This is a genomic window from Aurantiacibacter gilvus (assembly GCF_038289935.1).
GTDB lineage: Bacteria > Pseudomonadota > Alphaproteobacteria > Sphingomonadales > Sphingomonadaceae > Alteraurantiacibacter > Alteraurantiacibacter gilvus.
The window spans coordinates 168632-392679 of record NZ_JBBYHV010000001.1; the positions used below are offsets into that span (position 1 = coordinate 168632).

Sequence of the window (224048 nt, forward strand, 5' to 3'; positions counted from 1 at the left end):
GACTGTTCGAAGAAGAAGGCTGACGCGGGCGGTTAACCCCATGCTTACCATAAGGCCTGCCGTTTCGGTTCCATAGTGGGACACAGTGCGGGAAAGCCGCAGAAAACAGCAACTTTTTTGCCTCCGGCACCCCGGAATCATGGTTAATTCAATTGCGGTGAAAGGTTTTGCGGGTCTCTTTGGCAGCAACCGGAAAAGGGGAGAAGTGTCGTTCGGACATTTCGAACCGGATTCCGGCAGAGCTGAGAGAGACATTCTATGTCGGTACGTATGGCCATTGCGAAACTCACTGCCGCAGCTGCGGGCGGTGCAGTCATCGGCGGCGGTGCGGTGCATGTCGCCGAGCCCCAGTCCGCGCAGGTTGACTACAAGACGGGCGAAGATGCCGAGGGTGCCCCAGTCGAACTGATCGACGTGAAGGATACCCCGGTGGCACAGCGCACCATTCCGCCGCGGCCGCGCGAACAGCGCCGCCTGCGCCGGACGATCGAGACCGAGTGCTGCGAGGAAGTGACCATGGGCATGCCCCTGCCGCTGCCTCCGCTGCCTTCGGCTCCGATCAGCGGTGGCGGTGGCGGCCAGCCGATCATCATCGGCGGCAGCAGTGGCGGCGGCTTCGGCGGCGGTTTCTTCGGCGGCTTCTTCGGTGGTTCGGGTGGCGGCGGCAGCGTCGTCGTCGACATGAGCACCACCACCTCGGGCTCCAGTTCCGGCTCGTCGAGCGGTGACATCATCATCGATATCGACAACAGCTCGACCGGTTCTTCCACCTCCACCAGCTCCGGCGGTTCGTCGACCTCGACTTCGACCGGCGGCAGCAGCACCACCACCGGCGGTGTCAGCACGTCGACCGGCGGTGTGAGCACATCAACCGGCGGCGTCAGCACTTCCACCGGTGCGGTGAGCAGCACGACCTCGACCACGTCGGGCAATGTCTCCACCTCGAGCGGCAACGTGACCAGCTCGTCCGGCAACTACTCGACGAGCTCGACTTCGGGTGATGTGTCTTCGAGTTCGTCGGGCAACGTATCCACCAGCACATCGACATCGGGCAATGTTTCGACGAGCAGTTCCACTTCGGGCGATGTGTCGACCAGCACTTCGACCTCGACATCGGGAAATGTGAGCTCGAACTCGTCGAGCAGCACCTCGACTTCCACTTCGTCGAGCACATCGAGTTCGACCTCGTCGTCGAACAGTTCGAGCACCAGCGGCAATTGCCGCTATCACTGTGGCTCGAACGGTTCCGGCTCGACCTCGGGCACCCAGGTACCTGCACCGGGCATGTTGCTGCTGTTCGGCGCGGCTGCTGGCGCAGTGTTCCTGCGTCGCCGTCGCAAGGACGGGCAGGGTTCCGGCGAGCGTCTCGCCGCCTAACACACAACCTGACAAACGGGGGGAAGGGCGGTTCCGGCTGGAGCCGCCCTTGCTTTATGCTCAGCCCGCGCTGCTCACCCAGTCGACCTGGTCGAGGAAAACCACGCCGTCCAGTTCGTAGATGTTGGTGTAGCCATAACCGTAGAGGTTGATGAAGGTGGGGATGTTCAGCGCCAGTTCTAGCCGCTTGAGCGGTACGGGCGGGACATCATCAGCGAAGTTGTTGTTGCAATAGATGAAAACCGGCGTGTCCGGATCGGGAATGATCCCGGCCAGCTTGGCGTCGGTGAAGTCGGAGAAGGGCAGGTTCACCGCGCCTTCGATGTGGCCGTCCGCGAAAGCGGCGGCGCTGCGGGTGTCGAGTATGATAGCGCCGGGTTGGTTGGCCCGCGAGCGCCAGTCCTGCCAGCCAAGCAACCTGCCGTCACGAAACTCACCCAGTTCGCCGGCCAGCTCGACGAAGCCGTCATAGTCGACGCCGGCTTGTGCAGCGGCGGTCTGGGCAATCGGGGCCGCTTCGGGCGGTGTTGTGCCGAGCAGCGCCAGCGGGGCGAGAATGAACAGTTTGCGCATGGAAGCCCTCCTTATCAGGGAGTAACCTTCCCATGCCCAGACCAAACCTGCGGTGAACGCCAGGGCTTATTCGACCTGCGGCGAAGCAGTTGCGTCCTGCCCGTCAGCCACCCAGGCGGTGATCCCGCCTTCGAGGTGCCGCACGGTATCCCCGGTGAGATCCGCCAGCGTTGCGGTAGCCCGGTCGGAACGGTTGCCAACACGGCAGCAGAGCACGGTCTCGCGGCCGTCCCCTAAGGGCACGGCCGCAGGATCGAAGGTCTCCACCGGCATGGGGATCGCCCCGGGCAGACATGGCGCATACGGCAGCTGCGCCAGTCGTGCTCCGGAGGGGTTACGAAGCGAGCTTGCGCAGCACGTAGTGCAGGATGCCGCCGTTGCGGTAATATTCCATCTCGTTCGCGGTATCGATGCGGCACAGCGCGGTGAAGCTGTCGGTCGAGCCGTTGCCGCGCGTCACGTTCACCTGCACCTCCTGGCGGGGCGACAGGTCGTCGAGACCGATGATGGTGAAGCTGCAATCGCCGTCGAGGCCCAGGGTCTTGCGGCTCTGGCCTTCCTTGAACTGCAACGGCAGCACGCCCATGCCGATGAGGTTGGAGCGGTGGATACGCTCGAAGCTCTCGACGATCACGGCGCGCACGCCCAGCAGGATCGTGCCCTTGGCCGCCCAGTCGCGGCTGGAGCCGGTGCCGTATTCCTTGCCGGCGACCACCACCAAGGGCGTGCCGTCGGCCTGGTGCTTCATGGCTGCGTCGTAGATCGGCATGGTCTCGCCGCCGTAGGTGGTGAAGCCGCCTTCGACACCGGGGACCATTTCGTTCTTGATGCGGATATTGGCGAAGGTGCCGCGCATCATCACTTCATGGTTGCCGCGACGCGAGCCGTAGGAGTTGAAATCCTTCTTCGGCACCTGGTGGCTGATCAGGTATTCACCGGCGGGGCTGTCTTCCTTGATCGAACCGGCCGGGCTGATGTGGTCCGTGGTAACGCTGTCACCCAGCACGGCGAGCGGCTTGGCATCGACGATGTCTTCGACCGCAGCCGGCTCCATGCCCATGCCTTCGAAGTAAGGCGGGTTGGCGACATAGGTGCTGGACGGGTTCCAGTTGTAGGTGTCCGAAGCCTCGACTTCGATGGCCTGCCAGTCGGCATCGCCCTTGTAGACGTCGGCATAGCGGGTTTCGAACATCTGGCGGTCGACGTTGGCGACGCGGTGTTCGTAGACTTCCTGGTTCGACGGCCAGATGTCGGCCAGCATCACGTCGTTGCCGTCCTGGTCCTGCCCGATCGGGGTATCGGTGATGTCCTCGGTAACGGTGCCCTTCAGGGCATAGGCCACCACCAGCGGCGGCGAGGCGAGGAAGTTGGCGCGCACGTCGGGCGAGACGCGGCCTTCGAAGTTGCGGTTCCCCGAAAGGACCGAGGCAGCGACGATATCGTTGTTGTTGACGGCGGCACTGATCGGCGCGGCCAGCGGGCCGGAGTTGCCGATGCAGGTTGTGCAGCCGTAACCCACGAGGTCGAAGCCGATGGCGTCGAGGTCACTTTGCAGCCCGCTCTTCACCAGGTAGTCGGTGACCACCTGCGAGCCCGGTGCAAGACTGGTCTTCACCCACGGCTTGGGCTTCAGGCCCTTCTCGTTCGCCTTCTTGGCCACGAGACCGGCGGCGATCATTACGTCGGGGTTGGAGGTGTTGGTGCAGCTGGTGATGGCGGCGATCACCACGTCGCCGTCGCCGACGTCGTGGCCAAGGCCCTCGACCGGCACGCGCGTCGGTGCATCCTTGTTGTAGACCGACTTGAGATCGCTGTTGAACAGCTCATCGACATTGGGCAGCGCCACCTTGTCTTGCGGACGCTTCGGACCGGCGAGGCTGGGAACGACGCGCTCCATGTCGAGCTGCAGGGTGGAGGAGAAGACCGGCTCGTTCTCCGGCGTGAACCACATGCCCTGTTCCTTGGCATAGGCTTCGACCAGCGCGATGTCGTCTTCGCTGCGGCCGGTCAGGCGCAGGTATTCGATGGTCTTGTCGTCGATGCCGAAGAAGCCGCAGGTCGCGCCGTATTCGGGCGCCATGTTGGCGATGGTGGCACGGTCCGCCAGCGACAGGTTGGTGACGCCCGGGCCGTAGAATTCGACAAAGCGGCCCACCACGCCGTGTTCGCGCAGCATCTGCACGCAGGTGAGCACGAGGTCGGTCGCGGTGACGCCTTCGGCCATCGCGCCGTCGAGGCGGAACCCGACGACTTCGGGGATCAGCATGGAAATCGGCTGGCCAAGCATGGCAGCTTCGGCTTCGATGCCGCCCACGCCCCAGCCGAGCACGCCGAGGCCGTTGATCATGGTTGTGTGGCTGTCGGTGCCGACGCAGGTATCCGGATAGGCGACCAGTTCGCCGTTCTGGTCTTCGCTGGACCACACGCCCTTGGCGATGTGTTCCAGGTTCACCTGGTGGCAGATGCCGGTGCCCGGGGGCACGGCGTAGAAGTTCTCGAGGCTCTTGGCGCCCCACTTGAGGAAGTCATAGCGTTCGGCGTTGCGTTCGTATTCCAGCGCCTTGTTGGCTTCGAAGGCCTGCGGGGTGCCGAATTCGTCGACCATCACCGAGTGGTCGATGACGAGGTTTACGGGCACCTGCGGATTGATCTTGGCGGTATCGCCGCCCAACTTGCCGATGGCATCGCGCATGGCGGCCAGGTCGACCACGCAGGGCACGCCGGTGAAGTCCTGCAGCAGCACGCGGGCGGGGCGGTACTGAATCTCGTCACCCGTGGTGGGGTTTTCCTGCCAGTCGACAATCGCGCGAACGTGCTCTTCGCCAACGGTGAAGCCTTCGTCCTCGAACCGCAGCATGTTTTCCAGCAGCACTTTCATGCTGAAGGGCAGGCGGCTGATATCTCCGACTTTTTCTGCTGCCGCAGCCAGGGAGTAATAGGCGTAAGTCTTGCCGTTTACATCAAGGGTCTTGCGGGTGCCGAGCGAGTTGGAGCCGACCTGGGTCATGAACGAGTGGTCCTCTTTTTGCGTTGCGGTTCGGCCCCGAACTTGCGAGGGAGGGCCGTTTCGAGGGCGAGTTGCGCTTTTGTGCGGCGCAGGTCAAGTCACCGATGATGCATTGCAGCAGGGATGGGGAAGGCAGTTCCTCGTCCGATTGCCGGAGAATCGCGTCATGTCACTGGGAAGTCCGCAAAAACACAAGACGAGGCTGGGTGTGCTGGTCATGCTCGCAGCGTTGGTGCTGGCCGCCTTCCTGGGCGCATCGGCGGGCCTGATCTGGGAGAAATCCGGCTGGTTTTCGGACGAAGTCGAGGACGAGATCGTCACTCGGGAGCAGCCGGGCGGCTAGAGGTTGGCGGTCTCCATCGTCGCGGTGCGCTTTGCCCGCGGGGCGGCGATCCAGCAGGCGACGACGATCAGCAAGACGCCGACGAGGGTCGGCGCCGTCACGGTCTCGCGGAAGAACAACCAGCCGAACAGCGCGGCCCACAGGAACCCGGTGTATTCGACCGGCACCAGCACCTGTGCCTCGGCGCGAGCATAGGCCCAGGCGATAATCATCGATGCGACGACGCCCAGTACTGCTGCCTTGGTCAGTGTGCCGGCGGTGTCGATCCTGGGCAGGACGAAGAAGAACGGGGCTGCCAGCGCCAAGACAACGGCCCCGATGCAAGACTGGAAGGTCGCGACTTCCAGCGGCCCGGCCAGTTGCGACTGCTTGCGGATAATCACGAAGTTGTAGGCGTAGAGAAGGGCCGAGAAAGCCAGCGATGCCAGCCCCAGCGCCGTGTCTTCGCCGAAGTCGGAGCGCCCCAGCCGGCCCCAGACGATCACCATGGTGCCGATGAAGCCGATGATGGAGGCATAGATCGCCCCGCGCCCGATCTCCTCGCCCAGCAGGAGGTGCGCGAAATAGAGTGCGATCAGCGGCGCGACGAAGCTGATGGCAATGGCCTCCGCCAAGGGCAGCTGGGTGAGTGCATAAAAGAAGCTCAGTGCCATGAAGGCCGAGATCACGCCGCGTTGCAGGTGAAGCTTCAGCACCTGGCCGCGCGGCCACCGGGGGCGGCGCAAGAGCCAGATCGGCAAGGTGATGGCCGATGCGATCAACGCCCGCAGCATGGTGGCCGAATAGGCACCCGCGGCGAGCGAGGCCTCTTTCATGTAGGCATCCATCAGCGACAGGAAGGCCACCCCGACAATCGCGGCAAGGAACGGCAGCAGCAGGCGTTCGGGGTGATCCATTTGCGGCTGTCTAGGTCGCGCGGAGCTTTTCGTCATCTCCCGCGTTCAGGACGGGGAAAGCGCACTTGCTTGATCCTAGCTTCGCCAAACGGCAAAATTACAGGGCTATCATGGTCAAACGGACAACGAATCACATGGGGCTGGCAGGCCTGACAACTGCTGCTGCGGTAGCAGCGCTGATGGCTGTGCCGGGTGCTGCCCAAACGCTTGTGCCGCAGGACCCCTTGCAGGACGAGGACGCGGCTGAGGTTACCGTGACGCCCGGCTTTCGCAGCGAGGAAGTCGTGCAGGAGGACCCGCGGGTAGTCGCCATCCATCACTGGTCGGTCGAGAACGCCACGGCACTGGCCGAAGTGCTGGAGAATATCGGCAGCGAAGGCCTCGATCCTGCCGACTACCGGCCTGACCTGTTGCGCGCCGAAATTGCCAACGGCGAGAGCAGCGCGCTCAACACTCGCGCCAACGGCGTGTTGACCTGGCTGATCGAGGACCTGCGCGATGGCCGCACACCGATGGAGGCGCGGCGGCAGTGGTTCGTGGTCGATCCCGATGCCGACCTGATGCCCACCGGCGCACTGGTGGCGCAATTGCTCGACAATGGTGACATCCACCGGATCGTGGACCTGCTGGCACCGACGCACGCCGACTATGCTGCCCTGCGCGAGGAACTGGCGAATACGCCGGAAGAAGAGACCGAAAAGCGCCGCATTATCCGCGCCAACATGGATCGCTGGCGCTGGCTGCCGCGCGACCTTGGCGGGCAGTACCTGCTTACCAATGTTCCCGAATACCAGCTGCGCCTGATGGTGAACGACCAGATCATCCGTACCTACCGCACTATCGTCGGCGCGCCGGGCCGCACGGCCACGCCGCAGCTGATGGAGACAGTGGAAGGCGTGGTGTTCAACCCGACCTGGACCGTGCCGCAGTCCATCGTTCGCGGCGAAGGGCTGGGCAACCGCGTGCTCAACAACCCGCAATGGGCGCGCGCCAACGGCTATCGCGCCACGCGCGGGGCCAACGGCTATATCAGCGTGGTGCAGCAGCCCGGCCCCGGCAATTCGCTGGGCATGATGAAGCTCGACATGCCCAATCCGCACGCGATTTTCTTGCACGATACCCCAGCGCGGCACCTGTTCGACTCCGCCAACCGTGCGCGCAGCCACGGCTGCATCCGCGTGGAACGGGCGCTGGAACTGGCCATGACCGTGGCGATCCTCGGCCAGGGGGCGTCGCGTGACGAGGCCGTGGAGATCTCTACCAGCGGGGAATACACCCGCGTGCCGGTAGAGCGGACAATGCCGGTCTACATCACCTATTTCACCGTGGGCGTCGACGTGGATGGCGAATTGCGCCAGTTCGACGATATCTACAATCGCGATGCGCCGGTGCTGGCCGCGCTGGACTCACCGCGCGTGGGCAACCGCGCCCGGGCATCGAGCGAGGAAGTGATCGAGATCATCGACGATATCCGCAGTACGGCGCGGTAATCAGGGACGCTGCGGACCTCCGCCTTCGTCAATCGCGCCGCTGGTCACCCGCGCTTCCACCTCTTCGCTGGCGACATCCTCCAGCACTTGCGTCACGGCTTCCTGCTGTTCCAGTCGCCGTTCGGCAATTGCCGTCTCGAAGTCGACGGGCTGCTGGGTGGGTGCAGCGACTTGTTCGCCATCACTACCGATCCCCAGCGTATCAGCAAAAAGCAGTCGTCCGCCCGCCAGCCGGTATAGGGCCTGGGGGAAGACTTCCGGCCCGAAGGCGAAGCATCCGTTCGAACGGCCCAACCGCCCCCAGCGCTCGACATGTTCGGGCGTGGCATAGCTTGCCGGGTGCATCACGATGGCACGCGGGAAGGCATTGGAGTTGTCGCTGTCCAGCCCGCCGAGGCGTACCGAGGTGCCAAAGCGGCCTTCGTACCATTCCCAGCTGACATAGGCCCCGCGGCTGGTGGCCCAGCTGTCGTGCAGGTTGGAATAGGCGTTGAGCCAGCCGTCGTGCTCGGGGTCGGAGCCGCTGCCATGGGCAACCAGCACGCTGTCCGCCGTCCCCGCCTCGAGATTCACGAAATGGAAGCGCGGCATGCTGGAGTGCAGGCCGAAGTCGGCAATGCCCACCACGTCCTTGCGCCAGAGCACGTCGCCCACGCGCTCGACTTCGCGGCGGGCCACGTCCAGCAGGCGGCGGGTGCGCGGGCCAGGCGCGGCCTGCGCAAACACGCGCGCCGGACCGGCGGCCAAGGCCGTCCCGGTAACAAGTGTCGAGGCAAGCAGCTCGCGGCGGTTCATGCGGACCTCATTGCACCTGCGACCTGAACCTTGTCCATATGTCGCGCGCCGATCAGCCTTCGAGGCGGGCTATGGCGTCCTGGCTGGCGGCGATGTAGGCACCGTTGTCGTGGCGGTGCGTGCCGACGAAATGGACGAAGCGGGTATCTTCGCCCCAGTCCTCGTTCCAGTAATTCATGTAGCGGTCGTAGGGCAGCACCACCGGCTCCGCCTCGTTGGCGAGGTGGAAATTGCTGGTGACCTGTTCGGTACCCCAGATCGTCACGTCCTCCTCGCCGATCATGCGCTTCATCTCGGTCAGGAAGGCGCTGGCAAGCGGACGACCGGTGCCCATGGCGGCGAAACCGGCAAAGCCCGAACAGCCGCGGGCATATTTCCACCCGCGCTTGGCGCTGATCGAGTCGAGACGGGATTCGATGCGCGTCTGCACGTGCCCGTCCATCTCTCCGTCGGGGTAGAACTGCTGGCGGAATTCAGCCAGCGGGAGCGGGCCGACTTCGGCGTCCTTGCCGCCCAGGAACAGGAAACTGCGGTTGCGCGCGATGGCTTCGGCGATTTCCGGCACGGGGCCGATGGTCACCGTGTCGCTGTCCAGCTGGATCCAGTACTCACCGGCACGGTTGTCGAGGATGGTCAGCAGGCGTTCCCAGGTACCGCCAGCGGGAAACTCGTTGAGCACGACGTCATCGATGCGCATGATCTCGGGATCGCCGCAATGGTGCGCCAGGATCGCGCGGTCCTGCGCGGTCAGCGTGCCATCGTCGAGGATGGCCACGCGCCCGCGGCGCAGTTCGTGCCACAGCGACTTTACCGCGACCAGATAGGGCAGCAGCACCGCCGTGCCGATCATGGAGAACAGCACGACGCCGTCCTGCTTGGGCGCGATCGGCGGTGTGCGTAATACCTCGGTGATCGCTTCGGCGTGGCGTGTGGCCTCGGCCTTGGCGCGCCAGCGGCGGGGCAGGAGGCTGCTCATGTTCATTGGTTTCAGTTGCCCAGCACCATGCGATCATCGGCAATGCGGACATCGCCGACGGTTTGCAGGAAAGACTGGCCCAGCAGCGATATGCCCAGGCCTTCGGGAACGATGATGGCGTCGACGTTGCTGGCTTCGAATTCACCCAGCCGCAGGCGTGGAATGTTGGTGTGGACGCCGTGAACCGCGCCGCTGGCGCCCTGGGCCACCGGCTGGACCTCTTGCTCGTCCCAATAGAGGCCCATGGCGAGGGCATCGTCACCGGTAAGAGCGACGACACTGGCGCCCGTATCCACCAGCATGCGCGTGGGCACGCCGTCGACCGAGACATCGGCGTAGAAGTGCCCGTCGCGCTCGCGTTGCAGCACCATTTCGTCGCCCCAGCCCGACGCTGCCGGCACATTCTGCGCCGAGCCGATCATGATCGTATCGTCACCATCGGCCTGCGCATGGCGTGTAAGCTGATCTTCGGCATGGAACACGGGCAAGGCTACGCCCACGGCTCCGCCGACGATCAGCACACAGGAAAGGGCCAGCTTGGCATCCATGGTCTGCACACTACCGTGCAGGTCTTGCCACGGAGTAAAGGGAAGCTAGCGATTTCCACTGGTTTCCCGGCCTAGATCCAGAGGCCGAATGCGCATCAGGAAGCGACGCACTCCATGGCGGCACCGATGGCGCTGCTGCCGATCTTGCTGGCGAAAGAGCGCGACAGGCGGTTGAACTCGCCCTGGTCCATGCCGATCATTTCGGCAGCTTCGCTGTCAGGCGTACCCGGCGGCAGGCTGTAAACGTCGTCGACGAAGGCCAGTTCTTCGGAATTGAGCTCGGCGAATGCCCGATCGGTCATGCAGCTGCATTCCCCCTCGGTCAGCCGGCCGCCGCTGCTGTTCACGCAGGAATCGGTCATTTCGGTCTTGGCCATGTCGACACCGCTGCTGCAGGCAGCCAGTGCCATGCCCAGCGTCAGACCAATGGCCGCCTTGCTGATCGGTACATTCATCTTGATCTTACCCCTCTAATCTTGAAGGAAAACTTCAAGGGAATCGGGGCTGGCAAGTCAAGTCAGGATGAAGCGGAAAGTCGCTCCAGCTCGGCATAGATCGCCTCTTCGCTGCGGCTGGCTGCATTGCGCCAGGTGGTGGCCGTATCGACGTTCACCAGCGTGCCATCGGCGGTGATCACCAGCAGGTTGGGCGTGCCGGGAAGGTCCGCGAGGCCAAAGCGCTGCGCAATGTCGATATTATGGCCATCGCCGGTTTGCGGCATGCCGATGTTGATGAACACCAGTTCGTAATGCTCGGCGACCAGCGCCTGGAAGCGCGGTGTTGCAAGCCAGCCGGCCAGCGCGCGGCTGTCGTGGCACCAGTTGGCCCCCATCACCAGCATCACGCGCGTATTGTTGGCGGTAGCGCGGGCGAGCGCCGCATCCACTTCTGCCGACGGGTTTGGCGTTACGACATAGGATGTCGCTTCGGGCGTGGCAGATTGGTGTTGCTGGGTGCTGGCGCAACCGGCCAGCAGCAGGGCCAGCGGGGTCAGTGCCGACGTCAGCCGGACGGCAGGACTGGCCCGCAACATTGGGCGCTACTTCTTCTTCGCGCCGGGCTTTACGTTGCCCTTCACGCCGGCCGGGCCGCCTTCGCCCTTTTCGGCCTTGATGCGCGCTTCTTCGTCCGGAGTCAGCTTGGCGCCCCCGCCCATCTTTTCGTCCTTCATGGTCTTCCCCTTCTATTCCGCCGCTTGCGCGTGAGGATCAAAGGCGACGGCGGTCCCCGCCTCGATCTCGGCAGCCTTGGCTTCCACCAGTTCCACGATGTGATCGAGCATGGCTTCGCTCTCGACGTGATGGTCGGTAACCCCTGACAAATAAACCATATGCTTGCCCGCGCCGCCACCGGTAATGCCGATATCGGTTTCGCGCGCTTCGCCCGGTCCATTCACCACGCAGCCGAGTACCGAGAGGCTCATCGGCGTCTTGATATGTTCGAGCCGCTTCTCGAGTGCCTCCACCGTACGGATCACGTCGAAACCCTGCCGTGAGCACGAAGGGCACGACACCACGCGCACCCCGCGCGTACGCAGGCCGAGCGCCTTGAGCATTTCGAAGCCGACCCGCACTTCCTGCTCGGGTTCTGCCGACAGCGAGACGCGGATTGTGTCACCGATACCGGCCCAGAGCAGCGAACCGATGCCGATGGAGCTTTTCACCGTGCCGCCGATCAGGCCGCCCGCCTCGGTAATGCCTAGGTGCAGCGGGCAATCGACCGTTTCGGCAAGGCCGTGGTAGGCCGCGACCGCGAGGAAGACGTCGGACGCCTTCACCGCCACCTTGAATTCGTGGAAATCGTGGTCCTGCAGCAGCTTGATATGGTCGAGCGCGGACTCGATCAGCGCCTCGGGGCAGGGCTCGCCGTATTTCTCCAGCAGGTCACGCTCCAGCGAACCGGCGTTGACGCCGATGCGGATCGCGCAGCCATTGGCCTTGGCCGCGCGGACGACCTCGGCCACGCGCTCGCTCGAGCCGATATTGCCGGGATTGATGCGCAGGCAGGCCGCGCCCTTGTCGGCCGCTTCCAGCGCGCGCTTGTAGTGGAAATGGATGTCGGCGACGATCGGCACGTTCGCCGCCTTGGTGATCTGGTCGAAGTTCTCGGTCGATTCCGCCGTGGGGCAGGAAACGCGGATGATGTCCGCTCCCACGTCCTCGCACCGGCGGATCTGGTCGATCGTCGCGCCGACATCTTCGGTGGGGGTATTGGTCATGGTCTGCACCGTGATCGGTGCATCGCCGCCGACCGGCACGTTGCCGACCATGATCTGGCGGGACTGGCGGCGCTCGATATCGCGCCAAGGGCGTACGGAAGACATGGGGGCGGATATAGTCACAGGCAGATGAAGGAGCAATGACGCGGCCAAATTGACTTTACCGCAAATAGCGCGGACACATTCGGTCACTGGTCATGCGCTAACATGGCTTCAGGGTCGTCAAAACACTCACCGGGGGGACAAGAGTGTTTCAGAACCCAACAATGACGGACAACCGCCGGATGCGGCTGTCGACCATTCTCGTGCTTTACCTGGCGCAGGGCATTCCCATCGGGCTGCTTGAATTTGCCATTCCGGCCTGGATGGCCGCCAACGGCGCGACCGCAGGCGAAGTGGGTTACGTCATCGGGATGGCGGGAATCCCGTGGAGCCTGAAGTTCGTCAATGGCGCCCTGATGGATCGCTACAGTTACCTGCCCATGGGGCGGCGACGGGCCTGGCTGATCGGGTCGCAGGCGGTCATAGTCATCACGCTGCTGCTTTGTGCCTTGCTGGTTCCGGGGCCGCGCGAAGAGGTCCTGCTGGGCACCATCGCCTTTGTGGTCAGCCTTGCAGTCGTCTTCCAGGACGTCGCCGCCGATGCCCTGGCGGTTGATATCTGTGACAGCGAAGAGCGCGGCTATGCCGGCGGGCTGATGGCTGGCGGGCAATCGCTGGGCATCGCCATTGCCGCGGCGGTAGCCGGTCTGATCATCTTCCAGTTCGGCATCGGAGCCGGTTATGCCAGCGGGGCTGCGGCCATCCTGTTCACGACGGTCTTCCTCGTATGGGTACGCGAACGCACGGGAGAGCGACGCCTGCCGTGGAGCCGGGGCGTCGCTTCCCCTGCCAGCTTGGCCATGCAAGCCGATAGCTGGGTCGAACTGGTGAAAGGAGCCTTCAGGAACCTCTTCCGCCGCGACAGCATCATCTGGAGCGCCGCCGTCTTCCTGCGCGGCCTCGGCTACGGAACCATGGCCGTCGCCGTGCCGATCATCGCAGCCAACTACGCCGGCTGGAACGAAGCGCAGATCGGCGCGGCCAACGGAACGGCACAGCTGATCGCAGCAGTGGCCGCCATGACGCTGGGTGGCTGGCTGTGTTCGCGCATGGGGCCAAAGCCGTTCCAGGTTGTAACCTTCGCGCTGTTTGCGCTTGGCATCGTGGCGATCGCCGTTGCAGAGCCGTTGTGGGACCAGGGCTGGATGCTGTGGGCCATCGCGATCGGGTGGACGCTGCTTTACAACATGGTGGGCACCGGCATCGGCGCGATCAACATGGCGTTCTGCGCTCCAAAGACCGGGGCCACGCAGTTTTCGATCTACATGGCTTTCGTCAACCAGGGGACCAGCTTTGCCGGTTTCTCCTTTGCCTTGCTCGCCGGGTTCGGGGGATTACAGGCCCCGCTGTTCTTCCTCGCCATCGGCATCGTTGTCGCCACCGCGCTGACGATCATCATCACCGTGCCGACTGACCGGGACGACCCGCTTGTCATCGACCGCGAGAGCGCGCACGGCTGAGGCGCAAGCGAGGCAATGACAGCGCGGCGCGATTGCGGCATGGTGTTGGTGCATGAACGACACGCATATCGACGAACAGGAAAGTGAAGGCGCCGCGGGCGGCGCGGCTGACTGCAGTGATGACAACCCGCTACTGTTTGCGCGCGTACTTGACGGCGTGGGCGCCGGGCGCCCGCTGACATGGGAACAAGCGCTGGAGTGGCAGCCCGACGAGAACGGCAAGGTGATGTGGGTACACCTTTGCCGCAACCGACCCGGCGTCGAGGAATGGCTGGAAAAGCTGGGAATTCCCGAGCCGACCCGCGAACTGCTGGTCAGCGACCGGACGCGGCCGCGCGCCTTTCGCGAAGGGGAGACGCTGGTCGCTACGCTGAGGGGTATCAACTTCAATCCCGGCGCAGAGCCGGAAGACATGCTGTCGATGCAGATGTGGTGCGACGGTACGCGGCTGCTGACCTTGCGCCGCCACCCCCTGCAGACGCCGCGCCGCGTGCTGGCCATGATCGACCGGCGCGAGGCTGGCCCTACCGACGCCGGGGCGCTGATCACCGAGATTACCGAGGCTATGATCAACCGCATGAACCGTTCGATCGTGGACATGAACGAACACATCGACACCCTGGAGGAACAGCAGGGAGGCGACGATGCCGAAGAGATGCTCGACAAGATCGCCAGCATTCGCCGCAATTGCCTGGGCCTGAAGCGGCACATGGGGCCAATGCACGAGGCGCTCGAAGCCATTTCGCGCTACGCACCATCATGGTTCGAAGAACACGACCGGCGCGAGATTGCCGAGTCCATCGACCGGCTGCGGCGCTATCTCGAAGACCTCGACATCAGCAAGGAAAGCGCTGTCGTGCTGATGGACGATATTCGCGGACGGTCGATTGCGCGTAACGAACAGGCTACCTACCTGCTCACCATCGTGGCGGGGATCTTCTTGCCGCTGGGCTTCATCACCGGCCTGCTGGGCATCAATGTTGGCGGCATGCCGGGAGTCGACGACGGCGATGCCTTCTGGATCGTTGTTGGCCTGTGCGGGGCAGTCATGACCGCCCAATTGCTACTGTTCTGGAAATGGCGATGGCTTTGACGAGGAACTGACCAGGTGGAAGATGGACACGGCCTGATGCTGCGCGAGGCGCTGCTGATGCTGGGCTTTGCCTTGGTTGCCGTGCTCGCCTTCCGTCGCGCGGGGCTGGGGGCGACGCTAGGCTACCTGCTGGCCGGTGCCCTGCTGGGGCCGCACGTCTTTGCCCTGGTCGATGGCGCGGAAGAGATGGCGACCATTGCCGAGCTGGGGATCGTCATGCTGCTGTTCGTGGTGGGGCTGGAGCTGTCGCCAGCCCGCCTCTGGCGAATGCGCGGAGCGATCTTCGGGCTGGGGTTGGCGCAAGTCGTGGCTTGCGGGCTGGCAGTCACCGCGACCATCCTTGCCCTGACTGGCTATACGACCGCAGCTGCGCTGGCCATCGGCTTGCCGCTTGGCCTTTCGTCCACCGCGCAGGTTCTGCCCATGCTGCAATCTGCCGGCCGGTTACGTACGCCGTTTGGCGAGCGGGCTTTCTCGATCCTGCTGTTCCAGGACCTGTCGATCATCCCGCTGATCACGATCATCGCCGCGATGAGTCGCAACCCGGCTGCGCAGGAAGGGCCGGCGGGCTGGACGCTCGCCCTGCTGGCGCTGGCGGCCGTGGTTGGGCTTATTGCCGCTGGCCGGTTGCTGATCCGGCCGCTGTTCCGCCTGATTGGCGGGATGGGCGAGCGCGAGCTCTTCATCGTTGCGGCGCTGTTTACCGTATTGGCCAGCGCGGTGGTGATGCAGTCGCTTGGCCTCTCGGCAGCGCTGGGTGCTTTCATCGCCGGGGTCATGCTCGCGGACACGCCGTACCGGCACGAGCTGGAAGCCGATATCGAGCCCTTCCGTTCGATCTTGCTCGGCCTGTTCTTCGTGGCCGTGGGCATGATGCTGGACCTTGGTGCAATTGCCGAACGACCGGTGTTCGTGGTGGGCTTCGCGGCACTGCTGATCGTGGTGAAGACGGCGATCATCACGGGTCTAGGCCTGCTGCTGAAGATGACCTGGCGTAGTGCGCTGGCACTGGGCCTGCTGCTGAGCCAGGGCGGTGAATTTGCCTTCGTGCTCCACACCCAGGCGCAGGCGGCGCTGCTGATCGAACAGGAATCGGCGAGCGTGTTCGGCGCTATCGTTACCCTGTCCATGGTTGCCACGCCGTTCCTGATGTTGGCGACCCGCCGCATCCGGCAGGAGCCGAAGGGAGCGCCCGAAGGCCGGCAGGCACCCGAGCCCGAAGGCGCCAGCGCCTTGGTGGTCGGCTACGGCCGGTTCGGGCAAGGCGTGGCGCAGACGTTGATGGCGGGCGGCCTGTCCGTGACGATCATCGACAAGAAAGCCGCGCAGATCGACCTCGCCGAGGAGTTTGGCAGCAAGGTCTATTACGGCGACGGTACTCGCCTCGACCTGCTGCGACAGGCCGGGGCGGGCGAATCGCAACTGATCATGTTCTGCCAGGATGAATTGCCCGATGCCGAACTGATCGAGGCGGTGCACGAGCATTGGCCTGACGCGTCGATCTATGTCCGCGGGTACGATCGGCGTTCGATCATCACGCTGGCCAGTACCCCGGCCGAATATGTCGTGCGCGAAGTGAATGAATCAGCGATCCGCATGGCGCTCATGGCGCTGGAGAAGATCGGGCTGAGCGAAGAGGAAATCGACCGGGCCGAGGAACTCTACCGCCGCAATGATCACGAACGCATGGGCGTGCAGATCGAGGGCGGCGACATCTATGCGGCGCGTGAAATGACCCGCGAACAGCAACGGGCGCTGCGCGGCGAGGACTAGCGAGCCGGGGACAGCTTCGGCTTACTCATCCATTTTCATGCCCAGCAAGTGTTGCTGCGCAGCGACGACCGGCAGCGGACGGGCGAACAGGTAACCCTGGCCGTAGTCGACCCCGAGATCCTGCATTACCGCGCGTTCGTATTCGGTCTCGATCCCCTCGGCGACCAGCTTCGCGCCGATATCATGCGAGAACTGCACCATGGCGGCGGTGATGGCGCGGCGGGCAGGATCGCTGTCGATGTCGCGGGTCAGCAGCATGTCCATCTTGAGGATGTCGGGCTGCAGTTCGATCAGGTGGCGCAGGCCGGAATAGCCGGTGCCGACATCGTCGATGGCGATCCGGGCGAAAGCCTTGAGCGCCTCGATCTCGCGGGCGAGGGCGGCGAAGTCTTCCACCTGCTGGTGCTCGGTGATCTCGATCACGAGGTTCTTCGCGCCAGCCTCCTCAAGCACCTCGCGCAAGGTGCCGGACATGATCGTGTCGGGCGAGGCGTTGATCGCGGCATAGATGCCGTCAGGCACGGCACCCACGGTCTCCAGTGCCCCGCGCACGGCGGTCATTTCCAGTTCCATGCCGAGGCCAACCTTCTCGGCATCGTCGAACCATGCCTGCGGGCCGCGCTTGTTGAGATCGGGGAAGCGGGCGAGACATTCGACGCCCACGGCCTGGCCGCTTGCGAGCGCGTGGATGGGCTGCTGGAACATGGTGACGGCGTGACCATCGAGCATGGCTTCCACCCGCTTGCGGGTTTCGCGCAGTTCGGCGTCTTCTGCCAGCGAGCTTTCGATGCGTTCGCCGACGATGCCGGCAAAGCTCTTCAGGATATCCAGGTCGCGCGGGTTCATGCTGCGGTCGGGCTGGCGGCTCAGCGCGCAGAAGCTGCCCCAGACGGTGCCGTCGGCCAGCCGCAGCGGGGTGTTGATGTGGCAACCCACCGGCAGGAATTCGGTGATGCCCAGCTCGGCTGTAAGCGGGTGATCCGCCGGGTCCTGGATCAGTTCGGGCAGGCGTCCATTCAGGATGTGCCAGCAATAGGAATCGGCGCGATCCTCGCGGAAACCCGGCCCCATCGGCAGGTCGAGATCGGTGCTGACATGGGTCAGCTCGCGCTGACCATCCTCGACATAGCGCGACACGAAGGCGATCTCGACACCCAGGTGTCCGCGCACGGTTTGCAGGATGCGCTCGATTGCCGGATCGTTGACCAGTTCGTCAGCCAGTGCACGCGCCGGGGCCCCGTCGAAATCGGGCAAGGAGAGTGCGGGAATTCCCATGCCTGCGGCTATCGCGGAAAAGCCCTAAGGGGCGATTAACTCTACTGCCGGAATTCGCGGTCAGATGCGCAATTCGTAGAGTAGCTCCTCGTCGCGCTGTTCGCCCACCCAGAAGTCGATATCGGCAATCTTTCCAAAGCCATAGCGCTGGTAGAACCGCTGGGCCCCGTAGTTTTCGCTCCAGACTGACAATTGCACCGCGTCGCAGCCGCGTTCGCGGGCGAGATCAAGGCACCAGTCCATCAGCGCGGCGCCAAGGCCTTCGCCCGTGCGCGCGGGATCGGTGTAGAGCTGACCAAGGCACAGCGGTTTCGCGGCGTCCGAATGCTCGAGGTAGGGGCTGGGCTGTTTGACCTTGATAAAGGCGGTGAGGCCGCTGCCGGGCGAATCCTCGGTCAGCTGGTGCCGGATCGCAGGGTCGGCAATCTCGGCGGCGACGGCTTCGACCGAATAGGCGTCCTGCAGGAAGCTATCGAGGTCTTCCTTGCAGTAGAGATGTGCGAAAGCATGGCAGAAGCTGTCGCGGCCCAGCTTGGCAAGGGCCTCGGCGTCTTCCGGCACGGCGTCACGCAGGATCACGAAAACTTGTCGCGCTTGCGTTTGCCGAAGCGCATGCCCGATTCGAGATGGCCGCGCAGGGCGGCGTAGAAGGCTTCGAGGAACTCGCGCTCGTCGCCTGCACCCAGCTGCCAGCCGATCTTGGTGGTGATGGCCTCGGCCACTTCGCGCAGGGACTCGGGCCGGTTCTGGCGCAGCACGCCTTCCAGCACCTGCAGTTCGTGCTCGCCGTAAACCGACAGCTCGGCCTCGCCGAAGCGGTATTCGGTCGAGCGATCGGGTGCCAATGACATGGCCTCCTTCAGCTTGGCCTGCTTGGCTTCGACCACCCAGGTACCGGCCACCATGTCGCCCGCCCGCAAGGCGTCCTTGTTGAACACGGGAAACAGCACGAAGATCGCCAGCCAGATGAAGGCCGCAAGCCCGGAGACCCCGGCGAAGGCCCCACCGCCGAACAGGAAAAAGCTGGGAAGGAAGACCTCGACATCGCGTACCAGGTTGCGCGCGATCACCATTTCGGCGGTCAGCCGTCCGCCGTCGCGCGCGGCAACGCGCAGGCCCACCAGTCGCTTGCCCGGCGTGGCTGCGCGCGGGCCCAGCTCGAACCACAGGAAATAGCCATAGCGCGACAGGAACATCAGCAGGATGATCACCACGATCAGGAACTGCAGCACCGGCGAGCTATCGACATCGTCCCCGCTCATGTCGAGCAGGCCGACACCGATCGCAGAAAGCAGCACCATGACGGCGATGAAGCCCATCATCAGGATGACGAGGTCCAGCACCAGCGCGCCGGCCCGCGCGCCCTTGCTGCCCACGGTCAGCGGCAGGGCGAGGCCTTCGGGCGTCACCAGCATGCGCGAACGCGTGGACAGGTCGCTCTGGAGCACGGGACGGCGTGCGGCCTGCTCGCTCATGTCTCGTGCTCCTGCGGCTTGGGCACGAAGGCGAAGTAGAGCACCCAGAAGGCGAGCATTCCCCCGCCGATCATGTAGCGCGAGCCCATGTCACCGACCAGCTGGCGGGCATAGCCTTCCAGCAGGCCTGCCACGATCAGCATGATGGTGCAGCCTGCCATCACTTGCGCAGCGCACACACCGGCGTGGCGCATGGCAGACAGGATCGACCGCTTGCCGGGGAAGGCCATGGTGCGGCCTACATGCATGCCCGCCGCGCCGGAGAGCAGGATGGCGCCGATCTCGGTCGTGCCGTGGACGCTCAGCCAGCCACCGAATTCCCAGCCCAGCCCGGCATCGGCGAAGACCCACAGCATCGCGCCCAGCAGGGCCATGTTGTACACCAGCAGCAGCAGCGTGGGGATGCCGAAGGCAAAGCCCAGCGCAAAGGCCATGATGCACACGCCGGTATTGTTGGAGAACAGGTAGGCGGCGAAAACGCCAAGGCCGTTGGCGTCGTCCGTGGTCGAGAGTGTTTCCCGCAGGACTTCGGGGTCAGCCCCGGGGACGCGGCCACCCGACATCCCGCCGGGCACCAGCGAGAAGAACCAGCTTTCGTCGCGTTCCACGAGCAGCCAGCCAACCGCCGTGCCCGCCACCATGACGGCGAAGGCGATGCAGATGTCGAGCCAGATGGCGCGGACCGAAGCGCTCCAGCCGCCGCCGAGGAAGTACCGCAGCCAGCCGGTGAGGCCGATGCGCGGGCCGTAGATCTGGAACCATGCGCGGCGCACCAGCGCCTCCAGGTAGTGCAGCGTTGCTGCATCGAGCGAGGTCTCGCGCGCGACGGCCAGCGACGAGGCGGTCTTGCGGTAGAGCACCGGCAGTTCAAGCAGGTCGTCGTCGCTGATCCGCTTGGGGCGGTTCTTTTCGAGCGCGGTGACGATGGCCTCGAGCCGCTGCCAGTCGACTTCGCGTTCCAGCCGGAACCTGTCGGACCGTAGCGACGCGGCTTCGATGTCGGCGGGCGGCTCGATCTCGGTCTTGGAGAACAGGGATAGCGCCATCAGCCGATTGCCTCCGCCCGCTTGGTTTCAAGGTAGAGGTCGATCAGGCGGTAACCTATGGTCTCGTGCCGCGCCTCGATCACGTTGACGCCAAGTCGGCGCAGCCGGGTGAGTACCAGCTGGCGCTGGCGGGCGAGGGCGTCAGCCCCAACAGCCACGGCAATGTCGCTCATGTTTTCAGGTTCAGCCTCGGTCAGCTCTTCCAGCTCGGTGTCGACCAGGGTGACGAAAATGACGAGGTGGTGGCGCACCAGCCGCTCGACACTCTCGACCATGAGTTCGGCCGAGGTCGGGTCGGCAAAGTCGGAGAACAGCACGATCAGGCTGCGGCGCTTGAGCCGCGCCGTGAGCGTGGCCAGCGCGAGGGTGAAGTTGGGTTCGCGCGGGATGTAGTCGAGCTCTGCCGCCGCGCTCTGCAAGCGGTGGAAGGCGCGGGTGTCGGTGACGAAGGGTGTCATCAGCTGCGGATGGTCGGCAAAGCCGAACAGGCTCACCTTGTCGCCACCTTTCAGCGCGACATAGCTCGCCATCAGCGCGGCGGAGACAGCGCGGTCGATGCGCGGCAGGCCGTCGACCGGCTCGCACATCGACTGGCCGCAGTCGAAGGCTAAGACGATCTGGTTGTCGCGCTCGGCCTCGTTTTCGCGGGCGTAGAGCGCGGTGTGGCGGGCCGAGGCCTTCCAGTCGATGCGGCGGCGGTCCATGCCAGCTTCGTATTCGGACAGCGCCTCGAACTGCGTGCCTTCGCCGCGGATACGGCGGGCGACGAGGCCGAACTGGGCATCGCGCAGGAAGCTTTGCAGCACGGGAGAGCGGACCGGCGAGAGGTCCGGCCAGACGCGGATGCCGGCGTCGAGCGTGGAGTGTTTCTGCCTCACGGCCAGCCCTAGCGGACCGCGCCAGCGCAGCCACAGGTCGTGCAATTCGCCCGGGCCGCGGCGGACCGGGACGGCCTTGCCGTCGCCAGCAAACATGCCCGCTTCGCCGGTCGGCTGCAGCTTGAACAGCGCCGATCCGCCCTCGCCAAGGCGCGGGTCGAAGCCGATAGCGGCTTCGGGCAGGGCAGCGTCGCTGTCGCGCTCGATCTCTGCTTCGACGCGGATCAGCGCGGCTTGCCCGACTTCGGCGTCGGCAGGCACATAATAGGCGAAATTGACCAGCTTGCCCGCCAGCAACCCGTCGATCACCGTCAGGAACAGCAGCGCAAAGCCTGCTGCCGGGGCGACGATCCAGGCATTGGGCGCAGTCGCCGCAACCACCACGGCCACCGGCGCCAGTAGTGCCAGCAGCACCAGCGTCCGCGGGGTCGGTACCACGGGGACAGGCGGCAGGTTCGCCAGGAAGGGGATACGCGGCAGCTTCACGGGGTCAGCGCGGTGCCTCGGTGGCGTCGATCATCCCGGCGACCAGTTCTTCCACCTGCTTGCCTTCGATTTCGGCAGCGGGCGAGAGCAGCAGGCGGTGGCGCAGGCAAGCCGTGGCGAGCGCCTTTACGTCGTCGGGGATGACATAGGCGCGGCCTTCCAGCGCGGCGCGGGCGCGGGCGGCATTGGCCAGCAGGACAGCAGCACGCGGGGACGCGCCGCTGGCGATGTTCGGGTTCTCGCGCGTGGCGCGCACCAGCGAGACGGCATAGTTGATCACGTCGTTCGACAGGGTCACATGTTTCACCGCAGCCTGGGCTCCGGCCACGGCAGCGGCGTCTGCCACCTGCGTGATGCCGAAGTCGGCCGGGCTCTGCGGGCCGGAGCGTTCGCCGAAGCGGGCGACGATCTTCGCCTCTTCCTCGTGGCTGGGATAGGGCACCAGCAGCTTGAAGGCGAAGCGGTCCAGCTGGGCTTCGGGCAGCGGGTAAACACCCTGGTTCTCGATCGGGTTCTGCGTGGCCACCACCATGAAGCTGTCACCGAGCGAGTGCGTTTCGCCGTCGAGCGTCACGCGGCGTTCCTGCATGGCTTCGAGCAGGGCGGCCTGGGTCTTGGGCGGCGTGCGGTTGATTTCGTCAGCCAGCAGCAGCTCGCGGAAGATCGGGCCGCGCGTCAGGGTGAACTGGCTGGTCTGGAAGTTGAACAGGTTGGAGCCCAGGATATCGCCCGGCAGCAGGTCCGGCGTGAACTGGATACGGCCGAATTCGAGCCCCGTCGCGTGGGCAAAGCAGTTGGCGAGGAAGGTCTTGGCCGTGCCGGGAGGGCCTTCCAGCAGCACGTGGCCCTGCGCCACCAGCGCGATCAGCAGGTGGTCGACCGTTTCGTCCATGCCGACAATGGCCTTGGCGACTTCGGCGCGGATGGTGTTCGCCAGTTCGGCGGTCTGTTCCAGCGTCATGGTCCCGGTGGAATCTGTCATTGTGTCAGCGTCCTTTCAAATGTCCGTAAGCGCTGCGCTGCGCGAATGATGTCGCGCGGTCGGCTGGCCTCGCGCAGGTCACCTGCGAGGCGAGAGAAGGGCGGGCCGTCGTGGCCGCGTTTTTCGAGCGCCTTGTCGATGGCGATCTCGCGCGAATCGTGGTCGCCTATCCGGAGGCCCAGCGCGCTGGCTACGCGGCGGCCGATCATGTCCTCGTAGGGCTGCTTGACCAGGTGCCAGCGTTTGACCCGTTCGAGCAGCGAAGCGCCGTTGCGCGCCAGCTGCCGCTTGCCCCGGGCCATGGCCGGCGCCTCTGCCACCGGCGGGCCGAAACGGCGGAAGGCGCGCCAGGCGATCACCAGCGCGGCCAGGATCATGCACAGGGTGGCGGCGAGGAAAGGCGGCTCGAAGGCGAGGGTCAGCAGGTTGTCGCTGGCGCCAAGGCCGTTGAGCGTCAGGTCGAACTGCACCGGCATACCGCTGTCTTCGGTAGCGATGGCGATGAGGTCGAGCGCCAGCCGGGCGCGCTCCTCGTCCGCCATGCCGTAATTGTTCAGCAGGTCCGGTTCGAAGACGACGATCACCGGCCAGGGGTCGTAGTATTCGTACTCGCTGGGCTCTTCTACCCGCGCAACCAGCACGTCGCCCTCGTCATCGACCACCATGGCGCGCAGTTCGACTTCTGGCTGGGTAGTCAGGGCCTGGACTACATCTTCGTCGGGCAAGTCACCGTTGCGGGCGAGGCCCTGCCAGCCGCCGGTCTTGCCGACCGAAAGTTCGGCCCCTTCGCCGATCTCCAGCCCCGCAAACCATTCGGGCGAATCCGGCCCGAGCAGGGTCACCCAGCCGTCCTCCGACTCCAAGCCCGGCACATCGGGCACCGGGAAAGCGATCCATTTGGGCAGCACCAGCAGGGTCGGCCCGTTGGCATTGTCGCGCCGGGTCTCGATGATCTCGTTGATTTCTTCGTGGTCGCTCCAGATCGGCGGGGTGAGGACGAGGAGGCCGTAGTCGTTGTAGCCACTGGGATTGCGCGACAGGCTGACCTCATGGCCGGTCTCTTCCAGCAAGGTAACGAGGCCGGAATAGCCGTTCAGCCCGTTGGCCGCCGCGTGACTGCCGCCATCGCGTTCGTCGTCGCCGTTCCAGCCCTGTCCCAGCGCGTAGAGCAGCAGCAGGAAGGCCAGCGCGCCGACCACCAGCAGGCCGAGTACCACTGCGGGGCGGAAGGGATTGGCGGCCCGGCTCATGACCCAAGGGCCTTTTGCGCAAGTGCGAAATCGGCATAGGCCGCGCGGGCCGCCTGCCAGTCATCCTGGCTCAGCTTGCGCAGGGCGAACAGGCTGCGTTCCACCGGTGCGGCGATCAGGGCGAAGGCATTGCGCGCGGCTTCCGGCAGGCGCGGTTCGCTGGCCAGTTCGCGCGCCGTGCTGCTGGGCTCGACAAGGTCAGGCCGCGCTTCGGCGATCTGGCCCACCGAACGCTTGAGCAGCAGGTGCGTGGCTTCGTCATAATCGCCCGATGCGGCCAGCCGGTCCGCTTCCTCCAGCAGGGCAAGAGCCTCGGTCTCTTCCGGAACCCATTCCTCGCTCTTGTTTCCGGATCTTGCCCCGCGCCCGCGACGACCGAAGGTGCCGGGGGCATAGGCGTTGATCAGGAAGTAGGCGACGATCAGGACGCCGGCGACGATCAGCACCCACATCAGCACCGGCCAGATGTAGATGAGGAAGCGGCCGATCGGTGCGAACACGTCTGCCAGCCATTGGACCAGCTCGGTCAGCCAGTCCGGCGGAGGCTCCGCCTGGGCTTCGGGCATTTCCACGGGGCTGAACTGGATATCGCCGTCAGCGCGTATCTCGCGCCACGCGCTTGCGACATCGTCGCCTTGCGCCGGTAGCGCTTCATTCCCCTGGCCCGTTGTCACAATACCATTGTTTGCACGGGCTTGGGCGCGACGCAACGCCTGCCTTGGTGCAGACCGCACAAAAGCGTTCTCGCTCCGTTATGATACGGATATCGGGGCCAAATCGGCTTGGAGGCTAGAGGTCGAGCCCCATGCAGGTGCTGAACTCGTCGATCACGTAGTCGGCATAGGCATCGCACGGCGCGAAACCGTGCTTGCGGTAGAGCGCGTGGGCCGGTTCGAACACGGGACCCTGCCCGGTTTCGAGGCCCAGCCAGGTCAACCCCTCGGCGCGTGCTTCGGCAATCAGGTGGAGCAGGATGGCCTCGCCCGCGCCGGTACCGCGCCAGCTGTCGGCTGCGCGCATCGACTTGACCTCACCCTGGCTGTCCCCCAGCCGCTTCAGCGCGCCGACCGCTGCCAGCTCCCCGTCGATGCGCGCGGCGTAGAAGGTGACGCCCGGCTCCTTCAGCCGCGAGGCATCGAGAGCATGGACTTTGCAGGCGGGCGAATTGGCATGCATCTCCTCGAGGTGCCGCTCCAGCAGGGCCAGCACGTCAGCGGTTTCGAGCGGGTCAGGGGTGATGGTGAATGCTGCCGCTGGCAGCTTGCGGCCATCCTGCGCCATCAGCCGCGCGGCCTCGCCATGGGATAGCTGCCGAACATCTGCACCTGCTTGCAGTGGAAGCGCAGTTCTTCGAAGGCGCGGTCGACTGCCGGATCGCCCGGCGCGCCGATGATATCGGCATAGAACATGGTGGCGGCGAAGCTGGCACCCTTCTGGTAACTTTCCAGCTTGGTCATGTTGACGCCGTTGGTGGCGAAGCAGCCCAGCGCCTTGTAGAGCGCCGCAGGCACGTTGTTCACCTCGAAGACGAAGGTGGTCATGGCCTGCTGTCCGGCCAGGCTTGCCGGGTCCAGGGGCTCGCGCGCCAGCACCACGAATCGCGTGGTATTGTCGGCCGCGTCCTCGACGTTTTCTTCCACCACTTTCAGGCCATAGAGGTCTGCCGCCAGCAGCGGGGCAATGGCTGCCACTTCGGGATCGCCCAGCTCGGCCACGTGTGCCGCAGCGCCTGCCGTATCCGCATGGGCCAGCGGCACGATGCCCTTTTCCCGCAGGTAGTGGCGGCTCTGGCTCAGCGCGTGCGGATGGCTGAAGGCGGCCTTGAAGGGCCCTTGTTCGTCCAGCGCCATCAGTGCGTGTTCGATGGCAAGGAAGTGTTCGCCGACAATCGACAGCCCGCTTTCAGGCAGCAGGAAGTGGATATCGGCCACGCGGCCTGCCTGCGAATTCTCGATGGGAATCATCGCGCAGCTGGCGCGCCCTTCCTTCACCGCCTCGATTGCGCCGAGGAAGCTGTAGCATGGCAATGGCAGCGCCTCGGGTGCCCATTCGTTCACCGCACGGTGCGAATTGGCTCCGGGCGCGCCCTGGAAAGCGATGGCGCGCGCAGGATCCTGCGCGGCAGCGGCGTGCATGGTCTCGACCAGTTCGAGCGCAGGGGCGGCATATGATTCCATTGGGGAAAGGCCGGTAGCCTTGCCGCGCCCTGCCGACAAGCGTGCATCGACCCTTGCGCCCTTCGCCTCTGCACACTAGAGCGCCCATCGAAACTTCCAACTGGCAGAACATCACTTGTCATGAGCAACACCAACACGATCTTCGGCTGGGTCCTCGCCAGCGGTATTGTCGCCCTCGGCCTCACTTCGATCAGCTCGAAGTATTTCCATGCGGACAACCCCGAGGTCCACGACGAGCAATACGGCTACGTGATTGAAGCTGGCGAAGCAGGTGGCGGCGAAGCTGCTGGCCCGTCGCTGGCCGAACTGCTCGCCACGGGCGATGCCGCTGCCGGTGAAGCCGTGTTTGCCAAGTGTACTGCCTGCCACACGATCGAACAGGGCGGTGCTACCGGTATCGGCCCGAATCTTTATGGCGTGATCGGCACCACGATTGCTACCCACGCACCGGGCTTTGCCTATTCCAGTGCGCTGGCCGATCACGGCGGCGACTGGACCTACGACAACCTCGACGCCTGGCTTGCCAGCCCGCGTGCCTTTGCCAATGGCACCAAGATGAGCTTCGCTGGCCTGTCGAGCGCCGAAGAACGCGCCAACCTGATCCTCTACATGCGCGACTATGGCGGCGGCCCTGACCTGCCGCCGGTGCCGGTTGCCGAGGAAGCCGAAGGCGAAGTCGTAGACGCGGATGAAGCCGCAGGTGTGGCAGCCGAAGCTGTAGAATCCGAAAATCCGATTTCGGAAATGTCCGACGTCGTCGCGGAATAATCCGCGGGTGCATGCGCGCCGTTATCCGGCGCGTCCCTTGAATCCCTGAGCCACGACGTACCACTCGCTGGAGCCCTTGCGGCTGGCGGGTGGCTTGGCGTGCTTGACCGTCTTGAAGTGCTTCTTGAGCAGGTCGAGCAGTTCCTTGTCGGTACCGCCGGCAAAGCCCTTGGCAATGAAGGCTCCACCCTTGTCGAGCACTTCCACGGCAAACCACGCCGCCGCTTCGACCAGCGCCATTGTGCGCAGGTGGTCGGTCTGCTTGTGACCGACGGTGTTGGCGGCCATGTCCGACATGACGAGGTCCGGCGGGCCGCCGAGTGCGGCGATGAGCGCTTCGGGCGCGGCATCGTCCATGAAGTCCATCAGCAGGATCTCGACGCCTTCGATCGGTTCGGTTTCGAGTATGTCGATGCCGACGATTGCCGCCTTGGGAACCTTGCGACGTACGACCTGTGCCCAGCCGCCCGGCGCGATGCCCAGGTCGAGCACGCGTTGCACGCCCTTCAATAGCTCGAATCGCTCGTCCAGTTCGATCAGCTTGTAGGCGGCGCGGCTGCGATAGTTCTCGTCCTTCGCGCGCTTTACATACGGATCGTTGAGCTGGCGTTCGAGCCAGCGCTGGCTCGATGCCTTGCGCTTCTTTGCCGTCTTGAGGCGGCGGTGCGAATCCTGTCCGGCGCGCGACATCAGCGAAGTCCTCCGGATTGCTTGATCCGGCGCAGGGCGGCCTGGGCCTCGTAGCCCTCGGCATCAGCGGCCATCAGGCTGCGCAGGATGCCTTCGCGAATGCCGCGGTCAGCCACACCAAGCCGCTCAGCAGGCCAGATGTCGAGGATCGCCTCGAGGATGGCACAGCCCGCCACGACAAGGTCTGCCCGGTCATGCCCGATGCAGTCGAGCTGGCTGCGCTCGCAAGGCGACATGCCGGACAGGCGTTGGGAGATATCGCGCATCGATTCCGCCGGGACGATCAGCCCGTCCACCGCCTTGCGGTCGTACTGCGGCAGCCCGAGGTGGACGCTGGCGAGCGTGGTCACCGTGCCGCTGGTGCCCAGCAGGCGCTGTTCGGGGGCCTTGTGCTGGTCGATCCGCTCGGCGAACTCGGCAAAGCTGTCGCGCACCAGTTGTTTCATCTTGGTATAGCGCGCCAGCCGTCCATGTTCGTCCTCGGGCTCCTTGCCTACGGTTTCCGACAGCGAAACAACGCCCCATGGCACGCTTTGCCAATCGAGGATGCGCGGAACGGGTGCGCCGGGTTCGATCAGCACCAGTTCGGTCGAGCCGCCGCCGATATCGAAAATGATAGCCGGTCCGATGCCGTCCTCCAGCAGGATGTGACAGCCCAGGACGGCGAGACGGGCCTCTTCCTGCGCGCTGATGATGTCGAGCACGATGCCGGTTTCGTCCTTCACCCGCTCGATGAAGGCCTCGCCATTGTTGGCGCGGCGGCAAGCCTCGGTGGCAACTGAACGGGCCAGGTGGACGTTGCGCTTGCGCAGCTTGTCCGAACAGACCTTGAGCGCACCCAGGGCGCGGTCCATGGCCTGGTCTGACAGGCGGCCGTTCTGCGCCAGCCCTTCGCCCAGCCGCACCACGCGGCTGAAGGCGTCGATCACCACGAAGTTCCCGTCGGACGGGCGCGCGATCAGCAGCCGGCAATTGTTGGTGCCGAGGTCGATCGCCGCATATGCCTGCTTGAAGCTCTTGTGTGGAGGGCGGCGCCAATTGGCCGCCTTCGGGCGCGCATTGCGCGGTCCGCCTCTGTTATTGTCGCCGGAACTGCTATCGTGGCCGTTGTGCTGGTTCGGTCGCCTTGCTTGCCCCTTGGGCGCCCTGTTACCGGCCTTTTCGCGTTCTTCCGGCGGATTGATATCCGCCATTTTCGTATTCCAAATAATCTATCACCCGCCCGTGCTGTAAAGCGCGACGAGCGGAAACCTGGTTTCAGGCTATACCAACGGGCGGATTGGCACAAGTCGGACACAGCGTTAGGGCTGTTCCATGGTGTCTCCTCCCACGATTGCCCTGTTCGCCAAGTATCCGCGTGCCGGGGAGGCGAAGACCCGGCTGGCTCCGCTGCTGGGCGACCAAGGCGCGGCCGAGGTGCACCGCAAGCTGGTGGAGAAGACGCTGGCGACCATGCGGGCAAGCGGGCTGCCCTTCGCCGTCCGTTTTGCCGGGGCGCCGCGCGAAGACTTCGCTGCATGGCTGGGCGAGGACGTCCCGCTGGTGGAGCAGGGCGAGGGCGACCTCGGCGCACGGCTGGCGCGGGTTGTGGCTCCGGCGATCCTGCTGGGAGCAGATATTCCGGGACTGCGGGTGGAGCACCTGACGGCAGCCGCAGCGGCGCTGGCGCAGGCCCCGGTGGTGATCGGTCCGGCCAGCGATGGAGGCTATTACCTGCTTGGTTTTACTGCGAAAATGCCCTTCCTCTGGCAGGACATGCCGTGGGGGACTGAAACGGTTCGAGCGAGGACTGAAGCCCGCTTGGTAGAGCAGAACGTGCCCTATCGCCTGCTTGGCGAGCTCGACGACTGCGACCGGCCCGAAGACCTTGCCGCATGGCCCGAGTTGCTGCCGTGAGTCGCGTTTCCATCGTCATTCCCATGCTCAACGAAGCGGCGGCGCTGCCGGAGCTGGCCAAGCACCTTGCCAGGTTGGATCCCGCGCCGCTGGAAATCGTGGCCGTCGATGGCCGAAGCGAGGATGGCTCGATTGCCCTGGCCGATGCTGCCGGTTGGCGTGTCATGGTCACCGATGCCGGGCGCGGCAGGCAGATCAATGCCGGGGTCGGGGCTGCCAGAGGCGAGCTGGTGGTCGTCCTGCACGCCGACACCATTCCGCCGACGGACATGGTGGCGGTGATCGAGCAGACGCTGTCGGACCCGAAGATCGCGCTGGCCGGTTTCACCCCGATCATCCGCGGACCGGAGAAGACTCGCTGGGGCACCACGGCGCACAACTGGCTGAAGACCTGGTACGCGCCGCTGCTGACCCGTCCGCACCTGTTCCTGCGCGGGGTGCGGCTGCTGTTTGGCGACCATGCGATGTTCTTCCGCCGTGCGCAGTTCCTCGAAAGCGGTGGCTGCGACCCCGAGGCCAAGGTGATGGAAGAGGCAGACCTCTGCGTCCGCCTCACGCGCTATGGCCGGGTGAAGCTGGTCCGCCGCACCGTTGTCACCAGTGACCGGCGGATCGCCGAATGGGGTCCGCTCAAGGCCAACTGGATATACTTCAAGGTCGGGATGCTATGGGCGCTCGGCATTCGCGAGCGGCTGGAACGGCATTACCCGGACGTGCGCTGACGGGAGCCAGCGGCAGGAAACCGACGTCGATGGCATGGCCGATCAGCCGGTCGAGCCAGCTGTTGTCCGTCCGCCCACAGGCGAGGCCGGTCACTTGCCGGAAGCGTCTGTCGTCGAAGCGCGGATTGCGGGTAAAGTAGGGGCCGAAAGTGTCCAGCAGGTGGCCCATCAGCAGCCGTTCGGCAGGGCGGAGACTGGCCATATCGAGCACCTCGGGCTCAACCACCACAGGATCGGGCAGGTGCGGCACGCGGGCGATGCCGTGCGCCAGTTCGGCGGCGGGCAGGGGCGTGTCGGCGACGAGGTGGAAGTGGCCGCCATGGGCTTGTTCGAAACGCTCGGCCAGCCGCACGATACCCTCTGCCACATGACAGATCGGCACGAAGTCGATGGTCGCGCCTTGCCGCGCCGGGAAAGTGCTGATCTTGCCGCGCGCCAACAGGCGGAAGGCGTTGGCGAAGGAAGGGAACTCGCGGATCGCGCCGGTCGCGCTGTCGCCGAGCACGACCGAGGGGCGGGCTATGGCGAAAGGCACGCCGCTCTCCGCGACGACCTGCTCGGCGAGCGCCTTGCTCGCTTCGTAATTGTTTGTGAAGCGCGTGCCTGCGGGCACCGGTCCTTCGGCAATCGCGCCCTCGCGCGTGCCGCAGACATAGGCCGTGCTGACGTGGACCAGCCTTGCGCCTGCTGCCTTGGCGAAGGCGGCGGCGTTGCGGGTGCCTTCAACGTTGACGGCGGCCAGCACCTCGCGCGGCGCATCGAATTCGAGGCCCGCCGCGCAATGGATCACCAGGTCGAACCGGCGCGGCTCCAGCCCCATCAGGGGCTGCGTCACGTCACCGGAAACCTGCTCGATCCCAGCCACCGGCGCGCCGTCATTGCCGCGCACCTCGCGCGACCGGCGCACCATGGCCGTTACCGCAGCCCCGCGCGCCGCAAGCCGCGCGCAGACTTCACCGCCGATCAGGCCGGCAGCGCCGGTGACGAGGACGCTCAGCAACAGGGAGCGTCGTTTTTCGTGGGATTGGCGTCGGACTGGCCGAAAGGCACGGCCGTGCCGCAGCCGGGGAAGACGCCGTAGTGGCGTGAAAAGTCGCCGATGAAGTCGAAATGCGGCGCAAAGCGCGTGTCGGCCAACATCATCCAGGTGTTGCCGCAGACCGGGAAGACCCGGCCCGCCTCGATCGCGTGGTGCGCATCGAGATCGAAGCGCTTCTCGTGTTCGGCCATCGTACCCTTGTAGACCACGGCCTGCCCGTAATCCTCGCACTGCGGTTCCAGCCCGGCGAGCTTGAACAGGCGGTAGGTGGCCGAGACGAAGCCGATACCCGCCAGCTTGTCCGCCGCTTCGGCATCGTTGATGCCCAGCGGACGGTCGGTAACGAGGCGAGGATCGGCAAAGCCGGCGGCCTTGGCGATGCGGTCGAAGTCGCCCCAGTAGAGCGCGCCGGACAGGCATTCGCCGTGCAGCACGGGATCGTCCAGCAGGTGCTGCGGTACGCGGCGGTCGGCATAGACGTCGGAGAAGTAGAGCTCGCCGCCCGGCTTCAGCAGCCTGTGCGCGGCGGCGAAGACGGCGGGCTTGTCCGCCACCAGGTTGATCACGCAGTTGGAGACGATCACGTCGAAGCTTTCCGGCTCCAGCCCCAGCTGGTCCAGCTTCTCGATATCGCCCTCGACGAATTCGACATTGGCATAGCCGAACCGTTCGGCGTGCCAGTCCTTGTGGGCGTTGGCGACGGCCAGTTGCTCGGGCGTGGCATCGACCCCGGTAATAGAGCCCTTCGGCCCCACCAGTTGCGCCAGCAGGTAGGCGTCCTGCCCGCTGCCGGAACCGAGGTCGAGCACGCGGCAGCCTTCCAGCGTCTGCGGCACGACGAGGCCGCAGCCGTAATAGCGCGCCTTTACCTCCTCATGGACATTGCGCAGGGCCTCGCGGATCGAGGGCGCGGGCATCTCGAAGGTGCAGCATGCATCGGTGCGCAAGTCGGCAGAGCCTGCCAGCACCTTGCCGTAGTAGTTCTGCGAGTTTTCGAGATTCATGAAACCGTTTCTCCAGTGGGTCCGAAAGGATGCATGGACGAGATGCACTTCGTCGGCCATCCTGAAAAGGTTACGCCCAAAGCCGGGCCAAGGGGAAGCGCGTGAAATACACGCATGACGTGATTGTGATAGGCGGCGGCGCTGCAGGGCTCACTGCGGCGGGCGGCTGCGCGCTGTTCGGACTGAAGACGGCCCTGATCGAAGGTCACAAGATGGGCGGCGAATGCCTGAACAACGGCTGCGTGCCGTCGAAGGCGCTGATTGCCAGCGCCAAGCGTGCCGCCGAAGCGCGGGAAGAGATGCGCGCCGGTGTGCAGCTGGCTGCCCCCAGGGTCGAGTGGAGCGGCGTCCATCGCCACGTCCACGACGCCATCGCCCACATCGCGCCGCACGATTCGGTTGAGCGGTTCGAGGAGATGGGCTGCGAGGTCATCGCTGACTGGGCGCGGCTGACCGGCCCCAACGAGGTCGAGGTGGGTGGCCGCAAGCTGACGGCACCGCGCATTGTCATCGCCACCGGATCGGGACCGGCCGTACCGCCGATCGAGGGGCTCGATGGCGTCCCTTACCTGACCAACGAAAACCTGTTCGACCTGGCCGAGCAGCCCGAACACCTCGTCATCATCGGCGGCGGCGTGATCGGCATGGAGATGGCACAGAGTTTCTGCCGCCTCGGCAGCACGGTCACCGTGATCGAGCCGGGCGAGCTGATGGGCCGCGACGACCGCGATTCGGTGGCCGTGGTGAAACAGGTGATGGAAGCCGAAGGCGTGCGTTTCATCAGAGGCAAGGCGGCCAAGGTTTCCGGCAGGCCGGGCGCGATCACCGTCTCTACGGACGGCGGTGAGGACGTCACAGGATCGCACCTGCTGGTTGCCACCGGTCGCAAGGCGCGCACGGCGGGTTACGGGCTGGAGGAACAGGGCGTGGCGCTGGGCAGCAATGGCATCAAGGTCGATGCGCGGCGGCGCACCAGCCTGAAGCATATCTATGCGATCGGCGATTGCCGCGAAGGGCCGCGCCTGACGCATGTCTCCGGCTACGAAGGCTCCAACGTGGTGCTGGAGATCGCGCTGGGCCTGCCGACCAAGGTCGACTGGCGTGCGCTGCCCTGGTGCACCTATACCGAGCCCGAAGTCGCGCAGGTGGGTCTCACAGAAAGCGAGGCGCGCGCGAAGTACGGCGACAAGCTGCGCGTTGTGACCGAGCACTTCGACCACAACGAACGCGCCGTTGCAGAAGGGCTCGACAAGGGTCACCTCAAGATGATGCTGAAGGGCAAGAAGGTGGTCGGAGCCTCGATTTGCGGGGTGAACGCGGGCGAGCTGCTGCTGCCGATCACCCAGATGATCACCGGCAAGGCGAGCACCTTCGACGTGGGCGGGGCGGTGATTTCCTATCCCACCCGCGCCGAGATCGTGAAGGCGGCAGCATTTGCCGCATGGGAGCCGACGTTGTTCGGCAAATGGCCCAAGCGCTGGGTGGCCTTCCTCGCCAAGATCAGGCGGGCGTTCTGATGGCAAGCAGGGCAAAGACCCGTAACGCGCCCGCCGGCCCGTCGCCCTTTGCCGTGAAGGGCGAGCGACTGCCCACGGCCAAGTTCTCCGACCCGCTCGTCACCGCCAAGGACCAGGCGCGCGCCACGGTCGGCCTGCGCCAGCTCGACACGCTGTGGTTCGCCACCGGCACGCTGTGCAACCTCGCCTGCGCCAATTGCTACATCGAGAGCAGCCCCACCAACGACGCGCTGGTCTACATGGCTGCGGCCGACGTGGCGCGCTTCCTCGACGAGATCGCGGATCGTGGTGTGCGCGAGATCGGCTTCACCGGGGGCGAGCCGTTCATGAACCCCGAAATCATTGCCATGGTGGAGGACGCCCTGTCGCGCGGGCACGAGGTGCTGGTGCTCTCCAACGCGATGAAGCCCATGCGCCGCCACGAAGGCGAGCTTTTGAGGCTGCGCGAGTCCTATGGCGACAGGCTGACAATCCGCGTGAGCATCGACCATCATTCGCAGGCCGTGCACGAAGCCGAGCGCGGTCCGAACTCGTGGGCGCCTATGCTGGACGGGCTGCGATGGCTGTCGGCGGGCGGCTTCTCGCTGGCGGCTGCCGGGCGCCACCTGGCAGGCGAAAGCGATGCGGATGCGCGCGGGGCCTATGCCGCGCTCTTCGCTGCCGAGGGGATCGCTATCGACTGCGCCGATCCCGCGCGGCTGGTGCTCTTCCCGGAGATGGACGCGAGCGCCGACATTGCCGAGATCACCACTGCTTGCTGGGATATCCTCGGCAAGTCCCCCGACGACGTGATGTGCGCCAGCCAGCGCATGGTGGTCCACCGCAAGGGCGAGCCGGCGCCGCGCGTGGTGGCCTGCACCCTGCTGCCCTACGATCCGCAGTTCGATCTTGGCGGCACCGTGGCCGAGGCCGACCGCGAGGTGCCGCTCAACCACCCGCACTGCGCGCGCTTCTGCGTCCTTGGCGGAGCAAGCTGTTCAGCCTGACATGGACCGTTCAGGCGCTTCGTGCGTAATGGGGGCATGGGACTCTATCGCACCGCCTCTGTCGCACTTGCCGCAACGCTGGCAGGCCTTGCCATGCCGGCGCTGGCGCAGAGCAATATCGACGGCACTTACTCCGACACCGACGGTTACGTGGAGATCACGGTGGAACGCTGCGGCAATTACCGTTGCGGCACGATCACCCGGATCATCCGCCGCAAGCCGGGCGAGCCGATGAACGATGCCCACAACGACGATCCCGACCTGCGTAGCCGCCCGATCCTGGGGATCCGCCTGCTGCAGGACCTGCGCTGGGATGACGGCGTCTGGCGCGGCACGGTCTACAATCCGGAGGATGGGAACACCTACCGGACGGAGGTACGTCCGGCCGCAAACGGCGCGCTGGAAGTGAAAGGCTGCGTGACCCTGTTCTGCCGCACGCGCATGTGGCCGGCATTGCGTTAACGGCTCGGGCTTGACCGAATCCGGTCCGCGTTATAGAGGCCCGCCCCTACCGGCTAGAAAGCTGATATTGCCCCGTCCTCTAACGGTAAGAGAGCGGACTCTGAATCCGTCAATCAAGGTTCGAATCCTTGCGGGGCATCCAGCTTTCCGGTTTCCCTTAAATAGCTGGCTTACTCTTCGATGCCGAGACGGTGGCGATCGAGTGCGCCTACGTTACCACGGTTGCCGATGCTTGGCGTGCGCGCGGCTTGGCGCTGCTGGGCAAGCGGCGCGGTGGGCGTGGGATCAGTGCCAACCGGGGCATAGCCGCCGTCATCTTCTTCCTCGTCCTCGTCCTCGCCATACATGCCGATCTCTTCGGTCCAGCTGGGTTCGGTGCTGCGCGGCGCGGGTGTGGGAATGGTCCGCGCGACGGCCAGCTCGGCAGGCTCCGGCACTGTTTCGGTCTCGGCCTCGGCCAGGTTCACCGGCTGTCCGTCGGCATTGGTGAAATTGTCCAGTGCGCCGCCTTCGCCAGCGAAGGTACTCACCATCAGCAGGATCGCGATAGCCAGCATCAGGGCCAGTCTGCGGTTCATGTCAGCACTCCCTCAAGATCAATCAGTCGTCGCACGAGGATTCACCGTCAGCGCCGGTCACGCCGGGCGTCAGGTTGCGATCGTCGCGTATCGTAAAGATGGCTTCCTGGCGGAATTCCGCGGTCTCGCCGAAGCTGCCGTTGATGATCCCGTCGTAGCGGTAGTAAACCTCGGCCACCATCACCGCGGAGCCTTCTGTCGCAAGGATCTGGTTGTCGGCAGTGCCCACGCCAACGATGGTCGTGCTGCCAAGGCCGTTGTTGTCGCCATCGTCGCCATAGAGCGAATCCCGGTCCAGCGAACCGCGGCAGCGCTGCCAGTGGATGAACTGCCGGCCCGTGACTTCGTCGTATTCCAGGCTGGACAGGATGATCCGGCCGTTCTCCTCGAGATTGAAGGATTCGCCTTGGCGCAGCGCGCCGCCGATAATTGAATCGATATCGGCCTCGGTCACCGTGGGCGTGACGCTGGAGTTATCGGTCTGGCCGAGGCGCGAGGCATTGTCAGCCAGCGAGATCGCTGTCTGGCTGACCTGCATGTTGACCGTCGCCATGTAGGCCATTTCCACCCCGGTGAGCCCCAAGGTGATGAACAGCGGCAGGATCAGCGCGAACTCGAGCGTCGAAACCGCCTCCTCGTCGCGGCGGAGCAGCGGCAGGCGGCGGGCGATGCGGGTACGAAGTTTGGCCATCAGTTGCAGGCTCCTGCAGCGGAGGAATATTCGGCCTGGTCGGCGAACGGCTGGTTCTTCTTGATCGCAGAGGATTCCAGCGTCCGTCCTTCCCAGGCTTCGGGCAGGAAAGGCACCTTGAAGATCGGTTCGTAGGAAGCCCGCACGGTGTAGATCACCACGTCGTTGGCACCGCCGTTGCCGGACACGCCGACTTCCTCGTCCCACTGGCCGTTGCCGTTCTCGTCGGTATAGGTTTCGCCATCGTTGCAGATGCCGTTGTCATCGGAATCGTTCCATTGTTCGGGACGATCGATGTCGGCGAAGTCGTAATAGCTGCGCCGCTCGGTCTCCAGTTCCACGCCTGGCATGATGCCGCCAACGCGCGCTAGCACCAAGTCGTCAGCGGCATCGGTGTCGCCGCGCTCCAGCGAGGCATCGCGTGCGGCCGACTGTACCGCGCCGTTGAGTACCGACTGGGCATAGACCATCTGGCCAATGTCGAGCGTCCCCAGCAGCAGCAGCAGGAATGTCGGCGCGATCAGCGCGAATTCCACCACGGTGACGCCGTCTTCGGCGCGGGCAAGGCGGCGGGCGAAGCCATGTTCGCGGCTCGCGCTGGTCATTGTACGATCCTCAGCTCGCCGACCTCGTTGGCGATTTCCTGGAAAGCCTCGTTCAACTCGTCGGCGTCTTCGGCGGTGAAGGCGCTGTTTTCCGATGAGCAGGCTTCGAGGTCGTCAGTCAGGCCGGTGGCGAAGGCGATCACCCACAGGCGGATGCCGCGCGCCTTCACTGCGTCGCAGATGGCGAGGAAGCGCGAGGTGTGGCGTTCGGTCTGCAGGTTCACACCGTTGGCGGTGACGCGCCGGTCGTGGAACTCGACGCCGTAGGCGCTCTGGATCGCGTTGCTCGGCTGCATCTGCCCGTCGGTCATGAAGATCATGTGCCGCGAGACATTGCCGCCGTTCGAAGGCGAGGCGTTCACGTTGTCGGCGAAGATGCCGGTCGGCGAGCTGAGACGGGCGCCCCAGAGCAGGCCGATATCGTGATAGGTATTGCCTTCCGCCCGCAGCGAGTCCGCATAGGCGTCAAAGGCGCTTTCGCTCATCTCCGTCAGCGTCTGCGAACGCTGCGGGCAGAACGAGGGCGCCTGGCCGCCTGTCAGGCTGTCGCCGTTGTTCGACAGGTCGTAGCGACCACGGCCGCGGCCGGTGCTGACGAAGGAGGTGCGGTAATAGGCGACCTCGGGCCACAGTGGTGCCCACTTGGTGTCGTCATCGGAGCTTACCGTTGCAGAATCGATATCGAGGTCGTTCGCGCTGACCGGTGTGATTCCGACCATCGAGTCGTAGGCAAAGCTGGCCGCCGGCGTGGTATTGCGCTCCTCGATGCAGCCATCCCATAGCGAGGTGACGTCATCGCCGTCATCGCCAGTGGTCGTGGTGACCGAACTGAAGGCCTTGTAGCTGCTGACGTCGTAGGTGACCGGACGGTAGACGTAGTGATCGAATTCCGTCGTGGTGGTGGTCACCATGATAGGGTCGCTGGTTTCGAAAGCGTAGTCGAAGGTGTCGCGTTCGTAGCGCGTGTAGCGGGCAGAATAGTAGGTGCGGCTCCACCGACCACGGCCGCGCCGTTCCTGTACGCAGGTATATTCGGTACGCTGCTGGCGCTGGGTCTGCGTGGTCGTAACGACTTGCTGGCCCTGCGCGTTGATGGTGGTTTCGGTGTCGGAAGAGGTGTTGCCGACGTTGGACCAGCCGGTGTTGCTGGGCAGGTCGGCCGTACACTCGTTACGGCTGTTGTATTCGTTGCCGTTTACGTCGCCTTCGTCATCCACCCATTCGTTGCTTTCGCCGCTGGCGCTGGAGCTGACCGAGTCTTCCCAGCCGGCGAATTCCTCGACCGTGATGGTTTCATAGACTGGTTCGCGCGACTGGATCGTACGGCTTTCGACGAGGTAACTGGGGCTGAGCAGACGGCCGACATTCACGGTCGAACTGTAAGGCACGAAGGCATAGCGGATACGCGCATTGCCGCCAGCGGTGGATTCCTCGACCGTGTCGTAGAACGCCTTCATCGCGTCCTGCAGCATCGACAGCTTGCTCGGCCCGCCATAGTCAAGCGACCAGTCCATTGACCCGGTGGAGTCGAGCACCATGGTCACGTCGCTGTTGCCGACACCCATCGACGCGGAGCAGGTCACGCTTACCGGAATGATGTCGAAGCCGAAGATGGCCATGATGGTCGTCTGCACGTCAGCCGATGCGGTGGCGACGATGGTATTGCCGTTGTCGTCAGTGTTCGGTTCGAAAACCGTATCCGTGGCACCCTGACGGTCAGGGTTGAAGTTGTTGGCGAAGAAGGCCGCGGCCTCATCCTGGGCGACCTCGTCAAAGCCGTTCACACCGACTGCGCGACGTCCTGCCAGCACGCCTGCGTCGCAAGCTGCTTGGAGGCGGTTCTCCGCCTTGTGCGCGCGGCTCAGGTCAACGCCGCCGCCAACGATTGCAGCCAGCACGAGAAAGCCGACAGCGGCCATCGGCAGGAAGCTGCCGGCCTCGTCTTGAAACAAGCTCGCACCTGGGCTTGCGCGCTGGACGCGCTGTTCCCACTGGCTCTGAAATCCCCTGGACGCCATCTTGAGTTCCCCATCTTTTCAACACGGCCTTTCCGGTTGGAATGCCAGTCGATCATGCGGGGAATAGAAAAATGGATTTAAACTTCAGTGGGATGGCATGGTTAATTTGGAGTTACGCGGGCGATAGCCGCAATCCGCGTGCAAGAATTGGACTTGCACGACCGTTCAATCGCTCCGTTTCACTAGGCCCGCGAAGGTTGACGATTGATTTAGGATCGCCCCCGTTTTTCCGCCTGTTCCGGCTATTCCCACCAGTAAGGAACGCGCACTTCGTCGCCGGTGACCACTTCGTTCATGGTTGCCGCGTCGTAGGCCCGGCCGCCCAGCACTACCGTTTCCACCTGTTCCGTATAGCGAATATTCTCCAGCGGGTTGCCCGAGAGGATCACCAGGTCAGCCAGTTTGCCCTCTTCGAGGCTGCCGATTTCGCTATCCATGCCCAGCGAGCGAGCGGGAACGATCGTCGCGGCCTGCAGGGCCTGCAGCGGGCTCATGCCGCCACGCACGAAGGACCATATCTCCCAGTGGGCAGCGATGCCGGCCTGCTGGCCGTGGGCACCGATGGAAACTTCGACGCCGCGCTCGGCAACGCGGGCAGCTTCGCGGGCGATATCGTCGTCGACGAAGTCACCTTCGGGTGCCGTGGTGCGGCGCGCCGTCTCGGCACGCAGGATGGCGGGCGGGGTATGCGCCTGCAGCAGCGGCTGTTCCCAGACGTTGGTCGCCTGGCGCCAGTAGGGATCGCCGGCAAGGCCGCCGTAACCTACCACCAGCGTCGGGGTGTAATTGGTCTCCGCACCCTCGAACAGCTGCAGCACGTCCTCGTAGAACACTTCGACCGGGACATTGTGTTCGAGCGTCGAGTTGCCGTCGATGATCAGGTTCATGTCCATGCCGAACAGCGAACCACCTTCGGCCACCACCAGCATGTTCTCCTGCCGCGCAGCCTCGACCACCATCTGCCGCTGGTCGCGACGCGGCTGGTTGTAGTTCTTGACGCTTGGAGCACCCTCGGCGCGCAGGCGGCGGACGTGGTCCAGCGCATCGTCGAGCGTGTCGATCTGCGCATAGGCATAGGGATTGCGCGCGCCGTAGATGATCCGTCCGGTGCTGAACATGCGCGGTGCCAGCAACTGGCCCGTGCGCTGCATGTCCTCGGCGACGAAGAAGGCGGTGTCGCTGGAAGGATCGTGGATGGTCGTCGTGCCCAGCGCCAGCGCCTGGGTGAGGTTCCAGTTGACCTGCGGCACCACCTCGTCGCTGTCGACCGAACCGTGCGCGTGGGCGTCGATCAGGCCGGGGATCACGGTGCGGCCGCTGGCATCGATGGTGGGGACGTCCTCTCGAATAAATAGTGCGCCGCGTCCGACATCGGTAATGACGCCGTCTTCGATCAGAATATAGCCGTTGTCGATGATCCCACCGTCTTCGTCTGCCATGGTGATGATGCGCGCGCCCATAATGTATAGCTGGCCTTCGTGCCGGTCTGCCGTGACGGTGCGCAGCATCGATACGCCGCTCTCCGGCTGGGAATAGCCGTCGTCGGCATCGTCATCGTCCGACGGCGGAGCGTCGGCGAAAAGGTCCGCCAGTTCGGCGCGGTAGAGCGTCGGGCCGAGCGACCAGAACAGCGTGTCGCCGCCGTTCGCCCAGTGGACGTAGTCGACGCCCGAATCCGATACTTCGACCACCGGCAGTGCGCCGGCAGAGCCGGAGACGCTCACCGCCTGGCCGCCGGGCATCAGCGGCATGGCATAGGCATCGTAGTTCTCGGTGAAGGCGAAATAGCGGCCCGTGGGGGAGACCATGTAGCCGGTTACCATCTCGCCCGTGGCATGGGTGCGCACGGCTTCGCCGTTGAGGTCGGTCGAGACGAGCACCTGCGCGTCGCCGTCCGATCCGGTCATGAAAATGCGGTCACTGCTCGCGCCGAAATGCGGGCGGGCATGGTCGCGGCTCACCAGCACCGGTTCGCCGCCGTTGGCCGCGACGCGGTAGACGCCGGGATTGTTCGAATATTCGGGCGCGGTCAGGTAGCCGCCGCTGCCCTTTTCGAAGACGATGGTCGATCCGTCGGGCGAGAAATGCGGGCGGGCATAATGGCCCGGCGTGGACGTGATGGCGCGGCCACCGCGACCATTGGCACCGATGGTGCGGATTTCGCCCAGTCCGTCATCGGTCCAGCGGACGTAGGCCAAGGTGGAGCCATCGCGTGACCAGGAGGGGAACAGCTCGCGGGCGTCCTCGGAATCGGCCGTCAGGCGGCGGGGCGTGCCGCCGCGGGCGGGCATGGTGTAGAGGCGGCCAAGGCTCTCGAACACCACGGTCCGGCCATCGGGCGAGACCTCGGCGAAGCGCGCCATGGAGACTTCGACCTCATCCACCGCGACGGGGATCTGCGGGTGCGGCGCGGGCAGGACGCCGCGGCTGTCGTTGACCGTGAACGGGATGACGGCACCATTGTTGCCGTCGGCATCGACGCGGCGGATGTGGCCACCGGCCCAGAACACGATCGAACGGCTGTCCGGCGTCCAGTCCATGTTGGGATAGACCCCGGTAACGGCCCAGGTCTCCTGCACGTCGCGGTCGAGGTCGTCATATACGCGCCATTCCCGGCCGCCGGCGATCTCGCGCACCCACAGTTCGGACTGCAGGTTTTCGCGGCGGACGAAGGCGATCATGGTTCCGTCGGGCGAGGGAGCAGGGCGCACCGAACCGCCAAGGCCCGACACCGCCGTGGTGATCTCGCCGGTAGCGAGGTCGTAGCGTTCGATGTTGAACAGGTCCTGGTTGGAATCCTGCGCGTATACGAAGGTGCCGCCCGAGGTGATGTTGCGGGTGTAGAAGACCGCGCTGCCGTCCGCCGAGAACACCGGCTCGCCCAGTTCCTTTTGGTGCTGTTCGTTGGGCCGCTCGACCAGCGCGACGCCCGAGCCGCCGGAAACGTGGTACATCCAGATCTCGCCGGTGCCGAGGCTGCGGCCGGTGGTGAAATGCTTCTTGGCGACGATGAACTGGCCATCGGGCGACCAGCTCGGCTGGTTCATCAGGCGGAAGCTCTCGTCGGTCAGCTGGCGCATGTCGCTGCCGTCGGCGTCCATGATCCAGATGTTGTCGCCGCCGCCACGGTCAGAGGTGAAGGCGATGCGGCTGCCATCGGGCGAGAAGCGCGGGTGGACTTCCCAGGCGAGGCCCTCGGCAATGCGCGTCGGCGTACCGCCGGCAATCGGCATGGTGTAGATGTCGCCCAGCAGCGAGAAGGCGATCGTCTGCCCGTCTGGCGAGACGTCGACGTCCATCCATGTGCCTTCGTCGGTGCGGATCGGAACCTGTCGCACGTCCACGCCCGGTGGCGCATTGACGTCCCATTCCTCGCTCTCGGCTTCCTGGGCAATGCCGGTAAGCGGTGCTGCGGTTGTGGCGAGGAGAATTGCGGCGAACGAGGCGATCTTGCGCATGGGCGTCATGTGTCTTTGGCCTGTGATTGCTTGGAGTCCCGGCGCCTTCATACGCGGATGAAGAGCAGGTGCAACGTTTCACATGTAACCATTGTCAGGCACCAATGTCAGGCGATGCTGTCGAGCCCGCTGGTGATGGCCGCTTCGATCTGCGCCACGTCCTCTTCGGACAGGCAGTAGGGCGGCATCACGTAGACCGTGTTGCCCAGCGGGCGCAGCAGCACGTCCTGCGCATAGAAGTGTTCGCGCAGGCGCGGACCTATCTCTGCCAAGTATCCCTCATCCCCCACGGCCACGTCGAAGGCGACCATGGTGCCGCACTGGCGCGGGTTGGTAACATCGTCTCGCTGCGAAAGCCGCGCGAGCACGTTGCCGAGCCGCGCGGACAGTGCGGCGATCCGGTCCAGCACCGGCTCCTCGCACCAGATGGCGAGGTTGGCATTGGCTGCCGCGCAGCAGATGGGGTTGGCGGTGAAGCTGGACGAGTGAAAGAACATCTTCGACCGGTCGGTCGAATAGTGCGCGTCGTAGATGGCCTCGCTGGCCATGGTGACGGCGAGCGGCATGGTGCCGCCCGTCAGCCCCTTGGCCAGGCAGAGGATGTCGGGCGTAACGCCTGCCTGCTCGCAGGCCAGCAGGGTGCCGGTGCGGCCCCAGCCGGTCATCACCTCGTCCGCGATGAAGAGGACCCCGTGGCGGGCGCAGATGGCGCGCATCTCCGCCAGCACCGAAGGCGGATAGGTGAGCATGCCGCCCGCGCCCAGCAGCAACGGTTCGATGATGAAAGCGGCGACGTCGCCAGCCGCGCAGGCCGCTTCGAGCGCGTCGAGGCTCGGCTGCGGATCGGCGGCGGGGAAGGGGATGGTGCCCACGTCGAAAAGCAGGGCCTCGTAGGCGCGGTTGAACACGCCGCGCTCGCCCACGCTCATCGCGCCGATGGTGTCGCCGTGGTAGCTGTGCTCCATCACCAGCACGCGGGCGCGCGGCTCGCCGCGGTTGTGCCAGAAGCCGAGCGCCATCTTCAGCGCGACTTCGACGGCGGTGGATCCCGAGTCCGAAAAGAACACGTGCGGCAGGCCTTCGGGCATGATTTCCACCAGCCCGCGCGCCAGTGTCTCGGCGGGTTCGTGCGTCCAGCCCGCGAAGATCAGCTGGTCGAGCTTCTCGGTCTGCTCGCGCACCGCCTGCATGATGCGCGGGTGGTTATGCCCGTGGGTGGTGACCCACCAGCTGGAAATGGCGTCGATCACCCGCCGCCCGTCATCGGTGTAGAGCGCCGCGCCCTCGGCATGGGTCACCAGCGGAATGGCCTCGCCCAGGCCATGCTGGTGGAACGGATGCCAGACGGGGGAACGGTCAGTCACGTTACCGGTCCAACCGGATGCTTTGCGCGAAGGCGTCAGCCAGGGTCTGCGCGTTGAGCGGGTCGAGGACGGGCAAGCGGCCGAGGTTCGGCACATTGCCGATTTCGACGATCGCGCTTTCTGCCACCGGCTCGGCATCGCCGCTGAAGGCAACACCGGCAATCGGGATGCCGCGCGCCCGCATGGCTTCCAGCGTCAGCAGCGTGTGGTTGATCGTGCCCAGCCTGGTGCGCGCCACCACCACGGCGGGCAGCCCCCAGCGGGCGAACAGGTCAGCCGCCAGCAGGTCTTTGCGATAGGGCACCAGCAGGCCGCCCGCGCCTTCGACCACCAGCGGGCGGTCGGTAGCGGGCAGTTCGAGCGCGCCGTCCTCGACCTCCACGCCGTCTATGCGCGCCGCTTCGTGCGGCGAGCACGGCGTTGCGAGGCGGTATGCTTCGGGCAGGACATCGGCGTCCGGGGCAAGGCGCGAAACTGCCTGACTGTCGGTCTCGCCTTCAAGTCCGGACTGTGCGGGCTTCCAGTAGCTGGCGCGCAGGGCCTGCGCGAGGCCAGCTGCGAAGACGGTCTTGCCGACGTCGGTGTCGGTGCCGGTGACGATAAAGCCCTTCATGACGCTTTCCATTGTGCGATGGCTGCGAGGACCTGCGTCACGTCGTCGCTCGACAGCGTGGAGCGCAGCGCAAGGCGGATACGGCTGGTGCCCTTGGGCACGGTCGGCGGGCGGATCGGCAGGGCGGCAATGCCTGCGGCCAGTAGGTGCTCGCCCAGTGCCAGCGCTTGCGCTTCGGGGCCGACGACCACCGGCACGACCTGCGTCGTCGAACCCATGGTATCATAGCCCATGGCTTGCAGCCCTTCGCGCAATTGCTCGCCCAGCGCCGCCAGGTGCGCGCGATCGGCGTCCATTTGCGGCACCAGTTCGAGCGCGGCGTCCATCGCGCCCAGCACGGCAGGCGGCGGCGCCGTCGAGAAGATCAGCCCCGCGCACATGTTGACCATGTAATCGCGCAGTAGCTGCGAGCAGGCGATATAGGCACCGAAGCCACCGAGCGCCTTGCTGAAGGTGCCCATGACAATGTCGGCGCCCGGATGGTCTGCCGTCAGCCCTGCCCCGCGGACACCGAGCACCCCGGTGGCGTGGGCCTCGTCGATATAGAGCAGGGCGTCGTGGCGGGCGGCGATCTGGTTGAGCCGGGCAATGTCCGCACGGTCGCCGTCCATCGAGAACACGCTTTCGGTGACGACCAGTTTCAACGGCGCACCCGAGTGTTCCGCCAGCAGGCGGTCGAGGTGATCGTAGTCGTTGTGGGCGAAGAAGTGCGTTGTCGCCCGTGCGCCGCGCATTCCCGCGTGGATCGAATTGTGCACCAGCTCGTCGGCGAAAATCGCGCAGTCATGCGCTGCCTTGGCCAGGGCGGGGATCACCGCTGCATTGGCTTGCCAGCCGCTGGCGAAGACCAGCGCCGCTTCGGTGCCCTTGAAGGCTGCGATCCTGGCTTCGACCGCCTCGTGCTCCGGCGAGGTGCCGGTAATCAGGCGCGAGGCACCTGCGCCTGCGCCGTACTTCCGCGCGAAGTCAGCCGAGCGTTCGACCAGCAACGGATGCAGCGACAACCCGAGGTAGTCGTTGCTGGAGAAGTCGAGCAGTTCGCGGCCGCCGCGCTCCAGTCGCCCGCTGCCCGTCATCCGCGCCGGACGCAGCACGCGAGTGCGGTCCTTCGCCGCGATGGTGTCGAGCGATTGCCGGAAGGGGTCGAGCTTTGACACGCGCTGCGCTCAGGTGAGTTCGGCTTGCGCCTCTTTGGTCGCACAACCGCCGGAGCAGCCGCCCACCGCACGCATGGGCTCTTCGCCTTCCATCGGCTTGAGGCCAAGGCGGGCGAACAGGGCCGCATCGCTGTCGTCGCCGGCATTGGGCGCGGTCAGCAGCTTGTCACCGGTGAAGATCGAGTTGGCCCCCGCCATGAAGCAGAGTGCCTGCGTCGCGTCGGACATGGATTCGCGGCCGGCGGACAGGCGCACCATCGACATGGGCATGGCAATGCGCGCGACAGCGACCGTGCGAACGAATTCGATATCGTCGATCTTCGCCATGGGCGTGTCTGCCAGCATGTCGCCAAGCGGTGTGCCCTTGACCGGGACCAGTGCATTGACCGGTACGCTTTCCGGATGCCGCTCCAGCGTCGCAAGAGTATGGACGAAGCCGACCCGGTCGGCGCGGGTCTCGCCCATGCCGACGATGCCGCCGGAGCACACGTTGATGCCCGCCTTGCGCACGTTGTCGAGCGTGGTCAGCCGGTCTTCGTAGTTCCGCGTGGTAATCACCCGCTCGTAGTATTCGGGGCCGGTGTCGACGTTGTGGTTGTAATAGTCGAGGCCGGCCTCGGCGAGCTGTTCGGCCTGGCTTGGCGTCAGCATCCCCAGCGTCATGCAGGTTTCCATGCCCATCTCGCGCACGCCCTTCACGATCTCGACAATCTTGGGCATGTCGCGGTCCTTGGGATTGCGCCAGGCGGCACCCATGCAGAACCGCTGGCTGCCGGCATCCTTGGCCTGCGCCGCGCCTTGCAGCACCTGCCGCACGTCCATCAGCTTGGTCGCCTCGACCCCGCTGTCGGCATGGGCGCTTTGCGAGCAATAGCCGCAGTCCTCGGGGCAGCCGCCGGTCTTGATGGAGAGCAGGGTGCACAGCTGCACTTCGTCCGCGCGATGGTTCTCGCGGTGCACGGAGGCGGCGCGGAACAGCAGCTCGGTGAAGGGCAGGTCGAACAGCGCGGCGATCTCTTCGCGCGTCCAGTCGGTGCGGATTTCGGTTTCTTGCGTGGTCATCTTGTCTGTCGGTTAGCCTCCGGCGCGCCGCTTGGCAAAATACAAGTGCATCCGGCGTTGCAGATAATGCACCGGCAGGTGCCTTTTTTGGAGTTGGCGGCACGGTGTCCGAGCGCCTATGGACCCGCCAACGGATCGGAGGTTGCCATGTTCGAAGGCCTCGACGCCTTATTGCTCGCCCGCATCCAGTTTGCCTTCACGGTAAGCTTCCACTTCTTCTTCCCCGCGTTCTCCATCGGCCTCGCGAGTTACCTCGCCGTGCTGGAGGGGCTGTGGCTGAAGACCGGCAACCAGGTCTACCTCGACCTGTTCAAGTACTGGCTGAAGATCTTTGCCATCACCTTCGCCATGGGCGTCGTCTCCGGCATCGTCATGTCCTACCAGTTCGGCACCAACTGGTCGGTATTCTCCGACGTGGCCGGGCCGGTGATCGGGCCGCTGATGGCCTACGAGGTGCTGACGGCCTTCTTCCTCGAGGCGGGCTTCCTCGGCGTCATGCTGTTCGGCATGAACAAGGTGGGCAAGAAGCTGCACTTCTTCGCCACGCTGATGGTGGCGGCGGGCACCTTCGTTTCCGCCTTCTGGATACTCAGCGTGAACAGCTGGATGCAGACTCCGACGGGGTACGAAATGGCGGCCAACGGGCAATACCTGCCCGGTGACAGCTGGATCGCCATCATCTTCAACCCCAGCTTCCCCTACCGGCTGGTCCACACCGTGCTGGCGGCATACCTCACCACGGCCTTCGTCGTCGGCGGGGTGGGTGCCTGGCACCTGCTTAAGGACCGCGCCAACGCGCACGCGCGCAAGATGTTCTCGATGGCCATGTGGATGGCGACCATTGTCGCGCCGATCCAGATCATGGCGGGCGACATGCACGGCCTCAACACCATGGAGCACCAGCCCGCCAAGGTCATGGCCATGGAAGGGCACTACGAGAGCCATCCTGACGGCGCGCCGTTCTACGTCTTCGGCATCCCCAACGACGAGGAGCAGCGGCTCGACTACGCGGTGGGCATCCCGCACCTTTCCAGCCTGATCCTGAAGCACGATCTCGACGCGCCGCTCGACGGGCTCGACACCATTCCCGATGACGAGCAGCCGCCCGTCTTCATGGTGTTCTGGGCCTTCCGCATCATGGTGGCCATCGGCGTCGGCATGCTCGGCATCGGCCTGTGGAGCCTGTTCGCGCGCTGGCGAGGACGGCTCTACGAATGGAACTGGCTGCACCGCACCGCACTGGTGATGGCGCCATCGGGCTTCCTTGCCGTGCTGTGCGGCTGGATCACCACCGAGGTGGGCCGCCAGCCCTATGTCATCTACGGCCTGCTGCGCACGGCGGACGCTGCCAGCCCGCTCGACGCGCCGGCAGTCGGGGCCTCGCTGCTGGCCTTCATCGTGGTCTACTTCTTCGTCTTCGGCATTGGCATCTGGTACATCCTGCGCCTGATGAGCGCGGCCCCCAAGGTCGGCGAGACCGGTGCCAAGCGGGGCGACACCGGACCCATCCGTACGGCGGGCATCACGCCCGGGCCGACGCAGAACCCGGGTGATCCGGACGTCCTGCCCGCTTCGAAAGAGGAGGCCGAGTAATGGACCTCACTGTCATCTGGGCCTTCATCATCGCCTTCGCCGTTTTCGCCTACGTGGTGATGGACGGGTTCGACCTTGGCATCGGCATCCTCTTTCCCGCCTTCAAGGTCGGGCAGGGGCGCAACCGGGCGATGAATTCCATCGCGCCCGTCTGGGATGGCAACGAGACCTGGCTGGTGCTGGGCGGCGGCGGGCTTTTCGCTGCTTTCCCGCTGGCCTATGCCGTCATCCTGCCGGCCACCTACCCGCTGATCATCGCCATGCTGCTGGGCCTCGTCTTCCGCGGCGTGGCCTTCGAATACCGCTGGCGCGATCCGGCGCACCGCAAGTTCTGGGATGCGGCCTTTACCGGCGGTTCGCTGGTGGCGGCCCTGTCACAGGGCATGGTGCTTGGCGCCCTGCTGCAGGGCATCGAGGTGGAGGGACGCGCCTATGCCGGGTCCTGGTGGGACTGGCTGACGCCCTACACCCTGCTGACCGGCGTCGGCACCGTGGCAGGCTATGCCCTGCTGGGGGCAACCTGGCTGATGTGGAAGCTGGAGGGCGAAGCGCAGGCCCGCGCACGCAAGCTGGCCTTCCGCGCTGCGCTGGCCACCATGGCGCTGATGGGAGCGGTGAGCCTTTACAATCTCGCGCTGAACCCCGGCTATGCCGCCAAGTGGCTGACCGCGCCCGAAGTCTACTATGCCGCACCGGTGCCTGTGCTGACTGGCGTAGTGGCGCTGCTGCTGCTGCGAGCCATCGGGAAGGAGAACCACTCCAAGCCATTCTGGCTGGCGCTGGCGCTGTTCGGGATGGGTATGGCGGGCCTTGGCGTCACCATCTGGCCCAATGTCGTGCCGCCGGACGTCACCATCTGGGATGCCGCCGCCCCGCACCGCAGCCAGGTCTTCATGCTGGTGGGCGTGGCCATCACCATGCCGCTGATCATCGGCTACACCGCCTGGGCCTACTGGGTGTTCCGCGGCAAGGTGGGCGATGAGGGGTATCACTAGTGCGCTCAAGTAGCGAAGCGGTAGCGAAGAAAAGGTAAGCCATGGCTGAAGACCGCCCCTTGTGGCAACGCCTTGGCTGGATGGCCCTGATCTGGCTGGCCAGCGTCGCCACGCTGGGCGCGGTTGCCATGATCATCCGCTGGTGGCTCGCGCCCTGATTTCAAGTCTTTCAAACCTGCCGCTGACCATTTACGCCCTTTCGCATTATCCCCGAGAGGAGCCCCGTGTGACTGACACACCCGAAGGCAGCGACAACGAGCTGTGCGACCACAAGTTCTACCACGCCGACATGGAAGCCGGTTTTGCCGATTCCATTGACGAGGAAACCCCGCAAACCCGCCACCCGGCTTACCGCCTGGCCTTCCGCGACCAGGACTTCCTGCTGCGTGAGGAACTGCGCCCGGTGCGCTTCCAGCTCGAACTGCTGAAGCCGGAGATGCTGCTCGACGAGGCCCGCGTGGGTTCGACGCTGGTAATGTACGGCTCCGCCCGCATCCCGCCGCCCGAAGCAGCCGAGGAAGCCTTGAAGCAGGCGGAAAACCTGCCCGAAGACCAGGCCTTGGTGGTGCGCAACTTGGCCAAGAAATCGCGATACTATGCCGAGGCCTACCGGCTTGCGCGGATGGCCAGCGAGAAGGCCATCGTCGAAGAGGGCATGCGCCAGTTCGTTGTCTGTTCAGGCGGCGGTCCGTCGATCATGGAAGCCGCCAACCGCGGCGCCAGCGATGCCGGCGCGGAATCCATCGGTCTCAACATCATCCTCCCGCACGAGCAAGCGCCGAACCCCTATGTGACGCCCTACCTGTCGCTCAACTTCCACTATTTCGCCTTGCGCAAGATGCACTTCCTGATCCGCGCGCGGGCCGTGGCGGTCTTCCCCGGAGGCTTCGGCACCTTCGACGAAATGTTCGAGCTGCTGACCCTGATCCAGACGGGCAAGATGAAGCCGATCCCGATCCTGCTGTTCGGCAAGGAATTCTGGAACCGCGTGATCAACTTCGAAGCGATTGCCGAGGAAGGCACGATTTCGAAGAAGGACCTCGACCTCATCACCTGGTGTGAAACCGCCGAAGAAGGTTGGGCCGCGATATCCGAGTTTTACAGGATCGAGGAGAATGGCAGCGGCGCCTTGGTTTCGGACGACGACTGATCGAAATTCCCTGCCCATCGCGAAGCGTCGCGACCAGAAAAGTGCTGGCGCCAAGGCCCTTCCACTAGACCTCGGTTGCTCCCCTTCCCATTGCCGCGTGACCGGCGGGAACTTCAGCGAACCGCCTGGTGTCCCAGCGGGCCATTGCCGAAACCGAACCCCGGCGCGGCTTTCAGCGCTTCACGGACGAATTTGCGCCCCTCGGTGATTGCCTGCTCCAGCGGCAGTCCGCGCGCGAGGTGTGTCGCGATCGCGCTCGACAGTGTGCAGCCGGTGCCGTGGGTGTGCTTCGTGACGATGCGCGCATCGCTCCACACCGCGTCATCTGCACCTGGGCGCACCAGCCTGTCCTCGATCATGGGGCCATCGGCATCGCCGCCCTTGGCAAGATAGGCGACACCGCGATTCGCCATCGCTTCAGGTCCGCCGAGCGCCGCGAGTTCGGGCACATTGGGCGTAGTCAGCGTGGCCACTTCCATGAGCCATTCGAACACCTCGATGGTGCCCTCGTCTGCCAGCGCAGCGCCGCTGGTGGCGACCATGACGGGATCGAAGACAATCGGTGCGCCGAGGTCTTCTAGCCGGTCTGCCACCACTTCGGCAACGTCCGCGCTGCCGAGCATGCCGATCTTCACCGCCTCGACCCCGATGTCGTTCAGGCAGGCGTCGATCTGCGCCGCGACCATCTCCGGCGACAGCGCTTCCACCGCGCTCACGCCGCGCGTATTCTGCGCGGTGACTGCCGTGATCGCGGTCATGGCATAGCCGCCCAGCATGGTGATGGTCTTGATATCCGCCTGGATACCGGCCCCGCCCGAACTGTCGGACCCGGCGATGACCAGCACGCGGGGCGGGCGCTCGCTCAAGCCTTGTGCTTTCGCTGGGTAGAAGCGGGACACTTCTGCAGCAGGTCGCGATCCCGGGTCGGCCGGTCGAGCAATTCGCCGCCGCAGTTCGGGCAGATGTCATCCAGCGTCTCGGCGCATCCGGCGCAGAAAGTGCACTCGAAGCTGCAGATGAAGGCACCCGGCAGCTGTGCGGGCAGGTCCTTCCCGCAGCGCTCGCAATCGGGGCGCATCTCCAGCATCAGGCGGCGTCTTCCACCGTCTTGCAGATTTCGTCGACCACGCGGTTCACCTGCGTCTCGTCGTCGCCTTCGGCCATGACGCGGATCAGCGGTTCGGTGCCCGACTTGCGGATGACCAGTCGTCCGGAACCGCCGAGTTCGCCCCTAGCCGCGGCGATGGCATCCTTTACCGATTGCGCATCCAGCGGCTCGCCGCTTTCGTAGCGCACATTCTTGAGTACCTGCGGCACGGGATCGAACTGGTGCAGCAGTTCACTGGCGGGCCTGCCGCTGCGCACGAGAGCGGCCAAGACCTGCAGCGCGGCCACCGTGCCATCGCCGGTCGTGGCGTGGTCGAGCAGGATCATGTGGCCCGACTGCTCGCCACCGACATTGTAGCCCCCGGCCTTCATCGCCTCGAGCACGTAGCGGTCTCCCACCTTGGTGCGCACAAGCTCCAGCCCCTGGGCTTCGAGGAAGCGTTCGAGGCCGAGGTTCGACATGACCGTGGCCACCACGCCGCCGCCACGAAGCTGGCCCGATCTTGCCCACTGGCTGCCGATCAGCGCCATGATCTGGTCGCCGTCGACCTTCTGGCCTTTCTCGTCGATCACGATCAGGCGGTCGGCATCGCCATCGAGCGCAATGCCGAGGTCCGCGCCTTCCTCCACCACGCGCTTCTGGATGGCACCAAGCGCGGTGGATCCGACTCCGTCGTTGATGTTGAGACCATTGGGCTCGACACCCATGGCCACCACGTCTGCACCCAGTTCCCACACGGCAGTGGGGGTGACGTTGTAAGCTGCACCGTGGGCGCAATCGATGACGATTTTCAGCCCATCAAGCCGCACGTCGTCCGCCAGCGACTGCTTCACGGCATGGATGTAGCGTCCTCGCGCATCGTCGATGCGGCGCGCGCGACCGATGGCATCCCCTTCGGCCAGCTTCTGCTCACAGGCCATGGCCGCTTCGATCGCTTCCTCGTCCTCGTCCGACAGCTTGAACCCGTCGGGACCGAACAACTTGATGCCGTTGTCGGGATAGGCGTTGTGGCTGGCCGAGATCATCACGCCGATCTCGGCGCGCATTTCGCGCGTCAGCATGGCGACGGCGGGAGTGGGCAGCGGACCAGTCATGATCACGTCCATCCCCACGCTGGTGAACCCGGCGACCAAGGCATGTTCCATCATGTAGCCGGACAGGCGGGTATCCTTGCCGATCACGACCCGGTTCTTGTGATCGCCGCGCATGAAGTGGCGGCCAGCGGCCTGCCCCACCTTCATCGCCACGGTAGCGTTCAACTTCTTGCCATTGGCACGGCCGCGAATGCCATCCGTGCCGAAATAGGTGCGTCCCATGGGTGTCCTTCGACCTTGATATGCGTCGCGCACCGCCATGCCGCCATTCGACCCTCTTGTCACGTGGGCAGCACGCGGGCAGGGACGCAAGCGACTTTTTCGCGCGGTTCATGCAACAAGTTGCCGCCTCGCGCATTGGTGAAACAAGACCCGTTTGACAGGAGGACCAAAGCACTATGGCTTTTACACTTATCGACCTGCCGTTTGACAGCGAAGCACTGGCTCCGGCGATCAGCGCCGAGACCTTCAGCTATCACCACGGCAAGCACCACAAGGCCTATGTCGACAAGACCAACGCCGCCATCGAAGGCACGGCCCACGCCGACGCTTCGCTGGAAGCGATCATCACTGCCAGTCGCGGCAGCGACAAGGGCCTGTTCAACAATTCCGCGCAGGTGTGGAACCACGGCTTCTTCTGGCACTCGCTTGCCCCGGCTTCGTCGGGCCCCTCGGGTGACCTGGCTGACCTGATCGATTCCAGCTTCGGCTCGCTCGACGCGCTGAAGGAAGAACTGAAGTCGAAGGGCGCCGGGCACTTCGCCAGCGGCTGGGTGTGGCTGGTGGAAAAGGGCGGCGCGCTGCAGGTGGCCGACACCCACGACGCCGAAACCCTGGCTGACAGCGGCGCCAACCCGCTGCTGGTGATCGACCTGTGGGAACATGCCTACTACCTCGACCACCAGAACGCCCGTCCGAGCTACCTCGACGCGGTGGTCGAAGGCCATCTCAACTGGGATTTCGCCGCTGACAACCTCGCCCGCGGCAGCGCCTGGACCTATCCCGGCTAAGCCTGCAAGGCAGGACAACGAAAAGGCCCGCGCTCCGGCTGGAGCGCGGGCCTTTGTCGTTGGGCCTCGAGCGCGTCAGTCCCGATTGGATCAGTCGAGGACGTTGTCGTCCTCGCAGCTTTCGAACACGCGGTCGACCGCCTCGCGTGCGCCGGTGACGGTAAAGTTGATCGCGAACGGCTGTCCGTCCGCCGGATCGAACCGCACGTTCAACGCGTCGGCTTCGACCATTTGCCGCAGGAAGGGTTCCAGGTTGCGGTCGCGCCGCGTGTTGAGCGCCATCACGGACTGTTCGTAGTAGCGCCAGCGCACTTCCTCGCGGTTGCCTTCGTCGAACTGCAGCCACAGCGACCGGACCTGCGGGCGCGTGGTGGATGGGCGCAAGCGCTGCGGCGCGACGATGACGGCAAAGACGCTGCCATCGCCCGGCTCATCGCATTTCAAGATCAGCTGCCCGCCGTCCGGCGAGACAAGCCCCGCCTGCAAGGGGGCTCCGTCGGTTTCGAAATAGCCCCAGGCCGATGTTCCCTGGGCCTGGCTGACACTGGCACATGCAAGCAGGGCTGCGCCTGCAAGAAACTTGGTCCGCATCTTCTTCCTCTCCCTGATTTGTTTGCCAAATCAAGGGGCAAGCTATGTCAAATGGATGCGAGTCGCAAATTTCGCTCTCAATCCTCGCTGGCGAGCTCGAGCACGTTGGTCTGGAATAGCGGTTCACCGAAAAGGAAGCCGATAATATTCGGGCGGCCCAGCTGGTCTACCAGGGCGGTCAGTGTCAGCAGGATGGGCACAGACAGCAGCGCACCGGTAACGCCCCAGATCCAGCCGAAATAGGACAAGGCGAGCAGGATCAGTACCGGGTTCATGGTGAACCTTGCGCCCAGCACGGTAGGCGTGATCACGTTCGCTTCGATGGCGTGCAGGCCCACGTAGGCGATGGCCGGGATCAGGCCGACGAACAGGGTGTCTGCCGAACCGATGCCGAACAGGCCGAGCAGGGCCACCATCAGCAAGGGGCCGATATAGGGGATGAAGTTGAGCAGGGCAGCCAGGCCACCCCACATGATCGGGGCATCGAGGCCCATGATCCAGGCTCCGAAGGCGACCACCAGGCCCACGCCCAGGTTTATCGTGCCGACCGTGATGATGTAGGCGGCCACCCGGTCCTGCACCTCGCGGATGGCGCGCGCGGCCTTCAGGCTGGCGCCCACCTGCTGGCGTTCCAGCAGCAGCCGCCGCCGCAGCCGCACGCGTGCCTCGATCATGAAGAAGGCCAGCATGAAGGTCAGCAACACTTCCAGCAGGACGGTCGGTGTGGCGAAAGCCAGCTGTTCGAGAATGGTCGGCCCCGCCAACACCACCCGCTGGCTGCCTTCGCTGCCAGACAGGGCGGAAAGCTGTTCGTTGAGCTCGTTGACCCAGGCAAAGGTCATCTGCAGGTCGCTGAAGTGCTTGCCTACCTGCTCCGCCATGGCCGGCACCTCGTCGTAAAGCGACAGCGCCGGACCCAGTACTGCCGTCAGCGCCAGCGCGAGAATGGCGAAGAAGAGCAGCAGGGCGAGGATCGAGGCGAGGAAATTGGGCAGCCACACGGCCAGCTTGTCTGCCAGCGGCGACAGGATGATCGTCAGGATCAGGGCTGCCACCAGTGGCAGGAAAACCACCGATCCAATCGACAGAACGAAGGGCAGGGCCAGGAACAGGCCAAGGGCCATCAGGATAACCAGCGAGGAAATCAGCCGCAGTTCCTGTGCAGCAAAGGTCATCGTCCGGCGCCGCCGGCGATCTTTCGCAGCACTGTCCTTGTCAGCACGCATTTTGATGCCCCCGGCCCCTTCCGACCTGTCTCGCCCGCATAATGGAGTCTCGCGGGAGAGCGATCAAGCGATCAAGTGGCCTTGGCAGCCGCTTCGCCGTTGCCGGCGGCCACCTGGTCGAGTTCTTCGAGGATGGCGCGATGCGCGGAGGGGTCGCTCAGCGAACGATCGGGGATGTCCCCATCTTCCAGCATGGACGTAAGGGTTGCCCGGGCACGGCCCACACGGCTCTTGATCGTGCCGACCGCGCAGCCACAGATGGTGGCTGCCTCTTCGTAGGAAAAGCCGCCGGCTCCCACCAGCAGCAGGGCCTCGCGGCGTTCGGGCGGCAGGGTCAGCAGGGCGCGGTGCAGGTCGCTGAGGTGGATCGGCTCTTCCTGTCCGGCGGGTGCCGTCAGGATGCGTTCTGCCACAGCCTCGTCATAGTCGCCGCGGAAGCGGTTGCGCCGCATGTCGGTGAGATAGGCGTTGCGCAGGATCACGAAGGTCCAGGCGCGCATGGAGGTGCCGGGTTCGAACCGTTCCTGCGCCGCCCAAGCCTTGAGCATGGTTTCCTGTACCAGGTCGTCCGCCATGTCGGGACGGCCGCAAAGGCCGCGGGCAAAGGCGCGCAGGTGCGGGACAACCTCGGTCAGTTCCCGCTTGAAGGCGCGCTTGTCCTCGGCACTGCGTTCGGGCAGCTTGCGTTTCTCTTTGTCGCTCATTTGTCCCCGCTATCGTCCAGCTTCGAAAGCAGGTCCTTGAAAGAGTCCGGCAGCGGTTCATCCACTACCGAATCGTACAGGCGCTTCAGGCCGGAGGCCCATTCCGGATCGCCGGGTTTTGCAGCCGATCCCTTGGGAGCATTGGGCGGGGGGACTTTGTCCTCTCCAGATGACATCAAATTAATCGATCCTATTGACTGGCAAGTTGGGCGGTGGTCCGGACGGCTGGCGCCCGCGCTCGCATAAACTTGCGCATAGATGCAATTGTATTCTCTCCGGAACGAAATTGCTTCCATCAGGTTCCCCCGAAAGCGGGTTTTGCAAAAAGTGCAGACCCTTGAGGGGCTTTTGACGGACTGCAATGTGGGATTGGGATGCGCTTCCCCCCACGGGTTCGAGGAGTTGAAGTGCATAACGAAGCCAGTCGGCGAAGCAGGACGAAGCGGTGGCTGATGCGCTATCCGCGCGGCGTGCCGCTGGGCATCTTCGCGCTGATTGCAGGCATCACGATCCTGTCGATCTTCGCCATCGAGCGCAGCGAAAATCAGCAGCAACAGGCTGAGATTGGATCGCGGGCGATTGCCATCGCCTCGGCGCTGGAACGGCGTGCCAATGCCAGCAGTGCCTACCTGCGCGCCGGGGCGGCCTTGCTGTCGACCATGGAGGAGGTTCCCGCTGCCGATTTCCGTCGTTTCGTTTCGGAGCTGCGGCTCGATGCGGATTATCGCGGAGCGGAAGGGATTGGCTGGGCCGAAGTCGTCCGTCCAGGAGAAATCGCGGCCTTCAACGAGGCGCTTGCGGCGGAGAGCGCGACGGGCGCGCAGCTATATCCCCGGCCGGACGGGAGCCAGCCGTTTTCCGTCCCGGTCACCTACCTGCAGCCCGATACAGTCCGCAACCGTCGCGCCCTGGGATACGACATGTATGCCGAGCCAACACGCCGTGCAGCGATGATCGAGGCCGAGCGCACTGCGCGTCCTACCGCGACCGATGCAGTTGTCCTGAGGCAGGAAGGCGAAAACGAGGCGCCGGGTTTTCTGGTCTACATGCCGGTGTTCGAGCCGGGACCGGGTGGCCGGACGCTGAAGGGCTTTATCTACTCCCCCTTCAATGCCCGCGATTTCTTGCAAAGTGCGCTGGAGCTGGAAGATGCGGGTGCCTTCGGCGTGCGTCTTTACGACTCCGAGAGCGCCGATCGTACGCTGCTGGCCAGCACCTTCGACGGTGACGTCGACAATCGCGATACCGCGACCCAGACGGTGGTCCTCGCCAACAATCGCACCTTGCTGGCGGTCAGCACGGTGGAAGAGCCGGGCTTGTCAGGCTTGTCGATGGCGACGCTGATCTTCGGCCTGCTGGTGGCCAGCCTGCTGACCCTGCTGGTGCGGATGCTGACGCAACAGGCGCAAGAAGACGAAAAGGCGCTGATCTGGTTTGAAGAGCAGGCGAGCATTCGCAACTCGCTGACGCGCGAGCTGAACCACCGGGTAAAGAACACCTTGGCCAACGTGCTTTCGATCATCGCCCTGACGCGGCGCCGCGCCGACAACATCGAAGACTTTGCAGACGGTCTCGACGGCCGCATCCGGGCGCTCTCCGCCACCCACGACCTGCTGACGCAGTCGGACTGGGGCTCCACCCCGGTGCGGGCCGTGATCGATGCCGAATTGCTGCCCTACGCGCACGATGCCGATCACGTGGTGGACCTGCAGGGGCCGGACGTGGAACTGGCCCCCAATGACGCCCTGTCGCTGGGCCTTGCCGTACACGAACTGGCGACCAATGCCGGCAAGTACGGGGCGCTCAGCACGCCGGGCGGCAAGGTCTCGGTACACTGGGAATTGGCCGAGGAAGGGCTGGTCCGGGTCGAATGGGTCGAGAGCGGCGGCCCGCCGGTGAAGCAGGAGCGCATTCGCGGCTTTGGCACCGACCTGATCGAGCGCATCGTGGCACACGAACTGCGCCATCCGGTGGAGCTGGAATTCCCCGTCGAAGGTGCCCGCTGCGTGCTGCTGATACCGGTGCGCCGCCCTAGCGAATTCATGATCCGTGCCGGGCGCACCGAGACGAGCTAAGCTGGACGGAAAAATCGCGCCTGTCTAAGGGTGGCGGCGATGTTCAGGACCCTCCTTGCCAGCCTCGCGCTCTTGCTGTCCGGCTGCGCTCCGACAGAGGAGACCGGTCCCGTCGTGCTGGCGGCCTCGAGCCTGACCGAAGCGATTGAAGCGGCAGCGGATGCCTGGGAAGCGCAGGGGCACTTGCGGCCGGTGCTGTCCTTTGCGGGCAGCGCCTCGGTAGCGCGGCAGGTCGAACAGGGGGCACCTGCCGATATTGTGATCACCGCTGACGAGCAATGGATGGATTGGCTGGCCGAGCACGACCTCGTCGATGCTGACAGCCGCCGCGACATTGCGTCGAACAGTCTCGTTTTCGTGCGGCGGGACCAGCAGGTGGCGCTGCCGACCGGGTCTGGCTGGCAGCCGCGCCGGATCGCCATGGCGGACCCCGACAGCGTGCCAGCTGGCCGATATGCCCGCAGCGCGCTTGAGCATGCGGGAGCATGGCAGGCGGTAGAGGCGATGGTCGTTCCGGCAGAAAACGTACGGCAGGCACTGGCCCTGGTCGAACGCGGCGAGGCGGAGTTGGGCGTAGTCTATGCCACCGACGCGCGCACGGTTCCCGGCCTTGTAACCGATGCCCTGCCCCTGCCCGAAGGGGTCGAGGTGCTCTATCCTGCCGCCATACTTGCCAGTTCCACCAGCCAAGACGCTGGCGCTTTCCTGGAATTCCTTTCGTCACGCGAAGGCGGCGCGATCCTGTGCGAACACGGCTTCTCCATGCCGGGAGGGCGCACGCCGTGCTGACTCCTGCCGAATGGACCGTGGTTGCGCTGTCGCTGAAGGTCAGCCTGGTGGCCGTGCTGGTGACCATGCCGATTGCCTACGGCCTGGCCTGGGTGATCGCGCGCCGGCGCTTTCCCGGGCGGATGCTGCTGGACGCGCTGGTGCACCTGCCGCTCGTCCTGCCGCCGGTGGTGACCGGCTGGCTGCTGCTCATCCTGCTGGGCCGCAATGGTGCGATTGGCGGCTGGCTCTACGAGACCTTCGGCGTGACGCTGGTGTTCAATTGGACCGGTGCGGCGGTGGCGGCGGGCGTCATGGCCCTGCCTTTGATGGTGCGCGCCATGCGCCTGTCCATCGAAGCGGTCGACCGGCGGCTGGTGGGCGCGGCGCGCACGCTGGGGGCATCGCCGTGGCATGCGTTCCTCACCATTACCCTGCCGCTCAGCCTGCCCGGCATCGCTGCCGGGGCCATGCTCGGCTTTGCCCGCTCGCTGGGCGAGTTCGGGGCGACGATCACCTTTGCCGCCAATATCGCCGGAGAGACGCGCACGCTGCCGCTGGCGATCTATACCGGCCTGCAACTGCCCGGTGCAGAGAGCGCGGTGACGCGGCTGGCGGTGATCGCCATCGTGCTGTCGCTGGGCGCGCTGTTGGTGTCCGAATGGCTGGTCCGCCGCTCACAGGGGAGCCGCGCCCATGTTCTTTGACGTGAGCATCGACATGCGCGTGGACGATCACGCCTTTGCGCTGGAGTTCACCTCCGACGCCAAGCTGACTGCGCTGGTGGGCCCGTCGGGCGTGGGCAAGACGAGCACGCTCAACGCCATTGCCGGACTGCTGCGCCCGCAATCGGGCCGGATTGCGGTGGCGGGCGAGGTGCTGTTCGACAGCGCACAAGGCGTGGACCTGCCACCTGAAAAGCGCGGCGCAGGGTACGTGTTCCAGGACGCGCGGCTGTTCCCGCACCGCAAGGTTTCCTCCAACCTCGCCTATGGCGAGAAGCTGGCCGCCCCGGACAAGCGCTGGATCACTACGGACGAAGTTGTCTCGCTGCTGGAAATCGGCCACCTGCTCGATCGCTTACCTGTCACCCTGTCAGGCGGCGAAGCACGGCGCGTCGCCATCGGGCGGGCACTGCTGTCGGCCCCGCGTTTCCTGCTGCTGGACGAGCCGCTCGCCTCGCTCGACGAGAGCCGCGCCGAAACGCTGCTCTCGCTGATCGAGCGACTGCGGGACGAGCTGGACCTGCCGATGCTGCTGGTCAGCCATTCCTCTGCGGAAGTGGAGAGACTGGCGGGCCGGGTGATCGAAATGACCCCCCAGAAACCCGCCTGAAGCCTCAGGCAAACATCTCCGGACGGATCGGCAGTGACCGCACGCGCTTGCCCGTCAGGGCGAACAGCGCATTGGTCAGGGCCGGGATCACCGGGGGCAGGGCGGGTTCGCCAAGACCCGTGGGATCGTTGTCCGACATTACCCATTCGACGTGAATGTCCGGCGTCATCGGCATGCGCGGCAGCGGGTAGTTGTGGAAGTTCGACTGCACGGCAGCGCCGCCGTCGATTTCCACCGCCAGCTGCATGGCCTGGCCGAGGCCATCGATGATCGCACCGTTGACCTGGTTGAGCGCGCCGAAGGGGTTGATGATCTGGCGGCCGACATCGCCGGCTACCCACACATTGTGCACCACCGGACGGTTGCCGGCGTTGAGGCTGGCTTCCACCACTTCGGCGAAATAGCCCATGTGGCTGTAGTAGAAGCCGAAGCCGTAGGCGTGGCCGTCGGGCGCTTCTTCACCCCAGGGCGACATTTCCAGCACCTTGCGCGTCACGGCCTGCAGGCGCGGAGCGGAAAAGCCCGGCTGCGGTCCGATGAAGCCCATGGTCATCGGCTCTGCCTCGATCCCGTCGGTGATCTCGAGCATCAGCGTGGGCAGGTCCTTGCCGGTGGCATGGGCCACCTCGTCGAGGAAGCTCTGCATCACGTAAGCCATGGCGTTCGATGTCGGAGCACGCAGCGCGCCCATGGGCACGGCGGTGCGCATCATGTGCTGTTCGAAGCGCAGGTTGTCGACATATTTGGCCGGGAACTCGTCCGCCGGCATGGTCGCCGGGTTGAACTGTCCGCCGCCAAGGTCGAACGACACGAAGTGGTCCGTCCAGGTAGTGAGCTTGCCCGCCTCGTCCACGCCTGCGCGCAGCTTGTGCCAGCCCGCCGGACGATAGAAGTCGCTCCGGACGTCGTCCTCGCGGCTCCAGATCAACTGGACCGGCGTGCCGGGCATCTGCTTGGCGATGGCGGCGACCTGCACCATGTAATCGTTGTTGAGACGACGCCCGAAACCGCCACCCATACGGGTGATGTGCACGGTGACCTTGTCCGGCGTGACGCCGAGGTAGTTGGCCACCGATCCCTGGCCACCCTGCGGCGTCTGCGACGGGGCCCACATCTCGATGCTGCCGTCTTCGTTGTAGAGCGCGGTGCAGTTCATCGGCTCCATGGGAACGTGGGCTAGGAAGGGGTAGTGATACTCCGCCTCGAAGACCTGTGCGGCCTCGGCGAAACCGGCATCGACGTCGCCCTTCTCGGCGAAGACTTCGCCATTGCCTTGCGCCCAGTATTCCCGGGCTGCCTCGGCATAGCTTGCCGAGGAGTGGCTTTCCCACTCGCCATTGTCCCACTCGGGAGCAAGGGCCGCGCGCGCCTTGTTGGCGAGCCACCAGTTGTCAGCGATCACGGCAATGCCGTCGACCAGCTCGGTGGCGTTGCCGTTGCCTTCGACAGTGAAGGCGTCGATCACGCCCGGCTGCGCCTTGGCAGCCTCGAGGTTAGCCGAAACCAGCCGCGCGCCGAAGACCGGCGAACGCTCGTATGCGGCGTAGACCATGCCCGGAAGCTGGGTGTCGACGCCGAAGATCGGCTCCCCGCGAACGATCTTGGGGCTGTCGATCCCGCCGATGGCGCGGCCGATGATGCGGAAGTCGGCCTGGTCCTTCAAGGTCAGGCTGGCCGGTTCGGGGACCGGCTGGAGCACGGCGTCAGAGGCCAGCTCGCCATAGGTGGCCGAACGGTTGGTGCCCGGCTGCACCACGCGGCCCGGTTCGGTCGCGAGGGCGGAGATGTCGACGCCCCAGCGCTGGGCAGCCGCACCCATCAGCATGGCGCGGGCGGCGGCACCGGCCTGGCGCATGGGGATCCAGTTCATCGGCGTGGCGAAGGAACCGCCAGCCAGTTGGGGGCCGTACTTGGCGGCATTGGTGTCCGCCTGCTCGATCGCAACGTCGTCCCAGTCGGCGTCCAGTTCCTCGGCGATCAGCATGGGCAGCATGGTCTTGATGCCCTGGCCGATTTCCGGGTTCTTGCCGATGATGGTCACCTTGTTGTCCGGATGGATGGTGACGAAAGCAGTGAGCTCCTGCGTGGCACCCTCGGCATTGGCGCTGGCTGCGAACGGCACCGAAATGGCGAGCGCAAAACCGCCACCGGCCACGGCGGAGGTCTTGAGGAACAGGCGGCGCGAGACTTCGACTTGCTTAAGCATTGGCCGTCTCCTCGTCGCGGGCGACCTTGGCGATCGCCTCGTGGATGCGGTTGTAGCAGGCGCAGCGGCAGATATTGCCGGACATGGCGGCGCTGATCTCGTCATCCGAGGGGTTGGGATTGTTGTTGAGCAGGGCCGTGGCGTTCATCAGCTGACCAGCCTGGCAATAGCCGCACTGCATGACGTCGTCGTCCAGCCAGGCCTGCTGCAGGGCCTGTCCGACCGGCGACTGGCCGAGCGCCTCGATGGTCGAAACCTGCTTGTCGCCCACGGCCGAGAGTGGCAGCGAGCACGAGCGCGTTGCCTGACCGTCGACGTGCACGGTGCAGGCACCGCACATGCCGATGCCGCAGCCGAACTTGGTGCCGACCATGCCCAGCTCGTTGCGCAGGGCCCACAGCAAGGGCATGTCGCCCGGCGCGTCAATCTCGCGCGTCTCGCCGTTGATCGTGATCGAAAAAGTCATCTCGTCGAACTCCACTGCACATCCCCGTTCGGCACCCTTGAGGGCACCTTGATTGACAATGTCTACAGGACTCTGTCGAGCGTGCCAACAGGGACGAAAGGTGGAAGGGTGACGGCAATGGCATTGCCGACTTGCGTATTGCTGTGCGGAAGCCGATTCTGGCAGAATGTGAACTCGAAGAGGTATCGCCATGAGCAGTGAAATCGCGGTCTGCGGCCATTGCGGCAAACTCAATCGCCTGCCGGGCGAACGGCTGGCGGACAACCCCACTTGCGGCAGCTGCAAGCGCCCGGTGTTCACGGGCAGGCCGATCGACGCCTCGCAGGAACTCTTCGACCGCTTCGTGTCCAAGGGCTCGCAGCCGGTCTTGGTCGATTTCTGGGCCAGCTGGTGCGGGCCGTGCAAGATGATGGCGCCCGCCTTTGCCAGCGCCGCCGCCAAGCTGGAGCCGCACATCCGCCTGCTCAAGGTCGATACCGAGGCCCAGCAGGCACTGGCGGCGCGCTACCAGATCCAGTCGATCCCGACGCTGATGCTGTTCAAGGGCGGTCGCGCCGCCGGGCGGCAGGCCGGAGCCATGCCGGAAAACGCCATCGTTACCTGGGCGCGCCAGCAGGCGGGGGTCTAGCCTAGACTGCCGACTTGCCGTTTTTCGTGCGGAAATCGTTGTAGGACTTGAGCACGGCCCGCATCTTTTCGAGCGCCTCTTCGCGCTGCTTGTCATCGTGCAGCTTGCGCAGCTCGGCCTTCAGTGAGGTGGCGAAGTCGGCATATTCGTTCTGCCAGTCCTGGCCGAGCAGTTCGGCAAGGTCTGTGCGCCCCGTTTCCAGCCGCTTGGCGGGCTCGCCGGTCAGCAAGGCATAGCGTTCGCCGATCTCGGGCAAACGCACCGAGAGTTGCGGATCGCGCCGCTGCAGTTCGCGGCGCATGGTTTCGAGCGCGCGCGCCTCGCCGTGGTCGAGGAAAAGGCTGCCGCTGATTGGGTATCGCGCTGCGATCCAGTCGAGCAGTTCGCTCTGGTCAGCATGGGCCGAATAGGAGTGGATCGAGCGGATTTGCGCGCGGACTTTCACGTCCTTGCCGCTGATCCGCACTCGCTGGGCGCCTTCTATGATCACCCGCCCCAGCGTCCCCTGTGCCTGGTAGCCGACGAATAGCACGGTGGAATCCCGCCGGTGGAGGTTGTGGACCAGGTGGTGCCTTATGCGCCCGCCTTCGCACATGCCCGAGGCTGCGAGGATGATCGCGCCCGACATGGAGTTGAGCCGCATCGAATGTTCGACATCGGTAACGTAGTGGAATGACGGGTGGTCGAACACGTTGCGTCCGCCCGTGTCCTCCAGTTGCGCGGCATAGCGCCCGAAAACTGCCGTGGTCTTGTTGGCCAGCGGGCTGTCGATGAAGATCTGCGCGTTGGGAATGACGTCGGAGCGGATGAGGTGGTGCAGGTCGAGCAGCAGTTCCTGTGTCCGCTCGAGCGCGAAGACGGGAATGACGAGATTGCCGCCGCGGGCGAGTGCCGATTCCACTTCGGCGCGCAGCAGCGTCCGGCGCTGGTCGATGGTAACGCGTTCGCGCGCCCGGTCGCCATAGGTGCTTTCGCAGACGACGTGGTCGACCCCGGACGGGCCTTCCGGGTCGGCCTGGAAGGCCTTGTTGTCAGGCCCGATGTCGCCGGAAAAGACCGTGTGGACACCGCCCGCCATCAGGCCGACCGACGCCGATCCCAGGATATGCCCGGCGTTCCACAGGCGCGCCTGGATGCCTTCTGCCGGTTCGAAGGCCTGCCCCAGTTCGACCGGCCGGCACAGCTCCCAGGCCGCCATGGAGTCTTCGCTGGTGTAGAGCGGCTCGAATGGCTCGTCGCCCGCCCGGTCGCGGCGGTGGTTGCGGCGTTCGGCATCGTATTCCTGGATGCGTCCGGCATCGGCCAGCATGTGTTCGAGCAGGTCGATGGTCTCGCGCGTGCACCAGATCGCCCCGTCGAAGCCGCGGGCCACCAGCTTGGGCAGCAGGCCGCTGTGGTCGATATGCGCGTGGGTCAGGATGACCGCGTCGACGGTGCGCGGGTCGAAGGCGAATGGCTCGTGGTTGAGCAGTTCGAGTGTCCGCGACCCCTGGTACAGACCGCAGTCGACCAGCACACGGCTGCCCTCGTGGACGAATTCCATGCAGGATCCGGTAACCGTGCCCGCCGCACCGTGGAATGTGAGGGTCGGCGCTCTGTCGGTCATATTGCTCTCCTGCGCATGTTGGCAAGGCACGTTGCCACGGTGGCAGCTAAGCGCAATCGGCAATCGCGGCCTTGTCGCAGGTCAATCCCGGTGGATCGTCAGCCAGCGGCGTAGAGCAGGCGGCCTTCGCCCAGCAGTTCCAGGATCGTGGCGATCTCGCCCTGCTCGAAGGCGAAGCAGCCCAGGCTGCGCCCGACGCGGCCCTGATTCTCTGCCATGGCGCTGTCGACGTAGTCGGCACCGTGGATCACGATGGCGCGGTCGAAGGCGTTGTTGTTGTCATCCTCCAGCCCGTGCAACCGGCGTGAGCGGCCGTGCTTGCCGACATATTCCGCGCCCGTGACATAGCTGCCGCGCGACGAGGCGTTGGAGCCCGGCACGTTGGAAAAGCGTTCGGCAAAGCCGCGGTTGGCCGGGTCCGAGCCGCGCCCGTGCGAGACGAGGAACGACTTGGTGATTGCGCCCGCCTCGACATCGGCGAGGTGGAAGCGGAATTCGCGCGAATGGGCGGTGTAGTCGGCAATGCCGATCCGGTCCGCAAAGGTGACAGTCGCGCGATGACGCTCGAGCGCGGCAAGTGCTTCTCCCAGCACGCCTTGCGGCGCAGGCGGCGCGGTTGGTGGCGGAACAATTGCCGGTTCGCGCAACAGGTGGCGCGTGGGCGACGCGATTGATTGGGGGGCTACAAGTGCGCTAGCTGTAGCCAGCGATGCGCCCATGAAGGCGCGTCTGGAAATGTGCATTTTGCTCTCGATCCCGTATATGTCTTTTCTCTAATATAGGGATCGCGAGGCCCAAAAGCAATGAATAGGGATAGAGTCAAATGAGTGCGGATGGGTTTATGCTGAAAGTGCTGGGAGCATTCGGCGCGGCGCTGAGCCTGGCCATCTGCGCCACACCGGCGGCAGCGCAGGAGTGGACGCCGTTCAAGATTACGGGACTCTACCGTTCGGTGACTGCCGCCTCCAACGAGGGATTGCCGCGCCTGTCGACTGATGCCCTTGTCGCTGCGATCTCGACGTCGGATCCCGAGGCTATCGATGCGGCGGCGAATGACCTCGCGCTGCGGCTGGCGCGGATGCACCTGCTGGGAGCCGCAGGCCAGTCGGAGCGCCGCGGCTGGCATATCGTCGATACCGACGCGCGGCTGCCGCTGGAGGAAATGCTGGCGACGGCGGTGCGCCAGAACAGACTGAGCATCTTCTACGCCGGCCTGCGGCCCAAGGCGCGCGAATATGCCTTGCTCAGAAGCGCTTATGCTGCCGAAACCGATCCGGAACGACGGGAGACGATTGCCCGCAACATGGAGCGCTGGCGCTGGCTGCCGCGCGACCTTGGCGACACTTACGTCTTCGTGAACGCCGCGCGCTTCGAGGCAGACCTCTATCGCGAGGGCGAACATGTCGGCACCTGGCGCGTCATCGTCGGCACCACCCGCACGCCGACGCCCGTGTTCCAGGCAACCATCGAAGGCGTGGTGCTCAACCCGTGGTGGGAAGTGCCTGCCAGCATCGCCCGCGAGAGCGTCGCCGCGCTGGTGCGCAACAACCCTGCCACAGCGCGCGCGCGCGGCTATGTTTACGAGAACGGCCGGTACCGGCAGCGTCCGGGGCCGAACAATGCCCTGGGGCAGATGAAGCTGGTCATGCCCAACCCCTATTCGGTCTACATGCACGATACGCCCAACCGCGACCTGTTCGACCGCGAGGTGCGCAGCTTCAGCCACGGTTGCATCCGCACAGGCGATGCCATCGGCTATGCCACAACCCTGCTGGAGGGCGTGGCGACCCGCGAGGAGGTCGATGCCATCCTCGCAACCGGCCAAACACGCACACTGTCGATTGCCGAGCCGATGCCGGTCTACATCACCTATTTCACCGCCGTCAGCGATGGCATGGGCGGAGTGGCGATCCTCGACGACATCTACAACCGCGACCGCAATATCCGGGTGAGTGCGCGCGGCGGGCAGGGCGGTCCGGCAGCGCGCGCGGCACTTGCCGCATGGCCGCTGCTGGACAGCGCCAGCGCAAGCCCGCAAAATCCCGATGGGGATTGCGGGAGCTAGGCCTGGTCGAGCAGCGCGCCGCGTTTGATCTCGCTGGGGCGCTGACCTGCCTCGCGTTTGAAGAAGCGCGAGAAATAGGACGGGTCCTTGAATCCCAGCGCATCGGACACCTGCACGACGCTGGCATTGGTGTGCCGCAACATGCGGTCCGCCTCTGCCGCCAGCCGCCGGTTGATCGCCTGGCGCGGGCTGCACCCGAGCTGGCGGGCACACAACCGCGCGAGGCTGCGCAGCGAGAGACCGGTGGCTTCGGTGTAGAATTCCACCGGCCGGTGTTCGGTCATGTGCCGTTCCACCAGCTGCCTGAAAAGTGCCAATCGTGGATCCAGTGCGCCCAGTCCCTGCGGGATCGGCAGGCTGCGCAGCAGGGCTTCGAAAATGTTGGCGAGGAAGCGCTCGTCGCGCGGCCAACGGTTCATTTCCCCCAGCAGTTCGGCGGTCAGCCAGCTGACCCGCGCGCGGCATTCCTCCGGCAATGAGCCTCGCCCACCTTCGGTCAGCAGCGCCAGCAAGGGGTCTTCGGGATCGGTCAGGCGCGTGAGGAAATCGACTGACAGGGTGAGCACGTATCCGCGCGTCTGCGGATCGAAGACGAAGCCGTGTGCGGTCGCCTGCGGGATACACAGGAACAGCGGTGCCCGCATGACTTCCTCGCGCCCGTCGATCGCGGCGCGCACCTCGCCATGCTCGACGATCAGGATCTGCACGCTGTGACGGTGGCGGTGCGTGCCGATCTCCCAGTCGTGCAACTCGCTGCGCTCGGCAATTGTCTCGATATGCAGGAGCGAGGCAAGGTCTGCCTCAGGCTCTCCATAGAGCGCGAAGGACGGGATGGAGGGAGTGCTATCGGACATGGCTGAAAAGTACCTTTAACGCGTCTGATCCGTCTCTTCAATTCGCGGTAATCCTGCGCTCTGATTGGCAGTGTGAGAATGCGCAGCGAAACGCCTGCCGAATTGGAGAGGTAAGATCATGAAAACCCAGGTTTGTATCATTGGTGCGGGTCCGGCCGGATTGCTGCTCGGCCACCTGTTGCGCGCGGAGGGCATCGACTGCGTCGTGCTGGAGCGCCGGACGCCCGACTATGTTCTCAGCCGCATCCGTGCAGGCGTACTGGAGACCATCACGGTCGACCTGATGGAACGGCTTGGTCTCGACGCGCGCATGAAGGCCGAGGGCCTCTGGCATGACGGCTTCAACCTCGCTGATGGCGAACGCCTGATCCGCATCGACATGGCCGATCTCGTGGGCAGCCGGGTGATGGTCTATGGCCAAACCGAGATTACGCGCGACCTGATGGATGCCTGCGACGAGCGCGGGCTGGAAGTGATTTACGGGACCGAGGACGTCACCCTGCACGAAGTCGAAGGCGAGGCGCCTCATGTCACCTACACCAAGGACGGCAGCGAGCACCGCATCGACTGCCGCTTCATTGCCGGGTGCGATGGTTTCCATGGCCCCAGCCGCAAGGCGGTGCCGGCTACGGTCGGCAAGGAATACGAGCGCGTCTATCCCTTTGGATGGCTTGGCATTCTGGCCGACGTGCCGCCGTGCAACCACGAACTGATCTACGCCAACCACGAACGCGGTTTTGCCCTGGCATCCATGCGCAGCGAGACGCGCAGCCGCTATTATGTGGACGTGCCGCTGACCGACAAGGTCGAGGAATGGAGCGATGACCGGCTGTGGGACGAGCTGGCGATCCGGCTTGGTCCTGACGCCGCCGCCAACATCACGCGCGGTCCGGCGCTGGAAAAGAGCATTGCCCCGCTGCGCAGCTATGTCTTTGCGCCCATGCGCCATGGCAGCCTGCTGCTGTGCGGGGATTCGGCGCATATCGTGCCGCCGACCGGCGCCAAGGGCCTGAACCTTGCCGCCAGCGACGTGCACTATGCCGCCGCCGCACTGACCGGATACTTCAAGGCCAACGACAACGATGCCGTCGCCGCCTATTCGGACACGGCCCTGGCGCGCGTGTGGAAGAGCGAGCGATTCAGCTGGACGCTGACCAAGCTGATGCACCGCTTCCCCGAAGACGGCCCGTTCGAGCGCGCCATGCAGGTGGCCGAGCTGGACTACATCGCCAACAGCCGCGCGGCGCAGACGACGATCGCCGAGAATTACGTCGGCTTGCCAGTCTGATCGGCCAGGGGCGGATCAGACTGTTCAGCCTGGCTCCGACGCCTAGCGGCTGACCGTTATACTGGCCTGCAAGTCCGTCGGGCGAATGACGGGCATGATCGGAGCAGCGGCCACCAGCTTGACCCAGAGGGCGTCCTGGCCTCTGAAGAATGACGTCTCGGTCGCTGCCCGCAAGGCCTCGATAGTGCCCTGTTCAGCGCCCGAGGCTGCGCTGGTGAAGCCCGGCAGTGCGAACATCACCCACGACCCTTCGTCCATTTCGGCAAGGCTGAGAGTGACCTCCGGCCGTTCGGTCCTGACCTCGATCTCGGTCCCGGCTCGCACCGTGCTCTGGTCGCCGGCAACGGAAAATTCCCTGCCATTGCGAACAAGCGTGATGGGGGCCTGCGGTGGACGGCGGGAGAACAGGGCGGCACGCTGGGCCTGGACGAGGGGGGTGTCCGGCGCATTGGGGCTGAGCGAGGCGAGCAAGGCGAACCGGGCGGTGCGGCTCTCCAGATCGACTGCGGCGGGAAGCTCTCCCCTGCTGTCCGAGAGGTTCAGGCGGCCGATATCGCCGGTGCAGACTGCGGCGTTCCAGGTCGGACGGATCTGGCAGGTGTCGTCGGTGGCGACGCTGTCGTTTTCGCCATCGTGGAGCAATACCTGGGAATCGGGGATGCCGGTCACTGAACCGTCCAGGTCGCGAAACGACAGGGTCCGATATGCGTTGCCGCCACGGTTATCATTGTCGAACCTGGTATCGTATTCCGGGAAATAGACCGGCTTGGCGTTGACGAATTCCGCACCGCGGATGGTGCTTCCGGTGCTGAGTCCCGCGCTGGTGAACAGCAGGAAGGAAAGCGCTCCTGTCCTTCTCTGGTCGTTGTCCACGAAATTTACGAAGGTCGTGTCCACCACGTCGTCGCGGTAGTCGTAATATTCGTATCCGCGGATGGGGAAGTCCGGGATAGAAGGCTTCGGCAGGCTGCGGCCGTAGGCCACTTCGTCGGGCGTGGTGGGATTGCCGATATTGTCGGTCTCGCCCACGACCAGCCCGTTCACCAGACGGGAACTGAACGGCAGGCTGCCGATATCGCCGGCGGCCTGCGTCATGCCGATGGCGTTATCGGCGAGGGTCAGGTTGTTGTAGACGTAAAGGTCCCCTCGGCCCCAAAGGCCGCCATTGCGGTTCTTGTAGGCGGTCAGGTTCTCGAAGTGCGTCTCCATCACGTCGCTCTCCAGATCGGTGGGATCTGTCAGCGGGAGCAAGGGAATGGAGGCCAGGCCGAAGGTGTTGTCCTGGTCGATGTGCCGATCAATCAGGAACCCGTCGAAGTTGGAGTGCGCCGTGTTGCCCCGGAATGCGCGCAGCGGCGTGCGTCGCGGCCAGGTGTTGGCGGAAATTTCCGTGCCGGCGAAGGCGCCATTCGGGTGTTGGGGTATCGACAGCCAGAAACCGACCTGGTCGGAACCTGCCGCTACATTGTCGATGTAGCTGTTGTCCGGGTTGGTGATCCAGAAGCTTGCCACCGTATTGTCCGAAGGCAGCAGGGTGTCGCCGCCGTGGAAGCTCATTTCCCTGTAGGCTGCAGGATCAGCATAGGCGGCGTCTCGCTCACCGTTGGCGGCGAGGTTGGTGGGCACGCAGTCCAGTGTCGGATGACACTTGGTCTGGATGGCCAGGTTCCCGATGAACGCGTTGCCCGTCTCGATGCCGTCTTCCATGAAGAAGCAGTGGCCCACGGTGTTGTAGGTCACGTTGTTTTCGATGCGCAGGTTGTTGGTGCCGTGCACCGTAACGCAGCGATTGAACGTGTCATGGATCGAAGCGTTGCGGACATATTGCCCTGCGCCTTCGCCCAGGATGTGGAAGTGCACCGGGTAGCGCGCCAGCGTCAGGTGCTGGCCCATGCGCGAGAACTCGACACTGTCGATATACATTTCGGAGCCGGCCATCGCCATGAGATGGCCGCCGAAATAGCTCTCCTCCGCATCTTCCGACGCCTGGATCACGATGTTGCGCGACAGGTTGGCAACTTCCCCGCGTTCGTCCACGCCGAAGGTGATCTCGCCAAAGTGCATGTATTCGAGCGGCTCGGCGAAGGAGACCGTGTTGCCGCTGACTGCGGTAATCGTGCAGCGTTCTGCCTGGCGCGGATTGAAGTCGGTGGAAGCAAGGACGATTTCGTCCCCGACCGCCCAGCCCGAGGCATCGAGCAGCTGCACGCTGGTTGCGCCGCGTTCTGCGGTGGCGGCCAGTTTCGACCAGGTATTGTCGCGGGTACCATGCAGGTTGACTGTCCCGCCCATCAACATGATGCCGCGGTCACCCATGGTGTTGATGTCTTCGCCGCTGACATTATCCGTCAGCGTGATCGTCGCATTGCTGGTGTGCGGATTGTCTGCCGTACCGATGGTCAGCGAACCGCCCGGGACGTAGATCCACTCGGATTCCAGGCTGATGTCCCGTCCATCGGAAAATGTCAGGCTGCCCCGGATCGTCAGGCTGCGAAGCCCCGGTGCATCGACGTCCAGCACCACGTCCATGTCGCGGGGGATCTCCACCGCATCGCCCGCAGCAGGCACCTGTCCGCTCGGCCATGTGGCCGGATCGGACCACAGCGACTGGGCGTTTGCGCCCGAAGCCACGCCCAGCAGGGCGGCAATTGGCAACAGCAGGCCGGATTTGAGCAAGCGAGACCGCAAGCGCATGGCTATTCCCTCCCCAGCAGGTTCCCTGTCCTGCAGTTCTTGTTGGACGGGAGTGTGCAGCGAGAAGGCCGGTTTGCCAAGGGCATAGGCTATCGGGCGGTCCTTGGCCTGTCCGAGTTTCGGGCGGCAACAGCGTGCTCGCTTGATGCCTCCTGCGCTGGCTAGCGGAGCCGAAGGCGGACAGGCAGCAACCGGTCAGAAGCACTTTGGCTTGGTCGCGCCGAGCCAGAGGCCCCCTCCAGTCCACTTCGAGAGATCTCAGTCTTGCGCCGGCATGCCAACTGCAGATGGCCGCTGTTCGGGGCACAATGGGGATTGCCAAATGTCTGCAACTCGGTCGGAAGCAGCCGTTGATGCTGTCTGGTCACCCATTCAGCCGGCAAGGTTGCAAGCTACCCCGGCAGTCGCCATCTACAGTCCAGCTACCAGTCGCAATAGACGGTCCAGGGCGCTCACATGTGGAGCGCCACCTTCCTTCAGTTTCGCCTCTTAGTTGCTCCGCAGCCAATCCCGGCGCGCGGATCCTTGAGAAGGAAAATTCATGCAGCATCTCGGCAATACATTTCGTCAGGGCGTGCCACAGTGAACGCCCGGCGCTCAGAGGGCCCCAGCTATCTTGCCGGCATGTTTCCCGTCCTCTTCCTCGGAGCGATATTCTGGTGGTTTTCCCACTGAGTGCCGCGATCGGTGTCGACACCGACGCCCGGCAACAAACACAAAGGAAATCACCATGAAGAACCTTCCACTCGCGGCAATCGCCGCAACGTCAATCCTCGCGCTTGCCGCCTGCGCCGGGACCGGAAACGCGCCGATGAATACCGGCGAGCGAATTTCGCAACAGGGAAACCAGATTGATCAATATGGCGATGCATGGTCATCCGGCCGGGCGGACGTGGCCGAAGGTGAGCGGGCCATCGCAAGTAGCAACCGCAGCATTGAGCGCGCGCAATCGCAGATAGCCGATGCCCGCGAGGCGCTTGCCGCGGCCGAAGACCGGCTTCGCACTGCGCAGCAGGACAAGGGCGCGGCCGAGCGGCTTGTTGCCGATGGCAACAACGAAATGAGCCGGGCCGAGGAAGACTACGAGGCGGTCAGGGCAGGACCCTCCGCAGACCCTTCCTATCTCCGCGACGCACCGAACAACTAGGCGACCCGTTGCGGCCGGGGTCATCACGATTCCTGCATTTCGGTCCGTCGCATAAGGCTCTCGCAACGCCCCGGCGGGATTGTAAAGCGCAGGCCTCGTCGCCATCTAAAACTCAGCTACCAGTCGCAATCGACGGGCACTGCTTCCACCTTCGGAAGCCCTTTCCTTCAGTTCCGCCTCTTAGTCGCAGCCGGGTCTATTCTGGCGCGCTGCACAACTCGTTCGAAGGAATGAAACATGACACAATATGGCAAGATCAAGAGCTACGACAGCAACAAGGGTTCGGGGATGATTACCCCGGAAAAGGGCGGCGATGCCCTGCCCTTTGGCAAGACTGACCTGCAACAGCAGGCCCAGGAACCCAAGGTCGACCAGCGCTACGGTTTCGAAACCAAGCAGGCCGACGGCGGCAACAAGTCTGCCGTGAACCTGCAGCACCAGCAGGGTGACAGCCAGCAGGAACAGTCCAGCAAGCAGCAGGGCTGATCTCGACGACCGGGCCGGGGGCTTATTGCTCCCGGCTCTCGGCCTCTTCTCCAATTTTCCGGGCTCGCACTCATGCCGATGAACAAGTTCCTCTACGATCACCAGCTGGCGGCCATGCAGGCCGACGGGTCCGGTCCGGTCGAACTGCGCAAGGGCGTGGACGATCAGGTCGGGGAGAAGGCCATGCGGATTGCCGACTGGCGCGAGGCGAACGGCCTCTCGAACCTGGGCTGGCCGCGCGACGAACGTCCGCAGAAGCCAGCAGGATCGAAGACATGACCGACGCGCCCGGACCAATTGCGCCCGATCAGCCGGGAACCGGTGCCTGGGAAAGCGAAGGCGGTGCCCTCAAGCCGAAACCCGCGGATGATCTGCCGGCAGGGATCATCGCGGTCACAGCAAACGAGTACCGGGTCGGGCAGTATCGCTACACCAACTTGGACGACGCATTGGCAGAGCAGCGCCGCCAATCGGCAGAATGAGCGAACCGCGTGCGAAGCATGCGGACAAGCGCGGCTCCCAGCCGCCGTCCATGAGAGAACTTCCGGAAAAGCCTTTCTTCGGCCCGGAAACGCCCCGGCTCGACCCGCCCCAAAGGCCTGCCATCAAGCCCTGGCGCTCCGTTGCCAAGGCCGTTTCATGGCGCGCGATTGGAACGCTCGACACGCTGATCCTGTCCTTTCTCCTGATAACCTATCTCGGACCGATCTTCGGAGCACCGGTGGCCACGACCGATGCGCTGGAGACAGCGGGGTACATTGCGATCACCGAGGTCGTGACCAAGTTCACCCTCTATTTCCTGCACGAACGGGCCTGGTCGCTCAGCGGCTGGGGCATCGTCTATCGCAAGGAACGGCATCGCGAGACGATGCGACGGACGACCATCAAGACCGGGCTATGGCGATTCATCGCTTCGCTCGACACCTTCGCTCTCGCGTGGTTCTTCACCGGGAGCGCGGCGACAGCCGTTTCGATTGGCGGTCTGGAGATTTTCACCAAGCTGGTGCTGTATTTCTTCCACGAGCGGATCTGGGCCCGCCTGCCGTTCGGGCTTGCAGAGCGGGGCCCGCAAGCGAAAGCGACGGGCTGACCTCGCCAAATGCGGTTGCTGACCGGGCGGCCGGATAGTGACTGGCAAGATTTCATGGGGCGCTGCGCACCAAGCCGTGCTATAGGTGTTTTCCTGGTCGCTAGCGACCAAGCCGCGGGCGACAACTCGGCCACGCCGAGACAATCCGGAATTACCCGCTATCTGCGCTGTGCCGGTCTTCAAATGAAAGTGGGCACTTATGGCCCCGCCACCCATATCAGCTTCCGACCCGGTAACCAGTCTTGCCGAGGCAATGGTCGTGAACTCCGATACGCCTCTGATCATGCTGGATGAAGACCTCACCGTCATCGCCGCCAGCCTGTCGTTTTGCCGCGCCTTCGGGCTGGACTGCGCAAAGCTGACGGGCAAGTCCATCCTTACGATGGGCGATGGCGAATGGGACGTGACACGCTTGCGATCGCTCTTGCGCGCGACGACTTCGGGCGGTGCCGATATCGACGACTATGAAATGCTGCTTCGCGCTGCGGATGGCCGCACGGAACGTTCTCTCAAGCTCTCTGCACACAGGCTCGAATATCAAGGTGCGCGAGACCTTCGCCTGCTCCTGACGGTTGTCGATATGACCGAAGCCGGGTTGTTGAGAAGGGAGATGGAGAGCCTTGTCGCCAACAACGTGCTGTTGATGCAGGAACTCCAGCATCGCGTGGCCAATAGCCTTCAGATCATCGCTTCGGTGTTGATGCAGTCGGCCCGCCGGGTGAGCAATGACGAGACCCGGAGCCACCTCCAGATGGCGCAGAACCGCGTTCTGTCGATTGCCACGATCCAGAAACAGCTTTCGCAGTCGGGATCAGCCGATGTCAAACTGCGCCCTTACCTGGAACAGCTTTGCGAGAGCATCGGCATTTCGATGATCGCGGACCCCGAGATCCTGACAATCGACGTCGATGTCATGGATGGGCGCGTAAGCTCGGCTGCTTCCGTGAGCCTGGGGTTGATCGTCACCGAACTGGTGATCAACGCGCTCAAGCACGCCTATCCCGTCGATCAGGGCGGGAGAATACTGGTTCGCTACACGAACAAGGGCCGCGACTGGACGTTGGCAGTCGAGGACGATGGCGTCGGCATGCCCCGCCTTGGCAAGCCCGCAGCCGTCGCGGGGCTGGGAACCAATATCGTTGAAGCACTGGCGCGGCAGTTGCAGGCCAAGGTCATCATGGCCGATGCAGAACCGGGAACGCGCATTTCAATCCAGCACGAAGACTCCGACAATCCGGGCGTCGAAGCGATGCCGACTGTGGCAGCACTTTAGCGAACGAACGACAGGTTCCTGGCGGCGCCGATGGCGCCCTGCATGCCAGACGGCAGGCCACAAAGCCGCCGGCTGACCGTCGCGGGGCATCCCTATCCCGACGCAAGCGCACCCACTCAGCCAAAAGCACTTTCGGCTGCATGCTTCGCAATGTCCTGCTGAAAGAGATGGTGCGCGACGCAGTCCGGAGCGGATGCGTCTCTACCCTGATTTCCCTGCTTTACAGGGAAGATACAGGGAATCTGGCATTTTTCGGCTGAAAGCCACCTCATCAAGGCGCTGCAAACCCGCAGGATTCCGCTATTTCCTGACCAGAATTCCCTGCGCGCGGAACAGGGAATTCAATTCGGCCCAGCAGGGAAGCTCAGCGCCGGTAACAGCGAATGCAAACGGCCGGATCAGCGATCACACCGGCATGACTTCCTCAGTTGACCGGAGCACCCGACGCCGGACTTATCCCCCGTTTGCTCACCTTCTGATCTTGATTTCCAGGCTGTTGTGTGAAAGCCTGCACGCTCCATCGCTGTGACAGCTGACGGAAAGGAAAGACAGATGACTACCACCTGCCAGGTGGTCGAACGCGATATCGATGCGCTTCGACCATATGCGCGCAACGCGCGGACCCACTCCAGGAAACAAGTAAAACAGATCGCCCGCTCGATTGAGCGCTTCGGGTTCACCAACCCGGTGCTCGTGTCCGATGATGGCGAGATCATCGCCGGACACGGCCGCGTCGAGGCAGCGAAGCTGATGGGTCGAAGGACCGTGCCGACCCTCGCCTTGTCGCACCTCACCGCAACCGAGCGGCGTGCTTATGTGCTCGCCGATAACAAGCTCGCACTCAATGCCGGCTGGGATCGCGAGACCCTGGCGATCGAGCTACAGGCGCTAGTCGACCTCGACTTCGAGATCGAGGATACAGGCTTCAGCCTGGCAGAAGTCGACTTCGCTCTCGACGAAGCTCGTGATGCGAGCACCGAAGGTCCTGCTGGTCCGGAAGACGCCGTGCCGGAAGTACAAGGAGCGCCGGTCAGCAAGTCGGGAGACCTGTGGCAACTGGGTCGTCACCGTTTGCTGTGCGGCGACACGCGCGATGCCGATGGGATGGACCGGCTCATGGATGGTGAGGCTGCAGATCTCGTGTTCACCGATCCGCCGTACAATGTCGCCATCGACGGCAATGTCTGCGGGCTCGGATCGGTCAAGCACCGCGAGTTCGCCTTCGCCTCGGGCGAGATGTCGGAAAGCCAGTTCACGCGCTTCCTGGTCGAGACCCTTGGCAACATTTCGCGTGTGATGCGAAGCGGCGCGATTGCCTTCGTTTGCATGGACTGGCGGCATATGGGCGAACTACTTGCTGCAGGCAGCGAGGTGTTCACCGAACTCAAGAATCTCGTCGTCTGGAACAAGACCAACGGCGGCATGGGTGCCTTCTATCGCTCCAAGCACGAGCTGGTCTTCGTCTTCAAGCAGGGGACTGCGCCGCACACCAATACGTTCGGGCTTGGCGACACCGGCCGCTATCGAACGAACGTCTGGGACTACGCCGGGATCAGCTCGATCGGTGCGAGCCGCGCTGATGAGCTGGCTATGCACCCCACCGTCAAGCCTGTGGCACTGATTGCCGATGCGATCCGTGATTGTTCGCGTCGCGGCGAGATCGTGCTCGACGGGTTCGGCGGCTCGGGTTCCACGCTGATCGCGGCGGAGAAGACCGGGCGGGCTGCGCGGCTGATCGAATACGATCCACTGTATTGCGATACGATCATCCGGCGCTGGCAGGACTACACCGGCAAGCGGGCTATTCTGGCAGGCTTTGATACTTGCTTCGAGGATGTCGCTGACGAACGGTGCGCCCTCCACGAGGCGGAGGCGGTTCAATGAGCAACGCAGACAAGGAGGCTTCCAACAACCTGCCGCAGCAATACCGCGTCGGTTACAAGCGGCCTCCCGCCGAGCATCGCTTCCGCAAAGGTCAGTCTGGCAACCCGCGGGGCCGGCCCAAGGGCTCTCGGAACCAGCCGAAGGTCGACACCGGCCACGGGATGCGCGCGGCCGAGGAATATCTCAAGCAGGAAGCCTATCGCACTGTCACGGTGCGCGAGGGTGAGAATTACATCGAACTGCCAGCCATCCAGGCGATATTCCGTGCCATGGGTGTCTCGGCCATGAAGGGTAACCGGTTTGCTCAGAAGGCGATGGCCGACTTGGTCACCAATTTGGAAAAGCGTGAAGCGCAGGACCGGTTCGAATTGTTCGGGAACATGGTGGAGTACAAGCACAAGTGGACCGAGGAAATCGAGCGATGCGAGCGGCTGGGCCGGCCCGTTCCAGAGCCCATCCCGCACCCCCACGACATAATCTTAAACCCTTCGAATGGCGGCGTTCGCATTGAGGGGCCCCAGACGCGGGAGCAGAAGCTCCGACTGGAGGAAGTCCTCCAGCGTCGCGCCGAAGCACAGGAAGAGGTATCCTACTTCGCCGAAAAATACCGGCGCTCGCGCAGCGAGAAGATGAAGGCCTTCTACCTTGACCACTGGCACTGGGAACAGCGCATGTTCGACATCATCAATGATGCGGTGCCCAAAAGATACAAGGCCAAGCTGGAGAACCGCTCATATCGTGAGGGTGCCTCGCGCGAAGGAAGTGCCCTCGAGGAGCTGTGTAAGGACCGCGAAATGCGAAGCGAGTATATCGGAGATTGATGGTCCGATTTGCGCCCTCATCTTGGTCATTCGTAGGCCTGATTGATGGGCCTGATAGCCGCCATAAAACAAACTCGCGCAATGACTTCGCGAGCGCTCATGCTCGAACCGTTGCCAGCCTATTTTGGAAAGCTGAGAAAAACCTCCTCCTCAAGGAAAAGGCCAGACTGGATCACATGCGCTTTCATCGCGGCGGGATCGGTTGAGTATCCGACAAGCGCCAAACCGGATTTGGCCCGGCTGCAGGTGACGTAAAACAGTCGTCGCGTGCGATCCAGCGATGAGTCATTGCCCTCTTCCGCATTCTTCAAATCGTTGGCGCTCGGAGCTTAGAGCTGTGTCGCCTGCCTGATAGCTTGCAAATGCGGCGTCTGCGCGCAAACCGATACAAGGCCCGCCGCTCGGCTGCCTTGGCCGAATGGCAGAGCCTCGTGGCCTGATCTTTGCACGACCAAGGGTTGGCTGCGTCGATCGGAGACGAGTTGCGATCAGGCTGACGGCACCGATCTATCGCAGTATTATCAATTATTATAGACACGTAGGTCACGCGTGATTGAGCGAACTTCCAAACGCTGAGCAACCAAGAACAATTTTGAGACAACGTTGTATTGACCTGAGGCAACGTTGTCTCTATCAAGCTGAGCAAATGCAAGACCGAGCGCGATTCCAATCGCGGAGGGGCAGGGAGAGAGAAATGAACGTCACCAAGGGATTATTGTTGTCTGCGTCGTCTGCGGTGCTGGCTTTCGCTTCACCGGCGATGGCGCAGGACCAACAGGAAGACGGAGAGACTTCGGGAACCTCCCCAGCAAGCGGCAACGCCATCGTCGTGACCGCCACGCTTCGCGAACAGACTTTGCAGGAAGTGCCGGTGGCCGTTTCGGTTGTGTCGGGTGACCTGCTCAACAGCACGGGCGTATCCGGCATCGACCAGATCACTGAAGCGGTGCCCAGTATTACCTTCACCAAGGGAAACAATGAATCCAACAGCTCGTTGAGCATTCGCGGCATCGGCACCAACGTGTTCTCTCCGGCGGTAGAACCTTCGGTTTCGGTGGTGTTCGATGGTGTGGTGATGGCGCGCTCCGGCCAGAGCTTCCAGGACTTCATCGATGTCGAACGCGTCGAGGTCCTGCGCGGGCCGCAGTCCACCCTGTTCGGCAAGAACTCCTCGGCCGGTGTGGTCTCGGTCACCACAGCTGATCCGAGCGACTACTTCACCGGTGATTTCGATGCGATGTACGCCGAAGGGAACGAGTACCAGATTCGCGGCACGGTTTCCGGTCCGCTCTCCGAAACGGTCGGCGTGCGCCTGAGCGCTTTCCACCGGTCTTTCGATGGTCTCTCCACCAACCTTTTCGATGGCTCGGACGCAAACGGGTACAACACTTGGGGCCTGCGCGGAAAGCTGCAGTTCGAACCAACCTCGGACCTGACCATCAGCCTGATCGGTGATTATCGCGATTACGAAGCCACGCCGACATTCGTGCTGCGCGGCTTTGATAATCCTGCAGCGAACACCCTTGTTGCGCCGCTCGAGCCTTCGCTCAGCAACATGGACATCAATGTCAATCTCAACCCGGAAAGCCTCTCGACGCAGGGTGGTGGCCAGTTGAATGTCGAGTACGTCTTCGGCAACGACATGACGCTGACGTCAATTTCGGCTTACCGCAACTGGCAGTTCGAGAACGAGCTTGATGTTGACGGTACGCCGCTGTCTGTCGGGCAGCCCCCGTTGCTTCCGTTTGCGTGGGAATCGAATTCCGGCCGCACCGATCTGGACCAGATCAGCCAGGAAATTCGCCTGGCGTCGCCCGATCTCGGTGGTTTCGATTTCCTGGTTGGCGCCTTTGCCTACCATCTCAACCTGGACCGCTATTTCCAGCGTCGCTGGGTCTTCTCGGGCCCAAACCCGCGCAGTGGCCAGTTCAACAGTACGACCGAGACCACCAACCTCGCCGCCTTTGTCAGCGGGAACGTTTACTTCGGCAATTTTAACCTGTTCGGTGGCCTTCGTGTGATCCACGAAGAGCTTGAATGGGATGTTCTCCGCGATCCGGCCAATGTCCTCGTTCCCGGCGATACGGCGCTTCCGGGCGCCGCTGGCCAAGCTGCGGACTTCTCAGGCTCCACCAGCGATACGGCGCTCACCGGCACGATTGGTATGCGGTACGACTTTGGTCCGGCCAACGCCTACGTTCGCTATTCGCGTGGCTACAAGGGGCAGGGCTTCAATGTCGCCTTTGCGTCACTCGAGGGCAGCCAACCGATCGACGCCGAAACCGTCGATGCCTTCGAAGTCGGTTTGAAGGTGGAGACCTATGACGGTGTGTTCTCCGTGAACGCCGCGGCATTCTACACCAAGTACGACAACTACCAGGCGCAAGCGCAGCGCCCGAACGACATCACTTTCGAACTCGCCAATGCTGGTGAAATTTCCACCCGCGGTATCGAGATCGAAGCGAGCCTGCAGCCATCTGACCTGACTTCAATCAGGTTTGGCGCCACACTGATGGATGCCCACATCAACAGCTTCCCGGGCGGGCCCTGCTTCCCCGGCCAGACCGAAGCACAAGGCTGCGTTGGCCGAGCGCAGGATCTCGCTGGCGCTCCTTTGCCCAATGCGCCGGACTTGCGCCTGACTGCATTCGCGCGGCAGTACATCCCCCTTGGCGATAGCGCGCCAGTCGACCTGTACGTGCAGACGAACCTGATCTACCAATCCGAAGTGCAGTGGAGCCTGAACCAGGATCCCCGCACCTTGCAGGATGGTTATGCCGTCGTGAACGGTGCCATCGGGATCGAGGACCGGGATGGCCGCTATTCGCTCAGCGTGTTCGTGCGAAACATTTTCGACCAGAACCAGCCTGCTTCGCTGTCGTACTCCACGACGGCTGGCGGTCGTTCGCTGGCGCAAGTGTGGCGTAACCAGGAACGCTACTTCGGCGTGCAGGGAAGCTTCAGCTTCTGATCGCGCCGCACATGGCGGTTGCCGCTCCCATTCGACCACCAGTTCGTTGAGGCGGTGGCGACCAACCAGTCGCCACCGCCTTGGCTTTTTCAGGAGGAGCAAATGGCTTTCGTCCGTTTCGCGATAACAGCGATATTGCTTTCAGCCCTGGCTGCTTCGCCTGCGATTGCGGGAGACGATGAACCGGCACGCCCCAATTTCCTGCTGATCGTCTTCGAGGACATGAGCCCTCACATCGGGGCCTATGGCGATCCGGTTGCGCAGACGCCGGTGCTGGATGCTTTTGCCAGTCAAGCGGTGCTTTTCGAAGCAGCTTTTACCACCGCTGGTGTGTGTGCACCCAGTCGGGCGGCCCTTGCCATGGGCGTGCCGCAACAGATGATTGGGGCTCAGCAGATGCGCGTTTCTTCGGGCGTCTTGCTCGAAGACGGGGCCCGACTGCCATACACCGCCGTCCCGCCTGCTTATGTGAAAGCCTACCCCGAGCTTCTGCGCAGGGCAGGCTACTACACCACCAACAATGGCAAGACCGACTACCAGCTCGATTTCAGTTTCCACGGTGGGCCTTTCACGATTTGGGATGATAGCGACGCCGCTCATCCCTGGCGGGGCAGGGCAGAAGGCCAGCCTTTCTTTGCTATGGTCAACATTATGGAGACGCATGAGAGTTGGACCTTCCCGCTCGATCTGCAACCCGATGCCCATCCGATGGCCGCCCGGCTTGGCGCGCAGCTGCGCGAAGCCTTGACTGGCCGTCCGCCGGTGCACGATCCGGACGACGTGGAGGTGCCGCCCTTCCTGCCCGACACGCCATTAGTACGTGCCGAACTCGCGCAGATGCTCGACAACATCCATTATTATGAAAGAACCGTGGCGCAGCTGCTGGCCGAGCTTGAGCAGGATGGCCTTGCGGAGAATACCATTGTCATCGTTACCACGGACCACGGAGACGGGATTCCGCGCGCCAAGCGTTCGCTTTACGACAGCGGTCTGCATGTTCCGCTGATGGTCCGCTGGCCAGATGGCAGGGGGGCTGGAACCCGCGATGGCCAGCTTGTGAGCTTTGTCGATGTCGCGCCGACAATCTTGCAACTCGCCGGCGAGGAGGTGCCCGACTGGATGGCCGGACGGGTATTCCTGGGCCCGGCAGCCGGGCTGGAACGCGGGTATGTCTACGCTGCGATGGACAGGCATGATTCTCAGCCAGACTTTGCGCGGGCAGTGCGGGACCACCGGTGGAAATACATCCGCAATTTCGAACGGGGCAGGCCGTTCTTCCGCCACCTGGCATTCCGCGACATGCAGCGATCGATGCAGGAGTTGTGGCGGCTGAATGACGCGGGCCAGTTGCCGCCGCGCATAGCGCAGTACTTCTACTCACCTCGACCCGAAGAGGAACTGTTCGACACTTGGGCTGATCCGCACGAGATGACCAACCTGGCGCAGGACCAAAGGTATGCCCGTGTCTTGCAAAGGATGCGCGCTGCGCTGGCTCGCTACCAGGACAGGTTCGTGGATCAGTCCACTGACGGAGAGCTGGCGATGGTGCAGCGCATGTGGCCGCAAATGGAGCAGCCGCTTACTCTTCCGCCCGAGGTCACCCGGTTGGAATCGGGTTTGTTTGAACTGGAATCGCCAACGTCCGGAGCCTCCATTGGTTACCGCGTGGATGGCGGCGGCTGGCAGCTTTACGTCGATCCCGTCGTGCTTGGTACGGGACAAGTACTTGAGGCGAAGGCCGTGCGCTACGGTTTCGCGGAGAGTTCTGTCACGCAGGTGGTTGGCGAGTAGGCCCTCCCGAGCAAAGCATCGGCAGCCTTAGTGCAGGCTGGTGGTTTCAACCTTGTGAACCGTGTTCGTGCGACCGGCAGTAAAGGCGAAGGCGCACAGCATCACGTAGCAGGCCGCTGGAGCCAGGAATGCCATTGCCAATCCCGCGCCATCCGCGATGGTGCCAGCCAGAGGTGGCACGACAGCCCCACCGACGATGGCCGTACACAGCAGGCCGGAAGTCGCTTCCGCGCTGGCGCTTGAGCGTTCGAGGGTCAGCGTAAAGATGACAGGGAACATGATGGAGTTGAACAGGCCGATGGCAAGCGCCACAAAGCCCGCGCCAACGCCTCCGACAAGCACAACGTAAAGGCACATCAGCGCTGCAATCGCGGTAAAGGCGAAGAGCAGTGGCGCGGCGCGAAACCGTGCCAGCAGGACAGAACCAACTGCCCTGCCAACCATTGCACCGCCCCAATAGAACGACACGGCCTTACCGGCCTCCTGCAAGGAAACGCCCGGGACACCGTCGCTGCCCATGGCGGTGCCAAGGAAGGGTACGGAAAAGGCGGCGTCTGAACTCCCCCATATGTCACCCGAATTGAGGAACAGCGCCAACTGCGTCCCAATTGCGACTTCGGCACCTACGTAAAGGAAGATCGCCAAGGCACCGAACAGGGCCCAACGCGACGAGAGAGTATCGCGCAGCATTGTCGTAGTCCCGCGTGCCGGGGGTGCAGCAGGTGCTGCCCTGCTCACGGTCTTGCGGCTGAAAAAGAAGAAGATCAGCAACAGGGCGAGAAGGCCGCAGATCCAGAAATAGGCCTTGTCGATTCCTGCCAGGGCCGCGTCGCGCGCTTCGGGTGTGATCGCAGCGCCTTCCGCCACTTCTACGCCCTCCAGAAACAGCACGGCGCCAATGAACGGACCTATGAAAGTGCCGAAGCTGTTGAAGGTTTGCGACAGGGTAAGCCGGAAATGGCTGCCTTCGGGTGAGCCAAGGTTTGCCGCGAGCGGATTTGCCGCCACCTGCAAGACGGTGATCCCGCTGGCGAGGACGAACAGTCCCAGAAGCACCAGCATGTATTCCGCCAGGTTGGCGGCCACCAGCATCACCAGGCATCCGGCGATCATCATGGCCAGAGCCAGCAGAATCGCCCGCGCTGCGCGCAGGCGAGAAATCAGCGCAGCCGCCGGGAAGGATACGAAGCCATAGGCGATGAAGAAGGCCGAGGCCGAGAGCTGGGCTTGCAGGTTGGAAAGGGTGAATATGCCTTTCACAGCCGCGACCAGCGGATCGATCAGCGAGGTGATGAAACCCCAAGCAAAGAACAAGGTCGTAACGGCGATAAAGGCCGTGCGCACGATTCTTCCTTCGGCACGATCGGTCATGCGTTCATCCTTCCTGGGGTTGCTCTTCGGCCTTTGCCGATCGGGAGTTTCTAGATGCCCGCGCCGAAGGGATAGAGCGGATTGGCACTGTCGTCTGGTGCAGCGGGATCTTGCGCCCTGACAGCTTCCATTGACCTCGGTAGCTCAAATGGCAAGCGGCCACGGGCCGTCGCACGCCCAAGGATTACGTCGAGCACGGCAGCATCGCTGGCGCCGAAATTCGCCAGGATCACGTCGGTGATCGGCAGGACGTCGGTCAGGACGGCTGGCCGATCGAGGAAGATCGCCAGGATCGTGGGTACATCCGCCGCCGATGCTTCATCCAAAGCATCGTAGGCCGGATCGCCGAGCTCAAAGTTCAGTCGCCCTTCCTTGTAGCGGCTGCCGAAGAAATGGTTGGGATGAAGCAGTTCGGAAGGGGTGTCGGCGCGCACGATTGCAAAATCCGCGTCCGAGACATCGTCCACGACCTGCAGGCCGGCGGCGGTCGCAGCCTCCGGAGTCATCCCGTGCAGCCACACCTTCGTGCCGGCCGCGAAGGGCAGCGCGTCACCTTCGTTGCGCAGCAGTACCTGGGCCTCGCGCTGGACGCGGTCAGCCATCGCAACATCGTCCGCCCGGCCAATGGCTTCAGCGGTTGCCGCCGGATCGACATAGGGATTTTCGAACAGGCCCAGCTCGAATTTCGCGGTCAGGACGCGGATGACGGACTGATCCAGCCGCGCTGTATCGATCTCGCCTGCTTCGATTGCGGCGAGCAGGGGTTCAACATCGTCGGTGCCGCCAAACTGGTCAATTCCCGCCTGCAACCCTTTGACGTAGCGTTCTCGCACAGTCAGGTCTTCCACGCCCCAGGGGGTCGCGATGTCCTGTGGGCGTTGCGGCTCCACATCGGTGGGGTTCATGCAGCGCTCGTTGCAGTCGCGGGTGATGGCCCAGTCGGACAAGATGATCCCCTGATAGCCCAGTTCCCCGCGCAGCAATCCTTCCAGCAATTGCTCGTTGAAGCCGGGTCCCACGGCTTCTAGCGTTTCGCCGTCCACCTCTGCATCGCGCAGGATGGGGTAGGCTGGCATGATGCCGGCACTTCTGGCTTCAATCGCGCCTTCGAACGCGGCGATGTGCTGGTCGAGGTGGTCACCCGGCTCGGCAAAGCGGCCGTAGTAATTGTGCGCCTCGAAGCCTTCGGGCTGGGCGCCGTAACCGACCCAGTGCTTGACCACCGTCATCACGCCATCAGGCTGCAGGCCATCGGCACTGCCTTGGAAGGACTCGACATAGGCACCGCCAAGTTCGCTGCTGAGCTGCGCCTGGCTGCCGAAAGTGCCGCTGCCGCGCGGCCAGCGCGGTTCGGTCAAGAGGTCGAGCTGCGGTGAGAGCGCCATGTGGATGCCCAGTGCCCGATATTCCCGCCGCGCAATCTGACCGAATTCGCGGACCAGATCCGGATCACGCAGGGCGGCAAAGCCGAGCAATTCTGGCCATTGCGTCGTCCCGCTGCCTGCCTCCGCCGCGCCGAGGACATAGCTGAAATGGTTGCGCGGATCGGTGCTGATCGTCAGCGGAATGCCAAGACGACCGGAAGCTGCAAGTTCCTGCGCCGCGTTGTTCTGTTCGGCAAGTTCCGCCGGAGCGAGTGTCAGGCGCGTTATGAAGCTGGTAACGTGCCGGTCGAGCGTCAGTTCGCCAAGTTGCTCAAGGTCATAGCTTTCGGCTCGGCCCAGCTGACCGCCAAGGCCCGGCATTGTCGAGTGCATGAGAGTGCCAACCTTCTCGGCAGTCGTCATCCGGCCGGCGAGATCCGCAGCGCGCTCGGCAGCAGGTAAGCGCCAGTCCTCGTATGCGGCCAGCTGGCCGTCACCATCAGCGTCGCGAAACTGCAGGCCATCAACCGAGATGGCAATCTTCACGCGAAGCCCAAGTTCCGGCTGTGTCGGTTCGTCGAAACCAATGCCGCAGCTGGTCAGAGTGAAGGCTCCGGTCAAGGTGAGGATTGACACGGCAAGACTGGGTGTTTTCATTTCACGTTTCCTGGTTTCTTGAAGCGCCGCGGCAGCGTCAGGATGGCATTGCGTCGTAGACAAGGCGAAAGCCGACATTGCTGGCGCCCATGCCGGGGTCGCGGCCCTGGCGAGCAGCAGGACGATAGCGCTGGCAATAGTTTGGGGCGCACAGGTAGCTGCCGCCCTTCATAACCCTGCTGGTGAATCCCGGATTGAGCGGGTCGAAGGCCTGGTTCTCACTCGGTCCGCGGGGATTATCGGTATCGGCAGGATCGTGGCCGGGGCGGAAAAGGTCCGATGTCACTTCCCAGACATTGCCCACCATGTCGTAGAGCCCATTCGGATTGGGGGCATAGCAGCCAACCGGTGCGATGCCGCTGAAGCCGTCAGTTTCCTGGTTGACCGCCGGGAAGACGCCTTGCCAGCTATTGGCCTCCTCTGGCTGTTCCGTCGATGCCGGCTGTCCGGCAGAAGCGGCGTATTCCCACTCGGCTTCTGTCGGCAGGCGTCCGCCTTTCCAATCAGCGTAAGCCTGCATATCCTCCCAGCCAAGGTGGACAACGGGTTCGTCGGGTTGTGCTTCAGTGCCGTCTGGGCCGTAGGGTCGCATCCAGTTTGCACCAGGCACGTATTCCCACCAGTCAGAGTAGTTGTTGGAAGGCCTTTCGGGCGGTGTGAAAACCGCCGAACCGGGCAGGAGAAGTTCCGGAGGGATCTGGTCTTCAGGCACGCCGAACAGAGCCGGATCCACAGGCTTTTCGGCCTGGGTTACGTAGCCTGTCGCTTCAACAAAGGCAGCGAACTGCCGATTGGTGACTTCGTGCGGATCAATCCAGAACCCGTCGACCGTGGTTTGCCGGACAGGCCCTTCTTCGGCGTAGATGTCGTCCTGGCCCATGGCGAAGGAGCCACCCTCCAGGCGCACCGGGGTGTCTTCGATTTGCGCGCAAGTCCGCGCAACAACAGAAGCTTCGACCGGAGCATCGTCTTGGCGGTCACAGGCCGGAAGGCCCAGGCCCAGGCCGAGGGCGATTAGGATGATCGGGGCTTTGCACGGGGTGTTCATGGCTGCTTACCTGTCTGCTTCCAGTTGCGGACCTAGCGGCAGATTGGGGTCTTCCGGATAGATACCGCCACGATCAACTGCCATCGGGGCGATCTCCGCGCTCATTTCATGCGCGAGTGCAAGCAGCCGCTCGTATTCTTCCGCGTAGCGATTGGCGACGTCATAGCGTTCTTGCGGATCAGCCAGCATGTCGAACAACTTGGGTGCGGTGAAGCGCTCGAAATCGATCAGCGATGCGCGATAATACTCGCTCAGCTGCAATTTGAAGCGGGGGCTGCGAACTGCGGCCAGACCGTTGTTGTTGATGAAATAGAGCACCTCGTGCGGCGTTTCGGCACCTTCCGTCCACATTGCCGTGACGTCGCGCCCGTCGATTATGCGGTCCTGCGGAATTTCAGCCCCGGCCAGTCGGGCAAAGCTGGGCAGGAGATCGATCGCCATGCTCATCCCGTTGTTGTGCGTTCCCGGTGCAACGGCAGCAGGCCAGCGCAGGAGGAAGGGAACGCGGTACCCGCCTTCGTTGGTATCCCCCTTGCGGCCCCTGAGCGGACCGCTGCTGCCCTGGAACCACGGACCGTTGTCGCTGGTGAAGATGACAAGGGTGTTATCCCGCAACCCGTGTTCATCCAGGGCGGCGATTATCCGGCCTACCGAATCGTCAATCGTCTCGACGGTGTCCCCGTAGTCGCCTGCAGGGCCGCTTCGGCCCCTGTTCTCGGGCGGGAAGAATAGCGGGCGGTGCGGAAAGTTGCTGGCATAGTAGAGGAAGAACGGCTCCCCCGCATGGGCTGCGATGAAGCGCTCGGCTTCGGTGGCGTAGGTGTCTTCCAGGGTGGTCTGATCGATGGCGAACGAGACCAGGTCGGTTCCCCGATAAAGACTGAAAGGCTCCATGTCGTTGGAGTAGGGAACGCCAAGAAAGCTTTCGAAGCCCTGTTGCGTCGGCCAGTGATCGATGCGGTGGCCAAGATGCCACTTTCCGATCATGCCGGTGGCATAGCCGTTGTCCCGCAGCATCTCCGCGATCGTGATCTCTTCTGCCGGAAGGCCCCAATCGGAGTTCGGTCGCGTGACGAACTGCATGCCCGATCTCGGAGCGTAACGACCGGTCAGCAATGCTGCGCGGCTGGGGGTGCAGACGTTGGACCCGGCATAGAACTGGCTCATCACCAGGCCATCGCTGGCGATAGAATCGATGTTCGGCGTTTCGATGTATTCCGCGCCAAATGAAGACAGGTCACCCCAGCCAAGGTCATCGGCGAAAATGACGACTATGTTGGGCCGCGGGGCAGCAGGCGCCTCTTGCGCCGAAGCGGTGAATCCAATGGGGAGCAGAGCCAGCGCAAGGCCGACTAAGGCAGGCAGAAATCCGCTAGGCTTCCAGTTGTGCAACATGCCTTCACTTTCATCCGCTGCGCTTTCGCGCTGTCCCAATTTCCGGGCCATATGCTCTCGCGATGGCCTCTTGTAATCAGATCGGCTATAGACAACGTTGTCTCTAGTCAATACACATGGAGTGTGCTCAACGTGTCTTCGGAATGTTGACGACGTAAAGCAGACGTGGTCGCGCACAAGGCGATACGGATGCGAAGAAGAGGTGGGATGATGCCAAGGATCACGATCAAGGACATTGCAAAGCACGCCGGTGTCTCTTTCAAGACGGTCTCGCGCGTCATCAATAAGAATCCCAGCGTCGGTGGTGAACTGCGAGAGAAGGTCGAGGCGTCGATGATGGCGCTCGATTACCGGCCCAATCGGGCTGCTAGCCTGCTTAGGGGTGGCAAGTCTTATACCATCGGCCTGATCCTCGGGCCGCTTACTGGCTATCTGGAGCCCGGATCTGGTCGCTCAGTCCCCACATACATCACAGACGTCATCACCGGACTCCTGCAGTCATGCAACCAGGCAGGCTATCACTTGCTTATTGAACCCGTGACTGAAGATCAGCTTGAGGCCGGGGTGGATGCTGTCGATGCCTTGCTGGAAGACACGACCCTCGACGGGCTCGTACTGGTGCCGCCGCTGTGTGACCGCTTGTGGCTGGTCGATCATCTCGTGAACAAGCGGATGCCGTGTGTCAGGGTGAATCCCGGTAAGGCCCACGAGCGCACTATCTCGATCGGTCTCGACAACAATGCAGTGGGCGCGGACATTGCTGATTATGTCTTGCGACATAACCATCGCCAGATCGGCTATATCGCGGGTCCGGCCAACCATGGTTCTCACGATCTGCGCTGGCAAAGCTTCGCGGGCAGGATGCGCGAATGCCCGGATGTCGTACTACAAGAGATGCCGGGCGACTTTACCTTCGACAGCGGCTGGTCTGCGGCCTCCCGGTTGCTGGACGGATCCGAGGGGCCACGGCCAACAGCCATTTTTGCCGCCAACGACGAAATGGCTGCCGGTGTCATCGCCTATGCAAAAAGCACCGGCCTCGAATTGCCGGGCGATCTCAGCGTGATCGGGTTTGGCGACCTGGCCGTTGCATCTCAGTGCTATCCTCGCCTTACGACAGTGCGCCAGCCTACAATCGAGATCAGTCGGGATGCGGCGACGGAAGTGATCAATTCTGTCGCCAACCACGAGATGTCCGAAGGCAAGGTGATCAACCATCCCTACCGTTTTGTCGAACGTGATTCATTCGCCGCGATCTGACATCGCTGTTGGAACAGATAATAAATTCAAGAGGATGTCATGAAGTTTGCACCTAAAGCCAAGGCCTTCTTGGCGGGACTGGCGACATTGATAAGCGCCTGCGCCTACCCGGCCGGTGCCGAGAAAGCGGTGCCCGAGATCGTGCCGGTTGCCGCGAACCAACCGCGTAACATCATCTTCATCCTCGTTGACGACCTGCGTTTCGATGGCATGGGCTTTCTCCAGTCCCAAGTGCAGACCCCCGCCATCGACCGCTTGGCGCGCGGCGGCACCTACATGCCCAATACGTTGGTCACCTCGTCCCTGTGCAGCCCGAGCCGGGCAACGATCCTGACGGGCATGACCGCGCGCAATCACGGCATCGTCGACAACAATGATTCCAGCGAAGAAGGCCTGACCTTCTTTCCCGCCTACCTGCAACAAGCCGGCTACAGCACCGCCTTTGTCGGCAAGTGGCACATGGGCGATACGACCGACGCACCCAGGGCCGGGTTCGACAGGTGGGTAAGTTTCAGGGGGCAGGGCAGCTACTATCCTGACCCCAACCCTGAACCTGGACGAGAAACCACCCTCAATGTGGATGGTGAGGTTGTTCCGCAGCGCGGCTACATAACCGATGAACTAACAGACTACGCCATCGACTGGCTGGAGACAGGCAGGGACCCTGACCGCCCCTTCATGCTCTACCTGAGCCACAAGGCAGTCCATTCCGACCCGCTGCCGGCGCCGCGTCATGCCGGGCAATATGACGGCGTCGACTTCGATCTTCCCGCGAGCGCGGCCAATACGCCCGAGAACTACGAGGGCAAGCCGCTGTGGGTCTATAACCAGCGCAACACGTGGCACGGGATCGACTTCTTCTACAATTCCGACATGTCGATGCAGGAGTACCTGCGCTACTACTACGCTACGCTTTCTGCGGTGGATGACAGCGTCGCGCGGGTACTCGCCTACCTTGAGGCCAACGGTCTCGAGGACGACACGCTCATCGTCTTTACTTCCGACAATGGCTACCTGATCGGCGATCACGGACTCATCGACAAGCGGAATGCCTACCAGCCTTCTGTGCAGGTCCCGATGCTCGTCTATGCGCCGGGTGCGGTTCCCGCAGGCGTCGTCAACAACGGCCGTATTCGCAATCTCGATTTTGCGCCGACCTTCCTCTCGCTTGCCGGGGTAGAACTGCCGCCGCAGTTCGAAGGTCACAACGCGTGGCCATTGATAAGCGGAGCGATCACGGATGACCAGTGGCAGCCGGACGATTTCATTTACGAGTACTACTGGGAATGGACCTTCCCGATGACGCCGGGGACCTTCGCCATCATCCGGGATAACCTCAAGTACATCCAGTATTACGGGGTCTACGATATCGAGGAGCTCTATAACCTGGAAGATGATCCGGAGGAGATGCACAATCTCATCGACGATCCCGCCTACCTCGAAGCCAGAATCGAACTGCGACAGGCCCTCTTCGACCAGCTGGCCGACGATGAAGGGCGCCATGTCATCCCTTACACTCGTCGGTATTCGCGCGGCAGCGTTCGCCGAATGGAAGGTGGCACGAGGGCGGCCGATTTCCCGGACAGCTGGTACGTCGAGCCGAACCGCCTCGACCGGCTTGATGATATCTTTCCCGATAGCCCTGAGAAGCAGGAAGCCCACGAGCAGGGAGAAGCCTACCGGGAGTTTCCTGTCCTGGGCACCGGCTCCAACAGCGTGGCAGGTGCAAGCGGGCGGGCCGACTGACGATGGCGGCTTGCTTGCCCGGGCGAGGCACGGTCAGTCTCCGGAAGCTGCGCACGCTTATACTGGGTGCGTGGGCTGCAATGCTGTCGATTTCGCCGGTGACGGCCCAGTCGCCAGAAGGTGCCGAACCTGTGCGTCCCAATGTGATCGTGATCCTGGCGGATGATGTCGGAGTGGAGGCCTTTCGTGCATACGGTGGAGAGCACGATACGCCCAACATCGATCGCTTGGTGCGGGAAGGAGTGACCTTTGATCACGCCTTCTCCACTCCACTGTGTTCGCCCAGTCGGACCCGGCTGATGACCGGGATGGAGAATGCGCGGAACTACGAGGCCTTCGCCTATCTCGGACCGGAGCAGCGCACCTTTGGCAACCTGTTCAGTGAAGCCGGCTATGCCACCGCCATTGTCGGGAAATGGCAGTTGGGCGGCAACGGTTTCGATGGCCGGACGGGTATCACACCCACACAGGCCGGTTTTGAGGAATCCCTGGTCTGGCAGTTGGAGCCCGGCCCGCAGAAGGGATCGCGCTATTGGGGGGCAACTCACTGGCAGGACGGCGGCTGGACCATCCACGAGGATGGTTTCGGCTCGGATTTCCTGAATGACTACGCGCTCTCGTTCCTGGACCAGAACGCGGATGGCCCGTTTTTCCTCTATTATCCGATGGTGCTGGTGCACGATCCCTTCGTGACCACGCCGGCAGAACGCGTGGGCGGCAACGAGCAACAGAACTTCGGTGCCATGATGCGATATATGGATCGCATGGTCGGGCGCTTGCTGGACAGGCTGGATGCCTTGGACCTGACAGACAACACACTCGTTATCTTCACTGCTGATAACGGCACTAACAGGCGCATTTTCTCGCAGCGCAATGGCGAGACCATCAGGGGCGGGAAGGGGCAGCCGACGCTTACCGGGACGCACGTCCCGCTGATGATGCGTTGGCCAGGTACGATCCCGGCAGGCGAGAGGCGATCCGGACTGTTCGACTTCATCGACGTGCTGCCTACGATTGCCGAGGCGGCTTCTTTGCCAGTGTCGTCGGAAGTCGATGGGGTTAGCCAAATGGCAGTGGCACAAGGCCAGGCTGATGCGGCGCGCGACACCATTTTCCAGCACTACGCACCTGGCTGGGTCTGGCCTGCAACGCGCTTTGTCTTTGACCTGGAGAGAGAGCTCTATGACGATGGCCGTTATGTTACGCTCGACTTTTCCAACGGTGCGGAGATCGAGCTGGACCGGCAGTCGCTTTCTGTCGGCGATCGCGAGCGCCTCGCCCGCTTCGAAGCAATCCTGGCCGAGGACAGGGTGCCGCTTGATCCGACGCGTTACCCTTGGTGCGTCGGCGAGGAGCCGCGCGTGGCTGGCGAAGATCCGGTTCAGGTAGGCTGTAATAGCACTCCAGGCGGGCGGGCTGATTGAGCAGACAGGACCGCTAAACATTCCCGGCCGTTCGCGCGACGTTGTGCGACATCAGGGGCGTCAGTCCCGTTAGCAATACGATCAAGGCAGCTGCCGACCCGGTGGCCGTGACGATTGCAAGCGACAGCGGAAGTTGCTGCGGATCCGCGAAGATGAGATCGGTCGTCATAGCCACTGCAATCGGGGCCAGGGCGCCCCCGATCAGGTTGAAGGCGATCCCGGCGACGGCCACCAGGCGCGCGCGTTGTCTATCCGGCGCGAGGTTGAGCAGGATCGAATAGCCCACCGATACAATAATCCCGCCGAGCAGAGATCGACAAAAGAACAGTGCCAGGCAGGCATGGGGTGAAGCAACTAGCGGCAGCGCTATCGCCAGCGGAGCCGAGACAATTGCAGCTATGATCAGCAGCAGGACCTGCGGCTTTCTCACACTGGCAAGGCGGCCCAGCCTATCGACCAGGAAACCGCTGCCCAGGGCGCCCAGAAGCCCGGCGGCAATTACGATGACACCCGACCAAAGTCCGATATCCTCAATCGTCCATCCGTGTTTTCGCAGGAACAGCGAAGGTAGCCATGATCCGATTGCCGTTGCGACAAATACCAGCGAGGTAATCGCCAGCATCACCCGTAGGTAATTCGAAGGCCGCGATAGCAAGAAATCAAGGATCGGCTTCAGCGGTAGTCGTTGCCTGTCCCGTTGAGCGCTTCGAACGGGATCGGATTTTCGCAGGACGAGGGCTGCCAGTATGAACCCGGGCAACCCGACAATTAGATAGATGATCTTCCACCCGCTAAGGACAGGAAGCGGGCCAATCGCATAGGTCGAGAATGGATCGAATACGACAGCCAGGCCGCCTCCGACGAGCATGGATGCACCGACGCCGAAATAGATGCCGCTGGCAAAGACCCCCATTGGCCTGGCCAGCCTGGCGCCGGGAAATCGGTCGGCAAGCAATGATCCGGCTGCCGGCGTGACGCCAGACATGGCCGCCGCCGTGCCGATTCTGAGAGCCAGTAACAGGGCAAAGCTTGACGCTGCTGCAGCGAGGCTGGTCAACAAGCTCCATGCTGCCACGAAGATCCCCAGCAGGCGAAAGCGATCACCGTGATCCGAAAGATGTCCCAAGGGGTACGCGGCGCCGAAATAGCTCAGCGAAAAGGCTGCACCGATCAAAACCCCGATCATTGTGTCGGATACGCTGTATTCGATGCGAATGGGCTCGGCAAAAAGGGTGGTCAGCGAACGATGGAAAAACGCCATCGTCTGCACTGTGGCGAGCAACGCAACTGTCTTCCAGCCAGTGGAACGCATCGCCCCCATGTCCTCGCCCGCCCAGGTCCTCAGGTCCGTCGCAGGCGATGAGTCGCCTGTCGTATAACCAGGGATGTAGCGCCTTCCCGGGCCTCTGTCTCCGCCGTCCTAGGGATCGACGTAGGCTGTACAGGGTGTGCCCAGCGCAACCCGTGCGCCTTCGGGCTGGTAGAGGCAGTCGTTGTCCGGATCATAGCGAAGCGGCGGTCGGCGATCTTCGACATCGTCCGGAAGCAGGGCGCCAAGTTCGGCGACGACATCGCTGAAGGCAGGGTCGTCCGCCAGGTTGCGTGTCTCGTGCGGATCGACGGAATGGTCGAACAATTGCCTGCCCGCGCGCCCAGCTTCAAACTCGGCATAGTGCCAACGGGCTGTACGCACGCTCCTGCCGCTGACCTGCCCCATTAGGGTGGTCCACCGGTTAAGTTAGAGTTCCGGCGGTTATGGTCGCCCTGCTGGGCGGCCTGAAGCGTAGCGTAAGGCAGTCTAGCAGGGCGAGGCAAGATCGTTTGTGGTGCTGGCGGCTTGTAGCCGAGCGATGAGTGTGGTCGAACAGTGTTGTAATGGATACGCCAGCGCTCGATCAGGATGACCGCTTCCTTAAGGGTGTAGAAGATCTCGCCGTTGAGCAGTTCGTCCCTGAGCTTGCCGTTAAAGCTCTCATTGTACCCGTTCTCCCACGGTGATCCTGGCTCGATGTAAAGCGTCTTCACGCCGATCCTACCGAGCCAGTCGCGCACCGCATGGGCGGTAAACTCTGCACCATTATCAGAGCGGATATGATCAGGTGGACCATGCCGCTGGAACAGTTCGGTGAGCACCGCCAGAACGTCATCGCTCTTCAGCTTGCGTTGAACATGGATCGCCAGGCACTGTCTGCTGTGCTCGTCGATCACAGTGAGCATGCGGAACGCCTTCCCGTCATGCGTGCGATCCATGACGAAGTCGTAGCTCCAGACGTGACCGGGATATTGCGGTCTCAGTCTGACGCAGGAACCGTCGTTAAACCACAGCCGCCCGCGCTTGGGCTGCTTCTGCGGCACTTTGAGCCCTTCACGACGCCAGATCCGCTCAAACCGCTTGGCGTTCACTAGCCAGCCCTCATTGCGCAGCAGCGCTGTGATCCGGCGATAGCCGTACCGGCCATATTGCTGGGCCAACCGGATAATCGCAGCAGTCAGCGGCTTCTCATCTGCTGGAGGCATTGGCAGCTTACGCTGGGTCGAGCGGTGCTGGCCAACGACCCGGCAGGCACGGCGCTCGGATACATCCAGCACCTCCTGTACATGATCGATGGCCAGCCGACGCCGTGCAGGGCTCAGTACTTTCCCTCAACGACCTCCTTCAGGATCAGAGCATCCAGTGTCAGGTCAGACACCGCTTTCCTCAGTCGCTGGTTCTCCTTCTCTAGATCCTTCAGTCGCCTTGCCTGGCTGACCTTCAGCCCACCATACTCACGTCGCCAGCGGTAGTAGCTCTGCTCCGAGATCCCTAGTGACCGGCTGATCGCACCAACCTTCTCTCCCTGCGACAGCCGAACCTCGGTTTCTCGCAGCATCGCAATAATCTGTTCTGGCGTGTATCTCTTCCGTGCCATTCATCAGCTCCTTCCAAGCCGTAAATAGCCGAAATCCCAACTCTCAGTGTGGCTCACTTTTCAGGGGGCAGGTCACTTTCCCAAAGACTTCCCAAATTGGTTGCCCAGCAACGCTACTATTCTACTTGTTGAAAGCATTTTGGCTCGGTTGCTGCGTGCTTTTCATCCCCTTCCAATTCACTTCCTGTGGGTTTGGAAAGTGGTCTTGTCTGCCAGCCGAATGTCCGCTGTTGGAGTTATGCCCGCGTCATTTCAACGTCTGGAACTGGGTGGAAAGCGGAAGTTCAGTTATCTGATCTTGTGTCCCGAACCGGTCCACTTGGCGACCACTTCTGCAGTCGGTTCTTCGCCTTGTCCGGCGGGACTTGGGCAATGGTGCACAGACAACACTGTTGCATAATTCTCGGCTCCGTCCCTTTGGATCATTACACGGTCGCCAGGTGAAGGTAGGGACAGAAAGTCAAAGGCGCCCCAGTCTTCGGACTCACCGCCCTTGGCCCGCACTACGATCAGGTTGCAGCAAACCATTTTCACCTCCATTTGGCTGCAACATATCAGATAGAAGCTCACAGCGCGCGGCTTTGGACCGTACGGGCCCGCTGGAGAGGAAGGATCACTCCAGTATCCTTCACCAAGACGATAGCCACACAGTTTGAGTGCGGTTCACAGGATTTGGGTGGAAAGCGGACATTGGATCTTTGCGAATCCAAACTCTCTGTCAGCGCCCAATTTGTCAGCCTCCGGCTTAAAGCCTACCCTGCCGCTTACGAGGGTTGATACGGAGGGACTCAACATGAAAATGTTACCGGCCTGCATGGCCATCTCAATTATAGGCGCAACAGCAGCTTGCAACGATACCGGCGGGACCGCTGGCGAAGAGGATCTTGCTCAAGCTGAAGGCGAAGCACTCGAAGGCGAGGCTGCACTTATCGCTAACGCTCTATCTGCCGGTCCGAATGACGTCATAGACGAAGCGACAGTCATCGACGGTGAGGGCAATGTCCTTCGCGAGGGAAGCAATGGTTGGACCTGCATACCGGAAACTCCGGGCATGGGCCCAATGTGCAATGACGGTACCTGGATGGAAGCTCTGGCTGCATTGCAAGCTGGTGAGGCATTCCCAACCGGTAAGTTTGGTGTGTCTTACATGCTCACAGGCGAAGGAAATGCGCCTGGCGTAAGCAATCTCGACCCGGCAGCCACAGAGCCAACCGAAGACAACATGTGGATCAAGGATGGGCCGCACATGATGATAATCCTTCCCGATCCTTCAATGTATTCGGATATGTCCAATGACGTAGACGACCCAGTCTACGTGATGTGGAAGGACACGCCATTTGCACATGTCATGATCCGCCTTGGGGATGCCGAAAGCAAGTAGGGTAAGGATCGTCGAGTTCGGAAATTGATGTCCGCTTTCGGGTCGGTTGCGGAATGTCTGGTTATGGTTGCCAAAGCGCAAAAAGCCGACGTTCTGTTAGCGACCCGGTAGCGGACGTTCATCACAAGCCGAGCGCGCTATTTGCATTTGTCTTGAGCCTTTCATCTTGCCCTTAGGCTAAGGAGGGCTAGGCTCTAGTGGGTCCAATTGGGGGGCTCTGAATGGCGAAATTGAAATGGTCAGGTAAAGTAGCAAGCGAGCGCCGCTTATTTCTGTGGTGCGCAATCTGGATGACTGCGGTTTCAGTCATCGGGTTCTTGCCGCCCACCATTGCACGCTTCGCCCTTCCCGAAGAGATTGGCTATGTTACACAAGACGTCGCGTTTCATGGCATTACGACATCTCTTTGGGTGTTAGTTTATCTCACTCAGACGATCCTGATCCGAAAACGTAACCCTGCTATTCATCGGAAAGTCGGGTTGTTCGCCACGATACTGCTTGGTCTCGTGCTGTATTCCGGCTTTCACATGCTCCTCGCGATGTTCACAAGCGGTGATAAAGACTTAGCCGAAGCCGCATTTAACATTTTGGGGATCGGCACGGCGGTGGCGCTTGCCGCGGCAGGAATCGCCATGCGCAAGGTGTCTTACTGGCACAAACGTCTGATGCTTGCAGGCACGGTCATCCTGACACGTGCATCGACCTCGCGATCCATAGGCATGGTTGAGATGGCAAGCGGACAACAACTGGAACTCAATTTCTACGGCCTGCAAGCGATTGTAGGCGCTCCACTTATTGCGTTGGTTATTCACGACTGGCTCGTGCACCGCAGATTGGTCCCAGCCTTGGTTGTAGCATCACCCTTTGTGGCTACATCCGTTCTTTATGTTCATCGCCCGCTCCTTGTCCACGATACAGGTGAGGCACTCTTGCGAACTCTCGCACCGATTTTCTGGGTATGACAACTCCCCGCCTCATCGGCGACCAAGATACCGGTCAAATATGAAGGAGAGAGAGCAAAGTCCGCTTTCCATTCAGTCAGTGACTGATTTGCTGAGCTGGGGAAGTCCCAAGAGCGGACCAGCCGCTCACGACCCAATTGAGGACGGCGATTTAAGACCGCAGCTTCTAACATCCCGGGCGCCACGGCAACTTATGGGTTCGCATCGCCAAACCTTTCGATTGGCGTTGGTTCAAACCACCCATGTGGCTCTATCGGTACGCCCGACTCGATCCTTGCTTGAACGAATTGCGCTGCGGCTACTGCAGCTTCCAGCGTATTGAAACTGCAATTGTATCCCGAATAGCGGCTCTCGGTGCGTCCAACTCCCGAGATAGCGCCAATTTCCTCATCACAATCGGGATCAAAAACTTCGATCCTCGTTGGCGTGGTTCGAGCGATCAGCAATAAGGTTTCCTCAGTCGGGCCAATTTGCAAGAGATACCAACCATCGTCGAACTCGTAAGTCAGTAGAGGTAAGGCATTGTCCTCGGCCTTATTGTAGTAGACGTAGCCGCCTCCTGGAATTTTCCAGAGCGCGACTCTGTCTGATTGGGACTCACCTGCTCCGGAATGGTAGAGGTATTCCCCGCTTGGAAGGGGCGTTACTGATTGCGAAGCCTCAAACAATGGGGCGCTAGATGACCAGCACGCCGAAATTGATAAAGATAACGCCAGCAGCGTGGCGATCCTCGGGCTGTTTACTCGGATGACCATGGTCACACCTCCCTAAGAGGTAAGCGTAGCTTCGCGACCATGGGCAATTTAGCACTCGTGAACACAAAAGGCGAACGCCCGCTTTCCACCCAACACTTGCCGTGATGACTGGCCACTAGGCTGCCAGCAACGAACTGCGAGTCATCAAGCCGTCATGCAAGCCGGTCCAGATCTTAGGGGAAAGGGCAGGCCATGGGTGACAGCGGCATCCAGCGATCGAGCGTTGTGACGAGGTCGCTGGGACCATCCACGGTCATTTCGCCATCGGCGACCATTTCGCGTGCCGAACACTCCCCGCGCCAAACGCGAAGCAAGCCGCCGATGTCACATGAGAGGTAGATATCCGCGTCCTTACCCGGGTTGTCCGAACACAGATCGACTCCTCGCCCATTGGCGACCATCCACCATGACTTGAAATTTTCTGCATCCCGCAGGGCGATGCTGATGACCGTTTCGCCGTCAGGCAACTCTCCCGTCCGCAGCGTCTTGTGCATGTCCCACATCATGGCACCGATATCAATGTCACTCTCGCGCACGTTGCGGGCAGCCCATTTCAAGCCCCAAACGGCCAGATGTTCGATGATCGGGCGCAGTTCGCGCCCCGATGGCGTAAGGCGATAGGTCGCGCTCTTTTGGCCACTAGGCTCACGCTTCACGACCAGCCCCTGCTCGGCCATGGATTTCAATCTGGCACTGAGAACCGCTGGCGAAATGCGCGGGATTGCATCCGTCAGGTCACTAAAGCGCCTTGCGCCCATCATCAGCGCCCGGATGATCTGCAGCACCCATTTGTCGCCGATCAGCTCGCTAGCTTTTGTTGCCGGGCAATGAGTTTCCGGATCGAGCATTCCACATTCCGCTCAGTGAGACCGTTTGCATGGTTGCGGCACCATAACCCAGCGGCTCCGTATTGCGAAGCGCGTTGCTATGGATTCCATAGTCGTTGCCTACGTTCCGCGAACTATTGGCGGCCGGCTTCCCGGTTCATCTCTCCTTTCACGGCAGATGGAATGCCGATCACTACAAGGAGAATACCATGACAAAGGGGAACACAATGGGGCTGGCGATAGCTTTCAGCCTTGTGGCCACAAACGCCCAGGCCGCTGAAGAGGAGGTGTCGTTTCACTACAATCCGGAAGAACTTGCGGATCAAGAAAGCGCTGCGAAACTGTCGCAGCGAGTTCGCCGGACGGCCCGTGAGGCTTGTCGCCGCTCCGCAACGGCTCCGCGCAGGCTTGTGCGCGAATGCCGTCGGAGCATCGAAGAGCAGTTGCTAACGCAGATCGATCTTGGCGACCGACCCGTATCAATCGTTCGCAACGTCGATCTGCATCAGGGAGATTGATCATACCGCCTCTGATAATCGACCTTATCATAGGCCTTTTCAGCAACGAGTGTAAGTGTGGGGTGCGGACAACTGCAGATCATGCCACCGTCCGCTTTCCACCCATGAGCAGTCGTTCAGGCTAACTCTTGGGGAGGCCCAGAGCGGAAGTAGAGATCGATGGGTATGGATTGGGCTTCCCGCCCAAAACGCCCCAAGCAAGACCCAAGCGGGCGACCAGCCGAACGGCCATTCTGCCGTATGCTCCGAATTTGCCTGCTGAAAGAGATGGTGCCGCTTAACGGACTCGAACCGTTGACCCCATCATTACGAATGATGTGCTCTACCAACTGAGCTAAAGCGGCGCTTCTGGAGGCCCGAGCCGGAATCGAACCGGCGTGCAAGGATTTGCAGTCCTCTGCGTAACCACTCCGCCATCGGGCCTCGCGAAGGCGCGCCAACTAGCCCAGCATTGCCCCGCGTGCAATGCCCTTCCTTGCCGCCGGTGAATTGGCAGGATAGACCGCCGCCCATGGCAAACGACAAAGTCAAATTGCAGCGTGTCGAGGGGCACAAGGAAGAACGCTTCCTCGGCTCCGACGTCTTCTCCAGTGATTCGCGGAACCTGCCGCCGCCCAACGGCAGCGGGACCGTGCGCGAGGACGCGCGCGACATCGACATTTATCACAAGTGCGATGTCGCCGTGATCGGCGGCGGCCCCGCCGGCTGCGCTGCTGCCTGGGCGGCGGCGAAGGCAGGCGCGGACGTGTGCCTGCTGGAGCGCTACAACTGCCTTGGCGGGCTTTCGACCGGCGGCCTGGTGATGTGGATCGACCGCATGACCGACTGGCAGGGCAACCATGTCATCCAGGGCTATGCGCGTCACTTCATCGACCGCATGCCGGCGGAAGGCGTGGCCGGTCCTCCGCGCGAGGACTGGGGCAGCGCCGACCCGGTAAAGGCCGGCTATTGGGGCCAGCGCACCACGGCTTTTCACGGCATCGTGCAATGGGCGCCCACGCTCGACCCCGAGCGGATGAAGCTCAACAACCAGGAAATGCTGCTGGAGGCGGGCGTGCGGATTGTCTTCCACGCCTGGGCGGCGCGGCCGCTGGTGGAGGACGGGCAGGCCAAGGGCGCCATCTTCGAGAGCAAGATGGGCCGCCACGCGCTGATGGCCAAGGTGGTGATCGACACCACCGGCGACGGCGACATGTTCGCCCGCGCCGGGGCCGAATTCGACACCGATATCGAGGAAGGCGACGTCCACCATTCGATGAACACCGGCTGGGTGCTGGGCGGCGTCAACATGGACCGCTGGATCGACTGGAAGGTCCACCACCCGGACGAGCTGCGCCAGTTCATGGAACGCGGACGCGAGGAGCTGGGCTATTTCCAGACGCCTTACGTCAGCTGGCGGCCGGATATCGCCCTGTTCCTCGGGCCGCGGCAGAGCGGGCTGTCGGCGCTCGACGTGGACGACCAGACCGAGGTCGAGATCCGTAGCCACCGGCTGATGGAAGGCCACTGCCAGTTCTTCCGCAAGCACGCCCCCGGCTTCGAGAACGTCTATTCGCTGCAGAGCGCCAGCCAGCTGGGCGTGCGGCACACGCGGCGGCTGGCTGGGCTGGGGCGGATCGAGCGCAAGGACTGGGGCGATGCCAACCCTGTTGCCGACGAGGTGGGCGTGTCGCCCTCGCTCAGTCCGAAGTTCCCGGTGGTCTCCGTGCCCTACGGATCGCTGGTGCCGCGTGCGCTCGACGGTCTGCTGGTGGGCGGGCGGCATATCTCCTGCGACGCCAACAGCCACGGTTTCATGCGCGAGATCCCGCAATGCTGGCTCACCGGCCAGGCGGCAGGCGTGGGCGCGGCGCTGGCAGCAGACCAGGGCGTGCAGCCGCGCGAGGTGGACGTCGATGCGGTCCGCAAGGTCTTGCGCGAGCAGGGCGCGCACCTGCACGACGACGCTGCCGTGGCGGCCGTGCGCCAGGCCGCAGCAGTCCCCGCGCAGTAGGGTTGCCGCCGCGTTAAGAACGAAAAGCTGTCCGTCCTTAGCCAGCGTGGTGAAGGCCTGTTAAACATCTTGGTGCTAGATCAGCTTGCGACAGACTCTCGAGGTTGGAGAATTATGGCATCGCTGATGGCCGAAACGGCTTCGAAAATGCTCGTCAAGGTGCGCGCCAAGTCGGGCGGGTCGAACGAGATGCTCGTGCTGGATGTTTCCGCTGGCGGTTGCATGGTGGATTTCCACGGCTCCGCTGCCCGCCCGGGCGAGCGGGTGCTGGTGACATTCCCGGGTCTTTACGCACTGCCCGCAACCCTTGTGTGGATTGAAGACGGTCGCGCAGGGATTGCCTTCGAGGCGCCGCTGCACGAGACGGTGCTCGACCGTTTGCGGGAAGAGATGGCGGGACAGGGCTAGGGCCCGCGCCTACTTCCGTTCAGGAATCAGTACTCCGCCCGTCGGCATTGGCCGTACGGTTTCGCGGAAATTGCGCAGGTAGCCGGTGGCCTCGGTGCGGAAGCCGGGGCTGGTGCGCTTGGCCAGTTCCTCGGCGGGAACGTCGAGGTCGAGGCTGCGATTTGCCACCGAGATGCGCACCGTGTCACCGTCGCGGACGAGACCGATGGGTGAGCCGTCTTCAGCCGCTTCCGGGTGGACTTCGGCCACGGTCAGTCCTTTCAGGCACAGGCCCGACAGCTGGCCGTCCGTAACAAAGGCAGTGGTCTTGGCGAGGCCGGCTGCATCAAGCGCGAAGAGGATCAGGCTGGCGCCTCCGCCCATGGCCGGGCCACCTTTCAGGCCCTGGTTGCGGCTGATGACGACGTCACCGTCCTTGATCTCGCCCGCCTCGATGGCCTTCATGCAGCTTTGCGTATCCTCGAACACGCGCGCGGTGCCGGTGAATTCTTCGGGCCGCGAGCCGTCGCGCACGCCAAGGCGCACCACGGCAGTGTCCGCCAGCGTGCCCTTGAGGATGGCGATGCTCGGCCCCTTGCTGAAGGGCGCGTCGAGCGGCTGGATCACGTCCGGCCCCTCGATCTCGTAGTCGGCAAGGTTTTCGGCCAGTGTCTTGCCGGTGCAGGTCATGGCCTCCGGGCTGATGCGGCTTTCGAGGCGCTTGAGCACGGCGCGCGCGCCGCCGGCGTCCTCGAACTGTTCGATCCGGATGTTGCCGGTGGGGCGCACGGGGCAGAGCACGGGGACGTCGCTCATCTCTTCCCACAGGGCGAAGACATCGACACCGTTTTCGGCTTCGATCGCGGTGGCCTGCAGGTGCTTGATCGCGTTGATGCTGCCGCTGACCGCCAGCACCGTCGCCACGGCGTTGCGGAAGGCGGCTTCGGTGAGGATCTGCCGCGGCAGGAGCTGCTCGTTGACCATTTCCACGATCCGCCGTCCAGCGGCCTTGGCATTGGCCTGCATCTTCGGGCTGTTGCCGCGCACCGGCGCGTGGCCGGGCAGGGCCATGCCGAGCGCCTCGACCACCGAGTGCATGGTGTTGGCGGTTGCCATGCCGGCGCAGACGCCGGGCCCCATGATGGCGTTCTCTGCCATGTCGGGGATCGGGAACTTGGGTTCCTTGCCGAAGATCGCGCCGACCTGTCCGGACCAGACGTCCTCCACGTCGACCGGCTCGCCGTCGATCTCGCCCGCCTGCTGGTATCCGCCGATGACGAGGATCGTCGGGATGTTGAGCCGCGCGGCAGCCATCAGGTGGCCCGGCGGGGTCTTGTCGCAGCTTGTGAGGCAGATCATGCCGTCGAGCAGCGCGCCTTCGACCTGCACCTCGATGTCGTTGGCGATAATGTCACGGCCTGCAAGGATATAGCTGCCCGCCTTGGCCGCGCCGGTGATGAAGTCGCTGGGAGCCGAGGTGCGCACTTCGAAGGGCACGCCGCCGGCTTCGCGGATCGCTTCCTTCACCATCTTGGCGATGCCATCGAGGTGGGCATAGCAGATCGCCAGTTCGCTGGAGCTGTTCACCACCGCGATCTTGGGCTTTTCCATGTCCTCTTTCGAGAGGCCCAGCGCGCGCCAGTTGGCACGGCGTCCGGGATTGTTCGCGGCAAGGCTGCGCAGTTTGACCATCTTTGATGTGTTCCTATTCGGCGGGTTGGACGGCGGAGGAGGAGGGAGCCGGCTCGTCCTTCATGCCGCGCGCGACAGAGGCCAGCAGCAATATGAAAACAACGATGCCGGCCATGCAGAAAGCGGTGAAGACATAGCCTTCCCGCGCGCCTGATGCGCCTTGCAGAAAGCCGGCCTCGGAACCGATGAAGGGGGCCGCCACGGCACCGAACTTGGCCATGAAGCTGGCCCAGCCGCCACCGAATGCGCGCACGGCGCTGGGATAGTAGATGGAGGTGATCGAAATAACCGCCGCATGCCCGGCGCCCACGAAAATCGCGCCTATCAGCAACACGCCCATCAGTTCGAAGCCGCCCGAAACATAGCCGAAGCCGACCAGCAGGATGATCGGGATGCCGATCAACGGGGCAAGTGCGATCCAGCCGGGGCCGCGTTTCTCGGTGACCGCCAGCAGCACGACGCCGCCGATTGCGCCCACGATGCCGCTCGCACCCGCCAGCCATGCAGCGTCCTGCCGGAGAATGCCGAGGTTTTCCATGAACAGCACACCGTAGGCATTCTTCAGATATATGGCGATGCTGGAGAAGAAATAGGCGGCCCAGATGAACAGCGTGATCAGCGCCAATTTACCCACGAACAGCTCGCGGAATCGCAAGAAGACGTTTGCGGCCTGCCGAAACAGGGCATTGGTACCGCCGTTTTCATGGGTACGGACTTTACGTTCGTCGGACAGGAAGAAGCTGTCATAGGCGGTGGCATCAAAACCCCGGTTAAACCGCGCGAGCGTGGGTGCGATGCGCGATTTGGCCTGTTGCGTCGCCACCAGCCAGCGAGTGGATTCCGGCAGCATGAAGACCAGTACCAGGGCGAAAACGCCGGTCATCGCACCGCAAACCCAGAAGATGCCCTGCCAGCCCAGCACCGGGGCAGTCCAGTTGGCGATAGGCGCGGCGGAAGAAGCGCCGAAGCTGAATCCCAGCATGATGATGGTGACGCTGGTTGCGCGCATGGACTTGGGCATGCTCTCGATTCCCAACGCCCAGACCGGTGCGAGCAGGCCGCCAATAGCGAGGCCGGAAATGAATCGCAGTGCCATCAGCTGTTCGGGCGACTGGGCAAAACCCACAGCCGTGGTGAGCACCGCGCTGCCGATGGTTGAAGCGATGATCACCGGGCGCCGACCGAACACGTCGCCCAGGTAAGAGCCGAACAGCGATCCGATCATCTGCCCAAGGAATGCCGCAGAGGTGATCAGTGCCGTTGTCTGGTCGTCTATCACCCATTCGTCACGCAGGTACGGCAAGGCATAGGGAAGGGCGGTGAAATCCTGCCCGTCGAAGAAGGTCACGAGCGCACACAGGATGAGCAGGGTGACGTGGTAGCGACCGAATGGCTGCTCCTGCAGATACCTGGATACGTCCAGCGTGCGTCCCGCCGCTGTTGCCATCGACCCTCTACCTCTCACCCATTGATTATTTCCGACGGAGCCTAATGCGCATTGGGCCGCCGCGCCAGCCCCTAGCTGGCATCCTCCTCGGCCCAGTTGATCTCGCGCAGGTAGCGGTCGAGCGAATCGGCCTTGGGCGTCTTGTGCTGGAACATCAGCGGGCGATCCTCCGCCAGGCGATAACCGCCTTCGGGCGCCGTCTCCACCAGTGCTTCGTACCCTGCCAGGGCCAGCTTAGAGCGGAGGCGCGACACGTGGACTTCCACGCTGTTGGTTTCAGGCTCGTGGTCGAGGCGCCAGACATCGGTTAGCAGCTGTTTGCGCGTCACGCGTTCGCCGGGGTCGTCGGACAGGCGCCAGAGCAGGCTAAATTCGCGCGGGTGCAGTCCCAGCCAGCGCGAGCCGAGCCGGGCATCGCGGTGGAACAGGTCCAGCGTCAAGCCGCCAATGTCCCGCCAGCGCGGCAGCATGCCGAACATGTCCGCCACCCGCTCTGCGCGGGCGTGGAGTTCGCGCAGGCCGGTGTCCGCCGACAGGGCTTCGGCAATTCCGAGCGATAGCAGCTGCGCGCGCTCGGCAGGCTCCTCCACGCCGAGCATGATCAGGCGCCATGCCGGGCGATCGGCTTCGGCCAGCGCGTGACGGTCCTGCGCCGTGATCGGGCGGGTGTCGCAGACGAGGACGTGGCGGCATTCGGCACGGCAACCATTGACCCCGCGGCACAGGTCCCAGCCGGTGCGGCGCAGGTCCCATGTCTCGGGGGGCTCTTCCGTGCCGGCAATCCACCCGAAAAACGCCAATCGCGACTCCGTCCCTTTGCCCCTTGGAGACAAGGCAGCAGTAATGGCAGCCCGATGCAATTGCGTAATCTCCGCAATGTGTCGGGCTGCCAATGACGGAGAGCGCTCAGGTTCCGGCGGTGTTTACGCCCATGTCCTGCAGGTAGCGCTTCACATTGCGCGCTGCCTGCCGCAGTCGCTGCTCGTTCTCGACCATGGCGATGCGCACGTAGCCTTCGCCGTCCTCGCCGTAGCCCACACCGGGCGCCACAGCGACTTCCGCATGGGTGAGCAGCTGCTTGGAAAACTCCAGGCTGCCCATTTCCTTGAGCGCGGGTGGCAAGGGCGCCCAGGCGAACATGGAGGCGGGCGGCGGGGGAATGTCCCATCCGGCGCGGCCAAAGGCTTCCACCATCACGTCGCGCCGCTTGTGATACATCAGCCGGTTCTGTTCGACATAGTCCTGCGGGCCGTTGAGCGCGGCGCAGGCGGCTGCCTGGATGGGCGTGAAGGCGCCGTAGTCGATATAGCTCTTCACCCGGGTCATAGCCGCGATCAGCGTCTGGTTGCCGACCGCAAAGCCCATGCGCCAGCCGGCCATGCCATAGGTCTTGCTGAGGCTGGTGAACTCGACGGCCACGTCCTTCGCTCCCGGCACCTGCAGGATCGAGGGCGTCGGCTTGCCGTCGTAGTAGAGCTCCGAATAGGCGAGGTCGGACAGGATCCAGACCTTGTGGAACTTCGCCCAGTCGACCAGCTTGGCGTAGAAATCGAGGTCCACCACTTCGGCGGTCGGATTGCTGGGGAAGTTCACCACCAGCACCGTGGGGCGCGGGACGGTGAAGTTCATCGCCGCTTCCAGCGCTTCCCAGTACTTGTCGTCCGGCGTGGTCGGCACCGAGCGGATCGATGCACCCGCAATGATGAAGCCGAAGGTGTGGATCGGGTAGCTGGGGTTGGGCGCCATGATCGTGTCGCCCGGCGCGGTGATCGCGGTGGCGAGGCTGGCAAGGCCTTCCTTCGAGCCCAGCGTCACCACCACTTCGTTTTCGGCATCGAGTTCGACCCCGAAGCGGCGCTCGTAATAGTTCGCCTGGGCCTTGCGCAGGCCGGGGATGCCCTTCGACTGCGAATAGCCGTGGGCGTCGGGCCTCTGTGCCACTTCGCACAGCTTGTCGATTACGTGCTTGGGCGGCGGCTGGTCAGGATTGCCCATGCCAAGGTCGATGATATCGCGACCTTCCGCTCGCGCGGCCGCTCGCATCGCGTTTACTTCGGCGATGACATAAGGCGGCAGTCGCTTGATGCGGTAGAATTGGTCGTCCATCATTTCCTTCTCTGGTTGGTCATGCCCCTTTGCGGGCTGGGCCTCTCTGACCGAAACAAAGGCGCAGTGCAACGCGGCATCCACGCATGATCTGCTATGGCTCCCAATTGTCACAATTGCGATTATAAGGGCCAAGACATGGCCAATGACCCCAAGAACGGCAACGAAGCCGCGGATATCTTCACCGAAATGCTGCGCATGCAGGGAGAGGCCGCGCGGCAGATGATGCAGACCTTTGCCCCGCAGGCAGCGGACAAGGTGCCTGACGAAAGCGCCATCGACGCCATGGGGCAGGCGATGATGGAATTCCAGCAGACCTGGCTACAATTCTGCCTGCCGGAGGAACAGCGGCCGGCGCCTCTGCTCTCCAGTCCCGCCAACTGGATGGAAGCCATGCGACAGTGGACCTCGGCCATCCCCATGCTCGATCCGCAAGCGCAGCAGCAGATGTGGGCCGACGGCATGGCGCTGTGGCAGGACCTGCTGACGAAATACTCCGAGGCCAAAGAGGGAGAGGAAGCGCAGCTGCCTTTCAAGGATCGCCGCTTTGCCGACAAGGCCTGGCGCGACCAGCCCGTCTTCGCGCTGATACACCAGACCTACCTGCTGTTCGCCGAGCGGCTGGCGCAGAACATCGACCATGCCGAGGGCCTCTCCGAGGAAGACCGCGCCAACCTGCGCTTCGCGACGCAAGGCGTGCTCGACGCCATGAGCCCGGCCAACTTCCCGCTGATGAACCCGGTCGTGCTCGAACGCACGATGGAGACGCACGGTGAAAACCTGGTGCGCGGAATGGAGCGCCTGACCGCCGACCTCGAGCGCGGCCAGCTCACCCACACCGATACCAGCAAGTTCAAGCTGGGAGAGAACGTCGCCACAACGCCCGGCAAGGTGATCTACGAGACCGAGCTGTTCCAGCTGATCCAGTATTCGCCGACCACCGAAGAGGTGATGGAAACGCCGCTGTTGATCTTCCCGCCGTGGATCAACCGTTTCTACATCCTCGACCTGAACGAGAAGAAGAGCTTCGTGCGCTGGGCCGTGGACCAGGGGATCACCGTATGCCTCGTCTCCTGGCGCTCGGTCGACGACAGCCTCGCCCATATCGACTGGGACGACTACTTCCGCGCGCAGATGGAAGCGATCGACGTGGTGCGCGATCGGCTGAAGGTGCCGAGCGTTCACGCCATCGGTTACTGCGTGGCCGGGACCACGCTGGCGGGAACGCTGGCAATCCTCGCGCGGCGCGGGCAGGCGGACAAGGTGAAGAGCGCCACCTTCTTTACCGCGCAGGTGGACTTCGAGCATGCAGGCGATCTCAAGCTGTTTGTCGATGACGGGAAGCTCGAATTCATCCGCCAGGCCTCGAAAGGCGGCTACCTCGACGGGCGCTACCTTGCCGCCACCTTCAACATGCTGCGCGGATCGGACCTGATCTGGAACTACGTGGTGAACCACTACCTGCTGGGCGAGGACTATCCTGCTTTCGACCTGCTGTACTGGAACGGCGATGTCACCAACCTGCCCGCCAAGTGGCACGCGGCCTACCTGCGCGACCTCTACAGGGACAATCTGATGGTGGTGCCCGATGCGCTGGGCGCGGACGGCACCGAGATCGACCTGCGGCTGGTGAAGACGCCGTGTTACATCCAGGCGGGCCGCGAGGATCATATTGCCCCGCCGCAAAGTGTATTCCAGGCGCTCGAGCACTTCAGCGGCGAAAACCGGTTCGTATTGGCGGGCAGTGGCCACATCGCCGGGGTGGTCAATCCGCCCGCCGCGAACAAATACCAGTACTGGACCAACGACGGCGACTTCGCCTCGCTCGAGGAATTCGTGGCGGGCGCCGCCGAGCATCCGGGCAGCTGGTGGCCGGACTGGCTGGCCTGGCTCGAGTCGCAGGATCCGAAACGCGTGGCGGCCAAGGGCCGACGCAAGCCGGGCAGCAAGTCCAACCCGGCAATCGAAGATGCTCCGGGCCGCTATGTAAAGATGCGGTAGTCACCCAAGCTACTGAAAAGAAAGCAGTTCGCACATTATGGTGCACTGCAACATAATCCTTGACTTCGCTTGTGCACAAACATATATTGTGCATTGCAACAAAGGGTCGTGAGTGTTTCATGACCGTAGTGAAAGCGTGCAAGCGAGGACATATGGCTACGTCCAAGACCGACAGCGCCGAGAAGGCCTATGCAGATGCTGCGGAAGCAGCGCCTGCGCCGGCTGCCAAGAAGGCACCGGTGAAAAAGGCTGCCCCGGCCAAGAAGGCTCCGGCCAAGAAGCCGGTTGCGAAGAAGCCCGCGGCCCGCAAGCCCGCAGCAAAGAAAACTTCCGCTCCCAAGCCGGCAAAGGCCACTGCCAAGAGCGAAGCGAGCGTGACCCAACTCAAGGAAAAGATCATGGCTACCAAGACTATGGACTACACCAGCACGATCACCGACACGATGAGCGACGCTGTCAACGAAATGCAGAGCCGCGCCCAGGCCGCCTACGACAAGAGCACCGAAGCGATGACGGAAATGACCGAATTCGCCAAGGGCAATGTCGAAGCCGTCGTCGAAAGCGGCAAGGTCATGGCTGAAGGCGTGCAGGGCATCGGCCAGAGCATGGCTGACGAGGCCAAGACGGCTTACGAAACCGCCACGGCTGACCTGAAGGAAATGGCCTCGGTTAAGAGCCCGACCGAACTGTTCCAGCTGCAGGGCAAGATCCTGCGTCGCAACTTCGACGCCATGGTCGCCATGACCTCGAAGAGCACCGACGCCTCGATGAAGCTCGCCAACGACGTGATGGCCCCGATCTCGGGCCGCGTGAACCTGGCAGCCGAAAAGATGTCGAAGGTCGCCTAAGCGAACTTCCAAGTTTCAGATCGCCATCTCCTCCTCTCCCTTGGCGATCGGACAATGGGCCGGGTAGCGCAAGCTGCCCGGCCCACATGTATTTTGCGGGTTGCAGGCTTCGCTTAACCAGCCTCGCTAACCCATAATCTGCACCAGCGGTCTTGCAGCCTGCGCATTTGATACGATATTCGGCCCTCGCAATGACCAGACCAATCACCTCCCCCAACGTCCATGACTGGACGATCCGCGCTGCCGACGAGGACGGCGGGGATAGCGGCGTGGGTGATGACGGGGGCAAGGCCGGTGGCCAGGTGGGCGTTGCTACGCGCACCCGCGCCAAACCGAAGAAGCCCAGCCAGTACAAGGTGCTGTTGCTCAACGACGACTATACCCCGATGGAATTCGTGGTGATGGTGCTCAAGCGTTTCTTCCGCATGGACCTCGAAGAGGCCACGCGCGTGATGCTCCACGTCCACCAGCGCGGCGTGGGCGTCTGCGGCATCTTCCCTTTCGAGGTCGCCGAAACCAAGGTGAACCAGGTGATGGACTGCGCCCGGGAGAACCAGCACCCGCTGCAATGCACGCTGGAAAAGGCCTGATTGGCCTGCTTTTGCCCTTTGGGGCATGACCGCGGCATAATTTGTCGCTAAGGCCCGTTGCAACCTGAACTTCCCCGCAGCGTCAGACGGCCCGTGTCCCGCTTCATCACCGCCACAGATCGCTATATATTCAAGCTCGTGCTGGTGCCGATGATCGGTATCTTCCTGCTTGCCGCCAGCCTGCTGCTGCTGGAAAAGATGCTACGGCTGTTCGATTTCGTTGCGGTCGAGGGCGGTCCCATCGGCGTCGTCTTCGAAATGCTGATGAACCTGGTGCCCGAATATGCCGGACTCGCCATTCCGCTGGGGCTGATGCTGGGCATCCTGCTCGCCTTCCGCAAGCTGGCCATGTCGTCGGAACTGGACGTGATGCGAGCTGTCGGCTGGTCCTACAACCGGCTGCTGCGCGTGCCCTACCTGATGACGCTCGGGCTGATGGCACTCAACTTTGCCATCGTCGGCTTCATCCAGCCGCAGGCGCGCTTCGCCTACGAGGAAATGGAATTCGAGCTGCGCTCGGGCGCACTGGGGGCCTCGATCAAGGTCGGCGAATTCAACACCATCGAAGACCGCATGGCGCTGCGGATCGAGGCGAGCGAGGACGATGGTCGCCGCCTGATGGGCATCTTCGCCCGCGTCGCCGACGACGAGGGGCAAGTGCTGTCGATCTCGGCCCGCGAAGGCCGCTTCCTGGCCAACCGCGAGGATCGCAACACCATCGTCCTGCGGCTGGTCGACGGGGTGATCGTCCACGACGTGGTGGAAGGTACGCCGCGCGTGCTCAGCTTCAGCCAGCACGACCTGCCCATCGACCTGCCCGCCCTGCAGGAATTCCGCGACCGCGGCGAGGACGAGCGCGAATATATCCTGCCAGAGCTGCTCGAGATCGGCTGGAGCCCCGAGAGTACGGCAGACCAGCGCGTCGCCAGCCAGGCCAATTTCAACTACCGCATGGTCGAAGTTGTCATGATGATCATGCTGCCGTTGCTGGCCGTGGCGCTGGGCATCCCGCCCAAACGGTCGACCAGTTCGCTCGGCATCTTCCTGTCGATCGTGATCGTGGTCGCCTATCACAAGATCAACCAGTACGGCGCGGAGGTGGCGGAGATCGGGCGGATCGACCCGTTCCTGGCCCTGTGGGGGCCATTTGCCTTGCTCTTCTGCCTGATCGGCTGGATGTACTACCAGGTCGCCTACGTGCCCGGTGGACAGGCCATCGGCTATCTCGATGCGCTCTACGCCAAGTTCGCCCGCCGCCTCGCCAAGCTGCTCGGCCGCGACAAGCTGCGCGGTATCGTCCCGGAAGAGGAGCTTGACCTGATGGAACAGCAGCCGGAGGCGCCAAGTGCTGCTTGATTTCTTCCCCTCGCGCACGCTGACGATCTACCTCGCCAAGATGTTCGTCGTGCGGATCTTCGCGTGGCTGGCCGTGCTGGTGCTGGTGCTGATGATGCTCGACCTGCTCGGCAAGACGGGCGACATCCTGGCGGTGGAAGGCAATGGCCAGTCCGAACTGTGGCTCTATGTCAGCCTGCGTGTGCCGCAGCTGATAGCTCGCTTCCTCCCCTATTCGGTGCTGCTGGCGACGATCATCATGCTCGCGGGCCTCAACCAGAATTCCGAGGTGATCGCCATGAAGGCCGCGGGCCTTTCCGCGCACCAGATCCTCGCGCCGCTACTGATGATGGGGCTGCTGGTGGCGGCCCTCTCTTTCGCCTTCAACGAGCGCGTTGTCATCCGCGCCACGGCGACGCTGAAGGCGTGGGAAAACGTCGAATATGCCGCCATTCCCGAAGACCGCGCGGCGCGCGCCAACGTCTATTTCAATGACGGCAACGACGTGCTGATGGGCGGGACGCTGTCCGGATCGGGCGTCGACACGGTGCTGGAAGACGTCGCCTACTACGAGCGTGACGATGCGGGGATGATCACGCGGCAGGTCACTGCCGACCGCGCGACCTATGCCAACCCCGGTTGGCAGATGACCGATGCCGCTGTCTTTACCGTGGCGACGGCAGAGACCCGGCAGCAGGACAGTGTCGTGGTGGCGCCGGGCGTGGAACTGTCCCAGATCGAATTGCGCCGCGTCGATCCCGAAGCCGAACCCCTGGCCGAGCTGTCCGACAGCATTGCCGCCTTGCAAGCCGCGGGTCGCCGCACGGACGAGCTGGAAGCCAAGTGGTGGCACAAGATCTCCGGCCCGCTGTCAGCCGTGCTGATGCCCCTGCTGGGCGCGGTGGCCGGTTTCGGCCTGGCGCGGTCGGGCAACCTGTTTATCCGCGCCGTGATCGGCATGGCACTGGGCTTCGCCTATTTCGTGGTCGACAACGCCGCGCTGGCGATGAGCAGTTTCGGCGGTTACCCGCCCCTGCTGGCCGCCTGGGCGCCGTTCTTCCTGTTCCTGCTGGTGGGCGAGACCGTACTCGTCCGCACCGAGGAATAGCGCAGTTTTACAGGCCCTTCGGCCTGCTCGGTCACATTTCTGCCATATTTTTTGGAACGGGGTGGAGGCCCGGCCATTGTTTGCGCAGTGCAATCAATGGAGTTTGATGTGAAAAAGAACCTGATGACCGTCGTTGCCGCCGCTTCCTTCGTGACGCTGGCCGCTTGCGGTGAAGAAACCACCACGGAAGAAACCACCATCATCGAAGACGATGGCATGGATGAAACCACCGTGATGGAAACCCCGGCCGACGATGGCGATTCCATCTCGATCAGCGAAGACGGCGTCTCTGCCGAAATCAACGATGGCGGTACCTCGGTGTCGGCTGATGTCGATGGCGACCCGTCGCTGGATGTTGAAGTCAACGACTGAGACTAGCGCCTGGCCGAAAAGCAAAGGGCCTCCGCATCGAGCGGGGGCCCTTCTTTTTGTCGGTTGTCGCGGGTCGCTCGCTACTGCGGACCGCGGCCCATCGTGCTGCGCGCGATCCGGCCGACCAGACCGATCATGCCGGGATGGCTGGCCTCGGCAAAGGTCGAGGTGGTGCCGAGGTGCGCGCTAAGGCGCTTATGTGCCTCGTGCAGCGAGTGGTACGGCATCGAGGGGACGAGGTGGTGCAGCGCGTGATAGCGCAGGCCCACCGGCGCCCAGATGCCGGCGATGAAGCTCGGCACGTTGACGCTGTCGAGGTACTGCGCGGTCACCGTCATGGCTTGGCCGTCGTTCTCCCACAGGTGCGCCACCAGCGTGCGCAACTGGTTGAACACGGCCACGGCAGCGGTCACGGCCATGGCCACGAGCAGCGGCTTCCAGCCGAGCCAGAAGGGGGTGGAGATCACCACCATGGCCCACAGGCTGGCCCCGACCTGCTGGAACAGGAACCAGCCGCGTTCCTTGTCGGTCGGCGGCTTGCGGCGGAATTCAGGGTTGATCGACAGCGATGACAGGCGTTCCCATGCCAGCTTGCGCAGCGGCGGGATCACCAGGCCGAGCGGGGCGAGCACGCCCCAGCGGATAATCAGCGCGATCGGCGCGAGCGCGGCAATCAGTACGAAGACCGGCAGGCTCCACGGCTTCATCAGCGCCAGTGGCATGTATTCCGGGTCTTCGATCGTCCCGTACTTGGTGCGCGCGTGGTGCAGCGTGTGCACGCTTTCGTACATCAGGCTGGGGGTGAGCATGGGAATGCCCACCAGCAGGTTCCACGCCGTGCGGAAGCCCGGCAGGGCATCGCGGTGCAGGTGGGAAATCTCGTGGATGAACAGCAGCGCACGATAGAGCGCGAAGACCGAAACCACCGCGCAGGCCAGCGCCAGCGCGAGGTTGTCGACGAGGATAGCGCCCGCCAGGGTGCCATAGCCGATGGCGGTCGATAGCAGCATGTCCGGCCAGTAGATCCCGGGCCGCGCAGTATTGATATCGCGCGTCAGTTCAGCCGCTGCCCGCAGCATGTCCTTGTCGTCGGGAATCTGCGCGTGCACGCGCCGCCGCAGCGGGGCATTGCCGCTGGCCTGTTCTTCCGCAGTCTTGGTCGTCGCGTCCATGGGCGTGCTCTATAGTGCAAAATGTCTGGTTGTGTAATGCGCGCGTGCAATGTGGCTGCGCGCTTGACACGGCCTTGATGCATATCAAGAGCGAACCCGAAATGAACGAAAGGCCGTCAGCGTGAGCGAGCAGATAGATATTGCCGAAGTTTCGGGCAAGGGTGACCTCAATGCTTTTATCGATCTCGCTTATCGATTGAATGCAGATGACCCCAACTGGGTGCCGCCGCTGAAGGCCGACATGGTCGAACTGCTGACGCCGGGCAAGAACCCCTTTCACGAGCACGCCAAGGTGCAGCTGTTCCTCGCCCGGCGCGGCGGCAAGGTGGTGGGACGCATTTCCGCCCACTACGACGAGCTGGCGCTGGAACAGCCGCCGGAGCAGGGCATGGGCCCGGGCACCGGTAACTGGGGCCTGCTGGAGGCCGAGGACGAAGCTGTCAGCTCGGCCTTGATAGCGCGGGCAGAGCAATGGCTGCGCGAGCAGGGCATGACGCGCGTGCTGGCGCCGATCAGCCTGTCGATCTGGGAAGAACCGGGCCTGCTGGTGAAAGGCCACGATCATCCGCCGATGATCATGATGGGCCACCACAAACCGCACTACGAAGGCTGGATCGAAGGGCAGGGTTACGCCGTCGCCAAGCGGCTGTTCACCTACGACCTCCACAATGTGGCGGACGGCTTCCCCCCGATCGTCAACCGCATCGTCAAGTCTGGCGAGCGCAACGATGCCATTGTCGTGCGCGAGGTTGATAAGAGCCAGTTCGAGCGCGAGGCGCAGATCATTCTCAGCATCCTCAACGAAGCATGGTCAAAAAACTGGGGCTTCGTGCCTTTTACCGAAACCGAAAAGGCCTACGGAGCGAAGAAGCTCAAGCCGCTGATCATCGAAGGCACCAACATGATCGCCGAGATCGACGGCGAACCGGTGGCCTTCATGATTTCCTGGCCTGACATCAACAGCAAGCTGATCACCATGAAAGGCAAGCTGTTCCCGTTCAACTGGGTGAAGCTGCTGTGGTGGCTGCGCAACCCGCAAAGCCCCGGATTCCGCGTACCGCTTATGGGCGTGGTGAAGAAATACCAGAATACCCGCCTCGCCAGCCAGCTGGCCTTCATGATGATCGAGTATATTCGCCGAAATGCTGTCTCCAATCACTCTGCAAAACGCGCCGAAGTGGGCTGGGTCCTGGAGGACAATCAGGGGATGGTGGCGATCGCTGACGCGATCCAGTCGAAGCTCAACCGCGAGTACCGGATCTACGAAAAGCGGCTGTGACGCGAAATCAGGGAACTGCCAGGGATTTTCTGGCGTTGGCCTGATGGATGCACCCCTTGCATCTGCAGGGAGCACAATGAAGCCAGTAAGCAAAGATCAGGTCAGCGATGCCAAGCCCGCGCCGCGCAAGGCGCTGGGCCGTGTCCTGCTGGTGGAAGATGATCCGGTACTGGCCATGGCGCTGGAAGATGCGCTGGTGCAGGGCGGGGCACAGGAAGTGGTCATCTGCCAGACGATGAAGTCCACCATGGCCGAACTCGACAAGGGCGCCAGGTTGAGCGCCATCGTGATCGACGTCCATCTGGCTGACCGTGACGACGGCTGGGCCCTGGCGGAACTGGTGGACCTGCTCGGCCCCAAGCGGCCACGAATCGTCTTTTCCACCGGATCGCCTGGCGACATTCCGCCGGACATCGCGGAAATGGGCCCGGTCTTCGAAAAGCCTTACGACCCGGTCCAGCTGGTCGAAGTGCTCGCCAGCACCCACAAGCGCGGCCTCTTTTCGCGCCTCCTGCGCTGAGCCAATACCTTACAGGTTGCCCGTTTTTCCCGGACAGGACCTTGTCCCTAAGAAAAAAAGGCCCCCGCTCGCGTGAGCGGGGGCCTTTCGGGATCGTATCACCTGCCGCTTGGACGGGAGGGGGGTCTCGGCGGTGACATAAGATAAATGTCCAGCGCGAAATGCGGTTCCCTGCCCGGCAAGAAATTTTCTGCATTTTCCGTCGCGGCAATTTGCAATAGCTCGCGCAAGGCGGCATGCGGGCGGGAAATCACTACTTTTGATTGCATGTGGAACCGCTGGCGCCCGAGTGCGTTCTAAGGCATCGAATACTCCGGGAAGGACCTTTATGTCGATTGGTGCAGAAGTCGCCGCACACTTACCATTTCTTCGTCGCTATGCTCGCGCCCTGACGGGTTCGCAGGCCACCGGTGACGCTTTCGTTCAGGCCACACTCGAAGCCGCGCTCGCGGACGACCAACTTGCCGACAGCCTGCGTGGCGGCCGCGTGCCGTTGTACAAGGCCTTCAACAAGGTCTTTTCGAGCGCCTATCTTGAAGTCGCCGATGTGGATGGGGACAGCAATGGCCATGAAGCTGGGGCACAAAACCAGCTGAGGCGTATTACGCCGCTGAACCGCCAGGCCTTGCTGTTGACCACGGTGGAGGATTTTACACCGGCCGAGGCTTCGGTGGTGATGGGTATCCCCGAAGCCGATGTCGATGCCTTGGTGGCCGAAGCCATTGCCGAGATCGAACGTGAAAGCGCCACCAGCGTGCTGATCATCGAGGATGAACCGCTGATCTCGATGCAGCTGGAAGACCTGGTGCGGTCTCTGGGACACGAAATCTGCGGTACGGCGGCGACGCGCACGCAGGCGCAGGAAGTCGTGGCAGAGAAGACGCCGGGCCTCGTGCTGGCCGATATCCAGCTGGCTGACGGTTCTTCGGGCCTCGATGCGGTGGACGATATCCTCGCCATCGATTCGATGCCGGTGATCTTCATCACCGCCTATCCCGAACGCCTGCTGACGGGTGACCGGCCGGAGCCGACCTACCTGATCACCAAGCCGTTCCAGGAAGATACGGTGCGCGCGGCGATCAGCCAGGCACTGTTCTTCGGATCGAGCCGTCCGCTCGACTAGCCCGAACGCTCGCCGAACGGGTGCCACAGCACCCGCCAGGCAATAGCAATGGCAGCGAGGCCGCCAATCCAGTTGGCGGCCAGCTCGCCGATGTAGACGGCCTGCGTGCCCAAGCTGGCACGGGCGATCCAGGCCACAGGTATCATCACCAGCAGCACACGGCTGATCGACAGCGCCAGCGCATTGCTGGCGCGGTCGATGGCGTTGAGCGCGCCGTTGACCGTGATCAGGATGCCGTAACCGGCGTAACCCCAGACCGAGATTGCGAGATATTCCGCCGCGGCAGCTGTCACGTCGGCTTCGTCACTGAACAATTCGGCAAACCAGCCGCGCGCCATGTACAGGACCAGGGCTGCCGCCGCGCCGTACGCGACGCAGAACATGCCCGCCTGCACCAGCGCGCGCCGGGCACGGTCGTATTCGCGTGCCCCCCAGTTCTGCCCGACGATGGCGCCGATCGAACCTGACAGCGCCAGGAGCGGAACTACCGCGAAGGATTGCAGGCGGCCGCCCACGCCAAAACCGGCCACGGCGGCCGCGCCCTCTACCGCCAGTAGCGAGGTGAGCACGGCAAGGCCTGCCGGGTTGATCGAGTTGGTGAAGGCGGCAGGCCCCGCCACGCGGGCAATCGCCCTGACCTGGGCAGGCCAGTTGCACCCGCGCATGGCGGCAGGAGCAATCGGCAACTGGTGCTTGCCGAGGATCCACCATGCCGCGATGATCGCCGCGAGCCAGCCGCCCAGCGTGGCATAGGCTGCACCGGCAATGCCAAAGCCGCCGATGCCGAAGGCACCGGTGATCAGCAGCGGGTCGAGCACCCAGTTGGCCGCCGAATAGATGATCAACACAGTGGTATTGCTCTTGGCCGCACCCTGGCCGCGCAGCACACCGTTCATGCCCATCATGGTGATAAGCAGCGGGAACCCGAGCGAGAAGGGGGCCATGTATTCGTCGATCAGCGGCAGGATTTCTGCATCGGCCTGCATCAACGCAAACAGCGGTCGGCGCAGTGCGAAAAGGGCGATGCCGATCGCCACGCCGGCAGCCAGTCCCAGCGCCATGCCGAGATTGGCGCGGGCAAGCGCGCGGTCCTCGTCGCCTTCGCCCAGAGCGCGCGACACCACCGAATTGACGCCCACCATAACACCCACGCCAAGGCTCTGCAGCGCGGTGATCACGGGGAAGATGAAACTGATCGCCGCCAGTTCGTCGCCGCCAAGCTGACCGATGAAATAGGCGTCGATTATGCCGACCGACATGATCGCCGCCACGCCGACAATCGCGGGCGTCGTCTGGCGCACGAGATGTCCGGGAATAGAGCCGGTGACCAGTTTCGCCCTGCCACCAGAACTCGGTTTGGTCATCTTGTCCGCCATGCGTCTCCAATCGCTCCAATGCCGCCTGGCGGTAAGCTGGACCTAGGGACGGGTCATGGCGCGATCAACACCTTGCACTGCTCTGTCCGCCGCTTGAGGCTCTCGAACACGTCGGGCGTGTCGGACAGCGAGATCGTATCGGTGACGAGGTGGCGCGGTTCGGCCGAGCCTGCCTCCAGCGCGTCGAGCGCGGCGCGGTATTCGGGCACGGTGAAGAAGGCGCTGGTTACCAGCTTCACCTCCTTGGACAACATGGGGAAGGTGTGCAGCGTGTCCGGCTTGGTGCACAGGCCCAGCAGCAGGATAGTGCCCCGGTTGCGGACCTGGCTAACGGCCTGGTCGATCAGGCCCGGAATACCGACACATTCGAACACGATATCCGCCTTGCCGCCAAGGCCGCGCTCGGCGCTGCCCACGGGGTCTGCCGGATCGACCACGAAGACATCCGCCCCCATGTCGAGCGCGCGCTGCTGCTGGAAGGTGGAGATGTCCTGCACCGCGACCTTGCTCGCCCCGGCGCGCTTGGCCCAGTAGGCGGTGGCAAGACCGATGGGGCCGGCACCTAGCACCAGCACCTTGTCGCCCTCGCGGATGCCCGACAGGTTGACCCCGTGCAGCGCCACGGCCAGCGGCTCGATAATCGCGCCGTCGGCAAGGCTGAGGTCCTGCGGCAAGGGTACGCACTGGTTTGGCCGCGTCACGGCATATTCGGCATAGCCGCCGCCTTGCAGGCCGAAATTGCTGCACCACTGCACTTCGCCCTTGCGGCAGTGCTCGCAGGTGCCGCAGCTCTTGAGCGGGATGACCGAGACGAGGTCGCCGACCTTGTGGCCTTCTGTACCCTTGCCCAGCGCGACGACTTCGCCCGCGAATTCGTGGCCCAGCACGTCGCCGTGCTGGCAGCCGTAGGCGGCGTCCTCGGTCATGTGCAGGTCGCTGCCGCAGATGCCGCAGCGGCCCACCTTCACCACCAGTTCGCCCGCGCCGGGCGTCGGGTCGGCGATGGTTTCAAAGGCGAGGGGCTTGTGCAGGCCCTGGAAAGTAACGGCGCGCATTATTCCTCCCACATGGGCTGTTCGCCCACGGCAACCTGGCTGGAATTGACGAGGATGAAGTCGTCGAGCACGTCAATTGTGGTGGGGAAAGCAGCCCGCACCAGCGATTGCAGTTCGACCGAATTCGCCGCGTTCGCCGTCAACATCGGCCATGCCTCGAGATAGGCAGCCGTGAAGTCCAATCCGCTGGCATCGTCAGGCAAGCCCGGGCGGGCGTGGCCCGCGACAACGATTTCGGGCTCCAGCGCAGAGAGATCCTCGATCGAGTCTGCCCAGGCCGCGACGCGCGCCTCGTCGTGCTCGCCCAGCCACAGGTGGACCTCGTTGAACACGAGGTCGCCGGGCAGCAGGGCGCGAATTTCGGGCACCCACAGCGCGGTCGAGTGGACGTGGTCGCCCTGCATCGGGCCGAGCACGCGCAGTTCGTGGCCTTCCAGCATGATCACGTCGCTGGTGAGTGCATGCGGCGCGCTGGGATAGGCCGGGCCGTTGTCCGCCAGCATGGGGCTCCAGCGCACCACCTTGAACGGCAGCGAGCGCCAGATGTCCGCTACCACGGTTTCGTGGGCGACGATTTCGGCTTCGGGAAAGGCTTCGGACAGCACTTCCATGGCGAAAAAGTGGTCCGGATGGTCGTGGGTGACGAAGATGTGCGTCAGGTTGCGCCCGCTATCGAGCACCATGGCCGCCACGCGGTGGGCATCGGCCAGGGTGAAGGGTGGATCGACCAGCACGGCGTCGCGCTCGCCCATGATCAGCGCGGAATTGACGTGCAGCGAACCGGCGCTGGTGCGCAGCACTTCGACCGTGAGCGGCGGCTCTTCCTCATGGTGTTCCGCCAGCGCAGGCGTAGCGCCAAGCGCCAGCCAAGCTGCTGCTGCGAGGATCACTGCCTTCATCGTCCCCTCCCTAGTCGTCGTCGATCGGCTTGACCGGCCCCAGCTGCATGCCGCCGTCGATCATGACGTGGGCACCGGTCATGTAGCTGCCGGCGTCGCTGGCGAGCAACAGGGCGAGCGGCTTGATCTGGTAGGTTTCGGCCATGCGACCGACCGGCACCAGCTTGTCCCACGCCTGCTTGGCGGCGGGGTTCTTCTTTACCCAGCCATCGCCGATGTTGGTGACGAAAGGGCCGGGTGCGATGGCGTTCACGCGGATACCGAAGGCAGCCAGCTCGTAGGCGGAATGGCGCATGAAGTGCTTCACGCCCGCCTTGGCCGCCATGTAGGGCACGCCGACGATGGCCTCGTTCACTTCCGCCGCGTTGGAACTGGTGATCACGATGGAGCCGCCGCGGCGATAGCCGTTGCCTTCGTTGGCTTTCATCACCCGCGCCGCCTCGCGCACGGTGTGGAAGACGCCGGTCAGGTTGATGTCGATCGACTTGTCCCACTTGGCCTTGGAATAGACGTCGATCTGGCCGTCGGGGTTGCGCCTGTCCTCGGGGCTCCAGAAGCCGTCGCCGACGTCGAGCCCGGCATTGGCAAAGGCGATGTCGCAACCGCCATAGGCCGCGACATGGTCGTTGAACGCCTGCGACACCTCGAGCAGGTCGGTCACGTCGCAGCTCGCCCAGCGTGCTTCGTAGCCCGCGTCGTTGAGCCGTGCGGCCTCGCGCTGGACGCCGGCGGCGTCGATATCGGTGAGCGTGACCTTGGCTCCGGCTTCCGCCATGCATTCCGCATAGGCGAGGCCGATGCCGCTGGCCGCGCCTGTCACCAGTGCCGAACGACCGCGAATGTCGAATTGGTCGAGCGTACCTGGTGCGTCCTCTTGGGGATCACTCACAAGTAGAGCTGCCTGTTGATCGGAATGCCCTGTTCCTTGCAGTAGCTCTCGTAGTGGTTGATGAACCACCACACATCGAGCGTTTCGACGTGGTTGCCCTCGTCGTCGTAGAACTCGTTGGCACCTTGCATCCAGAAGAACGCCTTCATGCCGTCGGGCTCGTCGGTGACGAGGGTGTGTGCGTGGCCGGGGAATTCGGTGATGAAGTCGCCGGGGCCGCAGACCCAGTCATATTCGAGGTAGCGGAAGGTGCCTTCCAGCCCGATGGCCCAGACCATGCCGCGGTGCTTGTGCGTGCCGATCACACCCGCGCTCTTGATCCACAGCACGTTGGCATAGACGTTGTTGCGTACGTCGAAAGCGAGGTGGCGGATGGCGGCATTGTCGCCGAAGGGCACCCACGGGCTCTCTTCTTCCGACTGGCCGATATAGGTGCCTTCGCGCACGTATTGGTCGATGATCTGCTTGTGGGCTTCGGGCACCGATACGATCTTGAACGCACCCGCCTCTGCTGCTGTCTTGGCTCCGAGTCCTGCCATTTTCCGGTGTCCTTACAGGTAGAGTTTCTGGTTGATGGGGATGCCGTTTTCCTTGCAGTAGGTCTCGTAGTGGGTGATCATCCACCACACGTCGACCGTGTCGGCATAGACGCCCTCGGCATCAAAGAAGTCGATCGGGCCGGACATCCAGCCGAACAGCTTGCAACCTTCGGGATGCTCGGTGACCAGCGTGTGCGCTTCGCCCGGCACTTCCAGGATCAGGCCGCCGGGCGAGGCCACCCAGTCATACTCCAGATAACGGACCGAACCTTCGATCGCGACCATGGTAACGGTGCCGCGGTGCAGGTGCGTGCCGATGGTACCCGGACCCTTCATCCAGAGAATGTTGGAATAGGTGTTGGTGCGCACGTCGAACATCAGGTGCTTGATCGCCGCGCCGTCGCCAAACGGCACCCACGGGCTGTCGACGTCGCTGGCCATGTCGATATAGCGTCCGCCCGGGGAAACCCGTTCCACCAGATCGCGGTATGCCCATGGCACGTCGACGATTTCCTTGGTGTCGGAGGCGGGGGCTTTCATCTTGTTTTCGGACATGATTGTTCCTCTTATCGGATCAGGGTGTCGACATAGTCGGCACCGATGCCGACCTTGTCATAGTGTTCGCGGGCCATCGTCATGTAATCGAACACGTCGAAATGGCCGACGGTATTGCCCTGTTCGTCGAGCCACATCAGCGGGCCCGAGACGACGAAGAAGACCTTCATCGGGTCTTCGTGTTCGTAGGCTACCAGCGTGTGGCTTTCGCCCGGCGTCTCGAAGATGAAGTCGCCTGCCGTGGCGGTCCAGTCATGCTCGAGGTAGGCCCACTTGCCGCTGATGGTGTAGGCCCAGATCGGCTTGGGGTGATAGTGCCGGTTCACGATGCAGGGCTTCTTCGCCATCAGCACGTCGGCCCACATGTTCAGCGTTGGGCTGATCCAGACAGGCTTGGAATAGACATCCTCGACAATGGGCACCCAGTAGCGTTCGTCGCCCTCGGCGATCTTGGCCATGTAGGCTTCGGGCTTGGCGCCCGGACGCAGGGTGTGCGGGACGGGCGGGGTGCCGGCCCATGGTTCTGTCGTAGGTGCTTCGGGCATCTTTCTCTCCTTGCGGACCCTTTGCGGGACTCGCCTTGGGGCCAGTTTATCCTAACGCGCGTTACGATGCGACAGGCTTTGCTGCCTGCCGCACCGGATCACGGTCAGGCCGGTGCGAAGGTCTTGCCTTGCTTGCGCAGCGCAGCCGGGGCGGTCTCCTGCAGGCCCATGGCGACGAAGCCGCTGACGACTGCCAGGCCCATGAGCACATAGAGGAAGGTGTCCGCCCCGAAGGCATCGTTGAGCATCCCGGCGACAGGCGGGCCGAAGACGCCGCCCAGCACCTCGCAAGCACCCATGGCCAGTCCCAGCACGGTGGCGTGGTGGATGGGGCGGAAGGTCTCCGAAGGTATTGTCGCCATGAAGATCGGGAAGGTACCGTTGACCATCCAGCCGATGAAGAAGATCGGGATCAGCACCGTGGCATAGCCCGACAGGCCCAGCACGCCGATCCCTTCGAAGGCGGCAGGGTCCAGCAGCAGCACGCCGATCGGACCGACCAGCGAAAGGAAGGGCAGGAAGACCATCACCGGCTTGCGCCCGATCTTGTCCGACAGGCCGGCGACGACGAAACTGTAGATCGCGGCGGCGATGCCCAGCGAGCCGACCAGCCAGCTCATCGAGAAGGGGTCCATGCCGCGCGTCTGCACGAGGAAGTTGGGCATGAAGGCCCAGGTGATCACGAAATGGGCGACCATCAGCACGCCGACCACGACACAGACCCACATGTTGCGGACCTTGAAGGCTTCGGCAAAGCCGATGCTCGCCTCGTGCGCACCGGCCGGCTTGGCGGCAGGTTGCGGTTCCTTGAGCAGGAACCAGATCAGCGCCGCGCTGATGAGTCCGGGCAGGGCGGCAAGGTAGAAGGCCTCGCGCCAGCTGAAGGCGGTGGCGAATGCCACCAGCACCACCGGCGCGGCAAAGCTGCCGAGCAGGTTGGAGCCGAGGTTCTGCGCCACGCCCTGTGCAAGGCCGCGGCGTTCGGGGTCCACTTCGCTTGCCACCATGGCATGGCTGATCGGCATGACGCCGCCCTCGGCAGCACCCATCAGCAGGCGCGCCGCGAACAGGAACAGGAAGCTGGTGGCGAGGCCGGAGACGAAGGAACAGATCGAAAAGGCAACGGTCGCGATGATCAGCAGGATCTTGCGCTTGCCGAGGCTGTCGGAGAGCCGGCCGACGAAGAAGGCAGCGATGGCCCAGCTGAAGCTGAGGCCGCCCGCCAGCAGGCCGATTTCGGTCTGCGACAGCTGCAGTTCGGGTTGCACGAAAGGCATCAGCGCGTTGAGCGCCTGTCGGTCGAAGAAGACGATGCCGAAGTTCAGGCTCAGCAGGAACACCAGCAGGGTCTGGTAGCCCTTGGAATTGGTCACCCAGTTGCCCTTTGGAGGCTCGTCGCCAAAGGTCGATGCGGCGTCAACTGCCATTGTCTTGTCTCTCTCTATCCGAAGGGCCGAACGGGGTCGCTGCCGTCCCAGTCGCGGCTGGCTTCCCAGAAGCGGGTGAAGGTCTCGTCCATGCCGGGGGTGACCGGCAGCAATTCGATGAAGCCCAGCTGCGCGCCCGTTCCATTGTCGAGGTAGACCACCTCGCCGCCGGTCGGCACGGCAGCGCGATAGGCCTCGACATAGCCGCGCGACTGGTAGTCGCGGCTGGTGGCATCGACGTCGGCACAGGCGATACCCAGGTGGTGATAGCCCCAGCCGCGCAGCTCGCGCGTTTCCCTGTAGACGCTGGGGTTGTCGTCGAGCGGCTGGATCAGTTCGATCATCATGTGCCCGGCAAAGCCCATGGCCAGCGTCACGTCGGCGCGGCTTTCCTCGCCGCGGTAGGTCTGGCCGGGGGACAGCAGGTGGGGGAGGACGAAGAAAGGCCCGGCGCGCATGTCGCGCACCCAGTGCTGGATGGCTTCGTGCAGGTCCGGCACGATATAGGCCGTCTGCGCAACGCCGCCCATAGGCTGGCCATAGCCAAGCTCGCCTGCCATTGATCTCTCCCGTCAGCGCCTGCTTCTATGCCGGTCGCTGACCTCAAGGCTTGCCAAGACCTGTGACAAAGTCAATCTCGTGATGCTATGAGCGCGCACGAATTTAGGGAGAATGCCGATGGCCACGCAGTTGAAGCCGCAGATCGATTGCAGCGCGGAAGAATGGCAGGCGCGGCTTGACCTTGCCGCCGCCTACCGGATTTTCGCCCACCTCGGTTGGTGCGAGTCCATCTACAACCACATCACGCTGCGCGTACCGGGGACGGAAAACCACTTCCTCATCAACCCCTACGGCCTGTTGTGGGAAGAGGTGACCGCCTCCAGCCTCGTGAAGATCGACGAGAACGGGGCGAAGGTAGGCGAGAACCCCTATCCGGTGAACCTCGCCGGCTTCACCCAACACTCGGTGTTCCACAAGAACCTGCCGCACGCCCATGCCATCGTGCACACGCATACGCCGGATACCATGGCGGTGTGCTCGACCGAGGGCGGGCTGCAGGCCTCCAACTTCTATTCGTGCTTCTTCGAAGGCGCGATCGGTTATCACGATTTCGAAGGCATCACCGTGCGCGCCGAGGAAGGCGAGCGGCTGGTGAAGAACGCGGGCAACCACCAGATCCTGATGCTGAAGAACCACGGCCCGGTGGTGATGGGGCGGACCATCTACGAGATGTTCCTGCTCTACTACATGCTGCAGCGTGCCTGCGAGGTGCAGGTGAAGACGGCCAGCCTCGGCGCGCCCATCGTGGTGCCGCCCGAAGTCATCGAACAGCACCAGCGCGACCGCGACAAGCAGCTGACCGACGATTTCGGCAAGCTGGACTTCGCCGCCTGGACACGCAAGATCGACTCCATCGATCCCTCCTGGCGCAACTGAGACAGGCTTTCCGACCATGACAGCAATGACGGTGAACGCGCGGCCGGTCGACTTCGACATGGATCCGGATACCCCGTTGCTGTTCGCCCTGCGAGAAGCCGCAAACCTGACGGGCACGAAATACGGCTGCGGCACCGGCGACTGCGGTGCCTGCATGGTGCTGGTCGATGGCGAGGCCTTGCGGTCCTGCCTCGTCACCATTGCCGAGGCCGAGGGGCGCTTCATCACCACCATCGAGGGGCTGAGCCGCGACCGGAGCCATCCGGTGCAGCAGGCGCTGGTGGCCGAACAGGCGATCCAGTGCGGGTTCTGCACCCCCGGTATCGCCATTGCGGCCGCCGCGCTGATCCGGCGCAATCCCGACCCTACTGCAGAGCAGATCCGCGAGGCGATACCCAACCTGTGCCGCTGCGGGGTCTATCCGCGGCTGGTGCAGGCGATCCAGCGGGCAGGGCGCGTTGCACGGCGGCGTGAAACAATCAGCGCCGCGCCTGCTCCGGGTATAGACCCTGCAGACGCGGCGCGCGCCGTTCCGGGGATGCGAGTGGAGGATGCGGTCCCGGACGACTTGGGTTCCGATTAGGGGTTCGGATTGATCCCTTAGAAGCGGAGGCGGGCTCCCAGGCTGGCGTTGAGCGGGGCACCCGGCTGGATGTTGTTGTCGCCGTGGGCGCTGGGGTAATAGTCCTCGTCGAGCAGGTTCTCGACGTTCAGCTGCAGCGACAGCGTATCGGTCGCCTCGAAGAACACCGCCGCGTCGACGCGGGTGTAGCTGGGCAGCACGACGTTGTTGCTGTTGCTGGCGAACTGGTCCGACTGGTGGACGAGGCCCGCACCGAAGCCAAGGCGATCGGTCAGGTCATAGCGCGCCCAGGCGGCGATCTGGTGCTCGGGCACCTGCTGCAGCTGGGTGCCGAGATCGGTGGCGTCGGCGCTGTCGGTGATCTCTGCGTCGAGATAGGTGTAACCGAGGCTCACCGAGAGGCCGTCGACCGGTTCACCCACCAGCCCGACTTCGAACCCTTCCACTGTGCTCTCGCCAACCAGCGTTGTGAGATTGGTGACCGGATCGACCGAGGGCGTGTTCGAACGGGTCAGGCGGAACAGCGCGGCGGTGAGCAGCAGGTTGTGGTGCGGGGCATATTTCACGCCGAGTTCGAGGTTTTCGAAGCTTTCCGGTTCGAGCGCCTGCGACTGCTGGCTGAGCACGGTGAACTGGTTGCCCGAGGAGGGCAGGAAGCTTTCCGCGTAGCTGGCGTAGATCGACAGGTCTTCCTGCGGCTTCAGGATCACGCCGAAACGCGGGGAGACCTCTTCGTCGACGCGGGTGCCGTCGAAACTGGCGATGATGTCGGTGCTTTCGAGGTCGAAGCGATCGTAACGCACACCGGCCACCAGCTGCAGGATGCCGATGTCGAGCTGTTCCTGGGCATAGAGCGACAGGGTCGACAGGTCGGAGGTGCTGGCGCGCTGCGGTGCGAGGGTGAAGGCGGGCACGGAGATCACGTCTTCAAGGTCAACGGTGACACTGGTGTCCGCGCCGTTGTTGAAGCGGGCCTGGTTGCGCACCGCATCCGTGTCCGAGCTGCTCGCCTCGGCACCGACCAGCAGGGTGTGCGACAGGTCGCCGGTGTCGAACTGGCCGACCAGGTTGACCATGCCGATCAGGTTCTGGCGATCCGTGCCGCTTTCGTAGCCGGACAGCCGCACCGTCGTGGCCGTGGTTCCGCCGCCCGGGACGATGTTGGAATAGAACTTGTCGTAATCGGCAAACTGCAGGCTGGCGTTGAGGCTCCAGCTCTCGTTGAAGTCGTGCTCCAGCCGGGCGCGACCAATGTGCACTTCGACATCGGACCGGTTGTAGTCGCGGTCACCGAAGAAGGTCTGGTCGAAGCCGCGCAGCGGGCCACCATTGAACGAGGGCAGGCCACGGTCGACCACGCGCTGGTCGTCGTCGTAGGTGTAGGTGAGGAACAGCCGCGTATCCTCGCCCAGCTGGGCGGACACCGTGGGGGTGAAGCCGATGAAGCGGCCGTCGTAGAAGTCGCGGTCGTTGTTGAATTCTTCGTAGGTGCCCATGACGCGCAGGGCCACGCCTTCGCCGGCCGGCAGGTTGGCATCGCCGGTCAGGGCGAAGGCGCCGAAGCTGTCGACCTGTGCGCCAAGGCTGTACTGCGGCATGTCGAAGATCGCCACGCGGCTGACGCGGTTGATCGCGCCGCCACCGGCACCGCGGCCGAAGATCAGGGCATTGGCGCCTTTCAGCACTTCCACGCGCTCGACGTTGTAGAGCGAGCGATAGTACTCCGCGTCGTCGCGCAGGCCGTCGAGGTAGAAGTCCGCCGTGGTTTCCTGCCCGCGGATGAACACTTCGTCGCGATGGCCTTCGCCGGTTTCCATGCTGACGCCCGGAATGAAGCGCAGCGCATCGTTGAGCGTGGTGATGCCCTGGTCTTCCAGCTGGTCCGAGGTGATCACCGTCACTGCCTGCGGCACGTCGATGATCGGCGTGGGGGTGCGGGTGCCGGTGCTGCCGTCGTCGGTGGTGTAGCTGTCGCGCTCGCCGGTCACCACGATGTTGCCGGGCAGGTAATCACGCTGCGGAGCCGGGGCCGGTGTTTCCTCGGCGAGGGCCGCAACGGGCAGGATTGCAACGCTGGACAACAGGGCGGCGGCGGTAACGGTAATACGAATGGGAAATTCCTAGCGAGTCTTGTTGCGATTGATTTGCAAGAGCGTCTCTATTGAGAGTGATTATCAATGGCAACAGCAAACTGGGTCGATGCAGCGATTTTCTGGAGCGGGTGGGCCTGCGCGGGTGGCCATGGCATGTTGCAGCCCGCGCAGGCCCGGGGGCTAGTCGCGAACTGACATGGTGGCGTTTGCAGTCGCGCCGCCGATCAGGTCCCGCGCTTCGGCGATGGCCTGGGCTTCGGTCACTTCGCCGTCGCGAATCTCGTTGGCGATTTCCAGCAGCCGCCCGCTGATCACCGTGCCCGTTTGCGCCTCTTCCTCGATGACGATGCCGCCGGTGGTGTCGATCACTTCGTCCCACTGCGCGCGTACGGCGGCCCAGTATCCTTGCGTGTCCGCCCAATAGGCATCCGCCGCGCCGGTGTTGTAGCCGTCGAAGCGGTCGTAGGTGTTGAGCACATATTCCTGCACCACGGGCACCAACTCGCCCGAGCCGTCGGCGGCAGGCATCATCTTGGTATTGTCCTGCCAGTGGATCCACCCGGTTGGCGTCAGCTGGTGGCGGTTGATCGCGGCATAGCGATCGTAGATCGGGTCGCGCACAGCATCGCGGCGCGCCAGCGGCCGGTCCGTCCAGTTGCTGCGCCAGCGCGGCACGCCATTGGTCACTTCCCACTGGCCCCAGCCGGCATAACGCGGGCTGTCGTCGACCTGGTAGACCGTCTGCGACCAGCGGCCGTTACGCATCCGCTCGGGCACTTCGGTCATCACCCAGTGGTCCGGTCCGGCATAGGTCAGCACGGCCTCCGGTTCGTACTGCCAGTCCTGCCGCCAGTGCTTTATGACGAACTCCTCGCCCTCGGCGCCCACCACCAGCAGGTGCTGCAGGACGATCAGGTCACCCGTGTCCTCGATCACGCGGACCGATTCGTAGCCGCCCGAAATCTTGCGCTCGAGCGGCTCGTAGCCTTCCAGCCACGGCGTCGATTCCTGCATGTCGAAGCGCACGCGGTAGTCGCCCGCCATGGCCAGGATGGCCGCGCGGTCGCTTTCGAAAGAGGCGCTCTCCGCCGCTTCGCCGCGGTCGGCAATCGGGCCGTCGGCAAGCGCCGGCGTGGACGTGGCGGCAAGGCCCAGCATGGCCGCGCCGAGCAGGGTAATGGTCTTGGTATTCATCGTGGTTCCCCTCAGAATGTGAAGTTGATGGAGACGCTCGCGTTGCGGCCGGGGCGGGTAAAGGCCTCGGTCACGGTGGAGGTGTCGGACAGCCCGCGAACGTCGGACCAGTAAGCGTAGGTTTCGTTAGTCACGTTGAAGATGCCAGCGCGCAGCTTCAGCGATTCCGTGACCGCGAAGAAGGCGGTGGCGTCCAGCACCACGAAGGAGTCGGGCCGGAAGCAGTCGCCGGTGCACAGGCCCGCCGTGTCATCGGCGGACTTGCGGGCATTGTAGGTGGCGATCAGCTCGCCGCCGAACCGGCGATCCGGCGCGCGGTAACCGATGCCCGCCACCAAGCTGAACGGGTCGATGGTGCCCAGCGGCTGATCACCTGCGGGATCGCGCAGGTCGCCGTCGGCGTAGGCGGCGGCGACGCGGCCGAACAATCCGTTGTCGAGGTCGAGCGAGGCCCGCGCCTCGATCCCCTCGATCCGCACGCTATCGAGGTTGACGTACTGGTAGACGGCGGGATCGCTGGGCGTGAACGATCCGCCGACCACTTCCTGGCTGATGAAGTCGCTGTAGTCGGCGCGGAAGGCGGTGACCGAAGCGGTTACATGGTCGCCGAGGTATCGCAGCCCCGCCTCGTAACTTTCGCTGCGTTCGGGGCCAAGGTCCGGGTTGGGGGCGGAGGTGTAGCCGTAGGCGAGGTTTTCGAAGAAGTTGTTCACCTGGCTCGGCGTCGGCGCGCGGAAGCCCTGGCCGTAATTGGCAAAGCCCAGCACCCGGTCGGCCAGGTCGAAAGTGACGCCGATCTTGGGCGAGAGGCGGCTGCCGCTCTGGCCTGCGCCGCTGAAGGCCGGCAGCAACGGATCGTCCGTGGGGTCGAGCTCGTAGAAATCGAACCGGACGGCGGGGAAGACCTCCAGCCTGCCGCCGAGCAGCGAAATCTGGTCCGCGATGTAGAGGCCGCCCAGCGTGAAGTCGGTCGCCGGGAAGGCGCTGGTGGGGAACACTTCGCCCGCAGGCGGCTCGGTGCCGTCGCGCAGGCCCTGCTGGCGGGTCCAGCTGATGTCGCCGCCATAGGCGAGCACGTGACCGGTGCTCCCCGCGAAAAACTCCGACCGCGCATCGGCGACGAGGCCCCAGACCTCGTTCTCGAAAGTATTGAACCGCTCGCGGTCCGGGCGCGGCGTGGCACTGACCGGGGAGCGGTCCTCGTCGGTGAACTGGGTATCCTCGCCGTCCTGGTAGTGGGCGGCGAGGTGCGCATAATCGACCACGCCTTCGCCTTCCCAGGTGTAGTCGAGCGAAGTGCGCACACGCTCCGTGGTGTCGAAGGCGGTCAGGTCATCGACGATCCAGCTGGGGGAAGGGCCGAACAGGAAGGCGGGGCCTTCGCCGGTCAGCACGTCGCTGAAGACTTCGGTGTGCAGGTACTCGCCGGTCAGCCGCAGGCGGTGGCCGCCCTGCTGCCATACCAGCTTGCCGAGCAGGGCATCGGAATGCCCGTCCTGCGGGTTGGGCAAGGTGCGGCTTTCGCCGATACCGCCCACCGTGCCGCGGTTGTCCAGCTCCTCGAAGTCGCGGCGGGTGTAGGCCAGCATGGCGGAGAACGAACCGGACTGTCCGGCAAGCGCGGCGGTCTCCGAAAATTCGTTGTCTGCCGAACTGAACTGCGCGCTGGCGAAGCCGCCGAGTGCATTGCCATCGGCGATAAGGTCTGCCGGGTCGCGGGTGGTGAAGCTGACCGCACCGGCCAGTCCGTCGCTGCCGTAGAGCGCGGATGCGGGGCCGCGCAGGATCTCCACCGACTTCACCAGCGAGACATCGGCATAGCCGCCGCGGCCAGCGTCCTGCGCGCCGAAGGCAAAGCCTTGCGGACTGCGGATGCCGTCGACCTGGATCAGCACGCGGTTTCCGCCGATCCCGCGAATGGCAATGTCCTCGTTCCGGGCGCGGCCGGTGGTGCCCAGCGCCGCACCGAAGCGAGCCGGGGCGCGGCGGACGGTGACGCCCGGCTCGTAGCGAACGAGGTCGCGGATATCGGTGACGAATTCGTCCTCGATCTGCTCGGCATCGATGACGGTGACGGTGGCGGGAGCCTCGTCGACCAGCACGGGAGTCCGGGTCGCGGAGACGACGATGGCGGGTCCTCCGGACTCGGCGGCGCTATCGGCGACGGCTTCCTCTGCCAAGGCTGGCACCGGCAGGACGGCGGCCGCGCTGGCGAGCAGGGCGATGCGGGGGGCGAGATAGTGGATGGTGAATTCCCTCATGACTTATTATTGCTAATGATTCGCAAGAGCATATCTATTGCGAGGGGTTCTCAAAAACAACCCTATAAGTCTGATGGAATGGGGGATTGTCGGTGGGGCAGCTTCCGCGCTAGGGCGCGCAGGACATCATTTTCGAGGAGGAAACCCGATGAAGGCGACGATCTGGCACAACCCCAAATGCGGCACTTCGCGCAAGACACTGGGCATCCTCGAGAACCTCTCGCAGGTCGAGCTGACGGTGGTCGAATACCTGAAGGACCCGCCCAGCCGCGAGAAGCTGGCGCAGCTCTATGCCGATGCGGGGATGACGCCGGCAGAAGGCCTGCGCCTGCGCGGAACGGATGCGGAGGAGCGCGGCCTGCCGGATGCCGATGCCGACACCGTCCTCGATGCCATGGTTGCCGATCCGATCCTGATCAACCGTCCGCTGGTGGAAACCGAAAAGGGCGTGCGCCTGTGCCGCCCGCAGGACACGGTGCTGGAGATCCTCTGACCGCGCCTGTGCGGCGGGGGATCAGTCGAAGGTCTTGCCGATATCCTTGCCGGGGTTGCCCGACAGCTGCCGGTGCACGGCGGCGAGCACACCCAGCTTCACGACGTTGTAGCCCAGGGTAACGAAGCTGCCGACAATCGCCGCTGCCAGCATAAGTGCGGACGGGCCCAGCAGCGAAGAGACACTCACCACCAGTTGCGCCACCAGCCCGATCACCATCACCGCGACGATGATCAGCGCGTAGAAAGCGAAGAGGACAAGCGAATTGCCCTTGGTCAGCCGCCAGGATCGCGCCAGGGCCGCAAAGGGATTGAGCTTGCGTTCGATCGCCATCACCGGCGCGAGCAGCGAGCATTTCACCCACAGGTAGACTGCGGCGACAACGCCGACGAGGCCCAGCAGCAGGCCGAGACCGGCCGAGACCGAAGCCCCCAAAGCAATCGGCAAGAATACCGCGCCCGACTGCGCCAGACCGACAATCAGTTGGCCCACCACATATGGCACGACGGCCATGACGCCGAAGGCCAGCGCCTGTCCTACCGTGGGCCTGTTGCTGTCCGACAGCAGCGCCAGCAGGCCCAGCATGCCGATGGCCTGCAGCAGTGCCAGCAGCAGGTAGATCCACCAGGTGCGGCCCATGAATTCGCTGAACAGGGCGAGCACGTCATCCGGATTGGGTGTGGGGCCAAGAGCTTCGATCTGAACCAGGACTTCCCCGAATGACGGCATGAACACCGCCGCGATGGCATTGGGCAGGAAGAAGAACACACCCGCCACCACCAGCAGCACCTGCATGTTGGCCGCCAGCATGGCTTTGGCGTCTGCCCACGCCCGGTTCATGTCCAGTCTTGCCTGCATAAGTCGTCCTGCCTCGCTTTCGCCCTTGATAAGCGCGATCACTATCGCCACGCAATCGGCCAGCGATGAACGACACACGCATTTCTCTCGACCCGTCAATCGAATGGCGTATTTCGCCGGGCCAGGTACCTTACCGCGAGGCCCTCGCCGAGCAGGAAGCGCGCAACCTCGCGCTGGCTGCTGGCGATGACGTGCGCGAGCTGGTCTGGCTGCTGGAGCATCCGCCGGTCTACACCGCCGGCACCAGCGCCGACGTGGCCGAGCTGGTGGACCCGCGCTTCGACGTGGTCGAGACCGGGCGCGGCGGGCGCTACACCTACCACGGGCCGGGGCAGCGGGTCTGCTATGTCCTGCTCGACCTGAAGCAGCGCGCCAAGGACGTGCGCCAGTTCGTCCATTCGCTGGAAGGCTGGGTGATCGCGACGCTCGCCGACTTCGGGGTGGAGGCCTTTGCCGTGCCCGACCGGATCGGCATCTGGACCCACGAGGCCGACGGCAGCGAGGCCAAGATCGGCGCCATCGGTGTGCGCGTGCGGCGCTGGGTCACCATGCACGGTTTCGCGGTGAACCTGTCGCCCGACCTCTCCCATTTCGGCGGCATCGTGCCCTGCGGCATCGCCGAATATGGCGTCACCTCGATGGAGCGGCTCGGAAAGACGGTTGCACCGGCCGAGTGGGATGAGGCATTGCTGGCGCGCGCCGGGGAATTCCTCGCCGCGATTGCTGATCCGGAAGGCCAATGACCATGCGTATCCTTGCGACCCTGACCCTTGCCGCGCCGTTGCTGCTGCTGGCGGCCTGCAATGACGAGCCCGAGGTTTCCACCGAGGACGACGGGCGCGAGGCATCGGGCGAGGTTCTGGAAGGCACGATCAGCGATGCCATGCTGCCGGTGGACGAGGTCCGCTCGCAGGCCCCACTGCGCGAGCCCGATCCGGAAGCGCCAGCAAGCAGCAATGACCCGGCAACCGGAGAAGACGCGGCGGCCCCGGAAGCAGCTGCCGAGCCTGCCCCCGCCGAAGCGGCCGAAGCCCCTGCCGAATAAGGCCTAGCTGGCGCGCGCCAGCAGCTTCCTCGCCTGGTCGAGGTGCGGCTGGTCGATCATCCGCCCGTTGAGCTGCACTGCGCCCACGCCCGGCGCCGCGGCAAAGGCATCGACGATGGCTTGTGCCTCGGCCAGTTCTGCTTCGCTGGGGGTGAAGGCGGCATTGATGATCGGCACCTGCGCGGGATGGATCGCCAGCATGCCGGCAAAGCCATCCTCGTAACTCTCGCGCGCCACCCGGCGCAGGCCGTCCTCGTCGCGGAAGTCGGCGTGCAACGTGTCGATGGCGGCGATGCCTGCTGCATGGGCCGTCAGCAGCACCTGCGCGCGCACCATGCGGAACAAGTCGGTCCAGACGCCGTTGGCATCGCGCTTGCGGCTTGCACCGATGGCAGCGGACAGGTCTTCCGCGCCCCAGGTCAGCCCCAGCAGGCGCGGCATGGCATTGGCGGGATCGCCGTAAGCGGTGAGGGTGAGGGCGGCATGGGCCGTCTCGCTCACCAGCGGCAGCAAGCGCGTGGTATTGGGGGCCACCCCGCTACGCTGTTCGACCTCGTAGAGCTCGGCCATCAGCGTGCGCAGCTGCTCCGGTCCGCTGGCCTTGGGGACCATGATCCCTGCAGGCTTGCTCGGCATGACCATGCGCAGGTCGTCGCGCCACAGCTCGCCGTCGATCGGGTTGATGCGCACCCAGCAGGCCTGCTGCGGATAGTGCTGGCCCATGTATTCCAGCCATTCCCGCGACAGGGTGCGCGCGGTCTCTTTCGCCGCGGGCGCGACGGCGTCCTCGAGGTCGACGATCAGCACGTCGGCGCCGAGTTCGGGGGCCTTGGCCAGCTTCTTCTCGCTGTCGCCGGGAACGAACATCCATGATCTGATCGGCACGGGTTTTCCTCCGCCTCTTGCGTGCTGGTGCTTTCCTATAGCTAACCATGGCGCGCGCGCTAGAGCGGCAGGGTGGAACATGCCGACGAAGGGATTCGCGCACGGGCGCTGGGCTTCGCCGCCCTGATCGGCGGCAACGTCGCGCTTGCCTGCGGCCCCTGGCTGGTGCGGCTGGCGGACAGCGGCCCGGTGAGCGCGGGTTTCTGGCGGCTGGCGCTGGCGCTGCCGTTCCTGTTCCTGTTCGCGCGCCTTAACGGCCAGGCGGTGACCGGCCTGCCGCGCAAGACCTACCTCGCCGTGGCGGCGGCGGGCGTGCTGTTCGGTTTCGACATTGCCTCCTGGCACGTGGGCATCGGCGACACCCGGCTGGCCAACGCGGTGCTGTTCGGTAATTCGGGGAGCATCATCCTGATGGTCTGGGGTTTCGTCATGCTCCGCCGCCTGCCGGCGGGCCGCGAATGGCCCGCAATTGTCGCAGCGATCACCGGCGCGGCCATCCTGCTGGGCCGGTCGCTGGAGCTGTCGACCGCCAACCTGATCGGCGACCTGTTCTGCCTGCTCGCGGGCATCCTCTACGCGGGCTACCTGCTGATCCTGCAGGATGCGCGCAAGCAGCTAGGCAGCTGGAGCCTGCTCGCGCTCGCCGGGCTGGCGAGTACGCCGGTACTGTTGGGTGTCGCGCTGCTACGCGGCGAACCGGTCTGGCCGACCGACTGGACCCCGCTGCTGGTGCTCGCCTTTTCCAGCCAGATCGTGGGCCAGGGCCTGCTGGTCTATGCCCTGCGGCTGTTCCCGCCGCTGGTGATCGGCATCGGCCTGCTGACCCAGCCCGCCGTGGCGGCGCTGGTCGGCTGGTGGGTGTTCGACGAGCTGCTGGTGCCGCTCGACCTGCTCGGCATCGTGCTGGTGGCCAGCGCGCTGGTGCTGGCGAAAGTCGTGACGCCGCGAGTGCGCGCCTAGGCAGAGCGGGCCTGGTCGAACTCGGCCATGAGTACCGCGAAGCGTTCGTCGACTTCGCGCTTGTCCGGTCCTCGCAGATTGAGGGAGGCCTGTTCGTGCAGGCGCTTTGCCTCGTCGAGCAGCAGCGTCCGGCGGTTGTCGGAAGACACCGAACCGGCAGCATTTTGCAGCGTTTCCAGCATTATTCGCGCGGCAATGGGGCTCGTCGCGACAGCACTGCGAATGGCACCGAAACCGCGCCGCACGTAGTGGTCGAAATCGTCGGGCACCGGATGGACGGGACAGGACTCTGCATCCTCGTCGCACACCTGCTTCACCAATTTCCGACTGCCGAGTTCGGCTGTTGCCGCACCCAGCCAATGGAGTGCGGTCACGGCCGTGAAGGGATCGTTGATGCCGGGAGACAGGGCCCGCAATCCGATCTCCACCAGTTCATCGATCAGGAACTCCGGGTCCTGTTCGGGCGTGCGGCCCGCGCCTTGCGTGAAACAGCCGTGCAACTCTTCCATTCGCTCTTCGTCGCAGTCACCGCCCGAGACTTGCAGGATCGTTAGCCCCCGGTGGACGAAATCGCCGGTGCGCACCGAGAGGGTGAACTGGCTGCCGCAGTCGCGGGCCATCCGCGCCAGTTCCTCGAAATCGATCAGTTGCACATAGCCCGCTTCTTTCGCCAGAAGCGGATTGCCTTCAGGACGCCGTGCAAGGTCGCCGTTTTCTCCCCGCTCGGGATAGGTCTTCGCGATCAGGCTCATCAGCCGCTCGCCGATGCCGCGCACCACCTGGTTGATGCGGATGGCAGAGGGCACATGATTGAGGAAATAGACCAGCACCGCCACTGACAGTCCCATCAGGAGGAAGGCCACCAGCAGCGAGAGTTGCGGCACGAACCCCGGCAGAGTGGTGGCGGCAGCGTCAACCGTGGTCGATGCGCTTTCGTCCTCCCCGCGAACGGTGCGCAGGACGGTAATGGCGAAGACAAAGGTGCCGATGAAGGTCGCCAGCGAAAACTGGTTGCCCTTGTCTTCCATGAAATTGGTGAGCAGGCGCGGGCCATAGGTGCTGCTGGCATAGCTGACCGCGACGATGGTGATCGAGAACACGGTCGAAGCGACTGCGATCATGCTGCCGGCGATAACCGTGAGCATGTTGGCCGCCCCGTCAGGCCGCGCCGGCACCAGCCATTCGACCTCGTTAAGCCGCTCCGCCCAGCCCGCGCGGTCCGCCGCGATGCAGGCAAAGGCGAGTGCCAAGGCCAGCACGGCGAACAGCGCCGGATAGAACCAGTAATTGGCGTTAAGCCGCCGCCATGCCCACAGGAGTTGTGCCCTCATGAGAGGGACAACGCGCGAAAGGGCGTTGGGTTGCGGCTAATCATTACCCATCGGGAACCATGTCGCCCCGGAACTCGGCGCGTCCTCGGGAATGTCGTCAACTTCCTCGATGTCGACAAGGTGAAGTGTCGGTTCGGTTTCGCTGCCCTTTTGCTCGGGAAGGATGTCCTTGAACTCCCAACGCACCGAACGAAAGGCGGTCAGCTCTGCGTCCACTGGATCTGCAGCTTCGACCCAGCGCGTGGTGAAGAAGCCGAACGGCGTGTCCGTCTTGTCGAACAGGAAGCCGGGGAAGTCCCGTCCCTCGATCAGGAGGCGGTAAAGCGGCATTGATCCGCCCGGTTACGCCCGCCCCAGGTCACCCTTGCCTACAGTGCCAGCAGCCATTTCCAGCATCTTGTTGAGGCTGGCCTTGGCCTTCAGGCGCAGGTCTTCCTCGATCTCGATGCGCGGCTCCAGGTCGCGCAGGCAGAGGTAGAGCTTCTCCATGGTGTTGAGCGCCATGTAGGGGCAGATGTTGCAGTTGCAGTTGCCGTCCGCACCCGGCGCGCCGAGGAAGGTCTTCTCGGGGATCGCCTTTTCCATCTGGTGGATGATGTGCGGTTCGGTCGCCACGATCAGCGTGTCGCCGGGGAAGGTCTTTGCGAAATTGAGGATGCCGCTGGTCGAGCCGACATAGTCGGCGTGGTCGATGATGTGCGGCGGGCATTCCGGGTGCGCGGCGATGGGCGCTTCGGGATGCTCGGCCTTGAGCTTGATCAGCTCCTTCTCGCTGAAAGCCTCGTGCACGATGCACACGCCCGGCCACAGCAGCATCTCGCGGTTGAACTTGCGGTTCAGGTAGCCGCCCAGGTGCCGGTCCGGCCCGAAGATGATCGGCTGGTCTTCCGGGATCTGGCTGAGGATGGTCTCGGCGCTGGAGCTGGTGACGATCACGTCCGACAGCGCTTTCACCTCAGTCGAGCAGTTGATGTAGGTCAGCGCGATATGGTCTGGATGCTTGGCGCGGAAGGCGGCGAACTTGTCCGGCGGGCAGCTGTCTTCCAGGCTGCAACCGGCTTCCATGTCGGGCAGCACGACGATCTTTTCGGGGCTGAGGATCTTGGCGGTATCGGCCATGAACTTCACGCCGCAGAAGGCGATGACGTCAGCGTCGGTCTCGGCAGCCTTCTTCGACAGCTCCAGGCTGTCACCCACGAAGTCGGCGAGGTCCTGCAGCTCGGGGCGCTGGTAATAGTGCGCCAGAATCACCGCGTTGCGCTCCTTGCGCAGGCGGTTGATTTCTTCGAGCAGGTCGATGCCGGGCGGGATGCTGGTTTCTGCGCTCATGGAGGGTCCCCATCGGTTTGTCGGACTATTGGTTTTGCGGCGCTTATACCCAGAACGGGCGCTGTGGCGAGGGGGTTCCATAAACGGCGTGATTGGCCCTGCGTTTGCATTGATGCCCCAGTTCTCTATGCTCAATGCCATTCCCAGCACTGACGGTTCAGCATCTGGCGCCTTTCGCCGGTGCGGAGCCGTTGCCACCACGGCAGGAGGGCCATTTCGTGAACGAGCAGATCCCCGCAACCAAGCCGGAGGACGCGCCGATTGATCCACCCCTGGTGGACCTGCCCATCAAGACCCACGACCGCGGATTCTACGACGGCTTCAGCCGCTCGGTGACCATTCCTTCCAAGATCATCGTGTCGCTCATCATCATGTGGGCCATCTTCTTTCCCGTCAGCGCGAACGAGACACTTTCGGCTGCCAACTTGACGATCATTTCGACCTTCTCCGGCTGGTACGTCTACCTTGTCGGCTCGCTGATGCTGGTGACGCTGGGACTGGCCCTGATCCCGCAAGCGGGCACCCTGCGCATCGGCGCGCCCGGCGAAAAGCCCGAATTCGGCCGCTTCAGCTGGTTCGCCATGCTGTTCGGGGCGGGCATCGGCATCGGCATGCTGACCTATTCCACCGGCGAGCCGCTGGCCCATTTCGCCAACAACCCCGACATCATCCGCGGTGACGCCGCGCCACTGTCAGCTGAAGCCGTGCGTCCGGCCTACATCTATACCTTTCTGCACTGGGGCCTGGCCGCATGGTCAAGCTACGGCCTGGTTGGGCTGGCGATCGGGTATGTGGCATATCGCCGCAACCTGCCGCTGACGATCCGCTCTGCCCTCGCGCCGCTGTTCGGCACGGTGATGTCGGGCCGGGCCGGCCACCTGGTCGACATCGTGGCAGTGGTCGCCACCATCCTTGGCGTGGCCGTAACCATGGGCTTCGGCGTCGAACAGTTCGTTGCTGGTCTCAACCGACTGGGCATGGGCGGCTGGCTGGTGGATGCCGAAGGCAGTTCGACCCCGGCAGCAATCATCGTCTCGCTCGTGCTGCTGGTGGGGGCCTCGACGTTCAGTGCGCTGTCGGGTGTCGGCAAGGGCATCAAGTGGTTGTCCAACCTCAACATGGGACTTTCTTTCACCTTGCTGGCGCTGTTCGCCGTCTTTGGCGCGGGCCTCTACAGTCTCGAACTGCTTGGTGTCGGGCTGTATGACTATCTGCGGACCTTGCCCGCCAAGGCCTTCACGCTGTTCCCCTCGGATGGAACTCCGGTGGGCGAGGCGCTGGTGCAGTGGCAACTCGACTGGAGCGTATTCTACTGGGCCTGGTGGATCGCCTTCGCGCCGTTCGTAGGCATGTTCATCGCCCGCATCTCGCGCGGCCGCACCGTGCGCGAATACGTGCTCGGCGTGCTGCTGGTGCCGTCGCTGATGTGCTTTGTCTGGATGACGCTGGTAGGCGGCACGGCGATCGACCTGGAACTGAGCGGTGCCGCGAACGGCAGTATCGTCAATGCCGGTATTTCGGATCAGCTCTACGCCACGCTGGCGGTCCTGTTCGACCCCGGTCTTGCCTGGGTGGTTTCTGCCCTCGTCGTCGTCCTGCTGATGACCTATCTCGTTACCAGCGCCGACAGCGCGATCCTGATCGTGAACACCATCAACGGTGCGGGTGAAACCGATGGCCAGCGCCGCCGGCACATCCTGTTCTGGGGTGCCGCGCTGGCCTTCATGGTCGGATCCATGCTGATCATCGGCGGGATCGATGCGATCCGGATTACGATGATCATCGGCGCGCTGCCATTCTCCGTCGTCGTCGCGCTGATGGCCATTTCCATCGTCAAGGCAGTGATATTCGACCTGATCCGCCAGCGGCACGGGGTGCCGACTACTGCAGAGGCTTGCGAGGAGTGGGAGGCTGCGCAAAACAAGGCGTAGTAACGATCAAGAAGCAATAGCGTGAATTCGAATAAAGAGAAAAATGGACTTTCGGAGCTATTGCAAGCAATATTCGGCCGTTTGCGTAAAAGTCATGTAAAATGACAAAAAGATATATGCATTGAAGTCACGACATTTCTCTATTTGATCTATGCTTACATAATTATTTTTATGTTGTTCTTATGCAACATATGAAATTGGACTCCAGCGAATTCCGGTGAGTCCGGTGGCATCCCCCAAATAGCCCCGCTATTCGCTCGCGCCGCGCGCATATTCTTTTGCGCTGGATATTTGTATGATCATGCGGCCCGGAACCGTCGTCGCGTGATCTCGCATTGCGACTTCAAAGGGGTATTCCAGAAATGTCGAAATTTACGAGCGGCGCGTCAGTTGGCGCGCTTGCCATTGCACTCGCAGCACCCGCCTTGGCGCAGGAGGCAGCCCCGGCTGCTCCCCAGGCGCGGCAGGGTGGTGTGGGCACCATCGTTGTTACCGCCACCAAGCGCGAAGAAGACCTGCAGGATGTGCCGATCTCGGTCCAGGCGCTCGGCGCAGAAGGCCTTGAAGAACTCAACATCGATACCTTCGAGGACTACCTCGACCAGCTGCCCACCGTCACGGCAGGCGGCAGCGGCCCCGGCCAGTCGACCATCTACATCCGCGGCCTGGCCTCGACCACGCCGAACCTGACCACGGCCGGTGTTGCCGGTCTCGCGCCCAACGTTGCCATGTACCTCGACGAGCAGCCGCTGGCGCAGCCGGGTCGCAACCTCGACGTCTATGCCGCTGACCTGTCGCGGATCGAGGTTCTCTCGGGGCCGCAGGGCACGCTCTTTGGTGCCAGCTCGCAGGCTGGTGTGGTCCGCCTGATAACCAACAAGCCGGACCTTTCCGGATTCGACGCCGGTGCATCGGCGGGAGTCAGCTTCACCCAAGGCGGCGAGACCTCGTACAAGGCGGAGGTCATGCTCAACGTGCCGGTGACCGACACCCTGGCACTGCGCGGCGTCGCCTATCTCGACCAGCAGGGTGGCTATATCGACAATGTCCAGGGCACACAGGACCTGAGCGAAAGCGCCCGCTTCCGCCCGGCCGGCACCGTGCGCGCCAACGGCGTGCCGGTGAGCGCCCTGCGCGCGGGTTTCCAGTCGACCGCGGACCTGTCGGACGTCAACTTCCTCGCGGCCGACAATGCCGGGCTCGTGGAAGAGGATTTCAACGATACGAGCTACGCCGGTTTCCGCGCCACTGCGCTGTGGGAGATCACGCCGGACTGGACGATCACCGTCGCCCATTCGCGCCAGAGCGTCGAGAGCGATGGCGTGTTCTTCGCCGATCCCGAGCTGGACGGCCTCGATGACCTGGAAATCCAGCGCTACGAGGAAGACCGGCTGGAAGACGATTTCAGCAACACCAGCTGGACCGTTGAAGGCCGCCTGGCCATGCTCGATGTGGTCTACACCGGTGCCTACACCGATCGCGAGACAGAGCAGCGCGTCGACTACACCGACTACATGTTCATCGGGCAGTACCTGCCGTATTACATCTGTGACGGCTCGGTCAGCTATCCTGGTGCTGCAGATCCCTCGGGCACCTGCCAGGCGCCCAACCTCTATGTGACCTCGGACAGCGACACGACCGTGTTCACGCAGGAACTGCGCTTCAGCACGCCACAGGACTGGCGCGTTCGCGCCACCGCCGGTGGTTTCTACTCCGACCTGGAACTGCGCGAGCGCAACGACTTCGCCTATCCGGGCAACGTGATCGCCCAGCCGTTCGGTCCGTTCGCGCCGAACTTCCCGCAGGCCGGCTACAATTCCGATCCCGGCCCGTTCCCGGCTGCAACCATCTTCCGCAACGACATCCGCCGGACGGACGAACAGATCGGCATTTTCGGCGAAGTCAGCTTCGACGTGGTGCCGGACCTACTGACGCTGACCTTGGGCGCGCGCTATTACGATATCGAAGTCGATTTCGAAGGCAGTGCCAACGGTTCGTTCTGCAATTCGGGGGCGGCGCAGGATGCCAATGCCTTCGGCACGGACCTGAACGACCTCTACGATGGTGATGGCAGCTATACCTTCATCAACTCGTGCAACGCGGACCTGCGCCAGACCTTCACGCTGGACGACAGCCTACAGGACATCATGGACGCCGGTCTTTCCGCCAGCCAGGCACAGCAGGTGTTCAATGCCGTCCGCGCGCCCGACACGGCGCAGACCGACGGGTTCATCTACAAGGGCACGATCCAGGTCACGCCCACTCCGGACACGCTGGTCTACGCGACCTATTCGGAAGGTTTCCGTCCGGGCCTGCTGAACCGTCCGGGTGGCGCCACCAATGGCGCGGGCTTCACCGTCCCGTTCGAACTGCAGACCGACGAGGTGCAGAACTACGAGATCGGCTGGAAGCTTGACCTGATCGACGGCCAGCTGCGCTTCAACGGCAGTGCCTTCTATGTCGACATCAGCCGCCTGCAGACGACGATCCTCGATCCCAGCATCACCAACCTGTTCTTCTCGGACAATGCGGCCAATGCAGAGATCTACGGTCTCGAGGCCGACTTCACCGTCGCGCCTTACTCGCTGCCGGGCTTTACCTTCGCCGGTGCCTTCTCGATTCTCGACACCGAGATCACCGAAGTGCTGACGCCGACCAACGACGTGGTCGTCGGTGAGCCGCTGGCCTTTGCTCCGGAATTCCAGGGCAATGTCCGCATCCGCTACGAATGGGACCTGTCGAACACGCTGGGTGCCTACATCCAGCCGCAGGTCACCTATTCGGCATCGAAGTTCACCGACATCATCGAGATCAACAAGCTCGAGCTGGAAAGCTACACCGTCGTCGATCTGGCTGCCGGTATCGAAGCGGACATGTGGCGCTTCGAGGTCTTCGGCGAGAACCTGTTCGACGAACGGGCGCAGATCTCGGGCAACTTCGTCAACGACCGCGCGCGGATCACCACCAACCGTCCGCTGACTGTCGGTTTCCGGGTCTCTTACGACTACTGATCCGCCTTCATGGCATGACAATCGGCGGGGGCGAACCATGGTTCGCCCCCGCTGTTTTGTATGTGCTGCCGGGCTTTGTTAGGGAGGCCGCATGAGCGACCGGGACGAGCAACTGAAGCTGGTGCAAAACGCGCTGCAGGCAGGCGACTTTGCACAGGGGCTGGCACTGGTCGAACCGGTGCTGGCTGTCGAACCAGACGATGCCGAGGCGCTCTACATGGCCGCCGTCGCCCTGCGCTACCTGCAGCGATATCCCGAAGCCGAAGCCAATTTGGCGCGCCTGCATGCCGTCATGCCCGAATATGGCCGCGCCTGGCAGGAGAGCGGTCACCTCGCCCGCGCCGAAGGCCGCAATGCCGATGCCGTCGCTGCCTACCAGCGCGCTACCCGGTTCAACCCGGCACTCGATGCCAGCTGGCGGGCGCTCGCAGACCTGCAATCCGGCGCGGAAACACGGGCGGCGCGGGCACAGGCAGAGCGCATTGCCGCCCTGCCGCGCGAGCTGGTGGCGGTCACCCACCACCTCCACGAAGGCCGCCTGCTGCGGGCAGAGGAAGTGTGCCGCCACTTCCTGCGCAACAACCCCAAGCACGTCGAGGGCATGCGCCTGCTGGCGCAGATCGGCATCAAGCTGGGGATCCTCGACGACGCCGAGTTCCTGCTGGAAAGCGCGACCGTGTTCGAACCGGCGAACGTGCAGGTCCGGCTCGACTATATCGACGCGCTGCGGCGGCGGCAGAAGTTCGCCAAGGCGCGCGAAGTGGCCGAGGCGCTCTACGACAGCGATCCGGGCAGCCCGCTGTTCCAGTCACACCTTGCCATCGAATCCATGCAGACGGGCGACTACGACCGCGCCTTTGCGCTGTTCGAACAGGTGCTGGAGAAGATTCCGGGCGATCCGGCGACGCTCACCAGCCGCGGTCATGCGCTCAAGACCACGGGCAGGAGCGACGAAGCCGTCGCCAGCTACCGTGCGGCCTTTTCCGCCAGGCCCGAACACGGCGATGCCTGGTATGCGCTGGCCAATCTCAAGACCTACGAGTTCACCGATGCCGAGATCGCGACGATGGAGCAGCAGGCGGCGCGCCCGGACTTGGCCTTCATGGACCGCGTCCACCTATCCTTTGCGCTCGGCAAGGCGCACGAAGATCGCAAGAATTACGAGGCCAGCTTCGGCTGGTACGAGAAGGGCAATGCCCTGAAGCGGGCGCAGACGCGCTACGATGCGGATGCCATGAGCGCGGAACTGGCCAAGCAGGCCGAGTTTTGCACGCCGGAGCTGTTTGCCAAGCACGCAGGTGCAGGCCATGCCGCTCCCGATCCGATATTCATCCTTGGCCTGCCGCGTGCGGGTTCGACCTTGCTGGAGCAGATCCTGGCCAGTCATTCGCAGGTCGACGGGACGCTGGAACTGCCGGATATCCTGGCGCTGGCGCACAGGCTCCGTGGACGCAAGGCGGGGCAGTCACGCTACCCGCAGGTGTTGCATGAACTCTCCGATGAGCAGCTGGCGACATTCGGCGAGCAGTTCATCGAGAACACCCGCATCCACCGCCAGGGCGCGCCGTTCTTCATCGACAAGATGCCCAACAACTTCCGCCATATCGGGCTGATCCACCTGATCCTGCCCAATGCCAAGATCATCGACGCCCGCCGCGCGCCGATGGATTGCTGTTTCTCCGGCTTCAAGCAGCTGTTCGCCGAGGGGCAGGAGTTCACTTACGGCCTCACCGAGATCGGCCGCTATTACACCGACTATGTCGACCTGATGCAGCATTGGGACGAGGTGTTGCCGGGCAAGGTGTTGCGGGTGCAGCACGAAGATGTGCTCGACGATCCCGAAGGGCAGATCCGCCGCATGCTCGACCATTGCGGCCTGCCGTTCGAAGATGCCTGCCTCAACTTCCACCAGACCGAACGCGCGGTGCGCACGGCCAGCAGCGAACAGGTGCGCCAGCCGCTCAACCGCAAGGGGCAGGGCGCCTGGTTGCCCTATGATCCGTGGCTGGGAGACCTGCGCCAGGCGCTGGGCGCTGCCTAGGCCATCCGCGCGCCGTCTGGCGCGTCGCCGTCAGGCCGGGCCAGCAGGATCGCGCCGTCTGCATCGGGGAAGCCCAGCACCAGCACTTCGGACATCAAGGGCCCGATCTGGCGCGGCGGGAAGTTGACCACGGCCATCACCTTGCTGCCCACCAGTCCTTCGGGCGAATAGTGGTCGGTGATCTGGGCCGAGCTTTTCTTCACCCCCAGCTCCGGACCGAAGTCGACCCACAGCTTGATCGCGGGCTTGCGCGCCTCCGGAAAGGGCTGTGCGTCGGTCACGGTGCCGCAGCGGATGTCCACCGCCATGAATTCGTCAAAGCTGATTTCGGTCATGAGCGGGTGCCTATGCGGGGTGCAGCGGCGAGTCCACCACCCGGTACTGGCGTAGCGGCGGCAAGACGATTAGGGGCGCAGGTGATGATGGCCTCGTTCAATTCTGTCCGCACCCTGCTGGTGGCGATCTTCATGCTGATGGCAGGCAGCGGCTTCCTGTCGACCCTGATCGCCGTGCGGCTGGAACAGGCGGGACAGGGTGCCTTGCTGATCGGCCTGATGGCCACGAGTTATTTCGGCGGGCTGACGCTGGGCGCGCTCAAGGTCGCACCGCTCATCGCGCGGGTCGGCCACATCCGCGCCTTTGCCGCCTTCGTTTCCTTCTATTCCGCCAGTTCGCTGTCCTACGCCATCATCGACAATGTCGCGGTGTGGACCTTGCTGCGCTTTGCCGATGGCTTCGTGATGAGCGGTGTCTTCGTCTGTCTCGAAAGTTGGCTCAACCGCGTGGCCCGGCCGGACAACCGCAGCGCTATCCTGGCGTCCTATATGATCGCGCTCTATTCCGGGCAGGCGGTGGGGCAGTTCCTGCTCAACCTGGGTGACAACGCCCCGGCGCTTCCCTTCATGGCGTCAGCCGTCCTGCTGTCGCTTTCGGTCCTGCCGGTGGTGCTGACCAAGATCCAGCAGCCAACCATCGAAGCCTCGGCACCCTTCTCGCTCAAGCGGCTCTACGAGGCTTCGCCGCTGGGCATTCTGGGGACGCTGGCGACCGGCGTGATGCTGGGTGCCTTCTACGCGCTGGGTGCCGTCTTCGTGCAGCGGGTGGGCCTGCCGTTGTCGCAGGTGGCATTGTTTACCTCCTGCGTGATCAGCGGCGGTGTCGTGATGCAATATCCCCTCGGCCGCCTGTCGGACCGGTTCGACCGGCGCAGGGTGATCATCGCCTGCATGGTGGTGACTGCCATGCTTTGCGCAGGTATCGCCATGGTGCGTGAGCCGCTGGCAATCTTTGCCGTCGGCGCGTTGTTCGGCGGCTTCGCCTTCGCGCTCTATCCGCTGTGCGTGGCGCACTCCAACGACCATCTCGACGAAAGCGAACGCGTTGGCGCGAGCAGCGGGCTGGTGCTGGTCTATTCGGTCGGTGCGGCGGGCGGCCCCATGCTCGGGTCGGTCGCCATGGCAAGTTTCGGCCCGGCCGGGCTGTTCGCTGCCATCGGTGCCATCGCGCTGGCGGGCGCGCTGTTCGGCTTCTGGCGCATGGCCGTCAGCAAACCGGTCCCGGAAGCGGAGCAGCAGGACTTCCAGTCGCTGCCTCGCACCACGCCGATGGCTGCCGTGCTGGAGGACGAAGGATAGGGGGCGCTCAGCCGGTCAGCCGGTTGGTGAAATCCACCCAGGGGTCAAGCTTCGGTAACAGCGTCGGCAGCGAGCGCTGGATCAGCACCATCGCGGCAATGACAATGGTGGCCTTGTGGATGTGTCCCAATGCCCGCCGGTCGTGCCAGGCTATGGCGGCGACGAAGGCCAGCTGGGAAGCAATGCTGAGCACCTCCGAATAGGGCAAGGCGCCCAGCAGGCGATTGAAGCCGGCGGCGGCCACCATCAACGTGGCGCCGAACATCAATCGCCGGTGCCATTGGGTGTTTCGCCGCATGGCCACGGCCCAGCCGATCAGGCCAACGAAAGTCAGTGTATCGGCCGTGCCCAGCGCGGTGAACCCGGCAGGAGTGAATTGCGGCCCGAGGCGGCCCTCGGTGATGACCGCGATGGTCACGACGTAATTGGCCACGATGATTGCCGCGACGAGCGCCATCGCCAGCCAGCCAAGCATTCGGTGCCAAGCCAGGTTGCCGCGATAGATGAGCCAGTTCTGCATGCAGAAGATGCCGAGCCAGCCCACCAGCAGCAGGGCGTGGGTATGCAGGCGCAGCGGCGCGCCGATCGGATCGGTAATGCCGCGGGCGGCCAGTTGTCCGAAGCCGGTCAGGATCAGCACTGTCAGGATCACCGACAGGCCAAGGAAGAACCCCTGGTCCGCGCGGTAATTGCGTGGATCGACGTGAGTTTTGGTAACAGACGCAGTTGTTGCCATGGTGCCTCTCCCCCTGGCAGCCATGCGACCGGGACTGAGAGTGTCACATCCCGGTCAGGAGTCAATCGCTCCGGAGACCTGCCATGCCTGTCCGCTCCGGCTGACCATGCCGCGCTTCTCCAGGTCGAGCAGGTGCGCGAGCACGCTTTGCGTGGCGGCCGGCCAGAGGCGTTCGTCGACACCCTTGTACATGACCGGGATCAGCGCCGAGACCTCGCTCGGGCTATCGACAAGCAGCTTCAATACCTGCCGCTCGCGAGCCCGGCGATGGCCGATCATCCCGCGCACCAGCTGGCGCGGCTTGGTGACCGCGGGTCCGTGGGCGGGGTAGTAGATGCGGTCCTGCTCGCGCTCGTAAAGGCGGGCAAGGCTGGCCATGTAATCGGCCATGTCGCCATCGGGCGGCACCACCACGCTGGTGGACCAGCCCATCACATGATCGCCGGTGAACATCGCCCCGCTTTCCTCCAGCGCGTAGCACAGGTGGTTCGACGTATGGCCGGGAGTGGCGACGGCGCGCAGGGTCCAGCCGGTGCCGGTCATGGCTTCGCCGTCCTCCAGCACGCGCAGGGGATCGTAGGCGCTGTCGAACGGGGCATCGACACGCGGCCAAGAGTCATCAGGGCTGCTTTCGATCACCAGCGGCGCGCATCCGACTACCGGCGCGCCGGTCGCCTCGGCCAAGGGGGCGGCGGCAGGCGAATGGTCGCGGTGGGTGTGGGTGCACATGATTGCGCGGACGGGGCGTCCGGCGATGGCGGCGTTGAGCGCGGCGAGGTGGTCTTCGTCCGCAGGGCCGGGGTCGATCACCGCCAGGTCCTCGGTGCCCACTAGGTAGGTCTGCGTGCCGGTAAAGGTATAGGGCGAGGCATTGGCCGCCAGGACGCGCGCTACCAGCGGTTCGAGTTGTTCGACTTCTCCAGTCGGCCAGGGTTGCGGGGGCAGGGCCATATTGCGCATATGGCGGGCGAGGAGAGGAATGCCAATGATAGACCCGCTGATCCTGGTGCTTGACGAAGGAACGACCTCCACCCGGGCCATGCTGTTCGGGCAGGACGGGGCGCTGCACGGGGTGGCGCAGCAGGAACTGACGCAGCACTATCCGCAAAGCGGCTGGGTCGAACACGATGCCGCCGAGATCTGGGACAAGACGCTCGCCTGCGCACGCGACATGGTGGAACAGGCGGGCGGGGCGGATCACGTGGCTGCCATTGGCATCACCAACCAGCGCGAGACCGTGGTGGCCTGGGACAAGGCGACCGGCGAACCGCTGACCCGCGCGATCGTCTGGCAGGACCGGCGCACGGCGGCCTTCTGCGCCGAACTGAAGGCGGCGGGTCACGAGGACACGGTTCGTGACAAGACCGGGCTTCTGCTCGATCCCTATTTCTCCGGCACCAAGATGCGCTGGATGCTCGACAACGTGCCTGCGATTCGTGCGGCGGCAGATGCGGGAACGCTCGCCCTAGGTACGGTCGAAAGCTGGCTGGTGTGGAAACTGTCGGGCGGGGCGCACCACGTCACCGATGCCAGCAATGCCAGCCGCACCTTGCTGCTGGCGCTGGAAGGCGGTCAATGGGACGCGGACCTGTGCGACCTGCTGGGCGTACCCGTCACGGCCTTGCCCGAAGTGATCGACTGCGCGGGCGAGCTTGCCCATGCCGATCCGGAACTGCTCGGCGCCGCGATCCCGGTCTGCGGCATGGCGGGAGACCAGCAGGCGGCCACCATCGGGCAGGGCTGTCTCGACCCCGGCCAGACCAAGGCGACTTACGGCACGGGCGCTTTCGTGCTCGCCAATACCGGCACCCACGTTCCTGCCTCACAGAACCGCCTGCTCGGCACGGTGCTCTACCAGGTGCACGGGGAGCGCCACTACGCCATCGAGGGCGCGGTCTTCGTTGCCGGAAGCCTCATCAAGTACCTGCGCGATACGCTGGGCCTGATCGAAGCCGCGGAAGAGACCGAAGAGCTAGCCCGTTCGATCGACAGTTCCGGCGGCGTCGTAGTGGTCCCCGCGCTGTCAGGCCTTGGTGCGCCGCACTGGCGGCCCGAGGCGCGCGGGATCATCTCCGGGCTCGGCTTCGACACTGGCCGCGCGCACATCGCCCGCGCCGCGCTGGAGGCCATGGCGCACCAGACCCGCGACCTTGCGCAAGCCTATGCCGCAGACGGTGCCCAGTGGACCGGCCTGCGGATCGACGGCGGCATGGCGGTGAACGACTGGATGGCACAGGACATTGCGAACCTGCTCGGCCTGCCGGTGACGCGGCCCGATTTCGTCGAGACCACGGCGTTGGGCGCAGCCATGCTGGCGGCGGTCGGTTGCGGGATGCACGGATCGCTCAAGGACGCAGCCGAGACCATGATCGGCGCAACGCAGCGCTTCGAACCGGCGATGGCAGATAGCGTGCGTGCCGAACGGCTGGCACGCTGGGATGCGGCGATCGCGAAAGTCTAGCCGAAAGCGTAGCCCAGCCGTTCGCGCAGGCGGTGGACTGCTGCCGGTCGCAATTCGAAACGGTCGCGCCATGCCCGGTCGAGCCGCTGGATACGCGCGTAGAAGGCCGCCGAGCGGTCTACCAGATCGACAATGTAGGGTGCCATCATAGCGCGCTGCTCCGGATCGGCCTCGGGCTGCGGCGGCGGCAGCCGGCCGTGGTGGCGCAACTGGAACTCGGTGATCTCGCCGGCGAAATAGGCCTTCTGGTTAAGTAGCCAGGCAACCGCATGCATCATCCGGGTGGTCGTGCGCAGCGCCTCACAGCTCATCGCGACGCGGGCATTGCTGGCATCGATGTCGGTCACTTCGAACCGGTCGCTGAAATCGAAAGCCGCGCGCGCCTCGTCCGCCAGCAGCAGCGCGTCCTCGTACAGGGTCTCGATAATCGAGGGTGATATGGTGGCCGGTTCCGACATGGGAAGCCGCATTAGCAAGCTCTCATTTACCGCGCCACGTCCGCGATGGTTAATCTCGACAAGGATTCAGTGCTGTCCCGTTCAGAAACGGAATTGCGACTACGTAGGGGCTGATTGACGATTGGTCCTCAGGCGATGATGTCGGGCGTGAGGTAGTCTTCGATATGCGCGATCTGGTCTTTCAGGCGTAGCTTGCGCTTCTTCAGCCGCGCGACCTGCAGCTGGGCCGGCCCGCCAGCGTCCACCAGTGCGGAGATCGCGATGTCGAGGTCGCGGTGCTCCACCTGCAGGACGGCCAACCGTTTGCGCATCTCGTCTTCGGTCATCCAGCCGCAGCCCTTCTCCGTCCCGTTGTCGGCGACGCATCGCCATCGCGAGGCAATTCGTCGTCATGAGGTTGGAGAATTACGACTATTATGATTTTATGACAATCACGCGGCGTCCGCCGTATGCGAGTCGCCGCTCGGGTTGTCCTAGATGCCGGGTTCTCCGGCCATGACCGAGAAGGAGACTGCACATGGAATCTTCGCACGTCCACGCCCTCCAGGCCAAACACCAAGGTCTCGAAAAGCGTTTGCATGAAGAGATGAACCGGCCCTCTCCCGACAGTGCGAAAATCCAGGAACTCAAGAAGGCGAAGCTGCGCATCAAGGAAGAGATTGCGCTGCATTGATGTCTTTGGCGCGGTGCTTCGGATGACGATCGCACCACTCACGATTTGCAAATGAAGTTCCGTGCTATAGGCGGTCTGCAATGACTGCTGTCGCTTCCGCCCGTCAAATCCTCACCCGCCTGCACGAGGTGATGGCTTCACGTACCCACGCGCAGGCCAAGCTGAACCAGGTGGTGGATATCATCGGCGAGGCGCTCGATAGCGAAGTATGCTCGATCTACCTCCTGCGCGAGGGAATGCTGGAGCTGTTCGCTACCCGCGGCCTGAACCAGGCGGCGGTGCACGTCACCCGGCTGGGTGTGGGCGAGGGACTCACTGGCACCATCGCCCAGAACATCGAGACGCTGAACCTCGACGAGGCCGCGACTCATCCGGAATTCCAGTACAAGTCCGAAACCGGCGAAGAAAAGTTCCACTCCTTCGCGGGCGTGCCGATTGTCCGGCGCGAACGCGCCATCGGCGTGCTCACCGTGCAGCACGTCGAACCGCGCAAGTACGCGGAAGTCGAGATCGAGGCGCTGCAGACGGTCGCCATGGTGCTGGCCGAACTGATCCACAATGCCGGTCTCGTCGACGCCGAAGCGCTGGGCCAGCGCAGCGAAGCACATAGCGGGCAAGAGGTGATCGAAGGCCTCAGGCTGGTGAAAGGCCTCGCCCTGGGCAAGGCCGTGTTCCACCAGCCGCGTGTGCATATCGAGCAGACCGTGGCCGAAGATGTCGAGGCAGAGCGCGAGCGCGTCTACCTCGCCTTCGACCGCATGCGCGAACAGATCGACAACATGGCCAAGCAGGCCGAATTCGGCACCGGCGGCGAGCACGAGCAGGTGCTCGAGACCTACAAGATGTTCGCCTACGACGAAGGCTGGAGCCGCCGCATCAACGAGGCAATCGATTCCGGCCTCACCGCCGAGGCCGCGATCGAGCGCGTGCAGCAGCGCACCCGCATGCGCATGCGCGAGATCCAGGACCCGTTGCTGCAGGACCGCATGCACGACCTGGAGGACCTCGCGAACCGGTTGATCCGCATCGTCTCCGGTCAGCTGGAAACCGCTGCGCAAAAGGGCTTGAGCCAGGATTCGGTACTGGTGGCCAAGAACCTCGGCCCGGCAGAGCTGCTCGAATACGACAAGCGCCGGTTGAAGGGCGTGGTGCTGGAGGAAGGCTCGCTGACAGCGCACGTGGTGATCGTGGCAAGGGCCATGGGCGTGCCGGTTATCGGCCGTGCGCGCAATGTTCGCGGCAAGGTGCGCGAAGGCGACGAGATGCTGGTCGATGGGGATGCGGGCAAGGTCACTCTCCGCCCCTCATCGAGTGTGCTCTCGGCCTTCGAGGCACGCTTCGCCCGCAACAAGGAAAAGCAGGCAGAATATGCCAAGCTGCGCGATGTCGAACCGTTCACGCGCGATGGCGAGCGGATCAGCGTAATGATGAACGCCGGTCTGCGCGACGATGTCGGGATGCTGGCGATGACGGGTGCGGACGGGATCGGGCTGTACCGTACCGAGTTCCAGTTCCTCGTCTCCTCCGCCTTGCCCCAGCGCGAGCGGCAGGCGCGGCTTTATCGCGACGTGCTCGAAGCCGCGAAGGGCAAGCCGGTGGTGTTTCGCACGGTGGATATCGGCGGCGACAAGACGCTGCCCTACATCTCCAGCGAGACGGCCAAGGAGGACGAGAACCCTGCCATGGGCTGGCGCGCGCTGCGGCTGGCGCTGGAACGCGAAGGCCTGATGAAAGCCCAGGCACGCGCCCTGCTGGAAGGCGCGGCCGGACGCGAGCTCAATGTCATGTTCCCCATGGTTGCCGAACCGTGGGAGTTCGACGCCGCGAAAGAGGTGTTCGACCAGCAGCTCGCCCATCTCAAGAAGCGCAAGCACCAGTTGCCCAGCGCGATCAATTACGGCGTCATGCTGGAAGTGCCCTCGCTGGCCGAGACGCTGGACCTGCTGCTGCCGCGGTTGAGTTTTATCTCGATCGGCACCAACGACCTGACGCAGTTCCTGTTCGCCGCGGATCGCGCCAATCCCATGCTGGCGGAACGCTATGACTGGGTCAGCCCCTCGATCCTGCGTTTCCTGCGCCGCGTGGTGCAGAACTGCGTCGGCCACCCGGTAAAGCTGGGTGTCTGCGGGGAGATGGGCGGACGCCGGCTGGAAGCGCTGGCACTGCTTGGCCTCGGCATCCGCCGTCTGTCGATCACGCCCGCCGCAGTTGGCCCGATCAAGGAGTTGATACGCAAGGTCGATACGCGGGAAATCGGCCAGGCCATGAGCGGCTGGCTGGCATCGCCCCCGGCAGATATGCGCGCTGCATTGCAGGCCTGGGCCGAGGAGCGCGGCATCGAAGTGGAATAGGGTGCCAAAAACGGCGGAATAGCTTGACTCAGCACTGGGCAGGCGATTTCAATTGTCACATAGGGTTCGCATATTTCCCAGCGCCCCCAGCTGGAGCGGTAATGACCGATTCTGAAGACGAAATTGATGTAAACGAGGCCGCCGAGGCGCCCCCGCCGCCTCCGGGCGTCGGCCCGCAGCTGCGCGCCGCGCGCGAGAAGAAAGGCCTGACGCTGGACCAGCTGGCGGCAGAGACGCGCATTTCGCGCCACGCGCTGGAACTCATCGAGGCAGGCAATTTCACGGACCTGGCCGGACGCACCTATGCCGTCGGCTTTGCCAAGACCTTTGCCAAGGCCGTGGGGCTCGACCAGGGTGATGTCGCTGCCATGGTGCGTGCCGAGATGGACGAGCTGGCGGTCGAAGAGAACTATGATCCGGCCCACCGCCGGCCCTTCGAACCGGGAGATCCGGCGCGTTCGCCCGGTGGTGGACTGCTGTGGTTCTCGCTGTTTGCCATCGTCGTGCTGCTGGTGGGCATCTTCTTTGCCGCCCGCGCGCTGTTCACGCCCGCCGCCGAAATGCCTTCGCTGATCGAACAGCAGGAGCAGGAAGAAGCTGCTGCGTTGGCAGAGGCAGAACCCGAAGAGGCCGAGGTCGAGGCCGATGCGCCTGTCGACGCCAGCGGGGCGGTGGTCTTCACCGCACAGGGGGAAACCTGGGTGCGCTTCTACGAGGCCGATGGCCGCGTGCTGCAGGAAGGCACCATGCGGCAAGGCGACAGCTTTACGATCCCCGCTGATGCCGTGGCCCCGCAGATCATCACCGGCCGACCGGACCTGCTGGCGATCACCGTTGGCGGCAGCCCGGTGCGCAAGCTTTCGAACGATCCCGAGACGCTGCAGGACGTGGCGATCTCTGCCGAAGCCTTGCTGGCCCGCCCCAGCGGTGGTGACGTGATCGGCTTCAGGCTCGGCACTGGCGGTCCGGTCACGGCGGATGAGGCGCCGACAGCGACGCCAACGCGCGCTCCGGCCTCGCGCCCGACGGCAACGCCGTCGCCTTCACCCACACCCGCAGCAACCGCCACGCCGAGGCCCACCGCGAGCGCGTCAGCCACCGCGACGCCCGAGCCGAGCACCGCCGCTACCGCCCCGCCGCGCGCCGAACCGGCGGAACCCGCCGAAAATCCGGTCTCACCGCCGGTCTAAACTGTCGGAAACCATGGCTTCTCGGTGAATATCCGGTATTTGGCGGTTCCACCCAATGGTTAATCGGCTATCTTGGCGCGAAATGGCAGGGTGTCCCTGTGTGCACAGCGATTTTGAGGAGAAAGCTGGCGATGAAAGCCCGGTCGAACACCCCCTTTGCAATAGGTCGCGCGGCGATTTTCGCCGGACTGGTTGCCGTGGCCGTTCCCGTCCCTGCCGCAGCGCAGGTGGATTCGCGCCTCGAACGCATCGAGCGCGAGATCAACGCCCTGCAGCGCGCCGTCTTCCCGGGCGGTGACGAACGGTTCTTCGAGCCTGAGATTACCCCGCAGGCGGCTACTACTACCGGCAATGCCAACACGCAGGCCACGACTTCGGCGCTGACAGACGTGCTGGCGCGGCTCGATGCGATCGAGCAGCAGCTGGCCCGCCTTACCGCAGCGACCGAAGTCAACGAGAACGCGCTCGCTACGCTGGAGATGCGGATACTCGAACTCGAAGCCAGCGCCATCGCCGTGCCCGAAGAAGCCGTCACCACGGCCGCCACCGAAACGGGCTCCGATGCCACCGGCGTGATCGAGGCTCCAGGTGAAGATGCCGTCGAGGTCGCCGCCGATAACGCGGAGACCGCCGGCCCCAGCGACGAGCGGCTTGCCGCAGTGCAGGCCATCGCCAAGCCCGCCACGGGCGACCAGGGCGACGATGAATATGTCTATGGCTTCCGCCTGTGGGATGCTGGCTTCTATCCCGAAGCGCAGCAGCAGCTGGCGCTGTTCGTGGAGGCCTATCCCGACCACTGGCGCACGACCTATGGCCGCAACCTGCTGGGCCGCGCCTTCCTCGACGATGGCAACCCGCGCTCGGCAGCGACGCACTTCCTCGAGAACTACCAGGCCGACCCTGCCGGTGCCCGCGCGCCGCACAGCCTGCTCTTCCTGGCGGAATCGATGATCGAACTGGGTGACACCCGCCGCGCCTGCATCGCCCTGTCTGTGTTCGGCGAAGAATATCCGGCGCTGGCGGCTGGCGAGATGCTGGGCCAGTACGAAGGCTTGAGTGGCCGCGTCGACTGCAATTGATGCGGCCCTGGTCGCGCGCTTCAGGGAAGCGCTCGACCAGTTGAACCCCGATGGTGGCAAGCTCGGCCTCGCCGTCAGCGGCGGGCCGGACTCCATGGCCATGCTACTGCTGGCGCATGAAGCGATCCCGGGCGGCTTCGAGGTGGCGACGGTCGACCATGGCTTGCGGCCAGAGGCCAAGGATGAGTGCGCGCTGGTGGTTGCGGCCTGCGAGGAGCGCGGTTTGCCGTGCGAGGTGCTGTCTGTTGAGGTCGGCGAAGGCAATGTGCAGGCGCAGGCGCGCGCCGCCCGATACAAGGCGCTGGCCGATTGGGCCGAGCGCCGCGATCTCGCGGCCATCGCCACCGCGCACCATGTCGACGACCAGGCAGAAACACTGCTGATGCGCCTCAACCGCGGTAGCGGCGTTGCCGGATTAGCCGGCGTGCGCGCGTCGCAAAGGCGCGCGGACCTGCAGGTGGCGATCATTCGCCCGCTGCTGGGTTTTGCGCGGGCAGAGCTTGCCGAAATCATCGCCGGCGCGGGGCAGGCAGTGGCCAGCGATCCGAGCAATTCCGATCCCCGTTATGACCGCGTGCGCATGCGTCAGGTGCTGGCCGACTGCGACTGGCTCGATCGGTCAGCGCTGGCACAGTCTGCCAGCCATCTGGCGGAGGCCTACGAAGCCTTGCAGGACTATGCGCAAGTGCTCTGGCCGCAGATGGTGACGCAGACCGCTGATGGCTTCGTTCTCACTCCCGGTTCCTCGCGCGAGATGAACCGGAGGCTGCTGGCCATGGTGATGCAGGAAATGGGCGGCAAGCCGCGCGGCGGGGACGTTGCCAGGCTGCTCACCCGGCTGGAGCAGGGCGAGGGCGGTAATGTCGCGGGGATTCTTGCAAAGGTGAAGAACGGCGTCTGGGAACTGGTTCCCGAACCGCCCCGCCAGACAGGCTAGGTATCGGTCCGCAGACTGCCGCCGACGCCGGTCATAACGCCGTCGGTAATAATCACCACGTCGCCGATCTCGGCTACATCGAACAGGCGCGAGGCGAACTCGTCTGGCACCGAAATACACCCGTGGCTGGCATAGCCGCGCTCCACGGTCGAGCCGCCGTGAACCGCAACGCCGTCCCAGGTCAGCCGCAGCGTCCAGGGCATGGGGGCATTGTTGTACTGTTCGGAAACGTTGTCGCGTTCCTTGGTCAGGATCGGGAAGGTACCGGTGGGCGTCGGGTGCTCGGGCGTACCCAGCAGGGCCGCCGCCGCGCCGATTTCATAGCCGTTGCGGAACACGCTGATCACGCGTGCCTGCAGGTCCACGGTCATTACCAGCGGACCATCGGGAACGCCTTCGTCGTCCCAGTGCCACTCGCCGTAACGGATCGGGCCTTCGATGGGCAGTACGCGCTTGATGACGAAGGGATCGTCCGGGTCGAAGGCAGGGGCTTCCTGCACCATTTCGGTTGAGACAAATTCGATGGCATCGTCGACCGCGGCAGAACCCTGCGCGATAATATCGGTGCCGTCGTCGCTCTGGCCGAAAGCCATGGCTCCGCCCGCGACTGCCGCCACGGCCATGGAGAGGCCCGCGATCCATTTCATGCCCGTGTTCATGGTGCGCACCATGCGCCAAAACGCGGCTTTGCGCCACCATGCAGGGCGCCGCGTCCAATTATGGAACGCCGCTTAACGGCGGTTAACCATGCGCCCCGAAGACATTGGCGATGGCCGTGCTGACACGCAGCGACAGGCCATAGGCGCGCTCGATCGGGTCGATGAAATCGCGGTGGATGGCTTCGTAGCCTTCGTCGCTGCCATCCGGCCAGTCGGTCGGTTCGGTCAGGTCGAAGCGGTCGATGCGCGGGAACTGCGTCGGGTAGGCGCGCCGCAACTGCGCCAGCGCCTCGTCGATCCGCAGGGTGAAGACCATTTCCAGCACGTCGTCGCGCGACACGTCGTTGGCGCGGCTGAAGGCCGGGACGCTAACGGCGCGGATGAACATGGCCTGGAACAGGGCGATGCGCAGCGCCTGCAGCACGCCGATCATGCGCCGCTTGTCCTCGCGGTGTTCGGTCGGGGTTTCGTCGGGCACGAAGGCGAGCAGGCGGTGCAGCTTCATCGCATCGACGCGCAGGCGGCTGGCGAGGCGGCGGAAGACGCCGACGCGGTCATCCTTCACCAGGTACTCGCTCAGGGCCTCGCAGGCCTCGGTCAGGTGTGCTTCGGTGCCGCGATAGGGGCGGCTGGCCCAGTAGGCGGAGTTGAACAGCTCGCCATAGGCGGCGACGGTCTTCACGCTGGCCAGCGCATTGGCCGCGCGCACCAGCCGCACCAGCTCGCGTCCGCGCGCGCTTTCGGTCAGCAGGGCGCCGATTTCCTCGTACTTTCCTTCTGCCGCATGGCCGAGGCCGGCGATCACGTTCACCGGGTAGCCCAGTTGCTGCAGGATGGCGTTGTGCGGGATGGCGCGGATCTGCCGCAGGCTCATCTCGCGGTCGGCGGATAGGTCGCTCTGACGGCGCGACACGCGGCTGCCGGTGGCGTTGAGCAGGCCCAGCCCGAAGGCGGTGATCGCGCGGCTGTAAGTGCGGCTCTCGAGGTGCTCGCGCTGGTGTTCCTTCACCGCGCGGTAGAAGTCGAGACTGAGGTCGGTGCGGACGTAGAACTGGTCCTTGGGTACGTCGAGATCGGTCTCGGCCGGGCGCAGCACGGCGATGCGGGTGAGCATGGCGCGGGCCAGTTCGGGGGTGGAGAACCACAGGTAGCCGTCACCGCCCTGGAAACTGACCTCGGGCTCCAACGTGATGCCTGCGCGGGCAAAGCGGCGCTTCGACCACGGGCTGAGCGCCCAGTCCAGCCGGTCCGCCATCTTGGTGGGATGGGCACCGCGCCCCATGGACTCGCCGTGGGTGTTGAAGATCAGCGCGGCGACGTCGGTCAGGCCGTTTTCGGCAATGGCCTCGGCCAGGCGGCCCTGCAGGCGTTCGATGGCGAGGCTGGCGGGAATCTGCCCGACGAAGCGTCCGGCATCGGAGAAACCCGTCTGGATCGCCACGCGCCCGCGCTTCCGGGCGTAGTCCTGGTAGATCGGCTCGGCGAGCAGTTCGTCGAGGAAGCGGCCGCCGTGCTCGAGCGCGCTCTCGGTCTCGAACAGCGGCGATACATCGACCTTGTCTTCGATCCCGAACAACTTGGCGAAATAGAGCGCGGCGAGCACCGTGGCGGGCTCTTCGCACTCGGCGATCAGCATGCGGATCGGCGCATCGGCGTCGATATGGGCAAGGATCTGCGCCATGGCGATGAACTGGCGGATGGCGGTGCTGGCCTCGATCGCCAGCGCACCGAAATTGCTGCGGCGCGGCTGCAATTCGGAAATCGCGCGATTGAGGTGCACCACCGCGCCCTTGCTGGCGAGGTCGAGGTTGCCTTCCGGGTCGATCCGGCGGCGGATGGCGTTGTGCAGCTGCTTGGCGTTTACGCGGAAGTGGATCCAGCCCATGCCGAGGCCGTCGGCGCGCATGGCGGCAGCCAGCGTCTTGAGCGCCACGGCGCGTTCGCCGTCAGCGCAGTCCTTTGCCTCGGCTTCCAGTGCATCGATGTAGCGCGAGAGGCTGAGCAGCTTGCGCGGATCGCTGGCGGTCAGGCGGTTGGCGGCAACGGAAAGCGCGGCGGGATCGGACAGGTCGGCGGCAAAGTCCCGTGCGCGTTCTTCTGCATAGGTGGCTGCCGGGCGCAGCTCGGCGAGCAGCGGGTGATCGCCGTCGATATGTTCCAGCGTGGCAACGTAGCGCGCCAGCCGTTCGGCCTTTTCCGACAGGCGGAAGCCGATGGAATTGGACCAGGTGATGTCGGTGCGCCCGTCCATGTCGTAGCCGACCCAGGAGGCGAAGCGGAACGGCAGCGGTTCCAGCTCGGTCCAGCTGTCGGGCCAGTGCTCGCGGGCGTGCGAAAGCAATTGCGCGACGATCTTGCTGCGGGCCTCCTGCGCGTTGGCAATGGCCCGCATGGCGCGCTGGTGTTCGAAAGCGAGGGTGACCTGCGGACGCTCGCCGCCAACACAGCTGTCATCGACCGGCGCGCCGCCCGAGGCCTGTCGCGCGACTGCATCCGACTGGGCAGGCGTCAGCAGGAAAGTGGGGTGGGCGGTGAAAACCGCGTGCAGTTGCGGACGCTCCCAGCTCTTGCGGAACTCCGCGAAGTCGGACGTCTGCAATGTTTCCGACAGCGCAGCGGCATTGGCGTCGCCGGCAATCGGGGCGACCGTGTTTTCCAGCTTGGCGGCGCGTTCGCCCAGTGCTGCCACTTCCAGCTCGGCGATCAGCGCCTCGATATCGTCGAGGGTGATGCCGCCGTCCTCAAGCTCGCGCGAGAGGTTGTGCGCCAGCTGGAAGACCGGGTTGAACAGCGGGGTCTCGGCGGTGCGGCCGTGTAGCTCCTGCAGGCGCTGCGAGAGGGCGGCGTAGGTCGTCACTTGCCGAGGCCGCTCGCGGCACGGGCCAGCGCGGTGATCTCTTCGGGTGAGGCCCCCTTGGGCGCGACCCACGATCCGCCGACGCAATGGACGAAGGGCAAGGCGAGCCAGTCTGGTGCGGTGGCCTCGGCGATGCCGCCGGTGGGGCAGAAGGCGCACTGGTAGAACGGCGCGGCGAGCGCCTTGAGCGCGGGGATGCCGCCCGCGGCCATGGCCGGGAAGAACTTGAAGTGGGTGAGCCCCATGTCGAGCCCGCGCATGATGTCGCCGGCGGTGGCGGTGCCGGGGAGGAAGGGTATGCCGGACTTTACCGCCGCTTCGCCGAGCGGCTGGGTGAGGCCGGGGGAGACGATGAACTCGCTGCCAACGTCCAGCGCGGCGTGCAGCTGGTCCGGATTGGTGACCGTGCCCGCGCCGACGATGGCGCCGGGGACGAGGTTCATGCGCTTGATCGCTTCGAGCGCACTATCGGTGCGCAGTGTCACCTCGAGCACCTTGAGGCCGCCTTCGACCAGCGCTTCGGCGACTTCGCGGGCGTGCCCGATATCATCCACCACCAGCACCGGGATCACCGGGGCGGTCTGCATCACGTCTTCGATGGCATAGAGCATCAGTTGTCTCCGTATTGCTGGCAGTAAGCGGCAGCGGCGCCGAACAGGCCCGGTTGCGGATGGGTGATAAGCTTTACTGGCAGCTTTTCCATTAATCCGGCGAACCGTCCCTTGGCGCAGAAGCGGGAGGCGAAGCCCGACTTGGGCAAGTGATCGCGCAGCCGGTAGCCAAGGCCGCCCGCGATCACGACGCCCGATGCGCCCTGCGCCAGCGCAAGGTCGCCCGCGACCGAGCCGAGCGAGAGGCAGAAGCGGTCGACCGCGGCAGCCGCAAGGCTGTCGGTCCCGTTCATGCCAGCGGTCCAGATCGCCACGTCATCGCGTTCGGGCACGTTCTTGTGCTCCAGCGCGGCCAGCGTCTCGTAGATGTCGACGATGGCCGGGCCGGCGACCACGCGTTCGACCGAGACGCGGGTGTGGCGCTTCCTCAGCCGGGCAAGGATCGCATCCTCGATCGAATCGAGCGGGGCGAAGTCGATATGTCCGCCTTCGGTGGCCGAGACGCGGTAATGGCCCGAAGCCTCGCGGTAGAGGTGTGCGACGCCGAGCCCGGTGCCCGGACCCATGACGGTAAGGCGACCGGTCGCGGGCAGGGGGCCTCGCGGACCGGCGAGATAGAGGAACTCGTCCTCGCCTGCCCGCGCCACGGCATGGGCCACGGCTTCGAAGTCGTTGACCAGCTTGTAGCTGTCGACCCCGAGCTTTTCGTTCACCAGCGCCGGACGGATGATCCACGGGTTGTTGGTAAAACGGATGACCTCTCCGCCGACAGGTCCGGCAATGGCCATGGCAACGCGCGAAGGCAGGCTTCCGCCCTTGCGCTCGCGGTAGGCTTCCCAGGCGGTCTGGAAGCTCGCGTAATCCTCGGTGTGCAGGGTTACGGGCTCGTCCATGGTGATGGTGCCGTCGGAGTCCCGCGTGGCAATGGCGAAGCGCGCATGGGTGCCGCCGATATCGACCGCGACCAGCTCCATTACAGGCCTGCACTCGCCAGCATGGCGCTGCCGCCGCGCTCGGCCTCGTCCGCCAGGTGGCGGAACATGGCGAACAATTCGCGGCCGGTGCCCATGTCGGGCGCCGGATCGGGTGCGGGGGTGCGGTCGGACAGGTCTGCGGTTGTCGACAGTTCGCCGGTCCCGGCGCAGAGCTTCACCACGTCGCCGTCCTGCAGCAGCGACAGCGGCCCGCCGCCCAGTGCCTCGGGCGAACAGTGGATGGCGGCAGGCACCTTGCCCGATGCACCCGACATGCGCCCGTCAGTCACCAGCGCCACCTTGTAGCCGCGATCCTGCAGCACGCCGAGCGGCGGGGTCAGGCTGTGCAGTTCGGGCATGCCGTTGGCGCGCGGGCCCTGGAAGCGCATGACCACGACCACGTCGCGGTCGAGCTCGCCCGCCTTGAAGGCTGCGAGCACATCGTGCTGGTCCTGGAAGACGCGGCAGGGTGCCTCGACGGTCCAGCGGCTCTTGTCGACGGCGGAAGACTTGAAGCAGGCGCGGCCAAGGTTGCCGGTGACCAGCTTCATGCCGCCATCGGGCTGGAACGGATCGGAGGCCGGGCGCAGCATTTCGGTGTCGCCGCTGCCGTCGATATCGCGCCAGTCAAGCCTGTCGTCATCGAGCCACGGCTCGCGGCCATAGCTTGCCAGCCCGCGTTCCTCGGCCACGCCGATCACGTCGCCGTGGGCAAGCCCCGCATCGAGCAATTCGCCGATCACGTAGCCCATGCCGCCCGCGTCGTGGAAGTGGTTCACGTCGCCCGAGCCGTTGGGATAGACCCGCGCCAGCAGCGGCACGACGCTGGAAAGTTCGGAGAGGTCGGTCCAGTCGATCTGCACCCCGGCTGCGCGGGCGAAGGCGGGGATATGGATCGCGTGGTTGGTGGAGCCGCCCGTCGCCAGCAGGCCGATGGCGGCGTTGATCACGGCCTTCTCGTCGACGCATTCGCCAAGCGGGCGGTAGTCGTTGCCGTGCTTGCCCATGGCAGTCACACGGTGAACGGCCGCGCGGTCGAAGGCCTGCCGCAGCTTGGTGCCCGGCTGCACGAAGGCCGCGCCGGGAACGTGCAGGCCCATCATCTCCATCATCATCTGGTTGGAGTTGGCCGTGCCGTAGAACGTGCAGGTGCCCGGCGAGTGGTAGGACCCCAGCTCGCTGTCGAGCAGTTCCCGCCGGGTCGCCTTGCCCTCTGCATAGAGCTGGCGCACGCGCTGCTTTTCCCTGTTGGAGACGCCCGAAGGCATCGGGCCGCTCGGCACGAACACCGCCGGCAGGTGGCCGAAACGCAAGGCGCCCATCAAGAGGCCCGGCACGATCTTGTCGCAGATGCCCAGCAGCAGCATGCCGTCGTACATGGCGTGGGACAGGGCGACACCTGTCGACAGCGCGATGACGTCGCGGCTGAACAGGCTCAGTTCCATGCCTCTCTCGCCCTGCGTCACGCCGTCGCACATGGCGGGCGTGCCGCCAGCGACCTGCGCCGTGGCGCCCACTTCACGGGCGTAGATCTTCAGCCGCTCCGGATAGCGCCCGTAAGGCTGGTGGGCGGAGAGCATGTCGTTGTAGGCAGTAACCACGCCGATGTTGGGACCGGCATTGGTCTTGAGCGCGTGCTGGTCTTCCAATGCCCCGGCAAAGGCGTGGGCGAGGTTGGAGCAGCTAACCTGACTGCGTTCCGGCTGGTTGTCGGCCTCGCGCCGGATCAGGTCGAGATAGGCCTGGCGGCTGTCCCGCGACCGGTCGATCACGCGCTGGGTGACGCTGGCAATGGTCGGATGCAGGTCACTCATGCCAGCTTACCCCGTCACGTTCGGCCAGCGCGATGGCGGCGCTCGGCCCCCAGCTGCCTGCGCTGTAGGTCTTGGGTTCCTTCTCCTCGGCTTCCCAACCGGCGCGGATCGCATCGATCCACTTCCACTGCGCTTCCACCTCGTCGCGGCGGACGAACAGCGTCTGGTCGCCGTTGATCAGGTCGAGCAGCAGGCGCTCGTAGGCGATGCGCTTGTGCTTGCCGGTAAAGGCGTCGGGCATGGCAATGTTGAGCGGTACTTCGCGCAAGGTCATGCCTTCGTGCTCGATGCCGGGCACCTTGGCCATCAGCGACAGGGTGATGTTCTCTTCGGGCTGGATGCCGATTACCAGCTTGTTGGCCTTGAGCCTGGCGCCGGTGAAGATCGAGTGCGGCACGTCGCGGAAGTGCACGATGATCTCGGTCACGCGTTCGGGCAGGCGCTTGCCGGTGCGCAGGTAGAAGGGGACGCCCTGCCAGCGCCAGTTGTCGATATGCGCCTTCAGCGCGACGAAGGTTTCGGTGTTCGAGTTTTTGCCCAGTTCCTCGTCATAGCCGGGCACGGGCTGGCCATCGATCGCGCCCTTGCGGTACTGGCCGGTGACGCTTTCGGCATCGGTGAGCTGGCGCAGGGCGCGCAGCACCTTCACCTTCTCGTCGCGTACGGAATTGGCATCGAAGCTGCCCGGCGGCTCCATCGCCACCAGCGCCAGCAGCTGCAGCATGTGGTTCTGCACCATGTCGCGCAGCGCGCCGGCGCCGTCGTAGAAGTCCACGCGGCTTTCCAGTCCCACCGTCTCGCCCACGGTGATCTGCACATGGTCGATATGCTGGGCGTTCCACAGCGGCTCGAACAGGATATTGGCAAAACGCAGCGCGATCAGGTTCTGCACCGTTTCCTTGCCCAGGTAGTGGTCGATGCGGAAGATGCGGCTTTCGGGGAAGGCACTGGCCACGGCATCGTTGATCGCGCAGGAGCTCTCCAGATCCGTGCCGAGCGGCTTCTCGAGGCAGATGCGCGCGTTGCTGGCGGCGAGGCCGTTGGCAGCCAGACCGGCAATGGTCGGCTCGAACAGGCTGGGCGCAGTCGACAGGAAGATCGCCACCTGCCGGTCTTTTCCCACTTTGGCCGCGAGTTCGGTGAAGCCCTTTGGCGTGGTCACGTCGAGCGGGCTGTAGCTCAGGCGGTTGAGGAAATCGGCCATGCCGCCGCGGCGGTGCGCGGGCAGGAATTTCTCGATTGCGGCGCGGGCGAAGTTGCGGAACTCGCTGTCGCCCATCTCTGACCGCGCCGTGCCGACAATCTGCAGGTCGTCACCCAGCAACCCCTCGGCATCCAGTGCGCACAGCGACGGCAACAGCATACGCTGTGAGAGATCACCGGTCGCGCCGAACAGGATCAGAGTCTGGGCCTTGTCAGTCAAATCATATCCCCGGTAAGCCGCAATGTCAGATGACGGGACTGTAGACCCCCATGATGTTGCGGCGCAACATTATCTTTCTCCCTCGCTGGTACTCTATCATGTGAACGTTCTCAAGATGGAGATTTGATTACTTTGTCTCGGTTACCCTGACCTCGCTGAATTCGAAGCGCGAATGGCGGAAGGTGGTGAGGAAGGAGACATCGGCGGCATCTCGGCCAATGCCGATCTTGGCGGTCTTGGCCGGGTCGGCCATGCCGGTGGGGTCGGCGAGGTACCAGGCACCGCCTTCCGGCACACTTGGGTCAGCCAGGAACACCTCGGCCACTGCGTGGAAATCCTGAGGATCGACGCCGGGCGCGAAGCAGCTGACGTACCGGGCCGGGATGGTCGAGGCGCGGGCAAAGGCGATCAGCACGTGGGCATAATCGCGGCAGATCCCGCGACGTTCGGCAAAGCTGTCGAGCGCGGTGGTCTGGGCGTTACTGGCGCCCGGCTCGTAGTGGAAGTTGTCCGAAATCCAGTCGCACATGGCCAGTACCTGCGCGCCGCCTGACAGGTCGCCAAAGCGGTCCGCCACGAAGTTCTGCATGCGGTCAGCCTGGCAATAACGGGAATCGAACAGGTACTCGACGGCTTCGCCGGGCAGGGCATGAGGGTCCACGGCGGCCAGGCTGGCAAGGTCGGGCGCTATCCGGTTGATCTCGACCTCGGCCTCGTAACCGACAGCATAGGCACCCTCGGCGCGCACCCAGATGCGTTCGCCGATGTGATTGTGCGCGGGTACGCGCGCCACGTGCAGGGCGGGGGCCAGCTTGGTCGTCGTCGACAGGACTTCCTGCTCGGGAATGTCCGCCGCCTCGAATTGCAACAGCAGGTCTGTTGGCTCGAACAGGTGGAAGGCAAAGCGGGCGGAGATGGAAATGGACATGTGTCAGGCGAACGCGTGGGAGGGAGGGAAGTTTCGCATCATTCGCCGACGAGGTGGGCAACCACCTCGCGCCGGTGCGGCATGCGGCGGTGCTCGGCGAGGTAGAGTCCCTGCCAGGTGCCCAGTGCCATGCGGCCGTCCGCCACCGGTACGCTGAGCGAGGTGCCGGTCAGCATCGCGCGGATATGCGCGGGCATGTCGTCCGGGCCTTCGCTGTCGTGTTCGTAGTGCAAACCTTCGGGCACAACCTTGTCCAGCCAGCGCAACATGTCGCGCTGCACGGCAGGGGCGGCGTTCTCGTTGATCAGCAGGCTGGCCGAGGTGTGGCGGCAGAACAGCGTCAACAGGCCGGTCTCGATCCCCGTCCCGGCGAGCCAGTCTGCCACCTCGTCGGTGAACTCGTACAGCGCCTTGTCATGTGTATTGATTATAAAGCGGGTCTGGGCCTGTTGCATAGCGTTGCCATAGCGGGCGGACAACTGGACTGCACCCGGTTTTCGAGGCAAGTATCGCGGTGAGGAGAGACAATGCGCAATTTCAACAAACTGGCACTGGCCACGCTCGGCCTGGCCCTGCTGGCGATCCCGGTGGCGGCCCACCATTCCTTCGCGGTCTATTTCGATGACCAGGACCGGGTGACGGTGGAAGGGACGGTGACGGCGTTCCGCTTCACCAATCCGCACGGCACGCTGGTGCTTGACGTCGACGGCACCGAATGGCGCGCGGAGACCAATGCGCCCGTGGTGCTGCAACGGCGCGGCTGGACGCGGACGAGCCTGCGCCCCGGCGACCATGTGACCATCAGCGGCTGGCGCGCGCGCGACGGGCGCAACTACATGCGCCTGATGGAAGCACGCGATGCCGACGGCCAGATGATCGGCACGGGCAGGTTCGGGCAGAACGATGGCTAGAGCGCTCCTTGCCGCCGCCACGCTGGCCATTCTCGCCGTCCCCGCCGCTGCGCAGGACGCGCCGCCGGACCTGTCGGGGTACTGGGGGCCCACCTTCACCGCCGGCGTGCCGGACGAGGACATGATCGCCAACGTCCCGGACAATACCGTGGTGGTCGAAGATACCGGCGTCGCGGAATTCCCACGCGGCGAATACGGCGGACTGGAACTGACCGAAGAGGCGCTCGCACAGGCGGCCGACTGGGACCCGGAAGACGAAATGGCGCTCGACCGCGTGTGCCTGCCGCCCAGCATTGTCTACGCCATGCAGGGACCGTTCCCGTTCGAGATCGTGCAGACCCCCACGCTGATCGTCTTCCGCTACGAATACTTCGACCAGACGCGGCTGGTCTTCATGGGCGAGCAGGGCGACGCGCACGAAGCCCCCGACGGCATGCCGCACAGCAAGATGGGCTATTCCACCGGCCATTGGGACGGCGACGAACTGGTAATAACGACCGATCACATCGCCGCCTCCACCATCACCAACAACGGCCTCAACCACAGCGACGAGGTGGTCATGGTCGAACGCTACCGGATCGACCCCGACAGCGGCCGGCTGGTGGCGACGCAGTGGTTCACCGACCCGGTGATGCTGGAGAACAACGGCGTCCGCTGGATCGAATGGGAAGCGCGACCGGGGCAGCACATCTACCCCTACGAATGCGATCCCACCTTCGCGCTGGAGTACGGGGCACTGCCTGCCGAATAGGCCTTGCACGGCGGCGACCCTGCGTTAGTCTCGCTTGCAACAAAGAGGGACTACCCATGACATTACTGAAGGCGGCTGCGCTTGCAGCCACGGCACTCGGCGCGCTGTCCGTGACCGCGCAAGCGCAGGAGCGGCCAATTGCGTTCCAGGGCGCAACCATCCTCACCATGCAGGGCGAGGGCACCGGCACCATCGAGAACGGCACGCTGGTGATCCGGAATGGCGCCATCGTCGCGGTCGGTGCATCGGTGGACGTGCCTGCCGGCGCCGAACTGCGCGATGTCAGTGGCATGGTGATCATGCCGGGCATCGTCGATACCCATTCGCATATCGGACAGGTTTCCGGCGCGGACAGCTCCGGCGCGATCCAGCCGGACGTGCGTGCGCTCGATTCGATCAATGTCCGCGATCCTTCGATCGCCCGCGCCCGTTCGGGCGGGGTCACCACGGCCAACATCATGCCCGGCTCGGGCTACCTGATGAGCGGCCAGACCTTCTACATGCACCTCACCCAGGGCAGTTCCATCGAGGACTATGCCTGGCGTGACGGCGATGGCGACATGATGGGCGGGATGAAGATGGCCAACGGCACCAACCCGCTGCGCGAAACCTCGGGCTTTCCCGGCACCCGCGCCCGCTCGGCGGCCATGGTGCGCCAGCACTTCGTCGAGGCGCAGGAGTATTGCGAGGGCGACCGGTCCCCGCGCGACATCGGCATGGAAGCCATGTGCGAAGTGCTCGATGGCAGCCGCCTCGTCCATTTCCACACGCACCGCAGCGACGACATCATGACCGCGCTGCGCCTGCGCCGTGAATTCGGCTTCGACATGCTGATCCAGCACGGCATCGAAAGCTACCAGGTGGCGCAGGAAATCGCGGCCGAAGGCGTTCCGGTTTCTGCCATCCTGATCGATAGCCCGGGCGGCAAGCTGGAAGCAGCCAATGCCAACCTCGAAACGGCAGCCGCGCTGGAAGCGGCTGGCGTCTTCTTGTCGCTGCATTCGGACGACAACATCCTCGACAGCCGGTTGATGTACCGCCAAGCGGGCATGGCGGTGCGTGCCGGGATGAGCCGCGACGGTGCCTTGCGCGCGCTCACCATCAATGGCGCGGTGCAGCTGGGCCTCGATGACCGGGTCGGCAGCCTCGAGCCGGGCAAGCTGGCCGACTTCGTGCTGCTCACCGGTGATCCACTTTCGGTCTACAGCAACGTGCAGGAAACCTGGGTTATGGGTGAACGCCTGTTCGACCGCGCCAACCCGGATCACCTCGTGGCCGCCAACGGCGGTGTGGGCGGCGGCAGCCCCTACACCAACACCCATGTCCTCGAACGTGAAGCGCGCATGCTGGGAGACGCAGAATGAAGCCTCTTGCAAAGATCCTTGGCGGCGCGGTTACGGCGCTGCTGATCTCCACCAGCGCGCTGGCGCAGGACATCGCCGTACGCGGCGAACAGGTCTGGACCATGGGCCCGCAAGGCGTGATCGCCGATGGTGTCGTAGTTATCGAGGACGGCCGGATCACGGCTGTCGGCCCCTACGCCGATACGCCGATCCCCACCGACATGACCGTGCTGAGTGCACCGGTGGTGACGCCCGGCCTTGTCGATGCCCATTCGACCGTCGGCCTGACCGGTTATCTCAACCAGCCCGACGACCAGGACCAACTGGACGATTCTGCGCCGGTGCAGCCGCAATTGCGCGCCATCGACGCCTACAACCCGCATGACCGGCTGGTGCAGTGGGTGCGCGAACTGGGCGTGACCACGCTGCACACCGGCCACGGCCCGGGTGCGCTCGTCTCGGGCCAGACCATGGTGGTGAAGACGCGGGGCAACACCGTCGAAGCCGCGCTGGTGGAAGACGGCACGATGATCGCAGCCAATCTCGGCACCTGGTCGCTGGATCGTTCGGGCAGCCCGGGCACGCGCGCGAAGCAGATGTCCATGCTGCGGCAGGCGCTGGTGGCAGCGCAATCCCCGGTCGAAGGCGAAGACGATGACGAGGACGGCGCGCGCGACCTGGTGAACGAGGCCTTCGTCTCGGTAATCCGCGGCGAGACCCCGCTGCTGGTGACCGCCAACCGGTCGCAGGACATCCAGTCTGCCCTACGGCTGGCCGAGGAATTCGGCATCGAAGTCGTGATCGACGGTGCTGCCGACGCACACCTGATGCTCGATGAACTGGCCGCCAGCGGCGTCTCGGTGATCCTGCACCCCACCATGGCGCGCAACGACGGCGAGATGGAGAACGTGGCTTTCACCACTCCGGCGGCCCTCGCCGGGGCGGGCATCCCCTTCGCCTTGCAGTCGGGCTACGAGGCCTATGTGCCCAAGACCCGCGTGGTGCTGTGGGAAGCTGGCTTCGCCGCGGGCTACGGCCTCTCGCCCGAACAGGCGCTGGCCAGCGTCACCATCGATGCCGCCAATATCATCGGCATGGGTGACCGCATCGGCAGCCTCGAAGTCGGCAAGGACGGCGATGTGGCGCTCTTCGACGGCGATCCGCTCGAATATACCAGCCACGCCGTGGGCGTGGTGATCGAAGGCGAAGTCGTCTCCGACGCGGTGCGGTAGGGAAATGCGGCGGGCGGTGCATTAAATCACCCCCGCCATCCGTTGTCCTTGGCGAGACCGGGTCTGTCCGGTCGCTGACCAAGGAGAACACCATGTCCAAGCTGTTTGTCCGTTCAACCGTCGCTGCTGCCGCGCTTGTCGCCATGGCGGGGCAGGCGCTTGCTGCCGATATCCTGCTCGAAGAGCGCATCGCGCGGCAGGAAGAAAGCCGCATCCTCACCAGCCCGATTGCCGGGATCCAGAACCGCTTCTGGTTCGACTACCTCGGCAACGTGGTCGAGGCGCAGGAGGAACTCGCGAGCGACCTCAATCGTGCCAGCGACCTCGAAGACCTGCGCGATGCGTGGGAGGAATACGCTCACGAATTGCGCGACGAGCGCGAAGACTACATCGAGGAAATGGCCGAACGTGGCTATCGCCACTTCACCATCACGGTCGACTAGACCTTCGACCGATCGACACGAAGGGGAGCCGGTCAGCGAAGACCGGCTCCCCTTTTTCGTGCCTAACGCCAGCCGGCTTCGCGGGCGGCCGCTTCCTGTTCGGCGGTAAGGGCAGGACCTGCGGCCATGTCCTGCGCGGCGGCGAGGATTTCTTCCGCGCCTGCCTGCCGGAATTCGGTGCCCGACTGGCGCGTGCCTGCCATTTCCAGCTGCAGCGCCCAGCCGCTGTCATCACGGCAGGCAATGCCGGTCCGGTCAGGCTGGCTGAAGGCGCGGCAGTAGCGGTCATCCTCGTTGACAAAGGACAGCAGCACGCGCGTTTCGCCGCCAGTGTCCTGGTCTGCCACCAGCTGGCTATCGAGCGCCATGGCGAGCGCGGGGTCACTGTCCTCCAGCGTGTCAGGCCCGCCCGGCAGGACCACGGCGAGCACCAGCGTAGCGGCAAGGGCAGGGCCGACGAAATAGCCCCAGCGCGGGATCCACCTCCTTGCCTCGCGTTTCTCGCGCGCCCCGGCGAAATCGACCACTTCAGCGGGCTTCTGCTCCGCGTCAGTCCCGCTGAGCAGCGCCGAGAAGCGATCCGGCACCCGAGCTTCCGCAATCGGTGCGAAATGGGCGGAGAGCTGCGCCTTGAGCGCCTTGTGCGCCTCCACCTCGGCCTGCAACCGCGGATCGGCGGCGACGGCAGCGGCGATCTCCTTTCCGCGGGTGCCGGTGACTTCGCCATCGGCCCAGGCGGCCAGTTCTTCCTTGGTGACCTGCGTCATGCCGCCTCCTCCAGCAGGGCGAGTAGCGCGTCGCGCCCGCGCACCAGCCGCGAATTGAGTGTGCCGACCGGGCAGCCGACGATCTCGGCAGCTTCCTTGTAGGCATAGCCTTCGACCATGACGAGCAGCACGGCCTCGCGCTGGTCCTCGGGCAAGCGCTGCATGGCACGGTCGACATTGCCCAGTTCGACGGCGGCTTCCTGCGCGCCGTCACTGCCCACGGAAAGTCCCGCGTCTTCACCCACGAAGGTCTGCGATCGGCGGCTGCGGGCGCGGGCCTCGTCGATCCATAGGTTTCGCATAATCCGGTACATCCAGCTATCGAGTCGCGTCCCCTCCTGCCACTTGCGGCGGTTGGCGAGCGCGCGCTCCACACACATCTGGCAAAGATCGTCACCGTCGGCAGCATTGCCGGCCAGCCCGGTAGCGAAGCGTCGCAACCGGGGCAGGAGGTCCAGCACCTGCTGTTCGAACGGTGGGTTCAAAGTGATCCTTGCCTTGTCCTGCGGATTAAACGGATGGCCACGCCCGTTTCATCCATGCTTAATGCCAATTACCGGATGTGACACCCATGCGACCACCCTTTCTCCCCCTGTTCACCCTGCTGTTTGCCGGGCTGGCGCTCCTGGCAAGCCCCCTGTCCGCGCAGGTGAGCGTGCCGCAGGTCGGCCTGCCGCCGGTGGGGCCGGTGGTCGATCCGCTGCTTGACCAGACGGACCGGCTGGCGCGCGATACCCTGTCCGAAGTGGACCGGCTCGCCGAGGCGAGACTGGACCGGATCGACCGACTGGTGCGTCGCAACCGCCGGCATATCGAGCGCGACGCGGCTGGCGAGCCCGCACGGCGCGGCGAAATCGTGCTGCTGGAAGCAAGCTCCGAACAGGTCGCGGGCGCCGAGGCGGAGGGTTACCGCGTGATCGAGCAAGGTGAGCTGGCCTCGCTTGGAATGACCTTTACGCGGCTCGCCCTCCCGCGCGGTACCGACCTCGACGAAGCGCAGCGTGAGCTGCCGGAACTGCTGCCCGGTGTCACCGTGGCCCCCGACAACCTCTACCTCACCTCCGGCACCGCCATGGCACCCGCACCGCAAGGCGGATTCGCGCGCGCGCGCCCGGCGTCTGGAGCCACGGTAGGCATGATCGACGGGGCACCCGGCGCGGCCGTTCCGGTGGCGGAAATCCGCGGCTTTGCCAGCGGCGGCGGCGAAGCGAGCGACCATGGTTCAGCCATCGCCTCGTTGCTGCGCGGGGCTGGCGTGTCGCGCGTGCTGGCGGCAGACGTCTATGGGACCGATCGTGCCGGCGGTAATGCCGTGGCCATAGCGCAGGCGCTCGACTGGCTGGTCGGGGCGGATGTCCGGGTGGTCACCATCAGCCTCGTGGGGCCCGACAATCCAATCCTGGCGCGTGCGATTGCTGCAGCCCGCCGACGCGGAGCAGTGGTGGTTGCCGCCGTCGGCAATGATGGCCCTGCAGCGCCGCCCGCCTATCCTGCCTCCTACGAAGGCGTGGTAGCCGTCACCGCAGTAGACCGTCGCGAACGCGCGCTGATCGAGGCGGGTCGCGCGCTGCACCTCGACTATGCCGCCCCGGGCGCGGACATCTACGGGATGGACCGGCGCGGCCGCAGCCAGCGCCTGCGTGGCACCTCCTACGCCACCCCACTGGTGGCCGCGCGGCTGGCGCACGCGATCGGCAACGGTCGCGACTGGCGCGGTGCCCTGGATAGCGAAGCGCACGACCTTGGCGAACCGGGACCCGACGAAACCTACGGTCGAGGGCTGGTTTGCCGCGGGTGCGGCGCGCGCGACTGAAATTTTTTTCCGGGCAAATGGATTAAGCCGCGAACCCGATCCGTTTTCTTCGCACAGGCCGGCAAGAACTCCGGTCACAGTGAAGGAAAGGATTGAACCATGAAACTTCCCCTGATTTCTTCCGCCGCCTTGGCCATCGCGCTGACGGCTGCTCCCGCCCAGGCCCAGTTGCTAGGCGGTAGCGGCGGACTCGGCGGTACGATTGGCGGCACGCTCGATACCACCATGGGTACGCTGCGCTCGACCACGGGCGGTGCCATCGACGGTTCGGCCTCGACTCGCGGTGCCACCCGCATTGACCGTCGTTCGGGTCGCGTGGAAGCCGAACGCGGTGCCGACGCCTCGGCCACCGGCGCCGTGACCCAGGCCATCACTTCCCCGCTCGGCGGCGCTGACGCCGGTGCCGATGGTTCGGGCAGCGCCTCTGCCAATGGCAGCGGTTCGGCCCAGCTGGTCGGCACCGATGCCGTGCGCGGCGTGGTCGGCCAGACCCGCAATACCGCGGGTAGCGTGGTCGGACAGGCTCGCGGTACGGCCGCAGGCGCAGCCGGAACCGCCACCGGCCTCGCTGGCAATGCCCCGGCGCTCGGCTCGATCAGCGGCAACGGTTCGGCTGCGGGTGAAGGCTCGGGCAATGCCATGCTCGGCGGCGCTCCGGCCATGCTGACCGCCGCAGGCAGCGGCGCGGCCAATGGCGCGGGTGCCTTTGCCGTCGAACCCGGCATGGACGTGCTCTCGCCCTCTGGCGAACGCATCGGCCGGGTGCGCGAGGTCGTGGCTGACCAGCGCGGACAGGTGCGCCAGCTGCTGGTGCAGTCGGGCGACGCACGCCAGCTGGTTCCCGCCGGCAACTTTGCCGCTGCCGGTGATGCGCTGGTGATGGGTTCGGGCGCTGCCGAGGGCAGCACTGCCCCGGCTCCGCAGCAGGACAGCCAGCCCAACCCGCCGGAAGACGCCGAGCAGTAAGGCCCGGCCCCCCTCTTCCGGACGCGGTCCTGTCGCAGCCCCTGAACGACAGGCGAGGGCGGCCTCCCGTCACGCGGAGGCCGCCCTTTTCGGTGTCCTACAGGCGCGTCCTCGCCGCACAGGATCGGTGGCTCTTTCACACCGTCGATCCCCCTGCCGACATGGCCGGGCCTTGCAGCAAGAAGCGAAAGGTTACACCTTCACCGACCCTGGGTGCAGGAAATTACACGAAAAACATAGGTTTAAGAACGGGGGTCGCATTTTCCAGGACACCCCGGTCCGTGTCACAGGCTAACCTTCGACAACCACCCCGAACAGGTCGTGCGCGTCGGCATCCTCGACCTCCACCGGCACGATGTCGCCAGGCGCCAGCGTCGCGGCGACGTTGCGCAGGTACACCGCACCGTCGATCTCCGGCGCGTCGGCCTGTGAGCGGCCCGTGGCGCCGATGTCGCCGTCCTCGTCCGGTTCGCCGACCTCGTCGATGATGACGGGCAGGACCTTGCCGACCTTGGCCGCGAGCTTGGCGGCGCTGATGCGTTCGGTGACTTCCATCACCCGCGCATACCGCTCTTCCTTCACCTCTTCGGGCACCGGATCGGGCAAGGCATTGGCTTGCGCGCCCTCGACCGGTTCGAAGCGGAAGGCCCCGACGCGGTCGAGCTGGGCCTCTTCGAGCCAGTCGAGCAGGTACTTGAAGTCGTCCTCGGTCTCGCCGGGGAAGCCGACCACGAAGCTGGAGCGCACGGCGATCTCGGGACAGATGTCGCGCCACGACTTCAGCCGTTCGAGCACCTTGGCCTCGTTGGCCGGGCGCTTCATGGCCTTCAGCACCTTGGGACTGGCGTGCTGGAACGGGATGTCGAGGTACGGGGTGAGCAGCCCCTCCGCCATCAGCGGGATCACCGCGTCGACGTGCGGGTAGGGGTAGACATAGTGCAGGCGCACCCACGGGGGCGTGCCGTTGCCGGTGTCGAGCTGGCCCAGTTCGCGGGCGAGGTCGGTCATGTGCGCGCGGACGGGGTGGCCCTTCCACATGCGTTCCTCGTGCCGGGTGTCGACACCGTAGGCGCTAGTGTCCTGGCTGATGACCAGCAGCTCCCTGGTGCCGGCAGCAACCAGCTTCTCCGCCTCGCGCAGCACGGCGTCGATGCGGCGGCTGGCCAGCTTCCCGCGCAGGGAAGGGATGATGCAGAAGGAACAAGAGTGGTTACACCCCTCGCTGATCTTGAGGTAGCTGTAGTGGCGCGGGGTCAGCTTCACCATCGCGTCGGTGGGCTGCGGGACGAGGTCGATGAAGGGGCCCTGGCTGGGCGGCGCAGCTTCGTGCACCGCCTCGACCACGTCCTCGTACTGGTGCGCGCCGGTGATCGCGAGGACCTGGGGGAAGCGCTTGCGGATCAGCTCCGCCTCGTCGCCCATGCAGCCGGTCACGATGACGCGGCCGTTCTCGTTGATCGCCTCGCCGATCGCCTCGAGGCTCTCCTCCTTGGCGGAGTCGAGGAAGCCGCAGGTGTTCACCAGCACGACGTCGGCCCCGGCATAGTCGGGCGACATGGCATAGCCATCGGCGCGTAGCTTGGTGAGGATGCGCTCGGAATCGACCAGCGCCTTGGGACAGCCGAGGCTGACCATGCCGACGCGCTTCTGGCCGGGTATCTGACTTGGGGGGATCTGCGATGCCATGATGCGCGCGCCCCTACACCCGTGGCGACGATTGCGCTAGGTCTGGCGTCAGGGATGCAATTTGGGAGTTGGGGTTATGGGCGATGTGAACCTGTTGGCCGTGGTGCTGGGCGCGGTGGCCTTCTTCGTGGTCGGGGCGATCTGGTACGGGCCGTTGTTCGGCAAGTCGTGGCGCAACCTGACCGGAATTACCGACGAGATGGTGAAGGCCGGGCCGCAGCCGGGGCAGAACCCGACCTGGCTGATCATGCTGCTCGCCTTCCTGTTCGAACTGCTGGTGGTGCTGATGCTGGGGCACAACATTGCCCGCACCAATCCGCAGCCGCACGTGATCATGATGATGGCGGTCGGCTTCGGCGCGGTGATCATGGCACCGGCCATCGGCATCAACTACCTGTTCCAGATGCGTCCCGGAAAGCTGTTCGCCATCGACGCAGGCTACATGGTGGTCGGCATGGCAACCGCGGGCGGAGTGTTCGTCCTGCTGTCCTAGCCCACCTCGGCGTCGCGCAGGGAGGTCGATTCGTCGGTCGGGAGGATTTCCACCACCACGTCGCCAGCCTGCAGGCAGGCCGCTTCCGGCTCCCAGAAGCCGCAGGGAACGCCATTGCGATAGAGGCGCATGCCGCGCCCGCCGGACGTGAGCTTGGACAACGGCTGGCCGATCTCGTCGGGTCGCACCGGGCGCTCCACCAGCTGGACGCGTCCGGTGACGGAAGCAAGGTCGCTGAGGTAGTCGGCAATGTGCGCCCCGCGCGCGCTGCCGGCCAGCAGCAGGCCGGTGAAGCGCACCGGGTTGATGACGTTGTCGGCTCCCGCCTGCTTGGCCAGCAATTCGTTGTCTGCCGCGCGCACGACCACGCTGATCGGCACCTTGGGCGCGAGGTGGCGTACGGTCAGCACGATCAGGATCGAACTGTCGTCGCGCCCTGCCGAGACCAGCACGGTCTGCGCCTGATCGATGTGCACGGCCTGCAGGTTCTCGTCGCGAGAAGCGTCGGCCTCGATGACGTTGCAGCCCAGCGCCTCGGCCTGCTCCAGCCGGTCCTCGTCCATGTCCATGACGACGATAGTGGCGGGATCGACGCCGCGTTCGATCAGTTCGCCGACGGCCTCCGATCCGGAGATACCGAAGCCGAGTACGACCACGTGGTCTTCAAGGGAGTCCTGGATACGGGCCATGCGGAACTTCTCCCAGCTGCGCTTGATAAGGAAATTGTAGGCGGTGCCGACAAAGATGAAGAGCACGGCGAACCGGACAGGTGTCACGATCAGGGCCTCGACCAGCCGCGCGCGTTCGCTGATCGGGGCAATGTCGCCAAAGCCGGTGGTGGTGATCGATATCATGGTGAAATAGACCACGTCGAGGAAGCTGACATGGCCATCATGGTTGTCGATCAGTCCGTCGCGATCGAAGTAGTGGATCATTACCACCAGCATGATCAGGAACAGGGCGAGGCCGAGGCGGATACCCAGGTCGCCCCAGACGGGGATCCTTACCGCGCGGCGCAAGGGGGCGAAACGGCGCTTGCCTACACGGACGCGATCATACTTGGTGTGCGTGCGCGCCACGGCTTCAATGCACCCCGCTCACGCCGCGAACCGTTCGGCCAGGGCGCCGATGGCGGAATGGTTGGTGAGGTCGAGCTGCAAGGGCGTGACCGCAATGTAGCCGTCCTCTACGGCTTCCAGGTCCGTGCCGTGGTCCAGCGTGTGTTCGGCATCCTGCAGGCCGAACCAGTAATAGGGTCGTCCGCGCGGATCGGTGCCCTGGACCAGGCTGCCCCGGCTGTAGTCGTGGAAGCCCTGCCGCACCACGCGGATGCCGCGCACCTTGTCTGCAGGCAGGGCGGGGAAGTTGACGTTGATCACCGTCCGCTTGGCCATGACCATATCGACCAGCGGCGCCAGCACGCGCTTTCCCCATTGCTCGGTGGCGGAGAAATCGGGGCCGTTGTCGCGAAAGGCCTGGCTCAGCGCGATTGCCGGGATGCCCGCAAGCGCGCCTTCCATGGCGGCGGAAACGGTGCCCGAATAGGTGACGTCGTCGCCCAGGTTCTCGCCCGCGTTGACGCCGGAGATCACCAGGTCAGGCCATTCGTCCTCGAACAGCTTGCGCAGCGCGAGGTTGACCGAGTCCGTTGGCGTTCCCGTGACCGAAAAACGCTTCTCTCCGAGTTCCCGCAGGCGCACCGGCTGGTGCAGCGTCAACGAGTGTCCGGCACCCGATTGCTCCTCTGCCGGGGCACAGACCCAGACATCGTCCGTCAGTTCCCGCGCGATCTTCTCCAGCACCGCGAGACCGGGTGCGTGGATACCGTCGTCGTTGGAAAGGAGGATTCGCATCAGCCTTGGGGTACCAGCTTTTCCACCCCGCCCATATAGGGCTTCAGCACTTCGGGCACGAGCACCGAGCCATCTTCCTGCTGGTAGTTTTCCAGCACGGCGACGAGCGTGCGGCCCACGGCGAGGCCCGAGCCGTTGAGCGTGTGGACGAAGGCGGTCTTCTTCTCGCCTTCTGGCCGGTAGCGGGCATTCATGCGCCGCGCCTGGAAGTCGCCGCACCAGGAGATCGAGCTGATCTCGCGGTAGGCATCCTGGCCCGGCAGCCACACCTCGAGGTCGAAGGTCTTGCGCGCGCCGAAGCCCATGTCGCCGGTGCACAGCAGCACCTTCTGGTGCGGCAGTTCGAGCGCGTGCAGAATGCTCTCGGCGCTTTCCACCATGTGCATGTGCTCGGCGTGGGCGTCCTCGGGGCTGCAGATGGAGACCAGCTCGACCTTCTCGAACTGGTGCTGGCGGATGAAGCCGCGGGTGTCTTTGCCCGCCGCGCCGGCCTCGCTGCGGAAGCAGGGCGTCAGGGCGGTGAGGCGGATCGGCGTCGAGAGATCGTCGATAATCTGCTCGCGTACGGAGTTGGTCAGGCTCACCTCGGCGGTCGGGATCAGCCAGAGATCGTTGGCGCGGAACTGGTCTTCGGCGAACTTGGGCAGCTGGCCGGTGCCGAACAATGCCTCGTCACGCACCAGCAGCGGCGGGTTGCACTCGACATAACCGTTCTCGCTGGTCTGGTGGTCCAGCATGAACTGCGCCAGCGCGCGGTGCAGGCGGGCCATCTGGCCGCGCAGGAAGGTAAACCGCGCGCCCGACATGGCCGCGCCGGTTTCGAAGTCCATGCCCAGCGCCGGACCTATGTCCGCGTGTTCTTTCGGCGGGAAGTGGAAGGTGCGCGGCGTGGTCCACTGGCTGACGTGGAGATTGTCGTTCTCGTCCTCGCCAACCGGCACGCCTTCGGCGGGCAGGTTGGGGATGGCGGCAAGCGTATCGTTCAGGGCCTTGGCCTTGGCGCGCTCTTCGTCCTCCAGCTGCGGCATCGACTGCTTGATCTCGGCCACTTCGGCCTTCAGCGCCTCGGCCTTGTCGGTATCGCCCTGGCCCATGGCCTGGCCAATCGCCTTCGAGGCTTCGTTGCGGCGGCTCTGCAATTCCTGCAGCCGCGTGGTCAGCTCGCGGCGTTCCTCATCGAGCTTCAGGAGGCCAGCAGACAGCGGCTCCAGCCCGCGCGTGGCGAGGGCTGCGTCGAAAGCCGCGGGATTCTCTCGGATCATTCGCAAGTCGTGCATGGGCGCGGCCTATGCCTTGGGCGCGCGGGGCTTGTCCAGCATAGAGAGGCCCTTGGCGCGGCCGGTTATGCAAATCGGTCCTTTATCCCGCTGGCGAATTGCGCGAGACTCGCAGCATGAACTGGTCCTTCGACAATACCTTCGCCCGCGACATGGAGGGGTTTTATACCTCGTGGCAGGGCGCCGAGGTGCCGCAACCGGCCGTGTTGCGGCTGAACGAGGAGCTCGCGCGCGAGCTGGGACTCGATCCGGAGCAGCTTGATAGCGCGGAGGGCGCGGCGGCGCTGGCGGGATCGCACGCTCCGGAAGGGGCCGATCCGCTCGCCATGGTCTATGCCGGGCACCAGTTTGGTGGCTTTTCCGCGCAGCTGGGCGATGGCCGCGCGCTGTTGCTGGGCGAAATCGTCGACAGCCGTGGCCAGCGGCGCGACCTCCACCTGAAAGGTTCGGGACGCACGCCCTACTCGCGTGGCGGGGACGGCAAGGCCGTGCTTGGTCCGGTCCTGCGCGAATACCTGTTTGGCGAGGCCATGCATGCGCTGGGTATCCCCACGACGCGGGCACTGGCGGCGGTGACCACCGGTGAAGCCATCGTGCGCGACGGCAAGGAATCAGGCGCGGTGCTGGCGCGCGTGGCAGCCTCGCACCTGCGGGTGGGCACATTCCAGTACTTCGCCGCGCAGGGAGAGAGCGAGAAGGTCCGCCAGCTCGCCGACTATTCCATCGCACGCCACCATCCCGAGCTTGCCGGGCAGGATGACCGCTATCTCGGCCTGTTCCGGGCGGTGCGCGATGCCCAGGCAGCGCTGGTGGCACAGTGGCTGCTGGTCGGCTTCGTCCACGGGGTGATGAACACCGACAACATGACCATTTCGGGCGAGACCATCGACTATGGCCCCTGCGCCTTCATTGACCGTTACGACCCCAAGGCGGTGTTCAGCTCGATCGACCACCAGGGGCGCTATGCCTACGGCAACCAGCCGATGATCGCGCAGTGGAACCTGGCGCGCCTTGCCGAGACGCTGATCCCACTGGTCGATCCCGACAATCATGAAGCGGCCATCGAAGTGCTCGGCGCAGAGCTGGATGTCTATCGCGAGGCCTACCGCGAACACTGGCTGGCAGGCATGCGCACCAAGCTGGGGCTGGCCTCCGCGCAAGAGAGCGACATCGATCTTGTCCAGGGCCTGCTGGCCGTCATGGGCGGCGGACAGGGCGCCGACTACACCCGCTTCTTCCGTGCCTTGGCTGAGCTGGTGCGGGGCGATGCCGAATCCGTGCGGGCGCTGTTCGACGAACCGGGTGCCTTTGATGCCTGGCTGCCCGCTTATCAGGCACGGCTGGCGCAGGAGGACAGGACGCCCGGCGAAATGGCGGAGTCGATGGACCGGGCGAACCCGCTCTACATTCCGCGCAACCACCTCGTGGAAGAGGCCCTCGATGCCGCGCGTGGCGGTGACATGGCCCCGTTCGACCGCCTGCTGGAAGTGCTTTCCGATCCTTTCAACGAGCAGCCGGACGCCGAGCGATACGCCCTCGGCGCACCGCCTGACTTCGGCAAGCACGTCACCTACTGCGGGACCTAGTCGTCGCCGAACTCGGCGAGGAATTCCATGTATTCGCGGTCGAGGACCTGCAGGCCGCGCCCCTCGCGGGCGATAATGCCCTGTTCTTCCCACTCCGACAGCAGCCGGTTCACGTTCTCGCGTGCAAGGCCGGCGAAGGCGCCGAGATCGCCCTGGCTGGGATTGTGCCGCAGCTTGCCGTTTTCAGGATCGAGCAGGCGCACCATGGCGCGGGCAAGGCGCGGAGCCATGGAGAAGGTGCGATCGCTTTCCACGACCAGGTTCAGCTGGCGGATATGGCTGGCCATGGCGCGCAGCAGGCGCAGCGTCGATGCCGGGTTGGAGAGGGCGGCCGCTTCGAAAGCGGGGGCCGGGATCACCAGCACCTCGCTCGCTTCCGATGCGCTGACCGATGCCGTGCGCGGCCCGCGGTCGAGCATGGCGATCTCGCCCACCACGTCGCCCGGGCTGCAATAGTTGAGGATGATCTCGCGCCCGTTCACGCTGACCATCGAAATCTTGAGGCTGCCGGACAACAGGACCACGGCGAAATCACCTACATCGTCGCCCTGGCTGATAATCATCTCGCCGCGTTTCAGTTGGCGCCGCTTGGAGGAACGCAACAGGTTCGCCAGTTGCTCGGGTTCGATTGCTCGCAGCAGGGTATCAGGTGCCAGCTTGTCGATCAGGGCATCGGTTTCGGTCATGTCGCGGCCTCCTTTCCGACAGGACTAGGGCAGCCGCAGCAGTGAAACAATCGGCAAGTAAGGCAGGGACATGGCAGGAAATACACAAAGAATCCGGCTCGAGTGATCTGCATCACAGCACACCGGTGCAGCGGATCCTATCAAGAGCACATCGAGGCCCGGCGCGACGAAATCGTAACGGGGGGTGCCACCGACCCAGTTCGGACAGGTGGGGCCGAGCGGTTCACGGCGCGGTCCGGGTCTCGAACCAGTTTCACAGGCGACCCTGTGATGAACTGCCCAAGTTCGTCACGCCTTGGACCCCTGCCGGCAACGGCAGGGGTCCTTTTTTCTTCGCCCTTGCTTAGCAAAATGCTGCGGTGCAATAGAGGGCCGGTGAAGATTGCCATCATCGACGAAAGTGCTGCACGAGCCTCGATTATCGAGGATGGCCTCGCTGAACTCGACAGCCCCGAAATCCATATTCTCACCCAGCGGCAAGGCTTGCTTGCGCAGATCGAGGCAATCGGTCCGGACATCGTCTTGATGGACCTGGGAAACCCGTCCCGCGACGTTCTGGAGGAGTATTTCGCCGTCAGCCGAGCCCTGGCGCGGCCCATCGCCATGTTTGTCGACGAAAGCGATGACGAAGCGATCACCGCATCGATCGACGCAGGGGTTTCAGCCTACGTGGTCGACGGCCTGTCAAAGAACCGGATCAAGCCGCTGCTCGACCTTGCGGTAAAGCGGTTCAACGCCTTTGCCCGGTTGCAGAAAGATCTCAACGAGGCCCAGGGCAAGCTGGCCGAGCGCGAGACGATCGACCGCGCCAAGCGCATTCTGATGGACAGCCGGAAGGTCAGCGAACCTGAAGCCTACGCCGAGCTCCGGCGTAAGGCGATGTCGTCCAACAGGCGCATCGCTGAAATCGCCGAAGCGGTGGTCACCGCGCATGAGTTGATGGGAGACTGATCGCCATGGGAACCTCGCAAGTCACGATCGGCTTCCTGCCACTGGTGGATGCCTGCCTGCCGATCCTCGCACAGGAGCACGGCTTCGCGGAAGAAGAGGGACTGTCGCTTGCCTTCGTGAAGGACGTCAGCTGGGCGACGGTGCTGGACCGCCTGCTGTATGGACACACTGATGCTGCGCACATGCTGGCACCGCTGGCGATCGCCACTACGCTGGGGCGGGGCAGGCCTGCGCAGCCGCTCTCCGCGCCCTTCGTCCTAGGCCTCAACGGCAATGCCGTGACGCTTGCGAAGCCGTTGGCGGAAAAGGTCGCCACGCCAGGGAAAATGGCCGACCCGGTGCAGTTGGGTGCCGCGCTCAAACTGGAAGCGAGGGCGAAACTGGATGCCGGCCAACGGCTGCGCTTCGGTGTCGTCCACCGCTATTCGAGCCATAATTACAAGCTGCGCTACTGGCTTGCCGAGTGTGGTATCCGACCGGACGAGGACGTGGAGATCGTCACGGTCGCGCCGCCGTTTGTCGCCGATGCCCTGGCTAACGGCGAAATTGACGGTGCTTGCGTTGGCGAGCCGTGGAACTCGGTCTGTGTCGAGCGCGACGTTGGCGTCATAGTGCTCGCGACATCGCAGATATGGCGGCGGGGTGTCGAAAAGGTGCTGGCCATGCGTGAGCCGGTGCTGGAGCAGAGGCGCGAGCAGTTCGAGCGGCTGATCCGCGCCATGCGCAAAGCCGGAGAACACTTCGTCGACCCGGCCAATTTTGAACGCAATTGCCAAGTCCTGTCTGCGCCCGAATACCTTGGAGCAGACAAGAACCTTGTCATGCGTGCAGTCGCGGACCGACTCGTCCTCAGCCATGGTTCGGAACCGCTGCATTTCCCGGATTTCATGTTCCAGCACAGCGAGGCTGCCAATTTCCCGTGGCGCAGCCAGGCCGGTTGGCTGTATTCGCAGATGGTCCGTTGGGATCATCTGGAATTCTCCTCCGACGACGCGTCGCGAGCTGCGGCAGTGTTTCGTCCCGACGTGTACCGCAGTGCAACAAAATCCACGGGCGACGATCTTCCTGCGGCCAATTCCAAGGTTGAAGGCAGTGTCTCCCAACTCACCCAGGTGGGTGCTCACCAGGGAAGTATAACATTGTCAGAAAACAAGTTTTTTGACGGCAGGACGTTCGATCCGGAGCGCGTCGAAGAGTATTTGGCCCAGCTTCCCTAGGCAGGTTTTCACGCTGCACTGCAAAATAGGGCTTTACGAAGGAGCCCCGAATCGCTTACCTAGGAGGCGAGCGGAGGCTTTCACCCACGGAGCGGTGAACATGCGGTCTCCGGATCAAGTTGAAAATTGCGTGGCAACGTCGCCGCCCGAAATGGCTCCCGCAGGGGACCCGATTTCGTGGCGGCTTTTTTGCGTTGTGCGTTGATGCTGGAGACGAATTCAATGTCGCACAAACAGTTCAAGGGGCATCTCACGCGCCGCACAGCCCTCGGCACCCTTGCCGGCCTTGCCGCCACGATCGCGCTGAGCGGCTGCGGCAGCAGCGATGAAGGCGCTAGCGGCGTGGCACCGGCAGACATCAACGGACCGCCGGAAAAGCCGAACCTCAAGCTCGGTTTCATCAAGCTGACCGACATGGCGCCGCTCGCTATCGCGCTGGAGAAGGGCTACTTCGTCGAAGAAGGCCTCAACGTCACACTCGAACCGCAGGCGAACTGGAAAGTTCTGCTCGATGGCGTGATCGGCGGACAGCTTGACGGGGCGCACATGCTGGCAGGCCAGCCGCTGGCTGCGACCATCGGTTACGGCACCCAGGCCAACCTGATCGCGCCGCTCAGCCTCGATCTCAACGGCAATGCCATCACCCTGTCGAACCGCGTTTGGGACATGATCAAGGATGACCTGCCGCGGCAGCCCGACGGCAATCCCGTCCACCCGATTTCGGCGTCGCACCTGCGGTCGGTGGTTGACAGTTTCGAGGCGCAGGGGCGCCCGTTCAACATGGGCATGGTCTTCCCGGTCAGCACGCACAACTATGAGCTGCGCTACTGGCTGGCTGCCGGTGGCCTCAACCCCGGCTTCTACACCGATGGCGACGTGAGCGGTCTGATCGATGCCGAGGTAAACCTGTCTGTCACCCCGCCGCCACAGATGCCGGCCACGCTCGAGGCCGGGACGATTGAAGGTTATTGCGTTGGCGAGCCGTGGAACCAGCAGGCCGTCGCCATGGGCATCGGTGTGCCGGTTATCACCGACGACGAGATCTGGAACGACAACCCGGAGAAGGTGCTCGGCTTCCGCGAGGATTTCGCCACCAATTACCCGGCCACGATGGCGGCCATCCTGCGCGCGGTAATCAAGGCGCAGCAATGGCTCGATGCCGATAGTGGTGCCAATCGCCAGGAAGCGGTCGAGATCCTCAGCCGTCCCAACTACGTCGGCGCCGACGCGGACGTGATCGCCGCCAGCATGACCGGCCAGTTCACCTTCGAGCCCGGCGATACCCGCCCGGCAGAGGGCTTCAACATCTTCTTCGACAAGTATGCGGGATACCCGTTCTACTCCGACGCGGTCTGGTACCTCACGCAGATGCGCCGCTGGGGCCAGATCGCCGAAGACAAGACCGACGCCTGGTATTTCGAAACGGCCGAAAAGGTCTACCGCCCCGATCTCTACCTCGCGGCCGCCAATGCCCTGGTCGAGGCAGGTACGATCGAGCAAGCTGACCTGCCCGAAACCGACGGGTTCCGCGACCCGCAGAACGGCTTCATCGACGGCGTCACCTATAACGGGCGTCAACCCAACAGCTACCTCGCCAGCTTCGACATCGGCCTTAAGCAAGGCCAGCGCGTCACCGCCTCGGGTGTGAGCTGAGCTGACCGAACTGCATGAATAAAGGTAACAAGACGATGGCAACGGCATACGCAAATATCGAAGAACCGCAGAGCGCTGCGGCTCCCGCTGCGGCGGCTGATGGGGCGAGTGCCAAGACTGCACCAGCCGAGGAGAAGACCGCGCCAGTCAGGGAAAGTGTTTCTATAGAGAAGCTGCGGAGCCTGATGCAGGCCATCTGGCCGCCGGTCGTCGGCATCGTCGGCTTTCTGGCACTCTGGGCAATCCTCGCGCCGCAGGTCGATACTTCCCTGGGTGCGCTGCCCGGGCCGGTGGAAGTGGCCGAACAGAGCGTTGCGCTGTATGACGAATGGTCCGCGGCACAGGACACTGAAGCGCAGTTCTACGCTGACCAGGAGATTCGCAACGAAGCAGCCATCGCGGCTGGAAACGCCAACGCCGTGACCGACTTCACCTATGCCGGTCCGCCGACCTTCGTCGACCAGATCTTCACCTCGCTGAAAACCGTGGCGCTGGGCTTCATTCTCGCCACCGTTGTGGCAGTGCCCATCGGCCTGCTGGCTGGTCTCAGCCCGAAGTTCAACGCCGCGATCAACCCGCTGGTGCAGATCATGAAACCGGTCAGCCCGCTGGCCTGGCTGCCGATCGTGACCATGGTAATCTCGGCCCTGATCACCAGTGCAGATCCGCTGATGCCAAAGGCCTTCGTGATCTCCGCGCTGGTGGTGATGCTGTGCTCGCTGTGGCCGACGCTGATCAATACGGCGGTGGGTACCAGCTCGATCGACAAGGACCTGCTCAATGTCGGTCGGGTGCTCAAGCTGGGGTTCTTTGCCAAGCTGACCAAGCTCGTCCTGCCTGCCAGCCTGCCATATATCTTCACCGGCATGCGCCTGTCACTGGGCGTGGGTTGGATGGTGCTGATCGCGGCCGAAATGCTGGCGCAGAACCCGGGCCTCGGCAAGTTCGTGTGGGACGAGTTCCAGAACGGCTCCAGCCAGTCGCTCGCCCGCATCATGTTCGCGGTTATCGTGATCGGCTTTATCGGCTTCGGCCTTGATCGCCTGATGATGGCCGCCCAGACGCTTGTCGCCAAGAACCGGACGCTGTGATCATGACTACGGCTGCATCTCCCATTCTCACGCTGTCCGGGCTGACCAAGTCCTACACCGGCAGCGGCGGCACCACCCACGTGCTGGACGGTATCGACCTCGAGATCGCCGAAGGAGAGTTCGTCGCCATCCTCGGCTTCTCGGGTGCGGGCAAGACCACGCTGATCAATTCGGTTGCCGGACTGGTGGAGCCCGATGGCGGCGAGATCCTGCTGCGCGGCGAACCGGTAAGTGGCCCGGGCAAGGATCGCGGGCTGGTGTTCCAGTCCTACTCGCTTTTTCCCTGGCTGACGGTGGAAGCCAACGTCGCGCTGGCGGTAGACGCCGTGCACAAGGACAAGTCCAAGGCAGAGCGCGCCGCGCTGGTGCGGCAGAAGGTGGAACTGGTCGGTCTCGGCCACGCGATGGACCGCAAGCCGGCCCAGCTTTCCGGCGGCATGCGCCAACGTGTCGCCGTGGCCCGCGCGCTGGCGATGGAACCCGAAATCCTGTTGCTCGACGAGCCGCTCTCTGCGCTCGACGCGCTCACCCGCGCCAAGTTGCAGGACGAGATCGAACGTATCCGGAAGGAGGAGGGGCGCACGATCCTACTCGTCACGAACGATGTGGACGAGGCGCTCTTATTGGCCGACCGTGTCGCAGTGCTAACCCCCGCACCTGCGGCACGGATCGGCGAGATTTACGCTGTCAACGTCGCTCGCCCGCGCGACCGTGAGGCGGTAAACGACGACCCCGCCTACCAGAAGCTACGCGCCGAGATCATCGCCTACCTTGGCTCGCTCAATGACCAGAGTGGATCAGTCGGAGAAAGTGCCGTCGACTTGCCCGAGGTGGTTCCGCTCGACCTTGTCCAGAAGAGGGATTCAAGGCCGCCGAAGGCCTATCGCGATGCCGCGCGTAGCCCGGTCGAAAAGCGCTATCTCGAATTCTTCAAGCTCGACAAGGTATACCCGACGCCCAAGGGACCACTGAAAGTCGTCGACGACTTCAACCTGATCATGGACAAGGGCGAGTTCGTCTCGCTGATCGGTCATTCGGGGTGCGGCAAGTCTACCGTGCTCACCATGGCGGCGGGACTCAACGAAATCACCGACGGCGGCATCGTTCTTGATAATCGCGAGATCGACGTGGCCGGGCCGGACAAGGCCGTGGTGTTCCAGGCGCCGAGTCTGATGCCCTGGCTGACGGCGCGCGAGAACGTCACACTCGGGGTCGATCGGGTGTATCCACACGCCAGCCGCGACGAGCGGCGCGATATCGTCGACTACTATCTTGACCGGGTCGGGCTGGTCGATGCCAAGGAAAAGATGGCGGCGGAAATGTCCAATGGCATGCGCCAGCGTGTCGGCATTGCCCGCGCCTTCGCCCTTTCGCCGCGCTTGCTGCTGCTCGATGAGCCATTCGGCATGCTCGACAGCCTCACTCGCTGGGACCTGCAGGATGTGTTGGTCGAAACCTGGAACCGCACCAAGGTGACCGCGATCATGGTCACGCACGATGTCGACGAAGCGATCCTGCTGGCAGACCGGGTGGTGATGATGACCAACGGTCCCAATGCCACCATCGGCAAGGTCCTCAAGGTCGACTTGCCGCGCCCGCGCGACCGCAAGGCGCTGCTCGAGACGCCGCAATTCTATCAGTACCGGCAGGAAGTGCTGCACTTCCTTGCCGAATACGATCACGGGCCAGCCGCAAAGGCAGCCTGACCTCTTGGGAGAGGATGCCCTGCGGCAATGCGGCCGCAGGGCATTAACCAGTTAGCCCCGGCATAGCCGGATCCGGCGGGCAACGAGGCTCGCCTCTCGGTCGCCAGGCGCTGTGCCTGGCCTCTCCAGAGAGGTGACCTCATGCGTACCAAGACCTGCCTGCTTTCTGCCGTTTCGCTGTTGTTCGTTGCCACGCCCGCCTTCGCCCAGAGTGGCGAGGAAGTGGCGCTTGGCGATGCCGGCAACCTGGTCATCACCGGCACGGCGCGCCTGCGCCTCGAAACCGTCGATCAGGACAACGCCGTGGGAGACGCCGAAGCAGTGACCCTTCGCGGTCGCCTGGGCGGCGCGCTGCAGTTCGGCAATTTCGAAGTCTTCGGCGAAGCCGAACTGACCACCAGTCTGATCGACAACTTCAACGACACCCTGCCGGGCAACGGCATCGAACCCTATTCGGTCGTTGCGGATCCGGACAACCTCGAGCTCAATCGGCTGCATGTCTCCTACAAGGTCGATGGGAACGGGGTGACCGTGGGGCGTCAGCGCATCATCCTCGACAATGCCCGCTTCGTCGGCAATGTCGGCTGGCGCCAGAACGAGCAGACCTTTGATGCGGTGCGCGGCCAGGCGAGCATCGGGCCGGTCTCGCTCGATGCCAGCTATTCGAACAGCCAGCGTACGATCTTCGGCGTCGACAGCCCCAACGAGTTCTTCGACGGCGATTTCGTGCTGCTCAACGCCGGGGTCGATACCGAAGTGGTGGACGCAAGTGCCTTCGCCTACCTGATCGACTATGATGTGCGGCTGGGCATGTCGAGCGACACTTACGGCTTTCGCGCTGTCGTTTCCGTTCCCGGTGCACCGGTGACGGTCACCCTGAGCGCGGCGACGCAGGAGGACGCGGGCGGCAATCCCACGCCCTATTCGGCAGAGTACTACAATGTCGAGCTTGGCGGCTCCGTGGCCGGGTTCAATCTCAAGGCCGGCTACGAAGAACTGGGCAGTGACGGCGGTGTGGCTGCCTTCCAGACACCTTTCGCCACCCTTCACGCCTTCAATGGCTGGGCCGACACCTTCCTGGTGACGCCCGCCAATGGCCTGCGCGACTATTACGGCAGCGCCAGCCGCCGGTTTACCGTGCCCGGCCTGACCACATTTACCGCCACCGTTGTCTATCACGAGTTCGAAAGTGACTTCGGCGGGATCAACTACGGGTCCGAGATTGACGCCTCGCTCGGTTTCCGTGCGGGTCCGCTCGGCATCGTAGCCAAGTTCGCCAGCTATGACGCTGATGGTTTCGGCGTGGATACAGACAAGTTCTGGTTGCAGGCGGATTACAGCTTCTGAGACGGAGCGCCTGCGGCAAGCACCGCTATTGTGCAATGCAAAAAAAGGCTTGCCGCAGGCGTCCCGAATCGGTTACCAACTGACATCGGAAACAAGTGTCCGTCCAATGCTGGACGATCCGGCACCTCCGCTGAATAATTCTATCCCAACGTGGCAATGGCGCCGCCAGTCTTCACAGGCTTGGCGGCTTTTTTGCGTGCGTTGTCGACAGAGGAAATGAACATGAACGCACAGTCGACAATCGTCGTGCAGGGCAAGGAAAAGCTGGTGGTGATCGGCAACGGCATGGCCGGATGCCGTGCTGTCGAAGAGGTCCTGGAACGCGATCCCGACCGTTTCGAGGTGACGATCTTCGGGGCTGAGCCGCGGGTGAACTACAACCGCATCATGCTGTCGCCAGTGCTTGCGGGCGAGAAGACCTTCGACGAGATCGTACTCAATACTGCCGAATGGTACGACGAGAACGGCATCACGCTTGTCTCGGGTGATCCCGTTCGCGAAATCGACCGCGACAGCAAGAAGGTCATTGCCGCGTCCGGAAAGGCGGAGCCTTACGACAAGTTGCTGATCGCGACAGGCTCCGATCCCTTCATCGTCCCGGTCCCCGGTCACGACCTTCCCGGCGTGGTGACCTTCCGCGATCTCGACGATGTCGACCGCATGCTCGCCGCAGCCGAGAAGGGCGGTGAAGCCGTGGTTATCGGTGGTGGCCTGCTGGGGCTGGAGGCCGCGCACGGCCTGACTTTGCGCGGCATGAAGGTCACGGTGATCCACCTCATGCCGACGCTGATGGAACGTCAGCTGGACGAGGCGGCGGGATACCTGCTGCGGCAGGAGCTGGAGAGCCGCGGCCAGACAATCATGACCAGCGCGAATACCAAGGAGATCCTTGGCGCGGATGGTCATGTCGTAGCCGTCGAGCTCGATGACGGAACCCGCATCAGGGCGGATATCGTGGTGATGGCGGTCGGCATCCGGCCTTCGACAGGCCTCGCCAAGTCCGCCGGCCTCGATTGCGAACGCGGGATCCTGGTTGACGATCACATGGTCACTTCCGATCCGGACATACTGGCGGTGGGTGAGTGCGTGCAGCACCGCGGGCTGTGCTACGGCCTCGTCGCACCGCTGTGGGATATGTGCCGCGCGCTCGCAGATCACGTGACGGACCGGCCGAGCGGTTACCAAGGCTCGGTAACATCGACAAAGCTGAAAGTGTCGGGGATCGACCTGTTCTCTGCGGGCGACTTCGGCGGCGGCGAAGATTGCGAGGACATCGTGATGCGGGATGCTGCGCGCGGGGTCTACAAGCGCGTGGTGCTCAAGGACAATCGCGTCATCGGCGCGGTGCTCTACGGCGATACCGCCGACGGCAACTGGTATTTCGACCTGCTCAAGAAGGAAGAAGACGTCTCCGACATCCGCGAGGCGCTGATCTTCGGCCAGGCCTTCGCCAGTGGGGGTGCGCTTGCGGACCCTAATGCCGCCGTTGCTGCCCTTTCGGACGACGCAGAGATCTGCGGGTGCAACGGCGTTTCCAAGGGCAAGGTCGTCCAGTGCATTTCCGGCGGGGCCCACAGCGTCGACGCCGTACGCAGCCAGTGCAAGGCTTCGGCCAGCTGCGGCTCTTGCACCAGCCTTGTCGAAAGCCTGTTGCAGATCACCCTGGGTGGAGAGGTCGAGAGCGGCCCCCTGACGCTGTGCAAGTGCACCAGCTTCACCCATGACGACGTGCGCCGCCTGATCATCGAGAAGGGACTCAAGGAAATTCCCCAAGTGATGCAGGAATTGCACTGGACCACGCCGGACGGATGCTCTGCCTGCCGTCCGGCACTCAATTACTACCTGCTCTGTGCCTGGCCGGCTGAATACCAGGACGACGAGAAGAGTCGCTTCGTCAACGAACGCCTGCACGCGAACATCCAGAAGGACGGCACCTATTCGGTCGTTCCGCGCATGTGGGGTGGCCTCACCAACCCGCGCGAACTGCGCGCGATTGCGGACGTGGTGGAGAAGTACGACGCCCCCATGGTCAAGGTGACCGGCGGCCAGCGGCTCGACATCTTCGGCATCAAGAAGGAAGACCTGCCCGCCGTCTGGGCTGACCTGAATGCAGCGGGGATGGTCTCCGGCCACGCCTACGGCAAGGCGCTGCGCACGGTAAAAACCTGCGTCGGATCAGAATGGTGCCGCTTCGGCACGCAGGATTCGACCGGTCTCGGCGTCAAGCTCGAGCAGGCGACCTGGGGCAGCTACATGCCGCACAAGTTCAAGATGGCGGTCAGCGGCTGCCCGCGGAATTGCGCCGAGGCCACGATCAAGGACTTCGGCGTTGTCTGCGTCGATAGCGGCTACGAACTGCACGTCGGCGGCAATGGCGGGATCAAGGTCCGCGCCACGGACCTGCTGTGCAAGGTCGAGACCGAGGAAGAGGCGATGCGCACCTGTCTCGCCTTCATCCAGCTCTACCGAGAAGATGCGCACTACCTCGAACGCACCGCGCCGTGGTTGGAGCGCAAGGGTCTCGACTGGATCAAGGCGCAGCTGTTCGACGATCCCGAGCGGATTGGTCGCCTCGCGGCACGTTTCCGTATTTCGCAAAAGTACTGGCAAGTCGATCCGTGGGAGCGCCGCGCCGCGGGGCATCAGCGCAACCTGCACCGCCACCTCGCCACGATCCGCCCCGAACTGGAGGAAGCATGATGACCGCCACCGCAAAGCCCGTCTGGCTGGACATCGGCCCGATCACCCAGATCGAACCCGGCATGGCCGCCACGTTGCCGGTCGAAGGAGGCGAGGAGATCGCCGTGTTCCACACCATGGGCGGCGAATTCTACGCGCTGGTCAACAAGTGCCCGCACAAGCAGGGTCCTCTCAGCCAGGGTATCGTGCATGGCGACAGCGTGTCCTGCCCGCTCCACAACTGGCGCATCTCGCTGAAGAGCGGGAAGGCACTGGGCGATGACGAGGGCTGCACGCCGACCATTCCCCTGAAGGTGGACGCGGGCCGCATCTACCTGCTGCGCGAGGCTGTCGTGCCGGGAAAAGCGCCGCCCCTCGCGTCCGCGCTGGCGGCGTGAGGGGCTGACCGGCGATGCCAGCCATTCGCACGACGTGTGCCTATTGCGGTGTGGGATGCGGAATAGCGGCCCAGGTGACGGGCGAACGTTCGGTCACGATCAAGGGCGATAAGCGGCATCCGGCCAACCACGGCCGCCTCTGCTCCAAGGGGACCTACCTTGGAGAGACCGTAGGACTCGAAGGCCGGCTGCTGCACCCGATGATCGGCGACCGCCAGGTCAGCTGGAATGCGGCGCTGGACGAGGTCGCCGGACGCATGCGTGCGGTGATTGCCGAACACGGCCCCGAGGCAGTTGCGTTCTACGTCTCGGGCCAGCTGCTGACCGAGGACTATTACGTGGCCAACAAGCTGGCGAAGGGGTTCGTCGGCACGGGCAATATCGATACCAATTCCCGCCTCTGCATGGCCAGCGCGGTCGCCGCGCATAACCGTGCCTTTGGCGAGGATGTGGTGCCGTGTTCCTACGCGGATCTCGATTGCGCGGACCTCGTCATCCTTGTCGGATCGAACACTGCCTGGTGCCATCCGGTCGCATGGCAGCGGATCGAGGCCGCGCGTGAGAAGTGCGGCACGAAGCTGGTCGTCATCGACCCGCGGCGTACCGAGACCGCGGCAATGGCAGACCTGCACATTCCGGTGTCACCCGATGGCGATGTCGCCCTGTTCAATGCCCTGCTCGATGCGGTCGCCAAGCGTGGCGGCCTCGATGCGCAGTTCATGCGCGACCAGTGCGACGTGCCCGATGGTTTCCTGCAGGCCCTGTCGGGGGATCACGGCATCGACCCTGAGCTTTTCGCCCGGCTGGTTGACCTGGTTATCGAACACCCTCGCACGGTTACCCTGTTCAGCCAGGGGGCCAACCAGTCGGTCTGCGGGACCGACAAGGGCAATGCGATCATCAATTTCCATCTCGCTACCGGACGGATCAACAGGCCGGGGGCGGGGCCGTTCAGCATAACCGGCCAGCCCAACGCCATGGGCGGGCGCGAGGTGGGCGGACTTGCGAACATGCTTGCTTGCCACCTCGGTTTTTCGGAAGCCGAGCGCGAAGCTGTCGCCGACTTCTGGCAGGCGCCCAACCTGTGTGCCGGTCCCGGTCTCAAGGCGGTGGATCTGTATCGGGCTCTTCACGCGGGCAGGATCAAGTTCCTCTGGGTGATGGCCACCAACCCGGCTGTCTCGATGCCCGATGCAGGCTTTGTCCGCGAAGCCTTGGCAAGGTGCCCGAACGTGATCGTCTCCGACGTGATCGCGGACACCGATACGGGAAGTTTCGCCGATGTCCGCCTCCCCGCGCTGGCCTGGGGAGAGAAAGACGGCACGGTTACCAATTCCGAGCGCACGATCTCGCGGCAGCGGGCTCTGTTTGCTGCTCCGGGAGAAGCGCGGGCCGACTGGCAGATCATCTGCGATGTGGCTGGGCGGTTGGGTTATGGCTCAGACTTCGGTTTTCAAAACCCGGCCGCCGTGTTCCGCGAATATGCGGCCATGACGCGGCTGCCTGCCCAGGCTGGCAAGGCACTCGACCTGACGCCATGGGCAGATTGCTCCGACGTCGATTATGACACCATGGCACCTTTCCAGTGGGGTGGCCGGGATGTTTTCAAGGATGGCTTTTCAACGCCGAATGGCCGTGGTCGGCTGATCGCAGTCAAACCGTGGACGGGCAATCGCCATGGCCTTGTGCTGAATACCGGAAGGTATCGTGACCAATGGCATACGATGACCCGCACCGGCCTGAGCGCAAGCCTGTCCAAGCACCGGCGCGAGCCATTGCTGGAAGTTTCGCCCGGTGACGCTGAACGCATCGGTGTCCCCGATGGCGGTTTTGCCAGGCTGCGGTCCGCCCAGGGCGAAAGCATCTTTCGGGTCGCCGTCAGCGATGGACAGTCGCAAGGAGAGCTGTTTGCGCCCATGCATTTCACCGACCAGAATGCGGGCGGCGGGCGCACCGGCCTGGTGGTTCATGCTGCGACCGACCCGGTTTCGGGACAGCCCGGCTTCAAGAACTCGGCTGTCGAGCTTGTGCCCTATCTGCCGGATTGGCGGGCCTTTCTCCTGACACGCAAACCGGTTCGACCGGACTGCAGCTACTGGGCGAGGGCGCGCATTGCTGGCGGTTGGCTCACCGAACTTGCCGGAGACGGGACGATCGACGTCGACGCATTGCTGCCGGGTGGGGTCAGGCGTGAAGTATCCGATCGCGCCCGCGGCATGGCGCGGATCACCGTGCCGGCCGCCGCCGGCGGGTTGGAGGCAGCGCTCTATGTCACGCGCAGTGGCCGTCTGCCGGACCGCTCGTGGATAGAACGGCAGTTCTCCGCGCCGAGTGCGAAGATCGAGGAATTGCTCGCCGGTCGTCCGGCCACTCCGCAGCCCGATCGCGGCAAGCTGGTCTGCGTATGTCACGATGTCGGCGAGAAGGTGCTGCGTGGCGCCATCGAACAGGGTGCGAACAGCTTGCCCAAGCTGTGCGAGGTCACTCGCGCGGGAACCAACTGTGGGTCTTGTCGCCCGATCCTCGCCCAACTGCTGGCGCAGGTCGCCGATCAAGAGAAGGAGACAGTCGAATGATCGCTTCCGGAGAAGTCTGGCTTGTCGGAGCAGGGCCCGGTGATCCCGACCTGCTCACCCGCAAGGCCGAACGGCTGATACTGGCTGCCAGCGTCATCTTCCACGATGCGCTGGTGGGGCAAGGCGTCCTTGACCTGATCCCCGATCACATCCGGCTGGTGTCGGTCGGGAAGCGGGCCGGGCGACATTCGAAGGACCAGAAGAGCATCGATGCCCTGCTGGTGGAGGCTGCGCAGGACGGGCAGCGCGTTGTCCGCCTGAAGGGGGGCGACCCTTCCATTTTCGGACGTGCCAACGAAGAACTGACCGCTTGCCGTGCCGCAGGAATTCCGGTCCGGATCTGTCCCGGTATCACCGCCGCCAGCGCCGCCTCGGCCAGTCTCGGACAATCGCTCACGCTACGCGGTACGGCCCGCCGGCTGACTTTCGTGACGGCGCACCTGCAGAAGGGCAAGGTGCTGGAACTCGACTGGAAGGCCCTGGCTGATCCGCAGGCAACGCTGGCGATCTACATGGGCAAGACCTCTGCTGCGGAAGTTGCCGATGGCCTCATCCAAGCGGGCCTGCCGGGAGCAACTCCGGTGGCTCTGGTAGAGAGCGCCAGCTTGCCGCACGAGCGGCACTTCCTCACACGCCTCGACTTGCTCCCGTTGGCGGCAAGGACGGCACTGGGTGACGGGCCTGCGCTCTTGCTGATCGGTGAAGCCGTTGGCGAACAGTCGATCCGTTCAAATGGAGGTGTGGGTGCGTCTGCGCTGGCAGATGGTCCGCCATCTCTTCCAAGTCATTGAAAAGATGGTGGGCGCGGCAAGGATTGAACTTGCGACCCCACCCGTGTGAAGGGTGTGCTCTACCACTGAGCTACGCGCCCGCCGATTCACGGCAGGGGCGCGCCTTTACGGGTTTCAAAGCGACCTGACAAGCACCTCAATTGCCCACCAGGCGCGCCAACAACGGGAGCCAGCCGCCGGGCGGCGTCGATGTGCCCGGCGAGCCGCCGCTGGCAGGGACGGCGGCGCATTCCATGCAGCGGGCCTGAACGCCTTCTACCGCCATCAGGCGATCAAGGTCTTCGCTCACGCGCTGCAGGCGCGACAGCTCCCGGCGGGCAAAAATGCTGGCGACGTCGCGGCCTCCAGCCTCGGTGGCGTCATTGCCGCTGAACAGCAGCTGCGCCAGCAGGCTGTCGTAGCGGGGGGCATTGCTGCCGAGGAAACGAACGTCGTAGTCGCCTTCCTCCAGCTCGGCCCGGTTTGCGGCCCAGGTAATGGCAGCGTCGAGGTCGCCGAACTGGTCGACCAGGCCCAGCTGGCGGGCAGCGCCGCCGTCCCAGACGCGGCCCTGTCCCAGCTCGTCAGCCCGCTCGATGGTGATCCCGCGCGCTTCGGCGACCAGCGCCAGGAAACGGTTGTAGAAGCCGGTGGTGGAGGCCTGCAGCACGGCTTCGGCTTCGGGTGTGAAGCCTGCCAGGACGTCCGGCTGCCCCGACAGCGGCGTGGTGCGCACGCCATCGGTGGTGACGCCGTAATCGCTCAGGAGGCCTTCGAAGCTGGGCACCACCAGGAAGACACCGATCGAGCCGGTCAGCGTTTCCGGTTCGGCAAAGATGTGTTCGCCAGCCGTGGCCACCCAGTAGCCGCCGCTGGCGGCATAGTTGCCCATCGACACGACCACGGGCGTGCCGGCATCGCGGTGGCGCATAACGGCGCGGCGGATGGTCTCCGATCCGGTGACAGTGCCGCCGGGCGAATTTATGCGCACGACCAGTGCATCGAGATCGTCATCCAGCGCATCGTCGAGCAGCCCGGCAATGCGCGCGGCGCCGGCATCACCTGGGCCGGCCTCGCCGTCGCTGATATCACCAGAGACGGTGACAACCGCAATCCGGCCTTCGCCGCCGCTGTCGGCCTTCTGGTTCACGTCGGCGATCCACGGGTCGTAAGCGGTGGAGGCAAAGCTGCCCGGCTCGTTCGACCATTCGTCCTCGCCCACGGCCTCGGCCACGTGTTCGCCCCACTCGATGCGGGTCCCCGTGCGGTCCGCCAGCCCGGCGGCGACCGAGGCCTCGGCAATGTCGTAGTTGGCGGCTTCGAGCCAACCCGCCACATCGGTGGTCACCAGTTCGATATCGGCCTGCGGACGCACGGCGCGGACATTTGCGCGCCATTCCTGCCACAGGGTGGCGAGCAGCTGCGAGAGGTTCTCGCGGGCTTCAGGCGACATGCCAGCTGCGATATAGGGCTCCACCGCGCTCTTGTAGGTGCCCACGCGGTAAACGTTGGCGGTGATGTTGAAGCGCTCCAGCGCGTCAGCGTAATAGAGGCTTTCGCCGCCCGGACCGGTAATGGCGACCCCGCCCATCGGATCCACCCAGACCTCGTCTGCGTGTGCTGCCAGCAACAGGGAATCGTCGGTGTAGGCATAGGCGTAGGCGAAGATCGGCTTGTTGGCCGCGCTGAAGCGGTCGAGCGCGGCAGAAACCTCGGACATGTGCACCGCGCCGCCGCCAAGGAAACCCGTCAGGTCAAGCGCAAGGGCTTCGATCCGGTCGTCGGCCGCAGCGGCATCGATCGCGCGGACGAGATCGCGTGAAGCATATTCACGGGTGGGCAGGGTTTGCGAGATCAGCGCCTGCAACGGATCTATCGGCGACACTTCTTCCACGATGGAGCCGTTGATATCGAGCAACAGCGCTCCGTCGCGCACGAAGCCGGGATTGGGCCGCGAGCTGAGGATGGTGAACAGGCCGATGAAGAACAGCAGCAGGAACAACAGCGCCAGCGCGTCCTTGATACTGACCAGCAGGCGCCAGACCTTGCGTGCGAAACCCATGCGTACCCCTGTGAAATTACAGATGCGTCGCATCTATTTAGGCAGTCGCATGGGACAGCGCCAGCGCTAAGCCGTGCGCGCCTGTGCAGGGCATGCGCTGATGCCGTTCCGGACCCGTGGATTTCCCCGATCAATCGCGCGGCGAGATCGTTTCCAACTTGACAAGTTGGTTTAATCCAACAAGAGCGCGAGGCAATGACAAACCTCCTCGACGAGATCGCTGACTTCTGCGCGAAACACGGCCTGTCCGAGACGCGCTTTGGCGAGCTGGCCCTGAACGACAAGCCCTTCGTGTCGCAGCTGCGCGCCGGGCGTGACATGCGCAGCAGCACGATCGACAAGATCCGTACCTTCATGCGCGAATTCGACGGTCCGGCCGCACCCGCAGTGCCTGCTGCCAGCGACCGGTTTCCCGCAGGCGGCCGCGCCTTCCCGCACCGCGACCTGCTGGCCATATCGGCGCTCGAGCGGCACGAGATCCTCTACCTGCTGGCAGAGGCCGAGCACTATGTCGCCTTCAACCGGCAGGCGGCCAAGCATGCCGATACCCTGTCCGGCCTGACGATCATCAACGCCTTCTTCGAAAACTCCACGCGCACGCTGCTGAGCTTCGAGATCGCCGGCAAGCGGCTGGGGGCCGACGTGGTCAACATGTACGCCGCGCAGTCGAGCGTGAAGAAGGGCGAGACGCTGATCGACACGGCGGTGACGCTGAATGCCATGAAGGCCGATGCCATCGTCATCCGCCACGGCAGCAGCGGCGCGGTGGGGCTGATCGCCAGCAAGGTTGATTGTCCCGTGCTCAATGCCGGTGATGGCCAGCACGAACACCCGACGCAGGCGCTGCTCGATGCCCTGGCGCTGCGGCACAAGCTGCGCGAGCGCGGCGACGAGGCGGAGGATTTCACCGGCCTGACCGTGACGATCTGCGGCGATGTGCTGCACAGCCGCGTGGCCCGCTCCAACATCCTCTGCTTGCAGGCCCTGGGCGCAACGGTGCGCGTCTGCGCGCCGCCGTCGTTGATGCCTGCGGGAATCGAGCGGATGGGTGCACACGTGTTCCACGATTTCGACCCAGCGCTGGACGGCGCGGACGTGGTCATGATGCTGCGCCTGCAGAACGAGCGGATGGACGGGCAGTTCATCCCGAGCCCGCGCGAGTATCGCCACCTCTATGGCCTCACCATGGAACGGCTCGAACTGGCCAAGCCGGACGCCATTATCATGCATCCGGGGCCGATGAATCGCGGTGTAGAGATCGACAGCAACGTGGCAGACCTTGCCAACCGCGCCATCATCACCTCGCAGGTGGAGATGGGCGTCGCGATACGCATGGCCTGCCTTGACGTGCTGACGCGAAAGTCGCGCTCTGTCCCCGGCTGGGGTGCAGGAGAATGGGTATGAAGCAGGTGCGCCCTCTCTCCATCACCGGCGGCACACTGGTCACGCCCGAAGGCCTGCGCGAAGCGCCGCTGCGCTGCGCGGACGGCGTGATCGCCGAAGGCGCACCGCAAGACGGCGACAAGACGGTGAATGCTGCTGGCAAGCTGGTGGTTCCCGGCCTCGTCGACCTCGGCGTCTTCGCCATCGACAAGCCGGCCTTCCATTTCGGCGGGATCACCCGCGCCGCGCTGATGCCGGACCAGTCGCCGCCGCTCGACCATCCGGCGCGCGTGCGCTTCCTCGCCCAGAGCGGCAAGCCGGACCTGTGGGTCCACCCGCTGGCCGCCGCCACCAAGGACCTGGCGGGAGACCAGCTGGCCGAGATCGCCCTGATGCGCGATGCGGGTGCCAAGGCCATTGCCACGGGCCGCAAGTGGATCGGCGACAGCGGCGTCATGCTGCGGCTGCTGCAATATGCCGCCATGCTGGACATGGTGGTGGTCACCCATGCCGAGGACGCGGGGCTTGTCGGCAACACGGCTGCCACGGCGGGTGAGATGGCGACGCGGCTGGGCCTGCCCAGTGCTCCCGCCGAAGCCGAGGCGCTGGCTGTCGCGCGCGACATCGCGCTGGCCGAGATTAGTGGCGCGCGTCTCCACATCCGCCAGGTGACGACGCGCGCAGGGCTTGACCTCGTGCGCGCTGCCAAGGTGCGCGGTGTCGCGATCACGGCGGGCGTCACGCCTGCGCACTTCATGCTCTCCGACCTCGCGCTGGGCGACTATCGCACTTTCGCGCGCCTCTCTCCGCCATTGCGCGACGAGGCGGACCGGCAGGCTGTGGTCGAAGCCATCGGTGACGGCACCATCGACGTGATCGCCAGCGGCCACGACCCGCGGGGGCCGGAAGACAAGAACCTGCCCTTCGCCGATGCTGCACCGGGCATGGCGGGGGCCGAGACGCTGCTCGCCATGACATTGACCCTAGTGCGCGACTTCGTGATCGACATGCCGCGCGCCTTCGACCTGCTGGCCCGCAATCCCGCGCGCCTGCTGGGCATCGAGGCGGGTGAGCTGACGCCGGGCAAGGAAGCCGACATTGCCCTGCTCGATCCGCAAGCACCATGGGTGGTCGACAGCCGCGAAATGGCGGCTGCGGCGGGCAATACGCCCTTCGACCGCCAGCCCGTGGACGGCAAGGTCACGGCCCTGTGGAAGGGGGGCGTCTCCATTGAGCTTTGATTTTTCAGGCAAACGCGTGCTCGTGACGGGTGCCGCGTCGGGGATCGGCGCGGCCTGTGCCAAGGCGCTGGCCAAGGCAGGTGCGGATCATCTCGCCCTGGTCGATATCGACGGGGATGCTTTGGGCGCGCTCGACCTGCCCTGCGCGGTCACGATCCATACCGGCGACGTCGCCGATCCGGCACTGTGGGAACGCATCGAGGCTGACGGCGGCAAGCTTGATGGCGCGTTGCTCAACGCGGGAATCGCGGGCGAGACCGCGCTGATCGCGAAGATGGACTTTTCCAATTGGCGGCGCGTGCTGGGGGTCAACCTCGACGGGCTGTTCCTGTCGCTGCGCACCGCCATGCGGCTGGCGAATGACGGGGCCTCAATGGTGCTGACAGCCTCCGTGGCGGGCCTGAAGGCGGAGCCGGGCACCTCTGCCTATGGCGCGAGCAAGGCTGCAGCGATCCACCTTGCCAAGGGCGCTGCCAAGGAAGGCGCCGCGCGCCGCATTCGCGTCAACGCAATCGCCCCGGGCGGGGTGGACACGTCGATCTGGGACAAGCTGCCGATGTTCGCCGATCTCGTCGAAAAGCACCAAGGCGACCGCGCGGGCGCACTCGAGGAGATGGCGGGTTACGGCACCCCCATGGGCCGCTTCGAGAGCGCGGAAGAGATCGCTGGCCAGGTGCTGTTCCTGCTGTCCGATGCCTCGGGCACCATGACTGGCACCACGCTGGTCAGCGACGGTGGATACTCGCTCTAGGCCGACAAAAAGGCCCCTCGCCGCGCCAGAGCGGGGAGGGGCCGATTGTCTCCGGAGGAGAGATGAGCCGGTCTAGCGGCGCGCGAACATCGTGCCCCCGCGATCGACTGCACCCGGCAGCGGGCTGTTGGCAGCCCACGAGATGCAACCTTCGCCGACAGTGGAACTGTTCACGCTCGAGCACATCGAACGGCTCGAAGCGCGGTCGAAACCGCTGGCCGATACGCGCCAGTAACGGCGACCGCGGACCACGGCTTCGGTGATGACCATTTCGTGGTCGGCCAGTTCCGGATGGCGGCTGAGGTAGATGCCCCAGGCGCGGCGAGCGCCCTGTTCGCTGGAGAAGCTGCCGAGCTGCACGAGGTGCGAGCCGTCGAGTGCCGCACCGCTGGCGGCAGCCGATGCTGCGGAGCCGGCGGCGGCCACTTCACGACGAGCGACCGGACGCGGCGAGGGCGCGCGGGCCGGTGCCGACTGCACGGCCGGTTCGCTGGCGACACCGGCTTGCGACTGGCCCGCAGGCGCCACGGAGGCAAAGGCTTCGTCGAAGCCGGTCGGCGCATCGTTTTCCGGCTGGGAATAGGTATCGAGGCCGATCTGCGGCTCGTTGACGGCAGGCAGTTCACCGAAGGCCGGTGCCGTTTCCGGCATGTCGGCAGCAGCGAATTCCTGATCCGCGGCGGCATAGCCGTCGGCTTCGGCAGCGAGTTGCTCCATGCCCGGGTGATTGGCGAGGGCCAGCTGCATCGGCTGGCCAGCGTCAGGCACACCGGCAGGCACGTTCAGCAGGCCGGCGACGCGGTGCTGGTACGCTTCGGCATGGGTAAGCTGGGCCCACTCCTGCATGCGCGCACCAACCTGGTCGGCCGGGACATCCTGTTCCACCATCAGGCGGGCTTCGCGCCAGCGACCGGCAACTGCATAGGCGTAGGCGAGGTTCTGGCGGGTCTTGACCGTATCGTCACCCTGGCGGATGGCGTTGGTGAGGACGTGGATGCCGCGTTCTGGCTGGCCGGCCAGGGCATAGGCCAGGCCAAGGTCACCGGCGGCGATCTCGCCTTCCCAGTCGTTGAGCACACCCGAAGCTTCGGAAAAGCGGCCTTCGCCGGTCAGGGCGAGGGCATAGCTGAGCGCGGCGCGCGGGCTATTTTCGCCCAGTGCAATGGCGTCGGCAAAAGTGGTGGAAGCAGAAGCAAAGCGGCCTTCGTTAAGATAGGCGTTGCCCAGCATCATGCGGTAGCTGGCGTTGCGCGGTTCGGCGAGCACGGCTGCTTCGGCGTGCTGGACGGCTTCGCTGGTGTGGCCTTGGACCATCGCCTGCTGCGCTTCGGATGCCGAAACTTCCGCGCGCGGGGCACCTGCGCCGGCACAGCCGGTGAGCAGGACAGCCGCCATGGCCGTGGTCACGCCGAGGCTGATCATCGGGTTGCGTTTGATCTTTGCAGTCATGGCTAGGGTCCCCTTCAGGCCTTGCTTTTCTTGCCCGCGACATGCGCGGCGATGGAATCGAGTTCGGAAATCTCGGCCAGGTACTGGTCGAGGGCAGCAGTCACCAGTTCCTGCGCGGAACATTCCTGTATGGTGCTGGCGAGGCGCAGCTTGAGGTGGCGTTCAGCATCGAGGCGCAGCGTGAAAGCAGCGCGTCGGCCCTGGTCCACGGCCTTGCGGCGCGCCTGCTTCTGCTGTTCCATCCGTTTCCGGGCATTGGAGACGGGCAAGCGCACGACCTGGTCGTCGTGGCCCATGTCGTCCCAGCCCAGCGCAGTCTGGCTGGCAGCGAGTTCGTCGAAATCGTCGCCCAGTGTGGCGACGCGATCATTCTGCGTCAGCTGCGTCCGCATGGCAGGCTTGGCCGTGCCCTTGCGTGCCAGCAGCATCGGTCCGAGCGAGGCAAAGGCGTTGCTTTCGGTCATCGAGCTGGCCATCACTGGGCAACCCTGCGACCGAAGCCACCGCCCTGCGCGCCGTTAGCGGCAGCGGGAGCGGCGAACACGGTGCGACGGAAGTTCTTTTCGAGACGATCGGCAATATAGTGCCACAGTGCGACGACTTCCTGTGCGCTGCGACCTTCCGGCTCGATTTCCATCACGGTGCGGCCGTCGATCATCGAAGCGGCAAAGTCCGTGCGGTGGTGGACGGTAATCGGGGCCACGGTGCCGTGCTGCGACAGTGCAACCGCGGCTTCCGAGGTGATCTTGGCCTTGGGCGTGGCTGCGTTGACCACGAAGATCAGCGGCTTGCCAGCACGTTCACACAAGTCGACCGTGGCACCCACGGCGCGCAGGTCGTGCGGGCTGGGGCGCGTTGGGACGACCATCAGCTCGGCAACCGAGATCACGCTCTGGATCGCCATGGTAATGGCGGGCGGCGTGTCGATCACGGCGAGCTTGAAGCCCTGCTGGCGCAGGATCGCAAGGTCATTCGCGAGACGCGCGACCGTGGTCTGGGCAAAGGCAGGGAATTCCGCCTCACGCTCGTTCCACCAGTCGGCGAGCGACCCTTGCGGGTCAATATCGATAAGCACGACCGGACCAGCGCCTGCGCGCTGCGCCTGGACGGCGAGGTGCCCGGACAAGGTGGTCTTGCCGGAGCCACCCTTCTGCGATGCCAATGCCAATACGCGCAAGGCGAATCCCCCTAGAAAAAACTGACCCGACCAAGTCAAATCACGGGCCTTCGCCTCAGGGCTTCGCAGGATACCCTTTATTTTGAGTTAATTTAGGGAGTTGCCGCGCGCACAAAAATTGGCGCTGTTGGCGGCCGCAGGCTGGATGCAGCCACTATGAGGGGTCTTGTCCAGGGTTATTTCGCACCCGGATAAACGCTTTGCTAATTGGCTGTTTACTATGGCAGGCTCATTCCACTGTTCGAGCAGATGAGACCCACCATGACTGTACGCCCGCTAGTCGCAATCTCGGGAACATGCCTTGTCATTGCTGCCGCCATGCTGGCTGCACCAGCAGTTGCGGATGTGCGCGATGGCGTGGAGGCCTGGGAAAGAGGCGACTATGCCGCGGCCGTAGCCGAATGGGAGGGACCGGCGGCGGCGGGCGATCCCGATGCCTTGTTCAATCTGGCCCAGGCGTTCCGGCTGGGGCGCGGCGTGCCCCAAGACATGGCGCGGGCCGCGGAATTGTACCAGGCGGCTGCCGGGGCAGGCCACGTGCAGGCCGCAGATACCTATGGCCTGATGCTGTTCCAGGACGGCCGCCGTGAAGAGGCGCTCCCCTATGTCCGGGCCGCGTCCACGCGCGGCGATCCGCGCGCGCAGTATCTGCTGGGCATTGCCCACTTCAATGGTGACCTGGTCGAACGCGACTGGCAACGCGCCTATGCCCTGCTGACGCTGGCGAATGGCGCAGGCTTGCCGCAAGCGGGTCCGGCGATCGCCCAGATGGACGAGATCATGCCGCTCGAGCAGCGCCAGAACGGTGCTGCATTGGCGCGGCAGCTGGAAACCGAGGCCGAACAGGCGCGCTCGGTGCAGCTTGCCGCGGCGGACCTGTCCAGCCCTGCTGCGGTGCCTGCATCGCAGGCAATGCCGCCGCCCGCCGCCACCCCGCCTATGCCGCGCCCGATTCCCAGTGTCTCCGTGTCGCCATCCGTCGCTGCCGCGCGCGATGCCGTGGCCCAGGCGCGGCAGGCCACCGGAACGGAAGATCCGGCTCGGGCGGGAGCCAGCTTCGCGAACATGTCCGCGCCGCAGCAGCCCGCCGTGCAGCCGCCCGTACAGGTCGCCGCTGCGCCTGCGCCGCGACCCGCACCGCGTCCGGCTGCAACTCCGGTGCCGACGCCAGCACCTGCACCGGCGCCGCGTCCGGCGGCTGCCACGCCTGTTGCCGCACCGGCAGCCACCGGTCCGTGGCGTGTGCAGCTCGGGGCCTTCGGCGTTGCGGGCAATGCCGAGCGGCTGTGGCAGCGGCTCTCGGGCCGTCCGGAGATCGCAGGTCGCCAGCGGCTGCTGGTGCCGACGGGGCGGGTCACACGATTGCTCGCGGCCGGCTATGCCAGCCGGGCCGATGCGCAGGCTGCCTGTGCCAGCCTGCAACGTGCCGGTCAGGAATGCCTTGTGACCCGCAATTGAGCGGGTAAGGTCGCGCTACCAGAGCAAGGGCGCAACCATTCCCTACGCAGCATCACACGACGACGACCCGGCTCTACCTACTGCGCCGGTGACCGCCAGCGAGCGGATCGAGGCGCTGGATTTCATCCGCGGTTTTGCGATCCTGGGCATTCTGCTGGCGAACATCGTCGCCTTTTCCAACAACGGCCTGGCCTATTTCTGGCCGCCGGCCTTGCCTGGCGGTGCCAGCGAGAGCGACAGCTGGATCTGGCTGGCGCAGCTGGTGCTGGTGGACGGCAAGATGCGCGGGCTGTTCGCGCTGTTGTTCGGTGCCGGGCTCGTCCTGTTCACGGAGCGGAAGCAGGGCCAGACAGATGGTGCCCGGTTGCAGGCGCGGCGGCTGTTCTGGCTCGCGATGTTCGGGATGGCACACTACGCGCTGCTGTTCGGCGGCGATATTCTCTTCATGTATGCCGCTGCCGGGTTTGTTGCCCTGATGGGTGTGCACGGCACGGCGCGCGGCACGCTGCTTGCGGGGATTGTCTGGCTGGTCGCTGCGGGCGCGCTGAGTGCGAGCGAACTCGCGAACCTGGCCTTGATCGAATACAATACGGTGGGTGAGGCAGCACATCCTGCCCGCGCAGTGATCGAGGAATTCTGGCGCGGCCGGATCGCGGAAAACATGATCGAAGCAGAAGTCTATGCCGATGGCAGCTACGCCCAGGTCGTCGGGTTGCGCGTGAGCGAAGGGGGCGACGAGCTGCTTCGCCAGCTGACCCTGATTTTCTACGAGACCATTCCGCAGTTGCTGATCGGGATCGGGCTGTTCAAGGCTGGCCTGTTCACCGATGCTGACCTGCGCGCACGCTGGCGGCCAGTCGCATGGCTCGGGATCGTTATCGGCTTGGCTCTTTTGCTTGCGGCGGGCCTCTTCGTCAGCCAGCGGGGCTTTCCGCCCTACCAAACGCAGTTCGTCTTTTTCGGGGTGGCGACGCTGGCAAACCTGCCGATCCTGCTGGGGGCGGTACTGCTGCTGACGGATTTTGCGGCGAAAGCAAACGACAGCTGGCTGGGCGAGCGCTTGCGGCAGGCGGGCCGGATGGCCTTTTCCAACTATATCGGCATGTCGCTGGTGATGATGCTGATCTTCCAGGGCTGGGCTGGCGGCATGTACGGCGAATATCACCGCGCATACTTGTTGCTGTTCGTCCTGCTCGGCTGGGCTCTGATGCTGACCTTCTCGCGCGTTTGGCTGGCGAAGTTCCGCTACGGTCCGCTCGAATGGCTGTGGCGCTGCCTCACCTACTGGCGGTTGTTCCCGCTCAAGCGGTGATGCGGTCTTGCGATTAATTCGCAAGAGACTTGCTAATGCAATCCATTCGCAGTAATGATTCGGGCAGGAGATAGAGACTCACCGCCCATGTATACCTGCGTCTGCAATGCTATCCGGGAATGCGAACTGCGAAAGGCTGCGCGGCAGCATCGCGGCAGCGCGGAAAGTGTCTATGCCAAGCTGGGCAAGCGCCCCAACTGCGGGCACTGCCTCGAAGAAGCCGAAGAACTGATTGCCGAAGAGCGGGAAGCCATGCTCACCGCGCTCGAAGCGGCCTGACCCCCCTTTCCTGATTCGCATTCGCAATAGCGCGGTTTTCCGAGCTTTTTTGGCGTTCCCAAGGCCGGATTCGCTTGCCAATGCCCGGCGCGCGTGACCATGTTCGCACCATACGCAGACAGCAGGAGACAGGCCATGAAGGGCGACGCCAAGGTAATCGAATTTCTCAACAAGGCGCTCACCAACGAGCTGACCGCGATCAACCAGTACTGGCTGCACTACCGCGTGCTGGACGACTGGGGCGTGCACAAGCTGGCCGAATACGAGCGTCACGAATCGATCGACGAGATGAAGCATGCAGACCTGCTGGCCGAACGCGTACTGTTCCTGGGCGGGCTGCCGAACTTCCAGGCCATACACAAGCTGAAGGTGGGTGAGACGGTCGAAGAGATCCTCAAAGCCGATCTCGCCATGGAGGAAGAGGCCATCCCGCTGTTGCGCGATGCCATCGAACACTGCGAAAATGCGCGCGACTATGTCAGCCGCGACCTGTTTGCCTCGATCCTATCGAGTGAAGAAGAGCACGTCGATTTCCTTGAGACCCAGTTCGACATGATCGAACGCATGGGCCTGGAAAACTACGTCCAGCTTCAAAGCAAGCCGGCCGAAGAAGGCTAGGGCAGCCTAGCCCACATACCAGAATGGAGCGTGAGTGCGCCCACGCTTCTCCAGTCGCGCCAACAGGCGATCGCCGTCGCGGATTTCCGCTGGCGCTTCGCCCATGTTGATTTCGGCGACTACCAATGCGGTGACCATGTCGGGGGCTTCGAGGCTTTGCGGTACCTGCGATCCGGCATTGGTGAAGTTCACTTGCAGACGGGACATCGGCTTTCTCCTGCCACGGCGCCTTCGCGCCATGCAGGCCTGACCTTGGTCAGGTTTCGTGAACGTCTGATGTCAGCCGGGACTTGGTTGACGTGAGATGTGGCTGAACTGCGGCCAGCCGCCTCAACGCGGGCCGCTGTACTTTCCGCCGCCGCCCTGGTTGTCGTCGTAGGGGTTCTTCGGCGACTTCAGCGTCAGCCGTACCGGCACGGCTCCGAAGCCCAGCTGCTTGCGGATCCCGTTGAGCAGGTAACGTTCATAGCTGGTTGGCAAGTCGAACAGGCGCGTACCGAAGATCACGAAGCGCGGCGGGCGCGTGCCGACCTGGGTGATGTAGCGCAGCTTGATCCGCCGACCACCCGGCGCGGGCGGCGGGTTGGCGGACAGCGCATCGTCGAACCAGCGGTTGAGTGCCGCGGTGGGCACGCGGCGGCTCCAGTCCTCGCGCAGCTTGAAGGCAGCGGCCAGCATGGTGTCGAGACCCTTGCCGGTAATGGCGGAGACCGCGAACAACGGCACGCCGCGCAATTGCGACAGGCCTTCTTCCAGTGCGGCACGGATACCGTTGAACAGTGAGGACGGGTCTTCGGCCACGTCCCACTTGTTGATGGCGATCATCAGCGCGCGGCCTTCATCCAGCACCCGACTGGCGATTTTCAGATCTTGCACTTCCAGCCCGCGCGTCGCGTCGAGCAGCAGCACGACCACCTCGGCGTAGTCTACCGCGCGCAGGCCATCGGAGACCGACAGCTTCTCCAGCTTGTCGACCACCTTGGCGCGCTTGCGCATTCCGGCAGTGTCGATCAGCCTGATGACACGGTCCTCGCCGCTGGCGGGATCGGTCCACTCCCAGTCGACCGAGATCGAATCGCGCGTGATGCCCGCTTCGGGCCCGGTCAGCAGCCGGTCTTCACCCAGCAGCCGGTTGATCAGCGTCGACTTGCCCGCATTGGGCCGTCCGACGATAGCCAGACTGAGCGGTGCGGTGGGGTCGATCTCTACCAGTTCTTCGCCCGCTTCGGCCGCCTCGGCTGCGCGCTTTGCAGCTTCGTCTGCGGCGACGGCAGCCTCGTAATCGGCCTCGATCTCCAGTTGCTCGGCGCGTTCGTCGAGCAGCGGGATCAGTGCGGAATAGAGGTCGGCCACGCCTTCGCCGTGTTCCGCACTGACCGGCACCGGTTCGCCAAGGCCCAGCGAATAGCATTCCAGAATACCCGCTTCACCGGCATTGCCCTCGGCCTTGTTCGCCACCAGCACCACCGGCACTTCCTGCTCGCGCAGCCATTGGCCGATTTCCTCGTCAAGCGGGGTCAGACCGGTGCGGCTGTCGATCACGAACAGTGCGGCGTCGGCTCCCTTGAGCGAAACCTGCGTCTGTGCGCGCATCCGCCCGGGCAGCGAGGCATCGTCCTCGTTTTCCCATCCGGCGGTATCGACCGCTTCGAATTCCAGTCCCAACAAGCCAGCCTTGCCCATGCGCCGGTCGCGGGTGACGCCCGGCTGGTCGTCGACCAGCGCCAGCCGCTTGCCAACCAGACGGTTGAACAGCGTCGACTTGCCGACATTGGGCCGCCCGATGATGACGACCTGGGGGAGCTTGCGCGGGTTCATCGGGCGCAGGTGGCGTCTATGCGATCGAAAGGCAAGCGATAGGTCACATCGGAGCGCGAGAACGGAACCTTGGTCATACCCGCATGTTGCAAGAAGAGGGGAAGGGGGATGAGCAAAGCAAAGGAGCAATTCCATGCCTGCAAAGTCCAAGGCGCAACAGAAGGCTGCCGGGGCGGCCTTGTCCGCCAAGCGCGGCGAAACCGACAAGAGCGAACTGCAAGACGCTTCGAAGTCGATGTACGAATCGATGAGCGAGGAAGAGCTGGAGGAGATGGCCAGCACCGAGCGCGAAGGCAAGCCGGACCACGTCGACTAGCTCTTGGCAATGGAGCTTAACGCGCCCGTCGCCGCCGCATCCATCGATCTCGGCCTGGCAATCAGGTTGGGAGCCGCTGCCGTGCTCGGCCTGCTGCTGGGGCTGGACCGCGAGTATCGCGGCCATGCGGCGGGCATGCGCACGCACGGGCTTGTCTGCCTTGCCGCTGCGGTGATGACGGTGTCAGCAATCGCCCTTTTCAACGGCATGGAACCGGCGCGCGGCGATCCCTTGCGGCTGTACGAAGCAGCCGGAGCCTTCGTCGGAATCATCGGGGCGGGCCTGATCGTCTTCAGCAAGGGACGGGTCCATAACCTCACTACGGCTGCCAACCTGTGGCTGACAGCTGTGATCGGCATCGCCTGCGGTGCCGCTCAATGGCCGCTGGTGGCGCTCGCGACCGGCGTCGCGCTGTTCATGCTGACGATCCTGCGCTTCGTTGAGCGCAAGGAGCATGATCGCAGGCTGGAGAGTAAGAAAGAAAGTCCCGAAGCCTGAACGGCACCGCTCATGCACAGCCCCCGACATAGCCGAGCCCGGCCATCGAGAGCATGGCAGGGGCGGCGAGAAGGGACATCCTTGTCATGATCGTCGCAACATGCGCGGAACGACGATCGTTCGCGGCCTACCAGCTGCCGACGTTTTCCATGCTGGCCCAGGGTTCCTGCGGCTCCAGCGCGCCGCCTTTCTGCAGCAGTTCCACGCTGATGCCGTCGGGAGACCGAACGAAAGCCATGTGCCCATCGCGCGGCGGACGGTTGATGGTGACACCGCCGTCCATCAGCCGTTGGCAGGTCTCGTAGATATCATCCACGGCATAGGCGACGTGGCCGAAGTTGCGTCCGCCGGTGTATTCCTCCGGCGCGCTGCCGTCTTCGGGCGGCCAGTTGTAGGTCAGTTCCAGCTCGGCCACGTCCTTCTGGCCGGGAGCGGCGAGGAACACGAGGGTGAAGCGGCCCGGCGGGACGTCCTTGCGGCGTACCTCCTCCAGTCCAAGCAGCTTGAAGAAATCGAGCGTGGCATCGAGGTCGGTCACGCGGATCATGGTGTGGAGGTACTGGATCATCGAGCGAAAACTCCGTTCGTCGCTATTCAAACACGGTTCATCGCGGGAAAGTTAGGTGACATCATCACACGAACCGACCCGGAGAGCAGCCATGACCGACTATACAGAAGACACCGCCCCGCAAGCCACCGCTTTCTGGAAGCGACCCCTGGTGCTCGCCTCGGCGATCATTGCCGTAGGCCTGGGCGTCGGCGGGTTCATGACCGGTGACGGCCTGGTACGCGCCAAGATGGCGGATCGTACCGTTACCGTGCGCGGTCTGGCAGAGCGCGATGTCGTCGCTGACCTTGCCACCTGGACGCTGTCCTATTCGGCCACCGCCGGGAACCTGGCGGCGGCGCAGGCCAGCATCGATCGTGACACCGGGCAGATCCGCGAGTTCTTCGCGGACCAGGGCTTTCCGGAGGACGCGCTGCAGCCGGTTTCGATCAACGCCAGCAGCTATACGCCGGATGACGGCGTGACCCGCTTCACGGTCAACCAGCGCATGAGCCTGCGCACCGACGACGTCGAAATGGCACAGGAAGCCGTGCGGCGCGAGTACGAGCTCGTCCGGCGGGGTGTCTTGCTGCAGAGTTCGAACATGAGCTTCACCTTCACCGGCCTCAACGAGATCAAGCCGGAGATGGTGGCCGAAGCCACCCGTGATGCGCGTGCAGCAGCAGAACAGTTTGCCGAGGATTCGGGCGCCGGCGTGGGTTCGATCCGCCGCGCCACACAAGGCTATTTCTCGATCACCGCCCGCGACGGCGACGAGGAGGGCTGGGGTGCTGCCGACTCGCCCTTCAAGAAGGTGCGCGTGGTGACCACGATCGATTTCATGCTCGACTGATTCCGCCCCCTGACGTGCACATACGAAAGGGCCCGCACCGTTGCCGGTACGGGCCCTCCCGTTCCTCGCTTTACGCGATGATTAGAAGCTTGCCGACAGCGTGGCGACCACGGCGTCGTCGGTGAAGACCCCGCCCGGATCGACAATGCCGTCGCCTTCGACGCCGACGTAGGCAATGCCCAGTGCGAGCGGCGTGCCCGGAACGGCAACCTCAGCACCCAGCGACCAGTCGAGGGCTTCGCCATCGGTGGTGAAGGTCAGGAAGCCGTCGGTGTAGCCGATGTGACCCGAAATGCTGACGGGCGTGTCGGGGATGCCGACGCCTGCATCGAGATACAGGTACAGGTTGTCGGTGCTGCCCAGCGAATCCTGGTCAGGTGCGTAGGCGATACCAGCCGTCAGATCGGCCGGGCCCAGGCCCACGCCAACCGAACCGTAGAATTCGACATAGTCGAAGTCACCGGCACCGGCGTTCGGATAGATGTACATGATCACACCGACATCGGTGGACACGTTGCCGAACTCGCCGGCCCAACCGCCGTAGATGTCGAGTTCAGTGTGGCCGTAGCCAACGGTGGTTTCGTCGATCGACGAAGCCCAGGTGCCGACATAGAAACCGGCCGGAAGGCCGACGTCGACACCACCCTGGATAGCGATATCGCCACCCGAAAGGTCAACACCGCGGAAGCGGTACTCGCTCACGAGTGCGACGTTGGCCGAAACCGAAACGCCAATATCGTCGTCCTGCGCCATGGCAGGAGCTGCAAAGGCAGCCGAGAGAGCAAAAACAGAAGCAGCCGTAAGGCTGCGGACGGACGTAAGCATGGGCAATTTCCTCAATTGCTATGGTGAAATATGCTTCGTCCCACCTGCGCTTATCACGTGCCCGGCATCGTTTGTGTGCCTGATCTCCGTGATTGCGCAATTATCATGCATAGCCATTGTGCGGCGCACAAGAGAAATTGCTCGATGTCACGCCGCAACTGCAAAAGTGTGTGGTTTTGGCATCACATTCATTGGCCTGTCAGGATATTGCGGCCATATCTCACCTTCCTACGTCAACCAATTGCGTCCGCGAGCGTTGATACTATGTGGACCCCACTGATTGACCATGTTGAATTTCTTTCGCTCTCGCAAACGCGCTTCTGAGCGCCATCAGATCGCTGCGGCGATCCCGGATGGCGAGCGCGTCTATGCGGTGGGCGACATCCATGGACGCAGCGACCTGTTCATCGCGCTGATCGAGGCGATCGAGCATGACAACCGCGATCGCGGACCGGCGCAAACGACCGTGATCCTGCTGGGTGACCTCGTCGATCGCGGGCCCGACAGTGTCAACGTGATCGCCCTGGCGCGCGAATGGCAGAAGTTTCGCAAGGTCCGCATCCTGGCCGGCAACCACGAGGAAATGTTCCTCAAGAGCATGACCAACATCGAGACGCTGCGGCATTTCCTGCGTCATGGCGGGCGCGAGACGCTGCTGTCATATGGCGTCGACAAGCGGCAGTATTCCAAGGCCCCCATCGAAGACGTGCAGCAGTTGATGATCGACAAGGTGCCGCGTGCCGACATCGATTTCATCTCCCGCTTCGAGGACATGATCGCCATTGGAGACTACCTGTTCGTCCATGCGGGGATCGAGCCCGGCGTGCCGCTGGCGGACCAGCAGCCGGCCAGGCTGCGCTGGATTCGCGAACCTTTCCTCAGTCACACGGAACCATACGGCATGGTGGTGATCCACGGCCACACGATCACCGACACGCCGACAGATCAGGGCAACCGCATCGGCATCGATACCGGTGCCTATGCCTCGGGCCAACTGACCGCCCTGGTACTCGAGGGTGAAGCTCGCCGCTATATTACCGCCGTCGACGACGGCGAAGGCAATATCACCATCGCCTCCGAGCAGACGGGTCACTGAGATTCTATAGGACAATAAAAGTTGCCGGGGAGCCTGTAAGCCGGGTTCTGTCCCGCAACCGGTATCGTCCCTCGTTTCCTTGGGCGACCAGCGCTGCGGGGGCAGCCATTCATCTAGGCGACGGATTGCTCCGCCGCTCCAGCGACCAACCCGGGTCTCTCGGAGCGAAACGCTCCTGCCGTTGTCCCGAAGGACGCTGGCGCGAGACCCCTATGCGGTCTTGCTCCGGGTGGGGTTTGCCATGCGGGCGCTGTTGCCAGAACCCCGGTGCGCTCTTGCCGCACCCTTTCACCCTTGCCTGTGCCCTTTAGGGGCCATCGGCGGTATACTCTCTGTGGCACTTTCCCTCGGCTTCGGCCGTGAGGCTTCCACCGGGCGGGCGTTACCCGCCACCCTTGTTTCGCGGAGCCCGGACTTTCCTCGGTGTCTTGCGACAACGCGGCTGCCCGGCTCCCCGGCGAGAGCGATATAGGGTGGATGGCCCGCTTTCGCAAAGCCATCCCGCAATGTCCCTATTCGGCGGCCTCGCCACCGATGTTGTCGAGCGATTCGTCCGGTGACAGCAGGTAGCGCCATACGGCTGCACCAATTGCCGCGCCCACCAGCGGGGCGAGCCAGAACAGCCACAGCTGCGATACGGCAGCAGTGTCGGCATAGAAGGCCACACCGGTCGACCGGGCCGGATTGACCGAGGTGTTGGTCACCGGGATCGAGATCAGGTGGATCAGCGTCAGCGCCAAGCCGATGGAAATCGGGGCAAAGCCGCCGGGCACCTTCTTCGAGGTCGATCCCAGGATCACCACCAGGAAGCCTGCTGTCAGCACGATCTCGATCAGCAGGGCGGCCTGCATCGAATAGCCGCCGGGCGACAGGTCGCCATAGCCGTTGGAGGCGAAGCTGCCTGGGCTCCAGCCGTCCATGCCCGAGGCGATCAGGAACAGCATGCCCGCAGCGCAGAAGGCGCCGAGCAGTTGCGCGACCCAGTAGAGCGGCAGTTCGCTCCACGAAAACCGTCCGCCGACCGCGAGGCCGAGCGATACCGCCGGATTGAAATGGCCACCCGAAATCCCGCCCACGGCATAGGCCATGGTCAGTACCGTCAGGCCGAAAGCCAGCGCAACGCCGGCAAAGCCGATCCCCAGCTCGGGAAAGGCCGCTGCCAGCACGGCCGAACCGCAACCGCCAAACACCAGCCAGAATGTGCCGAAGAACTCGGCCGACATCTTCTGCACCATTGCTTGTACTCCCCTCCTCCACGTCAATAATGACGGCGGAAATCTACTCTTCCGAAGGGATTTAGGCGAATCGCGCTGTGAATAACCTTCAGCGTGCAGCGCCGCGGTCGCGGTCGAGCAAGAGCTGGAACAGGATCGCGCGAACTTCGCCGTCGATCTCGCCGTTGATCAGCTCGGGTCGCCAGCGGCGCTGGAAGGCCTCCACGGCCTTGATCCCGTCCGTGATGTCGTAGCCGAACCGTTCCAGCGCGAGGTAGAAGGCGGCATCGTTGTCGAACGGATCGCCGCGTTCCAGCTTGGTGGGGCGGGGCAGGCAGAGGCCATATTCGGCCAGCCGCGCCCATGGGAACAGTTCGCCCGGATCGATCTTGCGTGCGGGCGCGATGTCCGAATGGCCTACCACGTTGGCACGGGGAATGTTGTAGGTCTTCACGATCCGCGCCAGCAGCGGCAGCAGGGCTTCGAACTGGGCCTCGGCGAATTCGCGGTAGCCCAGCGCGTGGCCGGGGTGGTCCAGCTCGATCCCGATGGAGGCGGAGTTCACGTCCTTGTGCCCGCGCCAGTAGCTGACGCCTGCGTGCCAGGCCCGCTTGTCTTCGGGGACGAGGCGGATCACTTCGCCTTCCTCGGTGATACAGTAGTGGGCGGAAACCTGCGCTTCCGGATCGCACATCCGCGCGATCGCGGTCTCGACCGGCTTCATTTCGGTATAGTGGAGCACGACCATCGAGATCGGCAGCTGCCGTTCGTTGAAGTTGGGTGACAACTCCTCCCGGTGGACCAGCTCATCCATACCGGTCAGCCGATCAGGCCCTCGGCATCAGGCAGGACCGCACCGAGGATCAGCGCACCCTCACCGTGGTGGTACTGCACTGCGCCGCCGTCACGCTCTGCCAGCAGGCGGATCATGTGCGCGGGTGCCGTGCGACCGGACAGTTCATCCGCTGACAGGCTGCCGTCGAGCGCCTTGCCGACATTGGCATCGAAAGCGACGCGTGGACCGGATGCGCGAACGGCGATCTCGGTGTTGCCGTCGGCCCGTTCCGCGCCCACCGCCAGTGTGCCGCCGCGCACGAGCGAATCGAGACCCATGGCGGCAAGGTTGAGCAAGACCTTCACCGCCGACTTTGACAGGCTGGTAGGGCCGACAGCCCATTCGAGCGTCAGTCGCTCGTCGGCGTCGGTCAGCGAGGTGAGCAATTCGCGCGGTTCGTCCACCGGCACCTGTTCGCCGAAGCCGCCCGCCGCACCATAGGCGAGGCGGAAGAATTTGAGCTTGTTGGCGGAGATGAGGGCTGACTGCTCCAGCAGCTCGAGGCACCGCTGGCGCATTGCCGGATCCTTCTCGTCCGCCAGCAATTCCAGCCCGTTGTTCAGTGCGCCGACGGGGCTGAGCATATCGTGACAAAGGCGTGAACAAAGCAGGGCGGCAAGATCGAGTTCGGAAGTCATTCAGCTATCGGCCAGTCCAGATTAACAATGTTATTGACGAAGTTGACAGTCGGGCGTGCTCGTCGAGGAAAAGAAAAAAGCTGTATATCAATCATTTGCATGTCGGTTGCCAACATGACAACCGGAGCGGTTGATCGCGGATTTTTCCCTGCCTCTGGTCAGTGTTCTTAGCCATCATCAAGGCAGTAGGGAAGCGCGACGAAACCGCTTTCGTCGTCGCGCCAGAACGTTACGTCACCTTCGCCCGTCACCAGCGCCCAGATCGATCCGTCATGCGCCGCCTCCGCCCGGTCCGTCGCCGACAGTTCGGCTGGGCCTTGCGGGTGCGAATGGTAATAGCCGAGCACCTGGGGTCCGCCTGCGCGGGCAGCGCGGTGAGCGTCGATCAGGACCTGCGGATCGATCTCGAAATGCGTTTGCGGGGAAGGGTGGACATTGGCGGCTGGGGTGACGGCGGAGATGCGGTCGCCCTCTCCCAGCAGGATCCCGCAGCATTCGTGCGGGTGGGCCTTGGCAGTTTCGCGCCGAAGCAGATCGATCAGGTCTCTTGTCACCAGCACTTGCATTGCCCATTGCCCTAGCATGGATAGGCCAGAAACCCTCACCGGAACGCTCGCCAGCGCCGGTCGCCTCGACAAGGCGCTGGCCGACGTGACCGCGCTGTCGCGCGAGCGGGTGAAGGCGCTGATTGCCGAGGGACGGGTGGAAGTGGCAGGCACCACGGCCACCAGCGCATCGGCCAAAGTGGACGCGGGAGCACCGTTTTCTGTCCACGTGCCACCCCCAAGCAATCCACAGGCCTGTCCACAGGATATCCCCATAGCCGTGGCATACGAGGACGAGCATCTGATCGTGGTCGACAAGCCTGCGGGGATGGTTGTGCATCCGGCGGCGGGCAATCCCGACGGCACGCTGGTCAACGCCCTGCTGCACCACTGCGAGGGACAGCTTTCGGGCATTGGCGGCGTGGCACGGCCGGGTATCGTCCACCGCATCGACAAGGACACCTCGGGCCTGCTGGTGGTTGCCAAGAGCGACGTGGCGCACGAAGGGCTGGCAAGGCAATTTGCCGACCACTCGCTGGAACGCGCCTACCTGGCGATATGCGGCGGTCATCCGAACCCGCCTTCGGGCACGGTCGACGAGCGGATCGGCCGCTCTGACCGGGACAGAAAGAAAATGGCGGTGCTGCCCAAGGATTCCTCGCGCGGAAAACACGCAGTTACGCACTATAAGACGATTGAGCGGCTGGATCACTGCACCCTTGTGGAATGCCGCCTCGAAACGGGCCGGACGCACCAGGTGCGGGTTCACCTTGCGTCAATCGGTCATGCGCTATTGGGAGACCCAGTATATGGACGCGATCCCGCCCCTCTCCGGCCGCTTCTCAAGCAGCTTGGATTCCATCGGCAAGCGCTGCACGCCGCCCGAATCGGATTCGTTCACCCGGTCACGGGTAACTTTCTGGCGTTCGACAGCGAATTACCTGCCGATATGCGGGAACTTATCGACCAAACCGGTCATTCCAATCGATGAAATGCACCCTATATCCACCCGTGGTGCGTTATAAGAAGACAAGCACCCAATGTGGCCGCCAAACGCGGGTGCCCGGCAGGGGCCCGCATCGAGTGGTCGACGCAAAGAAAGGTCTGGGACTAAAGTGAGCAACAATCGACCAACAGTACCGGCGCTGGGCGGTGAGCAGGGACTCAACCGCTACCTGTCGGAAATCAAGAAGTTTCCCGTACTGACGCCAGAGCAGGAATACATGCTCGCGGTGCGTTACCGGGAGCACGACGATCCTGACGCCGCGGCGCAGCTCGTCACCTCGCACCTGCGCCTCGTGGCGAAGATCGCCATGGGCTATCGCGGCTACGGCCTGCCCGTTTCGGACCTCATTTCCGAAGGCAATGTCGGCCTGATGCAGGGCGTGAAGAAGTTCGAGCCGGAACGCGGCTTCCGCCTGGCCACCTATGCCATGTGGTGGATCAAGGCGAGCATCCAGGAATTCATCCTGCGCTCGTGGTCGCTCGTGAAGATGGGGACCACCGCCGCGCAGAAGAAGCTGTTCTTCAACCTGCGCCGGATGAAGAAGCAGCTGGAAGCCTACGAGGACACGGACCTGACGCCGGAAGACGTCGCCAAGATCGCTACCGATCTGGGCGTGCCGGAGCAGGAAGTGGTGAACATGAACCGCCGCATGATGATGGGCGGTGACGGATCGCTCAACACGCCCATGCGCAACGGCGAGGAAGGTTCTGGCGAATGGCAGGACTGGCTGACTGACGACCGTCCGCTGCAGGACGTGATCGTGGCTGACGCCGAAGAGGCAGATTTGCGCCGCGAAATGCTGGTGGAGGCGATGGAAGCGCTCAACGAGCGTGAGCAGCACATCCTGACCGAACGCCGCCTGACCGAGAACCCGCAGACGCTCGAAGAGCTGTCGCAGGTCTACGACGTCAGCCGCGAACGCATCCGCCAGATCGAGGTGCGCGCCTTCGAGAAGCTGCAGAAGGCGATGCAGCGCATTGCTGGTGAACGGCTTATGCCGGCTGCGGCGTAAGCGCATTCGATAGAGAAACAATCAGAGAAAAATGAGGGGCCGGGCGGAAACGTCCGGCCTTTCTTGTTGGCGGCGGCCCCTACTCAGCGGGGGCAAGTTCCAGCACAGCGGCGATCATCGCCCGTGTGCCCATCGTCACGGTCCCTTGAGGATCGATGCGGAACAGCGGGGAGTGGTGTCCGGCCACGGGAGGGCCGCCATTGGCTGCTGCTTCGATGTCTTCCGGCAAGGTTGCGCCGACCCCGAAGTAATATCCCGGCACGCCTTGTTCTGCGGTGGTGAAATAGGCGAAGTCCTCTCCTGCCATGTGGGTTTGCTGGAAAGGAACCACGGCATCCTCGCCGAATGCATCGCGCATGGCGGTGTTCAGCCGCCGCGCCAGGGCGGGATCGTTGAATGTCACTGGCGTACCGCCACCATAGGTGATTTGCGGCAGGCGATCTTCCGGCATGCCGTGTGCGCGTGCCACATTGACCACGATCCGTTCGATCGCCTGCAATGCCTGTGCGCGAACCGCTTCGTCATTGGCGCGCACCGTCAATTGCAGCTGTGCGCTGTCAGGAATGATGTTGTGGTTCGAACCGGCGTGGAAGGAGCCTACCGAGACAACCACCGGGGCGAGCGGCATCACTTCGCGGCTGTCGATCGATTGCAGGGCGACGACGATTTGCGACGTGATGTAAATCGGGTCGCGGCCAAGATGCGGCTGCGCCCCGTGCGTGCCGATTCCGGGCACGACAATGGTCATGAAGTCCGAGCTGGACGCCTGGATTCCCTCAGCCGCCGAGAGCGTTCCTACCGGTACCCCGGCTGCGGCATGATAGGCGAGCGCGTAATCCGGTTTGCCGAAACGCTCGTACAGCCCGTCTTCCAGCATGGCGGGCGCTCCGCTGATGATTTCTTCTGCCGGTTGGGCCACGAACATGATCGTCCCGCGCCAACGGTCTCGCATGGCGCTCAGCTGTCGCGCGGTGCCGACCAGCGAAGTCATGTGCGCATCATGGCCGCAAGCGTGCATGACGGGCACCTCTGTGCCATCTTCGCGCACCTGCCTGACGGTGGAGGCGTAAGGTAAGCCAGAACGCTCCTCCAGCGGGAGTGCATCCATGTCGGCGCGCAGCATGATCAGCGGCCCTTCGCCATTGCGCAACATACCGACAACACCGGTCCCGCCGACGCCTACCGTCACTTCCAGGCCGGCGGCCCGGAACTCTTCTGCCATGCGTGCAGCGGTATTGGTTTCGAGGAAGGAAAGCTCGGGGTTCTCGTGGAACCACACGAACAGCTCATCGAGGTGCGCCTCGTAGTCCGCCGCGACGGCGCTTTCGATTGCCGGATCTTCGGATTGCGTCCGTGCGGTAACGGAGGTTGCCAATGCCAGCGCGCTTGCGCCCAGAGCAAGGCGAATTCCTGCAGTCATAGTCCTGTCGATCCTCAACCTGCCGCCAATAATAGGCGGAATGGAGCAAACTGGCGGCGAGCGCACAAGCGAAGAGTAGCAGGCTGCCGGCAATCGCGATATGAGCGCGGCCATGATCCTCCGCATCGCCAAATGGGTCGCCAAGACCGTCCTGTGGTTCGTCGCCATCAGCATAGCGCTGGTGCTCGTCCTGCGGTTCGTGCCGGTCACTTATACCGCCACCATGCTGCTGGACGAACACCCGGTGACGCGCGATTGGGAATCGCTCAACAGCATCGACCGCAACATGGTCTCCGCCGTGATTGCGGCAGAGGACGGCAAGTTCTGCGAGCATGACGGGTTCGACCGCGAAGCAATCGAGCAGGCGCTGGAAGAGCGTGCGGCGGGCGGACGCCAGCGCGGGGCATCGACCATCAGCCAGCAGACCGCCAAGAACGTCTTCCTGTGGCAAGGCGGCGGCTGGTTCCGCAAGGGGCTGGAGGCCTACTTCACCGTGCTGATCGAGACACTGTGGACCAAGCGGCGGATCATGGAAGTCTACCTCAACGTCGCCGAGACGGGACTGGGCACCTACGGCGTGGAGAGCGGATCGCAGCGCTACTTTGGCCATTCCGCCGCC

Annotated in this window: 214 protein-coding genes, 4 tRNA genes and 1 other RNA gene (2 of these 219 running past the window's edge); 102 read left to right on the forward strand and 117 right to left on the reverse strand. The window is 64.2% G+C overall.

Annotated features, from left to right (window positions below; genetic code table 11):
- A protein-coding gene (gene ruvB, locus AAEO60_RS00800; RefSeq protein ID WP_341671742.1) for a Holliday junction branch migration DNA helicase RuvB crosses the window boundary here: on the forward strand, positions 1–23 show its 3' portion. The gene continues 1021 nt to the left of window position 1, outside the view; 23 of the gene's 1044 nt are visible here — the last part of the coding sequence; the start codon falls outside the window, past its left edge; it ends in the stop codon at positions 21–23.
- Between the two features lie 342 nt (positions 24–365).
- On the opposite strand, the gene AAEO60_RS00805 is transcribed toward ruvB, so the two are convergent.
- Together AAEO60_RS00805 and AAEO60_RS00810 are read right to left on the reverse strand one after the other, a co-directional pair.
- A complete protein-coding gene (locus AAEO60_RS00805) occupies positions 366–941 on the reverse strand; it encodes a hypothetical protein (RefSeq protein ID WP_341673569.1) in 576 nt (191 codons plus the stop codon).
- Between the two features lie 33 nt (positions 942–974).
- Positions 975–1217: a hypothetical protein gene (locus AAEO60_RS00810; RefSeq protein ID WP_341673570.1), complete on the reverse strand. Its 243-nt coding sequence runs from the start codon at positions 1215–1217 to the stop codon at positions 975–977.
- On the opposite strand from AAEO60_RS00810, the gene AAEO60_RS00815 reads away from it, so the two are divergent.
- Positions 1123–1377, forward strand: a complete 255-nt coding sequence (locus tag AAEO60_RS00815) for a PEP-CTERM sorting domain-containing protein (RefSeq protein ID WP_341673519.1) — start codon at positions 1123–1125, stop codon at positions 1375–1377. The genes AAEO60_RS00810 and AAEO60_RS00815 overlap by 95 nt on opposite strands.
- Before the next feature lie 60 nt (positions 1378–1437).
- Here AAEO60_RS00815 and AAEO60_RS00820 read toward each other — a convergent pair whose 3' ends face one another.
- From AAEO60_RS00820 to acnA, 3 genes are all read right to left on the reverse strand, one after another.
- Positions 1438–1950 carry a rhodanese-like domain-containing protein gene (locus tag AAEO60_RS00820; RefSeq protein WP_341671743.1) on the reverse strand — a complete coding sequence of 171 codons (513 nt, stop codon included), beginning with the start codon at positions 1948–1950 and terminating at the stop codon, positions 1438–1440.
- A 66-nt stretch (positions 1951–2016) separates the two neighbouring features.
- Complete coding sequence (locus AAEO60_RS00825; RefSeq protein WP_341673520.1) at positions 2017–2358, reverse strand: rhodanese-like domain-containing protein; 342 nt, start codon at positions 2356–2358, stop codon at positions 2017–2019.
- Positions 2285–4957 (reverse strand): aconitate hydratase AcnA, encoded by a 2673-nt coding sequence (gene acnA, locus AAEO60_RS00830; RefSeq protein WP_341671744.1) that lies wholly within the window; start codon positions 4955–4957, stop codon positions 2285–2287. Before acnA ends, AAEO60_RS00825 begins: the two co-directional genes overlap by 74 nt.
- A 166-nt stretch (positions 4958–5123) precedes the next feature.
- Here acnA and AAEO60_RS00835 point away from each other — a divergent pair, with 166 nt between their 5' ends.
- Complete coding sequence (locus AAEO60_RS00835; protein WP_341671745.1) at positions 5124–5300, forward strand: hypothetical protein; 177 nt, start codon at positions 5124–5126, stop codon at positions 5298–5300.
- On the opposite strand, the gene AAEO60_RS00840 is transcribed toward AAEO60_RS00835, so the two are convergent.
- Positions 5297–6196, reverse strand: a complete 900-nt coding sequence (locus AAEO60_RS00840; RefSeq protein WP_341671746.1) for a DMT family transporter — start codon at positions 6194–6196, stop codon at positions 5297–5299. The two genes, AAEO60_RS00835 and AAEO60_RS00840, sit on opposite strands and share 4 nt — an antisense overlap.
- A gap of 110 nt (positions 6197–6306) precedes the next feature.
- Between AAEO60_RS00840 and AAEO60_RS00845 the strand changes: the two genes are divergently transcribed.
- On the forward strand, positions 6307–7686 hold the full coding sequence (locus AAEO60_RS00845) for a L,D-transpeptidase family protein (RefSeq protein ID WP_341671747.1): 1380 nt from the start codon (positions 6307–6309) through the stop codon (positions 7684–7686).
- Here AAEO60_RS00845 and AAEO60_RS00850 read toward each other — a convergent pair whose 3' ends face one another.
- From AAEO60_RS00850 to ispG, 7 genes are all read right to left on the reverse strand, one after another.
- Entirely contained in the window at positions 7687–8481 is a 795-nt protein-coding gene (locus tag AAEO60_RS00850) for a murein L,D-transpeptidase catalytic domain-containing protein (protein ID WP_341671748.1), read from the reverse strand. It lies immediately after the preceding gene.
- Positions 8482–8533: 52 nt separating this feature from the next.
- A complete protein-coding gene (locus tag AAEO60_RS00855) occupies positions 8534–9457 on the reverse strand; it encodes a hypothetical protein (RefSeq protein WP_341671749.1) in 924 nt (307 codons plus the stop codon).
- An 11-nt stretch (positions 9458–9468) separates the two neighbouring features.
- Complete coding sequence (locus AAEO60_RS00860; RefSeq protein ID WP_341673521.1) at positions 9469–10005, reverse strand: retropepsin-like aspartic protease family protein; 537 nt, start codon at positions 10003–10005, stop codon at positions 9469–9471.
- A 95-nt stretch (positions 10006–10100) separates the two neighbouring features.
- Positions 10101–10460, reverse strand: a complete 360-nt coding sequence (locus AAEO60_RS00865) for a hypothetical protein (RefSeq protein ID WP_341671750.1) — start codon at positions 10458–10460, stop codon at positions 10101–10103.
- A 62-nt stretch (positions 10461–10522) separates the two neighbouring features.
- The gene (locus AAEO60_RS00870) at positions 10523–11038 is read right to left on the reverse strand and encodes a thioredoxin family protein (RefSeq protein WP_341671751.1); all 516 of its coding nucleotides are present in this window, start codon (positions 11036–11038) and stop codon (positions 10523–10525) included.
- Positions 11039–11044: 6 nt separating this feature from the next.
- A complete protein-coding gene (locus AAEO60_RS00875; RefSeq protein WP_341671752.1) occupies positions 11045–11176 on the reverse strand; it encodes a hypothetical protein in 132 nt (43 codons plus the stop codon).
- 12 nt (positions 11177–11188) lie between these two features.
- Positions 11189–12328, reverse strand: coding sequence for a flavodoxin-dependent (E)-4-hydroxy-3-methylbut-2-enyl-diphosphate synthase (gene ispG / locus AAEO60_RS00880; RefSeq protein WP_341671753.1), 1140 nt, complete (start codon positions 12326–12328; stop codon positions 11189–11191).
- Positions 12329–12489: 161 nt separating this feature from the next.
- On the opposite strand from ispG, the gene AAEO60_RS00885 reads away from it, so the two are divergent.
- The 3 genes from AAEO60_RS00885 to AAEO60_RS00895 are packed head-to-tail and all read left to right on the forward strand — an operon-like array spanning position 12490 to position 16651.
- On the forward strand, positions 12490–13785 hold the full coding sequence (locus tag AAEO60_RS00885; protein ID WP_341671754.1) for an MFS transporter: 1296 nt from the start codon (positions 12490–12492) through the stop codon (positions 13783–13785).
- A gap of 52 nt (positions 13786–13837) precedes the next feature.
- A complete protein-coding gene (locus AAEO60_RS00890; protein ID WP_341671755.1) occupies positions 13838–14878 on the forward strand; it encodes a zinc transporter ZntB in 1041 nt (346 codons plus the stop codon).
- Between the two features lie 36 nt (positions 14879–14914).
- Positions 14915–16651: a cation:proton antiporter domain-containing protein gene (locus AAEO60_RS00895; RefSeq protein ID WP_341673522.1), complete on the forward strand. Its 1737-nt coding sequence runs from the start codon at positions 14915–14917 to the stop codon at positions 16649–16651.
- Between the two features lie 21 nt (positions 16652–16672).
- On the opposite strand, the gene AAEO60_RS00900 is transcribed toward AAEO60_RS00895, so the two are convergent.
- From AAEO60_RS00900 to AAEO60_RS00945, 10 genes are all read right to left on the reverse strand, one after another.
- A complete protein-coding gene (locus AAEO60_RS00900; RefSeq protein WP_341671756.1) occupies positions 16673–17926 on the reverse strand; it encodes a sensor domain-containing phosphodiesterase in 1254 nt (417 codons plus the stop codon).
- 60 nt (positions 17927–17986) lie between these two features.
- The gene (locus tag AAEO60_RS00905) at positions 17987–18505 is read right to left on the reverse strand and encodes a GNAT family N-acetyltransferase (RefSeq protein ID WP_341671757.1); all 519 of its coding nucleotides are present in this window, start codon (positions 18503–18505) and stop codon (positions 17987–17989) included.
- The gene (locus AAEO60_RS00910; protein ID WP_341671758.1) at positions 18502–19401 is read right to left on the reverse strand and encodes an RDD family protein; all 900 of its coding nucleotides are present in this window, start codon (positions 19399–19401) and stop codon (positions 18502–18504) included. Before AAEO60_RS00910 ends, AAEO60_RS00905 begins: the two co-directional genes overlap by 4 nt.
- Entirely contained in the window at positions 19398–20447 is a 1050-nt protein-coding gene (locus tag AAEO60_RS00915; protein ID WP_341671759.1) for a stage II sporulation protein M, read from the reverse strand. The genes AAEO60_RS00910 and AAEO60_RS00915 overlap by 4 nt, the downstream gene beginning before the upstream one ends.
- Positions 20447–21811 (reverse strand): DUF58 domain-containing protein, encoded by a 1365-nt coding sequence (locus AAEO60_RS00920; protein WP_341671760.1) that lies wholly within the window; start codon positions 21809–21811, stop codon positions 20447–20449. The genes AAEO60_RS00915 and AAEO60_RS00920 overlap by 1 nt, the downstream gene beginning before the upstream one ends.
- 4 nt (positions 21812–21815) lie before the next feature.
- Positions 21816–22793, reverse strand: coding sequence for an AAA family ATPase (locus AAEO60_RS00925; protein ID WP_341671761.1), 978 nt, complete (start codon positions 22791–22793; stop codon positions 21816–21818).
- On the reverse strand, positions 22790–24043 hold the full coding sequence (locus AAEO60_RS00930; protein WP_341671762.1) for a DUF4350 domain-containing protein: 1254 nt from the start codon (positions 24041–24043) through the stop codon (positions 22790–22792). The genes AAEO60_RS00925 and AAEO60_RS00930 overlap by 4 nt, the downstream gene beginning before the upstream one ends.
- The gene (locus AAEO60_RS00935; protein WP_341671763.1) at positions 24040–24717 is read right to left on the reverse strand and encodes a hypothetical protein; all 678 of its coding nucleotides are present in this window, start codon (positions 24715–24717) and stop codon (positions 24040–24042) included. Before AAEO60_RS00935 ends, AAEO60_RS00930 begins: the two co-directional genes overlap by 4 nt.
- A gap of 115 nt (positions 24718–24832) precedes the next feature.
- Positions 24833–25324 (reverse strand): GNAT family N-acetyltransferase, encoded by a 492-nt coding sequence (locus AAEO60_RS00940; protein ID WP_341671764.1) that lies wholly within the window; start codon positions 25322–25324, stop codon positions 24833–24835.
- Positions 25324–26220: a prephenate dehydratase gene (locus tag AAEO60_RS00945; RefSeq protein WP_341671765.1), complete on the reverse strand. Its 897-nt coding sequence runs from the start codon at positions 26218–26220 to the stop codon at positions 25324–25326. The genes AAEO60_RS00940 and AAEO60_RS00945 overlap by 1 nt, the downstream gene beginning before the upstream one ends.
- Before the next feature lie 120 nt (positions 26221–26340).
- Here AAEO60_RS00945 and AAEO60_RS00950 point away from each other — a divergent pair, with 120 nt between their 5' ends.
- The gene (locus AAEO60_RS00950; RefSeq protein WP_341671766.1) at positions 26341–26988 is read left to right on the forward strand and encodes a c-type cytochrome; all 648 of its coding nucleotides are present in this window, start codon (positions 26341–26343) and stop codon (positions 26986–26988) included.
- Between the two features lie 21 nt (positions 26989–27009).
- On the opposite strand, the gene AAEO60_RS00955 is transcribed toward AAEO60_RS00950, so the two are convergent.
- The gene (locus AAEO60_RS00955) at positions 27010–27678 is read right to left on the reverse strand and encodes an RlmE family RNA methyltransferase (RefSeq protein ID WP_341671767.1); all 669 of its coding nucleotides are present in this window, start codon (positions 27676–27678) and stop codon (positions 27010–27012) included.
- Positions 27678–28871, reverse strand: a complete 1194-nt coding sequence (locus AAEO60_RS00960) for a Ppx/GppA phosphatase family protein (protein WP_341671768.1) — start codon at positions 28869–28871, stop codon at positions 27678–27680. Before AAEO60_RS00960 ends, AAEO60_RS00955 begins: the two co-directional genes overlap by 1 nt.
- Positions 28872–28992: 121 nt before the next feature.
- Between AAEO60_RS00960 and AAEO60_RS00965 the strand changes: the two genes are divergently transcribed.
- Both AAEO60_RS00965 and AAEO60_RS00970 read left to right on the forward strand, forming a co-directional pair.
- Positions 28993–29574, forward strand: coding sequence for a TIGR04282 family arsenosugar biosynthesis glycosyltransferase (locus AAEO60_RS00965; protein WP_341671769.1), 582 nt, complete (start codon positions 28993–28995; stop codon positions 29572–29574).
- Complete coding sequence (locus AAEO60_RS00970; protein WP_341671770.1) at positions 29571–30296, forward strand: glycosyltransferase; 726 nt, start codon at positions 29571–29573, stop codon at positions 30294–30296. The genes AAEO60_RS00965 and AAEO60_RS00970 overlap by 4 nt, the downstream gene beginning before the upstream one ends.
- Here the strand turns inward: AAEO60_RS00970 and AAEO60_RS00975 are convergent.
- Both AAEO60_RS00975 and AAEO60_RS00980 read right to left on the reverse strand, forming a co-directional pair.
- A complete protein-coding gene (locus AAEO60_RS00975) occupies positions 30226–31296 on the reverse strand; it encodes an SDR family oxidoreductase (protein WP_341671771.1) in 1071 nt (356 codons plus the stop codon). The two genes, AAEO60_RS00970 and AAEO60_RS00975, sit on opposite strands and share 71 nt — an antisense overlap.
- A complete protein-coding gene (locus AAEO60_RS00980; protein WP_341671772.1) occupies positions 31290–32339 on the reverse strand; it encodes a methyltransferase domain-containing protein in 1050 nt (349 codons plus the stop codon). Before AAEO60_RS00980 ends, AAEO60_RS00975 begins: the two co-directional genes overlap by 7 nt.
- A 101-nt stretch (positions 32340–32440) precedes the next feature.
- Here AAEO60_RS00980 and AAEO60_RS00985 point away from each other — a divergent pair, with 101 nt between their 5' ends.
- The 4 genes from AAEO60_RS00985 (at position 32441) to AAEO60_RS01000 (ending at position 35446) form a co-directional block, all read left to right on the forward strand.
- Positions 32441–33856, forward strand: a complete 1416-nt coding sequence (locus AAEO60_RS00985; protein ID WP_341671773.1) for a dihydrolipoyl dehydrogenase family protein — start codon at positions 32441–32443, stop codon at positions 33854–33856.
- The gene (locus AAEO60_RS00990; protein WP_341671774.1) at positions 33856–34842 is read left to right on the forward strand and encodes a radical SAM protein; all 987 of its coding nucleotides are present in this window, start codon (positions 33856–33858) and stop codon (positions 34840–34842) included. Before AAEO60_RS00985 ends, AAEO60_RS00990 begins: the two co-directional genes overlap by 1 nt.
- Positions 34843–34878: 36 nt before the next feature.
- The gene (locus tag AAEO60_RS00995; RefSeq protein WP_341671775.1) at positions 34879–35304 is read left to right on the forward strand and encodes a DUF2147 domain-containing protein; all 426 of its coding nucleotides are present in this window, start codon (positions 34879–34881) and stop codon (positions 35302–35304) included.
- A 68-nt stretch (positions 35305–35372) separates the two neighbouring features.
- A tRNA-Gln gene (locus AAEO60_RS01000) sits at positions 35373–35446 on the forward strand.
- 28 nt (positions 35447–35474) lie between these two features.
- Here AAEO60_RS01000 and AAEO60_RS01005 read toward each other — a convergent pair.
- The 9 genes from AAEO60_RS01005 to bioB all read right to left on the reverse strand — a co-directional run bounded on the left by AAEO60_RS01005 (position 35475) and on the right by bioB (position 46850).
- Positions 35475–35882, reverse strand: coding sequence for a hypothetical protein (locus tag AAEO60_RS01005; protein ID WP_341671776.1), 408 nt, complete (start codon positions 35880–35882; stop codon positions 35475–35477).
- A gap of 22 nt (positions 35883–35904) precedes the next feature.
- Positions 35905–36573 carry a TadE/TadG family type IV pilus assembly protein gene (locus AAEO60_RS01010; protein ID WP_341671777.1) on the reverse strand — a complete coding sequence of 223 codons (669 nt, stop codon included), beginning with the start codon at positions 36571–36573 and terminating at the stop codon, positions 35905–35907.
- The gene (locus AAEO60_RS01015; RefSeq protein WP_341671778.1) at positions 36573–37178 is read right to left on the reverse strand and encodes a TadE/TadG family type IV pilus assembly protein; all 606 of its coding nucleotides are present in this window, start codon (positions 37176–37178) and stop codon (positions 36573–36575) included. Before AAEO60_RS01015 ends, AAEO60_RS01010 begins: the two co-directional genes overlap by 1 nt.
- On the reverse strand, positions 37175–39130 hold the full coding sequence (locus AAEO60_RS01020) for a Tad domain-containing protein (protein ID WP_341671779.1): 1956 nt from the start codon (positions 39128–39130) through the stop codon (positions 37175–37177). Before AAEO60_RS01020 ends, AAEO60_RS01015 begins: the two co-directional genes overlap by 4 nt.
- A gap of 308 nt (positions 39131–39438) precedes the next feature.
- On the reverse strand, positions 39439–42663 hold the full coding sequence (locus tag AAEO60_RS01025; protein WP_423970047.1) for an amidohydrolase family protein: 3225 nt from the start codon (positions 42661–42663) through the stop codon (positions 39439–39441).
- A 98-nt stretch (positions 42664–42761) separates the two neighbouring features.
- A complete protein-coding gene (locus tag AAEO60_RS01030; protein ID WP_341671780.1) occupies positions 42762–44018 on the reverse strand; it encodes an adenosylmethionine--8-amino-7-oxononanoate transaminase in 1257 nt (418 codons plus the stop codon).
- Between the two features lies 1 nt (position 44019).
- Positions 44020–44631: a dethiobiotin synthase gene (gene bioD / locus AAEO60_RS01035; protein ID WP_341671781.1), complete on the reverse strand. Its 612-nt coding sequence runs from the start codon at positions 44629–44631 to the stop codon at positions 44020–44022.
- Positions 44628–45788 carry an aminotransferase class I/II-fold pyridoxal phosphate-dependent enzyme gene (locus tag AAEO60_RS01040; RefSeq protein WP_341671782.1) on the reverse strand — a complete coding sequence of 387 codons (1161 nt, stop codon included), beginning with the start codon at positions 45786–45788 and terminating at the stop codon, positions 44628–44630. Before AAEO60_RS01040 ends, bioD begins: the two co-directional genes overlap by 4 nt.
- 9 nt (positions 45789–45797) lie before the next feature.
- On the reverse strand, positions 45798–46850 hold the full coding sequence (gene bioB, locus AAEO60_RS01045) for a biotin synthase BioB (protein ID WP_341671783.1): 1053 nt from the start codon (positions 46848–46850) through the stop codon (positions 45798–45800).
- 147 nt (positions 46851–46997) lie between these two features.
- On the opposite strand from bioB, the gene AAEO60_RS01050 reads away from it, so the two are divergent.
- From AAEO60_RS01050 to AAEO60_RS01065, 4 genes are all read left to right on the forward strand, one after another.
- A complete protein-coding gene (locus AAEO60_RS01050) occupies positions 46998–48443 on the forward strand; it encodes a cytochrome ubiquinol oxidase subunit I (RefSeq protein WP_341671784.1) in 1446 nt (481 codons plus the stop codon).
- Entirely contained in the window at positions 48443–49438 is a 996-nt protein-coding gene (gene cydB / locus AAEO60_RS01055) for a cytochrome d ubiquinol oxidase subunit II (protein ID WP_341671785.1), read from the forward strand. Before AAEO60_RS01050 ends, cydB begins: the two co-directional genes overlap by 1 nt.
- 41 nt (positions 49439–49479) lie before the next feature.
- On the forward strand, positions 49480–49596 hold the full coding sequence (locus AAEO60_RS01060) for a DUF2474 domain-containing protein (RefSeq protein ID WP_341671786.1): 117 nt from the start codon (positions 49480–49482) through the stop codon (positions 49594–49596).
- A 131-nt stretch (positions 49597–49727) separates the two neighbouring features.
- Positions 49728–50588, forward strand: a complete 861-nt coding sequence (locus AAEO60_RS01065; protein WP_341673524.1) for an LOG family protein — start codon at positions 49728–49730, stop codon at positions 50586–50588.
- Positions 50589–50701: 113 nt separating this feature from the next.
- Here AAEO60_RS01065 and thiD read toward each other — a convergent pair whose 3' ends face one another.
- The 3 genes from thiD to glmM are packed head-to-tail and all read right to left on the reverse strand — an operon-like array spanning position 50702 to position 53012.
- Positions 50702–51454, reverse strand: a complete 753-nt coding sequence (gene thiD / locus AAEO60_RS01070) for a bifunctional hydroxymethylpyrimidine kinase/phosphomethylpyrimidine kinase (protein WP_341671787.1) — start codon at positions 51452–51454, stop codon at positions 50702–50704.
- A complete protein-coding gene (locus AAEO60_RS01075; protein WP_341671788.1) occupies positions 51451–51675 on the reverse strand; it encodes a DUF1272 domain-containing protein in 225 nt (74 codons plus the stop codon). Before AAEO60_RS01075 ends, thiD begins: the two co-directional genes overlap by 4 nt.
- A complete protein-coding gene (gene glmM, locus AAEO60_RS01080; protein WP_341671789.1) occupies positions 51675–53012 on the reverse strand; it encodes a phosphoglucosamine mutase in 1338 nt (445 codons plus the stop codon). Before glmM ends, AAEO60_RS01075 begins: the two co-directional genes overlap by 1 nt.
- A 176-nt stretch (positions 53013–53188) precedes the next feature.
- Between glmM and AAEO60_RS01085 the strand changes: the two genes are divergently transcribed.
- Positions 53189–53800 (forward strand): superoxide dismutase, encoded by a 612-nt coding sequence (locus AAEO60_RS01085; RefSeq protein ID WP_341671790.1) that lies wholly within the window; start codon positions 53189–53191, stop codon positions 53798–53800.
- A 90-nt stretch (positions 53801–53890) separates the two neighbouring features.
- Here AAEO60_RS01085 and AAEO60_RS01090 read toward each other — a convergent pair whose 3' ends face one another.
- The 4 genes from AAEO60_RS01090 to AAEO60_RS01105 all read right to left on the reverse strand — a co-directional run bounded on the left by AAEO60_RS01090 (position 53891) and on the right by AAEO60_RS01105 (position 56617).
- A complete protein-coding gene (locus tag AAEO60_RS01090) occupies positions 53891–54391 on the reverse strand; it encodes a hypothetical protein (RefSeq protein ID WP_341671791.1) in 501 nt (166 codons plus the stop codon).
- 77 nt (positions 54392–54468) lie between these two features.
- Positions 54469–55566: an AI-2E family transporter gene (locus AAEO60_RS01095; protein ID WP_341671792.1), complete on the reverse strand. Its 1098-nt coding sequence runs from the start codon at positions 55564–55566 to the stop codon at positions 54469–54471.
- A 122-nt stretch (positions 55567–55688) separates the two neighbouring features.
- Positions 55689–56321, reverse strand: a complete 633-nt coding sequence (locus AAEO60_RS01100; RefSeq protein ID WP_341671793.1) for a sigma-70 family RNA polymerase sigma factor — start codon at positions 56319–56321, stop codon at positions 55689–55691.
- The gene (locus AAEO60_RS01105) at positions 56318–56617 is read right to left on the reverse strand and encodes a NepR family anti-sigma factor (RefSeq protein ID WP_341671794.1); all 300 of its coding nucleotides are present in this window, start codon (positions 56615–56617) and stop codon (positions 56318–56320) included. The genes AAEO60_RS01100 and AAEO60_RS01105 overlap by 4 nt, the downstream gene beginning before the upstream one ends.
- 156 nt (positions 56618–56773) lie before the next feature.
- On the opposite strand from AAEO60_RS01105, the gene AAEO60_RS01110 reads away from it, so the two are divergent.
- Genes AAEO60_RS01110 through AAEO60_RS01125 form a run of 4 tightly spaced genes read left to right on the forward strand, consistent with a single transcriptional unit; the run spans position 56774 to position 60499 of the window.
- Positions 56774–58396, forward strand: a complete 1623-nt coding sequence (locus AAEO60_RS01110) for a CHASE domain-containing protein (RefSeq protein ID WP_341671795.1) — start codon at positions 56774–56776, stop codon at positions 58394–58396.
- 39 nt (positions 58397–58435) lie between these two features.
- Entirely contained in the window at positions 58436–59185 is a 750-nt protein-coding gene (modA, locus tag AAEO60_RS01115) for a molybdate ABC transporter substrate-binding protein (RefSeq protein WP_341671796.1), read from the forward strand.
- On the forward strand, positions 59179–59871 hold the full coding sequence (modB, locus tag AAEO60_RS01120) for a molybdate ABC transporter permease subunit (protein WP_341671797.1): 693 nt from the start codon (positions 59179–59181) through the stop codon (positions 59869–59871). The genes modA and modB overlap by 7 nt, the downstream gene beginning before the upstream one ends.
- On the forward strand, positions 59861–60499 hold the full coding sequence (locus AAEO60_RS01125) for an ATP-binding cassette domain-containing protein (RefSeq protein ID WP_341671798.1): 639 nt from the start codon (positions 59861–59863) through the stop codon (positions 60497–60499). Before modB ends, AAEO60_RS01125 begins: the two co-directional genes overlap by 11 nt.
- A gap of 4 nt (positions 60500–60503) precedes the next feature.
- Here AAEO60_RS01125 and AAEO60_RS01130 read toward each other — a convergent pair whose 3' ends face one another.
- Together AAEO60_RS01130 and AAEO60_RS01135 are read right to left on the reverse strand one after the other, a co-directional pair.
- Positions 60504–62705: a xanthine dehydrogenase family protein molybdopterin-binding subunit gene (locus tag AAEO60_RS01130; RefSeq protein ID WP_341671799.1), complete on the reverse strand. Its 2202-nt coding sequence runs from the start codon at positions 62703–62705 to the stop codon at positions 60504–60506.
- Entirely contained in the window at positions 62698–63171 is a 474-nt protein-coding gene (locus AAEO60_RS01135) for a (2Fe-2S)-binding protein (RefSeq protein ID WP_341671800.1), read from the reverse strand. Before AAEO60_RS01135 ends, AAEO60_RS01130 begins: the two co-directional genes overlap by 8 nt.
- Before the next feature lie 190 nt (positions 63172–63361).
- Between AAEO60_RS01135 and trxC the strand changes: the two genes are divergently transcribed.
- Positions 63362–63799, forward strand: a complete 438-nt coding sequence (gene trxC / locus AAEO60_RS01140) for a thioredoxin TrxC (RefSeq protein WP_341671801.1) — start codon at positions 63362–63364, stop codon at positions 63797–63799.
- Between the two features lies 1 nt (position 63800).
- Here the strand turns inward: trxC and AAEO60_RS01145 are convergent, their stop codons facing one another.
- Complete coding sequence (locus tag AAEO60_RS01145) at positions 63801–65405, reverse strand: MBL fold metallo-hydrolase (RefSeq protein WP_341671802.1); 1605 nt, start codon at positions 65403–65405, stop codon at positions 63801–63803.
- Positions 65406–65503: 98 nt separating this feature from the next.
- Complete coding sequence (locus tag AAEO60_RS01150) at positions 65504–66052, reverse strand: murein L,D-transpeptidase catalytic domain family protein (RefSeq protein WP_341671803.1); 549 nt, start codon at positions 66050–66052, stop codon at positions 65504–65506.
- A 194-nt stretch (positions 66053–66246) separates the two neighbouring features.
- Here AAEO60_RS01150 and AAEO60_RS01155 point away from each other — a divergent pair, with 194 nt between their 5' ends.
- Positions 66247–67470, forward strand: coding sequence for a L,D-transpeptidase family protein (locus tag AAEO60_RS01155; protein ID WP_341671804.1), 1224 nt, complete (start codon positions 66247–66249; stop codon positions 67468–67470).
- On the opposite strand, the gene AAEO60_RS01160 is transcribed toward AAEO60_RS01155, so the two are convergent.
- The gene (locus AAEO60_RS01160; RefSeq protein WP_341671805.1) at positions 67467–68324 is read right to left on the reverse strand and encodes a helix-turn-helix domain-containing protein; all 858 of its coding nucleotides are present in this window, start codon (positions 68322–68324) and stop codon (positions 67467–67469) included. The two genes, AAEO60_RS01155 and AAEO60_RS01160, sit on opposite strands and share 4 nt — an antisense overlap.
- 118 nt (positions 68325–68442) lie before the next feature.
- Here AAEO60_RS01160 and pobA point away from each other — a divergent pair, with 118 nt between their 5' ends.
- Entirely contained in the window at positions 68443–69612 is a 1170-nt protein-coding gene (gene pobA / locus AAEO60_RS01165; RefSeq protein ID WP_341671806.1) for a 4-hydroxybenzoate 3-monooxygenase, read from the forward strand.
- A 42-nt stretch (positions 69613–69654) separates the two neighbouring features.
- On the opposite strand, the gene AAEO60_RS01170 is transcribed toward pobA, so the two are convergent.
- Positions 69655–72306, reverse strand: coding sequence for a G8 domain-containing protein (locus AAEO60_RS01170; RefSeq protein WP_341671807.1), 2652 nt, complete (start codon positions 72304–72306; stop codon positions 69655–69657).
- Positions 72307–73036: 730 nt separating this feature from the next.
- Here AAEO60_RS01170 and AAEO60_RS01175 point away from each other — a divergent pair.
- From AAEO60_RS01175 to AAEO60_RS01220, 10 genes are all read left to right on the forward strand, one after another.
- The gene (locus AAEO60_RS01175; RefSeq protein WP_341671808.1) at positions 73037–73453 is read left to right on the forward strand and encodes a hypothetical protein; all 417 of its coding nucleotides are present in this window, start codon (positions 73037–73039) and stop codon (positions 73451–73453) included.
- A 237-nt stretch (positions 73454–73690) separates the two neighbouring features.
- Complete coding sequence (locus tag AAEO60_RS01180) at positions 73691–73939, forward strand: cold-shock protein (protein WP_341671809.1); 249 nt, start codon at positions 73691–73693, stop codon at positions 73937–73939.
- Positions 73940–74017: 78 nt separating this feature from the next.
- A complete protein-coding gene (locus AAEO60_RS01185) occupies positions 74018–74218 on the forward strand; it encodes a hypothetical protein (RefSeq protein WP_341671810.1) in 201 nt (66 codons plus the stop codon).
- Complete coding sequence (locus tag AAEO60_RS01190; RefSeq protein ID WP_341671811.1) at positions 74215–74421, forward strand: hypothetical protein; 207 nt, start codon at positions 74215–74217, stop codon at positions 74419–74421. Before AAEO60_RS01185 ends, AAEO60_RS01190 begins: the two co-directional genes overlap by 4 nt.
- Positions 74418–75029 (forward strand): DUF2061 domain-containing protein, encoded by a 612-nt coding sequence (locus tag AAEO60_RS01195; protein WP_341671812.1) that lies wholly within the window; start codon positions 74418–74420, stop codon positions 75027–75029. Before AAEO60_RS01190 ends, AAEO60_RS01195 begins: the two co-directional genes overlap by 4 nt.
- A gap of 253 nt (positions 75030–75282) precedes the next feature.
- Positions 75283–76302 (forward strand): sensor histidine kinase, encoded by a 1020-nt coding sequence (locus tag AAEO60_RS01200; RefSeq protein WP_341671813.1) that lies wholly within the window; start codon positions 75283–75285, stop codon positions 76300–76302.
- Positions 76303–76854: 552 nt separating this feature from the next.
- Positions 76855–78186 carry a site-specific DNA-methyltransferase gene (locus AAEO60_RS01205; protein ID WP_341671814.1) on the forward strand — a complete coding sequence of 444 codons (1332 nt, stop codon included), beginning with the start codon at positions 76855–76857 and terminating at the stop codon, positions 78184–78186.
- On the forward strand, positions 78183–79007 hold the full coding sequence (locus tag AAEO60_RS01210) for a DUF5681 domain-containing protein (RefSeq protein ID WP_341671815.1): 825 nt from the start codon (positions 78183–78185) through the stop codon (positions 79005–79007). The genes AAEO60_RS01205 and AAEO60_RS01210 overlap by 4 nt, the downstream gene beginning before the upstream one ends.
- A 553-nt stretch (positions 79008–79560) precedes the next feature.
- On the forward strand, positions 79561–81978 hold the full coding sequence (locus tag AAEO60_RS01215; RefSeq protein ID WP_341671816.1) for a TonB-dependent receptor: 2418 nt from the start codon (positions 79561–79563) through the stop codon (positions 81976–81978).
- 54 nt (positions 81979–82032) lie between these two features.
- Complete coding sequence (locus AAEO60_RS01220) at positions 82033–83769, forward strand: sulfatase family protein (protein ID WP_341671817.1); 1737 nt, start codon at positions 82033–82035, stop codon at positions 83767–83769.
- Positions 83770–83796: 27 nt separating this feature from the next.
- Here the strand turns inward: AAEO60_RS01220 and AAEO60_RS01225 are convergent, their stop codons facing one another.
- The 4 genes from AAEO60_RS01225 to AAEO60_RS01240 are packed head-to-tail and all read right to left on the reverse strand — an operon-like array spanning position 83797 to position 89781.
- A complete protein-coding gene (locus AAEO60_RS01225; RefSeq protein WP_341671818.1) occupies positions 83797–85140 on the reverse strand; it encodes an MFS transporter in 1344 nt (447 codons plus the stop codon).
- A gap of 50 nt (positions 85141–85190) precedes the next feature.
- Positions 85191–87161: a glycoside hydrolase family 3 protein gene (locus tag AAEO60_RS01230; RefSeq protein WP_341671819.1), complete on the reverse strand. Its 1971-nt coding sequence runs from the start codon at positions 87159–87161 to the stop codon at positions 85191–85193.
- 37 nt (positions 87162–87198) lie between these two features.
- Positions 87199–88209 (reverse strand): formylglycine-generating enzyme family protein, encoded by a 1011-nt coding sequence (locus AAEO60_RS01235; RefSeq protein WP_341671820.1) that lies wholly within the window; start codon positions 88207–88209, stop codon positions 87199–87201.
- A gap of 6 nt (positions 88210–88215) precedes the next feature.
- Complete coding sequence (locus AAEO60_RS01240; RefSeq protein WP_341671821.1) at positions 88216–89781, reverse strand: sulfatase family protein; 1566 nt, start codon at positions 89779–89781, stop codon at positions 88216–88218.
- A 30-nt stretch (positions 89782–89811) separates the two neighbouring features.
- Here AAEO60_RS01240 and AAEO60_RS01245 point away from each other — a divergent pair, with 30 nt between their 5' ends.
- From AAEO60_RS01245 to AAEO60_RS01255, 3 genes are all read left to right on the forward strand, one after another.
- Positions 89812–90864, forward strand: coding sequence for a LacI family DNA-binding transcriptional regulator (locus AAEO60_RS01245; RefSeq protein WP_341671822.1), 1053 nt, complete (start codon positions 89812–89814; stop codon positions 90862–90864).
- Positions 90865–90903: 39 nt separating this feature from the next.
- On the forward strand, positions 90904–92610 hold the full coding sequence (locus AAEO60_RS01250) for a sulfatase family protein (RefSeq protein ID WP_341671823.1): 1707 nt from the start codon (positions 90904–90906) through the stop codon (positions 92608–92610).
- A gap of 80 nt (positions 92611–92690) precedes the next feature.
- Positions 92691–94034, forward strand: a complete 1344-nt coding sequence (locus AAEO60_RS01255; protein ID WP_341671824.1) for a sulfatase-like hydrolase/transferase — start codon at positions 92691–92693, stop codon at positions 94032–94034.
- A 13-nt stretch (positions 94035–94047) separates the two neighbouring features.
- On the opposite strand, the gene AAEO60_RS01260 is transcribed toward AAEO60_RS01255, so the two are convergent.
- The 3 genes from AAEO60_RS01260 to AAEO60_RS01270 all read right to left on the reverse strand — a co-directional run bounded on the left by AAEO60_RS01260 (position 94048) and on the right by AAEO60_RS01270 (position 96943).
- Positions 94048–95346 carry an MFS transporter gene (locus AAEO60_RS01260; protein ID WP_341671825.1) on the reverse strand — a complete coding sequence of 433 codons (1299 nt, stop codon included), beginning with the start codon at positions 95344–95346 and terminating at the stop codon, positions 94048–94050.
- Positions 95347–95454: 108 nt separating this feature from the next.
- Positions 95455–95727 (reverse strand): hypothetical protein, encoded by a 273-nt coding sequence (locus AAEO60_RS01265; RefSeq protein ID WP_341671826.1) that lies wholly within the window; start codon positions 95725–95727, stop codon positions 95455–95457.
- Between the two features lie 23 nt (positions 95728–95750).
- Positions 95751–96943 (reverse strand): IS3 family transposase gene (locus AAEO60_RS01270; RefSeq protein WP_341671827.1). Its coding sequence is split into 2 segments (ribosomal slippage): positions 95751–96679 and positions 96679–96943, totalling 1194 coding nucleotides; the frame shifts between segments, so codons are not numbered across the junction.
- Positions 96944–97736: 793 nt separating this feature from the next.
- Here AAEO60_RS01270 and AAEO60_RS01275 point away from each other — a divergent pair.
- Together AAEO60_RS01275 and AAEO60_RS01280 are read left to right on the forward strand one after the other, a co-directional pair.
- Positions 97737–98324 carry a hypothetical protein gene (locus AAEO60_RS01275; protein WP_341671828.1) on the forward strand — a complete coding sequence of 196 codons (588 nt, stop codon included), beginning with the start codon at positions 97737–97739 and terminating at the stop codon, positions 98322–98324.
- A gap of 221 nt (positions 98325–98545) precedes the next feature.
- Positions 98546–99286: a hypothetical protein gene (locus AAEO60_RS01280; RefSeq protein WP_341671829.1), complete on the forward strand. Its 741-nt coding sequence runs from the start codon at positions 98546–98548 to the stop codon at positions 99284–99286.
- 191 nt (positions 99287–99477) lie between these two features.
- On the opposite strand, the gene AAEO60_RS01285 is transcribed toward AAEO60_RS01280, so the two are convergent.
- Both AAEO60_RS01285 and AAEO60_RS01290 read right to left on the reverse strand, forming a co-directional pair.
- Positions 99478–100041, reverse strand: coding sequence for a hypothetical protein (locus AAEO60_RS01285; protein ID WP_341671830.1), 564 nt, complete (start codon positions 100039–100041; stop codon positions 99478–99480).
- A 173-nt stretch (positions 100042–100214) separates the two neighbouring features.
- Positions 100215–100889, reverse strand: a complete 675-nt coding sequence (locus AAEO60_RS01290; RefSeq protein ID WP_341671831.1) for a winged helix-turn-helix transcriptional regulator — start codon at positions 100887–100889, stop codon at positions 100215–100217.
- Positions 100890–101077: 188 nt separating this feature from the next.
- On the opposite strand from AAEO60_RS01290, the gene AAEO60_RS01295 reads away from it, so the two are divergent.
- The gene (locus tag AAEO60_RS01295) at positions 101078–101386 is read left to right on the forward strand and encodes a UrcA family protein (protein WP_341671832.1); all 309 of its coding nucleotides are present in this window, start codon (positions 101078–101080) and stop codon (positions 101384–101386) included.
- Between the two features lie 268 nt (positions 101387–101654).
- On the opposite strand, the gene AAEO60_RS01300 is transcribed toward AAEO60_RS01295, so the two are convergent.
- Together AAEO60_RS01300 and AAEO60_RS01305 are read right to left on the reverse strand one after the other, a co-directional pair.
- A tRNA-Thr gene (locus AAEO60_RS01300) sits at positions 101655–101730 on the reverse strand.
- A gap of 5 nt (positions 101731–101735) precedes the next feature.
- A tRNA-Cys gene (locus AAEO60_RS01305) sits at positions 101736–101809 on the reverse strand.
- Between the two features lie 88 nt (positions 101810–101897).
- Between AAEO60_RS01305 and AAEO60_RS01310 the strand changes: the two genes are divergently transcribed.
- Positions 101898–103379, forward strand: a complete 1482-nt coding sequence (locus AAEO60_RS01310) for an FAD-dependent oxidoreductase (protein ID WP_341671833.1) — start codon at positions 101898–101900, stop codon at positions 103377–103379.
- Positions 103380–103493: 114 nt separating this feature from the next.
- The gene (locus AAEO60_RS01315) at positions 103494–103787 is read left to right on the forward strand and encodes a PilZ domain-containing protein (RefSeq protein ID WP_341671834.1); all 294 of its coding nucleotides are present in this window, start codon (positions 103494–103496) and stop codon (positions 103785–103787) included.
- A 9-nt stretch (positions 103788–103796) separates the two neighbouring features.
- Here the strand turns inward: AAEO60_RS01315 and AAEO60_RS01320 are convergent, their stop codons facing one another.
- The 4 genes from AAEO60_RS01320 to AAEO60_RS01335 form a co-directional block, all read right to left on the reverse strand.
- Positions 103797–105458, reverse strand: a complete 1662-nt coding sequence (locus AAEO60_RS01320) for a dihydroxy-acid dehydratase domain-containing protein (RefSeq protein ID WP_341671835.1) — start codon at positions 105456–105458, stop codon at positions 103797–103799.
- A 13-nt stretch (positions 105459–105471) separates the two neighbouring features.
- Positions 105472–106905 (reverse strand): MFS transporter, encoded by a 1434-nt coding sequence (locus tag AAEO60_RS01325; RefSeq protein ID WP_341671836.1) that lies wholly within the window; start codon positions 106903–106905, stop codon positions 105472–105474.
- 71 nt (positions 106906–106976) lie between these two features.
- Positions 106977–107705, reverse strand: a complete 729-nt coding sequence (locus AAEO60_RS01330; protein WP_341671837.1) for a winged helix-turn-helix domain-containing protein — start codon at positions 107703–107705, stop codon at positions 106977–106979.
- 106 nt (positions 107706–107811) lie between these two features.
- Complete coding sequence (locus AAEO60_RS01335; protein WP_341671838.1) at positions 107812–109011, reverse strand: LL-diaminopimelate aminotransferase; 1200 nt, start codon at positions 109009–109011, stop codon at positions 107812–107814.
- Between the two features lie 138 nt (positions 109012–109149).
- Between AAEO60_RS01335 and AAEO60_RS01340 the strand changes: the two genes are divergently transcribed.
- The 6 genes from AAEO60_RS01340 (at position 109150) to AAEO60_RS01365 (ending at position 115265) form a co-directional block, all read left to right on the forward strand.
- Complete coding sequence (locus AAEO60_RS01340) at positions 109150–111012, forward strand: PHA/PHB synthase family protein (protein ID WP_341671839.1); 1863 nt, start codon at positions 109150–109152, stop codon at positions 111010–111012.
- 152 nt (positions 111013–111164) lie between these two features.
- Positions 111165–111860 carry a phasin family protein gene (locus AAEO60_RS01345; RefSeq protein ID WP_341671840.1) on the forward strand — a complete coding sequence of 232 codons (696 nt, stop codon included), beginning with the start codon at positions 111165–111167 and terminating at the stop codon, positions 111858–111860.
- A gap of 191 nt (positions 111861–112051) precedes the next feature.
- Positions 112052–112450, forward strand: coding sequence for an ATP-dependent Clp protease adapter ClpS (gene clpS, locus AAEO60_RS01350; protein ID WP_341671841.1), 399 nt, complete (start codon positions 112052–112054; stop codon positions 112448–112450).
- 93 nt (positions 112451–112543) lie between these two features.
- Entirely contained in the window at positions 112544–113806 is a 1263-nt protein-coding gene (locus tag AAEO60_RS01355; protein WP_423970057.1) for an LptF/LptG family permease, read from the forward strand.
- The gene (gene lptG / locus AAEO60_RS01360; protein WP_341671842.1) at positions 113796–114893 is read left to right on the forward strand and encodes an LPS export ABC transporter permease LptG; all 1098 of its coding nucleotides are present in this window, start codon (positions 113796–113798) and stop codon (positions 114891–114893) included. Before AAEO60_RS01355 ends, lptG begins: the two co-directional genes overlap by 11 nt.
- 108 nt (positions 114894–115001) lie before the next feature.
- Complete coding sequence (locus AAEO60_RS01365; protein ID WP_341671843.1) at positions 115002–115265, forward strand: hypothetical protein; 264 nt, start codon at positions 115002–115004, stop codon at positions 115263–115265.
- 80 nt (positions 115266–115345) lie between these two features.
- On the opposite strand, the gene AAEO60_RS01370 is transcribed toward AAEO60_RS01365, so the two are convergent.
- Positions 115346–116437, reverse strand: coding sequence for a fatty acid desaturase family protein (locus AAEO60_RS01370; RefSeq protein ID WP_341671844.1), 1092 nt, complete (start codon positions 116435–116437; stop codon positions 115346–115348).
- A gap of 121 nt (positions 116438–116558) precedes the next feature.
- Between AAEO60_RS01370 and AAEO60_RS01375 the strand changes: the two genes are divergently transcribed.
- The 3 genes from AAEO60_RS01375 (at position 116559) to AAEO60_RS01385 (ending at position 119359) form a co-directional block, all read left to right on the forward strand.
- Complete coding sequence (locus AAEO60_RS01375) at positions 116559–117716, forward strand: N-acetyltransferase (RefSeq protein ID WP_341671845.1); 1158 nt, start codon at positions 116559–116561, stop codon at positions 117714–117716.
- Positions 117717–117792: 76 nt separating this feature from the next.
- Positions 117793–118236 (forward strand): response regulator, encoded by a 444-nt coding sequence (locus tag AAEO60_RS01380; RefSeq protein WP_341671846.1) that lies wholly within the window; start codon positions 117793–117795, stop codon positions 118234–118236.
- Between the two features lie 328 nt (positions 118237–118564).
- Positions 118565–119359, forward strand: coding sequence for a response regulator (locus AAEO60_RS01385; RefSeq protein ID WP_341671847.1), 795 nt, complete (start codon positions 118565–118567; stop codon positions 119357–119359).
- Here AAEO60_RS01385 and AAEO60_RS01390 read toward each other — a convergent pair.
- From AAEO60_RS01390 to AAEO60_RS01430, 9 genes are all read right to left on the reverse strand, one after another.
- Entirely contained in the window at positions 119356–120723 is a 1368-nt protein-coding gene (locus AAEO60_RS01390; protein WP_341671848.1) for an MATE family efflux transporter, read from the reverse strand. The genes AAEO60_RS01385 and AAEO60_RS01390 overlap by 4 nt on opposite strands.
- A 65-nt stretch (positions 120724–120788) precedes the next feature.
- The gene (locus tag AAEO60_RS01395) at positions 120789–121790 is read right to left on the reverse strand and encodes an alcohol dehydrogenase catalytic domain-containing protein (RefSeq protein WP_341671849.1); all 1002 of its coding nucleotides are present in this window, start codon (positions 121788–121790) and stop codon (positions 120789–120791) included.
- Positions 121790–122689 (reverse strand): MBL fold metallo-hydrolase, encoded by a 900-nt coding sequence (locus tag AAEO60_RS01400; protein ID WP_341671850.1) that lies wholly within the window; start codon positions 122687–122689, stop codon positions 121790–121792. The genes AAEO60_RS01395 and AAEO60_RS01400 overlap by 1 nt, the downstream gene beginning before the upstream one ends.
- Before the next feature lie 10 nt (positions 122690–122699).
- The gene (locus AAEO60_RS01405) at positions 122700–123578 is read right to left on the reverse strand and encodes an SDR family oxidoreductase (protein WP_341671851.1); all 879 of its coding nucleotides are present in this window, start codon (positions 123576–123578) and stop codon (positions 122700–122702) included.
- Entirely contained in the window at positions 123575–124117 is a 543-nt protein-coding gene (locus AAEO60_RS01410; RefSeq protein ID WP_341671852.1) for a 2,4'-dihydroxyacetophenone dioxygenase family protein, read from the reverse strand. Before AAEO60_RS01410 ends, AAEO60_RS01405 begins: the two co-directional genes overlap by 4 nt.
- A gap of 12 nt (positions 124118–124129) precedes the next feature.
- Positions 124130–124672, reverse strand: a complete 543-nt coding sequence (locus AAEO60_RS01415; protein ID WP_341671853.1) for a 2,4'-dihydroxyacetophenone dioxygenase family protein — start codon at positions 124670–124672, stop codon at positions 124130–124132.
- Between the two features lie 11 nt (positions 124673–124683).
- Entirely contained in the window at positions 124684–125217 is a 534-nt protein-coding gene (locus AAEO60_RS01420; RefSeq protein WP_341671854.1) for a 2,4'-dihydroxyacetophenone dioxygenase family protein, read from the reverse strand.
- A 104-nt stretch (positions 125218–125321) separates the two neighbouring features.
- Positions 125322–126644 carry an MFS transporter gene (locus AAEO60_RS01425; protein WP_341671855.1) on the reverse strand — a complete coding sequence of 441 codons (1323 nt, stop codon included), beginning with the start codon at positions 126642–126644 and terminating at the stop codon, positions 125322–125324.
- 14 nt (positions 126645–126658) lie between these two features.
- Positions 126659–127204 carry a VOC family protein gene (locus AAEO60_RS01430; protein WP_341671856.1) on the reverse strand — a complete coding sequence of 182 codons (546 nt, stop codon included), beginning with the start codon at positions 127202–127204 and terminating at the stop codon, positions 126659–126661.
- Between the two features lie 118 nt (positions 127205–127322).
- On the opposite strand from AAEO60_RS01430, the gene AAEO60_RS01435 reads away from it, so the two are divergent.
- The gene (locus tag AAEO60_RS01435; protein ID WP_341671857.1) at positions 127323–128081 is read left to right on the forward strand and encodes a class II aldolase/adducin family protein; all 759 of its coding nucleotides are present in this window, start codon (positions 127323–127325) and stop codon (positions 128079–128081) included.
- A gap of 16 nt (positions 128082–128097) precedes the next feature.
- Positions 128098–128664, forward strand: coding sequence for a (2Fe-2S)-binding protein (locus AAEO60_RS01440; protein WP_341671858.1), 567 nt, complete (start codon positions 128098–128100; stop codon positions 128662–128664).
- A gap of 17 nt (positions 128665–128681) precedes the next feature.
- Here the strand turns inward: AAEO60_RS01440 and AAEO60_RS01445 are convergent, their stop codons facing one another.
- The 3 genes from AAEO60_RS01445 to AAEO60_RS01455 form a co-directional block, all read right to left on the reverse strand.
- Positions 128682–130745 (reverse strand): TonB-dependent receptor, encoded by a 2064-nt coding sequence (locus tag AAEO60_RS01445; RefSeq protein ID WP_341671859.1) that lies wholly within the window; start codon positions 130743–130745, stop codon positions 128682–128684.
- A 192-nt stretch (positions 130746–130937) separates the two neighbouring features.
- On the reverse strand, positions 130938–131951 hold the full coding sequence (locus AAEO60_RS01450; protein ID WP_341671860.1) for a DUF6607 family protein: 1014 nt from the start codon (positions 131949–131951) through the stop codon (positions 130938–130940).
- Between the two features lie 11 nt (positions 131952–131962).
- Positions 131963–134212: a TonB-dependent hemoglobin/transferrin/lactoferrin family receptor gene (locus AAEO60_RS01455; protein ID WP_341671861.1), complete on the reverse strand. Its 2250-nt coding sequence runs from the start codon at positions 134210–134212 to the stop codon at positions 131963–131965.
- A gap of 148 nt (positions 134213–134360) precedes the next feature.
- Between AAEO60_RS01455 and AAEO60_RS01460 the strand changes: the two genes are divergently transcribed.
- Positions 134361–134705: an arsenate reductase family protein gene (locus AAEO60_RS01460; RefSeq protein ID WP_341671862.1), complete on the forward strand. Its 345-nt coding sequence runs from the start codon at positions 134361–134363 to the stop codon at positions 134703–134705.
- A gap of 21 nt (positions 134706–134726) precedes the next feature.
- Here the strand turns inward: AAEO60_RS01460 and AAEO60_RS01465 are convergent, their stop codons facing one another.
- Positions 134727–135605: a hypothetical protein gene (locus AAEO60_RS01465; RefSeq protein ID WP_341671863.1), complete on the reverse strand. Its 879-nt coding sequence runs from the start codon at positions 135603–135605 to the stop codon at positions 134727–134729.
- Positions 135606–135628: 23 nt separating this feature from the next.
- Here AAEO60_RS01465 and lipB point away from each other — a divergent pair, with 23 nt between their 5' ends.
- Complete coding sequence (gene lipB / locus AAEO60_RS01470) at positions 135629–136306, forward strand: lipoyl(octanoyl) transferase LipB (RefSeq protein ID WP_341671864.1); 678 nt, start codon at positions 135629–135631, stop codon at positions 136304–136306.
- Between the two features lie 2 nt (positions 136307–136308).
- Positions 136309–136608 (forward strand): hypothetical protein, encoded by a 300-nt coding sequence (locus AAEO60_RS01475; protein ID WP_341671865.1) that lies wholly within the window; start codon positions 136309–136311, stop codon positions 136606–136608.
- 3 nt (positions 136609–136611) lie between these two features.
- Here AAEO60_RS01475 and AAEO60_RS01480 read toward each other — a convergent pair whose 3' ends face one another.
- On the reverse strand, positions 136612–137493 hold the full coding sequence (locus tag AAEO60_RS01480; RefSeq protein ID WP_341671866.1) for an HpcH/HpaI aldolase/citrate lyase family protein: 882 nt from the start codon (positions 137491–137493) through the stop codon (positions 136612–136614).
- A 72-nt stretch (positions 137494–137565) separates the two neighbouring features.
- On the opposite strand from AAEO60_RS01480, the gene AAEO60_RS01485 reads away from it, so the two are divergent.
- Complete coding sequence (locus AAEO60_RS01485; protein WP_341671867.1) at positions 137566–138453, forward strand: DMT family transporter; 888 nt, start codon at positions 137566–137568, stop codon at positions 138451–138453.
- On the opposite strand, the gene AAEO60_RS01490 is transcribed toward AAEO60_RS01485, so the two are convergent.
- The 3 genes from AAEO60_RS01490 to nadA are packed head-to-tail and all read right to left on the reverse strand — an operon-like array spanning position 138450 to position 141113.
- Positions 138450–139784 carry a DUF2254 domain-containing protein gene (locus AAEO60_RS01490; RefSeq protein ID WP_341671868.1) on the reverse strand — a complete coding sequence of 445 codons (1335 nt, stop codon included), beginning with the start codon at positions 139782–139784 and terminating at the stop codon, positions 138450–138452. The genes AAEO60_RS01485 and AAEO60_RS01490 overlap by 4 nt on opposite strands.
- Positions 139785–139820: 36 nt before the next feature.
- Positions 139821–140114, reverse strand: coding sequence for a hypothetical protein (locus tag AAEO60_RS01495; protein WP_341671869.1), 294 nt, complete (start codon positions 140112–140114; stop codon positions 139821–139823).
- A 12-nt stretch (positions 140115–140126) separates the two neighbouring features.
- Positions 140127–141113 (reverse strand): quinolinate synthase NadA, encoded by a 987-nt coding sequence (gene nadA / locus AAEO60_RS01500; RefSeq protein ID WP_341671870.1) that lies wholly within the window; start codon positions 141111–141113, stop codon positions 140127–140129.
- 218 nt (positions 141114–141331) lie between these two features.
- Between nadA and AAEO60_RS01505 the strand changes: the two genes are divergently transcribed.
- The 3 genes from AAEO60_RS01505 (at position 141332) to AAEO60_RS01515 (ending at position 148096) form a co-directional block, all read left to right on the forward strand.
- The gene (locus tag AAEO60_RS01505) at positions 141332–143044 is read left to right on the forward strand and encodes a BCCT family transporter (RefSeq protein ID WP_341671871.1); all 1713 of its coding nucleotides are present in this window, start codon (positions 141332–141334) and stop codon (positions 143042–143044) included.
- Between the two features lie 362 nt (positions 143045–143406).
- Positions 143407–146055: a TonB-dependent receptor gene (locus AAEO60_RS01510; protein WP_341671872.1), complete on the forward strand. Its 2649-nt coding sequence runs from the start codon at positions 143407–143409 to the stop codon at positions 146053–146055.
- Positions 146056–146146: 91 nt separating this feature from the next.
- Complete coding sequence (locus tag AAEO60_RS01515) at positions 146147–148096, forward strand: tetratricopeptide repeat-containing sulfotransferase family protein (protein ID WP_341671873.1); 1950 nt, start codon at positions 146147–146149, stop codon at positions 148094–148096.
- Here the strand turns inward: AAEO60_RS01515 and AAEO60_RS01520 are convergent.
- The gene (locus AAEO60_RS01520) at positions 148093–148431 is read right to left on the reverse strand and encodes a tRNA-binding protein (RefSeq protein WP_341671874.1); all 339 of its coding nucleotides are present in this window, start codon (positions 148429–148431) and stop codon (positions 148093–148095) included. The genes AAEO60_RS01515 and AAEO60_RS01520 overlap by 4 nt on opposite strands.
- 84 nt (positions 148432–148515) lie before the next feature.
- On the opposite strand from AAEO60_RS01520, the gene AAEO60_RS01525 reads away from it, so the two are divergent.
- A complete protein-coding gene (locus tag AAEO60_RS01525) occupies positions 148516–149730 on the forward strand; it encodes an MFS transporter (protein WP_341671875.1) in 1215 nt (404 codons plus the stop codon).
- Positions 149731–149737: 7 nt separating this feature from the next.
- Here AAEO60_RS01525 and AAEO60_RS01530 read toward each other — a convergent pair whose 3' ends face one another.
- Both AAEO60_RS01530 and AAEO60_RS01535 read right to left on the reverse strand, forming a co-directional pair.
- Positions 149738–150466, reverse strand: a complete 729-nt coding sequence (locus AAEO60_RS01530) for a hypothetical protein (protein ID WP_341671876.1) — start codon at positions 150464–150466, stop codon at positions 149738–149740.
- A gap of 54 nt (positions 150467–150520) precedes the next feature.
- Positions 150521–151417, reverse strand: coding sequence for an MBL fold metallo-hydrolase (locus AAEO60_RS01535; protein ID WP_341671877.1), 897 nt, complete (start codon positions 151415–151417; stop codon positions 150521–150523).
- A gap of 34 nt (positions 151418–151451) precedes the next feature.
- On the opposite strand from AAEO60_RS01535, the gene glpK reads away from it, so the two are divergent.
- Positions 151452–152927: a glycerol kinase GlpK gene (gene glpK, locus AAEO60_RS01540; protein ID WP_341671878.1), complete on the forward strand. Its 1476-nt coding sequence runs from the start codon at positions 151452–151454 to the stop codon at positions 152925–152927.
- On the opposite strand, the gene AAEO60_RS01545 is transcribed toward glpK, so the two are convergent.
- Both AAEO60_RS01545 and AAEO60_RS01550 read right to left on the reverse strand, forming a co-directional pair.
- Positions 152924–153385 (reverse strand): DUF1465 family protein, encoded by a 462-nt coding sequence (locus AAEO60_RS01545; protein WP_341671879.1) that lies wholly within the window; start codon positions 153383–153385, stop codon positions 152924–152926. The genes glpK and AAEO60_RS01545 overlap by 4 nt on opposite strands.
- A gap of 128 nt (positions 153386–153513) precedes the next feature.
- Complete coding sequence (locus AAEO60_RS01550) at positions 153514–153711, reverse strand: YdcH family protein (RefSeq protein WP_341671880.1); 198 nt, start codon at positions 153709–153711, stop codon at positions 153514–153516.
- 191 nt (positions 153712–153902) lie between these two features.
- On the opposite strand from AAEO60_RS01550, the gene AAEO60_RS01555 reads away from it, so the two are divergent.
- The 5 genes from AAEO60_RS01555 to tilS all read left to right on the forward strand — a co-directional run bounded on the left by AAEO60_RS01555 (position 153903) and on the right by tilS (position 159615).
- Positions 153903–154058, forward strand: coding sequence for a YdcH family protein (locus tag AAEO60_RS01555; RefSeq protein ID WP_341671881.1), 156 nt, complete (start codon positions 153903–153905; stop codon positions 154056–154058).
- An 80-nt stretch (positions 154059–154138) separates the two neighbouring features.
- Positions 154139–156409, forward strand: coding sequence for a phosphoenolpyruvate--protein phosphotransferase (ptsP, locus tag AAEO60_RS01560; protein ID WP_341671883.1), 2271 nt, complete (start codon positions 154139–154141; stop codon positions 156407–156409).
- Positions 156410–156510: 101 nt separating this feature from the next.
- Entirely contained in the window at positions 156511–157599 is a 1089-nt protein-coding gene (locus tag AAEO60_RS01565) for a helix-turn-helix domain-containing protein (protein WP_341671884.1), read from the forward strand.
- 131 nt (positions 157600–157730) lie between these two features.
- Positions 157731–158678: a tetratricopeptide repeat protein gene (locus tag AAEO60_RS01570; protein WP_341671885.1), complete on the forward strand. Its 948-nt coding sequence runs from the start codon at positions 157731–157733 to the stop codon at positions 158676–158678.
- Positions 158656–159615 (forward strand): tRNA lysidine(34) synthetase TilS, encoded by a 960-nt coding sequence (gene tilS / locus AAEO60_RS01575; protein WP_341671886.1) that lies wholly within the window; start codon positions 158656–158658, stop codon positions 159613–159615. Before AAEO60_RS01570 ends, tilS begins: the two co-directional genes overlap by 23 nt.
- Here tilS and AAEO60_RS01580 read toward each other — a convergent pair.
- From AAEO60_RS01580 to AAEO60_RS01615, 8 genes are all read right to left on the reverse strand, one after another.
- Positions 159612–160274: a L,D-transpeptidase family protein gene (locus AAEO60_RS01580; RefSeq protein WP_341671887.1), complete on the reverse strand. Its 663-nt coding sequence runs from the start codon at positions 160272–160274 to the stop codon at positions 159612–159614. The two genes, tilS and AAEO60_RS01580, sit on opposite strands and share 4 nt — an antisense overlap.
- Before the next feature lie 82 nt (positions 160275–160356).
- Positions 160357–163131: a phosphoenolpyruvate carboxylase gene (locus tag AAEO60_RS01585; protein WP_341671888.1), complete on the reverse strand. Its 2775-nt coding sequence runs from the start codon at positions 163129–163131 to the stop codon at positions 160357–160359.
- Positions 163128–163742, reverse strand: coding sequence for a bifunctional 4-hydroxy-2-oxoglutarate aldolase/2-dehydro-3-deoxy-phosphogluconate aldolase (gene eda / locus AAEO60_RS01590; protein WP_341671889.1), 615 nt, complete (start codon positions 163740–163742; stop codon positions 163128–163130). The genes AAEO60_RS01585 and eda overlap by 4 nt, the downstream gene beginning before the upstream one ends.
- On the reverse strand, positions 163742–164716 hold the full coding sequence (locus tag AAEO60_RS01595) for a glucokinase (protein WP_341671891.1): 975 nt from the start codon (positions 164714–164716) through the stop codon (positions 163742–163744). Before AAEO60_RS01595 ends, eda begins: the two co-directional genes overlap by 1 nt.
- Positions 164716–166530: a phosphogluconate dehydratase gene (gene edd, locus AAEO60_RS01600; RefSeq protein ID WP_341671892.1), complete on the reverse strand. Its 1815-nt coding sequence runs from the start codon at positions 166528–166530 to the stop codon at positions 164716–164718. Before edd ends, AAEO60_RS01595 begins: the two co-directional genes overlap by 1 nt.
- A complete protein-coding gene (gene zwf, locus AAEO60_RS01605; RefSeq protein WP_341671894.1) occupies positions 166523–167953 on the reverse strand; it encodes a glucose-6-phosphate dehydrogenase in 1431 nt (476 codons plus the stop codon). The genes edd and zwf overlap by 8 nt, the downstream gene beginning before the upstream one ends.
- A gap of 127 nt (positions 167954–168080) precedes the next feature.
- Positions 168081–168881, reverse strand: a complete 801-nt coding sequence (locus AAEO60_RS01610) for a transglutaminase-like domain-containing protein (protein WP_341671895.1) — start codon at positions 168879–168881, stop codon at positions 168081–168083.
- 38 nt (positions 168882–168919) lie between these two features.
- On the reverse strand, positions 168920–169336 hold the full coding sequence (locus tag AAEO60_RS01615; protein ID WP_341671896.1) for a secondary thiamine-phosphate synthase enzyme YjbQ: 417 nt from the start codon (positions 169334–169336) through the stop codon (positions 168920–168922).
- Positions 169337–169408: 72 nt separating this feature from the next.
- On the opposite strand from AAEO60_RS01615, the gene AAEO60_RS01620 reads away from it, so the two are divergent.
- From AAEO60_RS01620 to AAEO60_RS01640, 5 genes are all read left to right on the forward strand, one after another.
- A complete protein-coding gene (locus AAEO60_RS01620; protein WP_341671897.1) occupies positions 169409–169792 on the forward strand; it encodes a DUF6152 family protein in 384 nt (127 codons plus the stop codon).
- Positions 169785–170543: a hypothetical protein gene (locus AAEO60_RS01625; protein ID WP_341671898.1), complete on the forward strand. Its 759-nt coding sequence runs from the start codon at positions 169785–169787 to the stop codon at positions 170541–170543. Before AAEO60_RS01620 ends, AAEO60_RS01625 begins: the two co-directional genes overlap by 8 nt.
- 56 nt (positions 170544–170599) lie before the next feature.
- On the forward strand, positions 170600–171907 hold the full coding sequence (locus tag AAEO60_RS01630) for an amidohydrolase family protein (protein WP_341671899.1): 1308 nt from the start codon (positions 170600–170602) through the stop codon (positions 171905–171907).
- Complete coding sequence (locus AAEO60_RS01635; RefSeq protein WP_341671900.1) at positions 171904–173118, forward strand: amidohydrolase family protein; 1215 nt, start codon at positions 171904–171906, stop codon at positions 173116–173118. Before AAEO60_RS01630 ends, AAEO60_RS01635 begins: the two co-directional genes overlap by 4 nt.
- Positions 173119–173210: 92 nt before the next feature.
- Positions 173211–173561: a hypothetical protein gene (locus AAEO60_RS01640; protein ID WP_341671901.1), complete on the forward strand. Its 351-nt coding sequence runs from the start codon at positions 173211–173213 to the stop codon at positions 173559–173561.
- 62 nt (positions 173562–173623) lie between these two features.
- On the opposite strand, the gene AAEO60_RS01645 is transcribed toward AAEO60_RS01640, so the two are convergent.
- Both AAEO60_RS01645 and AAEO60_RS01650 read right to left on the reverse strand, forming a co-directional pair.
- A complete protein-coding gene (locus tag AAEO60_RS01645) occupies positions 173624–174328 on the reverse strand; it encodes an anti-sigma factor (protein WP_341671902.1) in 705 nt (234 codons plus the stop codon).
- Positions 174325–174813, reverse strand: coding sequence for an RNA polymerase sigma factor (locus tag AAEO60_RS01650; RefSeq protein WP_423970059.1), 489 nt, complete (start codon positions 174811–174813; stop codon positions 174325–174327). Before AAEO60_RS01650 ends, AAEO60_RS01645 begins: the two co-directional genes overlap by 4 nt.
- Positions 174814–174899: 86 nt before the next feature.
- Here AAEO60_RS01650 and AAEO60_RS01655 point away from each other — a divergent pair, with 86 nt between their 5' ends.
- The gene (locus AAEO60_RS01655) at positions 174900–176141 is read left to right on the forward strand and encodes a S8 family serine peptidase (protein WP_341671903.1); all 1242 of its coding nucleotides are present in this window, start codon (positions 174900–174902) and stop codon (positions 176139–176141) included.
- A 99-nt stretch (positions 176142–176240) separates the two neighbouring features.
- Positions 176241–177107, forward strand: coding sequence for a hypothetical protein (locus AAEO60_RS01660; protein ID WP_341671904.1), 867 nt, complete (start codon positions 176241–176243; stop codon positions 177105–177107).
- Between the two features lie 291 nt (positions 177108–177398).
- On the opposite strand, the gene rimO is transcribed toward AAEO60_RS01660, so the two are convergent.
- On the reverse strand, positions 177399–178793 hold the full coding sequence (gene rimO / locus AAEO60_RS01665) for a 30S ribosomal protein S12 methylthiotransferase RimO (RefSeq protein ID WP_341671906.1): 1395 nt from the start codon (positions 178791–178793) through the stop codon (positions 177399–177401).
- Positions 178794–178869: 76 nt separating this feature from the next.
- On the opposite strand from rimO, the gene AAEO60_RS01670 reads away from it, so the two are divergent.
- Entirely contained in the window at positions 178870–179286 is a 417-nt protein-coding gene (locus AAEO60_RS01670) for a DUF1761 domain-containing protein (RefSeq protein ID WP_341671907.1), read from the forward strand.
- Here the strand turns inward: AAEO60_RS01670 and AAEO60_RS01675 are convergent.
- Genes AAEO60_RS01675 through serS form a run of 3 tightly spaced genes read right to left on the reverse strand, consistent with a single transcriptional unit; the run spans position 179283 to position 182416 of the window.
- On the reverse strand, positions 179283–180365 hold the full coding sequence (locus AAEO60_RS01675; RefSeq protein ID WP_341671908.1) for a potassium channel family protein: 1083 nt from the start codon (positions 180363–180365) through the stop codon (positions 179283–179285). The genes AAEO60_RS01670 and AAEO60_RS01675 overlap by 4 nt on opposite strands.
- Before the next feature lie 18 nt (positions 180366–180383).
- Positions 180384–181139: a 5'/3'-nucleotidase SurE gene (gene surE / locus AAEO60_RS01680; protein WP_341671909.1), complete on the reverse strand. Its 756-nt coding sequence runs from the start codon at positions 181137–181139 to the stop codon at positions 180384–180386.
- A complete protein-coding gene (gene serS, locus AAEO60_RS01685) occupies positions 181139–182416 on the reverse strand; it encodes a serine--tRNA ligase (RefSeq protein ID WP_341671911.1) in 1278 nt (425 codons plus the stop codon). Before serS ends, surE begins: the two co-directional genes overlap by 1 nt.
- 116 nt (positions 182417–182532) lie before the next feature.
- On the opposite strand from serS, the gene AAEO60_RS01690 reads away from it, so the two are divergent.
- Entirely contained in the window at positions 182533–184002 is a 1470-nt protein-coding gene (locus AAEO60_RS01690) for a protein adenylyltransferase SelO (RefSeq protein WP_341671912.1), read from the forward strand.
- On the opposite strand, the gene AAEO60_RS01695 is transcribed toward AAEO60_RS01690, so the two are convergent.
- Positions 183999–184688, reverse strand: coding sequence for a Crp/Fnr family transcriptional regulator (locus AAEO60_RS01695; RefSeq protein ID WP_341671914.1), 690 nt, complete (start codon positions 184686–184688; stop codon positions 183999–184001). The genes AAEO60_RS01690 and AAEO60_RS01695 overlap by 4 nt on opposite strands.
- A gap of 375 nt (positions 184689–185063) precedes the next feature.
- On the opposite strand from AAEO60_RS01695, the gene AAEO60_RS01700 reads away from it, so the two are divergent.
- The 10 genes from AAEO60_RS01700 (at position 185064) to cobA (ending at position 199097) form a co-directional block, all read left to right on the forward strand.
- Positions 185064–185639: an ANTAR domain-containing response regulator gene (locus AAEO60_RS01700; RefSeq protein WP_341673527.1), complete on the forward strand. Its 576-nt coding sequence runs from the start codon at positions 185064–185066 to the stop codon at positions 185637–185639.
- Between the two features lie 5 nt (positions 185640–185644).
- The gene (locus tag AAEO60_RS01705; RefSeq protein WP_341671915.1) at positions 185645–186856 is read left to right on the forward strand and encodes an ABC transporter substrate-binding protein; all 1212 of its coding nucleotides are present in this window, start codon (positions 185645–185647) and stop codon (positions 186854–186856) included.
- Between the two features lie 222 nt (positions 186857–187078).
- Positions 187079–188509, forward strand: coding sequence for a CmpA/NrtA family ABC transporter substrate-binding protein (locus AAEO60_RS01710; protein ID WP_341671916.1), 1431 nt, complete (start codon positions 187079–187081; stop codon positions 188507–188509).
- Between the two features lie 35 nt (positions 188510–188544).
- Positions 188545–189600 carry an ABC transporter permease gene (locus AAEO60_RS01715; protein WP_341671917.1) on the forward strand — a complete coding sequence of 352 codons (1056 nt, stop codon included), beginning with the start codon at positions 188545–188547 and terminating at the stop codon, positions 189598–189600.
- Between the two features lie 2 nt (positions 189601–189602).
- Positions 189603–191306, forward strand: coding sequence for an ABC transporter ATP-binding protein (locus AAEO60_RS01720; RefSeq protein WP_341671918.1), 1704 nt, complete (start codon positions 189603–189605; stop codon positions 191304–191306).
- A gap of 141 nt (positions 191307–191447) precedes the next feature.
- Positions 191448–192653, forward strand: coding sequence for an alginate export family protein (locus AAEO60_RS01725; protein WP_341671920.1), 1206 nt, complete (start codon positions 191448–191450; stop codon positions 192651–192653).
- Positions 192654–192875: 222 nt separating this feature from the next.
- Positions 192876–195353 (forward strand): nitrite reductase large subunit NirB, encoded by a 2478-nt coding sequence (gene nirB / locus AAEO60_RS01730; protein ID WP_341671921.1) that lies wholly within the window; start codon positions 192876–192878, stop codon positions 195351–195353.
- A complete protein-coding gene (gene nirD / locus AAEO60_RS01735) occupies positions 195350–195730 on the forward strand; it encodes a nitrite reductase small subunit NirD (protein ID WP_423970060.1) in 381 nt (126 codons plus the stop codon). Before nirB ends, nirD begins: the two co-directional genes overlap by 4 nt.
- 14 nt (positions 195731–195744) lie before the next feature.
- Complete coding sequence (locus AAEO60_RS01740; protein ID WP_341671924.1) at positions 195745–198306, forward strand: nitrate reductase; 2562 nt, start codon at positions 195745–195747, stop codon at positions 198304–198306.
- Positions 198303–199097, forward strand: a complete 795-nt coding sequence (gene cobA / locus AAEO60_RS01745) for a uroporphyrinogen-III C-methyltransferase (protein WP_341671925.1) — start codon at positions 198303–198305, stop codon at positions 199095–199097. Before AAEO60_RS01740 ends, cobA begins: the two co-directional genes overlap by 4 nt.
- Before the next feature lie 5 nt (positions 199098–199102).
- Here the strand turns inward: cobA and AAEO60_RS01750 are convergent.
- Positions 199103–199177: transfer RNA gene (locus AAEO60_RS01750), tRNA-Val, on the reverse strand.
- A gap of 56 nt (positions 199178–199233) precedes the next feature.
- The gene (gene sppA, locus AAEO60_RS01755) at positions 199234–201138 is read right to left on the reverse strand and encodes a signal peptide peptidase SppA (RefSeq protein WP_341671926.1); all 1905 of its coding nucleotides are present in this window, start codon (positions 201136–201138) and stop codon (positions 199234–199236) included.
- 354 nt (positions 201139–201492) lie between these two features.
- Here sppA and AAEO60_RS01760 point away from each other — a divergent pair, with 354 nt between their 5' ends.
- From AAEO60_RS01760 to AAEO60_RS01770, 3 genes are read left to right on the forward strand one after another with little or no spacing between them, the layout of a single operon-like run.
- The gene (locus tag AAEO60_RS01760; protein WP_341673528.1) at positions 201493–202542 is read left to right on the forward strand and encodes an aspartate carbamoyltransferase catalytic subunit; all 1050 of its coding nucleotides are present in this window, start codon (positions 201493–201495) and stop codon (positions 202540–202542) included.
- Positions 202539–203762, forward strand: coding sequence for a dihydroorotase (locus AAEO60_RS01765; RefSeq protein WP_341671927.1), 1224 nt, complete (start codon positions 202539–202541; stop codon positions 203760–203762). The genes AAEO60_RS01760 and AAEO60_RS01765 overlap by 4 nt, the downstream gene beginning before the upstream one ends.
- Complete coding sequence (locus AAEO60_RS01770; RefSeq protein WP_341671929.1) at positions 203752–204513, forward strand: SDR family NAD(P)-dependent oxidoreductase; 762 nt, start codon at positions 203752–203754, stop codon at positions 204511–204513. Before AAEO60_RS01765 ends, AAEO60_RS01770 begins: the two co-directional genes overlap by 11 nt.
- A 72-nt stretch (positions 204514–204585) precedes the next feature.
- Here the strand turns inward: AAEO60_RS01770 and AAEO60_RS01775 are convergent, their stop codons facing one another.
- Genes AAEO60_RS01775 through AAEO60_RS01785 form a run of 3 tightly spaced genes read right to left on the reverse strand, consistent with a single transcriptional unit; the run spans position 204586 to position 207139 of the window.
- On the reverse strand, positions 204586–205962 hold the full coding sequence (locus AAEO60_RS01775; RefSeq protein ID WP_341671930.1) for an SPOR domain-containing protein: 1377 nt from the start codon (positions 205960–205962) through the stop codon (positions 204586–204588).
- A 14-nt stretch (positions 205963–205976) separates the two neighbouring features.
- On the reverse strand, positions 205977–206426 hold the full coding sequence (locus tag AAEO60_RS01780; protein ID WP_341671931.1) for a hypothetical protein: 450 nt from the start codon (positions 206424–206426) through the stop codon (positions 205977–205979).
- An 11-nt stretch (positions 206427–206437) separates the two neighbouring features.
- Positions 206438–207139 carry an AAA family ATPase gene (locus tag AAEO60_RS01785; RefSeq protein WP_341671932.1) on the reverse strand — a complete coding sequence of 234 codons (702 nt, stop codon included), beginning with the start codon at positions 207137–207139 and terminating at the stop codon, positions 206438–206440.
- Between the two features lie 261 nt (positions 207140–207400).
- Here AAEO60_RS01785 and AAEO60_RS01790 point away from each other — a divergent pair, with 261 nt between their 5' ends.
- The 4 genes from AAEO60_RS01790 to bfr all read left to right on the forward strand — a co-directional run bounded on the left by AAEO60_RS01790 (position 207401) and on the right by bfr (position 210806).
- On the forward strand, positions 207401–208597 hold the full coding sequence (locus tag AAEO60_RS01790; RefSeq protein WP_341671933.1) for an SPOR domain-containing protein: 1197 nt from the start codon (positions 207401–207403) through the stop codon (positions 208595–208597).
- Between the two features lie 88 nt (positions 208598–208685).
- Entirely contained in the window at positions 208686–209909 is a 1224-nt protein-coding gene (locus tag AAEO60_RS01795) for a DUF418 domain-containing protein (RefSeq protein WP_341671934.1), read from the forward strand.
- A 54-nt stretch (positions 209910–209963) separates the two neighbouring features.
- Positions 209964–210188 (forward strand): (2Fe-2S)-binding protein, encoded by a 225-nt coding sequence (locus tag AAEO60_RS01800; protein ID WP_423970061.1) that lies wholly within the window; start codon positions 209964–209966, stop codon positions 210186–210188.
- 135 nt (positions 210189–210323) lie between these two features.
- A complete protein-coding gene (bfr, locus tag AAEO60_RS01805; protein ID WP_341671935.1) occupies positions 210324–210806 on the forward strand; it encodes a bacterioferritin in 483 nt (160 codons plus the stop codon).
- Positions 210807–210812: 6 nt separating this feature from the next.
- Here bfr and AAEO60_RS01810 read toward each other — a convergent pair whose 3' ends face one another.
- Together AAEO60_RS01810 and der are read right to left on the reverse strand one after the other, a co-directional pair.
- Positions 210813–211013: a hypothetical protein gene (locus AAEO60_RS01810; RefSeq protein WP_341671936.1), complete on the reverse strand. Its 201-nt coding sequence runs from the start codon at positions 211011–211013 to the stop codon at positions 210813–210815.
- Positions 211014–211136: 123 nt separating this feature from the next.
- A complete protein-coding gene (der, locus tag AAEO60_RS01815; RefSeq protein ID WP_341671937.1) occupies positions 211137–212624 on the reverse strand; it encodes a ribosome biogenesis GTPase Der in 1488 nt (495 codons plus the stop codon).
- Between the two features lie 133 nt (positions 212625–212757).
- On the opposite strand from der, the gene AAEO60_RS01820 reads away from it, so the two are divergent.
- Both AAEO60_RS01820 and AAEO60_RS01825 read left to right on the forward strand, forming a co-directional pair.
- Positions 212758–212940: a DUF3008 family protein gene (locus tag AAEO60_RS01820; RefSeq protein WP_341671939.1), complete on the forward strand. Its 183-nt coding sequence runs from the start codon at positions 212758–212760 to the stop codon at positions 212938–212940.
- A gap of 9 nt (positions 212941–212949) precedes the next feature.
- Positions 212950–213438: an MgtC/SapB family protein gene (locus tag AAEO60_RS01825; protein ID WP_341671940.1), complete on the forward strand. Its 489-nt coding sequence runs from the start codon at positions 212950–212952 to the stop codon at positions 213436–213438.
- A 127-nt stretch (positions 213439–213565) separates the two neighbouring features.
- Here the strand turns inward: AAEO60_RS01825 and AAEO60_RS01830 are convergent, their stop codons facing one another.
- Positions 213566–214006 (reverse strand): VOC family protein, encoded by a 441-nt coding sequence (locus tag AAEO60_RS01830; protein WP_341671941.1) that lies wholly within the window; start codon positions 214004–214006, stop codon positions 213566–213568.
- Between the two features lie 91 nt (positions 214007–214097).
- Between AAEO60_RS01830 and AAEO60_RS01835 the strand changes: the two genes are divergently transcribed.
- Entirely contained in the window at positions 214098–214838 is a 741-nt protein-coding gene (locus AAEO60_RS01835) for an SIMPL domain-containing protein (protein WP_341671942.1), read from the forward strand.
- Between the two features lie 81 nt (positions 214839–214919).
- On the opposite strand, the gene AAEO60_RS01840 is transcribed toward AAEO60_RS01835, so the two are convergent.
- Entirely contained in the window at positions 214920–215663 is a 744-nt protein-coding gene (locus AAEO60_RS01840) for a TorF family putative porin (RefSeq protein WP_341671943.1), read from the reverse strand.
- Between the two features lie 286 nt (positions 215664–215949).
- On the opposite strand from AAEO60_RS01840, the gene AAEO60_RS01845 reads away from it, so the two are divergent.
- Positions 215950–216759, forward strand: a complete 810-nt coding sequence (locus tag AAEO60_RS01845; protein WP_341671944.1) for a metallophosphoesterase family protein — start codon at positions 215950–215952, stop codon at positions 216757–216759.
- Between the two features lie 20 nt (positions 216760–216779).
- Here the strand turns inward: AAEO60_RS01845 and rnpB are convergent.
- The 5 genes from rnpB to AAEO60_RS01870 form a co-directional block, all read right to left on the reverse strand.
- Positions 216780–217217: RNase P RNA component class A (gene rnpB, locus AAEO60_RS01850), an RNA gene on the reverse strand.
- Positions 217218–217271: 54 nt separating this feature from the next.
- Entirely contained in the window at positions 217272–217994 is a 723-nt protein-coding gene (aqpZ, locus tag AAEO60_RS01855) for an aquaporin Z (RefSeq protein WP_341671945.1), read from the reverse strand.
- A gap of 88 nt (positions 217995–218082) precedes the next feature.
- Positions 218083–218787 carry an N-acetylmuramoyl-L-alanine amidase gene (locus AAEO60_RS01860; protein WP_341671946.1) on the reverse strand — a complete coding sequence of 235 codons (705 nt, stop codon included), beginning with the start codon at positions 218785–218787 and terminating at the stop codon, positions 218083–218085.
- 5 nt (positions 218788–218792) lie between these two features.
- Positions 218793–219392 (reverse strand): histidine phosphotransferase family protein, encoded by a 600-nt coding sequence (locus tag AAEO60_RS01865; protein WP_423970063.1) that lies wholly within the window; start codon positions 219390–219392, stop codon positions 218793–218795.
- Positions 219393–219613: 221 nt separating this feature from the next.
- Positions 219614–220012: a M67 family metallopeptidase gene (locus tag AAEO60_RS01870; RefSeq protein ID WP_341671948.1), complete on the reverse strand. Its 399-nt coding sequence runs from the start codon at positions 220010–220012 to the stop codon at positions 219614–219616.
- A 16-nt stretch (positions 220013–220028) separates the two neighbouring features.
- On the opposite strand from AAEO60_RS01870, the gene AAEO60_RS01875 reads away from it, so the two are divergent.
- Complete coding sequence (locus tag AAEO60_RS01875) at positions 220029–220982, forward strand: RluA family pseudouridine synthase (RefSeq protein ID WP_341671949.1); 954 nt, start codon at positions 220029–220031, stop codon at positions 220980–220982.
- Positions 220983–221106: 124 nt separating this feature from the next.
- On the forward strand, positions 221107–222009 hold the full coding sequence (gene rpoH, locus AAEO60_RS01880; protein WP_341671950.1) for an RNA polymerase sigma factor RpoH: 903 nt from the start codon (positions 221107–221109) through the stop codon (positions 222007–222009).
- A gap of 79 nt (positions 222010–222088) precedes the next feature.
- On the opposite strand, the gene AAEO60_RS01885 is transcribed toward rpoH, so the two are convergent.
- A complete protein-coding gene (locus AAEO60_RS01885) occupies positions 222089–223429 on the reverse strand; it encodes an amidohydrolase (protein WP_341671951.1) in 1341 nt (446 codons plus the stop codon).
- Positions 223430–223541: 112 nt separating this feature from the next.
- Here AAEO60_RS01885 and mtgA point away from each other — a divergent pair, with 112 nt between their 5' ends.
- Positions 223542–224048: the 5' portion of a monofunctional biosynthetic peptidoglycan transglycosylase gene (gene mtgA, locus AAEO60_RS01890; RefSeq protein WP_341671952.1), read on the forward strand. The gene runs 165 nt beyond the window's last position; the window shows 507 of its 672 coding nt (coding positions 1–507); the start codon lies at positions 223542–223544; the stop codon falls past the right edge of the window.

What these genes read in the sequence shown, in the direction of transcription:
- AAEO60_RS00820 (WP_341671743.1), bottom strand. Translation starts at nt 1,950, where the DNA reads ATGCGCAAACTGTTCATTCTCGCCCCGCTGGCGCTGCTCGGCACAACA.
- acnA (WP_341671744.1), bottom strand. Translation starts at nt 4,957, where the DNA reads ATGACCCAGGTCGGCTCCAACTCGCTCGGCACCCGCAAGACCCTTGAT.
- AAEO60_RS00835 (WP_341671745.1), top strand. Translation starts at nt 5,124, where the DNA reads ATGTCACTGGGAAGTCCGCAAAAACACAAGACGAGGCTGGGTGTGCTG.
- AAEO60_RS00840 (WP_341671746.1), bottom strand. Translation starts at nt 6,196, where the DNA reads ATGGATCACCCCGAACGCCTGCTGCTGCCGTTCCTTGCCGCGATTGTC.
- AAEO60_RS00845 (WP_341671747.1), top strand. Translation starts at nt 6,307, where the DNA reads ATGGTCAAACGGACAACGAATCACATGGGGCTGGCAGGCCTGACAACT.
- AAEO60_RS00850 (WP_341671748.1), bottom strand. Translation starts at nt 8,481, where the DNA reads ATGAACCGCCGCGAGCTGCTTGCCTCGACACTTGTTACCGGGACGGCC.
- AAEO60_RS00855 (WP_341671749.1), bottom strand. Translation starts at nt 9,457, where the DNA reads ATGAGCAGCCTCCTGCCCCGCCGCTGGCGCGCCAAGGCCGAGGCCACA.
- AAEO60_RS00860 (WP_341673521.1), bottom strand. Translation starts at nt 10,005, where the DNA reads ATGGATGCCAAGCTGGCCCTTTCCTGTGTGCTGATCGTCGGCGGAGCC.
- AAEO60_RS00865 (WP_341671750.1), bottom strand. Translation starts at nt 10,460, where the DNA reads ATGAATGTACCGATCAGCAAGGCGGCCATTGGTCTGACGCTGGGCATG.
- AAEO60_RS00870 (WP_341671751.1), bottom strand. Translation starts at nt 11,038, where the DNA reads ATGTTGCGGGCCAGTCCTGCCGTCCGGCTGACGTCGGCACTGACCCCG.
- AAEO60_RS00875 (WP_341671752.1), bottom strand. Translation starts at nt 11,176, where the DNA reads ATGAAGGACGAAAAGATGGGCGGGGGCGCCAAGCTGACTCCGGACGAA.
- ispG (WP_341671753.1), bottom strand. Translation starts at nt 12,328, where the DNA reads ATGTCTTCCGTACGCCCTTGGCGCGATATCGAGCGCCGCCAGTCCCGC.
- AAEO60_RS00885 (WP_341671754.1), top strand. Translation starts at nt 12,490, where the DNA reads ATGACGGACAACCGCCGGATGCGGCTGTCGACCATTCTCGTGCTTTAC.
- AAEO60_RS00890 (WP_341671755.1), top strand. Translation starts at nt 13,838, where the DNA reads ATGAACGACACGCATATCGACGAACAGGAAAGTGAAGGCGCCGCGGGC.
- AAEO60_RS00895 (WP_341673522.1), top strand. Translation starts at nt 14,915, where the DNA reads ATGCTGCGCGAGGCGCTGCTGATGCTGGGCTTTGCCTTGGTTGCCGTG.
- AAEO60_RS00900 (WP_341671756.1), bottom strand. Translation starts at nt 17,926, where the DNA reads ATGGGAATTCCCGCACTCTCCTTGCCCGATTTCGACGGGGCCCCGGCG.
- AAEO60_RS00910 (WP_341671758.1), bottom strand. Translation starts at nt 19,401, where the DNA reads ATGAGCGAGCAGGCCGCACGCCGTCCCGTGCTCCAGAGCGACCTGTCC.
- AAEO60_RS00915 (WP_341671759.1), bottom strand. Translation starts at nt 20,447, where the DNA reads ATGGCGCTATCCCTGTTCTCCAAGACCGAGATCGAGCCGCCCGCCGAC.
- AAEO60_RS00925 (WP_341671761.1), bottom strand. Translation starts at nt 22,793, where the DNA reads ATGACAGATTCCACCGGGACCATGACGCTGGAACAGACCGCCGAACTG.
- AAEO60_RS00930 (WP_341671762.1), bottom strand. Translation starts at nt 24,043, where the DNA reads ATGAGCCGGGCCGCCAATCCCTTCCGCCCCGCAGTGGTACTCGGCCTG.
- AAEO60_RS00940 (WP_341671764.1), bottom strand. Translation starts at nt 25,324, where the DNA reads ATGGCGCAGGATGGCCGCAAGCTGCCAGCGGCAGCATTCACCATCACC.
- AAEO60_RS00945 (WP_341671765.1), bottom strand. Translation starts at nt 26,220, where the DNA reads ATGGAATCATATGCCGCCCCTGCGCTCGAACTGGTCGAGACCATGCAC.
- AAEO60_RS00950 (WP_341671766.1), top strand. Translation starts at nt 26,341, where the DNA reads ATGAGCAACACCAACACGATCTTCGGCTGGGTCCTCGCCAGCGGTATT.
- AAEO60_RS00955 (WP_341671767.1), bottom strand. Translation starts at nt 27,678, where the DNA reads ATGTCGCGCGCCGGACAGGATTCGCACCGCCGCCTCAAGACGGCAAAG.
- AAEO60_RS00960 (WP_341671768.1), bottom strand. Translation starts at nt 28,871, where the DNA reads ATGGCGGATATCAATCCGCCGGAAGAACGCGAAAAGGCCGGTAACAGG.
- AAEO60_RS00965 (WP_341671769.1), top strand. Translation starts at nt 28,993, where the DNA reads ATGGTGTCTCCTCCCACGATTGCCCTGTTCGCCAAGTATCCGCGTGCC.
- AAEO60_RS00980 (WP_341671772.1), bottom strand. Translation starts at nt 32,339, where the DNA reads ATGAATCTCGAAAACTCGCAGAACTACTACGGCAAGGTGCTGGCAGGC.
- AAEO60_RS00990 (WP_341671774.1), top strand. Translation starts at nt 33,856, where the DNA reads ATGGCAAGCAGGGCAAAGACCCGTAACGCGCCCGCCGGCCCGTCGCCC.
- AAEO60_RS00995 (WP_341671775.1), top strand. Translation starts at nt 34,879, where the DNA reads ATGGGACTCTATCGCACCGCCTCTGTCGCACTTGCCGCAACGCTGGCA.
- AAEO60_RS01005 (WP_341671776.1), bottom strand. Translation starts at nt 35,882, where the DNA reads ATGAACCGCAGACTGGCCCTGATGCTGGCTATCGCGATCCTGCTGATG.
- AAEO60_RS01010 (WP_341671777.1), bottom strand. Translation starts at nt 36,573, where the DNA reads ATGGCCAAACTTCGTACCCGCATCGCCCGCCGCCTGCCGCTGCTCCGC.
- AAEO60_RS01015 (WP_341671778.1), bottom strand. Translation starts at nt 37,178, where the DNA reads ATGACCAGCGCGAGCCGCGAACATGGCTTCGCCCGCCGCCTTGCCCGC.
- AAEO60_RS01025 (WP_423970047.1), bottom strand. Translation starts at nt 42,663, where the DNA reads ATGACGCCCATGCGCAAGATCGCCTCGTTCGCCGCAATTCTCCTCGCC.
- bioD (WP_341671781.1), bottom strand. Translation starts at nt 44,631, where the DNA reads ATGAAGGGCTTTATCGTCACCGGCACCGACACCGACGTCGGCAAGACC.
- bioB (WP_341671783.1), bottom strand. Translation starts at nt 46,850, where the DNA reads ATGACCACGCAAGAAACCGAAATCCGCACCGACTGGACGCGCGAAGAG.
- AAEO60_RS01050 (WP_341671784.1), top strand. Translation starts at nt 46,998, where the DNA reads ATGTTCGAAGGCCTCGACGCCTTATTGCTCGCCCGCATCCAGTTTGCC.
- cydB (WP_341671785.1), top strand. Translation starts at nt 48,443, where the DNA reads ATGGACCTCACTGTCATCTGGGCCTTCATCATCGCCTTCGCCGTTTTC.
- AAEO60_RS01060 (WP_341671786.1), top strand. Translation starts at nt 49,480, where the DNA reads ATGGCTGAAGACCGCCCCTTGTGGCAACGCCTTGGCTGGATGGCCCTG.
- AAEO60_RS01065 (WP_341673524.1), top strand. Translation starts at nt 49,728, where the DNA reads ATGGAAGCCGGTTTTGCCGATTCCATTGACGAGGAAACCCCGCAAACC.
- AAEO60_RS01075 (WP_341671788.1), bottom strand. Translation starts at nt 51,675, where the DNA reads ATGCTGGAGATGCGCCCCGATTGCGAGCGCTGCGGGAAGGACCTGCCC.
- glmM (WP_341671789.1), bottom strand. Translation starts at nt 53,012, where the DNA reads ATGGGACGCACCTATTTCGGCACGGATGGCATTCGCGGCCGTGCCAAT.
- AAEO60_RS01085 (WP_341671790.1), top strand. Translation starts at nt 53,189, where the DNA reads ATGGCTTTTACACTTATCGACCTGCCGTTTGACAGCGAAGCACTGGCT.
- AAEO60_RS01090 (WP_341671791.1), bottom strand. Translation starts at nt 54,391, where the DNA reads ATGCGGACCAAGTTTCTTGCAGGCGCAGCCCTGCTTGCATGTGCCAGT.
- AAEO60_RS01095 (WP_341671792.1), bottom strand. Translation starts at nt 55,566, where the DNA reads ATGACCTTTGCTGCACAGGAACTGCGGCTGATTTCCTCGCTGGTTATC.
- AAEO60_RS01100 (WP_341671793.1), bottom strand. Translation starts at nt 56,321, where the DNA reads ATGAGCGACAAAGAGAAACGCAAGCTGCCCGAACGCAGTGCCGAGGAC.
- AAEO60_RS01105 (WP_341671794.1), bottom strand. Translation starts at nt 56,617, where the DNA reads ATGGAAGCAATTTCGTTCCGGAGAGAATACAATTGCATCTATGCGCAA.
- AAEO60_RS01110 (WP_341671795.1), top strand. Translation starts at nt 56,774, where the DNA reads ATGCGCTATCCGCGCGGCGTGCCGCTGGGCATCTTCGCGCTGATTGCA.
- modA (WP_341671796.1), top strand. Translation starts at nt 58,436, where the DNA reads ATGTTCAGGACCCTCCTTGCCAGCCTCGCGCTCTTGCTGTCCGGCTGC.
- AAEO60_RS01125 (WP_341671798.1), top strand. Translation starts at nt 59,861, where the DNA reads ATGTTCTTTGACGTGAGCATCGACATGCGCGTGGACGATCACGCCTTT.
- AAEO60_RS01130 (WP_341671799.1), bottom strand. Translation starts at nt 62,705, where the DNA reads ATGCTTAAGCAAGTCGAAGTCTCGCGCCGCCTGTTCCTCAAGACCTCC.
- AAEO60_RS01135 (WP_341671800.1), bottom strand. Translation starts at nt 63,171, where the DNA reads ATGACTTTTTCGATCACGATCAACGGCGAGACGCGCGAGATTGACGCG.
- trxC (WP_341671801.1), top strand. Translation starts at nt 63,362, where the DNA reads ATGAGCAGTGAAATCGCGGTCTGCGGCCATTGCGGCAAACTCAATCGC.
- AAEO60_RS01145 (WP_341671802.1), bottom strand. Translation starts at nt 65,405, where the DNA reads ATGACCGACAGAGCGCCGACCCTCACATTCCACGGTGCGGCGGGCACG.
- AAEO60_RS01155 (WP_341671804.1), top strand. Translation starts at nt 66,247, where the DNA reads ATGCTGAAAGTGCTGGGAGCATTCGGCGCGGCGCTGAGCCTGGCCATC.
- AAEO60_RS01160 (WP_341671805.1), bottom strand. Translation starts at nt 68,324, where the DNA reads ATGTCCGATAGCACTCCCTCCATCCCGTCCTTCGCGCTCTATGGAGAG.
- pobA (WP_341671806.1), top strand. Translation starts at nt 68,443, where the DNA reads ATGAAAACCCAGGTTTGTATCATTGGTGCGGGTCCGGCCGGATTGCTG.
- AAEO60_RS01170 (WP_341671807.1), bottom strand. Translation starts at nt 72,306, where the DNA reads ATGCGCTTGCGGTCTCGCTTGCTCAAATCCGGCCTGCTGTTGCCAATT.
- AAEO60_RS01175 (WP_341671808.1), top strand. Translation starts at nt 73,037, where the DNA reads ATGAAGAACCTTCCACTCGCGGCAATCGCCGCAACGTCAATCCTCGCG.
- AAEO60_RS01180 (WP_341671809.1), top strand. Translation starts at nt 73,691, where the DNA reads ATGACACAATATGGCAAGATCAAGAGCTACGACAGCAACAAGGGTTCG.
- AAEO60_RS01185 (WP_341671810.1), top strand. Translation starts at nt 74,018, where the DNA reads ATGAACAAGTTCCTCTACGATCACCAGCTGGCGGCCATGCAGGCCGAC.
- AAEO60_RS01190 (WP_341671811.1), top strand. Translation starts at nt 74,215, where the DNA reads ATGACCGACGCGCCCGGACCAATTGCGCCCGATCAGCCGGGAACCGGT.
- AAEO60_RS01195 (WP_341671812.1), top strand. Translation starts at nt 74,418, where the DNA reads ATGAGCGAACCGCGTGCGAAGCATGCGGACAAGCGCGGCTCCCAGCCG.
- AAEO60_RS01200 (WP_341671813.1), top strand. Translation starts at nt 75,283, where the DNA reads ATGGTCGTGAACTCCGATACGCCTCTGATCATGCTGGATGAAGACCTC.
- AAEO60_RS01205 (WP_341671814.1), top strand. Translation starts at nt 76,855, where the DNA reads ATGACTACCACCTGCCAGGTGGTCGAACGCGATATCGATGCGCTTCGA.
- AAEO60_RS01210 (WP_341671815.1), top strand. Translation starts at nt 78,183, where the DNA reads ATGAGCAACGCAGACAAGGAGGCTTCCAACAACCTGCCGCAGCAATAC.
- AAEO60_RS01225 (WP_341671818.1), bottom strand. Translation starts at nt 85,140, where the DNA reads ATGACCGATCGTGCCGAAGGAAGAATCGTGCGCACGGCCTTTATCGCC.
- AAEO60_RS01230 (WP_341671819.1), bottom strand. Translation starts at nt 87,161, where the DNA reads ATGAAAACACCCAGTCTTGCCGTGTCAATCCTCACCTTGACCGGAGCC.
- AAEO60_RS01235 (WP_341671820.1), bottom strand. Translation starts at nt 88,209, where the DNA reads ATGAACACCCCGTGCAAAGCCCCGATCATCCTAATCGCCCTCGGCCTG.
- AAEO60_RS01245 (WP_341671822.1), top strand. Translation starts at nt 89,812, where the DNA reads ATGATGCCAAGGATCACGATCAAGGACATTGCAAAGCACGCCGGTGTC.
- AAEO60_RS01250 (WP_341671823.1), top strand. Translation starts at nt 90,904, where the DNA reads ATGAAGTTTGCACCTAAAGCCAAGGCCTTCTTGGCGGGACTGGCGACA.
- AAEO60_RS01255 (WP_341671824.1), top strand. Translation starts at nt 92,691, where the DNA reads ATGCTGTCGATTTCGCCGGTGACGGCCCAGTCGCCAGAAGGTGCCGAA.
- AAEO60_RS01260 (WP_341671825.1), bottom strand. Translation starts at nt 95,346, where the DNA reads ATGCGTTCCACTGGCTGGAAGACAGTTGCGTTGCTCGCCACAGTGCAG.
- AAEO60_RS01275 (WP_341671828.1), top strand. Translation starts at nt 97,737, where the DNA reads ATGAAAATGTTACCGGCCTGCATGGCCATCTCAATTATAGGCGCAACA.
- AAEO60_RS01280 (WP_341671829.1), top strand. Translation starts at nt 98,546, where the DNA reads ATGGCGAAATTGAAATGGTCAGGTAAAGTAGCAAGCGAGCGCCGCTTA.
- AAEO60_RS01285 (WP_341671830.1), bottom strand. Translation starts at nt 100,041, where the DNA reads ATGGTCATCCGAGTAAACAGCCCGAGGATCGCCACGCTGCTGGCGTTA.
- AAEO60_RS01290 (WP_341671831.1), bottom strand. Translation starts at nt 100,889, where the DNA reads ATGCTCGATCCGGAAACTCATTGCCCGGCAACAAAAGCTAGCGAGCTG.
- AAEO60_RS01295 (WP_341671832.1), top strand. Translation starts at nt 101,078, where the DNA reads ATGACAAAGGGGAACACAATGGGGCTGGCGATAGCTTTCAGCCTTGTG.
- AAEO60_RS01310 (WP_341671833.1), top strand. Translation starts at nt 101,898, where the DNA reads ATGGCAAACGACAAAGTCAAATTGCAGCGTGTCGAGGGGCACAAGGAA.
- AAEO60_RS01315 (WP_341671834.1), top strand. Translation starts at nt 103,494, where the DNA reads ATGGCATCGCTGATGGCCGAAACGGCTTCGAAAATGCTCGTCAAGGTG.
- AAEO60_RS01320 (WP_341671835.1), bottom strand. Translation starts at nt 105,458, where the DNA reads ATGGTCAAACTGCGCAGCCTTGCCGCGAACAATCCCGGACGCCGTGCC.
- AAEO60_RS01325 (WP_341671836.1), bottom strand. Translation starts at nt 106,905, where the DNA reads ATGGCAACAGCGGCGGGACGCACGCTGGACGTATCCAGGTATCTGCAG.
- AAEO60_RS01335 (WP_341671838.1), bottom strand. Translation starts at nt 109,011, where the DNA reads ATGGACGACCAATTCTACCGCATCAAGCGACTGCCGCCTTATGTCATC.
- AAEO60_RS01340 (WP_341671839.1), top strand. Translation starts at nt 109,150, where the DNA reads ATGGCCAATGACCCCAAGAACGGCAACGAAGCCGCGGATATCTTCACC.
- AAEO60_RS01345 (WP_341671840.1), top strand. Translation starts at nt 111,165, where the DNA reads ATGGCTACGTCCAAGACCGACAGCGCCGAGAAGGCCTATGCAGATGCT.
- clpS (WP_341671841.1), top strand. Translation starts at nt 112,052, where the DNA reads ATGACCAGACCAATCACCTCCCCCAACGTCCATGACTGGACGATCCGC.
- AAEO60_RS01370 (WP_341671844.1), bottom strand. Translation starts at nt 116,437, where the DNA reads ATGGACGCGACGACCAAGACTGCGGAAGAACAGGCCAGCGGCAATGCC.
- AAEO60_RS01380 (WP_341671846.1), top strand. Translation starts at nt 117,793, where the DNA reads ATGAAGCCAGTAAGCAAAGATCAGGTCAGCGATGCCAAGCCCGCGCCG.
- AAEO60_RS01385 (WP_341671847.1), top strand. Translation starts at nt 118,565, where the DNA reads ATGTCGATTGGTGCAGAAGTCGCCGCACACTTACCATTTCTTCGTCGC.
- AAEO60_RS01390 (WP_341671848.1), bottom strand. Translation starts at nt 120,723, where the DNA reads ATGACCAAACCGAGTTCTGGTGGCAGGGCGAAACTGGTCACCGGCTCT.
- AAEO60_RS01395 (WP_341671849.1), bottom strand. Translation starts at nt 121,790, where the DNA reads ATGCGCGCCGTTACTTTCCAGGGCCTGCACAAGCCCCTCGCCTTTGAA.
- AAEO60_RS01400 (WP_341671850.1), bottom strand. Translation starts at nt 122,689, where the DNA reads ATGAAGGCAGTGATCCTCGCAGCAGCAGCTTGGCTGGCGCTTGGCGCT.
- AAEO60_RS01410 (WP_341671852.1), bottom strand. Translation starts at nt 124,117, where the DNA reads ATGGCAGGACTCGGAGCCAAGACAGCAGCAGAGGCGGGTGCGTTCAAG.
- AAEO60_RS01415 (WP_341671853.1), bottom strand. Translation starts at nt 124,672, where the DNA reads ATGTCCGAAAACAAGATGAAAGCCCCCGCCTCCGACACCAAGGAAATC.
- AAEO60_RS01420 (WP_341671854.1), bottom strand. Translation starts at nt 125,217, where the DNA reads ATGCCCGAAGCACCTACGACAGAACCATGGGCCGGCACCCCGCCCGTC.
- AAEO60_RS01425 (WP_341671855.1), bottom strand. Translation starts at nt 126,644, where the DNA reads ATGGCAGTTGACGCCGCATCGACCTTTGGCGACGAGCCTCCAAAGGGC.
- AAEO60_RS01430 (WP_341671856.1), bottom strand. Translation starts at nt 127,204, where the DNA reads ATGGCAGGCGAGCTTGGCTATGGCCAGCCTATGGGCGGCGTTGCGCAG.
- AAEO60_RS01435 (WP_341671857.1), top strand. Translation starts at nt 127,323, where the DNA reads ATGGCCACGCAGTTGAAGCCGCAGATCGATTGCAGCGCGGAAGAATGG.
- AAEO60_RS01440 (WP_341671858.1), top strand. Translation starts at nt 128,098, where the DNA reads ATGACAGCAATGACGGTGAACGCGCGGCCGGTCGACTTCGACATGGAT.
- AAEO60_RS01450 (WP_341671860.1), bottom strand. Translation starts at nt 131,951, where the DNA reads ATGAATACCAAGACCATTACCCTGCTCGGCGCGGCCATGCTGGGCCTT.
- AAEO60_RS01455 (WP_341671861.1), bottom strand. Translation starts at nt 134,212, where the DNA reads ATGAGGGAATTCACCATCCACTATCTCGCCCCCCGCATCGCCCTGCTC.
- AAEO60_RS01460 (WP_341671862.1), top strand. Translation starts at nt 134,361, where the DNA reads ATGAAGGCGACGATCTGGCACAACCCCAAATGCGGCACTTCGCGCAAG.
- lipB (WP_341671864.1), top strand. Translation starts at nt 135,629, where the DNA reads ATGAACGACACACGCATTTCTCTCGACCCGTCAATCGAATGGCGTATT.
- AAEO60_RS01475 (WP_341671865.1), top strand. Translation starts at nt 136,309, where the DNA reads ATGCGTATCCTTGCGACCCTGACCCTTGCCGCGCCGTTGCTGCTGCTG.
- AAEO60_RS01490 (WP_341671868.1), bottom strand. Translation starts at nt 139,784, where the DNA reads ATGAGGGCACAACTCCTGTGGGCATGGCGGCGGCTTAACGCCAATTAC.
- AAEO60_RS01495 (WP_341671869.1), bottom strand. Translation starts at nt 140,114, where the DNA reads ATGCCGCTTTACCGCCTCCTGATCGAGGGACGGGACTTCCCCGGCTTC.
- nadA (WP_341671870.1), bottom strand. Translation starts at nt 141,113, where the DNA reads ATGAGCGCAGAAACCAGCATCCCGCCCGGCATCGACCTGCTCGAAGAA.
- AAEO60_RS01510 (WP_341671872.1), top strand. Translation starts at nt 143,407, where the DNA reads ATGTCGAAATTTACGAGCGGCGCGTCAGTTGGCGCGCTTGCCATTGCA.
- AAEO60_RS01515 (WP_341671873.1), top strand. Translation starts at nt 146,147, where the DNA reads ATGAGCGACCGGGACGAGCAACTGAAGCTGGTGCAAAACGCGCTGCAG.
- AAEO60_RS01520 (WP_341671874.1), bottom strand. Translation starts at nt 148,431, where the DNA reads ATGACCGAAATCAGCTTTGACGAATTCATGGCGGTGGACATCCGCTGC.
- AAEO60_RS01525 (WP_341671875.1), top strand. Translation starts at nt 148,516, where the DNA reads ATGATGGCCTCGTTCAATTCTGTCCGCACCCTGCTGGTGGCGATCTTC.
- AAEO60_RS01530 (WP_341671876.1), bottom strand. Translation starts at nt 150,466, where the DNA reads ATGGCAACAACTGCGTCTGTTACCAAAACTCACGTCGATCCACGCAAT.
- AAEO60_RS01535 (WP_341671877.1), bottom strand. Translation starts at nt 151,417, where the DNA reads ATGGCCCTGCCCCCGCAACCCTGGCCGACTGGAGAAGTCGAACAACTC.
- glpK (WP_341671878.1), top strand. Translation starts at nt 151,452, where the DNA reads ATGATAGACCCGCTGATCCTGGTGCTTGACGAAGGAACGACCTCCACC.
- AAEO60_RS01545 (WP_341671879.1), bottom strand. Translation starts at nt 153,385, where the DNA reads ATGTCGGAACCGGCCACCATATCACCCTCGATTATCGAGACCCTGTAC.
- AAEO60_RS01550 (WP_341671880.1), bottom strand. Translation starts at nt 153,711, where the DNA reads ATGACCGAAGACGAGATGCGCAAACGGTTGGCCGTCCTGCAGGTGGAG.
- AAEO60_RS01555 (WP_341671881.1), top strand. Translation starts at nt 153,903, where the DNA reads ATGGAATCTTCGCACGTCCACGCCCTCCAGGCCAAACACCAAGGTCTC.
- ptsP (WP_341671883.1), top strand. Translation starts at nt 154,139, where the DNA reads ATGACTGCTGTCGCTTCCGCCCGTCAAATCCTCACCCGCCTGCACGAG.
- AAEO60_RS01565 (WP_341671884.1), top strand. Translation starts at nt 156,511, where the DNA reads ATGACCGATTCTGAAGACGAAATTGATGTAAACGAGGCCGCCGAGGCG.
- AAEO60_RS01570 (WP_341671885.1), top strand. Translation starts at nt 157,731, where the DNA reads ATGAAAGCCCGGTCGAACACCCCCTTTGCAATAGGTCGCGCGGCGATT.
- AAEO60_RS01580 (WP_341671887.1), bottom strand. Translation starts at nt 160,274, where the DNA reads ATGAACACGGGCATGAAATGGATCGCGGGCCTCTCCATGGCCGTGGCG.
- eda (WP_341671889.1), bottom strand. Translation starts at nt 163,742, where the DNA reads ATGCTCTATGCCATCGAAGACGTGATGCAGACCGCCCCGGTGATCCCG.
- AAEO60_RS01595 (WP_341671891.1), bottom strand. Translation starts at nt 164,716, where the DNA reads ATGGAGCTGGTCGCGGTCGATATCGGCGGCACCCATGCGCGCTTCGCC.
- edd (WP_341671892.1), bottom strand. Translation starts at nt 166,530, where the DNA reads ATGAGTGACCTGCATCCGACCATTGCCAGCGTCACCCAGCGCGTGATC.
- AAEO60_RS01610 (WP_341671895.1), bottom strand. Translation starts at nt 168,881, where the DNA reads ATGTCCATTTCCATCTCCGCCCGCTTTGCCTTCCACCTGTTCGAGCCA.
- AAEO60_RS01615 (WP_341671896.1), bottom strand. Translation starts at nt 169,336, where the DNA reads ATGCAACAGGCCCAGACCCGCTTTATAATCAATACACATGACAAGGCG.
- AAEO60_RS01620 (WP_341671897.1), top strand. Translation starts at nt 169,409, where the DNA reads ATGCGCAATTTCAACAAACTGGCACTGGCCACGCTCGGCCTGGCCCTG.
- AAEO60_RS01625 (WP_341671898.1), top strand. Translation starts at nt 169,785, where the DNA reads ATGGCTAGAGCGCTCCTTGCCGCCGCCACGCTGGCCATTCTCGCCGTC.
- AAEO60_RS01630 (WP_341671899.1), top strand. Translation starts at nt 170,600, where the DNA reads ATGACATTACTGAAGGCGGCTGCGCTTGCAGCCACGGCACTCGGCGCG.
- AAEO60_RS01635 (WP_341671900.1), top strand. Translation starts at nt 171,904, where the DNA reads ATGAAGCCTCTTGCAAAGATCCTTGGCGGCGCGGTTACGGCGCTGCTG.
- AAEO60_RS01640 (WP_341671901.1), top strand. Translation starts at nt 173,211, where the DNA reads ATGTCCAAGCTGTTTGTCCGTTCAACCGTCGCTGCTGCCGCGCTTGTC.
- AAEO60_RS01645 (WP_341671902.1), bottom strand. Translation starts at nt 174,328, where the DNA reads ATGACGCAGGTCACCAAGGAAGAACTGGCCGCCTGGGCCGATGGCGAA.
- AAEO60_RS01655 (WP_341671903.1), top strand. Translation starts at nt 174,900, where the DNA reads ATGCGACCACCCTTTCTCCCCCTGTTCACCCTGCTGTTTGCCGGGCTG.
- AAEO60_RS01660 (WP_341671904.1), top strand. Translation starts at nt 176,241, where the DNA reads ATGAAACTTCCCCTGATTTCTTCCGCCGCCTTGGCCATCGCGCTGACG.
- rimO (WP_341671906.1), bottom strand. Translation starts at nt 178,793, where the DNA reads ATGGCATCGCAGATCCCCCCAAGTCAGATACCCGGCCAGAAGCGCGTC.
- AAEO60_RS01670 (WP_341671907.1), top strand. Translation starts at nt 178,870, where the DNA reads ATGGGCGATGTGAACCTGTTGGCCGTGGTGCTGGGCGCGGTGGCCTTC.
- surE (WP_341671909.1), bottom strand. Translation starts at nt 181,139, where the DNA reads ATGCGAATCCTCCTTTCCAACGACGACGGTATCCACGCACCCGGTCTC.
- serS (WP_341671911.1), bottom strand. Translation starts at nt 182,416, where the DNA reads ATGCACGACTTGCGAATGATCCGAGAGAATCCCGCGGCTTTCGACGCA.
- AAEO60_RS01690 (WP_341671912.1), top strand. Translation starts at nt 182,533, where the DNA reads ATGAACTGGTCCTTCGACAATACCTTCGCCCGCGACATGGAGGGGTTT.
- AAEO60_RS01695 (WP_341671914.1), bottom strand. Translation starts at nt 184,688, where the DNA reads ATGACCGAAACCGATGCCCTGATCGACAAGCTGGCACCTGATACCCTG.
- AAEO60_RS01705 (WP_341671915.1), top strand. Translation starts at nt 185,645, where the DNA reads ATGGGAACCTCGCAAGTCACGATCGGCTTCCTGCCACTGGTGGATGCC.
- AAEO60_RS01710 (WP_341671916.1), top strand. Translation starts at nt 187,079, where the DNA reads ATGTCGCACAAACAGTTCAAGGGGCATCTCACGCGCCGCACAGCCCTC.
- AAEO60_RS01715 (WP_341671917.1), top strand. Translation starts at nt 188,545, where the DNA reads ATGGCAACGGCATACGCAAATATCGAAGAACCGCAGAGCGCTGCGGCT.
- AAEO60_RS01720 (WP_341671918.1), top strand. Translation starts at nt 189,603, where the DNA reads ATGACTACGGCTGCATCTCCCATTCTCACGCTGTCCGGGCTGACCAAG.
- AAEO60_RS01725 (WP_341671920.1), top strand. Translation starts at nt 191,448, where the DNA reads ATGCGTACCAAGACCTGCCTGCTTTCTGCCGTTTCGCTGTTGTTCGTT.
- nirB (WP_341671921.1), top strand. Translation starts at nt 192,876, where the DNA reads ATGAACGCACAGTCGACAATCGTCGTGCAGGGCAAGGAAAAGCTGGTG.
- nirD (WP_423970060.1), top strand. Translation starts at nt 195,350, where the DNA reads ATGATGACCGCCACCGCAAAGCCCGTCTGGCTGGACATCGGCCCGATC.
- AAEO60_RS01740 (WP_341671924.1), top strand. Translation starts at nt 195,745, where the DNA reads ATGCCAGCCATTCGCACGACGTGTGCCTATTGCGGTGTGGGATGCGGA.
- cobA (WP_341671925.1), top strand. Translation starts at nt 198,303, where the DNA reads ATGATCGCTTCCGGAGAAGTCTGGCTTGTCGGAGCAGGGCCCGGTGAT.
- sppA (WP_341671926.1), bottom strand. Translation starts at nt 201,138, where the DNA reads ATGGGTTTCGCACGCAAGGTCTGGCGCCTGCTGGTCAGTATCAAGGAC.
- AAEO60_RS01760 (WP_341673528.1), top strand. Translation starts at nt 201,493, where the DNA reads ATGCGCGAATTCGACGGTCCGGCCGCACCCGCAGTGCCTGCTGCCAGC.
- AAEO60_RS01765 (WP_341671927.1), top strand. Translation starts at nt 202,539, where the DNA reads ATGAAGCAGGTGCGCCCTCTCTCCATCACCGGCGGCACACTGGTCACG.
- AAEO60_RS01775 (WP_341671930.1), bottom strand. Translation starts at nt 205,962, where the DNA reads ATGACTGCAAAGATCAAACGCAACCCGATGATCAGCCTCGGCGTGACC.
- AAEO60_RS01780 (WP_341671931.1), bottom strand. Translation starts at nt 206,426, where the DNA reads ATGACCGAAAGCAACGCCTTTGCCTCGCTCGGACCGATGCTGCTGGCA.
- AAEO60_RS01790 (WP_341671933.1), top strand. Translation starts at nt 207,401, where the DNA reads ATGACTGTACGCCCGCTAGTCGCAATCTCGGGAACATGCCTTGTCATT.
- AAEO60_RS01800 (WP_423970061.1), top strand. Translation starts at nt 209,964, where the DNA reads ATGATTCGGGCAGGAGATAGAGACTCACCGCCCATGTATACCTGCGTC.
- bfr (WP_341671935.1), top strand. Translation starts at nt 210,324, where the DNA reads ATGAAGGGCGACGCCAAGGTAATCGAATTTCTCAACAAGGCGCTCACC.
- AAEO60_RS01810 (WP_341671936.1), bottom strand. Translation starts at nt 211,013, where the DNA reads ATGTCCCGTCTGCAAGTGAACTTCACCAATGCCGGATCGCAGGTACCG.
- der (WP_341671937.1), bottom strand. Translation starts at nt 212,624, where the DNA reads ATGAACCCGCGCAAGCTCCCCCAGGTCGTCATCATCGGGCGGCCCAAT.
- AAEO60_RS01820 (WP_341671939.1), top strand. Translation starts at nt 212,758, where the DNA reads ATGCCTGCAAAGTCCAAGGCGCAACAGAAGGCTGCCGGGGCGGCCTTG.
- AAEO60_RS01825 (WP_341671940.1), top strand. Translation starts at nt 212,950, where the DNA reads ATGGAGCTTAACGCGCCCGTCGCCGCCGCATCCATCGATCTCGGCCTG.
- AAEO60_RS01830 (WP_341671941.1), bottom strand. Translation starts at nt 214,006, where the DNA reads ATGATCCAGTACCTCCACACCATGATCCGCGTGACCGACCTCGATGCC.
- AAEO60_RS01835 (WP_341671942.1), top strand. Translation starts at nt 214,098, where the DNA reads ATGACCGACTATACAGAAGACACCGCCCCGCAAGCCACCGCTTTCTGG.
- AAEO60_RS01840 (WP_341671943.1), bottom strand. Translation starts at nt 215,663, where the DNA reads ATGCTTACGTCCGTCCGCAGCCTTACGGCTGCTTCTGTTTTTGCTCTC.
- AAEO60_RS01845 (WP_341671944.1), top strand. Translation starts at nt 215,950, where the DNA reads ATGTTGAATTTCTTTCGCTCTCGCAAACGCGCTTCTGAGCGCCATCAG.
- aqpZ (WP_341671945.1), bottom strand. Translation starts at nt 217,994, where the DNA reads ATGGTGCAGAAGATGTCGGCCGAGTTCTTCGGCACATTCTGGCTGGTG.
- AAEO60_RS01860 (WP_341671946.1), bottom strand. Translation starts at nt 218,787, where the DNA reads ATGGATGAGCTGGTCCACCGGGAGGAGTTGTCACCCAACTTCAACGAA.
- AAEO60_RS01865 (WP_423970063.1), bottom strand. Translation starts at nt 219,392, where the DNA reads ATGCTCAGCCCCGTCGGCGCACTGAACAACGGGCTGGAATTGCTGGCG.
- AAEO60_RS01870 (WP_341671948.1), bottom strand. Translation starts at nt 220,012, where the DNA reads ATGCAAGTGCTGGTGACAAGAGACCTGATCGATCTGCTTCGGCGCGAA.
- AAEO60_RS01875 (WP_341671949.1), top strand. Translation starts at nt 220,029, where the DNA reads ATGGATAGGCCAGAAACCCTCACCGGAACGCTCGCCAGCGCCGGTCGC.
- AAEO60_RS01885 (WP_341671951.1), bottom strand. Translation starts at nt 223,429, where the DNA reads ATGACTGCAGGAATTCGCCTTGCTCTGGGCGCAAGCGCGCTGGCATTG.